The organism is Paenibacillus vulneris (assembly GCF_039543185.1).
GTDB lineage: Bacteria > Bacillota > Bacilli > Paenibacillales > NBRC-103111 > Paenibacillus_S > Paenibacillus_S vulneris.
This window is the reverse complement of the sequence record NZ_BAABJG010000015.1, coordinates 576,717-807,402: the sequence shown is the minus strand read 5'-3', so window position 1 is coordinate 807,402 and position 230,686 is coordinate 576,717. Positions and strand designations below refer to the sequence as shown.

The window sequence follows — 230,686 nt, the reverse complement described above, 5'->3', positions numbered from 1 at the left end:
CCAGCTGTCTAACGCCTCCGACTCGGCAGCGAACATTACGGTCCGCTTCTTCCAACAAGACGGAACTGAGTTTAAGGAGGAAGGAACCGCTTATCGTGAGATGAAATCGGATATCGTCCCCGGCAAGCCGACGAGCCTTCAAGCTCATGCAACAGGGGTATATCACATCAATTTTGGCAACCACAAGCAATGTAATGAGCGAGTTTACTTGGGTGAAATCAAGGTTAACTCTGGACAAGCCTCCTTGCTCGCAACCGGCTGGGTTAATACGGCAGGAACGTACGAGAAGATCGTTGTGAACGATAACCGCAAATTTGATCTGTCTGCACCTGTGAGTACGGCAGGAACTTCTTCTCCATAAAGGTTCCCTGTGTCTATAGAAAAGGTAGAGCCGCTTGGCATGCATTTTTTTTGTATGCCGGGGGGCTTTTTTTATTTGTGAACAGGGATATGATTTCGCAAAAAGTTAGTATTGTACAACAATTTGTTAATATCAAACATCCAGTTTGCGTATTCATTTGTAATATGATAAACGTATTCCGAGTCTTAATCAGAAGAGCTGGGCTATTCCAAATCATCCATTTGAAAAGAGGGGAACAATAAATGAAGAGAAAGCTGCCGTTCCAAATGGTTTCATTATCGCTAGGTCTCGTACTAATCGCTAGCGGGTGCAGCCCGTCTAATGCGCCTGCTGCCCCAACGGGAAGCAATGAATCTGAAGCTAAAGTAAGCAATGAACCGATTACCCTCACATTTTTTACGGCGCAAAATTCTGTATACGCAAATGAAAGCGGTTTCGACAATGAGATTGGCCAATACATAAGAAAGAAATTCCCCAATATAACGATCAAGCATATCCATAAAGCGGCCGGGCAGGATTACGGCGATCTTATTGCAGCGGGAACCATCCCTGATATTGTATTGGAATCAAGCGGTAACATCATTTCCAAAATCAAAGAGTTTGATTTGGCCAACGATATGGCGGATCTTATAAAAAAGCATAATTTCGATCTTTCCAGAATGGACGAGGCGGCGATTGCCCAAGTGAAGAACGCCAACCCTGACGGGCAGCTGTGGGGTCTTCCTTTTACGCTCAGCAACATTATTATGTTCTATAACAAGGATTTATTCGACAAGTTCGGAGTTCCGTATCCTAAGGATGGAATGACCTGGGATGAAGTTTACGACGTCGCCAAGAAGATGACCCGATCGGTGGATGGCGTACAATACAAAGGGCTGTCCATGCATCCGGGCGTCATGACGAGCTATAACCAATTGTCGTTAACCCCGCTGGATTTAAAGGAAAATAAAGCGGCGATCAATACTGAAAAGTGGAAGACCTTGATCGAGAATTACAAGCGGTTCTATGATATTCCAGGGAATGAATTCACTAACATTGACGACTTTCCGAAGGGTCAAATGGCCATAGGAATCCATGTAGCTGAGAAAGTCACGAGCTGGTACACAGCGAACAAAGACCTGAACTTCGATTTGGCTTCGCCACCCTCCTTCAAGGATCTGCCCAACACTGGCATGCTGCCTAACACGTATTCTTTATTTATTACCAAAAATTCCAAGTATAAAGATCAAGCCTTCCAGGTTATCTCGTACCTGCTCTCCGATGAGGTTCAATCCGAATTATCCAAGCAGGGTATCGTAACCCCATTGAAAAGCAAAGCCGTGCATGACGTATATGGTCAAAGCCTTCCTCAATTAAAAGGCAAAAATACAGGAGCGGTATATTACAGCAAGAACGCGCAGCCTGCGCCTCCAAGAGCCCCAGGACTCGTCTATTACAGCGTCAATACCAGTAAAATTTTTGATAATATCTATAAAAACAATATGGATGTAAACAGCGCCATTCGTGCGGTAGAAGAAGAAGCCAACGCCGCTATACAGCAGCTGGTGCTTCAAAAGGGCGGAAAATAACCAATAAGGCTTGCCACTAATGGGCACTAGTGAGTTTTAAGCAATTGTGCAACAGATATCTAGTACACAATCTTCTCTAATACATATCGTAAGAGTACGATGTCATAATTAGTGGAGGGATTGTGGGTGAGAATCCTCATGGTAGCGCCCGAGCAAATTCCGGTACCGGGGAACGGGTCCGTCGAAATATGCATGCTGTCCATAGCTAAGCAGCTTGCAAAGCAACACCAGGTCACCATTGTCAGCCGCCAAAGTTCGGGGCTTCCAAAAATAAGCCATCATGGGAAATTGACTATCGTCAGAGTTCCTTCCGGAAGCGGGAAAAGATATATTTCATCCGTGTTGCAGTATATTCGGGGCAAACATTACGATGTCATTCAGGTGGACAATCGTCCTCATTATATGGCGCAAGTCAAACGGGTATTTCCGCATACTCCGGTTGCGTTGTTCCTTCATTCACTGACGTTCGTTCCGAAAACCAGCAGTGTAGCCGCGAGTATGTCCTATGCCAATCTGATCATCGCCAACAGTGATTCCTTGAAAACCAACCTGTCCCGAATGTTCCCATCCCAAGCGCACAAAATCCGAGTGGTCCATTTAGGCGTGGATGTAGACCGGTTCAGGCCCTCGAGCCGCTCTAGCCGGCAGGGGACCTTTCATGTATTATTCGCCGGCAGGGTCATCCCCCGCAAAGGAGTGCCGGTATTGATCAAGGCAATAAGTATTGCGCGAAGGCAGCAGTCGAATATCCACCTAACGGTTGTCGGGGGAGGAAAGCCTCATTATATAGGCTGGTTGAGATCACTTGCCCGCAAATATGGCGTACCAACCCGCTTTACAGGCAGGGTATCGCATCAAAAAATTCATGAATGGTACAGGAAGGCAGACTGCTTCGCTTGCCCGTCACAAAGGCATGAGGCATTCGGACTGGTTAATGTGGAGGCTATGGCTTCAGGACTGCCGGTTATTGCGTCCAAAATTGGCGGGATCGGGGAAATTGTGAACCATCGCAGCAACGGCTACCTTGTTCGGAAGTATACTCGTCCTGAGGATCACGCCAAATATATATTGAGGGTCGCTCAAAATAGGGAGCTAACCGATCAATTGTCTAGGCAGGCCAGATCCGACGCAGTGAACCGGTTCAGCTGGAAGCAAACAGCCTCCAGATTAATAGCCATCTACAGTGCAGCCCGATAATGGTCCGATTATCGGGTTTTTTGCGTTTTCATGGATCAACGAAAAAGTGGCCTAACCTGGAATTACTCTACGGGCAAAAAGGTAATGCTGATACCAGTATTCTCCTTCTTTTTGATCCTTATGGATATTGCTGATGATAACTCCGATTCCTTGCTCATAAGTATGGAGGATTTGCCCTTCTCCCATATAAATACCGACATGCCTAACTTTATTTAATCCCGTTTCATTGGGGAAATCTTCATCGGAAAAAAACATGAGATCTCCTTTTCGCAAATTCATAAATGGGATCTCTTCCCCTTGAACCGCCTGTTCTCTTGCATTATAGCCCAGTTTGATTCCTTGTTTACTGTAAAGATACTGAACGTAAGAAGAACAGTCAAAAGCTTTATCTTTAAATCTTTCCGCTCCGTAGACATAAGGAGTCCCCATATAACGAATTCCCTCTGTAATAATGGAATCTGCTGTTTTTTGCCACTGGGGTACGTCTGCTGCCTCTTGGATTTTATACGGTCTTGTGTCATTTACCGCATTAGGCTTAGCTCCATCCTTATCATTCACCCCTTTTTTAGCAGTACATCCGGTTATTGTTCCTAAAAATAGGGTCGGGATTAAAAAGATTTTGATTACATTGCCAAACGAATTTTTCATATTCCACCTCCTGTCCACTATTGTCTTATTTCAAGTGAACCTCTATTCTTTGTAAAAGATGGTTATGGATTCGAAAGCAGAAATCTTGCTCTGTAATAAAATTGTAGTAAGTGAGACATAATTGGAAGAGAAAATCTATTGGTACATATTATAAAAAAAAGGACGCATAGCCGATGAGCTATACGTCCATTCTTACTTATTGTGCGAGCATTGCGGCCATGTCTTCTTGAGCATTCCCTATCAATTTAAGCCCGAATGTCTCTGTAAGCACGTTCATGACCCCTGGAGTAATGAATTCCGGAGGCTTAGGTCCGATGCGAATATCCTTGATTCCGAGACTAAACAAGCCGAGCAGGATGGCGACTGCTTTTTGCTCAAACCAGGAAAGCACGATGCTCACCGGCAAGTCGTTAACGCTGCAGCCAAACGCGTCAGCTAAGGCCATTGCGATCTTGACGGTAGAGCCGGAATTGTTGCACTGCCCAAGATCGATATAACGAGGGATGCCTGTGTCCGCCACCGTTCCGTAATCCACATCGTTGAAGCGGAACTTGCCGCAGGAGGTGGTGAGGATGACCGTATCGTTAGGCAGGGAGGTTGCAAGCTCGCGATAATATTCGCCGCCGGTTCCTGGCGCGTCACAGCCTGCGATGACAAAGAAGCGTTTGATTTTTCCTTGCTTCACTGCTTGAATGATCTCAGGAGCAAGTCCAATCACCGTCTCATGATGATAGCCCGTCGTTAGAATCTGCTCGGAGTCAATGTCTACAGCGGGTAAAGACAAAGCCTTCTCGATCAATGGTGTGAAGTCATTCTCTGCGATTTTGGTAACCCCTTCGAGACCTGCAATATCGTAAGAGAAGAAGCGGTCGGCGTAGGTGCCTTTAATTGGCATAACACAGTTAGTTGTAGCCAGAATGGCCCCCGGGAATTTTTCAAACAGACGCCTCTGATCATACCAGGCTTTTCCGATATTTCCTTTGAGGTGAGCATACTTCTTTAGCTGGGGATATCCGTGGGCAGGAAGCATTTCGGAGTGAGTATAGATATGGACACCCTTGCCCTCCGTCTGTTTAAGCAATTCCTCCAAAGCGTAAAGGTTGTGACCGGTGACAACATTGGCATGACCTTCGATTTTATTCTGAGAAACCGTGACGGGCTGAGGTATTCCAAAATGTGTCGTATGCGCGCGGTCAAGCACATCCATAATTCTTACCGCGGCGGAGCCTACTTTCATAGCCATATCAATATGCTCTTCAAGATTGAAATTGGAATTTGTAAGTGTCATATATAAAGCTTCATGTGTGATTCGATCTACTTCAGGATCATGATACCCCAGCTGTCTTGCATGCGTAGCATAAGCAGCGATACCTTTTAATGCGAAGATGATGGTATCCTGCAGACTTGCAATGTTCTCATCTTTTCCGCAGACACCGATGACCTTACATCCGCCGGGTGTGGTTTGCTCGCATTGATAACAAAACATGTTGGACCCCTCCGTCACAATTCATATTCAATAACAATGAATAAGCTATCAGATCAGTCGCAGATCTTAAATGATAATTATCACAAATGAAAGCTTCTTTGTCGGGCGTTCTAAGTAACGTCATGTAAGGATAGAAAAAGATAACGAGTGTTGATCCGCAATTGACTACTGAATGCAATCGTGATATATTTAGCTTGCTAAATAAATTTGGTGATAAAGGCTGAGAAAAGCAATATGGAGACAACAAAGGTTGACTGTGAGATTCGTGAGCTATTCGACAAACTATCGGCTAGAATGAGAAGAGATTACAGTGAAAGTCTAAGAGAATTAAACCTGCATGTCGGACAAGATAATCTGCTCTATCGTTTATGGTCAGGTGATGGCATAACGCAAATGCAGCTAAGTGAACATTTGAATTGTGAACCACCTACCGTCACGAATATGGTTAAATCACTTGAACAAAACGGATTTATTTATCGTAAGCGTGATGAGAAAGATGCACGAGTTATGCGTATTTTTCTAACCGACAGGGGGAAAGAGCTTGAAGAGCCCGTTCGTATCATATGGCAAAAGCATCAAGATAAGTTACTAAAATCAATTTCAATTGAAGAACGACTGTTTTTAAGGCGGCTTATGAAGCAAATGGAGAGTAATTTGTTTTAACTATCTCTCCTTTTCGCGAATTTTATTTAGCAGTATAAATTATTATTTAGTGCACTAATTAAATATTGTTTAAAAATTTGCTGAATTATTTAGCAGACTTAATTTCTTCATACAAACCAAAAAGGAGACAAATATGATGATTTAACAGAAAACGGGTGTTGGTAGTATCGGTGCAAGCATTACAGCGTTAATTATGAAAAAGGAGTTGTTTTCTCATGGGCAAAAAATTACGAGCAGGTATTATTGGCGGATCTATAAATAACGGATGGGCTAAAGGGACACACATTCCAGCAATGGAGCACCTGAATGAGCTTGAACTCATAGCAGTTGGGACAAGCAATATGGAAAGTGCCAAGCAAAGCGCTGATGCCTTCAAGGCAACGCATGCTTTTGATAAAGTGGATAATTTGGCTCAACATTCCGATGTGGATATGGTAGTCGTCAGCATCAATGTTAAGGAACATTATGATGCAGTAAAAGCTATTGCTCCCGCCAGAAAACCGATTTATTGTGAATGGCCCCTGGGATCAAACACAGCTGAAGCTCTCGAAATGAAAGAATGGGTAGAGTCCAGACAATTGCCAAATGCGATTGGATTGCAAGCCAGACAGGCCCCAGCCATTAATTATGTGAAAGATTTATTGGCGGAAGGCTATGTTGGGAAGCTTTTGTCGGCCAATTTAAAGATTTCTGTCAGTGCAATGGGGGGAGTGGCTGACAAGGCTACTGCGTACCTATTTGATCGGAAGGTAGGTGGGAGCTTACTCACGATTGTAGGAGGACATAATCTTGATGCATTTACCTACATGCTTGGAGAGTTCAAGGAACTTTCAGCCGTGACAGTGCAGCAATTCCCTGAAGTCGAACTTGTGGATATTCAAAAAGTTATTGAAAAAACGACAGATGATCAAATCCTTATTGCAGGGCAATTGAGCAACGGCGCAGCAGCCAGCGTTCACATACAAGGGGGAGTTAAGCACCAAACAGGGCTTACTCTTGAAATTTTCGGAGACAAGGGAACCATCGTGCTCAAAGCGCCTGCTTCAATTCAATTTGGATCACACCAATTATGGGGTGCAGGCCCTACGGATAAAGAGCTGCATGAGTTAACAATTCCTGATTCTTATTACTGGGTACCAGATTCCCTTAAAAATGATGCAGGTTTTGTTCTGAATGTTGCTCAGGCGCACAGTAAGTTTGCTAAAGATATACAAGAAGGAACATCCCTAACACCTAGTTTTGCGGATGCGGTAAAACTTCATCAGCTTCTTGATGCAGTGGAAAAAGCAGCACAAACCGGTGAACGCCAATATTTATAATTTAATAAACATAGAGATGATCAATGATTCCTTTTCCCGACGAGGCTGCCGGATTCGGCGGCCTCTTTGTGCTGAAAGGGCAGTTTATTGCATCCCCCAAAAAAATAGGTCGTGTGATGCTTTGCTATGTGTTGACAATGGGCAAATCGACATAATAAAATATTTTTACATAAAATAAGAATTTTACGATGGAGGTTCGAAACAATGGAAATAGGTAAGGGAATAGAAATGCTTCTCCTTGATTATCACGGGAATGTAATTCATCCCATTTTAGTATGGGATCAAGAAATGTCCGTTTTAATAGATACAGGATTTCCGGGACAATTTGAAGATCTGCGCTTCGCCATGGAAAAGGCAGGAATGCCGCTCGACAAGCTAACAGCAGTGATATTGACGCATCAGGATGTGGATCATATAGGCAGTCTCCCTGAGATTTTGAAGGAGTGCGGCAATGCTGTTAAAGTATACGCGCATGAGCTCGATAAGCCGTATATTCAGGGGGAGATACCTCTTATCAAAGACGGACACTTTGAGAATCCTCCGAAGGGCAAAGTGGATGAAACCTTGGTAGACGGTCAGGAACTGCCGTTTTGCGGCGGGATCCGTGTCATCCATACCCCAGGACATACGCCGGGCCATATCAGCCTTTATTTAAGACAAAGCAAGACTCTCATTGCCGGAGATTCCATGTACAGTGTAGACGGGAGGCTCGGGGGAATTCATATTCCAACCACACTGGATTTAAAAGCAGCTCAGCTCTCATTGAAAAAATATGCAGACCTAGACATTACAAACGTGGTTTGTTATCACGGGGGATTAAGTAATGTCAATGTAAACGATCAGATAGATGGACTTATCCAAGGATTATAAAGGTACGTATTCGGAGCGCTGGGAAGGGTGCAGGCTGCAGCTTGATTCTTGCTGAAATAGAGTGCAAGTGATCTGATAACTCCGTGCATTACAACCTGCTATGAAATGATGTACATTGAAAGAAGGAATATCATATCGTTTCATATTAGGAGGGGCTTATGAACCAAAGGGGCAAAGCGTTCGCTGTATTTTGTATGGCCGGCACGGTTCTCATTTCAGGCTGTTCCGGGGGGAATCAAGCGGAGGAAGCCGCACGGAGCAGTCCTGCAGCCGTTAGCGCTAATACCGAACCTGTCACCATCACGATGAGCCTGGACACCAATATTGATGAAGATCTGATCGCACAAATTCAAGAGCAATTGAAGATGAAGCATCCGAACATTACGCTGCAACTGATCAAGCCCGGCAATGGAACCAGTCTTGCAGAATTGATCATGGCAGGTCAAACGCCGGATATCGTTCTTACTTATAACGGCAAGCTCGCATCCTATCAGGACCTCGAAATTCTCTACGATATGACACCTTTATTGAAGCAGCATGATGTCGATTTAAGCAGGTTCGAGCCTGCTATTCTGGAGGATTCCAAAATCGCCTCGACCAAGGATGAGCTCTACGGCCTTCCGTTGAGCTTAAATTACCATGCGTTGTATTATAACAAGGATATTTTTGATAAATACGGTGTCCCGTACCCTACGGACGGTATGACATGGGATCAGGTACTTCAGCTTGCCAAGAAATTGACCCGCATGGACAACGGCACACAAATACGGGGGTTCGATCCCGGTAACAGTGTAATCTGGGTTTCCCAGCCCTTAGGCATCGCGGCGATCGATCCAAAAACGGAGAAGGCCTCCATCAATAATGATCAATGGAAAAAAGTATTTGAACTTGTGAAAGCGTTTTATTCGATACCGGGGAATGAGCCGAATGGCGTAGCGAAGGATGCATTTCTGAAGGAGAAAAATTTGGCCATGTATACGGATTTAAGCATCATCAACGATTTGGAGCTTGCATCCAAAAATGCGTTGAACTGGGATATGGTGCAATATCCCAGCTATCCCGAGAAGCCGAACGTATACGGGAATGCCAGCGTCAATATGCTGATGATTACGAAAACAAGCAAGCATAAGGATCAGGCGCTTCAGGTCATTAATGTGGCCACTTCGGACGAAGTTCAGCTGGAAAGTGCGAGGAAGGGAAGAGTCACCCCACTGAAGGATCCTAAATTCAAAGCCGAATTCGGCACCGCTCGAGAGGTCCTGAACAACAAAAACGTGCAGGGCATCTTCAAAAGCAAACCGGTAAAATATCCGATTGCTTCCAAGTATAGAGGAAAAGCGGAAACGATGGTCCGTAACAAATTTACTGAATATGTAAACGGCAATATCGATGTGAATAGCGCGCTTTCCCAGCTGGATGAAGAAATTAATAGAATGATTCAAACGGAATCCGGGAAGTAACCTTAATTATAATTGATGAGTCCTGCGATAGAGTGAGGGGCTCATCTTTAATTTTTTGGAAAATAGCCTGCTTAAATAATAGCCGTTCTCGTAACCGCACTGTTGAGCTACCTCTTCCACGGTAAGGGTACTTGTAATCAACAAGGTGCAGGCTTTCTGCAAACGAATCCGTGTGAGATATTCGCTGGGTGCCGTCCCCAATGCGGCTTGGAATCTTCTAGTGAATTGTACGGGGCTAAGTCCAAGCGAATCGGACAGAGACTTCATGCTGAAGGCTTCGAAGGCATTCTGCTTGATCGAGGCTGCTGCGCGTTCCATAAGCGGATCATCCCGTAAAGGCGCTTTTAATTCAGGCTGTTCGGATTCGAAACCGTATTGGAACAATATATCTTTAAGATGAAGGGAAATCCAAGCCAAGTGAAAAGGGGCTGTACCGTCCGCCAATTTTTTTATCCGAAAATAATCAGAGGCGAGTCTCTGGGTATCTCTGACCGTTATTTTGCCAGTGGGGATCGAATCGTGGTAAGCAACGACATCAGCGCTTGCATCCGACCATTGAAACCGGAAGAAAAAGAATGAAAGCGGGGTAACGATTTCCCTATAAAACGGTGTACCCGGAGGACAAATGACGAGATCACCGAACAAGGCCGTTCCGGAATGTTCATTGATCTCATATTGGAAAGCGCCGTCCTCAACAGCAAATATGATCCACTCGTCATAAGTATCTACCTTATAAGAGAATTGCTGCTTTTGATCCCAATAGGTGCATTGAATCATTTGGGGAGTGAGAGACCAGAGCGGTAATAAGGCCATCGTCGAAACCCTCCAGTGGATGAAATAATGTATTGATTATATATGAATACAGTGCATTTTAAAAGGAAATTCAATCGTTTAAAGTGAAATTGTAGATATTTCATACCAACGAATTAGGGAGAGTGAAGTAATGATTAGAAAGGAAGCGCCCCTTCACGCAGAGGGGTTCACCGTGCAGGAGGAGCCGGGCCGGCTGATCATCGGTACAGCGGGATACTTTATGCATATAGATAAACCAGGATGCTGTTTCTCCTTTCATTCCCCTGAAGGGAGAGTTATTGCTGCGGCACATACCGTGTCGGGAATCCGGTTCTCCTCCCCTAACGAAGAGGAAGTATATGATGCGGTATCGGCTTCATTGATTTCGATTGACAAGCATCAAGTCTGCATCCTCGTGAGTAATAGGAATGGAGATCAAGCGCACATAAGGATCGAGCCCTTCTCCAGCTTTGTTAAGCTGCAAGTGATTCCCCGAGTGGAGGGAAGGTATATTATCGACGCCAGGACAGCTTCGTTACAGCCGGTTTACGGGTTAGGGGATCACGGCGGATACGGGGAGAGCACGAACGTTTTCGGTATAACCGACGATCAGTTTTTGAATTCAAATGACGGTAAACGCTTCGTATCCAATTTCGCTGTGTTTCCGGCGGCCGGTTTTGCACAGGTGCTCTTTGAGGACGGGGTAAAACGGGTGAGAATCAACGGGGAAGAAAACGCTCTTGGAGCTTCCGGGGTTAGAGGAGTTCACAGCCTGTATTATTTTATCGGAGACCTGAAGCAAATCTATTTAGATTATAAGCAAGCGCGTCACTGGGAAGGCTATCCCGACCTCAAACCGAAGTATGACTTTTTTGAAGTGGGCTACGAGGCTTTTGGCTCTTTGGGCTGGAATACATGTCAAGAGTCTGTGACGGAGGATGTTCAAACCTATCTAAATAAAGGGTATCGATTGAAGTGGGCTGTTATCGGCTCCGGATTTTGGAAAGGGGACAGGAAGGCGGACGACCAAGGGGCAACCACCAGCTTTGGGATCTGGGATGATGTGAGTGAGGAAGATCGGACGGATGGATTGCCTAATCCCAGGTATCCGGATAAGGAGGCCATGAAGGAATTTTTCCGTTCCCAGGGGATAAAGCTCATTCTTGGGTTGCGGATCAGCTTTAAGGCACTCCCCGAACATGGGGGCCATCACAATGCGTTATATGACGGCACCTTTATCCATGAAGGGCTGGAGCGAGGCTATTTCGTAACCGACGAAAGGGGAAAGCCTATCACCTTCCGGGTCCAGTTTCCTAAAGGGGCCGTTTATTTATTGGATGCCCGGAATGCTGAAGCGGTGAACTGGTACTTGTCGCTTGCCCAACTCTGGGGCGCTGACGGCTTTAAGGAGGATACGATGCTGAAGGACGGGGCGCTCTTGCTGAATGACGCCAAATGCAATGGGACGAACGCCAAGCTGATGGAAGCTGGTTATTACTCGATGGTTAGGAATGCAGCATACTCCGTACCGGGTGAGGTTCTTCGGCTAGAAGATACGATGTACGGCATGGATCAGGACCGTCCGGCTATTAACGGTTTAAATTATGCGGCAAGCGGGGCTCCGAATGTCTACGCAGATATCATTGCGGGCAAATATCTAGCAACTCCATTGACGGAGGATCAGAAGCTGTATATGGTTCGCAATGCCATGTTTGCCTGCGTTTTCCCGGCCATGTCCGTAGGATTAGGCCCCTGGAACATGAACTCCGCCCATTTCGAAGACATTGTCAAAAAGGCGTGCGATTGGCATTCATCCATGGCGCCGTACCTATATAGCGCGGCTATAGATAGCTTTCATTCAGGATACCCGCATACGATGACGCCTCTTCCGATCGCGTTTCCGACGGATACAACTACCTATGAGCTGGGCTGCAAAAGAAAGAAGCAATATGAATGGATGCTGGGTCCATCCCTTCTGGCTGCACCCGCTTATGGAAGCGACTACGCTCGGGTGACGGCCCGGGATGTGTATTTGCCGGAAGGAAAGTGGATCGATTATGAAACGGGAGCGGTATTTCATGGCCCTGTAACTTTGTACGGATACGAAATTCCCCTGGAAAAAATTCCGGTTTTTATCGGAGGCAAGGGAGTGATTGTGGTAAGGGATTTAACGGATGACCGACTTTATGCCGAGGTTTATCCTATTCAGCAGCAAGGCTCGCAGTACGTTTTCCATTATCCTGACGGCAAGCATTCCACCATCATCACGAACGATAATGCAGGATGGAATGTCGAAACGCTAGAAATCATCGAGACGGAATCAGAGAACCTTGTCCCTTTCCGATACAATGCCAAAACAGGCTCTTTCAGTTTTCTCATCCAAGAAGGAATAAATTACCGATTACTTGACGGGAAGTAAGAATCTAACGGTGTTAAGCAGCACAAAGTAAGGGAGCAGATTGCCACAGCAATCGCTTCCTTTTTTATTGAACCGGTACCATGAAGCTGCTCTTTAACCCCGCTAATAGTTGAATGAAATAATATTTTTCTTAGTCATTGAAACCTTTTTCATGAAATTATTGTATTATTAGAATAAAGCATTATGATGAAGGGAGTGGTGCATCATGGGAATCTTGTCAAGATTAACCGATATTATGAGAGTGAATGTCGACTCCATACTACAGCGGAATAATGACCCGGAGAAGACGATCGATGAATATATGCGGACCTTGAACAGCGACTTGGGGAAAGTAAAAGCCGAAACGGCTTCCGTGCTTGCGGATGAGCAAAGAGCAAAGGCGCAGCTCGATGAGTGCAGTGCCGAGATCAAGAAGCTGCAGCGGTATGCGGAGAAAGCGGTCGAATCAGGTAATGAGGAAGGCGCCTTGAAATTCCTGGAGAGGAAAGCGCAGCTGGGAGAGAGGTTAACCGAGCTTCAGGCAGCTTACGAGCTTGCCTCCAACCATGCTGCAAGCATGAAGCAAATGCAGGATAAGCTAGTTGCGGATTTGGGACAGTTGGAGGCCCGGCGGGTAGAGCTTAAAGGAAAGCTGGCCGCTGCGAAGCTGCAGCAGGAAGCGAATTCAGTCCGGTCCACTACCGGGGATGTTCAGACGTCCTTTCGGGCAATGGAGGAACGGGCCGATCAAGCGTTGTGTGAAGCCGAGGCACTGGCTGAGCTGAGGGCCGGAGCGAAGAAGGATGATTTGGACGCGCAGCTTGCTCAACTGGAGAAGCATTCGGGTGCACAACAAGGTGAGAAAGGATAAAGTTCTTGGTTATTCCTAAAGTCCCAGAGGTGAACAGATGAACGTTATTGAATACAAATGTCCTAACTGCGGCAGCGGCATGGTCTTCGACTCTGAGACGGGGATGTTGTCGTGTCATAGCTGCGGAAGAAAGGATAATATCGAGCAGATCTCCGATCCGCTTGGCCAGCAAGGTCTATCTTCAAATGAGGTTCAGGAATATCACTGTACAAGCTGCGGAGCCGTCATTATCACGGAACCGGAAACGGCGGCAACCGTTTGCAGCTTTTGCGGCTCGGCTGTTGTTCTCGGTGACCGCTTGAGCGGGAAGCTGGCTCCTGCTGTTGTTATTCCTTTCACAATCAGTAAGGAGAGAGCGATAAAGGCGTTCCGAAAATGGTGCAGAAACGGGCTTCTTACTCCGGACGATTTTATGACCGCAGATCGTATCAAAAGTATAACCGGCATGTACATCCCTTTTTGGCTGTACGAATTACATAACAATGTGGAAGTAAGCGGTCATGCCACGAGGGTAAAAACGTATACAAAAGAGGATTACCGATATACGGAAACCGAGCATTTTGACATCTACCGCAGGCTTCAATTGAATTATGTGAGAGTGCCTATTGATTCGTCTGAGAAGATGAATGATAAGCTAATGGATAGACTGGAGCCTTTTCACTACGATCAACTGAAGAGCTTTAAAACTCCTTATCTGGCAGGCTACGTAGCGGAGAAATACAGTTACACGGATACGGAGATGCTGCCGCGCGCGAAGGATAAAATCAGAGAATATATCGAAGCTTCCATTTCGTCATCGGTGACGGGATATTCTACTGTTACTATAACGAATAAGGATATAGATACAAGAGTAAAGAATGTAGAGTATTGTTTGCTTCCGGTATGGGTTGTTCATTATGATTATAATAAACGGGAGTATACGTTTGCCATGAACGGTCAGACGGGCAAGGTCGTCGGCAAGCCTCCTATCAGCATGCTGAAGGTAACGGCATGGTTTGCAGGAGTTTCTGTTTTTTCTTTCCTATCTCTGAAAATAATCTCGTGGATGATGGGGGGAGGGTTCCTGTGAGAAGGCAAGGTGCTTTGCTGGCAGTTCTATTCTTCTTCGTGATGTATCTTTCCGTTCCTGTTCAAATCATGGCGGCTGCAAGGGAAGAGAAGACGTTGATCTATGATGAGGCGAAGCTGCTTAGTTCTGAAGAAATTCGTGAACTAAATTCGCTGGCCAATCAATATGGCGCCAAAAGGAAAACGGATATTATCGTCATGACTTCCAATAACGACCAAGATGTAGATGTCAAAAAGATGACGGAGAATTTCTATGATGAGAATGGACCCGGGTACGACAAGTCTCATGGCAACGCAGTCATTTTGACATTGGATATGAAAAACCGTGATATTTATTTGGCTGGATTTTATAAGGCTGAACAGTATCTTGGCGATAACAGACTAGACAAAATACGGGATAAGATTACTCCCGATTTGTCACAAGGCAATTATAAGCAGGCATTCGAAACCTATATCTTAACGTCCTATAAATATATGGGCGTCAAGCCCGGAGTGGATCCAGATAACGTGCTGTTTGACATAAGGTTCCAATTCGTAGGGTCCTTGGCTATTGGATGTATGGTTGTTGGAATAATGGCCTACCGCTCCGGCGGACGCGTCACTGTAAATCGGCATACCTACGAGGATGCAAGCAGTTCAGGAATTCTGGATCGGCAGGATCAGTACATTCGAACAACCATAACGCAGGAGAAAATTGAAAAAAGCTCTGGAAATAGCTCTGGCAAAAGCTCAGGGGGCGGCGGCGGTAGCTCCGGTGGCAGTGGAGGCTTCACTGGAAGAAGCGGCGGTGGCGGAGTCACCGGAGGAGGCCATTCGCATAGCGGCAGCAGAGGCAAGTTTTAATCAAGTGTTGAGTTTGAACAACAGGAAAGGGGAATTTCGATGGGATTTTTCAAAAATCAGTTTTCGAACGTAGTAGAATGGGAAGAGTTTAGAGAGGATATGATCTTTTGGAAGTGGAGCAATCGGGAGATTAAGAAAGGAAGTAAGCTGATTATCCGCCCGGGTCAAGATGCTATTTTCGTGAATAATGGCAAAATTGAGGGGATATTCCAGGATGACGGGGAATATAAGATCGATTCGGATATCATTCCTTTCTTATCCACTTTAAAAGGCTTCAAATTCGGCTTTAACAGCGGCATGAGAGTGGAAGTATTATTTGTGAACACAAAGGAATTTACTGTCAAATGGGGGACGCAAAATCCTGTTCTGATCCCGACACCGCAGCTTCCGGGCGGCATGCCGATACGCGCGAACGGAACGTTCAATTTTAAAGTGAATGATTATGTTAGGCTGATCGATAAAATTGCCGGGATGAAGGACAGCTATCTTGTGGAGGATATTAAAATTCGTATCATTTCGGTGCTGGACCAGCTTCTGATGAAGTGGATCAGCAGAGAAGGGAAGGACATGTTCAATCTGCAGGCGAATGCGTCCGAAATTGCCAGAGGTATTCGTGAGGATCTGGATATGGAAGTATTGGATAATGGAATGACCATTACGGGCTTTCAAGTGATGAGCTTTAATTATCCTCAAGAGATTCAGGATATGATTACAAAGACGGCTTCTCACGAAATGATCGGCAACCTGCAAAAATATCAGCAGGTCAGCATGACCGATGCAATGGCATCCGGTAAATTGCATGGCGGTGGAGCAGCTTCAGACATGGCAGGCATGATGATGGGAATGAACATGGCCAATGAAATGATGAAAAATATGAATCAGACTCCGCCACCTTCCTCTTCTCCAGGCGGAAGCAAGCCTAACTTTTGTCCTAACTGTGGCACGAAAAACGAAGGAGCTAACTTCTGTCCGAATTGTGGGCAAAAGCTGAGCTAATCAACAAAGGGAGGGAATCCCATGTTCAGCTTTACATGTACAAATTGCTTCCATGTGGAGACTTTTAATCTGCTGCAGGACTTGGTAGAAACGGATGGGTTGTGGCATCTCTATTGCAGCCATTGCAGCCATGAATACTTTGCAGTCAATGCTTTTGAACGTGATCAAATGATTGAAGGCATGAGATTAACAATGCTATATGTTCCTGACATTATCAAAGCCTATAAACCTAGCGAGAAGGAATTGCCCTCTCAAATTAAATTTGTTGTACCACAAGATGGAAGACATACATAAATCATACGCTGACTGCCGGACGAACGGCAGTCTTTTTTGCGTAATCTAATAAAAATGATATACAAATAATACCACTTACAATACCACTTACTGTATATTGGAATGGCACAATGGTAACGTATTAAAGTATTAACATATTAAAGAAAGAGGGTCGATTCATTCTATGTTTAAAGCGGTGTTTCTAGATTTCTACGGTACACTGGTATACGAAGATGATGAGGTTATTGGCGATATCAGCAGGAAGATTGCAGCATCTGCACAGAGTCAAGCGACCGCCCAAGAGATAGCTGCCTATTGGTGGAAATCATTCTCCCAAAGGATGCATGCATCTTACGGCGAGCTCTTTCAATCGCAACGCGACATCGAGCTGCAATCTCTAGAAGATACCATTTCTTATTACAAGTCGCCGGAGAACCCGCACAAACTAAGTGAGCTTATCTATCCATACTGGCAAGCCCCTCAGCTATTCGAGGATACACCGCTATTTTTGAAGAGCGTCGGAATTCCCGTCGTTATCCTCTCCAATATCGATCGGGCAGACATTCAATCTGCCATTAGATATAATGAAATTCCTATAGAGACCGTTATTACCAGCGAGGATGCAAAAGCCTACAAACCAAGACCAGACATGTTTCTGCAGGCACTTGAAGCCTACAATCTAAAACCCGCAGAGGTTCTCCATGTAGGGGACTCACTTACCAGCGACATATCGGGAGCCCAGAGCACAGGTATACAAGCAGCATGGCTCAATCGTAAAAATAAGCAGCTTCCGCAATCCTTTGCCCCGGATTATGTTGTGAACTCGCTAACTGAGCTGCTTCCTTTGCTAGGATCAAAATGAATTCACACCATCAATCGTTGCATCGTTCTCTAAATGCGATATACTCATACTAAAAGCGGCAGGCTTCAGTTATTTTTTGTAAAATAACAAGAAAGTAGGGAAGTGCATGCTAGAGTTAACGATAGATGAGCCCGATCGGTTGATAAAGGTTGCACACGCTTTGTCTTCAGAGATTCGCATCAATATTTTAAAGCTGTTAAGCAATCAAAATGAAAACATTGTCGATATTGCGGACAAATTAAATTTGCCAGTATCAACCGTTGCTTCCAATGTAAAAGTGATGGAGGATGCGGGGATTATTGTGACGGAAATTCGGCGGGCATCGAGAGGAACAATGAAGGTTTGTGCCAGAACCTTCGATGATATTCATATGAACCTTAATGTGAATGTCGGATACAATAATCCGAACTGCTACCAGATCGATATGCCGGTAGGCTTTTATACGGATTGTGACATTCACCCTACTTGCGGAATGATTAATCAGAATGGCGTATGCAAGCCCGATGACGAGCCTTCGATCTTTTTTCATCCCAACCGGATGTCAGCGCAGATGATTTGGTTCCGCCGCGGCTTCGTTGAATACCGTTTTCCAACATTGACCGTACCGAATGCCAAAGTTCAGTCCATTCAATTCTCTATGGAGCTGTGCTCTGAGGCGCCGAGATACGATCATAATTGGCTTTCGGATATAACTGCTTGGATCAATGGAGTTGAAATTGGGACATGGACCTGTCCGGGAGATTTTGGGGATCGGAGGGGGAGGCTGAACCCGGCGTGGTTTCCCGACCAACATACCCAGTATGGATTATTGAAAACCTGGAAGGTGGACGCAACGGGCAGTTATCTTGACGATGTGAAAATATCGGAGATTAACTTGCGGGATATTCAATTAGGGAACCATCAAGGCATTCGGTTTCGCGTAGGCAATATGCCTCATGCAGAGCATATGGGGGGCATTAATTTATTTGGCAAAGAGTTAGGAGATCATGATCAGGATATCGTAATGAGAATCATTTATACCTGATAGTAAAGGCCCGGAGAGCCGCTTTTGGTGGGATCGATGGGCTTTTTTTTGTCGAATTAACCAGGTTCCGGATAGAAAACCTGATTTGGTACAAGCATTTATTACGGATGTTTTGTAACAAACGAAATATCGAGAAAATACTGTTGACACTTTGGAAGTCCTTGGTTAATGTTGAATTAACGATACCGGGAACGTTAACATGAACGTTCATGGTACCTAATCGACAGTCCGGTTGAACAATAACGAGAGGAGGGGCTTTTTCAAAAAGAGGAACATAGAAAAAAGTTACGTTGAAAGCGTATACATTACGTTGATTTCTTATGGTGTTACATGCATGAATGTAAGCTTGAATGGATAACGAATCGAATAGGAGGAGTTAACATGAATCGTTTCAAAATGGTAACGTTGCCTATGAGCATTATCCTTCTTTCATCGCTTTTACTAAACGCATGTTCCGATAGCACCAAGAATAGCAATGACAGCGGTTCTACAGACGGCCCTTCCGCTAAAAACGGGAAGGTAACACTCACCTACTGGAACTTGTTTGCCGGCGGTGACGGTGAGAACATGAACGAAATGGTTAAGAAATTTAACGAGGAGAACAAGGATAAAATCGAAGTAAAGGCGTTAACCCAGGATTGGGGACAATACTATACGAAGCTGCAGACCGCTGTTGCAGGCGGGGTTGCACCGGATATCGGCATTTCGCATACTTCCAAATTATCGGAGCTTGTTACGCTAGGAATCATTGAGCCCATGGACGATTATGCCAAAGCAGGCTCAGTGGATTGGAGCGGATATAACCAGAATATTTTGAATGCGACCGTGTTTGATGGCAAACACTATGCACTTCCTTTGGACGCACATCCGTTCATATTGTATTACAACAAAAAAATATTGAAGGATATGAACCTGCTGAGTGATGACGGAAAACCTAAAATGGAGCCAGGCGCAGACGGATTCACGGGCCTCCTCAGCAAAGTGAAGCAAAATGCACCTCAGGGCGTTTATCCTATGCTGCTGTCATCCAGCGGAGAGGATCCGTACCGGATGTGGTGGGCGTTCTACAATCAGCTGAATGGGCCTGGATTATTGGATGCGTCGGGGAAAAAAGCGGTATTCAACAACGAGCAGGGCAAGAAGGCGGCTGAATACACGCTGAATTTCTTCAACAGCGGTCTTGTGCCGAAGAACTTCCAAGATATCGGCAAAGCGTTCCAGGCAGGGAAAGCGGCGCTGATGCCTTCCGGTGTCTGGTTCACGAGTACGTTAGAAGCTACACAAGGGCTTGAATTTGGAGCCATTCCATTACCTCAATTTTTCAATAAATCGGCTACATGGATAGATTCTCATACCTTGGTCATTCCTGTTCAGAAGAAAAATAAAGACCCCAAAAAGATCGAAGCGGCGATGAGCTTCGCCAAGTGGATTGCGGATCACGGTGCCATGTGGGCTAAGGCCGGGCATATTCCGGCATCAAACGCGGCTGTACAATCACAAGAATTCAAGAGTATGCCGCTTCGTTCCGATTATCTCAAAGCAGCCTCCGACGGCGTCTATTTACCTAATTCTCCAAAAATGTGGCCGGCAAAAGACCAGCTGGTTCAAGCGCTGGATGCGATATGGGCTGGAAAAGAACCGGTGGATAAAGGACTGGAGAAAGCTGTGCAAAGCGTTGAGAAAATTTTGTCCCAGCCTTAAGGGTTACACATCACTGCGGGGTTACCCGTAACCCCTGACCCCAATCTGCTATGGGAGGGAGTAAGATGAATGGGGCAATGATAACAGCCGATCCCAAGTCCACCAGAAAAGCAAGAACCAGACGCAAGCTCAACAAATATAACGAATGGCTGGGTTCAGCCTTCATAGCACCGTATTTCGTTTTTTTTATCACGTTTTCCCTGGTGCCCATATTCTATGGATTATGGGTCAGCTTTCATAAATGGACGCTGGTAGGTAAGGTAAGCTTTGTCGGTTTGGAGAATTATATCTACGCTGTTAAGGATGTTGACTTTTGGCTGTCACTTTGGCATACCACTTTATTTGTTCTCATTTCCACGCCGGTGCTGGTTCTTGTTCCCTTCCTCCTCGCTTTGATCATCGACCAGAAAATGAAAGGAAGAACACTGCTCAGAACGGTCTTTTTTACTCCTAACATCCTGTCGGTCTCCGTAGTGAGCAGTGTGTGGATCTTCGTGCTAAAGCCGTATAACGGGCTGCTGAACAATATTCTGCATACCATCGGGGTAGAAAAGGAGCTCTTCTGGCTGAGTGAGCCGGGTCTAGCCTGGATTTCCATCGTCATGATCACATTATGGTGGACCGAAGGGTTTAACATGATGATTTACTTGGCCGGCTTGCAGGATATTCCGGCAGAGCATTACGAAGCAGCCACAATCGACGGGGCAGGCGCTTGGCAGAAGCTCAGATTTATTACATTGCCGGCGATGAAAGGAATTTTCATTCTTATAACCGTATTGCAGGTTATTGCCTCGTTCAAAATATTCGGCCAGGTATGGCTCGTAACCCGTGGAGGACCCGGAAACCAGACCCGAACGATTATCCAATATATTTACGAGACAGGTTTTTCAGCCAATGATCTGGGGCGGGCAACAGCAATGTCGTTTATTTTCTTCCTGATTTTAATAACGCTTTCGTTTTTGCAATTCAAATTTTTCAGCGGAAAAAAAGGTTGAGGAGAAAACCAAATGAACGAGTATGCGGGAAGCCGAAGATTAACCGTTGGTAAAGTGGCGTTGTATGCAGTCGGCTATGCCTTGGCTATCGCTATCGCATTTCCGGTGATTTGGATGATCGTGACATCCTTTAAGCCGCAAGGCAGCCTGGTTGCCGATATAAGCCAAAGATTTTCGCCGCCGTTCTCCATTGAAAACTACGTTTACATTTTTGAAAATGCGCCTGTACTGAAATGGACGCTGAACAGTATGATCGTATCCTGCATCATACCGGTCGCAAGCTTAACACTCGGCTCACTGGCCGCATTCGCACTTTCCCGGATCGACTTCAGCTACAGGAAGGTTGCTTTTTGGATTATTCTTGGCGGCATGATGATTCCCGGTGAAGCGACGATCATCTCCTTGTATATCGTAACCAATGGCCTGAACCTCTTGGATACGTATTTTGCACTCATTCTGCCATCCTTGGCAGGTCCTTTAGGGGTGCTTGTGATGAAGCAGTTTTTTGACGGAATTCCTGATGAGCTGGTAGATGCGGCCAAAATTGACGGATGCAGCATGTTTCGGATCTGGTGGAACATGTTTCTCCCTTTGTCGAAGCCCGTGCTGGCGTCATTGATGATTTTCTCCTTCCTCGGTTCGTGGAATGATTTCTTATGGCCGTTCCTCTCCATAACCTCGGAAGAGCTGATGACGCTCCCCGTCGGTATTCCGTTCTTCAACAGCTCTTATACGCAGGATGAGACGCTGCCAATGACGATTAACGCCTATGCTTCTATTCCCATCATTATCGTGTTTATTATTTTTCAAAAATATATTGTCAAAGGTATCACACTTTCGGGAATCAAAGGCTGAGATTGCGCTATGAAAATTCGACTGAAGGACATTGCCTTGAGAACAGGCTTCAGCATTAACACGGTTTCCCGAGCGTTACAGAACAAAGAGGATATTGCCAAAGAAACCAGGCAAATTATTCTTGCGACAGCAAGGGAGCTCGGGTATATCCCGAATGGGCTTGCCAGCGGACTGAGGTCCGGATTGACAAGGACGATTGCCGTCATTCTCAGTGATGTCGCCAATCCATTCTTTGCCATCATGACTAGATTTATCGAGATAGCCGCCAGAAAAAACAATTACGCTGTCTTCGTGCTCAATAGTGGAGAGGAGCAGGAGCTGGAGGAGCAAGCCATCGGCATCGCTATGAATAAAGGCGTCGACGGAATCATCCTGTTCCCGGTTCAAGAGTCCGCTAGAAGCATCGAACTGCTGAGGCAAGCAAAAATTCCCTATGTGCTGGTCGGCAGACATTTTGATCACGAGGACACGGACTTCCTGATTACCGATGATATCAATGGCGGCTATCTTGCAACAGAGCATTTGATTCAAGCAGGGGCGAGGCGGATCTTATTGTTAAATGGGCCTGGCCATATGTCCTGTGCGAGGGAGCGGGAGGAGGGATACCGAAAGGCGCTGAAGGCTTACGGAATCGGATATAATTCTGGACTGGTGATTCAACACGAAATCACACATGGCAACACGTATGCTTTGCTGAAGCAAATCTTGGCAAACCGGTTTGAGTTTACGGGTATTTTTGCATTCAGCGATGTTGTGGCATGGGAAGCTATCTACGCCCTTCAAGAAGCAGGAATCCGGGTCCCTGAACAAATGAAGGTTGTAGGCTATGATAATATTCAATCTCAGCTGTATTACCCCTTTCCTTTAACGACGATTCATATCTCCAAGGATCGCATGGCTTTTAGAGCTGTTGAGATTATGATGAAAAAAATTAAAGGAGAGGCGGAGCTTGAATGCTATCAGGAAATATTCGAAACGACGCTGATCGTGCGAAGCAGCTGTTAATGGTTTCTTCAATATGCCGGAGATGAACCGCCATTTTAAAGAGAAAGCAGGGATAGGCTGTGACCTTTCTAGAAACCGAACAAAATGTACGAAATCCAATCGCGAGACCAGAATATCCGAGACCGGACTGGCAGCGTGACGACTGGCTTAATTTGAACGGCAGCTGGGATTTTATGTTCGATACCGAGGATCAGGGCTTGACGGAAGCGTGGTATTTGGCTGATGGCCCTGTATTTACAAGGAAGATTCAAGTCCCCTTCTCCTGGGTAAGTCCTCTCTCAGGCATCGGAGAAGATGTGAAGGGCATCGCTTGGTATGGCACAACGGTCCGATGGAAGCCTCGGCAAAAGGAAGGGCGCGTGTTTCTCCGCTTCGGAGCCGTTGATTACTATTGTCAGCTATGGGTCAATCAGATTGAGATTGGAGCCCATAAGGGAGGCTACGGCGCCTTTGAATTCGACATTACCGATGCCTGGAAGCCTGATGGGGATAATCGGATAATACTTCGGGTTCAAGATGAAGACGAGGCTTACCAGACTCGGGGCAAGCAAGGCTATGGCGAGCTTCGGGGAATATGGCAGACGGTCTGGCTGGAATCCCGTCCGCATAATTATATTGCTGCGGCTCGCTTCTCGACGCGTATAGACGGGACTGTTGAAGTAGACGGGACCGTTCAAGCCCGCCTGGCAGGTCACGCGAAGCTGCGATTTGACTTTGGCAATGGAGCGGTGAATCATGTTCTGCGGTTGGAGCTTACGGATGGCAGTAACACGTTCCGCACTTCGTTCCAGGTTGACGCACCAAAGCTGTGGAGTCCGGATTCCCCCTATTTGTATGAAGGAGAGCTGACCCTCGAGCATGACCTGCCGGATATCGGAGAGGATCGTATTTCCACTTATTTCGGCATTCGTGAGATAGGAGCAGCCAAGTTCAACGGGAGGGAATATCGCTGGATCACATTGAATGGCGAGCCTGTGTTCCTGAATGGAACGTTGGATCAATCCTTCATCCCGGACGGATTCTTCACCTTCCCAAGTGAAGATTACATTCGTGATGAAATATGGAGATTGAAGCGGCTGGGCCTGAATTTTGTGCGCATTCATATCAAACCGGAGGAGCCGCTGAAGCTGTACTGGGCCGATAAACTGGGCGTGCTGGTTATGGAGGATATGCCCTGCTTCTGGGGGGAACCGGATGAAAGGGCGAGAGTGGCGTACGAGAGGGAGGCACGCGAGATTATCGAACGTGATTTCAACCATCCGTCGATTATATCCTGGGTAGTATTCAACGAAACCTGGGGGCTGTTTACAAAACAGGAGACAGGGGAAAGGAAGTATCTTCCGGAAACTCAGGAATGGGTCCGTTCCGTATATCAATGGGCAAAGACGGAGGATCCGACGAGACTTGTCGAAGATAATTCTCCATGCAATTATGATCATGTAGAGACAGATCTGAACACCTGGCATTTCTATCTTAACGGTTATGAAACTGTCCGCAATCATGTTCAGGATGTCGTCGATAAGACCTTTCCGGGGTCTTCGTTCAATTATATCGGCGGAAATGTGCAGAGCGACGCCCCGCTGATGAATAGCGAATGCGGGGCTGTATGGGGAATAGAAGGCAGTGCGGGCGACAGTGATCTAGCCTGGCATTACCGTTATATGATTAACGAGTTTCGACGCCATGATAAATTATGCGGATTTATATTTACAGAGTTTCATGACGTTATCAACGAATTTAACGGATATTACCGAATGGATCGCCAAGAAAAGGACTTTGGCTATGAATCGTTCTGCCCAGGGATGAGCTTGCGCGATTTGCATTCGCCTGATTTTATCGTCATTGATGCTCCCCCAAGCCGTACGGTAAGACTAGGAGAAGCAGTGGAAGTGCCGCTTCTCGCTTCCAGTTACTCACGACGATACCATGGAGAGTCTCTGCATTTGAAATGGGAGCTGATCTTTCATAATTTTGAAGAGAAAGTGATAGCCGGTGCAGGGGAAGAGGTGGTTGAATGGAACGGTTACGGGGTAAGGCAGTTAACGAGGCTGCAGCTGGCTATGCCTGAGGCCGATGCGGTAGCCGTTCTTGCTGTCACACTTCAAACCAAGGATGGGAACGCCATCACGCGTAATTTTGTTACCTTTGATGTACAGAGCGGAGAAGCGCAAGGGGTGTATGCCATCGAAGGGAAGTGGATGAGCATTCGTCCGGCTTCCTATTCAGCTGCTCAGTGGGATTACGAGTGGAAAGCGTTGTCCGGGCATAAAGTGAATGGCGGCGGAGCGGGCCTTTTTGAATATAAGATTGTACTGCCCGAGAGCGTCAACCCTTCTGCCGTAACGGATCTTGAGGTGGTGTTTGAGGCCGGAGCCAAAGCGGTTCTCGGTAAGGATAAAGAATTGGTCCATGCGAAACCGCAGGATATTTCTTATATGCACGGCGCGAAGATGGATCCGGGTATGAATATCAACTCCTACTTTATGACCGATGAGCATAAGTCGCCTTCCTCCATAGAGGTTTCCATTGATGGGGAGTTGATTCGTACCTGTTATTTGGAGGATGATCCAGCGGACAGCCGGGGAGTCTTATCGTGGCACTATCAGTCGAATGACCGCAAGCTCGAAGAAGCCGGATCTTACGGTTATCTTCATCGGGTGCGGATCCCAAGCAGGCTCGTTGCCCGTATCCTCGATAAAGGCAGCTTCAGCTTAAGGTTCTCCGTACCTGCTGGCAGTGTTGAAGGGGAGGCAGGAGGACTCGCGCTATACGGTCGAAATTCGGGACGGTATCCTACAGATATTGTTATAATATGGAAATAAAATTTTCGATTCGGAGTTCGATCTAAAGTTTCCACCCATTGCAAAAACCGACCTTTCTCAACAGAAGGGTCGGTTTTCTTATTAACTTTCCGTTACACAGCATATACCTAATCAATGAAGTTCCCTGCAGGAGCTTCGTATGATCAACTGGGTGTCTATGAATGATTTGATTTTAATATTGTCGCCGTACTCGATCATATCGATCAGCTTGGTGACGGCGAGCTCGGCCAATTTCCCTTTTTCAACATGCACGGTCGTAAGCTCCGGTGTAATGACGGTCGATTCCCGGATATTATCAAAGCCGATGACCGATATATCGTCCGGAACGCGGATTCCTAGCTCTACCAAGGACTTGATGACACTAATGGCAATATAATCGCACTCGCAGAAAAGAGCGGTCGGCAGCTCTCCCTTAAGCTTGGCCAGCTGCTGTTTGAACTCTTCCTGAGAGCTCACAACGGTCGGGGATACGGTAAAAAGATACCGGTCGTTCCACTTGATGCGTTCTTCCTCTAATGCCTGGAAAAATCCGCGTTTCCGCGAATCGAAATTATACATGCGCGTATTCGACTCGACATACCCGATAGTCCGATGACCCAATTCTATGAGATGGCTTGCGGCTTGGTAGGCGCCCATCACGTTATTCATAACAATATAATTCACGCTTAGCGTTTCATAGCAGGTGTCCAGGACAACCAGATTGGGCTGCTTTTTGGCTATAGTCCGTATCTGGTCGGAAGTCAGGTTGGTCCCCAGCAGGATAAGTCCGTTGGATTCATGCTCCGTTTCCATCGTCTCTATTACTTCCTCGAACTGATCGGTAGGAACGGAGGAGAAGAACAGGGAGTAGCCGCGAGAACGGCATTGCTCTTCAATGTGATGAATCAGCTCCATAAAAAAGGGTTGTTTATAATATTCCTCGAGAACAATACCGGAATTGGTGCAAGCCACGAACCGGAGTGTCTTCGTTAAGCCGTAAACGCGATCCGCCTTGATCATCGGACGGGGCAGGTATCCGCTTTCCTTCACGATTCTTAATATTTTGGAGCGGGTTTCCTCGCTTATTCCGGGCTTCCCGCTTAAGGCCAGCGAGACAGCTGATTTTGAAACATTCGCCATTTTGGCTATATCTTCCATCTTAATCTTCACGAAATACAGTCGCTCCTTCTGTGAACGTCTTTTCACTCTTTCTAAACTTGTTTAGAATTAGTTTACAATGATTACTATCATTATTCAATATGTGCGCCTGCGGTTTGTTAGAGCGGGGATCATAGCCGGTTATCAAATGGAGGTGAATATTTTTACACAAATTTTGATTTTGATATAAATAATTTTACTAAAAATAGTTGACCCGGTTTAGGCGTGATGATATCATTTGGATAAAGTTACTGCTAAGCCCATCTCCTTTTAGCTCCTGAAGCGTATTGGATGGATGTAGGTTGAACCCCACGTTTCAAGGGTTTAAGAACTTCTAAATCGGGAGGTTGCCGTCAATAATTAACTAAATATATTTAGTTATTTTGGTATGGACAGCCTGCTGGTTACGTAAAATTCTAGGCCATAAGTACGATAATAGAACATTATCGGCAATTTTGCAATCGCTTACAACGATGAAATAAACGGGGCGAAGCATAAGTCTTCATTCATTTAAGGGGGAACAGATCTATGGTTTCAGAAAACCAATTGCAAACGATCGAACGCTGGGGAGTGTTTGAGCTTTCCTTATCCGGACCTGAGGATGGCAATCCATTTGTCGAAGTACAGCTTCAAGCCCGGTTTCAGCATACGACGACAACCCGCACCGTGACTGTTGAAGGATTTTATGACGGGAACGGGGCATATAAAGCCCGATTCATGCCCGACGCGGAGGGGGAATGGAGCTTTACCGTGAAGAGCGGCTGCTCGGAGCTGGATGGTGCAGCGGGGCATTTCCTTTGCACGGCTCCATCGGCGGATAACCATGGGCCGGTTCGAGTCAAGGATGCCGACCATTTTGGCTATGAAGACGGCAGCAAATACCGGCCGATTGGTACGACCTGCTATGCTTGGACCCATCAGAGCGATATGCTTCAGGAGCAAACCCTGCAAAGCTTGGCCGATTCGCCATTTAACAAGATCAGGATGTGCTTGTTCCCCAAACGGTACAGCTTTAATACGAATGAACCGGAGCGGTTTCCTTTTGAAGGCTCACGAGAGGAGGGCTTTCAATGGACTCGCTTCAATCCGGAATATTTTCACCGTCTTGAAAAGCGGTTGGTTGAGCTGCAGCAATTAGGGATTGAAGCGGATTTGATCTTATTCCATCCTTATGATAAAGGTCATTGGGGATTCGACAGGATGGATCGCGATACGGATTTGCTTTATCTGCGTTACGTGATCAACCGATTGGCCGCTTTCCGCAACGTTTGGTGGTCATTGGCGAATGAGTTTGATTTTATGTCCAACAAAACCATGGACGATTGGGACTGCTTTTTCCAGTTTATACAAGAGAAGGACCCTTACGGGCACCTGCGTTCGATACATAACGGAACCAAGATGTACGATCCGTCTCAGCTTGTTTTGTACGATCATACCAAGCCATGGGTAACACATGTCAGTATGCAGTATTGGGAGCTCTCGCCAGTCACGGCGTGGAGAAGCAGATATGGGAAGCCTGTAGTAGTGGATGAGTGCTGCTATGAGGGCAATTTGCCGCAGCGATGGGGCAACATTACGGGGGAAGACATGGCAGCACGGTTTTGGGAAGGCTTTGCTCGAGGCGGTTATGTTGGTCATGGCGAGACCTTCCTGCACCCGGAAGACGTGATCTGGTGGTCCAAGGGGGGGCGGCTGCATGGCGAAAGTGTGCCGCGAATCGCATTTCTCCAAAGGATACTTGACGAATTGTCGGTTGAAGCAGCGCCGCTGGAAGCGTTCCGGGATGTGCCTACGATCGGCGTAGCGGGTGTCTGCTATCTGCAATATTACGGTAATCACCGTCCCGCATACCGCGAGCTGCCGCTGCCGGAGGATGCATCCTTCCAAATTGACATTATCGATACATGGAGCATGGAAATTCAGACACTTGAAGGACTGTATAGCGGGATAAGCCGTGTCGAATTGCCGGGAAGGCCGTATCTGGCCGTGAGAGCCCGTCTCGCAACCTGAAGAGCTTTACACGGTATGGGAAACCATTCCATGCCCCTACGGCAGCTAATGATAGATGGAACGGCTCGTTGAATCTGGATAACACAGGTGCGCTTTTTGAACAATAGGATCCGGAAAACGGGCAAAGCATGTTCATTCGGTGATGAATCAGGGGTTTCGCTTAGGTTCGGGCCAGCGGTTGTACGGCGGCTTGCAGCCGCTGCTTGAGCTAATCGAAGATAATCTTGCCCAATTAGAGGAGTGTCGGTGTCCATGAAATCAAAAGCATTGCGAACCATCGCAGGTGCGGCGGCCATTATTTCGTTCATTGCCGGCTGCAGTCAGCAGCAGGCAGTCCAGCCGGTAGAGGGGGATTCGAAGCCGGCGCCTCCGGTCCAGAGCGAGCAGGTGGAAATCACGGTCTATTCGGCACCAGGAGACTCGGAAGAATCCTGGAATGAAAATTTCGGAAACGCCATCCGCAAAAAATTTCCTAATTACAAGATTCGTTTCATCAATCCCCGGGGCAATGACGCTCTCAAGATTCAAAACCAGATTGTAGCCGGGCAAAACATCGACATATATTACGAATCGATAGGCGGTTTTTTCTCCAGTGTTCCGGAGATTGGCCTGCAATACGATATGAGCGACCTGGTCAAGAAATATAACCTGGACGTAAGCCGGTTCGAACCGACAGCCATAGAAGCGATGAAAGAAAATGCGGGCGGCCAAATATGGGGACTGCCTGTCTATACGAACAGCATGGTGCTCTATTATAACAAGGATATTTTCGATAAATTTGCGGTTCCCTATCCGACGGACGGGATGACGTGGGACGAAGTGCTGACGCTCGCCCGCAAGCTGAACAAGGTGGATGGCGGCAAGCAGTATTTCGGCCTAGCCGTATCTCCGGCACATATCATCAAGATGAATCCGTTCTCCCTCCCCTTGGTGGATCGGGCAACCGGGACTGCAACCATCAACAGGGATGAGCGATGGAAGCAACTGTTTCAAACGGTCTTTGTCGAGCCGACGTCCGATTCGGGCTACCGGGATGCGATCCAGACCATAGGAAACAAATTGCCTTATACGGATAACTTCGTTAAGGACGGGACTGTAGCCATGTTTGAAATGCTGTCCAACCTTCCGACTCTCATACCGGAATTTGCCAATGTCAACTGGGATATGGTCGCGACACCGACATTCAAGGATTTGCCAGGGGTTGGCACCCAGAGCTACCCGACCTACTTTGCCATTCCGAACTTCAGCAAGCACAAGGAGGAAGCGTTTCAAATTATTCAATATTTGACCTCGGATGAGGTTCAGAAGGATAACGCCAAAAAAGGTGTCATGTCCGTTTTGAACGGGCAACAATTCAAGGACCTGTATGGGGAAAGCAGGTATCAGGGCAAAAATTATAAAGCGGTGTTCTACGATCGTTTTCCAAGTATTATGAGCAAAACCCCTTACGATAGCATTGCTGAAAAGGCTTACACCAAGTCGATCGTCGATCTCTCCCTTGGGAAGATCGATCTGAATACCCTTCTCCGAACAGCAGAGGAAGAGGCCAACAAGGGGATCGAAAGCGCGAAAAAGAAGTGAAGGCACATTCAGTTCTTTGAGGAGGAACTCCTATGAAGCGGTATCGTATTGTATTCATGTCCATTTGTGTGTTAGCCGCAGCGGGCTTAAGCGCGTGCAGTAAGGGTCAGCCTAGTGCATCTCAGACTAATGACGCTTCACCACCCGGCGGGGAACGAACGGAGCTGTTCTTTTATTCCGGAGGCGGGGATACGACTGAAGCCTTCGATGCAAGGTTCGGCGATGCGCTCCGCAAAAAATTCCCGAACTATGATATTACCTACATTCCTGTTGACACGAATAATAGATTGCAGCAGCTGGTCACGGCGGGCAAACGCATTGATTTTTATTACGGCTCTATCGGTGTGTTCCCCGAATTTACCCAAATCGGACTTCAATTCGATATGACCGACCTGGCCAAGAAGCATAACGTGGACCTGAGCAGCTTTGAACCGACACTGATTGATGCGGCGAAAATGATTTCGGACGGGAAGCTGTACGGATTACCTGTCTTTAACAACATAATGGTGACTTATTATAACAAGACGTTATTTCAAAAATTTGGAATTCCGTCTCCTAAGGATGGCATGACATGGGACGAAATGCATGATCTTGCACGTAAGATGACACGCAATGACGGAGGCAAGCAATATATCGGTCTCGTGGTGTCCCCGACGCATGTGCTTCGGTTGAACCAGTTTTCACAGCCTTACGTCGATCCGAAAACGGAGCAGGCTACCATCAATAGCGATATGTGGAAAAGGATGTACGAGGCATACTATACGATCCCCGCTCAGGATCAAGGCTACAAAGACCGGATTGTCGCACTGAATAACAAGCTGCCGTATAAGGATGACTTTCTCAAGGATCAGAATCTGGCTATGTTCGTCTATTTGTCGGATTTGCAATCCATTCTGTCCAAGGAGATGGCCGCGCTGGATTGGGATATCGTCTCGATGCCGACCTTCAAAGAGCTTCCAGGGATGGGCTCCCAAGCTTATCCAACCTTCATGAGTATTACCAATCAAACCGTTAATAAAGATGCAGCCATGGAGGTGCTGAAATATTTGGTCTCCGAAGAATACCAGACGCTGGCGGCGAAGAAAGCGGCTTTGCCGGTTCTGAAGAGCAAGACCGTGCAGGATGCGCTTGGACAAAGTGCGGAGTTCAAAGACAAAAATTTGAAAGCGATCTTCTTCAATCAGCTGGCGCCGATATCCCCCAAAAGCAAATATGACGGTGCCGTGGAGAAGGCCTACACTAAGCCGCAAGTCGACCTCTCGCTCGGCAAAATCGATCTTAATACCGCATTGCGGACAGCCGAAGAAGAGGCCAACAAAGCGATCGAGCAGGAGAAACGGAAGTAGATTGGAGGCAGATTATGAAGAGGCCGTCCTGAAATGAAGTTGTATATTCTTGAAAAAAAGGGTGCTCAAAACCATATTCATGGCTTTGGGACACCCTCGCATTGTGTTTGCAGTCTATTCAGCTTCGCTATAATCTAAAATTGCCGCCAAGCAGAAGACCGAAGCAGGCGGCATTAAGCAGAAACGTAATTCCTGCGCCGATCAGCAGGCCTTGAAAGATGCCTTTATTATTACGTAAAAGAATTAGTGCTGGAATCAGGTATACAAGCTGAGCGACACTTATAAAGAAAAAGGCGACGGGTACAAGAAACAGTAACAGATGAAGCAGCAGCAGCAATCCCATTCCCTTCAGCACTTGCAAGGTGTGGTTCTGCGGCGGCGGCTGGGTAGGAGGTCTTTGTTCGCTAGGTCCTTGATCATTGGACAACGTGTCTTCTTCTGATGGAAGATGATTTGGCTCCTTGTTTCCGTCTTCAGTCATGAATGACACCTCCTGCCTGTAAGTCGAGTTCAGCACGGAGCTCAGCCAGCTTCTGCTCCTGATCTCCCCGATAAAACATATTGTATGTGTCAAACGGGATGATTCTTCCATCGGGGTGTACGATATGGACGCAAGATTTTTTGACGGAGCGAACATCAAAATTGTAGGGATCCAGGAACTGCATAATAATGACGCGAAATACGTTATCGTAGCTGATATTCTCCGGAACGGCTACCATGGGCAGACAGCACAACAAATTTTTAAGCGAAAGTGCTGACGAAGCAGGAGAATGGGCTGTCGAGAATAGCTCGAAAATTTTTGACTTGAGCGTTTGATCCTGTTCAAAAACGATAGTGTTGCGACCGCCTTCCAGCAAAATTTGCGGGTCCATCAGACCTGTAAGCGGCAATACTTCATGGCCGAGCTTCAGGGCGTAACCCATCGCCAGGCAATCGGGATGGCAAGGGACAGGGATCATATCCTCGGCACGAAATACACCGGATTGCTCGATAATACGCTGCCTTACCTCACTCAGCGTCAGTCGGTCTTTCGCCGGATCGTAAGCCTCCAAGCGTCCTGCAGCCTGGATAGGCTGGAAGGTAACTCCGCGTACGGCCGGCTGCTTCAAGCCGAACTGAATGATGTCCCCGATTTCATGGTCATTCAACCCTTTTTTTAGGGTGACGACTAATGTAGTCGAAATGTTGAATTCGTTCAGATGCTCCAGAGCCCGGCGGCGAATATCCCGCAAATCCGCGCCGCGGAGCTCCCGTAATGCTTCTTCCTGAAAGCTGTCAAACTGTAAGTATATTTCAAATCCTGGCATATAGGCTGCCAATTTTTTTGCAAATTCGCGGTCTTGGGCAATTTTAATGCCGTTGGTGTTAACCATAATGTGCTTGATCGGCTTGCTTTTGGCAAGATCGAGGATGTCAAAAAATTGCGGATGGATGGTAGGCTCCCCACCGCTTATTTGCACAATATCCGGTTCACCCTCGTTTCGGACGATCGCATCGAGCATCTTTTCGATCTGATCTAGAGAGCGCCACGTTTCCCGCTGCGGTGAAGACTCGGCATAGCAGATGGGACACTGGAGATTGCATCGGTCCGTGACCTCGATCAAGGTCAAGCAGCTGTGCTGCTCGTGGTCGGGGCATAGCCCGCAATCATAAGGACAGCCATAGCGGATCGGTGTGTTCCAATGCTGGGGCATTTCTGCGGGCTTTAGAAACTCGCGGCACTTCTTGTAATAGGCTGCATCATTGGCGATTAAGACTTTCTCACGGCCATGCTTCCCGCAATATTTGAGCAGGAATACTTGATCATCCTCAATAATAACCTTGGCCTCCACCTTTCGCAGGCACTGGGAGCAAATGCTGTTAGTAAGCTCATAGAAAATATAGGGTCTATTCTTGGTTGACATTACGGTAATCCTCCTTAGGTATGCTGTGTGATTTGCCAAGCCATTTGTTCAATAAAACGATGTAATAGATCAAGCCTGCGAGACAAGCTAATTGAATGTTGTTTAACCCGATAAAAGGATGAGGCGTCGGCTTGATGAAGTCTATGACCAAGCGAAAAGCTAAATATCCTGTCATAAACAGCTGAAACATAGCTCCATCGGGTATCGGCCTGAAGGCAGATGACGCTGACATCTCGCGCATTTTCTTCCGGTGTTTCCAAATAAGCAGAAAGCCGCCAAGCAGCACTAAGAAGACAATCTCATAGAGCTGAGTAGGATGACGAGGGATGCCATCACCAAAATCGACGCCTATAATCCAAGACGTAGGAGTACCATAGGTATGGTCGTCCAGCCCTGTCATAAAGCAGCCGATGCGTCCGATCGCCATACCCAATATAAGCGGCAGCGCCATATCATCCCCTGTTGACCGAGTAATACCGACACGCTTTTTAACCCACTCCACACCAATCAGCCCGCCTAACAGTCCTCCGACAATCGTCTTTCCTTCCATCAAATAGGTGTAGCTGTTCCAATTTTCTATAGTTTTAATAGGATCCTCCAGCCAATACAGTATCTTGGAGCCGATAGCTGCTCCTAAGATCGCTCCTACGATGACCCATATGCCCTGTTCAGCCGGAATTTTGTCCTTGCTGCGAGTAAATAGGTACACTCGAAAGCCGATAAAATAAGCCAATGCTTCAAAGACGATATGGGGATGAAGCTTTATAAATCCAAGGTTGATCCAGATAGGGAAAGTCATAGCGTTCTCCAATCTTGTAGTTATTTATTGATGGGGGATACCAAAAAAACTATATTTTGGATATCGGTTCTCTATACATTCTCTTAATCTATGTGATTATCCTTGTACTTTGAGGGGAAAATCTGCTTAATCTTCAGAATATCTTAAGAAACTCCTTCGTTTGTTCTGCAGAATTTTCCGTTACTCTTAGGATAAATTCGAAGGGAGTGGCGATCATAACATGATGAAATCCGTTCAAGAAAAGCTGTTATTTTTATATAAATTCACCCGGCACCCGGGGCAAATCGGGAGTGTAACTCCGAGCTCCGTCTACTTGGCCCAAACGATGCTTCAACACGTTCCTTGGGATGAGGTTAAGCATTTGGCTGAACTGGGGTCAGGGACAGGCGCCATAACAAAACATCTGAGCTCGAAAATACACGAAGATGCGAAAATACTCTTATTCGAAAAAGACCCGCAGTTGTATTCCGGTTTGCGGCGGCAATATCCCGATTATCCTTGCTACAGCGATGCGTGCAGACTTCAATCCGCTATGATGAACGAGGGGATTGAAGAACTGGATTGTATTCTTAGCGGCCTTCCTTTTTTCAACTTTCCACAGCAGGTTCGGGACCAGCTCATGGATCAGATCATCGCCTCGCTTAGAACGGGCGGGCTGTTCATCGCCTTTCAATATTCCCAGCAGATGAAACGGCAATTAAGCGAACGGCTGGAGATCGAGCATATTCAATTTGTACCGATGAATCTGCCTCCCGCATTCGTCTATGTTTGCCGAAAAAAATAACGGGTAGGAATAGGAAACAGATATATTCCGAGCATGGGGTGTAAGAATATGGTAATGTAAACATAATACCATGCCGGGGAGTGGCATACTGCAAGGAGGCGGATGAATTGGTCAAAACGATTTTGGTCACGGACGATGATTTGGAAATCAGAGATATTATTCGTATCTATTTGCGCAATGAGGGCTACAGAATATTGGAAGCGGAGGACGGGGCTCAAGCTTTGAAAATCATGCTTAAGGAGCCTGTTGATTTGATCATTTTGGATGTCATGATGCCTACCATGGATGGGATTCAGGCGTGCATGAGAATGCGGGAGAAGACCAATGCCCCTATCATCATGCTTTCTGCAAAAGGGGAGGATATGGACAAAATTACCGGGCTTACGACAGGAGCGGACGATTATATCAGCAAGCCGTTCAATCCCTTGGAGCTGATCGCCAGGGTGAAGGCGCAATTCCGGCGGCAGACACTGGCCAAGGCAGGAGGAAGCGGACGACTCGATACGGATGAGCAGATCACGGAAATTGACGAGCTCGTAATAAATCGAAAACGCCACGTAGTCACCGTTAACGGGAAGGAAGTGTCCTTGACGCCTATCGAGTTCTCGATCCTGGAGCTGATGGCAAGTCATCGCGGCCATGTGTTCAGCATAGAAAAAATCTACCAGAACGTGTGGAAGGAGGATAAATTTTTATCCGATAATACGGTCATGGTGCATATCCGGAATATCCGCGAGAAGATCGAAGATAATCCGCGGGAGCCCCGATATATCAAAACCGTGTGGGGGGTAGGATATAAAGTTGATTAAATACTTCTTTTCCCTGCTGAACTGGAATAAGAGCATTCGCGTACGTATCGTGGGCGGGTCATTCCTGAGCTTCTTTCTCACAGCTATGATCTCATTTGTTTATGGGAATTATATTTCATTCGAGCCGGGCTATCTGGACCAAGTGATCTCGCTACTGCTGTTCTTTGGGCTCTTCATGTTTCTTTTCTTTTTGTTTATGCGCCGTGACGTTCGATATTTGAGATCCATGGGCGAATGCTTAATGTCCATCGCACAAGGCAATCTGAGCCATCGGGTGTCTATAAGAAAACAGGATGAACTAGGCATCGTGGCAAGCAATATTAATTATATGGCGGATCAGCTGCAGTCCATGATGGAGAATGAACGGCGGATCGAGAAGTCGAAGATGGAGCTGATCACGAATGTTTCCCATGATTTGCGAACACCGTTAACAAGCATCGCAGGCTATTTAAACCTGCTGAAGCATGATGATTATCAAAATATCGAAGAGCATAAACGATATATTACGAATGCCTTCAATAAAACCCAGCAGCTGAAAAAGCTTATCGATGATTTGTTCGAGTATACCCGCTTGACCAGCGGAAGCGTTCAATTAATCAAGTCGACGGTAGACTTGAGCAGCTTGCTCGAGCAAATGCTGAATGAATTTGAACCGATCGCTCAGGAGCAAGGCTTGTCCATCAACGTTGTTCGTGAGCCTATGCCGATCTATGGTGAAGTAGATGCTGAAATGCTAGTAAGAGCAATCGATAATCTGCTGATCAACGCACTCAAATTCTCATATAAGCCCGGGGAAATTACAGTAAGGCTCTCGGTCTGGGAGGATCAAATCTATCTCGCGGTCGAGAACGTAGGGCAGCCGCTAACCGAGGAGCAGGAACGCAGGTTATTTGAACGGTTTTATAAAGTAGAGTCGTCCCGTCACGATAGCGACACAGCGCAGGGAGCAGGCCTCGGTCTTTCGATCGCCCAAAATATCATTGAACTGCATAACGGCCGGCTAGGTCTTGGTCATCAAAACGGACATTTTACTTTCTATATTGAGCTGCCGCGGAACCAGACATCCTTACAGGATGGAAGCATACTACAGGCAATCGATTAAGTCCTCGGTTGCCTCTTCAGCCTGTACAAATAGGGAGTAAGACCAACAGGGATAAGATTCCGTCTTGCCAAAAAAGAACGATTGTGATATTTTATATGTGTAACCGGTTCCACATTAAGGAGAGAAGCTGAGATGGCAACCATTAAAGAAGTGGCTAAGCATGCGGGCGTTTCGGTGGCAACCGTATCGCGGGTGCTTAACGAGATTGGCTACGTGCATGAAGATACCCGCAAAAAGGTAGAAGCTGCTATCCGTGAGTTGAATTACACGCCTAATGAGGTCGCTCGTTCTTTATATAAACGCAAATCCAGGCTCATTGGCCTGCTGCTGCCGGATATCACCAACCCCTTCTTTCCCGAGCTTGCCCGGGGGGTGGAGGATGAGATGCACAAGCATGATTTTCGCATTATCATTGGCAACAGCGACGAGAACACGAACAAGGAAAAAGAATATATCCAAACGTTTATTCAAAATAACGTAGTCGGGGTTATCGCCTCTACCAACTATCCGGACACAGATACATACCGGAAGCTGGATATTCCCGTCGTGTTTCTCGACCGGACGGCGGATAACCGGCCTTCCGTATATTCGGATGGACGAGAGGGCGGAAGAATGGCAGCCCATGAGATCGTGACCCGCGGCAGCCGTCAGATCACGATTATTCAAGGACCTAAGCACATCCGTCCGGCACAGGATCGTTATCAAGGCGCCATTGACGTGCTTCGTGATCAAGGGATTGCCTATAACGTAGTTCAAACCTCGTCCTATTCTTTTACGGAAGCGGGTAACTGGGCTCAAGAGCTATTCGAACAATTCCCTGATACCGATGGGGTCATCGCAAGTAATGATATTGTCGCTACAGCGGTTCTGCACGAAGCTCTCCGGTTGGGCAAGAAAGTTCCGGACGACGTACAGATCATAGGATTTGACGATATTCCGCTCAGCAGTCTGCTGACGCCGTCGCTTACGACGATTCGCCAGCCGGCTTATGATATGGGAAGTACAGCTGCCGGGCTACTTATTCGATTGATCGACAATCAAAATCCAGACCAAAAAACAATACAGATGCCCGTTACATTCACAGAGCGGGATACGACAAGAAAGGTGTGAAGCTGCGTGGTTAAAATTATCGTGGTAGGAAGCGCATCCATGGATCTTGTTGTAACATCGGCGAAGCGCCCGGGAGCCGGAGAGACGGTTCTTGGGGACAGCTTCAGCACCGTTCCCGGTGGGAAAGGCGCCAATCAGGCAGTGGCCGCAGCGCGTCTTGGTGCCGATGTTACTATGATTGGAAGAGTGGGGGACGACCCATTCGGCGTAGAGATTGTAAACAATTTGAAACGAAATCATGTTTCTGTCGACTATGTGGAACCGGTTACACATTGTGGAAGCGGTACCGCTCATATCATTCTGGCAGAAGGCGATAATAGTATTGTTGTCATAAAAGCTGCGAATAATGAGGTTACACCACACTACATTGATCGTTCCCTGGATGCTTTTAATAAGGCGGATATGGTGATGATTCAGCAGGAGATGCCGGAGGAAACCGTCACTCATGTCAGCAGAATTTGCCGAAAGCTGGGCATTCCGCTTTTGCTGAATCCGGCTCCCGCTCGGCCTTTGGAGAAAGAAGTGATCGAGAACGCGGCTTATCTAACGCCTAATGAGCATGAAGCGAAAATGATCTTCGCAGATATGACCGTTTCCGAAGCGCTCCGCAAATACCCGAACAAGCTGTTTATAACTGAAGGCAGCAGAGGAGTCCGTTATTTTGACGGTACGCAGGAAGTACTGGTTCCTTCTTATAAGGTGGAAGCGGTGGACACAACGGGTGCGGGGGATACGTTTAATGCAGCTTTTGCGGTTGCATTGGCGGAGGGGAAACCCGTCTATGAGAGCGTTCGGTTCGCCAATCGTGCCGCTTCCTTATCCGTGACCAAGTTCGGGGCTCAAGGCGGCATGCCGAGCCGTCAGGAAGTGGAGGTGCAGATCTGAGATGAAAAAGCATGGGATATTGAACAGTCATATCTCCAAGGTTCTGGCCGATCTGGGTCATACCGATACGATAGTGATTGCGGATGTCGGGCTTCCTATACCCGAAGGGGTCAAGAAAATCGATTTGGCCTTAACTCACGGCTCTCCAGGCTTTGAGGAAACCGTTAACGCCATAGCCGCCGATATGGAAGTGGAGAAGGCGGTCATTGCGGAGGAGATGAGCTCGGACAACCCGGCAGCCTTTCATTATATACAAAATAAATTCAACGGGATTTCTATTCAGCAATGCTCTCATGAAGAGTTCAAGCAGCTGACGAAGAAGGCTAAAGCGGTCATTCGTACAGGTGAAGCCAAGCCGTATGCGAACATCATTTTACAAGCAGGCGTCTATTTTGGTTCATAAGGAGGAGCCTTTATGCACATTCGAATGAATGGGATCCACAAAGCCTTTGGAAGCAATCAGGTGCTATCCGGTGTCGATTTTGAACTGCGCGAGGGCGAGGTTCATGCGCTAATGGGCGAGAACGGTGCCGGTAAGTCCACATTGATGAACATTCTTACCGGGGTCCACGCCAGAGATGAAGGAACGATTGTCATCGACGGCAAGGAAACCTATTATGCCAATCCTAAAGAAGCGGAACGCAATGGTATTGCATTTATTCATCAGGAGCTTAACGTATGGCCGGATATGACGGTTCTCGAGAACCTGTTCATCGGCCGTGAAGTATCGTCCCGCTGGGGCTTTCTTAAGGGGAATGAGATGAAGGCGCTCGCAAACGAGCAGTTCCGCAAGCTCTCCGTAGACATTCCGTTGAATATTGAGGCCGGACAATGCTCTGTCGGACAGCAGCAAATGATCGAAATTGCCAAAGCGCTGCTTACAGACACCAAAGTCATCATTATGGATGAACCGACCTCAGCATTGACGGAAAGAGAGATCCAGAAGCTGTTCGAGGTGATAGAGTCGTTGAAAAAAGACGGCGTCTCCATCGTGTATATTTCGCATCGGATGGAAGAAATATTCGCCATCTGCGACCGGATTACCGTCATGAGGGACGGACGAACCGTAGACACGAAGAGCATTCCGGATACGAATTTTGACGAAGTCGTTAAGAAAATGGTTGGCCGTGAATTGACCGAGCGTTATCCGGCTAGAACTCCAAATCCGGGCGAGGTTGTCCTTGAAGTGAAGCATGCCACCCGGAAGGGATGGTTTGAGGATGTAAACTTCCAGGTCCGTGCCGGTGAAATTGTAGGCTTCTCCGGACTTATGGGCTCCGGACGCACCGAGATTATGAGGGCAATATTCGGTCTGGATCGTCTCGACAGCGGAGAGCTTTATTTGTTCGACAAAAAAGCGGTAATCCGTAAGCCGGTTGACGCCGTTAATCTGGGGATTGGGTTCATTACCGAGGACCGTAAAGATGAAGGGCTGATTCTGGATTTCTCGGTACGGGATAATATGGTGCTGCCAAGTCTGAGCAGCTATACTTCCAAAGGGCTGATCTCGGCGCAGAAGGAAAAGACGTTCGTGGATGCCCTGATCAAGCGGCTGCAAATCAAGACCCATTCGTCCGAAACGGCGGCAGGCAATCTGTCCGGCGGTAACCAGCAGAAGGTGGTCATCGCCAAGTGGATCGGGATCGGACCTAAGCTCCTGATTCTGGACGAGCCGACCCGAGGCGTGGACGTTGGCGCCAAGCGCGAAATTTATCAGCTGATGAACGAGCTGACAGGACATGGTGTTGCGATCATTATGGTCTCCTCCGAGCTCCCGGAAGTGCTAGGCATGAGTGACCGCATCGTTGTTGTCCACGAAGGGCGCATCACAGGGGAATTGAGTAAAGAAGAAGCAACACAGGAAAAAATAATGATGTTCGCGACAGGGGGACAGTAATATGACAACGAAGAATGAAGCATCGTCCAAAGGCTTGCAAATATCGCAAATTACACAAAAATTAGGTCCTCTGCTCGGTTTAATCATCTTGATTATCATTGTATCCGTGCTTAATCCAAGCTTTTTGGAACCGCTCAACATATTAAATTTGCTGCGGCAGGTGTCCATTAATGCTCTGATCGCGTTCGGCATGACGTTTGTTATCTTGACCGGGGGCATCGACTTGTCCGTCGGTTCTATATTGGCGCTATCGAGCGCATTTGTCGCTAACATGATGGTTGCCGGCTTTGATCCGGTTCTGGCTATTATTATCGGCTGTTTGCTAGGCGGCGTGATGGGTATGGTTAACGGATTTATGATTACCAAGGGGAAGATGGCTCCGTTTATCGCTACTCTGGCAACGATGACGATTTTTAGAGGCTTGACGCTGGTATACACGAACGGGAATCCGATTACCGGATTAGGCGACAGCTTAACGTTCCAGATGTTTGGCCGTGGGTATATGCTGGGCATCCCGGTACCGGCCGTTACGATGATCATTGCTTTTGTTATTCTGTGGGTTGTTCTGAACAAAACCTCCTTCGGGCGGAAAACTTATGCTATCGGCGGTAATGAAAAAGCATCTATCGTTTCCGGTATTAAAGTGCCACGCGTGAAAATTATGATTTATTCTTTGGCAGGAATGCTGTCCGCATTGGCGGGGTCTATCCTGACATCCCGTCTGAACTCGGCGCAGCCAACGGCAGGTACCTCTTATGAGCTGGATGCAATCGCAGCGGTCGTCCTCGGGGGAACTAGTCTTTCCGGCGGTCGCGGTCGTATCGTAGGTACACTGATTGGTGCCTTGATTATCGGTACGCTGAACAATGGTCTTAACCTGCTCGGCGTATCCTCCTTCTACCAGATGGTTGTCAAAGGGATTGTTATTCTTATCGCCGTCCTCATCGACCGCAAGAAATCCGCATAAGGGGAGATTGATTTATGAAAAAGCTAACGATTGTCATCACCATGCTTCTGCTTATTTTAACCACGGGCTGCTCCTTGGAGCCGCCGAGCTGGGCTAAGCCGCAAACCGGCGGGGATTTGAAGCATATCAAGATCGGACTTTCCATATCGACCTTGAATAACCCGTTCTTCGTATCCTTAAAGGACGGCGTCGTGGCTGAAGCCAACAAGCACGGCATCGAAACGATTGTCGTCGACGCGCAAAACGATTCGGCCAAGCAAAGCAATGACGTGGACGATTTGATGCAAAAAGGTGTTAATGTCCTGTTGATTAACCCAACAGACTCGGCTGCCATCTCGACCGTGGTTCAATCCGCGAACAGTCTGGGCATCCCAGTCATCACACTGGACCGTTCCTCGGATAAAGGGGATGTGAAGGCATTGGTTGCTTCGGATAATGTCAAAGGCGGTAAAATGGCGGCGGAATATATCGAAAAGCTGCTGGGCAAAGGAGCAAAGGTGATTGAGCTGGAGGGTGTTGCCGGTGCTTCGGCTACCCGTGAGCGCGGTAAGGGATTCCATGAGATCGCGGATCAGGACTTGAAGGTTATCGCTAAGCAAACGGCGGATTTTGACCGTACTAAAGGCCTGAATGTAATGGAAAACCTGCTCCAGGCGAATCCGGATGTGCAAGCCGTATTTGCCCACAATGACGAAATGGCGTTAGGGGCCATTGAAGCGATTCAAAGCTCCGGCAAATCCATTCCGGTCATCGGGTTCGACGGCAATGAGGATGCTTTGAAGTCGATCCAGGCTGGCAAGCTTACTGCTACTGTTGCTCAGCAGCCTGAATTGATCGGTCAAATGTCGGTTCAAGCCGCATTCGATGTGCTGCAAGGCAAAACGGTAGAGAAGACGATTCCGGCACCGCTGAAGCTGGTCACTAAGGAGTAAGCTGCTGAGTTTGATGCAGCATAGTAAAGGATTGAATCCGTTTGAAACGAAGTCGCGCCATTGGCGCGGCTTTTTTTTGCCTAAGGTGCCTGAATTAAGAGAAAAGTATCGGGAAATGCTACACTTTGACCATATTATTTACAGGGAGGCCGAATCAGCTTGGATCAACCCACATTAGCTCCTCATGAGGCATTGGAGCTGCACGAAGCGCTAAATTTTAAAACGCTATGTCTGGCCAAATCGAAACTGATGCAGGGGCTGGTTTTTGATCAGGAATTAAAAGCACTCATGCAGAAGGATGTTGAACAAACGAAGCTTGCCATTGCCGAGCTCATGGCAGTTTATGAAAGAGCGCCATTTCAGGCACCCGTCCCCGAGAATAAACCTACTCCAATCCTGAATTGAGGGTGAATCCAATGAATCATGATTATCTTGACCCGATCAACTCGCTTCATATGCCGGAAATGGCGGATATGACGTTTGCTATGGATTTTCTTATACGTGCCAAAGAAGGAGTCCGGAATACGGCCATCGCCTTGACGGAAACGGTATCCCCAGATGTCAGGGCCCTTTTGCGGAAGCAGCTGAGGCAGGGGATTGCTCTTCATCAGGAAATCACGGAGCTCATGCTTCGTAAGAAATGGTTCCATCCGTATGGGCTGAAGGAGCAATATCAATTGGATCAGCTGGCCGCCAAAAACACGGAAATGATTTCTCAAATGAACTTATTCCCGGAGGACACGTCCCGCAAGGGGATGTTCGACCGTACACCGGATGAGCATATGGGAGGTAGACACGCATGAAGGCGGTAACGTATCAAGGTATCAAAAACGTCGCCGTTAAGGAGGTCCCGGATCCAAAGATTGAAAAGCCGGACGATATGATAGTCAAATTGACCTCTACTGCGATATGCGGCTCCGACCTGCATCTTATTCATGGAATGATTCCCAATTTACAGGAAAATTATATCATTGGTCATGAGCCGATGGGTATTGTGGAAGAAGTCGGCCCGGAGGTTACGAAGCTGAAGAAGGGCGACAGAGTCATCATCCCGTTTACGATTGCATGCGGCGAGTGTTTTTATTGTAAAAACCAGCTGGAAAGCCAATGCGATAATGCCAATGAACACGGGGACATGGGGGCTTACTTCGGATATTCGGGAACTACGGGCGGTTATCCGGGCGGTCAAGCGGAATATTTAAGGGTTCCTTTTGCCAATTTCACTCATTTTAAAATTCCGGAGAATAATGAACTGCCGGATGAGAACTTGTGCTTGGTTGCCGATGCAATGACAACAGCGTATTGGAGCGTTGACAATGCCGGAGTCAAGGACGGGGACACCGTCATCGTGCTGGGCTGTGGTCCGGTAGGGCTGCTGGCTCAAAAGTTTTGCTGGTTTAAAGGAGCCAAGCGGGTCATTGCGGTCGATTATGTCGATTACCGCTTGCAGCATGCAAAACGGACGAATCATGTGGAAACCGTCAACTTCGAGCAGCAGCAAAACGTGGGCAGCTATCTCAAGGAGATCACCAAAGGCGGTGCGGATGTCGTTATTGACGCTGTAGGGATGGACGGAAAAATGAGCGACCTCGAATTTTTGGCCAGCGGTCTTAAGCTCCAGGGCGGCACGATGAGTGCGCTCGTGATTGCTTCCCAAGCGGTGCGCAAAGGAGGTACCATCCAAATCACCGGCGTCTATGGCGGGAGATACAATGGCTTTCCTCTCGGAGATATTATGCAGCGTAACGTGAATATCCGCTCCGGGCAAGCACCGGTCATTCACTATATGCCCTATATGTATGAGCTGATTACGAAAGGCAAAATCAATGCGGGAGACATTATTACCCATGTAATTCCGTTAAGCGACGCCAAGCGCGGATATGAGCTGTTCGATACCAAAACCGACAACTGCATTAAAGTCATATTGAAGCCATGAGATCCTGGAACGGGGAGTGAATCAAGCATGAAGCCCTATGCATTACATGAAACCTTGGAGGTTCACGAAATTGCTGCATTCAAAACCGTCTGCCTGACAAAATCAAAAATGATGCAAGCCCTGGTCTCAGACCCGCAGCTTGGAACCATTTTGCAGCAAGATGTCGCCACGACTACGAGGCATCTTCAGGAACTTGAAGCTATATTAAACAGCAGCAAGGAGGCGCTGCAATGAATCCTGTGCTGGAATATTTAACAGGCATGACTCATTTAACGGATGAAGTGGTCGCCATGGACTTTCTGAATACCGCCAAAAGCGGTGTCCGTAACTACGCGATGGCCGTAACCGAATGTGTCTCGCCTGAAATCAAGACAATCTTAACCCGGCAATTAGAGGACGCTATCGACACCCATGAGAAAATTTCGGATTATTTGATCGGGAAAGGGCTGTATCACCCTCATCTCCTTAATGAACAAGTCCGTCTGGATCTGCAAAACATTCAGACAGCCTTGAAGGTTCCATCATTGGGATAAGACGAATGGAATATAGATCAACTAAAGCCGATGCGGCCTTCGGGTGCTCGGCCTTTTTCGTGTTAGGGTGATCGTATTTCCCTATGAAAATGAAAGACTCAGCCTACTATGGAATGAAAGTTTTGGATTATGATCATCATGAAACGGCTGTTTTTAAGGAGCTAATGAAAGGAGGCCTTGTTTACCCCTATTATGTAATCGTTTACATAAAAGAAGTATTTTAAGATTTTGGAGGTGTACTCATTTTGCGGGCATGGATATCAAAGCTGTTATGCTGCGCTTTACTTCTTCAGCCGTTAGCGGCAGGAGTGTTCGCGCCGAAGCAGACTGCCGCAGCCGCAGTCAATGATGGAGAGGTTACTCTCCTGGAAGAAGATTTCTCGACCGCTTTGGAAGGGCTCCCTGCCAACCAGCTGGGATTCGATTATTCTGCGCTTCCTGCAGGCGCATCGAGCGATGCCGTGATTGAAGAGGAGCCTACGACGAAGCAAAAAGCGCTTCATCTGTCCGTCAATCATGCCGGAGAAAGCCCCTTTCTGATCAGCAAGACGTTCGGTGAGAGCAAGACCGGAACTATCAGGGCTGAAATCACCTTTATGCAGCCTGGTACTTCCAAGAAGCAGGATCAGCTGCTGCAGCTGTATAACTCCGGAGTCGGTACAAGCAGCAAGTATTTGGTCATCGGGGGACTGGACCCGGGGAAGGGAGCCGTCTATTGGACGGATACCGCTCCGGCTGATTTGAAAGCCTCGTACCAGCTGAACCAATGGCATACGATGAAACTGGAGGTCAATACTCAGAACAAACGGTTTAGTCTGTGGCTGGACGGCGTACCGATTCGAGCGAGAGAAAAGGCAAACCTATTTTCGGCGAACGATGAGAAAAATGCGAACGCATTTAATTTTAAAAAGCTGGTGATCGGAACTCCTGCCGGCGACGGCGAGGTCTATATCCGAAGCGTCAAGGTCACTCATACTCCGATCAAAGCGCCGGACGCCCCGCAAATCGCTTATTGGGTAGGACGCAACAATCAATCCATTGCCATGTGGATCTATCCTGACACGGCCGCAACCAAATATTCCATCAAAATTAAAGCCAGGGAAGAAGATCCGTGGTATACAACCTCCACGTATACCGGCACTCCGACGAGCTATCCGTTCCTGGCATCGCCTTCCGCATCGAACGAATGGGATTATACTTTGAACAAAGCCGTCAAGATCACGCTTGGAAAACCCTATATTATCGGTGTCTCAGCCATAACGAGGGATGAGGTTGCCAAGGTGGATATTGAAGGAGAGATCACGCAATTTGAGGCGATAGCCTATGAGGTCACTCCCGTAGCAACTCCTGAAGACAGCATTTTTGACAAGGTTCTTGCTTATGAAAATTATAATGCTCACCGATGGTCTGTCCAATCAGGCTTACATCCGGGAGATGAACCGTTTGCCGACAGGGCATCCCCACTCAAAATCGTATCGATACCCGATAAATACCGTGAAGCGGATTGGATCAAAACCCACGTCGATACAATGAAATACAGCGGACCCTATCCGCAAATAGCGACGTTTTCCGTTCGGGACCAAACGGACGTTTATGTAGCTATGGATCAGCGGGAAACATCGCCTAATTGGTTGAAAGAAGGCGAGGGGTGGACCGATACGGGGGAGGTTATCCAGTTAGCGGATCCGGCCCTTTCGTACACGTTTAAAATCTATAAAAAGCTATACGGGGTTAAAGATGAGGTTAAAATGCCGTGGAACAATTATACCGAATACAACAGCGGCAAAAACGCGGGCTACTTCGTGTTCGCAGAACGGGTACCGACGGATTTGAAGCTGGACCCGGTGAAGGCCTATACGAACGTTCCGAGCTATACCATCTCCGGAACCGTTTCATCCAACGTGTATTCCGGAACGGTAGCTTCCTCTGTTTATAACAGCGTCTACAGCGGTTCCGTCACTTTATCGGTATATCAGAACAAAATGCCTGTATACAGCAGCCTTTTGACCCAAGATCAGTACAAGGTTGATGTAAAGCTGGTGTCGGGCGCGAATCTGATCGAGGTGTATGCGCAGCGGCCTAATGCCACGTTATTCGATAGGGTTTCTGCGGTTGTCCATTATGACCAGGTTTCGCCGGAATTCCGAATCGATGCACCGCCGCCATGGGTTAGAGATGCCGAGTATGCGCTGCGCGGATCTATAAATAAAGATGCACTTGTCACTATAAAATTAAACGGTGCCGTTGTGGCGGACTCCACTGCCCAGGCAGGGAATGTGCCGTTTACATACCCGCTTAAGCTAATGGAGGGCGCTAACACCATTGAAGTGTCCGCAGCAGATATTGCAGGCAACCTAAGCACGGTTAACTTTGTCATTAACTACGAGTATTGGATCGGGGAGCCGGAAACGGTCACTCTCGACGGCAAATTCATCGATACCGTTAAGCCGTCCGAGGATGCGCTGGCTCGAAAGCAGATCTCGAACCCTACCGCGACCCTGAAGCATGTCACGTTATGGTTTGTGCTTTACGATAGCCATAATGCGATGGTCGATTACTCCAGCGTAGATGCCGACATTGAACCGGGACAAACCAAAACATTGCAGGTCGGCTTCCGACTGCCTTCCCAAACGAGCGGCTATAAGGTCAAAGCATTCGTATGGGATAGCCTGACGGGTATGAAGCCTTATTCGGGCGTTAAAGAGCTGGAATAACAATCGGGCTAAAGTAATGTTCTTCTATGTAAAATTCAGGGAGGTTACGATATGAAGCATGCCCTGCGAGTAGGGCTGTGCCTTTTGCTCAGCTTGAATCTTATGCCGATAAGCTTTTTTACCGGTCCTTCAGAAGCGCTGGCTGCCGTACAAGCTGTTCCGCCCTTGGAACAGCCGAAGGCGCTTCAAGCAATACCTGGCAATAACCAAGTTGCATTATCATGGGATGCCGTTACGGATGCCGCAGCTTATCAAATCAAGCGCAGTACGGTGAACGGGGGGCCCTATGACATCATCCAAAGCAACTACACAGCAACAAGCTTCACGGATCTGACTGTAAAGAACGGCCTTGTCTATTTTTATGTGGTCACGGCAACTAACGGTTCCGCGGAAAGTATGATTTCCAATCAGGTGAAGGCATCGCCTTATGCGCCGATTGCCGGTGCTCCGGAGCCGCCAGGGGATTTTGCAGCAACGGCATATAACGGCAGTGTAGAATTGTCTTGGTCCAAAGTGACCGGAGCGGTCGGCTACAGCCTCAAAAGAAGCAGCACCAGCGGTGGACCTTATACGACGATAGCTGCCAACCTGACTTCTCCAACCTTTAAGGATAAGGTTATTGAAGGAGATGCCTCCTCCATTCGCAATGGAGAAACCTACTATTATATTGTAACGGCCTCCAATGATAAAGGGGAAAGCCAGCCGGCGAAAGAGATTGCTGTGTCTCCGGCCAAAGTGATTTCGGTAGCGCAGGATGGCAGCGGCGATTTTACCAATGTCAAGGACGCGATTGCTTCTATCGACCCTAAGAACACGAAGCGTACCGTCGTCTTTATTAAGAAGGGGACATACACCGAAAATGTCGTTATTACGCCGCCTTATGTCAGCCTGGTAGGGGAAGGAACCGGACAATCCAAGATTACAAGCAACAAATCGAATGCGACGAACCCGAATCAGGCAATCTCCGCAGCGACAGTCATAGTCCAAGGGGATCATTTCTCGGCCACGAATCTGACGATTGAAAATAGCGCCAAGCCTTCCGACGGTCAAGCCGTTGCGCTGGCTGTCCAAGCCGATCAAGCGGTGCTGGAAAATGTTCAGCTCCTTGGTTACCAGGATACGCTGTATGCGGGCATTCGGGCTGAAAGCCCCCGAATCGGCAGGCAATATTACCGCAACAGCACGATTGTCGGACGCACTGACTTTATTTATGGCCCGGCAAGCGCTGCCGTATTCGATCATGTAGACGCTGTCAGTATTAACAAGTCGGACAGCGGCGGAGTCTTGACGGCAGCGGCGACTAAGAATGAAACCGATCCGGGGCTTGTGTTTATAAACTCCCGGTTGTTGAAGGACAGCAGCACACAAGGAAAGCATTTTCTGGGCAGACCATGGCAGGATAAGCCGATTGTGCGGTTTATCAATACCTATATGGATGATCATATTGATCCAGCCGGCTGGACCACGATGCAAGTCGATCCGTATTCGTTCACGGAATACAACAGCAGCGGTCCGGGAGCAAGTCCTGCCACCAGGGTCATGGGAACCCAAATGTCGGCGCAGGAAGCGAGTGAGCTGACGATTCCCCGGATGTTTGATGGCTGGGACCCGACCCAATCCGTTATTATTCCGGGCATGTTTCCTGATTTAAAGGCATTTGCGGCACCTGCCATGCCGGACGGGCAGAACGGAGCCTATACCAAGCCTGTGCTCATCTATTTGGAGCAAAATGGGGAGCTCCCGGAAGAAGGCAGGGTTCAATACCGGGTGAATGAGGGGGAATGGAAAGCATATGCCGCTGAATTTGAAGTCGGTGGGCAAGGCGATAACGTCATTCAGTACCGCTATTTCGATAAAGCGGGCAATGCGAGTGCCGTCCAGTCCATTCGTGTAACTGTGGATCCGAATGCCGTAGCTCGGGTTCCGGCCTTCCCTGGTGCCGAAGGGGCAGCGATGTACGCCAAAGGCGGCCGGGGCGGACAAGTATACGAAGTTACGACTCTGGAGGATTATGACACCAAAGCGGGAGAAGCTCCGATTCCCGGCTCGCTTCGCGATGCGGTTAGCGCAGGCAATAGAACGGTTGTATTCCGCGTCTCGGGAACCATTCATCTGAAGCGGGAGCTGGATATTACCGTGGGCAATATCACAATAGCAGGGCAGACAGCTCCTGGAGACGGCATCGCGGTTAGCGGGTACATGGTCAAATTTGGCAACAATAATGTGGGGACCGATCAGATTATCCGATATATCCGATTCCGCAACGGAATTAACGTGCTGAGCGATACCGCAGATATTACGGGCAACAATATTATCATCGATCATTGCTCATTCAGCTGGAGCTCCGATGAAACGTTCTCGGTCAAAAACCGCAAAAATTTCACGGTGCAGTGGAGTATTATCAGCGACAGCTTGAACCTTTCCATTCATGGCAAAGGCGCGCACGGATATGGGGGGATTTGGGGCGGAACGAACGCCACATACCATCATAATCTTCTGGCCAGCCACAACAGCAGAAATCCGCGGTTTGACCGGCAAACCGATCCGGATAATTATCCGACCAAGATTGATTACCGGAACAATGTCGTCTATAACTGGGGCAACAACTCTGCTTATGGCGGAGAGCAGGCCGTAGGCATCAATATGATCAACAATTATTATAAGCCGGGTCCCAGCACCTTTGACGGGGTAAAAAGCCGAATTGTCGCTCCTTCCGGCGAAGCGAACAGCGGTACCTGGTACATTGACGGCAATGTTGTGGAAGGGGCGCCGGATGTCTCCGCCAATAACTGGGTGACCAATTCGCAAGGCCAATGGAAGGCCATCAATCCACAAGGGCCTATCGTTCGCAAGTATAAGCCTATCCTGATTCCGGATGCGACCGATCCCATAGGAGGTCCTGTCACTACGGATACGGCTGAAGCGGCGTATGAGAAAGTACTGGAAAGCGCAGGGGCGTCTCTGCCAAAAAGGGATTCGTTGGATGCGAGGATTGTGGACGATGTGAGAAACGGCACAGGCCGGATCATTAATACGATCCAGAGCGATGGAGGATTGCCTGAGCTTCTCCCGGCGGCACCTCCGTTGGACAGTGACCATGACGGGATTCCGGATGATTGGGAGGTTGCACATGGGCTTAACCCCGCTAATGGTTCGGATGGGGCGGGACTAGATGCGAACGGATATACTTACTTGGAGAACTATATCAATTCCCTGGTCGTTCCTGTTACGCCGAATCCGATTGTTCAAACGACAGGGATTCGTATGCACCAAGCCTTCAAAGAGGGGGACATCATCACCCTTGGTGCGGAAGCATCAGCTGAGAGCGGCGTTGCCCAGGTTATCTTCTATTCCGGCAGTCAGGAAATCGGCCGGGTTCAGAACGCTCCGTTCACGCTGGAGTGGAAGCAAGCCCCCAAGGGAGAGCACTATATTTATTCCAAGGCAATTGATAATACGGGAAGAATGACCCTTTCGTCCGTTATCATTATTTACGTCAATGGTGCGGGAGAGATCACACCTTGGGTTTCCAGCGACATAGGCTCCGTCACTATTGAGGGGAGCGCCAGTCAGGTAGGGAATGATTTCTCGGTCAAAGGGGCAGGAGTCATCGGCGGCAGCACGGATTCCTTCCATTATACTTATCAGCCGGTTGAAGGCAATTTCGAGATGATCGCTTATGTTGACTTTGACTCGGAAATCGATGATTTGACCAAATCGGGACTCATGGTAAGAGCCAGTCTTGCCGATAATGCGCCGGCTGCGGCGATTTTCCTGACCCCGGATACGGATGAAAATGCACCGACCGGAAGGAAAGCTCTCTTCATGAACCGTTTGGCAGCAGGGGCGAAATACAGCTCGAAAGCGGCAGCCTCCAGCAGCCTGAAGGCACCTTTCTGGTTGAAGCTTGTCAGAACGGACAATACCATTACCGGTTATGTGTCTACCGATCGGGTCAACTGGGGGATCGTTAATTCCGCCGTCCTGGAGCTTGAGGACCAAGCCTATATCGGAATGGCGGTGGATGCGCCGAAATCTACGAGCAACTCCGATTACTTGGCCGCAGCCAAATTCAACGACGTACAGCTGCATCGTTCCGCAAAGTTCCTCCTTCATAACCCGAGTACGGCTGCCGTTGAGATTCCTTCCTATACCGTCGAGGGAACTATGGTAGATGGAGCCAATTTGGATATCAGCCTTAACGGTACAACGGTCATCCAATCGGTATACCATGAAGCAGGAAGCCTGTTCTCGCATGACCTGCAGCTGACGGAAGGCTTGAATACCATTACCATCTCGGTGCATAGCGAAGCCTCCGGCGACGTGATCAACTCAAAAACGATTTCCGTCACCTATAACAAATCGGCCATTGTATTCCAGCCGACTTCAACCGTTCCGGCAGTCGTCCATGTCCCAGCCTATGAGCTGTCCGTTACGGCGAATCGGGGAGCTGCAGCTGTTGTGTCTCTGAACGGCTCGGTGCTAATGGAGAATGTAACCATAACGCCGGGCATTCCTCTGCACATTCCTTTGACGCTGCAAGAAGGAGCCAATGATATTGTGATTACCGGCAAAGACGAGTATGGGAACACGGGCACTAGCACCTTCCGGATGACTTATAACCCTAATTGGGGGTCCGGGATGTTCACCATACAAAAGACAGAGCTGCATGATCTAGGAGGCAATTTGATTTACAGTCTTAATGGCGTCAGGGATGTTATGGTCAAAGCTACGCTGGCCAGCAACTCCAAGGTCAGTCAGAATGGAGTGGTAGTCATTGCGCTGTTCGATTCACAGGATCGGATGACCCGATATGCATTGACCGAACAAACCATTTCCGGAGGCGCAACTACTCAAGCAAGTGCGCTGCTCAGGCTGCCAGAGAATGTATCGGAAGGCTACAAGCTGAAGGTATTCGTGTGGGATCAAACATCGAGCAGGAATGTGATCTCCAATGTAGTCTCGATTCCATAGTCGAACATGGGGATAGGGGAATAAGCGGGCTTAAGCTGCAGCATTCCCCTGCATCCCAAAGGAGGAGTAAGTTTGAAACAATCCACGGTGCTATTGCTCGTGCTGTTATTATGCTTTAGTATGGTGTCTCCAGCTGCAGCGGCACCTTCCTCTGCGGTCAACGCTTCATATGATAGCTCTAGCGGCCAGGTCCAAATAACAGGAAGCATGGGGACGCCTCCGGGCAGCCTGGTAACGGTACAAGTTCGGAATCCGAATGACGTACTCGATTATTTGGATCAAGGAACGATTGGTCCGGACGGCCGTTATTCCTTTGTCTATACACTGAAACAAAGAGTCAATGGGAACTATCTTGTCAAGGTAAGCGGTGAAAATGTGTCGAGCATTGCAACGGCTGCGTTTTATGTAAGTCCGCTGGAAGCCCCAAGTGTATCAGCCGTGTTTGACTACGGAACTCGCAGTGTCATCATTTCCGGTACGTCGGGGACTATAGAGGGCAATCCTGTACATGTCGAGCTTCGAAACCCGAACCAGGTCGTGGAATATTCCGATCAAAGCGCGACTGGAGCTAAAGGTGCTTACTACTTCAAGTACACCTTGAGCCAATTGTTGAATGGCATCTATACCGTCAAGGTATGGGGACAGGACAGCAGCCTGTCTCAATCCGCTACGTTTGCCGTTCAGCTGGGAGGCAGCTCCAGACGGCCATCGTCATCCGGCTCGGCTTCCGCTCCGGTGATTCCGCAGCTGCCTCCGAATCCGGAAATCTCTACGGAGAAGGGGCTGACCTTGCCGCTGAAGGTCCAATTGGATCCACTCTCCGGCGCGGCACTGGCGCAGTTAACGGATGAATTGTATAACGATGCTCTAAAGAAAGCCCAGTCTGGTGAGCAGCGCAGTATCACCCTTGAGCTGGAAAAAGCGGAAGGAGCCCAGAGCTATGAGCTGTCTATTCCGGTTGCCTATTTTATAAGCAAGCCGAATATGGACTTCATTATCGTTACCGAGCTGGGTACGATCCGGATTCCTTCTCATATGCTGTCGAATAGGTCTTTAAATGAAGCACAGAAGATTGGTCTAAGGATTGGGAAAGGCACTGCGAATACACTGCCTGAATCTGTACAGAAAGAGGTTGGAGATCGGCCGATAGTTCAACTGGATATCCGGGTTGACGGGCAAATCGTCCCCTTCAATAACCCGGATGCAGCCGTATTGGTTGCCATTCCATATCGTGCTGCTGGTGAGGAGCTTACCCATGCAGAGCATCTCACTGTGTGGCATATCGATCCGCAGGGTAGCATAGAGCCGGTTCCGACGGCCCAATATGTGGCCTCTAAGGAGCAGATCATGTTTAAAACGACTCATTTCAGTTCCTTTGCGGTGGCTTACGTATTCAAAAGCTTCGAGGATCTTGAAACCGTACCTTGGGCTAAGGAAGCCATTGAAATAATGGCGTCCAAGGGAGTGATAAACGGCATATCGGAGAAGGAATTTGATCCGGGCACCAGGGTTACCAGAGCGGATTTTATCCTTTTATTAACAAGGGCTATGGGATTCAATGCCTCGGCTTCCGCCCAATTTCACGATGTGACCCTGGATGATTATTATCATCATGCAGTAGGGGTGGCCAAAGCTCTTGGATTAGCGGAAGGGCGAGAGGATGGGAAATTTTATCCGAGGGAGCCTATCTCACGGCAAGATATGATGGTGCTTATCAGCCGCGCTTTGCATAAAGCTGGGAAAACACTGCCCTCAAGTTCAGAGGAGGACTTGGCCGCTTTTGCGGACCGTTCACAAGTATCGTCTTATGCTATAGGTGATCTTGCGGCAATGGTCAAGGCCGGTGTGGTCGAGGGTGACGGAAGCAGGCTGAATCCGTTGGCTAATGCAACGAGGGCGGAAGCAGCCGTATTATTGTACCGAATTTATCATCAATAAGTTGTGTGTTCAAGCGTTCTCTCCGTTCGGGGAGAGCGCTATTTCACATTGTCTGATTTTTTGATGGCAAGGAGGATGTGAATGCAGCGTCGAATAAAGAAGAAACCATAAACGTGAAAAAGAGGTATTACTTTGAACAGAGCCAAACATCAATTTAACAAAGTTGCGGTAGAGTATGATTTTGTGAATACGTTATTAAATGATTATTCCTTTTTTATATCCAATCTCCCCGCGCAAAGAGGACGTGCATTAGATGTTGGCTGCGGCTCAGGTATTTTAGTTCATGAATTGTCATCTCATTTTGAAGAGGTCATTGGTATTGATATTTCTGACGAAATGCTTGAGATAGCTAAAGCGAAGCGTCAGCGTTCCAATATAAGCTACTTGAATATGGATGCAGAACATTTTACCTTCGATAGCGGATTTGATTTCATTGTGAGCAGAACCACCTTCCACCACCTAAATCATATACCAAGTGTCATTAACAATATGAAAGGCTTGCTGAATGATGGTGGAAAGCTTGTCATTCTTGACAATGTGTCAGAGAGAGAAACTCCACCAGCTTACGTGTATGTTATTGGAGCGTTACTTGAGTTTATTCCCCATCTTCGCAAATTCGGGTTGAGAAACGCCATCAGAATTTTCAAGCATAACACTTCCAAGTCCTGGCTTGAACATTTAGCATCGGACAAGTATCTATCCGAAAAACAATATTACGACTTATATGGGAAGCTATTGCCGAATTGCCGTTTTCAAAAAATGGGTTGGGCAATGGGTGTTGTGTGGGAAAAATAAAAATTCACCTACTCATTACGGTAGGGTCGTGGGGAGGAAATGCTTTTTATGAGCCTGGAAACAGCGGCCAAACAGATCGATGAGCTTGCTATACGAGATCAAGATGGTTCTATTAATCGATTGATACTATCCTTATCAAGCTCTGATCAGCTATCCATTCATGGGCTGCTAGACCCTGGAACGCTGGAGTATATAACGATGAACAGGGGGCGATTTACTTTTGATGATGATGTGAAAGAGCATATCGTATGGGCTTGTTACCGGAATCAGGAATGGTCGGATGCGTTATTGCTCAAGCTGATCAAAGAGTATAAACAAGATCCGTATATTGCTTTGGAAAGTATAATCATAAATGCAGTTACCAGAGATCAAGCGACCAAGGAACAAATCGATTTGATTCAACAGCATGGTCCGGATAACGGCGAGCTGCGACGGCAAATCTATTTTTGGTCTGTACGAAACCAATTAAAGACACGACAGATATTGAATAACCCAGAGATTCAGACACTCCAAAGACTAAGAGGCTATGATCTGTTAGTTCGAGCATTAGATGAACGTTTGATTAATGAGGCAGATTTGGAGCTCTTTCAAAAACCCGAAGCGGGTGAAAGGGATAGAAAACAGAAAGAAAAGCTTTATATGAAAGCGATTGGATATAAGGGTTCATAAGCGCTAAAGGAGAGTGATAAGATGGGAAATTGTGTATCATTACCTGACCAGCATAATTCATTGGAAGATTTGCATATGTCCAATGGTCTCACCTCGGTATTTCTTGAAATGCTTGTATTAAGCGGGTCATTGTTGGCAGTGACAGACCGGGAAAAAGAATTCATCATTTGGTTAGCTCAACGGGATCAGTCCATTGTAGGTATTGGAACAGTTGGGTTTAGTTTGGAGGAGATGCCATGGTTAATTCGTGATTTCAATCGGATGAAACTATTTATGTTGAAAGCCATCGAGGGAGCAATAAACAAAATTAAGTGGGAGGTTCTCGACTATAAACCTAATGAAGAAATGGTAGTTAGATGCTTACATCGATTCAAAGAACTGATACGAGCATTCAGCGTGGATGATGTTATCGAAAATCATTATTGGGAATGGAGTGAGATTGATGATAACGACCCAATTCCTGCCATACCTGAAGGTCATCCTATGTGCCCAACCCATTCCATTTATTTGTCTTGCCATGGATGCCTTATATGTAATTCGATGTAAAGGATTGAAACGAATTGACTGCCATTCTCCTTGTATAATAGTTGGGAAACGATGCGCTTGTCATGTACAGGGGTTATCGTCAACGCAAGGTCGATCTCGTTATTATGCAACCGTTCCGAAACATTGTCTGCGCTGATGATTCGGACCTGAACTTCGGGATATGCCTCATGAAATTCCGGAAGAAGCCGCCTGGGTAAATCAAAGCAACCTCGGGCTCTTTGTGCTGTGCTATACCTGTGGTAGTATGCGAGTCGACGGCATCCCAGAGGGGTCGGACAGATTCTTCAGGTACCCCATAATTGCGTGAATACGCGGAGGGTAATGTGTTCCACAACCATGTATCGAAGCAATTCTGCGGCTCGATCAGCCCGACTTGAAAATAGACTATACCTTAGAACAGGGATAATCATGCGCCATACAACATAATCATGAAATGATTTTTTTACAGATAACGGCATTCAGCCTTAAGCAGTTCCTATGTATGAAGGAGGCTGTTTCCGATAAAAAGCTGCCGATTGTACTTGCACATTTTCCCAGAACCTGTGCGTGCGCTATGACATTTCATACCTCTGATGCATGGAGTGCAGGCCATACCTTAATATCGGTTAGCCGATGTTAAAAACGGATTATTGCCAATGTTAAGGTTGGATTATCATTGGTTAAATTGAATGGTTTCCATGTGACGCAATCTTTGCAAAAATAAACATAAGCGAAATCGTCGGTACGCAGCGATCGGCATTCTTGGTCTGACGCTATCCTCGATATCATTTACACCATCGCGTGAAGCCGGCTGCTTTCGCCAAACTTTTGCTTTTATTTGAAGGAGGTAAAAGGGGTATATGAAAAAGACCAGCGGTAAAAAATGGGCTGCTGCAGGGGCATCGGCTCTATTGACCCTATCGGTCGTTGCAGGATGCAGCGGCTCGAGCCCGGCAAAACAAGGCACAGATAAGAAAGAAGGACAAGAGCCCCCTAAATTGCAAGCGCTTACCTATTGGGTTGGTCTTGCAAGCAACGTTGCTGCAACATTAAAGAGCTTTGGCGATATGACGGTGTACCAGGAGCTGCAGAAGCGTACCGGGGTCAATGTGACATTCCAGCATCCCCCTGTAGGGCAGGAGAAGGATCAGTTCAATTTAATGATTACCGGTAAAGATCTGCCTGATGTCATCGAATATGGCTGGACGGGATATCCCGGCGGTCCGGAAAAAGCGATCAAGGACAAAAAAATTATTAAGCTGAACGATATTATTGCTAACCATGCTCCGAATCTAAAGAAAATTCTGGATGCCAACCCGGATTGGAAAAAGCAGGTTATGACGGATGAAGGCAGCATTTATGGCTTTCCGTTCTTGCGCGGCGACGATTATTTGCTGGTCAGTAACGGCATAGCACTCCGCAAAGACTGGCTGGATAAGCTCAACCTGAAGATGCCGGAAACTATTGACGAGTGGTATACCACCTTGACCGCGATCAAGAAGAGCGACTTGAACGGCAATGGAAAAGCGGATGAAATCCCGTTGCTGATAAGCAAAAACGATATGGGAGGTTCCGTTGCTTTTCTCGGTTCGTTCGGCGTCAATTACGATTTCTACCATGTGGATGGCAAGGTGAGCTACGGGCCTATCCAGCCTGAATATAAGCAGTTCCTGACTGTGATGAATAAATGGTACAAGGAAGGGCTGCTGGATCCGGATTTTGCCGTGACGGACAGCAAGCTGAAGGATGCGAAGGTGACAGGAAATCAGCTGTTCGCGACAGTCATGAGCACCGGCTCCGGTATCGGTAACTATACATCGCTTGTCAAGAACAAAATTCCTGATTTCAAGCTGGTAGCCGCGCCTTTCCCTGTCGTAAACAAAGGGGATAAGAAGCTATGGAGCGCAAGAACCTACAACTTCTCCGGAGGGGTGGCCGCTGCGATCTCAACCTCGAACAAGAACCCGGAGGCTACGGCCAAATGGCTTGACTATGCTTACAGCGACGAAGGCAAGATGCTGTTTAACTTTGGAGTCGATGGCGTTTCTTATAAAATGGTCAACGGTTACCCGACTTACCTGGACGACATCATGAATCCGAAGGATATGTCCATGGCCCAGGCTATGGCCCGTCATGTCCGCGCCAATTTCAATGGTCCGTTCGTACAAGACAAACGATATATGGAGCAATATGCCGCTTTGCCTGAGCAGAAGGATTCGATCAAGATCTGGTCGGAGCCGACCGATGAAAGAAAGCTGCCTCCGGTTACACCGACTTCGGATGAGAGCAGCAAGTTCGCCTCCATCATGAACGATGTCAACACGTTCAAGGACGAAATGTTCAACAAGTTCATTATGGGAGCAGAGCCTCTGGATAATTTCGATAAGTACGTAAAAACCATTGAAGGCATGGGCATCCAGGAAGCTATCAAAATTGAACAGGCAGCATTGGAAAGATACAAGAAGAGATAATGCTTCTTCATGGTTCGTTGAAGGGAAACAGGGGAGATGACCCGTTCATCTCCCTATCCTATAGAAAGAGGAGGAGGGATGCCGTATGGAAACGATGAAAGCCGCCGAGGGGGCCATTAGCAAGTCCGCCCGTTCCAGGCAGAGCCTGTGGATCACGATTGGACGCGATCTTAAGCGCAACAAGCTTTTGTATTTAATGGTTTTGCCCGTCATTGCATATTACGTTATCTTTGATTACGGCCCGATGTACGGACTGCAAATCGCATTTAAAGACTATAGTCCCGGAGACGGCATCTGGGGCAGCTCGTGGGTCGGGTTCCAGCATTTCATTGATTTCTTCAATAGCTATTATTTCTGGAGGCTGATTCGTAATACGTTGCTGATCAACGTGTATGAGCTGATCTTCGGTTTTCCTGCACCGATCATCCTCGCGCTTTTGCTTAACGAATTGCGCAGGCAATATTTTAAGCGAATCGTTCAGACCATTACCTATTTGCCGCATTTTATATCCGTTGTCGTCGTTGTCGGCATGCTGGTGGATTTTTTGGCGAGAGACGGGATTGTGAACCAATTGGCTGCCTTCTTCGGGGTGGCTTCCAAGTCTTATCTGTCCGAGCCGGAGTGGTTTCGCTTTATTTATGTGTCGTCCGGCATTTGGCAGCAGGTCGGATGGGGCTCCATCATTTATTTGGCGGCGCTGTCGAATATCGATCCCACCTTGTATGAAGCTGCCAAGGTCGACGGAGCGGGCCGCTGGAAGCAAATGATTCACATCACCATTCCAGGCATTATGCCTACCATCATCATTTTGTTAATACTGAAGATGGGGTCGATGATGTCCGTCGGCAGCGAGAAAATTTTGTTGATGTACAATCCGCTGACCTACGATACAGCCGACGTCATTTCCACCTTCGTCTACCGCAAGGGGATACTGGAAGCAAGCTACAGCTACACGACAGCCGTAGGTCTGTTTAACGCCGTTATTGCTTTTTCCCTGCTTATCCTCTCCAACAGCATAAGCAAGCGGGTAAGCGAGACTAAACTATGGTAATGGGGGGAACAGCAGAATGGACAAACCGACTCTCGGCGAAAAAACGTTTGACGTTTTGAACGCATTTTTTATGATTGTACTATGTTTTTTGACGCTGTATCCGTTTTTGTTCGTCGCATTTTCTTCCCTAAGTGATCCCGGGCTGCTGGCACAGCACCGCGGCTTGCTATGGAAACCATACGGGTTTAGTCTCGATGCCTACAAAGCCGTTTTTGCGAACCCGAACATTTTGAGCGGTTACCGCAATACCCTGTTTTATGTCATTGTCGGAACCATTTTCAATCTGATCATGACGGCGCTCGGAGCGTATTTTCTTTCGAGAAGAAATGTATTTTTTAAGAACGCGGTCATGTTTATGATTGTGGTCACGATGTTTTTTCAGGGAGGACTTATTCCCACGTACCTTCTGGTCAGCAATCTGGGTCTTGTAGACACTCCATGGGCGATGATTATTCCCGGGGCCATCAATACATGGAATTTAATCATCATGCGGACCTCGTTCCAGGCGGTGCCGGTTAGTCTCGAAGAATCGGCGAAGATCGACGGGGCAAGCGAATGGACCGTGTTGTGGCGAATTATTCTGCCGTTGTCGATTCCCGTCATGGCCGTCATGGTCTTGTTTTATGCCGTAGCTCACTGGAACGCATGGTTCAATGCGATGATTTATTTGCGGGACCGCGATCTGTATCCGCTGCAGCTGATCCTGCGGGAAATTCTAATTACGAACAGCACGGACAACATGATGGTGGACGCGTCGGGCGTGGACAAAATGCCGATCGGAGAAGCGATCAAATACGCAACGATCATGGTTGCAACCATTCCTATCCTGGTGCTGTATCCTTTCTTGCAAAAATATTTCGTCAAGGGGGTAATGATCGGAGCGCTGAAGGAATAAAAGCCGGGAAGCAGGAAAACGGGACCCACTTCCAGAATAAGATAGATACGGAGAACGAATCGGGAGAGGTGGGGTATGGTGCGAATCAAAAGCATATCTCGTGGGAGTGCCTTCACAACTCTTTTATTGTCTTATCTGGCCGTTTTTCTGCTTCCTATTGCATTAGGATCGATTCTATACACGAAAACCAATACGATTATGACCGATAATGCGAATCGGGCGAATTATGCCATGCTAGAGCAGCTCCGTCAAGTCATGGACAGCAAGCTCAGGGATGTCCAGCTTATGTCCCAGCAAATCGCGCTGAACCCCCGCCTGCAATGGCTTATGAATAATGCGGAGACGGCGGACTCTGCCGATGCGTACAAATTCGTGGAATTCGTCTCGGAGCATATGTCGCGTTACCAAAATGTAAGCGATCTCATTCAAGGCTACTACGTTTATCTTGGGGTGAATGATACGGTCTTGATGCCGACAGCCAAAACTTCGGCGGACGTGCTCTATGAACGGTTGTACCGGCCGGTGGGAACCAGCTTTGAAGCCTGGCGCAACGGGCTGATCAGCAGTCCGCATTACCAGGACTTTATCCCGGTCACCTATGATACGCCCACCGGCACGCTGGATACCATTACGTATGTCCAGACATTGCCGCTTGGCGAGCCGAGCGATATCCGCGGAGCGCTTGTTATTTTGCTGGATGTGAATCAAATTCGCAGCATGCTGTCCAAAGTCGAATCAGCATACCAAAGCTCGGTATTCATCCTGGACCGGAAAGACCGTCTGATGATCGGAAACGATCGTCAAGCCCTGCCCTGGGACCAAATCCGTGACGTCGTCCAGTACAAAGGCGTACCTTACGAGTATAAGGACCATGGCAAGGAGATGATGCTGTCTTATACCGCCTCGGAACAAAATGGCTGGAAATACGTCCATATCATGCCCAAGAATGTGTATCTGGAGCGGGTCTATACGCTGAGAAATTGGATGATCACATTGCTCTTGATCTGTCTGGCCGGCGGCGGAGCGGCGATCTGGTTCTGGCTGCACCGCAATTACACACCGCTGCGTAACGTAGTACGCGTGCTGCAGAACGGGAAGCCGCTGCGAACGAAGCAGCCGTCCAATGAGTATGAGTTTATTCGGGAAACCATTCAAATGACCATGGATGAAGAGCGTGAGCTTCGGAAGACATTGTCCCGCCAAACCCCGGTCATCCAGGCAAGCTTTCTGTCTCGTTTTATTCGGGGGCATGTTGACGTAAGCCGAATGACCGATGAATCGCTTGCGTTTATGAATATCCGGTTTATTTCCGATTTATTTGCCGTGATTTTAATCGACATCGCCGATATCAGCCGGTTTAGTGCGGATTCGTCGGAACGGCAGTGGGCTTTGATTCGTTTTATTATTTCCAACATAGGCAACGATTTGATTCGCGAGAGAGAATGGGGGTATGCGGTGGAGCTGGACCAGCACCGTGTAGCCCTGCTTGTCAACTTCTCGGAAGCGCGAAGAGCAGAAGCGGACCAGGCGCTCGACGATATCGCAGCCAGGCTCAAGCAGATGATGGAGGAACGGTTTCATACGTATATCACCCTCGCCACAGGGAATATGCATGAAGGGACGGAGCACGCATGCGAATCCTACTTCGAAGCGCTCAGTGCGCTGGATTATAAAATGTACAGGGGCCACAGTTCCATTATCCGCTACAGGGAAATTTCGGACACGGACGGTCACTATTATTACCCAATCGAAACGGAGATTCAGCTTATCAACTTCACCAAAAGCGGCGACAAAGAGAATGTCAGCAGGCTTATCGACAATCTGTTTCATGCGCACTTCAGCCAGCGGCGGATCTCTCCTGAACTGGGAAGGAATTTCTTTATTAATATGGTCAGCACCTTATGGAAAATCATGAATCCGATGGAGCCGCTGTATCACGAGGTATTCGGCGAAGGGTTCGATCCGCTGAAGGAATTATCCTCGTGCACGACCGTGGAGGAGATGAAGCTCAAGATCAGAGAGTGGTATCTCGCTCTGTGCCAGCATTTGAATGCGGGACGCAGTCATCACGGCCGACAGCTCTCAGAACGAATCACCCGCTATATCGAAGAGCACTATGGGGACGATATGCTCAGCTTGACGACCATTGCGGATCACTTTGGCTTAACGCCGCAATATTTATCCGCTTTTTTCAAGAAACAAACGGGAATGAACCTGACGGATTATTTAACGAGAGTCCGTATTGAGGAAGCCAAGAAGCTGATGAAGGATAAAAAGCTGACCTTTACGCAAATTGCGAACAAAGTCGGCTATGCCAGCGATATTGGGTTCATACGGGTATTTAAAAAGTATGAAGGAACGACTCCGGGCAAATACCGGGAGTCCTTATAAGGCGAACGTTATGAAACATGCGATAAGTCGAGATAGAAAAGCTTGAGAAATCAGGCTTTTATTTTTTTGCGGTTCGAGTGCTTAATTAGGGATTTCCAATATGTAGAGATGTGCTATAATTTAATTAGATAACAGTCTAATTAGATACTATTGCGCGGAAGGAGTTGGTTCCATGAGCACAACGATTTATCTGGTTCGACATGCAAAAAAGGAGAAGGGGATCGGGGATGTTCCTTTGACTTTTGAGGGAGTTAAGCAGGCGCAGATGACGGCAAGCCATTTTCGCAGTATGTCGATAACAAAGCTCCTATGCAGCCCGCTCGCAAGAGCCAAGCAAACCGCTCAATGTATTGCTGAGGGAATAATCCTACCGGTGATAGAGGATATTCGCTTACGGGAAAGAGCCAACTGGGGGGACTTGCCCGGGCAATCATTTGAGGAATTCGCAGCTATGTGGGATCATTGTACGAAGGATAGAGATTTTATCCCAGCGATTGGGGATTCGGCGAAGATCGCGGGTGAACGCCTAAGTTCATTTCTAGTAGAAATGTCCATTGAGTTTCCACAGGGTCCTATTATTGCGGTCACGCATGGAGGATTGATAACCGATTTCTTGGTGCATGTATGTTCTCAGATAGAGCTGAATCAATGGCATCCTCATTTTCTTAAAGAGCAGAGCAAGCTTGTGCCTGAGTGCTCCATTACCAAATTGATTTGTAGAGACGGGACCTTTCAGCTTGTTGATTTTGCAAACGTATCTCATTTGGAATAATTTTTTTCTAGCAGGATTGTTATTGGAAATTAGTGTGGACAAGGCGGAGACTCCCACCCTATGTGTTAAAATGGAGGCGGTAATATTGGCAATTCACCCTAGGAATGGAGAGAAGGACGAATGACCAAGCGGCGTTTTCGCGATTACGGCTTCTCTGTCGGCAAGCTGCCAATGGGAAGGCTTAACAGTATAACCGATGTGCCCGGCGTTGCCGTCGGACATGTGACTTTGAACAAGAATCTGGAGGGCAATTGCGTTAGGACGGGAGTGACAGCGATTTTACCGCATCCGGGGAATCCGTTTCGGGAAAAGGCAGTTGGCGCGGCCTATGTCATCAATGGCTTCGGCAAAACGACGGGACTGGTGCAGGTCAATGAGCTGGGAACGCTGGAATCCCCGATTATGCTGACCAATACGTTCAGTGTCCCTGCAGCGACGGAAGGCGCGCTGAAATTCATGATGGAGCTGGACGAGGGGATTGGCGGCCAGGATGGTTCGCTGAATGTCGTTACCGGCGAATGCAATGACAAGCTGTTAAATGATATGAGAGGCCTGCATGTGCGGCCCGAGCATGCTATGGAGGCTATTCGGCAAGCGAAAGCAGGGCAGCCTGTTGCGGAAGGAGCGGTCGGAGCCGGTACCGGCATGGTGTGCTTCGGGTATAAAGGCGGTATCGGCACCTCTTCCAGACAAATAACGGTAGACGGTATTGTTTATCATTTCGGGGTGTTGGTTCTCACCAATTATGGAAAGGGCGAGGACCTTACAATACTTGGAAAGCCGGTCGGGGCATTCCTTAATCAACCAATGATAGAACGCGGGAATAATGACGGTTCGATCATTATCGTGGTAGGTACTGACCTGCCGTTAGACTCCCGCCAGTTGCAAAGAATTGCTAAAAGGGCGGGCATCGGTCTGGCGCGAACAGGCTCCATTGCTCATCATGGCAGCGGGGACATCGTGATCGCATTCAGCAACGGCAGCCTTATACCGCATTCGCCGGATACGGGGTTCATCACTTTGAAATGCATTCGCGAAGACGGGCCGCTGATGTCCGAATGTTTTCGCGCAGCTGCAGACGCAACGGAGGAAGCGATCTATAACTCCTTATTCATGTCGGAAACGACAACAGGCCGTGGAGGGAGTGTGGTTCGCTCGCTGCCTGTTGAGGACGTGCTGGCTTATCTCCGTTCAAGGTGAACACCTGAAGCGTGAATCCATTCATAATACAAAAGTCAAAAAGTCCTCCTTGATGCCGAAATGCGCATGAAGGGGGACTTTTCTTTTGAAATTGCACGCACATGTCAGTAAAGGGTAGGAATTGGCGGACATGCGACAGCATCGATCAACCTTGGATCTATCCCGTAAAACATCCAAAAGGCGCCGTTCCATCTATAGCCGGAAATTTCGCCGTATTCCACGCGGGTAGGATAGAACCAAAATTGGTCCCCATTAAGCAGCCAAACATAGGTGTACTCATGAATACAGTCGATTACATACGAAACAGAAGGCTTTGGGGGAATGTACGCGGGCGGAGGTGATTGCGGCTGCCTCATCAATCCCTGGGTGCTCCACAGCGGTGTATACATCATGGTAATCCTCTCCCTTTAATCGAATAACAGAATCCATTCACTTCTTTAAAGTACGTAGGTGAATGACTATATGTTTGTGCGAATGCCCATATCATCTTTTTGAATCGTACAGCATGGCACTTCACGATTTAGATTTAAGACAAGCTTCGGTTGACAGCCGCTTGCAAGTAACGATGCAGCAAGCTAAAGTCCATCTCATTGCTTCGGACGGCCTTGCGGAATTTGGCTGGTGTAATGTTCATCAGGTCGGAGAACACCCTGCTGAAATAATGTACCGTTTCGAAACCGACCTCCGCAGAGATATCCTCCATGTTGATGTCGGTATAGACTAGCAGATAGGCGGCTCTTTTGATGCGTTCATTGCGAATCCACGAAGGAAACGTAAGCCCGAGCTGCTCGGACAGAAGACGGGATAGCTGCCTCTCCGATAAGTGAATTTCCTGAGCCAATTCCTTAAGCGTCAATTTCCGGGAAAGATGGCTGAGCATATAATCTTTCGCTTCCTTTAGCGCACCCGAATAAACAGGCTCGGCTTCCTGCTCTGCCGTAACCGTGCCGCCGTGCCGGGAGAACATGGACAGAGCTGTCAGGAGCAGTGAGTGGGCGAGCTTTTCGGCAGCTAATGGATGATCGACGGTTTCTCCTGAGCAATAAGCAATGAGCGCTTTCCAGGTCAGTACAGGGGCGGATTGCTCCGCATCGGCTATAAACAAATGATGAAACTGGTTCAGCTTATCGAAACTGCTTATTACATCTGGATCGGAAGCTTCCTCTAAAACATCAAAGGCGACGAACAGCAGCAGCATGCCGGACTCGCTTACGATATGATGGGAGCTGTTAGGCTTGGAGCAGTACAGAGTTCCTTTATGAAGGGGATAGGTAATGCCGTTATGTACATAAGATCCGGAGCCATCTGCTACATAGCAAATTTCAAAAAATGAATGGGCATGAGGCGTATTGCCGTGATGACTTGGTTTGCCTCCCCAATAGTGTATAAAGAAGGAGGCGGGGGGACCCTGAAGTCTCGTAACATGCTCGTTTAAATATAGACTGCTTTTTTGGCATGAGGCTGTGCTAGGGACCATGCGCTTCCTCCTTTTATATTGTTTCCTTGGAATTCTATATGAAAGGGTTTTCCCAACGGCCTCATTATATCACGAAAAGTGCAAAAATAAGGCGTGATTTTGAAAAGACTTCCGCCCTCCCAGCCCCTATACTGAAAATGAATAAACGAGGAAAAAGGAAGGGCGGATAGACAATGAACATGAACCATAGCTCCAAAAAAGTACCTACCGGTATACTAGGCTTTCCGGTTGCACCGATGGATCAAAGCGGGAAACTGGACGAGAAGGCCTTTGAACAAAATGTAGAATTTCTGCTTCAAGAGGGACTCTCTGCAATTTTCGTAGCTTGCGGCTCCGGAGAATTTCATGCTCTGTCCCATCAGGATTACCGGCTCATGGTTGAGACAGCGCTTTCGGCTGCCCGAGGGAGGGTCCCTGTATATACCGGCGTAGGCGGCAACATCACTCATGCGATAGAGCTGGCCAAGCTGTCTGAGGAGCTGGGCGCGGACGGCTATCTGATCCTTCCTCCTTATTTGATTGATGCGGAGCAGGAGGGGCTGTACCGGTATTTAAGCGCCATTATCGGGAGCACGGAGCTGAACGCTATTGTATATCAGCGGGATAACTGTATCCTGACGTTAAGTACACTGGAACGGCTGCTCGAGCACCCTCAGCTGGTCGGGTTGAAGGATGGGCACGGGAATATGGATCTGAATATTGAACTGACACAGACCATAGGCAGCCGATTGGCTTGGCTGAACGGAATGCCCATGGCCGAGGTGACGATGCCGGCTTATGTGAATTTGGGCTTCAGCGCCTATTCGTCGGCCATATCGAACTATATTCCGCATATTTCACGCCTGTTTTATAACGCGCTGCTAAATGGCAATCAGCCCATGCTGAATGATCTGTACCGTCATGTTATTTTGCCAATCAATGCGATCCGCCGTCAAAGAAAAGGTTATGCGGTAGCCCTGATCAAAGCCGGCATGCAAATCGTCGGACTGCCTGTTGGGACTGATGTTCGCCCTCCGATTATCTCTGTGGAAGAGGAGCATTACCGAAAGCTGGAGGAAATCATTAAGGTAGCGTTCGACCGGTTCCCTGAGCCTAGGAAGGAGGTTAACCCCCAAGCATGAGCACATCACAGGCTAGTCCGACTTATTTGAATTTTATTGGCGGGAAGTGGATTCCCTCCCATACAGGGGAAATAGATGCCAGCCTAAACCCGGCCCGTAAACACGAAGTGGTTGGGTATGTACAGCAATCCTCGCTGGAGGATCTCAATCAGGCTGTACAGGCTGCGGCTGATGCTCAAAAGGCGTGGAGGCAATTGGCTGGAAGCGTTAGAGGAGATTATCTGTACAAAGCCGCGTCCCTTTTAGAGCAAAGGCTAGATGAGGTAGCGACGGCGATGACCAAGGAAATGGGCAAGACGTTCACTGAAGCCAAAGGCGAAACGGCCCGCGGGGCAGCTATTCTTCGCTATTATGCGGGCGAGGGGATGCGCCCTGTTGGAGATGTGATTCCATCCACGGATAGTGAAGCCCTCATGTTCACGACCCGAGTGCCGTTAGGCGTAGTAGGTATTATTACACCTTGGAATTTCCCGGTCGCGATTCCGCTATGGAAGATGGCGCCCGCCCTAGTCTACGGCAATACGGTAGTCATCAAGCCTGCGTCGGAGACGGGGGTGACCTGCTCCCTGCTGATGGAATGCTTCGAGGAAGCAGGTTTGCCTCCCGGTGTCGTCAATATGGTAACCGGCTCCGGCAGCGTTATCGGCCGAGGCATCGCGGAGCATTCTGGAATCCAGGGAATATCGTTCACCGGCTCCAATTCGGTTGGCAAATCGATAGGTCAGGCTGCACTTGCCCGCGGAGCGAAATATCAGCTTGAAATGGGCGGCAAAAATCCGGTGATCGTAGCGGAGGACGCTAACCTTGAGCTGGCAGTGGAGGCTACGGTGAGCGGCGGCCTTCGCTCCACAGGACAAAAATGTACGGCTACGAGCCGGGTTATCGTACATGAGGAAATCTATGAACAGTTCAAGCGGCTGCTTTTGAATCGGATCAAGGAGATCCGGGTCGGGGATGGCATGCTTGATGGGGTGTGGATGGGACCTTGCGCAAATGAACGGCAGCATCGAACGGTTCTTGCTTATATCCGTAAGGGAATTGAAGAGGGAGCGAAGCTGCTGTGCGGCGGGGGACAGACCCAAGCCGATGATTTCGCCGGCGGTTACTTTATTGAACCTACAGTATTCGAGAATGTCACTGCTAACATGACGATTGCCCGGGAGGAGATCTTTGGCCCTGTGCTTGCCCTGATGAAGGTTGAGAGTATCGAAGAAGCACTGCAGTTGGCTAATGACGCCGAATTCGGGCTTAGCGCATCCATATTTACGTCGAATATCGGGTCCATGCTTCAGTTTATTCAAGAGATGGACGCCGGCCTTGTACGAATCAACGCGGAAAGTGCCGGGGTGGAACTTCAGGCTCCGTTCGGCGGCATGAAGCAGTCGAGCTCTCATTCCCGCGAGCAGGGACGTGCGGCGATCGAGTTTTTTACGGCAGTCAAAACCGTGTTCGTCAAATCATGACGAGGAGGCTAAGTTATGAAGCTTGAATCCTTGCATTCATCGCCCCATTCTTCACCCATCATTACGGACATGCTGGTAATCCCCGTTGCCGGACGGGACAGCATGCTGCTGAACCTGAGCGGGGCTCATGGGCCGTTTTTTACCCGCAATATCGTCATCCTTAAAGACAGTTCAGGGCATACAGGGGTAGGTGAGGTGCCTGGAGGGGAACGTATCCGTCAGACCTTGGAAGACGCCAAGCCGCTTGTAGTCGGGCAGTCCATCGGAGGCTACAATAATGTCTTGAGAGAGGTTAAGCGCAGGTTTGCCGATCGCGATGCCGGAGGCAGAGGGCTTCAAACCTTTGATCTGCGCATAGCCATCCATGCCGTAACAGCGCTGGAGGCTGCGCTTCTGGATCTTCTGGGGCAGTTCCTGAATGTCCCGGTCGCTGCACTTCTCGGTGACGGTCAGCAGAGGGAAGACGTAGAGATGCTCGGTTATTTGTTCTATATCGGGGATCGCCGTAAAACTGATCTGCCATATACTTACGATCCCGATGCCAAGGACGGCTGGTTCCGGCTTCGTCATGAGGAAGCGCTCACAGGTGAAGCGATAGTGCAGCTTGCCGAGGCGGCACATGCCCGATACGGCTTCAACGATTTCAAGCTGAAGGGTGGTGTCCTCTCCGGGGAAGAGGAGATGGAAGCCGTTGAGCTGCTTGCCCGGAGATTTCCGAATGCGCGTATAACTCTGGACCCTAACGGAGCCTGGTCATTAGAAGAAGCAATCCGGTTATGTAAAGGCAAGAGAGAGATTTTAGCTTATGCCGAGGATCCCTGCGGCGCTGAGAAGGGATATAGCGGCCGCGAGGTGCTGTCAGAATTTCGTAGTGCGACAGGGCTTCCGACGGCTACGAATATGATAGCCTGCGACTGGCGGGAGATGGGTCATGCCGTACAGCTCCGCTCGGTTGATATTCCCCTGGCGGACCCGCATTTCTGGACGATGCAGGGCTCTGTCCGTGTTGCACAAATGTGCAATGATTGGGGCCTCACTTGGGGCTCGCATTCCAATAATCACTTTGACATTTCACTTGCGATGTTTACTCATGTAGCTGCTGCCGCTCCGGGTGAGATAACAGCGATCGATACGCATTGGATATGGCAGGACGGACAGCATGTAACAAAGGACCCGCTCCAAATTGTCGGGGGACGCGTTCAAGTTCCGGAGAAGCCCGGACTTGGTATTGAGCCCGATATGGAGCAAATCGAAGAGGCTCACAGGCTGTACACCCGAATGAGTCTTGGAGCGCGCGATGATGCAGCCGCCATGCAGTACTTAATACCAGGATGGACTTTCGATCCTAAGCGTCCTTGCCTGCTGCGTTAAGAGGATACGGTAGGTTACTTACCCCACTTAGGCCCACTTAGTGGGGTTCATTTCATGGATTCATGAAATCTTATCTGCCAAAATAGACTCTCGCACAAAGAAATATGGACGCCAGTCCATTCTTAATCCCGGCGAATGAATACCATAGGTAGATCAAGAGTGAAAATATGGTATTTTATAGAGATTGGGAGGTAACGGTAGTGAGGCGCAATCCAGCCCGTAAGCAAAAACATCAACCTCTTTTAAAAAAACGAATGAAGCTGAAGGCATCTAAGAAAAAAATAAAGCTGTGTATTCGAAGACCTAAACGAAAAGTAGAGAAGAAGGATCCAAAAAGAAAACGTTCGCGAACCTGCCGCTGGATATACCGTTTACCGGGGGGAAGGGGATCACGCGGACCGCAAGGTGAGCAAGGGCCGCAAGGGATACCGGGGCTTCCCGGACCGCAAGGCGAACAAGGGCCGCAAGGGATACCGGGGCCTCACGGACCGCAAGGCGAACGAGGGCCGCAAGGGATACCGGGAGCTCCAGGACCGCAAGGCGAACGAGGGCCACAAGGGATACCGGGAGCTCCGGGCCCTCAAGGGCCGCAGGGAATACCAGGACCTCCCGGTCCGCAGGGCGAACAAGGGCTGCAGGGCATACCGGGACCGCAAGGCCTACAAGGGATTCAGGGAGAACCTGGGCCGGCAGGACCTCCGGGGCCGCTCCCGGAAATAACCATCATCCCGGCAGCATCCAGGTACTACTATCTGGTTGAGTCCGACTTGTCTTCGACAGAGCCAATAGAGATCCCGGCTGAGCTGTTTACGAACGACGCTGGCGAGCCCGCTGCTCTTTTTCAAGGGATAGGCCCTAGCAGCTATAACAGTTTATTTATCAACGGCATTTTGCAAACGAGCGACGTATACAGCCTCAGTCCTACTACATTGACTCTTAATACCAGCGACACAACGATCTACCGCGGAACTCCCATTATACTGGAAATTATTCAGTTATCAGCCGTAGTTACTTATAAGGAGATAACAACAAATCGTTAAGGATTACATCCCGGCAGCGTCGGTATCCCACCTATTCCCTTGCGCATTTTTCAATATGGGTTTCGCAGCTATCGCTGCTTTTTCGTATTATTAGGTTAGCCGGAACTATCTGGCTGGCCTTTTTTGTTTGTGCACAACAGCATCCATTGAGACATCATGTCAGAAATGGAGAAACCGGGAGAGGGTTTTCTCTTTTTGACACTACAAGGTCACATTCCTCGCGCTTAGTTAGTTATACATAGAGAAGACTTCACTAAATGAACCCGATGGAAAGGAGGTCTGTAACCATGGAGATTAAGAAACACATCGACCAGGTTCTTCAAGGTCATCCGGATGCGTTCGAGTGGGTCGTTCGGAGGTATCAGAGGAATATAGCGGCATACTGTTACTTTATGCTTGGAAATCGGCAGGAGGCGGAGGACGCTGCGCAAGAGGTTTTCTTCAAAGCATACAGGAATTTGGCGAGCTATCGTCACGCCAATGATGACTTGTTCCTGGCATGGCTGTATAAGATTGCCGGGAATCATTGCAGAACCCTGATCCAAAGAAAAAAGAAATGGAAGCTCCTCATGCCGCTATTTGGAATTGCTCGTAACGAGAAGAGCGCTGAGCAAATAGTTTCCGACCGGGGCGATATGGACTCGCAGTGGCTCGAGGGTTTAAACGCGGCAGAAAAGGAGATTTTGGCTCTGCGGGTCATTGAAGATCGGTCGTTTCAAGAAATTTCAGAGCTGCTGGGAATTAGTTCATCTACGGTACGTAAGAGATTCGAGCGCCTAAAGAAAAAATTGAAAAGAAACAGAGAGCAATGGGAGGATACGGGATATGAACAACGATTCGAATGTTAACCATCTGATTCGCAGAATGAGAGAGACAGCATGGCCTGAGGCCGATCTCACCGATAGAGTCATGCAGCAAGTGTATGCCTTTCATAAAGCTCAAGGTCTGCAAAAGCGCAATCGGCTTAAAGTAATGCCAGTGTGGGTTGCCTGCGTTTTGTTGTTTGCTGCCGCCGCTTCCGTCAGCGCTGCCACTATATTTCACGCTTCCTGGAACGGAGTACAAATCAATATCCTTCACAATGGGGGGCATGAGGCTTCACATACTGAGAAGAATGCAGTCTCCTATAGGTACAAGCTCGAAGCGGCTTTATCCCGATCGACAGCAATCTGGAAGACAGTATCCACGGAAGAGGCAGAGAACCAATGGGCCTACTCCCTGTTAAGACCGCAAGCGAGTCCGTTCACTCTTGTCCAATCATTTGGAGTGGTTCCATTAGATAATAACTATCGTGTCAAGTCAGCAGATGAATGGTGGCTGGGCGGATTTTATGATCTATACCAATGGGAGCAACAGGATATTGTCGTAAGACAACAGTTGGACGGCGATATGACGAAAGCTTTGAAGGATGGAGAGCTGACGATGTCCATAACCTTTCAGGATGCACCATGGGAGAATGTTGAAGCTGACAATGATACACTAGCCATGTTTACGGCAAATGAATATGAGAACTTGCTAGTTATAAAGTACAAAACGGCGGATCGAAAAGTCATTTCATTGGAAATTACAGGTGACCTTTCGAAAGAAGATTTGCTAAAGCTTGCGAAGACCTACATGGTGAAATAATCCATTAAGATCCGGATCCTCCATAGCAGGAGGAACATACGGTGGAGAATCAAGCGAATTCATTTGTACCAAGGAAAGGTTATATCCATTTACATCCAATGGCGCTTGGGATATTATAATACGTAAATCGATAAAACCGTAATATACATTGAGTTGTTAATTCATGTATTACTAAAAGGAGCATTCATCTCATGAATAGAGACTATGGCGCTGAATTGGATGAGTTGAAGCAGCAGATGTCCGAGCTAAAAAGCTTGCTTAGGAAGATGAACGGCTTTGAGGAAAAGTTACCCGTAATAGAAGGGGCCGACAGCGCTTCATCCTGCTCCATTTATTACTCCGGATTCTATCGTAGTGGAGAACAGATCGTGCGATGCGAGCCCCAGGAAAAAAAAGCCGAAGAGCTGTTCGGACTTCAGTCAGGCAAGGCAGCCAAGATATTGTCTGCGCTCGGTCACAAGCAAAGACTGGACCTGCTCCTTGAAGTATGGAACGAGCCCTTGACCGGTGCGGAGCTGGTCGAACGGCTGAACATGGGAACAACGGGACAGCTGTACCACCATTTGAAAGCTTTGACCGGCGCTGATTTGTTGAAGCAGGAGGAGCGCGGCGGGCGTTATACGATTCCGGCTCACCGCCGGATGCCGATTCTCCTTCTGTTATCAGCCGTTTCGGAATTAATAGATACCGGCGATTATATCGAAATGACGGAAGCGCGAAATGAAGCGCATAATTATTTGGGCCGTTCTTCAATGGAAGGCTATGACCTTCATCAGCTTCTATGGGCCGTCCTCAGTAATTCAATCCAGGAGCATCAGGCGGGTTATTGCTCCGAGGTAGGCATTTACTTACATGATGACGGAAGAGTCACCGTTGCGGATAACGGACGGGGGATTCCCATCCGGCTGCTTCCGCAAACCGGACAGCCGGCGGTCCAATCCATGATGACCAAGCTGGACGTGTTCGGCGATCCCAAGCTATCGTTTGTCGCCTCTGGTGCGGAGAAAGGAATCAGCATAGCGGTTGTCAATGCATTATCACGCACGCTAAGCGTAGAAGTTCGAAGGGACGGGGAAATTAACCGTCAGGAATACCGTCACGGCATTCCACAATCCGGGCTCATGACGGTGGGGAGAACGAACGAGACCGGTATAACCGTTACATTCTTGCCCGATCCGGAGCTGTTTGCAGGCCGGTTTGACAAAGAAATCATCGAAGCTAGGATTCAAGAATGGGGCGAACAATTCCCAGAGCTGAAATTCGACATTCGGGCTGCTTATGAAACCCAATAGAACGCAGATCAAAAATTGCCCAGCCAATGAAAGCATATTGTGCTTGGGAAAACAGAAAAAGACGGGAAAAGATGAATCCTTCCCCGTCTTTTTGTCAACTTTCTACGCTCCCATAAAGTAACCGGGATTATCTCAGACGATTAACTCTATCGAATAGGTGCGGTTATTTGGTGTAAACCTCAAACTCATTGACATTGGCTTCGCCGGTTCCCGATAAGATGAGCAGCCGGATGTATCTGGCCGTGACCGGGTTGAAGGTGATCGTCTTGGATGAACCGATAGTCGTGCCGCTTATTATATCTGTAAAGCTGTTCCCGTCATTCGATGACTGCAGCTTGAAGGAAGCGATTCCTGCATGCGTGGTTTCGCTAATAATGACTTTGCTGTAGGGCTGGCTTGTGCCCAGATCGACCCGCAGCCACTCTCCTGCGATCAACCCTTTAGCGGATGCCCAGCGCGTGCTTGTCGTCCCGTCAACCGCCTTGCCTGCGGAATACGTACTGCTCCACTCCGAGGAAGCGAGAGCGGTTTTTCCAGCTGCCAGATTCACTCCTACGCTTGCAGAAGGACCCACATCGGAAGCGGTTAATGGCTGGATGACGATAGCCGAGGTCGTATATTGATCAGCGCCCGTATCGATAAGAGAGGATCTTGTTTGACCGTCCATATCATGGGTTATAAAAGAAGTATAGCTCGTATTGGCATATTGAATCGCGGGGCTGCTCGCAGAAAGCTTCTGCAATCCGTTTACCGTTGTGAACAACGGATCCGTCATCCAAAATTCGCTTTGCGGTGCCGTTGTTCCGAGAGTCCCTTGAGCTATGTTTTTCGAAAATACTGTATTGGATGCAAGCCGCTTATTGAGCAGGGAGGATGCAGAGCCTTTGATGATATTGTTGGCGAACACGCTGTCCACAGGCGGCAGATTGCTTCCATGTCCGACAATGACCGGTCGATTGTTGGCGTTAACTATGGTATTGTTCACTACCATGGCGCGGAATACTTGAGCATGGGCAAAGCCTGAGTCCGTATATGCATCACCGCCGCCAATCAGGATTGGATACTCGGAGGCTCCGTCGATATAGTTGTTGTAGACCTTATGGTCTTTTTCATATACTTTGATGCCGCCGGCTCCGGACTTGCCGCCCTGAAGCATAAAATTGCCGTAAATCGAGTTTTTGTTGCCCGCACGGGAGGAGAGCATACCGGAGGAGGTCTTGATCGTATTGAAGCGAACTGTATTATTGGAGGACTTGATGGTCACAATTTCAGCGTCACCGTCGCAGTTTTCAAAGAGATTGTACTCGACGGTCATGTAAGTATCCTGATAATCTCCGGCCATTCCGGCGCAGCCCAGGCAGATGGTTTCCAGACCATTACTGTTGTCGTGAAAGTAATTATGATCGATTTGCGTATATCGGGGCATATTGGGATTATAGGGAGATTGGTAATTCGCCCAGTTGGTACGGTCCGTTGGATTCGTTACGCCGGCTATAGTCTGGTATCCGACCGCCATGATGTAGTGTCCGCCTACGGCTGCAGGGCCAAAATCACTATAATCTACGCGATTATTGCTGCTATTGCCGGCTATTAATACCCATTCGGTTGTCCCTGTAACATTGAGCTGGAACGTGGAGCGGGTAATCCGGTTGTTATTTCCTTCGATTAAGACCCCGACGTTGCGGTTTTTGCCGTCAACCGTTTTGGTACCGCCGCTTGTTGTTACTTTGATGCCATTAAGCGTCGTATAATTAGCCCCCTGAAGATGGATAACTCCGGAGTTGAACACCGCTTTCCCTTGATTGGCCGCCTTGATTTCAATAGGAGAGGCAGCAGTTCCTTGTGTAGTAATCGTGAGGCCTGAATAACTTCCATCAGCCAAAACGATAATATCCCCCGGATTTGCGGCCGTTAAGGCCGAAGCAAGCTGGGAATCATTGCTTACATTTATCGTTGCGGCATGCGCCTTTGGAGAGAAGACCAGCCATATAGCAAATAATAACGGCACCATCCCTGCGATTAGTAAGCTTGATGTTCTCAAATGACTAGTGTGAATCGTTGTTCTCATTACCATTCTCCTTTTTGTGTTTAGATGAAATTATTGTTTGCTGTAAGCGAATACAAAGGTTGGTTTCCTCCTTTCCAATGAAGCTAAACTCATCATAAAACAAGGAGAATAACGGATAAATGTTCCACAATAACAATTTTTTGGTTGAAAATCATGTTTTACAATAGGAGAAGGGTTCAGAGTTTTTTTATTAAAACAAGCAGGTCAAACATCTTGAAAAAATTGGAAAAGACATCTACCATTGGATTAGGTGAACGAGATCATAGAGGAGGCATGCGGAATGAAAGAAAATAAGATTAGAGAAATTAGAGCAGCCGATTATCGTGATATTTACTTGCTGAATCAGGATTTTAACCCCAACTTGAGAGCGTTTTCCGAAGACAAAGTAAAAGAAAAAATCCACATTATTATGGAGAAAACCAAAGATGTCGTTTTGGTTTACGAGGAAAATAACCAGGTGATAGGATACATTCATGGAAGTCCCTATGAATTGCTTTTCTCGGAATCCTTGGTCAATGTCTTGGGCTTTGTGGTGAAAGAAGAGTATAGGAAACAGGGGATTGGCAGCATGCTGATAGAGCAGCTTGAACAGTGGGCAGAGAAGAACGGATTTTCCGGGATTAAGCTGTTATCTCATCCAAGCAGAGTACAAGCCCATAGAATATATGAACGACGCGGCTATGTATTTACCAAGGATCAAAAAAATTACATTAAAAAGTTCCATCAAACCTAATGCCCCGCACTATAGAAAAAAACCGGCTTCCACAGGCGCTCTTGCCTTGAAGGAAGCCGATTCTTGCATAGCTTATAACGAAACGAACTCTCTGCTTAAGCTGTTCAATCGCTCGCAGCCCTTGTCTGTCACAAGCACCATATCCTCGATCATGATGGAGCCAAGACCGTGGCCGTAATAAGGCGTTTCCAGACAAATCACCATCCCGGGCTGAAACACGGTGGTTTCAGAAGGACCCAGAAAGGGGCCTTCCTCAGCGGCGAGACTGAGTCCGGCACTGTGGCCGAGATGCCCCCGGTTGTAATTGTCCAGGCCGTAGGACCGGATCAGCTCCATAGCCTCGTGGAACGCCGTCTGCATCGGCAAGCCCGGCTCGATCATTTGCAGGAGATGGTCGTGGCCGCGTTTTAATGCTCCATAGATGCGTTTCATTACATCTGACGGAGGTCCGAGTACAAAGGTACGGGCGATATCCGAGCCATAACCGGCGACTTCCACGCCGACATCCAATTTGATCAGATCACCGGGTTTGCTTGGAGTTGTATCAAATACCTGTACCGGGGCAAATCTTTCTCCAACGGATATCATATGAAAGCGGGCGTTAGAGCCATCCGGGAAGTTCATGATGCCTCTGCGGAAGGCAGCAACGAGATCGGCGGAGGACATTCCCGGCTTGAATTCGTTAATAGCGGCGACGATGCCCTCCTCGGCATAACCGCAAGCCTTGCGAAGCTGTTCGATTTCCCATGGGGTTTTGATCGCCCGTAATTTTGTAAATATCGGACCGGCTTCTACCAGCTCCGCAATACCGGGGCAGGCTTGGCGGAGAGCGGCAACGGATGGATGTCGCATTGCATTTAGCTCGAAGGCGATTTTCCCTTTAGATGCCCCGCAGTTTTCCAGAACCTGCTGCAGCACTTTAAACATTTCGTCGACTTGCGGGGAGACAGGCCGTTTGCCTTCGAATTTTCCTCCGTGAAGACCAAGCGGATCATCTACATCCACCCAGGTCGGGTATGTCCAAATTTCCAATTGAGGATCGGGTGCTACTCCGGCGGCTTCAAAATCGTTCATAATCAGGATCGTCTTGCGGCTGGGATCCCGAAACCACACTGCCAATGCCACATCCGACATGCGAAGCGTATACATAAAGGCACTTTGGTGGCCGGATACATAATAAAAGTTCTCAGGACTCGAGGCAACAATAGCGTCGATTCCGTCTTCTTCCATATAGGAGCGGGCCCGCTCTGTGATGATTCTTGTATGGTTAGGATCTATGGTAACCACAGTTTCAACTCCTTCGGATTAGGCTGACCTTTCTCCGTTACTCATCTTCGGATTCCAGCGCCATCTGCCGCAAAAATTTGCGTGCGCGTTCCGTTTGGGGATGGGCAAAAAAGGATTCAGGAGTCCCTTCCTCCTGAATGATTCCCTCGCTCATAAAAATAACTCGATTGGCCACTTCTTGAGCGAATTTCATCTCATGCGTGACGACAATCATCGTCATTCCTTCTTGGGCAAGCTGCCTCATCACCAGCAGTACCTCTCCGGTCAACTCAGGGTCCAGAGCTGAGGTCGGCTCATCGAACAGCATAATTTGCGGCTGCATTGCTAAAGCGCGGGCGATCGCCACCCGCTGCTGCTGGCCGCCAGATAGCCGGGAAGGGTATTCATTCTTCTTCTCAGCCAAGCCTACTTTGCCTAGCAGCGATTCGGCCAGCTCGACGGCCTGCGGCTTAGGCATATTTTTCACCGTCATGGGCGCGGTTATTACATTTTCCAATACGGTAAGGTGGGGGAAGAGGTTGAAGGACTGAAACACCATCCCCGTTAAGCCGCGGATTTCACGGATAGCATTCTTCTTCTCCGAGCTGTTCATGGAGGCATCCAGCAGAACGCTGCCGACCTGAATCGTTCCGGAATTGGCTTCCTCCAACCCGTTCAAGCAGCGGAGCAGGGTGCTTTTGCCGGAACCGCTTGGACCCAGGAGCACGACAATTTCCTTGGATTTTACGTTTAAATGAATATCCTTCAGTACAGTCAAGCTATCGAAACGTTTACTAAGATTTGCAACTTCTATCAAGCTCACTCACACCCTTAATAAGCCTTGGATAATTTTTTCTCGATCCGGTCCAGAATATTGGAGAAGAACATGCTCATAATCCAATACATGAGGGCGATGGCAATGTAAAAAGGCATAGCGACATAGTATTGGGCTATAAGCAGCTGAGCCGAGCGCAGAAGCTCGGTAACTGTCACTATGGATACAAGCGAAGTTTCCTTCAGCATGCCAATGAACGTATTCCCCATAGGAGGTATGGCCACCCTCGCAGCCTGCGGGAGAATGATTTTGCGCATCGTCTGCCATGGGGACAGACCTAACGATAATGCGGCCTCCGTTTGTCCCTTGGGTACGGACAGGATAGCCCCTCTGAATGTTTCGGATAAATAGGCGCCGATATTGATGCTAAGTGAAACATAGGCCGCTGTAAGCGGCCCAAGGGTAATCCCGTAATCGGGTAAACCAAAGTAGATGATAAAGATCTGCACAATAATCGGTGTCCCGCGAATAAGAGATACATAAGCTCTCGCTATATTGCTAATCAGCCAATTTCCCTTTAGACGCGCAACAGCGACAAGCAGTGCAATGAAAAAACCGAAGAACATCGAGACGGCCGTGATTAAAAGGGTATAATATGCGCCTTTGAGAAGATAGCCTATGTTTTCTATAACAAGTTCCATGGATTACGGCCTCCCAAGGCAAATGACTTAAAAGCTAGGATCTACACCAAACCATTTTTGATGAATTTGTTTCAAGGTTCCGTCGTTCTTCATATCGTTCAGAGCTTTGTTGACCGCGTCAAGCAGCTCCGGATTGTTTTTACGCATAGCCACACCGGCGAAGTCTTCCTTGATCGGCTCACCGACTGCTTTTATGTTCAGCTTGTTTTTATCGATAATCGGCTTTAAGGCAAACATGTTATTGATCGTTGCGTCAATTCTGCCTGTATTCAAATCTGTGAGGGAAGTAATGACATCGTTATAGGTTGCGATCTCAAAGTTACCGACCTTCGGCATCACCGTATCGCGCAAATACTTCTCGTCATTCGTACCAAGACCTACACCGATCTTTTTGCCCTTAAAGTCTTCGATCGCTTTGATCGTATTATTATCGCCCTTAACGACGACATTCACCGAATTCTTAATGTAAGGAATCGAGAAATCCATCGTTTTTTTACGGTCATCCGTGATGGTAACCTGGCTGATCAACACATCATATTTGTCTCTTTGTAGCCCTTCGATCAGACCGGAAAATTCCCCGGTGATGAATTCAGCTTGAACGCCCAGCTTTTGCGCAATATTTTTCGCGATATCGGCGTCATATCCGTCCACTTCTTTTTTATCGTTCAAGAAGTTGTAAGGAGCGTAAGTCCCCATCAAGCCCACTTTGATTTTGCCGTTTTTCTTGATTTGCTCAAGCTGGTTGCCGGCAGGCGCCACAGCAGCATTGTTGTTGCCCGGGGCCGGACTTGAAGCGGGCTGCTTGTCCGCCGTTTTTCCGCAGCCGACCAGTGCCAGACCGACGATAGCAACAAGTGAAACGGTTTTTAATAATGGTTTAACCTGAAATTTCATTTTGATGCACTCCTAAGTATTTTTTTATGGTTAGCCAAGTAATCCCCTGAATTCGAACCTAGCTGTTTCCTCGGCAATTTGCGATGGGGAATACGGGGAGTGATAATCCACATCCTGCATAGGTCCGAATAACCACTTGGTCAAAACTCCAGTGATCAAAGAAACAAGAATGTTGACGCGAAGAGTAACGTCGGTGAACCGCGGAATCATTTCCAGCTCAATAGCCCGGTTCACATTTTTCTTGAACGCTTCCTCGAAGGCGACCCAGGTTTGCGATACCGCTTCCCGCACAGATGGATCGGCTCCTTGACCCTTGATAAGTAAAAATGCCATTAAAGCTCTATTCTCATGACCGAATTCGAATAAGTCCGTCAGCAGCCTTGCAGAGGAATGAATCATATCGTCAACCGATCCTGCATGCTTACGGTAGCCCTGTTCGATCACCTTCGTGAGCTTCGTTGTGCCGTCCTCGATTAGCCGGATCGCCACCTGCTCTTTACTCTCGAAGTACCAATAGAATGTTCCCTGGGATACTCCCGAAGCCTTTACAATGTCGGAAATCTTCGTATTATGGTATCCCTTGCGGGCGAATAATTCCATAGCGGCTCTCATTAATATCTGCTCCCGCTGCTGTTCTTCATTCAAGGATGAGGCCAGAATAATAAACTCCTTTCTTCTTAACTGACGAGTCAGTTAAGTTAATTCCGATGGGCTTACTATAGTATTAAAATGTCTCATCGTCAAGCTTTAATTTATTTTGCACAAGATAGTGACGGATTATGATGATAGTGGGAATGTGGAATGCCGCAGAGGAAGTAGATAGGCAACACGGAGAAATTTTTAACCTTGCCCAATAGGGCTCCAGAGATTCGAAGCCTGTTAGGTAGATGTTCACGACTGAAATTAGACGGCCTTAATGAAGCCACCTTTTTCGCAGTAAAGCAATAGATAATAAAATAATGGGGAGGACTAACAAGACAGTATATTTAAAAAAGATCTCTGTTGTTGAAATAAATGTTATCAATGTACTCAGGTTAGGTGCAACCCAAACAGCATTCATGGCAATTAGCATTCCCATGGGAAACACAATCGGACGATAATCGCTAAGTCCCAGCCATTGGGCGCAGCCGAGCACAAGGGAGTAGTACCAGACGGAGGTTTGTACAAATCCGGCCATGATCCAGAACATCATCACCAATGATTCAAGGTGGCTAAGGAAGCCGGCAGGATTGCTGAATCGAATCGCTGTATAAACGGGGTAGGTGAGGCGGCTTGTTAATTTATCATCAAAAAGGAACAGACATGTAAGGTTCGTTACGACGAAAATCAACATCAATGAAGTTACAGAAATGTTTCCCCATAGCAATCCTTTGCCGTTTCCTTTTCCCAGAAAGGGCAGCAGGAAGGAGATTAAAAAAAATTGGACGAACCAGGAATGAGGTATTATTGAACCTTCCAGAGAAGGGGTTAACCCAAATTCCAGCACCGGCAATATATGATGGGGTTTGAGATCAGGAATTAGCGAGACTACTACGACCAAGAATATAACGACACATATGGGAAAAAACACCTGTGAGCATCTGGCCAAAACTTCGAGGCCGCCCCGCACTCCAAAGCTGCAGGTGATTACCAAGCTCCAGATGACAACAGGAAGAGGAGTTCGTTGGAGGAAGGCGCCTATAATAAACTCCCCATATTCCCTTACAACACCTCCGCAGCTATGCAGTAAAAAGAACAAAACAAAAAGTCCTGAAATCTTTCCTAGCCACCGGCCCAGGATGGCTTCGCTATACTCAATGATGCTCTTGTTAGGATAAAGCTTTTCTAGCTGAAACGCTATGTAAATGGTTAAAAAACCGCTGATAGAGCCCCAAACAGGGGACATCCACATATCACGTTCCGCATGCTTCGCAGTGATAGAAGGTACGGTAAGAATGCCGGTTGCCCCTACGAGTAATAAAGTCAATATCCCCAGCTGACCAGCTGAAATTTTCCCTTTTTCAATCATTCGGTTATTATCTCCATGCGTTTTGTTACCATTATTTCCAAAACAACGTAAAATACAACAGGACACACACAAGGTTCGGGCAAATCCAAAAATGAATACACTATGAAAAATGAAGGATGATGGATGTGAAAGCACAAGAGTTCATAAACCTGCTGGCACCGATTGCTGTTTCAGAACAACGCCGAACCGGTGTTCTGGCTTCTATCACATTAGCCCAAGGGGCCTTAGAGAGTGCTTGGGGATCTTCAGCTCCCGGCAATAATTTATTTGGCATCAAAGGAACGGGGCAGGAGTTAAGCACCAAGGAGTATGTGAACGGAAAATTTATAGATACTATCACCGGATTCAGAAGCTATACGGATTGGGAAGGAAGTGTGACCGACCATAGCAATTTCCTGATCGAGAATCCCCGATATGCAGAGGCCGGGTTCTTCATTTGCTGCGCGTCCTTGGATTATGCCGGGGCTGCCCGAAGCTTGCAGATAGCAGGATATGCAACAGATCCCGGATACGCGGATAAGTTGATTCAAATCATCAAGAGCTATGGTTTGGACCGGTACGACAGGTTAGAGGAGGATGAGGACAATATGCCGATGAAATTGGAACAATGGCAGTGGGACATGCTCTATGAGGTTTTAGGTAAGGCCTATAACGATGGGCAGCTCAATTGGAGCTGGATGCAAAAAATTGTAGACAAATCTATGACGGCTGCCGAGCTAGCTTTTCTGAACACAATACTTGATGGACGGATTGATCGGAAGATGGATGTGTAAAAAATAATGCCCTTATCTCCTTGTTGGGATAAAGGGCTTTTTTCCGAAAAAGTAAATTAAATCTCTTCGACAAGGTCTCTATTTGCAAGCAATAAATATATTTTTTGATCGGTGGCAGTAATCATGACTCGGCCCTCGGAATCATAATCCATGTCTACTATATCGGAAGCCGTAAGAGTCTTTAGTTCGCGGGTTTGCAGATGTATAACCTGGTATTGCACGGGGTATCACACCTTTTCATGTTGTATTGTTAGCAGATTCCTGACATCGTTAAACCATGTTCAACAGTCTTCTAGAAGACTTATGTAAGCACTTCAAAGGTAATTATAACGGATGAATGATCATTACGGCGGCGGGAAGTTTTGGGATTTATTTATATAACACTTGTTGACATATATGAAGTCTATACGGGTTACCGTGAATAAGACCATCTAGACAAAAATGTTAAAGAATCGGGAGGAATGAACAATTTTTTGACAAGAATTTCATCTCATTATCCTATACAATGAATAGGCGGTCTATCAAAAGGGATCGGAAAGCGAGCCGCTTTTCGATCTCTCTATCACATTACCAATCTCATGAATTAGGAGGATCAAAGTGATGGTATCGATATCCAAATCGAAACGAGTATTGCTTACAACGATGTGTTCATTAGGAATGCTGATGCTTTCGTTCCAACCGGCAGGCACCGGATCCGCTGCATTAGCTGCCGAAGCGCCGAAGATCGTCAAGGCCGAAGCGATCGCCCCGACCAAGGTGAAAGTGACTCTAAGCGGCAAGCTGAGCAGCTTTAACGCAGCCGATCTTGAGCTTCAGGGACCTATGGGAGACTGGTATTCTCTAAATCCGAATTTTTCGAAAGCGTTTACAATCATGAACGCCTCGGAAGCCACGGATTCAGAAGGCCGAACGACGGTCGTGCTTGAGACCAAGGAAGCCATGAACCCGGATGCTACCATAACCCGGCCGGCGAAAGAGAACCCGAAGAGCGTCCCTTTTCAAAAAGCGGCATATTATACAGGGGATGCGGAAAAAGATATTCGTCAGGCGGACAACCTGTTGACATGGCAGACAGCGGAAGGCGGCTGGTATAAATACAGTATCAGTGATAAATACGGGCGTGCATGGGACGGCCAGGAAGGCAAATCGGATTGGCGGACCAAGGACGGCAAGGATATCGGCACTATCGACAATAATGCCACTACGAATGAAATTTTGTTCCTCTCCGTTATGTACAAGCAGACCGGAGACGTCCGCTACAAGGAAGCGGTGGATAGAGGGCTGAAGTTTCTGCTGACGATGCAGTATCCGAACGGAGGATGGCCGCAGGTATATCCGGCGCGGGGGAATTATTCCGATTATGTCACCTTTAACGATAATGCGATGATGCGTGTCATGAACGTTCTTACGATGGCTAAGAAGAGGGAGTACCCGTTTAATACCGACATTGTATCCGATGACACCGCAACGAAGCTGCAGGAAAGTCTGGATCGCGGATTGGATTACATTCTCAAATCGCAAATTGCGGTGAATGGTATTCTCACAGCATGGTGTGCACAGCATGACCCAGTGACTTATGAGCCGCGTGAGGCCCGCGCCTACGAGCATCCATCCATCTCCGGGTCTGAATCTGTTGAGATAGTCAAATATTTGATGGCGCTGCCTAATCAAACGCCGGAAGTGAAAAAGTCTATCGAAAGCGCTTTAGCCTGGTTTGATGCGAATAAGCTTAGCGGTATCAAATATGTTTCAGGAGATAAAAACAATGTGTATTTCGTACCGGATCCGGCCAGTACTTCCTGGTACCGATTCTATGAAATAGGAACGAACCTGCCTATCTTTTCAGGACGTGACGGTGTTATCAAACATAATATTTTGGAAATCGAAGCCGAGCGGCGCAACGGGTACAGCTGGGGAGGCAGCTGGCCTCTAAACTTGCTCAAAATAGCTAATTCGGTTGGTTATTTTGAAAACCGCGTTTACGTCAAAGTCATTGGCAGCAGCTCCAAAACCGCTGATGGCCAGTCTCTGAATATCGGTGATATGAAGAGAGTCGAGGATGCAATTGCACCTGTGATTTCGCTGCAGCCTGTTGGCAAAAAAACGGGCAATCACTATAATATCGGGACAAAGCCTTGGATACTAAGCGGTACGATAAACGAGAGGGCTGACGTTCAGGTGAACGGTATTCGTGCGCAGGTAGGCGACAATCTGGGCTTTACCTCGGCGCCGGTGGAGCTTCGCCCGGGGATGAACGATATTACGATTACAGCTGTCGACGCTGCAGGGAACTCGGCCGTACCCGTTACACTCCAGGCCGTACCGACCAATGGTACGGTGAAGCCCTAACAGTTCAAGAGCCTTGGGCAAAGATCAAATACAATAAGCTTAACTTATTTCAAGCCGCCTTCTGTGCGGCTTTTTTGCGTTTGAGATAGAGCTGCTGCATAATAAACGATAAGCAACGGCTGCAGGAATGACAGGGGGCCTTGCTTCATGGCTGGGAAGAAAATAGGGGGTTCAAAGCCAGGGCTTGACCCGGCACAATATTTTATTTAACAATAGTTTACAACGATAAGTTCAAGATCAGGTAGAATGGCTATACTGCATTGGGAACCATAGAGGCGGGAAGAAGCCGGCAAAGCCATCTAGCATTTTTAACATTCGCTTGGAAGAGGGGGATCTGAATGGATATGAGGATTTTCATTGTTGAGGACGATTCCTCCATATTGGATTCGCTTAAGGATCGCTTAGAGAAATGGTCGCTGCGTGTCATAGGACCCCAACAATTTGATGATATCCTTGGCGAATTTCTGAAAGAGCAGCCGCATCTCGTCATATTGGATATTCAGCTTCCGTTGTATGACGGTTTTCATTGGTGCCGGGAAATCCGCGCCGTATCGAAGGTCCCCATTCTCTTTTTATCATCGCGAGATCACCCGATGGATATGGTTATGGCCATGAATATGGGAGCGGATGACTACATTCAGAAGCCGTTTCACATGGACGTGCTGCTTGCCAAGATCCAGGCGATCCTCCGCCGCACGTATGCCTATGGAGAAGAAGTGTCTGATCTAGTTGAATGGAACGGTGCGGTTATCGATATGAGGCGGTGTGTGATCTGCAGGGAGGGAAAGGAGGTCGAATTGACGAAGAATGAATTTTTCATTCTGGCTGTTCTCTTAAAGGCAAAGAACGAAATCGTTCAGCGTCATGAGCTCATGCGGAAGCTGTGGGAGGATGAGCAATTCGTCAATGATAATACTTTGACCGCGAATATAACCCGTTTACGTCAAAAGCTGGCTACCCTTCAGCTTGAAGATGCCATCGTCACCAAGAAGGGATTGGGCTACATGGCGATCACGTTATAAGGGGGAAGAACAGCCGTGTTTATGCGCTTTGTGAGCAGCAGGAAAAGCTGGATTTTGATGTTCATCCTGATGCTTGGCTTTGTGGACCTTCTCATCGCACTGGATAGAGGAATTTCTGTACATGCCGGCTCCATTATTTATTTGAATAGTTTGTTTGTTCTCTTCTTTGCTATCTTCTTGATCTGGCGTTATTTCAAGGAAATGAAATACATACAAGCTCTCGAGGCTCTCACTCAGGAGATTCATGACGATTGGCTGGAAGCATTGCCGAGACCAGGAGATCCGCGGGACGAGATAATAAGTGAGGCATTGCGTGCAGCAGACCGCTTTTATAGACGAAAATGGACCGATCTCAAAAAAGACCACCTCATGGAGCAAGACTTTATCACCTCCTGGGTACATGAAATCAAAGCTCCTCTTACCACTATGAAACTCGCCATCGACTCGAACCAAAGCGTACCGGCTATGCGCAAGCTGGAAGCAGAGTGGCTTCGTATCCATTTGCTGGTGGATCGTCAGCTTTACATGACACGTCTGCCAACGCTGGAATCGGATTATGTCCTTGGGACAATGGTGATTCAGCGGCTTGCAGCCCAGGAAGTCCGGGAGCTGGCCTCGTGGTGCATGGGAAAAAATATTGCGGTTGAGTTCGAAGGGGAAGAAGCGGAAGTCATAACGGATTCCAAATGGTGCCGGTTCATTTTCCGGCAAATCCTTATGAATGCTGTCAAATATAGCCCGGATGGAGGGACAATCTCTGTCCGGACTACAACGATGCCGGAAACCGGCAAGGTCGAGCTGAGCATTGTAGACGAGGGCCCCGGTATTCCTGCACATGATTTGCCGCGCATCTTTGATAAAGGTTTTACCGGAGGAAACGGAAGAATTCAAAATGCCGCCACAGGCCTCGGCTTGTATCTTGCCAAGAGTGTCGCCGACAAAATAGGGATTACGCTCGAAGCCCAATCCCGGCCGAACAACGGTACCGTCATGAAAATGACGTTTTCTGCAAGAAATGAGTTTGAATCTATCCGAAGAGCGGCTATTCAGACCCATGAAGCGTAGCCAAGAAATCCAAGCAGCAGGATGACCCTGACTGCTTTTTTTCTGTTAATAGCAGGAGCGGTTGCTTCTGACTAAAGTGACAATAATGTAACATTAGACCGTTCAAATATCACCTAAAACGTACGACAAGGCCGGACGGACATACTACAATAAGGCTATAGCACATTTGGAGGTTAGATATGAATCAGAACCAATCACATAAAACGATGCTGCATGCCCAGAATGTACGCAAATCTTACGGAACGAAAGGTAGTGTACAGCAGGTTCTAAAAGGGATTGATCTTCGCGTCGGCGAAGGGGAATTCGTAGGCATTATGGGACCGTCCGGATCGGGGAAGACCACTCTGCTGAACGTGCTTGCGACCATTGACCGTCCAACGGAAGGTACGATTCTTATTGAGAATACGGATATATCCGCTATGAAGGATACCGAGTTATCGTTCTTCCGCCGCAGCAAGCTGGGCTTCATCTTTCAGGATTATAATTTGCTGGATACGCTGACCGTGAAAGAGAACATTCTCCTTCCCATCTCACTTGGTAAAATGAACCGGGCCGAGGCAGAGAAGGAATTCAATACGATCGCCGATGTTCTAGGGATCAAGGAGCTGGCACACAAATACCCCCATGAAATATCCGGCGGACAAAAGCAGAGAACTTCCGCTGGTCGAGCTCTCATCCATCGCCCTTCCATGGTATTTGCCGATGAACCCACAGGGGCACTGGACTCCAAAACCGCTTCCGCGTTACTAGGGACCATTGCAGAGCTCAACAAGGAAAGGAATGTAACCATCGTTATGGTCACTCACGATCCTGTTGCTTCAAGCTACTGCAGCCGTGTGGTCTTTTTAAAGGATGGGGTGATTTACTCTGAATTGTACCGCGGCGATAAGTCTAGGCAAGCTTTTTTTAAAGAAATTATGGATGTTCAGGCTATTCTTGGGGGTGACACGGTTGACGTTATATGAACTGGTTATCCGCAGTATGCGAAAAAATATTAAGCATTACTACCTTTACTTTTTCGCGCTGATTTTCAGTACAAGTCTTTACTTTGTGTTCGCCACATTGCAGTATGACTCGTCCATCATTCGTTTGGCAAGCACAGATGTCAATTTCTCCGCTTCCTTCCAGGCGGCAGGAATTTTACTATTAGTTATTGTTGCGGTGTTTATCATTTATGCGAACTCCATTTTTCTAAACCGTCGAAGTAAGGAAATTGGATTGTATCAGCTGATCGGTCTGACGAAGAGAGGGGTCGCGCGGATTCTAATCATTGAAAATATCGTGCTCGGTGTAGGAGCGCTGCTGATCGGACTAGGTGCAGGTGCACTGGTGACTCGGCTGTTCCTGCTCATTCTCATGAAGCTCCTGGGAATTGAAGAAGTGATTTCAGTCAATTTCTCCGGCCAAGCTCTCGTTCAAACCGCTATCGTATACGGCGCTCTAATCGTGCTTACCTCGATACAGATGCTGCGGATCGTTTATCGAAGCACACTGCTGCAGCTCTTTCATGCAGAGAAGCAGGGCGAGCATCCCCACAAACCAAAAACGGTCACAGCCGCGATTCTCGCTATTCTTGGTATTGCTCTTATTGCGTTCGGTTATTATCTTTCGGGGCACATGCTGAACGATATGCTCTTCTTGAACATGCTTGGTGTCCTGTTCTCGACCATCATGGGTACGTATCTGTTATTCCGCGTCACCATCAGCTGGCTGTTCTATCAATTCAGGAGGAGCGCCAACGGTCATCTCGGACTAAAGAACAGCTTGTCGCTGGCTCCTCTTATGCACAGAATGAAAGCCAACGCCAATTCGTTAACCTTGATTACCGTGCTGTCTGCCATGACACTTACGATGGTAGCAATGGCTTATTCGTTATACTTCTCCGCTGAAACAGATACCCGTTTGTCACTCCCGTACGATTATGTATTTGAGAACAGCGGGGTGGATGCGAAATCTTTTGGGGAGGAGTTGAAAAGGGAGGGAATCCCGTTCGTTCACAGGCCGGTTGATGCCGTACGGGTTCTGGGAACGGTTCGCGACACCGTGAATGGCCCGGATGGAGACTCTCAAAAAAGAATGCTGTTTCTTCCCGCAGAGCAGCTTCTGGAAGCAGGGGCTGCTATACAATCGCCTGGTCAAGGCGAAGCCGTTCTCTATGATGGCCGGGCCCGCCTCAATTGGAATCAGCGGGTTAGCAACAGGAACTATCCGTTGGATATTGAATTGGGTACCGGTGGAGGCAAACCAACACTTCAGCTAACCGGGCTTGTCGATAAGTTTGCCATGAATTATAACGTGTACGGCGACCAGCTCGTCGTAACCGAATCTATCCTAAAGAAGCTCAGGGAGGAACTGCAAGGCTTGCCCGAGGTTGAAGCGGTTCGTTTTGATACTTTTCAAGTCCCTGACCGGGGAGAACGGGCCAAGGCTTCCGCACTTTTTGCAAAATATATTCCGAAGGATAAATTCATGCCCGATTTCTATACGCAATTTAAGGCTGCACTTCAGTCGTTCGGTTTGTATATCTTTATCTCGGGCTTCCTTGGGCTTGTCTTTCTGATTGCGACCGGCAGCATTCTATATTTCAAGCAAATGACGGAAGCGGAGCAGGAGAAGCGAAGCTTTGTCACCCTGCGGCAGCTTGGCTTTGACGTGCAGGACATTATGAAAGGCGTTGTGCGCAAGCAGCTTTTCGTCTTTGCGATCCCCCTTTTGATCGGGCTGCTGCATTCCGTCTTCGCGGTTAAGGCAGCCTCTATCCTTGTGCTGTCTAATATTGTCGTGCCGTCTGCGATAGCTATGGGAGTGTATGCCTTGATTTACTTTGTCTTTGCAGCATTAACCATCGGGTATTACAAGAGAATGGTGAAGCTTGCGATGTAGGGGCTAAATAAGCTCATTGGTGAAGGAATAGGAGGAAAATTCGATGAAAAAAGCAGGTGCGGTTCTGGCATTGATTGTCGTGATTGTTGCCATTGTATTTATTACTTCCAAAGACGTTATTGATCGTTTCAACCCTTTAGTAAATAAAGAATACGTATATGTTCGAATTAATCAACCGGCACAGGACGAGGATGGAAGGTTCAGATACAACCTTACCGGATACAACGCAGAGGGGCTTAAGAAAAAGGTGAGCTTTACAGCAAGCACGAAGCTGCCGGAAGGAGCTTATGTGAAGGTATTAGCCAAAGGCGCGTATGCTCAAGAATGGGAGCAGATCAAGGAACAGGAAGCGCCTAAGGAGATCAAGCAGGAACGCTGAATCCTGGGCAGATGTTATATGAACCACACAGGAACGCTCATTGGTCAATGGGCGTTCTTTTTGAATTGACGGAATTAACGACTTCGTAGCGCCTTCGCCAAGTACCATGATCCGCTTCAAAAGCCTGGCTGGAGGGGCATCCCCCAACAAAGTTATTGGCGTTAGCTCAAGGTCTTCTTAACAGTCTCTCACCACTGTGCGGGACGAGAATAGGCCCGTTGGGCAATCGTATGTCCCAAGACCTGTTAATTAGGTATTAAGACCGCTGACCTTTTTGGCTTCAAAACTTATAATAGAATTTACTGGAATCCTTTTACTAATAAATCATGGTGGTGAAGATGATCGTAATGGATACTCAAGCAATGGTTGCAACAATAGCTGACGAAATAGCCGATATATTGAACGAATGGTTCGATCAACTCGATAAGAAGGATGCTGAAGACATTATTCGGCGTACCACCTTACAGATTGGCGTACATGATTATGTCCGGTTCGAATATGATGACGGGTCCATCCGTGTATTCTCATTCGACGATGATTTCAGTTCACCGGAATTCGAATCCCAAGGGTCTCGGCCCGTGGTGCCTTTAACAAAGGAAAGCATTGAGCAAGAGCTGCTGACGCAGCTCGAAGAAAGGCTTCTTCGTCGGTTAAAAAGGTACGATAGCAGCCCCTTGCTCAATTACCGCTTCAGGATAGCAGGCAAATTCGCCTTAGCTGATGGGGAATGGGATGTCATCGTCGTCGATTATATCAATCAAAGCAAGAGAAACGATTTGCTGGAACGAATCCGTCAATACATACGCAATAAGCTGGAAGCCAAGAGCTTTCCGACAGCTCCGTTGGACAGCTTCTTTCTGTCGAATCACTTAGTCGATTCCGGGCTGTTCCCGACAATAGACTTGAAGGAACTATTTCGTATTTACGACCGGGTGCTCGAATTAAACAAGAGCAAACAGGAGAAGCTGGCCGAGCATAGGGCAACGTTTATCAGAGCTTTTCGAAGCTGGACCGAGACCGAATTTCTTCCACTTTATTTCCATTGTGCGAAGCAGACATGGGGGCTTCCTGTGTACACGAAGAAGGAAGGGATTGATCCAAGCAGCATAGATCCGCAGGCTATGGAGCTTGCTCTGCAGACGGCTATTCTGATCATCAAGCATGAGCCGAATTACAGCAGAAGCACAGGTATCGAGCTGTTGGAGCTGTTGAAGGAGCTTGGGAGCACTAGGGCGGAGCAGGCTATGGAGAATGGAAGCGGCACTCTCCCCGATGAAGATATCAGTTATAAGGACAGTCAGCTTGAATGCCGGGCTAACGATATTTTTTCGACGATTACGATACATATCAAGGAGGAACGAGCGGACAGCTATGCAAAAGCGCTTGATTTTATTTGCAATCTGCTGAACAAAGGCTTCTCCAGAAGCTATCAAATCAAGCTGAAGTCCAAATCCAAGCAGCTGCTCCCTATCCCCGGGCTGGCTAAATCGCAGACGCATCGTTTCTTCGCCAATGCATTGCAATATGCCGAGCTGTATCCGAAGCTCGAGGTTTATGCGCGATTAGCCATGGTCGAGCATGAATGGTACGACGATACTGAAGGGGAGAAAAATTGCATGCCCGGCACATATGCGGTATTCGGCTTGGGATTGCAGAGTAAGTCCTATTTTCCCTTGGTAGAAGCTTATATGAGCGTAGTTGATCAGGAGCATCAATCGGTACAGCAGGCGTTTACGCTTACGCTTATCCAGCAGTACGGCATTGACTCGATGACGCTTCCGACTGTCGCAGCATGTCTCTTGAGGTGCAACGAAGGCAAGTTCGCCAAGGAACAGGCCCGATTTGAAAGCGCAGGGAGTTTGCAGGCTCTGTTGACATTCATGGAGCCGCTCAAATCCCATGAGGTAGAGCATTTGGCGTATCTGATCTGGGGCAGCAGGAAGAACCTGGAGGCAAGAGCACGGAAGGAAGCGGGCGAAGAAGAGCAGCAATTATTCGCAGCTATATTGGCAAAAATGGACAAGCGTAAGTAAGGAGAGATATCCCGGGGGTTTGAACTTGAGGGCAGGTGAATGATAATGAAGCACATTGTAACGATATGGGGGGCTAACTTTTCTACGGAAGAAGAATTAGAAGCTTTTACTGAGACCCTGTATGATGATGAAGGAGATGCGCGGCCTTCCGCTTTTTTAATTAGCATAGGATGTTCCTGGATCGATGAAGATTTTCAAGAGCTGCATTTTTTCAGAGCCGAGGAAGATCGTAAGTCCTTTATTAACTATTTGAGGTTGGAATATTCACAGCATCAAGCATTCGTTGAGCAGCTCCCTGCTGCGATCGATGAGGCGATCCAAGCTTATAACGCGATCATCCTCCAATACGGAAACCAATCGCCTTATGGAACCATTAACGAGGAGTTGTTTCGTATCAACAAAGCAGGTTTACAGGCAGTGGCTTCACCCGTGCTTCTAGCATGTGTCGAATATGATAGCTAATTAGCTCATGAGAAGCTCTAGGACTCAGCGCCGCTTTATTTAAGGAGGAAATGTACTAATGAAACAATTGCTACAAGAAATAATAGATCTGCTGCAGACCGATCTTCCTGAGCTAGCCGGAGCGTTAAATCCGCCGGCATCGGAGGAGGAGCTTCACAAGGCGGAAGCGGAGATGGGATTTGCCTTGCCTGCAGAGCTGAGAGAGCTTTATTTGGTCCATAATGGGGAAAAGGACGGGGGTCCGGGGCTATTTTTTGGACTACCGTTTCTATCGTTGGATGACATGCTTGCGGAATGGAGGATTTGGGTCGGTCTGGAGAATCATGCTATGGAAGTGGAGCATTATTCTGTTCCCGCCGGCTGGATTAAGGAACAATATATCCATCGTTACTGGCTGCCGATCAGCAAGGATTGGGGCGGCAACAACCTGGGCATTGACATGGATCCTGCAGACAAAGGAATGACGGGACAGGTTATTAATTTCGGACGCGACGAAGAGGTTAAGTATGTAATAGCTCTCCGGCTTACTCGTTTGCTTGAATTTATCCGTGACACAGCCAGGGAAGGTAATTACAGCGTCAATCGCGAGGATGAAGAATACATCACCTGGAGCTTCGGCAAGGAAGGGGAAGTTCATTTTCTCGATGCGATCCGCACAATGGAGCTTCCAGTGTGTGAGCCGTTTGGACAAGAGATAGGCGGACAAAACTTGAATGAGTGGTATGACAGTCTAGATAACGATTGGAAAGAGAGAATCATCAAGACGACCGGCTCCCCGGATGCGTTTGTTCGTGCGAAAAAGTTATATTTTATACGAGAAGGATTGACGGATATTTCTCCGCTAGGGCAGTGCAAGGATGTACGCGAGCTAGTCCTGAGCGTGAACGAAATCCGCTCCATTGAAGCATTAACCGGCTGCAAGCAGCTGAAAAATTTGTACCTGGTGAAAAATCCGGTTACGGATCTAAGCCCTCTGCAAGAATGTGAGCAGCTGCAGGAGCTGATTCTTTCCGGCTCGGCCGTAACGGATGTTACTCCTCTCAGCTCGCTTCCCAAATTAAAAATACTGGATGTCCAGGATACTCAGATTCGCGATTTTTCTCCATTGAAGCCGGTCAAGAGCTTGCGTGTCCTGGAAATATCCAATCCAGATAAGGAGCAGCTTCGCAGTATAGCTGAACTCAAACAGCTTAAGGAGCTGACCATTTCCAAATTGGGTCAAATAACGGGGAGCGAATTGACTGAATTAGGCAAGCTCGTAAACTTGCGCAAGCTGGTGCTGGAGGGAGGCACTCTGCCGAATATGAAGTTTATGGAAGGACTCCATAGACTGGAAAAGCTGATTGTAAGAGAATCGGCGATAGAGGATATCTCTGCATTGAATCAGCTTGAAAACCTTCAATCCCTGGAACTAAGCGGTACTCATGCTAGCAATCTGGAGCAGCTGGCAAGTTCAGCTTCGCTCAGCAAAATAACGGCCTCATTCCAGCAATTTGCTCTATTAAAAGACCGATTCGACCGGTTCATCGATTTTTCTACCATCACGGGTGGCATGTCAGATGAGGAGAGCAAGATCTGGCACGAATATTTGGATCGAGTGCGAGCCTAGGGAGGGATTTGCCTGCGGAGTGCCCCCGTATGATCAGCGAAGCATAATGGGAGAATAGGGGCAAGTTTATAATTCAAAAAACCTTAGCCGCTGCATGTGCGACTAAGGTTTTTTGCTGCATGTGGCGTGGCCGTAAATCCGTGTTGGAATCAACCCGCAGGAGGTACTTAGGAAAGATGCAGACCGATTTGGGCCAGGATAGCACTGCCTACGTACATGCCGCTAAAGACGAAGATAGCGACGATAGCAACCTTCCAGGATGTTTTGCGCAGGTCGATCAAACGATCGGCAACGGAAATTCCCGCGAAGGTCAGGATCGGCGTTGTGATCGACAGAAAGTCGACGGCTTGGATCTTATGGATAAAAGTATCGGAAATAAGGCAAAAAACTAGGGAAGTAATCGATACCCAGCCGAGCACAGGGAAATCCTGAATCAGCTTGAGCGGCACTTTTTTCATCAGGCTGGAGATCAGAATTCCGATAAAGGAAAACGCCCACAGCACGATCAAACCATATATCGTCATCATCGAAATCGGAGTACTGTTCGGGTTTTTGAGCAGTTTAATTTCCTGCGTGAACAAAATCAGGGATATGCTTAACAGCAGCACCAAAGCGTACTTTACGTATTTATTTAATCCGCCTTCCATTATTTAGCACCTCTAACCAATAGTTTGTACATGAATCGTTGAATAGGCACAGCTAGAAATACCATCGTGTACGTACCCATGAAGCTGGTCAGCAGCTGGCTTGCTGATGCATAGGCCGTAATAGTGGACGCCTTGTCCGGAATTCCAGCGACCAGGGCAGAGGAAGCAGCGGTCATCATACTGGCGGAGCCGACACCCGCCGACATGGCTAAGGCTTCTACGTCGAAGCCGATAGAAAGCAGAATCGGTGTGACGATACTGAAGAACAAGGTTCCGAAGAGCGTACCGATGATGTACAGCGACAAGACACCGCGGCCTTCGTCAGAATCGAGCGTGTACTTCTCGGAAATATAGGCAAGCTCGCCTTCACGTCCGATTCCGAGAGTAGCTCCGATCGCTTCCCGGCGCAATCCGATCAGAATAGCAATCGGCAGACCGATCAAGACAGTACATAAATGGCCGAATTCCTGGATAACGAAAATCCAGCCGACCTGCAAAATCTCATGAATTTTGGGAGCTACATCCGCCCCGTATCTGGCCATCAAGGGAAGCATGATGAAAATCAAATATTTTCCTGAAAAGTTGACGTTTTCTTTACTGTATACCTTTTTCAAGATGCCTTTGCGCACAACGGTGATCCCTAGTATCATCGTGATCAGGATCGCGTAGACCAGCGGCAGGAAGCTGATCTTAACCGAACCGAACTTCACCGACTGGATGCCGATAAACTCTGATACGGTAATGACCAAAAGCGCGAAAACAAGCAAAAGTATAAATTGGGACTTGGATGCCGTCGATTTCATGATAATCCTCTTTTCCGTTAATTACTGTTGCGCGATGGAGTTAATTAATGTCTCGTATTCTTTATAAGAACGACGATAGAGCCTGGATCGGTCGATCCGGCCATTGAAACGTTCAAATACGTCGGCGAGGAATCTCGGGAAAATTTCGTAAATGAACTCGGGATCGATATCCTTGAAGTCATCTCCATGGATTATTCCGGTAAAACCGCTGTAGCCGATTTGAATGCAAGGGATCATATAAGACAAATCCCCGATGTCGCCTGCGGCGCTGATGGGCGTCTCGTTCCGGAAGGCGGCGATTTCGTCGTTAGCATGGAACGCTTCAATAACGAACTCGGACAGATAACGGTCCTGTACAAACGGCAAATAGCCCATCTGCGTTTCGATCGACACGCTTCCTTGCAGCGCTAAGGCACTTCCTCTTGCCGCATCGTCCATTTTGACAGCGGCTTCTTTCATATAATCGACCGTAAGCGTTCTTAAGTCAGACCCGACCTTAATCCGGTTCGGAATGACGTTGGTGGACATGTCGGATTCCATCACGATCGGATTCATCCGGACCTTTTCCGAATCCTTCATTTGCTGGCGGGCAAGGCCTAGAGCGACATTGAACAGCGTAGACATACTGTAAGCATTTTTCGCGGAGAACGGGTCGAAGCCGGCGTGGGTAGCCTTACCTTCGAACGTATAGCGCTTGTACAAAAATCCGGCCAAGTCACAGTTCGTTTCAATCGTCCGTACCGGGAATTCACCGCCCATTGCATGGACGCAAACGCCGATGTCGATATCGTCGAACACGCCAAGCTTCATCGCTTCCGGCTTGCCGCCGTAATACGAAATCTGCTTATTCTTGAGAAGCTCGTCCCGATAAGCCAGATCAAGATACTCTTCTGCAGGAACGAAGATGAACGTCAGCGTGTAATCCCAAGCCTTGTAAGCGCCCGTAGTATAAAAGTACTTGTACAACGCCAGCGCGATGGCTACCTGGGTATAATGGCCGCAATTATGCGCCGCACCTGTCGCTTGATCCGAACGCCAATGTGAAGGGGCGTAGACGGCATCCAGCTCTGCAATGAAAGCGATGTTCAGCTTTTTGCCGCTGCCGAGCGACGTCTTGAGTCCTGTCGTGCTGAAGGATTCGAGTTCGATCCCGGGATGGACGCGAGTCAAAAAATCCACAACAGTCTGCCGGGTCTTCACTTCTTTATAACCCAATTCGGGATTGTCGAAGATCGTCCGCGCGATCCGGTGAATCTCGTCGAATTGCTCTTTGAACAGCATAGTTACCTCCTGATGTCTATTATTTTTCCGCTATATAATATTACTTAATTTAGCATTGAAAATACATAGTTTTTTTCAAAAAGAGGGAAAGCAGACATTCTTACTGCAGGTAATCACCAGAAAGAAGGGGATATGGGGTGAAATGGGAACTGTTAAGGAATAGTATTAGGTAAAAAAAGGGAAATAGGCTAGGGTGTCGAATGATTTAGCTTTAAAAATAGAATCTATGGAAGCTAGGGGGAGGCCGGATGAAACATGCTAGGACACTGTGTAGGAACGGGTTCGAGTTGCGATGTATATGCATGGGACGGTGACGACAAAGTCGTCAAGCTGTATCAAGCTCATACGTCTTGGAAGGCCGTGCAGCAGGAATTCACGAATAGTACTGCTGCTTGGGAGAGCGGGCTGCCGGTTCCCCGGTCCGTACTCCCACCGGAAACGTCTGCGGCAGTAAACGAGTTCTTCCGGGCTTCGCAGCAGGCAGCCTGTCATGCGTTCCTTCAGGAGTATTGCAGCTTATCAGGTGTATCGGAGGAAGACATCAAAGCCTGGTATATTCCGGCGGCGGCACGATCTATAGTATCCGGGGCATTAGCCCAGGAACAAGCGGCCAATCTTGTTTCCATGATTCGAGGCCATTTGGAGCTAGCGTAGGCAAGCTGCCTTGGCCTCATTACTTTTCATTGTCCGTCAGCTTTTGTTTGATTTGATGCTCATATTCGGAGAATGCATCGGATGCCAGCCAGCCGCGGTCAGACATTAGTGATTGATAACGAAGCTTCTTGACGGTTAACTCGTTCTGAAGCCTCTCGCGTTCCGTATCATCCTGACAGGCGGCAATCAAGTCCCCTAGTGTAACCATTTCTTTGCGAAGCAGCATTTCCTCGGGAATCAGGCCGGCATTTTTAAGAATCTTAAAACCGACGCGAAGCTCCTCCGGGACGTTCTCCAATTCATCGGGAGGCAGCGGCTTTCCGTCACCGGGCAAACGATCGAATTCTCCTTGCCGGATGGCCTTCTGAATTTTTTCCTCCGCAATGGAATGCAAATATTTCATCGGTCTATCAACTCCTTTTACATCATCTTATCATACTTCGGCTCATTATTTTTTAATCTTCTGATCTGTACTGCCAGCTGCTTATTATAGTCATCATTTTACTGTGGCACTGATCGCAGCTCCCAATAATGAAGGACACTATCTTCCATCGTTGCGCGATAAATATAAGGAGTTAAGCTCAAATAAGGCGGCTTAGCTCCTTTTCTCATGCAAGGAGTTTATCGCGGTTAAACGGCTTGGATCATTCAAAATTGTACGGAATAGTTTTTCTTGAATTTGCAAACGAAACTGACTATACTGTTTTTAATCAAAAATAGATACACTGGTTCTAATATAGGGACAAGGAGGATTGCTTTTGTTAAAAACGCTGGATAACTCATTGAAATTGTTAAGTTATTTTACGAGAGAGACGCCGCAATGGGGGGTTCGGGAGCTGGCAAAGGAAATGAATATGAGTCACTCCATAGCTCACCGGATCCTATCAACCTTCGAGGAGCACGGGTACTTGATCCAAAATCAAGAAACAAAGAAATACACGCTAGGGATCAAATGGATGGAGCTCGGGGCTGTCGTGAAGGACAACTTCTCCATTTCCGATTTTATGCTTCCTGTCATGCGCCGTCTTGCCGCTGAAACCGGCGAATCGACCTATTTGATTTGGCGAGATGGGGATGAGGGCATTTGTGTTGAGATTGTAGAAAGCTCGCAGACGATTCGGTACGGTGTTACCGTCGGCAGTCGCTCGCCTCTTTGTGTGGGCGCTTCCAACAAAGTGATCATGGCCTTTCTGCCCAAGGATGTCCAAATGGCCATCATGGATAAGGGATTGCGCCGATATACGGATCGAACGATTGTATCGAAGGAAGAGCTGAGTCGGGATCTGGACGATATTCGAAAAGCAGGCTGGGCCTATTCCATGGGAGAGTATACGGAAGAGGTTTTTGCCATAGCCGTTCCAATATTTAATGCCCGTCATGAAATCATGGCTTCGTTGGCGATTGGCGGACCCGACTTTCGGATGCCGGCCGATAAAATCGAGCCTGCCCTCGAGCATCTTAAAGCGGCCAAGTCCGAAATTCAAAGACTGCTTGCTCAGAACCCAGAAGCATATCGGATGCTTCCATAACACCTACAGCATAGAAGGAGATTACAACATGAACATGGACCATTCAAAGAAAAAGCATCCGTCTGCTTTGGAGCCGCTTACATTAATCTTGACTATTGTCACGTCGGTTTTCGGTGCGATCATCGGGATGCAAATCATCACTTCACTCGGGATCACACCGAGCACATCTATTATCGGCGCGCTGATTGCGATGCTTATTGCCAGGGTTCCTGTCGCCATCCTGAGCAGATACCGTTCGGTGCATCGACAGAACCTGGTTCAAACGGCGATATCGTCAGCGACGTTTGGGGCGGCCAACAGCTTATTAATCCCCATCGGGATTCCTTTTATGATGGGCAAGCAGGAGCTGATTGTTCCAATGCTCGTAGGTGCTGCCTTGGCGATGCTCCTTGATGCCACGCTGTTGTACAAGCTGTTTGATTCCAAAATTTTTCCGGCCAAAGGAACATGGGCGCCAGGTGTAGCCACAGCGGAATCCATTATGGCCGGTGACCAGGGTGGTAAGCGTGCGGGACTGTTGGGGCTTGGTACGTTGATCGGTTTAGGCGGCTCTTATTTTCACATCTCCATGTCAGCCTTCGGGGTTGCTTTTATTGGTAATATCGGGGCGCTGATCATGTTCGGAATCGGTCTAATGATTCGGCAGTATTCCCTGCCTTGGTTCCATTTTGACATCAGCAAGTATTACATAGCGCACGGTTTAATGATCGGTGCCGGTCTCGTTGCGCTATTCCAGGTCGCGTCACTGATCCTCAAGAAGCAAAAGGAACAGGAGCCTGCCCAGCAGGAGCCCACCTCAAGCTCAGCTTCATCAGGAACGGTTTCAACCAAGGCAACTAGACGCGTATTAGGATATGGCTTTCTTCTATATTTAGGGATCGCCCTGATCATTGCGATTGTTAGCGGAATACTGAGTGAAATGTCAGCCGGCATGTTTATCGGTTTCCTGCTTTTCGCTGCTTTTGCGGCGTTTGTGCATGAATTGATCGTCGGCATTGCGGCGATGCACTCCGGCTGGTTTCCCGCTTTTGCCGTTTCCTTTATCACTTTGCTAATCGGGATGCTGATCGGATTTCCGCCGGTTGCATTGGCATTGCTGGCAGGATTCAGTGCGGCGACAGGGCCTGCCTTCGCGGATATGGGTTATGACCTGAAGACAGGCTATATCCTGCGCGGGAACGGTGAAGACATCGAGTATGAGCTGCAGGGCAGAAGAGCCCAATATATTACGGGAATGATTGCTTTCGGCGTATCGCTTTTGACGGTTATCCTTACTTATCCCAGCTACTTTAGCAATCATATGGTTCCTCCTATTGATACCGTGTATGCGTCAACGATTAGTGCCGGCACTACACCTGACGTCGCTATGCAATTAGTCTTATGGGCTATACCGGGAGCGCTCCTTCAGCTGATCGGCGGATCGAAGCGGCAGCTGGGCATTTTATTTGCTACCGGTTTGCTGATTCTGACACCGTACGCTTGCTGGGCTGTGCTGGCGGGGATTGCGATTCGCCTGATCGTCTTGAAGGTCAAAGGTAAAGAAGCGGAAAAGACGATGAGTATAATGGCAGCGGGATTCATTGCCGGTGATGCTTTGTACAGCTTCTTTAATTCCGTGTTCAAATTAAAAAAGTAAAAGAGGGATTGGCATGTCAACGATGACACTGGATCAACGCATAATGGAATATGCCGTTTACGGCGGAGCCGTGCTCGGAGGAGGGGGCGGCGGCTGGATCGAGAGAGGACTTGAGATCGGCAAGCTTGCTCTTGAGCTCGGGGAACCGAGGCTGCTTACTGTAGACGAATTGAATGACGAAGATCTTCTTGTTACGGTAGCCCTAGTCGGCGCTCCCGGCGCTAAGGACAAATATTTGAAGCCGGTTCATTATATCCGGGCTCTTGAAATGGTATCGCAGAGAGTGCAAAAGCCGATTCAAGGCTTGATTACCAACGAGAATGGCGCAGAGACAACTGTGAACGGCTGGTTCCAATCCGCGATGACCGGCATTCCGGTCATTGATAATCCTTGCAATGGCCGCGCGCATCCAACAGGCTTGATGGGGGCTATGAATATTTCCGAATTGCCCGATTATATCTCCCATCAAGGTGCAGTCGGCGGCAAAGGTGGCCGTTACATCGAAATCGGCGTATCCGGTGTACTGGAAAGATCCGCATCAATGGTGCGTAATGCGTCGATTGAGGCCGGCGGGATGGTTGCTGTGGCCAGAAATCCGGTTACCGTCCGTTACGCCAAACAGCACGGTGCCCCAGGAGCCATCCGGCAAGCAATTGAGCTTGGGGAAGCCTTGCTGAATCATAGGGGAGAAGCGGCTATTGATGCGGTCGTAAATAAGCTTGGCGGACGCGTAGAGACAACGGGTACGGTGACCGATTTCCGGATGGAGACCAAAAATGGCTTCGATGTCGGTATCGTAACGGTTGACGGAAAATTTGAATTGACCTTCTGGAACGAATATATGACGCTGGAGAAGGATGGAGAGCGGCTTGCGACTTTTCCGGATCTGATCATGACATTGGATACAGCCACGGCTAAACCGGTTGTTTCTGCAGCCATTGAGAAGGGGCAGCGTCTTACCGTGATATCGGCTCCCAAAGAACATTTGATTCTGAGCACGACGATGAGTAACGTAAATTTATTGAAGCCCATTGAGTCAACCATCGGGAAACCGATTGTTTCTGCTGCAGTTTAGCTTCTAGCAGTCGGGATCAACATCTACGTCAATATAACGAGGGAGACTTTTGCTAGCAAGCAACGGTTTCCCTCTTTTCTTCCTGATCCAAAGGACGTTATAGAATGAATATCCGGCATCCAACCGGAGTCTTCATGATTTTCATCATTCTTTCATAATTTCTTCATCATAACTTCATGATTAAAATGGCAGTTTGAGGTATCATATGATATGTACAAAAACGAATCCAATTTCTAAGGAGGAACTTTCACTATGTCTCTAATCGGAAAAGAAGTGTTACCATTCAAAGCATCAGCTTACCATAACGGCAAATTTATCGATGTTACCGAAGCCGACTTCAAAGGAAAATGGAGCGTTGTTTGCTTCTACCCTGCAGACTTCACCTTCGTATGCCCTACAGAGCTTGAAGATTTGCAAAACCAGTACGAAACCCTGAAAAGCCTGGGCGTTGAAGTATACTCTGTTTCCACAGATACTCACTTTACACATAAAGCATGGCATGATAGCTCCGAGACAATCGGAAAAATCACTTACATCATGATCGGCGATCCTTCTCATACGATCTCCCGTAACTTCGACGTATTGATCGAAGAGGAAGGCGTTGCAGATCGCGGTACGTTCATTATCGATCCGGACGGCGTTATCCAAGCGCTTGAAATCAATGCAGGCGGAATCGGCCGTGATGCAAGCATCTTGGTGAACAAGGTTAAGGCTGCTCAATATGTACGTAACAATCCAGGCGAAGTATGCCCTGCAAAATGGCAAGAAGGCTCCAAAACCTTGAAGCCAAGCCTTGATCTCGTCGGAAAGATCTAAGGAGCGATAACTTATGGCATTGGATGCGGATATCAAAGAACAGCTAACTCAATACCTGCAGCTCATGGAAGGCGATGTGCAGATCAAAGTGAGTGCGGGTTCTGATGTCGTATCCCAGGAGATGCTGGAGCTGATCGACGAAATCACCGGCATCTCCTCCAAGATCACGGTAGAAAGAACCGAGCTTTATCGCACGCCAAGTTTCAGCGTGAACCGTGCGGGTGAAGACACGGGTGTCGTTTTTGCCGGTGTCCCTCTAGGGCACGAGTTCACGTCCTTGGTACTTGCACTGCTTCAAGCAAGCGGCAGACCGCCTAAAGTAGAGCAGAACCTTATAGATCAGATCAAGGGCATCCGCGGCGAATACCGTTTCGAGACCTATGTCAGCCTGAGCTGCCACAATTGTCCCGATGTCGTCCAAGCTTTGAATCTGATGAGCATCCTTAATCCCGGTATCAGCCATACGATGATTGATGGCGCAGCCTTCAAGCACGAGGTTGAAACGAGAGACGTTATGGCCGTACCCTCGGTTTATCTCAATGATGAATTTTTCGGCAGCGGCCGTATGACACTTGAAGAGATTCTTGCGAAGCTCGGTAACGCTCCTGACGCGGCTGAATTTGCCGATAAAGAGCCCTTCGACGTCCTTGTCGTTGGCGGAGGTCCTGCCGGCGCCAGTGCGGCAATCTACGCGGCACGCAAAGGGATTCGCACCGGGATTGTCGCCGAGCGTTTTGGCGGACAAGTCATGGATACCATGGGCATTGAAAACTTCATCAGCATGAAGTATACCGAAGGTCCCAAGCTCGTGGCGAGCTTAGAGGAGCACGTGAAGGAATACGGTATCGACGTCATGAAGCTTCAGCGTGCCAAACGCTTGGAGAAGAAGGATCTCGTCGAAATCGAGCTTGAGAACGGCGCAGTGCTGAAGAGCAAAACCGTCATTCTCTCGACCGGTGCCCGTTGGCGCAATGTCGGGGTTCCGGGTGAAGCGGAATTCAAGAACAAGGGGGTAGCTTATTGCCCTCATTGTGACGGTCCATTGTTCATCGGGAAGGATGTAGCTGTGATCGGCGGCGGCAACTCCGGTATCGAGGCGGCTATTGATCTGGCCGGTATCGTGAAGCATGTGACGGTCCTCGAGTTCATGCCTGAGCTTAAGGCCGATGCCGTCCTGCAAAAACGGCTCTATAGTCTTCCTAACGTGACGGTCCTCAAGAACGTCCAAACCAAGGAGATTACAGGCACGGACAAGGTAGACGGAATTACCTATATCGATCGCGATTCGGGTACTGAACACCATGTCGAATTGCAAGGGGTATTCGTTCAAATCGGTCTTGTTCCTAATACCGATTGGCTGGGCGATACAGTTGAACGTACTCGCTTCGGCGAGATCGTAGTAGATCGTCATGGCGCTACGAATGTGCCGGGTGTATTCGCTGCTGGAGACTGCACCAACAGCCCTTACAAACAAATCATTATTTCTATGGGATCAGGTGCCAATGCAGCCTTAGGCGCATTCGACTATCTAATCCGTAATTAATAATTACCATGCAATAACTCTAAAGTCCCCTTACTTAAGGGGGCTTTTTTGTACATACGACAAAAACACTCGCATCCCGTTTTCCGCCTATACGCGCTGTCCATGATGGTCCAACTCCTCTATCCGTGCTCAAACTTACAACCAGTCGTAAAGCTTAAGGAACGGCGTGCCGCGGCGCTGTTCATTAATTGTTTGTAAATCGGCAAAATAGTTATTGACTAATCAATAACAACTTGGTATAGTTTTCACATAAGTTAGTGATTGATCAATTACAAATTAAAAGGAGTGCTGATGAATGATGAATAAAGCGATTGTGGTGGGCGCAACCGGAGGTACGGGTGCTGTTATTACGGCGGAGTTGGCAAAAAGGGGCATTCCCGTCATTGCCTTCGGGCGGTCACGCCAAAAGCTCGAGGAGCTTGCTAGAGAGCTCGGTAATCCAGGGCATCTATCTTTGGCTACTGGGGATGCGTTCAAGCCGGATGATATCGCTAGGGAGGCGAAGGAAGCAGATGTATTGTTTCATTGTGCCAATGTCCCTTACCACGAGATGGAGAGCAAGCTGATTCCCCTGGGTGAATCCGTAATGAAGGCAGCTAATCGACTGAGCTTGAAAGTAGTCGCAATAGACGGTATCTACCCTTATGGAAGGAGACAGACGAATCCGGTTACGGAGGAGCATCCCAAACAGCCGCATACTAAGAAAGGAAAAGTGCGTCTTGCTTTCGAGCAGATGATCTTTAGCGGCAGATGGGAACAAACGCAGGCTATGATAGTTCGTTTGCCGGATTATTACGGACCGACTGCGAATCAGGCTTCGTATCTGGGCGGTACACTCGAAGCGATCGCTGCGGGCAAAATGGCCTTTTTCATTGGCAACATGTCCGTACCTCGGGAATACGTATATTTGCCCGACGCGGCTGTGATGGTTGTTGAGCTGGCGGGACGCGACCATGCATACGGGCAAAATTGGAATATTCCAGGCTCCGACGTGATTTCCGGACATGAGATAGTTCGGATTGCCAGACAAGCGAGCGGAATGAAGAAGCCCGTTATTGCCCTTGGCAGGTTCGGATTGTCGCTGCTGGGCCTATTCGTTCCTGTCATGAAGGAGGTTGTTGAAATGTTATACTTAACGGAGGAACCGCTGCGCTTAAGCGGGGAGAAATACAGGCGCCACATCGGACCGATTCCGGTTACGAAGCCAGCAGACGGGATTGCAGCAACAATCCGGGAATTGCAGAACAGAAAGTGAGATATTTTTGAGAAATAGTAATTGATTAATCAATAAAAACCGGTTCTATCTACCGCTTTGAAAAGATGATGATTTTAAATCCACAAAAAGACTGCCATCACTTTGAAGCTCGGCAAAAAACACCTCTTGAATAGAGGCGGCGCCGGACTGCCTTAGTTGTTCTTCCAGCCACTTATAGCTCAGTTGCAGCTCTTTCAAATTTCTTTTGACAACCTGGCCATCGACGATGAGCTCGGTAGGGAGATACAAACGATCTTGAACAGGCAGCTGGAGATCCTTTTTTGTCGGGCTTTCCATGTCTTGCTTTTTTAATACGCTTAGTCTGCCGTTAGGCTCCAGGATCGCATAATCGACCTCCCGGATGGAGAACACATTTTTGTCCCTTAGCAGCATGCTTAAATCATCCATATATAATTTGCTTAAAGCCATCGCCTTTTGCTGTAGTTTGCCATGCTTGATGACGATTGCAGGACACCGTCGAATAGAACTCTTATCATCGGTGATTTAAGGCTTAGCTGCTCGACAAAGATAGTCAGCATTGCCCAAACGGTCATGGCTGAGATACCGGAAACGATTTCGTCTTTATGTAAAACCATCTCACCCGCAATGTTGCCAAGGGCAATTCCTGTAATGTAAGTGAAGAAGGTCATTTGACTTAATTGTTTTTTTCCTAAAATACGCGTTAATAACAGCAAAACGATAAAGCCTAATAACGTTCGGATGGAGCTTTGCCATATTGCTTCCATAGTGCAGCTTCAGATCCCTTCCTTGTACCATATAAAATAGGTTCTCCTTTATCTGGAAGTTCATTCATTTAAATAGTTAATACGGACAACGTCTCTTGTATATAGATAGAAAAGGAAGATAGGTACGTGCGAATGAACTCAATGTAAGGAGGGGGTCTACATCCGACGGTCGGTTGGGAAAAGCATCCCCAGAAAAGAATCGTGGGATAAGGTTACAGGGGCGGCGCAATACGTAAATGATATTCCGGCATCAAGGCTGCTGCATGCGAAGCTTGCTACAAGTCCTCACGCCCACGCTCTAATAAAATCAATCGATTCATCCGAGGCCATGAAGATTTCTGGTGTTAAAGCTGTCGTTACAGGTCGTTATTATCCCGTCTTGACCGGGACGCCTTTGTCCGATCGCCCTCCACTTGCAATAGATAAGGTGAGATATTACGGCGAACCTGTGGCGATAGTTGTCGCAGAAGAAGAATACATAGCTGAGATGGCGGCCCGTCGAATCAAGGTAGAATACGAGCTGTTACCCGTCGTTCAGTCCCCCAAGGAAGCTTACCGGAGCAATGCTCCGATCATTCATGAGCGGTTGGAAGAGTATGCGCGCCATGAGGAGGTGTTCCCGGAGCCAGGGACCAACGTTGCAAACCGTACTAAAATACGCAAGGGGAATTTGGAAGAGGGATGGAGGACTAGTGACCAAATTATTGAAGTCGAGGTTCGTTCACCTCAGTCAGATCATGCTGCGATGGAAAGACGCTGCAGTACGGCCCAGATTATGCCCGACGGACAAGTGATCATCCATTCCGCATCCCAATCACCCTATGAAATTCAGAAGGAGATCAGCCAAATTTTCCATATTCCGATTCATCAGGTGACTGTCCATACTCCGCTGGTCGGAGGCAGCTTTGGCGGGAAATCCACGATACAGCTGGAGTTTCTTGCTTATATGGCTAGCCTTGCTGTAGGCGGCAAAGCGGTAAGATTGATTAATTCCCGTGAAGTGGACATGGTCACTTCTCCTGTTCATATTGGACTCGAATCCTCCATAAAGCTTGGCTGCACCCGTGAAGGCAAACTGATGGCTGCAGAAATATGGTATTTTTTTGACGCCGGAGCCTATTCGGACAGGGGAGCGATCATGAGCCGGGCCGCAGCTGTCGACTGTACAGGGCCGTATCACATCGAGAATGTTCACTGCGATTCTTTGTGCATGTACACGAACCACCCGTATTCGACTTCCTTTCGGGGATTCGGCCATCCGGAACTGACGTTCGCCATAGAAAGAGCAATGGATGAGCTGGCGAAACGAATCGGGATGGATCCTTTGGAATTTCGATTTTATAATGCGATAGGGCCTGGGGCTACGTCTCCGACACAAACAGCACTGAATAGAAGTAACCTGGGCGATTTGCCCATGTGCATTGCGAAATTAAAATTACTAATCCACTGGGACGACCGTCCCCAGCGTGAAATTCATGGTCATCTCGTCAGGGCAACAGGGGTTAGCTGTTTCTGGAAAAATTCGAGTACGCCGACAAATGCCGGAGCGGGAGCCACTGTAGTATTCAATCCCGATGGGAGCGTGAATTTGCTTTGCGGTGCAGTGGAAATTGGTCAAGGGACGAGGACCGCGCTGACTCAATTGTTAGCCGAGCGCTTGCGAATGGACGAACAGAGGATCCACATAACGCCGGATGTTAACACAGCAACCGATCCCCATCACTGGAAAACCGTGGCTAGCCGCAGCACCTTTCTAGTCGGTAATGCGATTCTGCAAGCGGCCGATGATGCCATCCTTCAGTTAAAAAGCATAGCGGCTGCCATAATGCAGTGCTTGCCAAAAGACTTGGAAGTAGGGGGTGGCCGGGTTTACTTGCAGAATGACCCTGATAGAGGGATTCCTATTGAGAAAATCGCTTACGGCTATACATACCCGAATGGCAATACGATCGGAGGACAAATCATCGGCCGCGGAAGCTACGCTATGCGGAACCTGACTTTATTGGATCCCGAGACTGGAAAAGGGAACCCCGGGCCGGAATGGACGGTTGGCGCTCAAGCGGTAGAGGTGGAATGGAATAGCAAAGATTTCACATACAAAATCATCAAAGCGGCAGCGGTCTTGGATGCCGGCAAAGTGATTAACCCTGCATTAGCCCGCAGCCAAGTGACAGGCGCCATGAGTATGGGCTTAAGTCTGGCAAGCCGGGAAGCTTTTGCATTCAATGAACAAGGTGCCGTCCTTAATCCGCAATTTCGAACCTACAAATTGATTCATTACGGGGAGCAGCCACAGTACTTCGTTGAATTCGTAGAGACGCCTCATTGGGAAGCGCCTTACGGCTTGCGCGGCATCGGGGAACATGGCTTGATCGGCATGCCCGCGGCTTTGGCCAATAGCTTGAGTATCGCCGCCGGTGTGCAGCTGAACCATTTGCCTCTGACGCCCGAGATGATCTGGAGGACGATACATGATACCGCTGAACTTTGAATACTTCAAGCCTTCTACCATTCAGATGGCTGTCGAACAGTTTCAGCATTTGCAGAAGCAGGGGAAGCAGCCTATCTATTATTCCGGTGGAACGGAAATCATTACATGGGCTCGAACTCACGCCATCCATCCGGATGCTGTTATAGATTTAAAATCTATACCGGAATGCAATGTGATGGACTTCCGTAACGGTTCGCTGATCATCGGGTCCTGCGTCACGTTATCCGCATTATCCGCCGCGAATCTGTTTCCATTGCTCAGCCAAACGGCCCTTGGAATAGCTGATCAAACAGCTCGGAACAAAATTACGCTGGGAGGAAACATCTGTGGCAAAATTCATTACAGGGAAGTAGTGCTTCCACTTCTTCTGGCCGATAGCCGTGTGCTTGTTGCAGGAGCGCATGGCATCCGGGAGGCTTCGATCCATCAGGTGTTTTCACAGCAAATCAGACTGGAGAAAGGTGAATTTCTCGTACAGATATTAACAGACCAAAGCAATTTGTCGCTGCCTTTCGTACATTATAAAAAACGGCAGATTGGGAGCATCGGCTACCCCGTAGTGACTCTAGCTGCGATGAAGAAGGACCATCAGGTTTATACGGCTTATAGCGGCGTCTGCTCGTTCCCGTTCCGATCCATCCCGATGGATGAGTTATTGAACGATTCTTCGATGGCATTGGAGACCAGAATAGAACTGGCAATCGGCAAGCTTCCCGCCCCATTGTTGACTAATGTCGAGGGGTCTGCCCCTTATCGCCGGTTCGTCCTTAAACAAACGATAGCGGATACGTTGCACTCATTGGAAGGCAGGTGAAGGATGGTGTTGCGCGATTCGACTATGGTTCAGGTGCAATGTGAAGTCAATGGCGAGAAACGAACGATTCATGCAAGAGCCGCCGAGCTTCTTTTATATACGCTTCGTGATCATCTCGGGCTTACGGGAACCAAATCCGGCTGCGATAATGGCGATTGCGGCGCTTGTACCATTTTATTAGGTAACCTGCCCATGAAATCGTGCTTAATGCTCACCGTGGAAGCCGATGGAAAGCAGGTAACGACAATTGAAGGCCGGATGAATTCCCCGGTACAAGAGGCATTTGTTCGATATCAGGCGTTCCAGTGCGGATATTGCACGCCGGGGTTTATCATGAACTGCGAGGGGTTACGAAGGGCACATCCCCATGCAGATGAAGAAACCATTCGGGTGTGGCTTCAGTCCAACATTTGCAGGTGCACGTCCTATGAAGAAATATACCTTGCGGTAAAGGAAATATTATCCCCGAAATCATCATGATGGACTAATCTCGAAGCAGAGGGAGGGAAGAGTTTGGCGCATATACATCGAATTCTGGAAGCTGTCCGACGTACCGGAGCTAGGAGTGTATTGGCTACAATTACTCATGTGAAAGGGAGCGCCTACCGGAAAGAAGGGGCCAACATGCTGTTTCAGGAGGACGGTTCACAAATCGGGGTTCTCAGTGCCGGGTGCTTGGAAGCTCACCTTGCAGCCTGCGTTCCAGATGTATTGGAAACCGGACTTTCCCGCAGCTTTGTGTTCGATATGCAATCATCGGATGTGTTGTCGTGGGGGGAAGAGCAGGGGTGCGGCGGTATTGTTCAGGTGATAATGGAGCCGGTAGATGATATTCTCAAGGATCATTTAGCCACATTGAAGCATTACCTGGATCAGCAAAACCCGGTTATGGCGATCAAAAGATTCGAACCGGATGGCTCCGTTGCCGAATACGGGTTCTTGACCCAAGATCTCCGCCTGTTCGGAGAATGGAGGGGAGACCTTCCTGTGTCACTCGCAGAGTTGATGTCGACCGGGGCGGGGTCACACTGCAATAGCGGTAACAGATTCCTTTCATCCTACCCATCCTCCTTGTTTGTGTATAGATATGAACCCAAGCCGCGACTCGTCTTATTCGGTGCCGGACCCGATGCAAGACCGCTTGCCGCTTTGGCGGCTGCAGCCGGCTTTTCCGTGTTGGTTAGCGATTGGAGACCCGCATTGTGCGACCGGCGTTATTTTCCGGATGCCGATTCCATCCTTGTTGGGTTTCCCGAAGAAACGATACCGGAGATTTCGTTTTCACCTTACGATTTTGTAGTTGTGATGACTCATCATTTGAAAAGGGATCAGGAGCTGCTTCGGCTGCTGTCTATGAAGCGTATTCGCTATCTGGGCATTCTGGGATCAAAAGGAAGAACGGAACGTTTGCTATCCGATGTGCCGGTTGCTGTGAAAGCTCAATATCCTGTCGGGCTCGACATTGGAGCGGAAGGGCCTGAGGAAATTGCCGTCAGTATTGTGGCTGAGCTCATAGCCGTGCTTAGAAAAAATAGCGCTGCAGGGATTGGTGCACCGTGAAGCGGAATAAGATCGTAGGGATTTATTTGGCCGCAGGACTAAGCACCCGAATGGGTTCGGATAAGCTTAGGCTCCCGCTGGGATCAATGCTTTTGGGAAATTATGCGTTGAGAGCGGCCTTAAGCTCCGACTTGGATCATGTAGTGATAGTGTCGGGGGACAGTGAAGCAGATTGGATCGACAGCTCATTGTATGAGGAGCCAATGTCTCGGAAATGGTCCGTTGTTCCGTGTTCTGATGCACACTTGGGGCAAGCGAGCTCTTTGCGGTGCGGTGTCATGGCTGCACAAGAGATGGAAGCGGAAGCGATCATGATCCTGTTAGCGGACCAGCCTTTGATCACTCCATCAATGGTTAATAAACTTCTGCTCGCATATCAATCCCATCCCAACAGCAGCTTTGCAGCCTCAAGATATGAAGGCTTGGCAAGACCGCCGGTACTTTTTTCAAGGGGAACATTCCCAGACCTGCTCACGCTGCAGAAGGACCAAGGGGCGAGGCGGCTTATCCGCAACGATCCCTCCGGTATTTGTCTAGATTTTGTGAGCCCGCACTTGTTTATGGACGTGGATACTCCGGATGACTACAGGAATTTACTGGAGCTCTGGAAATCCTGAATCACCTGTTCTGCGTTCATATATAACGCAAGCGGATACTGCTCATTTTTTAAATGAGCGGGAGCTTGGATTTGTTGGGTAGACGTTTTAGAAATGGTGTTAGCAGCTTCAGGTTCCTCCAACCCTTTTTTCCAATGCTTGATGTGACTTGATAATTCGAACAAATGTTCGGACCAGATGCGTTGATGATCAATTGCAAAATGGCCGCTTTCGGACCATTTCGTTAAAACCCGCAGCATGTCAGCCAGATTGGCATATCCGGACCGCAGCCGCTCCATGTGCCTCGTCAGCTGGTTCAAGATCATGCGTTTCCTGGCACCTAACGGATTGTACTTCAAGCTCTTATCCGCTTGATCCAGCTCAGTCGTTGTCTGATGCAGCTCTTGAAATAACGACTGCAATTGATTTTGCAGGGCTTGAGCTTTATGAGGGGGACAGCCTTCCTTGATCCAAAGCGCTGTATTGGTAAACTGGTGGGACAAATGATCTGAGAAATGGACCATCTTTTTGCGGGCTTTGTGAATGGAATCGGGCGGGAACACCAGCAAATGAATGACCAAAGCGACAACAGCTCCGATTATCGTATCGCGTACCCGGTCCATGGGATAGCTCGGCATTTTGCTTTGAAAGTACATGACCAATAAAATGCTGAGGGCAACTTGTACCAGGATGGCATGGTCTAATTTCAACCAAGTTACCAATAGAGCTCCGACCAACAGAAGGAGGCCGATACTCCAACCGCTGGTGCCAACTATAGGCGCAATCCATACGGTAAACAGGACGCCGGCAATGGTGCCCGCAATACGCTGCCATGCAAATTGAATGGACTTATCGATGGTTAATTGAATGGATAAAATGACCGTCAAAGGTGCAAGGTACGGATGCTGGGACCCGGCCCATTCCGCAATTTCCCACGAAAGAGCTGCCGCCAGCGGGATTTTCCATACGATCGCCTTGTTCTTGATAACATCCATCCATTTCTGCTTCATTGGCTTCACTCCATCCTCTTAATGCCGATTTGTTGCGGCAAATACCTCGTGATGTCTCCCTCGGCGGTTATCGTGACGGTTCCCTACAGTTTACCATTTCCCTGTATTAGGATTATCAATTGCTTGTCTGGTATACGTGAGCGGCTCTTATTTGAATAATCGAAAAGCAGTAGACAGAGGAAAGTAACGGAAGAAGGGAGAAGGGTGTGTTCGGATACCTCACAAAATGATACAGTTAATAAAGAAGTCAAATCGGTCAACGGAGGTTAGGGCACCATGCGGATGGAAATAGCAAATATCCTTTCGAAAAAAATTCTTAGCGATGCCAAGGGATACTTGGATATTGGTTTTACTCATTCCTTAAATCCGTACAGCGGCTGCGCTTTTTCGTGCAAGTACTGCTATGTGAGAGAAATGCCGATCCAAAAGTTCAAAGATATCCCTTGGGGAGAATGGATAGACATCAAAACAAACGCCGCTGAAAATTACAGGAAGGAAATCACTAGCCTTCGTCGAAGAAACAAGCCGGTTCGTCTGTTCATGTCCTCGGCGACCGATCCGTATCAGCCTATTGAGAGGGAAGCGGCTGTTACTCGGCGGGTACTGGAAGAAATGCTGGAAGCTCCGCCGGACCTGCTGCAAATACAGACCCGCAGCCCCCTTGTCACAAGGGACTTGGATTTGCTGGTGAAATTGAAAGATCAATGCAAGCTCCTTGTATCCATGACGATCGAAACAGACCGGGAAGATATCAAGCGAACGTTTGCTCCTTATGCTCCGGGAATCCGATTGCGTGTAAAAGCATTAAAAGAGGTACATGAGGCAGGTATATCCACACAGGCTTCTATTTCTCCTGTGTTACCGTTTACCCCTGATTTTCCCAAGGTGCTCGAAGGCATTGCCGATCGTATTTGGATCGATACGCTTCATATCGGCGACGGTTCGATGGGGAAGCGTTCAGAGCGTTTGGGCACGTCCCGTATATTTGAAGCGCATGATTTATCGAAGTGGTACCAAAAGGACATCCATTTTAAAGTTGAAAAGTATTTTATGAAGTTTTTTCCAAGCGATAAGATACACATCTCCAAAAACGAAGCTTTTCCCGTGGACATATAAAGGCTAGGCGATATTTTATGTTCACTTCTCCGCTAATTTCCCCATATATCACATACTTGTGATGCCTTACTTACGGGCGTTTCGGCCCAATCAACCCATTCCAAAATGTTACCTTGCCGGTCTGATAAGCAGATCTGACAGACTAATCAACCGGCCCTCTCAGGTGAATTCTATTAGCTCACTTTTGGGAAAATAGTTGAAGCAACGGATAAAACCCTTAAGATTGTTTAAAAAATGAACATATACATTTGAATAGACCTCCAACATTTGGTTTGTAATGAGGTATAATTATGTAGTAATGATTAATTTAGCAACAAAGCTTGGAGGATTTTTATGCAAACGAAAATTCGCGTATTAGCGATTGCGCCTTATCCCGGCTTAAAGGATGTACTGCTTGATGCGGTAAGTCAAGAAGAGACGATTCAAATGGACGTAGAGGTTGCCGATTTGCAGGAGGCTATCCCGCTCGTACAGCATGCAGAGGAAAGCGGATATGACATGATTGTGAGCCGGGGCGGTACGGCAACGGTGATTCGCGAGCATGTGACCATTCCCGTCGTAGACATTCCAGTTTCGGGATATGACATCCTGAGGGTATTAACGCTTGTGAAAAATTCCAACGCCTCCGTGGCTATTATTGGATTCCCTTCCATATGCCGCGGGGTTAAAGAAGTATCCAGCCTGTTGCAAATGGACATCCCTTCCTATGAAGTGCAGCACAAGTCCGAGGTTGCGGCAGCGCTGCAGAAGGCTTTTCAATCGGGTGTCCAGCTTGTACTCGGCGACATGGTTGCTATCCGTACTGCTCAGGACAAGGGGCATCGGGGCATATTGATCACATCCGGCAGGGAATCGGCGGCGGATATGCTGGGCGAAGTGCACAGAGTGTACGAGGTGTACCGCAAAGGTCAGGAGCAGGTGCGCTTTTACCGGCGTTTGCTGGATGCGGATTCTCGCGGGATCATCGCTCTGGATGACAAGCGGCGTGTCGAATATGTTAATGAGGCGGCTTGCCGGATGCTGCGTCAGGCAGAAGGAACACTGCGGGGGCAAAACATCGTCCTGGCCTCGGCCGCCTTGGCGAATGTAATCAAGCAGACCGGAGAAAGCCGGAACACCTCAGACCGCGAGCACTATGTGCATTTGTTTGATGAGCAGTACAAGGTCAGTGTCGTGCTTCGAGAGGAGGAAGAGCATCGGGGCTATTTGGTTTATCTGGAGTCGCTTACCGCATGGAGGAGTGAGCGTCGATTTGAAGCATACATCCCGTCACGTCTTGCCACGTTCACACAGCTTGTAGGCACAAGCCCGACACTGCAAAAAACAGTCAACCGCGCCAAAAAATTCGCCGAATCGGACCGGAATATTTGGATATCGGGGGAGAGGGGAAGCGGCAAGTTCATGTTCGCGCAAGCGATCCATTCGTCCAGCCGCCGGCAGCAGGAAGGCTTTTATATGATTACATGCGAGGATGTAACCGATGAAGAGATGAACCGGCTTGTTTACGGAAGCGCTGGAGTTCCCGGGTTATTGCACGGAGGTTATACAGGGACACTGTATTTTAACCGCGCGGACCGTCTAAGTCCGGAGGCGCAGGAGATCGTTCTGCAGCTCATTCGCAGCAACCACAACTTTCGCTTTATTGCCTCCTCCTCCACTGCTATGTCCAAGCTGGCCAAACGCGGCGATTATAACCAGGACTTGATTTATGCTGTAGGTGAGCTGCATCTAACCGTTCCGCCGCTCCGCGAGCATCTGGAGGACGCGGAAGAAATGATAAGGGGACTCATAGCAGAATATAATTCACAGTTCGGGAAGCAGATTGTAGGGATGAGAGAGACGGTGCTCGAGCGGCTCATCCAATACGATTGGCCTGGTAATATCCCGGAATTTGAGAGTACGATCCAGGAAATGCTTCTTATGACAAAAGGTCATTATACCGAGTGGGAAGAGGTCCATGAAGTCTGGGAGCGTCTGATACAGCATGCAGGCTCCGGCACATCCCGCGCAGCGTATGCTCAGATTGATTTAAGCGGTACGTATGAGGAGATTGAGGAACGGATCCTGTTGCAAGTGCTGCAGGAAGAGGGAATGAATCAATCCAAAGCCTGTAAGAGACTTGGCATTAATCGGGCTACACTGTGGAGAAAAATGAATAAAATGTTTAAAAATAAAACATAAACAGGATTGAGTGACGAAGAAAGAGCTTGTTATAATACTAAAGAAAGGTCTTATAACTTTCATATTGTTGCAAAATAATACAAACATCTTGGAGGGTTACTTGTGAAAATTAAAGCGACAATTGAACGCATTCCCGGCGGAATGATGATTGTACCTTTGCTTTTGGGTGCCATTATTAACACGCTCTTTCCTTCGATTCCCAAGACGTTCGGTTCGTTTACCGGAGCGTTGATGACCGGTTCGCTGCCGATTCTGGCTGTATTCTATGTCTGCATGGGTTCGACCATCGATTTTAAAGCTACCCCTTATATTTTGAAAAAAGGCGGAACGCTGCTCGGGACTAAGATTTTAACTGCGGTTATCGTCGGCTTGATTGCCTCAAGATTTCTCGGTGAGGGCATGATTGAAAGCGGATTATTCGCAGGCTTGTCCGTCGTAGCGATTGTAGCAGCGATGAATGACACGAATGGCGGCTTGTATATGGCGCTGATGGGCCAGTTCGGTAAGAAGGAAGATGTCGGGGCTTACTCTATTATGTGCTTGGAGTCCGGTCCGTTTCTTACGATGATTACACTTGGCGTAGCAGGTTTGGCTGCATTTCCATGGCAGACGCTTGTAGGAGCCATCCTGCCGCTTGTGGTCGGCATGATTCTGGGGAACCTGGATAAAGAGCTGCGCGAGTTTTTGGGTAAGGCCGTACCGGTGATGGTTCCTTTCTTCTCATTCGCCCTTGGCGCCGGCTTGAATTTGCAAAATGTATGGCAAGCCGGTATTCTCGGTGTGCTGCTCGGTATTGGTGTTGTTGTTATCTCAGGAATTACCCTTCTGTTGATGGATCGTCTGACAGGCGGTAACGGGATTGCAGGCTTGTCCGCGGCATCCACAGCAGGGAATGCAGCAGGAGTTCCGGCGGCAGTAGCCGCAGCCAACTCCGTGTACGCTCCGGTTGTTCCGTCAGCGACGGCCCTGGTGGCGTCGTGCGTTATCGTCACAGCGATTTTGGTGCCGATTGTCACGGCCTGGTGGGCCAAACGCGTCGGTGTAACGGCACGGCAATAACCGGCAGGAAGGCGTGTTCCGGCAGGTTTGCCGGACATGCTTTCTATTTTTCAAAGTAAGGGAGGGAGACGGATTGCTGCGGTTAGCAATTATTGCGGACGATTTAACGGGAGCTTCCGATTCCGGTGTGCAAGTGGCTAGAAAAGGGCTGCCGACTCAAGTAGTCTTTGATTGGTCGGAGCTGAACGCTTCAACTTCTATAGCGGAGACCATTGTCCTGGATACCGACAGCAGATCGGTGCCAGGGGAGCTGGCGTACCAGCGCGTACGCGAGGCGGCCGCGTCCTTGAAGGAGCAAGGCTGCGCCTTTATTTATAAAAAATTGGATTCCACGCTTCGTGGAAATCTGGGTCAAGAAATCGAAGCCGTCCTGGATGTGTACGGCTTTGAGGGGGCCATTGTCGTTCCTGCCTTTCCGAGAATAGGGAGAACGACGGTCGGCGGCAGGCATTACTTAAATGGGGTGCCGATTCATGAGACAGAGATCGGCAGGGACCCGAAGACGCCTGTTCCCGAAGCTGATATCAGCAAGCTGCTGTCGGGGCAAGCGAGGAGAACAGCGGTGAGCATTCCGCTCGCCGCTGTTCGCGAAGGTCTTTCGGCGTTGGAGGAGAGCGTCAATCATGCATTGAAGTCTGGTGCCGAGCTATTAGTGATCGATGCTGAGACGGACGAGGACCTTCAACAAATTGCGGAGCTGATGCCAAAGCTTAAGGAACGATTATTATGGGCTGGCTCTGCCGGATTGGCTGAATATTTGCCTCTGTCATCCATCGGAATGGTCGGCTCGGATACGTCCACCGAAGGGGCTGATGTGGCTGAAGCTGCGGCAGATGCGGAACTGAAGCGAAAGGTTCAACGCGGTAGACAGCCTGTCATGCTCGTGGCCGGAAGCATCTCTCGTGTAACACGCGCCCAGGTGCAGAAGGTAAATGAGCATCCGGATGTGGCATGCGTGGAGCTGGACCCTTTGACACTGCTCGCATCGCCGGAGCAAGCCGCTCAGGAGAAGGAGCACTGCTACCGCAGTCTGTCCTCAGCGCTTAACGCAGGCTCGGACGTATCGTTCTATGCAGGTTCATCGCCGGAGCAGGTAGCTAAAGCGCAGAAGCTCGGGTTCAGCCGGGGGATGGATGCATCCAGTGTATCCAATGCCATCGCGGATGCATTAGGGGAAGTAGCCGCGGCTGTGTGCTCGGCATATACGCTGCAGGGAATGGTGTTGACCGGAGGCGATACCGCTAAGGCGGTATGCCGCCATTTGGGTGTAAGGGGTATTGAATTGACTTCGGAGCTTGAACCGGGTATTCCGCTCGGCAGACTGATTGGCGCACGGAATGTACCTACAGTCACCAAAGCAGGAGCTTTTGGCAATGTAGATTCGTTATGGCATGCCATGCAAATTTTGAAAGGGGAGTATACACATGAATAGACCGATCATTGGTATTACCATGGGGGACGGAGCCGGAGTCGGGCCGGAGATTATTATGAAGGCGCTGAGTGATGCGGAGATGTATGTGCAAAGCCGTCCTTTTGTTATCGGGGACGCCAAGCTTCTTGAGAGAGCGGCGCAGGTTGTTCACAGCGGACTCAAGGTCAATACGATTGCAGCGCTTCAGGAAGCCAAATTCGAGCATGGTACCGTTGACTGCTGGGATTTGAATTTGCTTCCCGCAGATTTGCCGTTCGGCAAGGTAAGTCCAGAGGCGGGCCATGCCGCGTTCATGTACTTGCAGCAAGCCATAGAGCTGGCGAACCGGGGAGAGATTGACGCGATCTGTACGGCGCCGTTGAATAAAGAAGCTCTTCACAAGGGAGGCCATATTTACCCGGGCCACACGGAAATTTTGGCGGAGCTGACCGGCACCAAGGACTATTCGATGATGTTGTCCGCACCTAAGCTGAAGGTCATTCATGTGACGACGCATGTCGGCATTATCGATGCGGTGAAGCAGATTAATCCGGACCGTGTGTACAAGGTGATCCGTCTGGCCCACGAAACCTTGCAAAAGGCAGGGTACACCGCACCAAAAATTGCGGTATGCGGCATCAACCCGCATGCGGGCGAGAACGGTTTGTTTGGCTACGGCGAAGAGGAAGAAAAGGTCATTCCCGGCGTACAGCGTGCTCAACAGGAAGGCATTCAAGCCGTCGGTCCGCTGCCTGCTGATACGTTATTTTTCCGTGCTACGCGCGGGGATTTCGATATCGTCGTAGCTATGTATCACGATCAGGGTCACGGCCCGATCAAGGTGCTCGGCTTGGAAGCCGGCGTCAACATCACGGTAGGACTGCCGATCATCCGCACGAGCGTCGACCATGGCACGGCCTTTGACATCGCAGGAAAAGGCATTGCCGATGAACAAAGCATGAAGGAAGCGCTGCGCCAAGCTATTGAGCTCGCTCCTAAGCGTTAATGGATTTTGCCGATAGGCTGCAGTAAGGCCCTGAATCGCCATTCTCATATTCCCAATCCAAGTCTGCTAGGCTCCATGGGAATATGAAGCGGCTGACAAGGGCCTTTTTCTTTATGGCACGAAAACCAACGCCCCGCTTTGCGGAGGTATTTTATGTCCCATAAGGAGTGTACGAATAGTCTTAAGCCCAAAGACCCGTTGTTTTTTGTCTGGCAGTTTTCTATACTCTTCATAAGACTTTGACTGGGAGCGGGTATGTCATGATTCATTTGAAAGATATTGGGAAGTTCGCAGAACTGCCGGAAATCGCGATGCACATTTACGAAGGGAATATTCCTGCATTGCTGGAAGCCGTAGCATCGGGATGGGATATAGAGGAAGGTATTGTACTTAGCCAATATACCACGTTAAGTCCATTAGATCTGGCGATAATATCCGGAAGACTGGATGTTGTTAAGCTGCTGGTCGAGCATGGAGTTAACTTGAATGTTGAACATAATCCTGCTTTTTTACGCGCAGTACGCTATGGCAAGGAAGATATGGTTCGTTACGTTGCCGAACATGGCGCCAGGATGGACATGCTGAATCAAGTTCGGTCCGGAGCTTATTCCCAAGCCTACTACGGCAACAAATCCAATATTCCGCTTATTCGTGAGCTGGGATTGGATATTAAACAGCATGGGGGTGCCGTGCTGCGTCAAGCCGTATCCGATCATGATTTGAAAACAATCGATTATTTACTCGAGCATGGGGTGGATATTAATTACAATCAGCCGGATATGGTGCACCCTTATCGTGCGACTCCTTTAACCGTTGCAACGCGCTTGGGTAATGCAGCGATGGTAAAACATTTGATTGAACGCGGTGCGGACGTTACGCTGTCAGAGAAAGACGGCGAGAGACCTTACACGATTGCGGTAATGAATAAAAATATGGCTTTGGCTGATTATCTGAAATCATTGGAGCCGGCTGAGTTTCATCATTTGGAGAACAAAAAATATGAACTGAAAAAGTATAAATTGACCGATGAGCTGATCCGCTTTCTTACCGGGGATAAGCTTCGTGTCGAGTTACCGGCAAATGATTATGAGATCAGGTATATCGATTTTTTCACCTTGACTGATACCTTTGAGATGCGAATCGGTCGTCAAAAGCTGCTGCGGCTATCGGCCGATATTGATAATTACTCCGATGTTCAGCTCGTGTGGAATCCCAAGAAAAAAGGCATGATCGGCTGTTATGATGCGGAGCATCAAGAGTATGCCGATTTGTGCAGCTTCCCGGAGTTCCTGGCTCAGCCTGAATTGTACCTCATCCGGTTTCTTGAGGGCGAGTGTTGACATGAAGCAGTTTCCTTCAAGCATCTCGTTTCGCTATTCATGGCGATCTTATCAGCAAAAAATATTGGACAACCTGGATCTGACAACTCAGCTAAAAAGGGATAGATCATCCAGTAAAATGGACAGATCTATCCTATTTTTACTTTACAGGGATTCCTCTGACGCATTGGCTATCAAAACTTTAACCCCTTTCTGTTTTGCGCATCATTCCACCATCCCGTTTCGAAGAGCGGCGACTACGACCTGTGTGCGGTCCTCGCAGCTGAATTTCTGCAGAATGCGGTGAACATGGGACTTAACGGTGCCCTCGGTAATGAACAGCTTTTTCGCTATTTGGTCATTGCGGAGACCGTAGGCCATTTCCTGAAGGATCTGCTGTTCACGTTCTGTCAATGGGTCAATAAGCAGCGGCTTGGCATCCGTTTCGTTAGGGGTATTTGCTGAGGAAGCGACCCGAAGCAGGGCATTGGCCGCGAGACTTGTCTTGTAAATGGCCTCACCGCGAAATGCGGAACGTACAGCCTCCAGCATCTGTTCTACCTCTGCGTCCTTCAATAAATATCCGACCGCTCCAGACCGAATTCCTTGATAAATATACTCCTGATCATCAAAAGTCGTGAGAATAACCGTTTTCGTAGCCGGCCACTGTCTCTTAATTTCTCGCGTCGCTTCGATGCCGGACTTTCTTGGCATTTGGATATCCATTAATATCACATCCGGACGAAGCTCTGAGGCCAAATCAATCGCTTCCTGACCGTCGGAAGCTTCTCCGACTAACTGCATATCGGGCTGCAATCCGATAACATAGCTGAATCCTTGCCGAATCATAGTTTGATCGTCGGCAAGCAGTACCTTAATTTTATGATGCTCCTGCATCCTCAATCCTCCTCTTCCATTTCACCTGATGAACGATCTCTATATGGTATAGACGCAGTAAGCTCCAGCCCGCTTGGTACCAAACTCGTGAGAAGAAGACTTCCACCAAGCTCCTCAAGCCTTGTCTTCATAACCTTGATGCCGTATCCTTCCTTGATATCGTTTATAGCTGTGACAACCCCGTTATCGCGGATAGTCATTACAAGCTTATCGGTCCGCCTAAAAAGCCAAACCTCGACTTGGGTCGCTTGCGAATGCCGGATAATATTCGTAATGGCTTCTTGAAGCACTCTGAAAAAGGTTTCATATGCCTCCGCCTCAACCTCTCCATCCTGTAAATCAGTGTGAAAGGTATAAGCAATGGAAGCGGTAGCCTCCATTCGGGCGAGCAGTGATTTTAAGCCTGTTACTCCAGGTATCGAGCGGTTGTCCGCAAGTGCATGAACAGAGGTGCGGATATCCTGAAGCCCTTGGCGCGCTACGGCCAGCATACCGTCCAGCGAATGTGCGGCACGCTCCGGATCTGCTTTCACCATATAGCGCAGAGCCTGTATTTGTACAATCAAGGACGTGAGACTATGTCCGACCGCATCGTGGATATCCCTTGCAATCCGTGTTCTTTCTTCGAGGACCGCGTATTGCATAGTGGTGGCCGAAGCCTGATGGAGCTGGTCGTAGGCTGATTGAAGCTCCTCCAGATGCTTTTTATTTAATTCATACATTTCATTCCGTTGTCTTCGGCTTCGTATGGAGAAGTACAGGGCTGTCGCAAAGAAGAGAAAGGAGATGATATTAAAAATATCTCCGCTTCCGAATTTCACATAGAATGCCGCGGTTACGCAAATGGCCAGTATCGCAGGGGTCTGCAGTTTGATAAAGGATAGGCGAATAGCCCCCACAAATAAAATGATTGCGATGATGTATATGAGGTTCATTTCTTGAAATCCGAACACCCCGACTGCGGCTTCCAGCAAAAGCAGACATGCAGCCAGCATCAGTCTTGTTCTTGTCCAGAGCTTCTTAGGGAGAAAAAGCATACAGGTATAGGTTACCCAGAGTACTACATTGAGTGCGATTTTCAGGGGAGGACCTTGGAAAAAATGATTGAACTGCATTAAAAAAAATAAAAAAGCGGAGTCGGTTACAGGTCTTCCATACAAGTAATATTTCATCGTGGCCCTCCTTTACCATGCAACCACTCCATTGTGCCATGCTTTCATGAAAAATATCAATCAACAGAGCCGAGTTTGGAGCAATATCTATCTGTAGATAGAGAAGAACGGGAGAACACTCTATCTTCAGCTAGTCGAACCCAATTCGCAGGAAAGGTAGTATAGAAGCATGAAACGCATTATGTTAAGGGGGCATCGCTTTATGCAAACACAGGTTGTAATCATGGGTTTACTTATTATTTTTATTATGTACCGTATGTATTTGAGAATTCGCCGTAATATCGGCTGGCAGCAGCTGCAGCCGCGCAAAATGGGTGTGTCCATAGTTCTTTTGAGTATTATTGGGCTGTTGTTTCTTATGGCAGGAACATTCCAGGTAAGCACCGTCATATCGGATCTGCTCGGTATTCTAGCTGGAGGTATTCTGGCTTATGTTGGAGCTCAGCTTACTCAGATAGAGCTGCGTAATGGTCATTGGTTTTATCGCCCGAATCTATGGATCGGAAGCCTCGTAACTGTTATTTTTATTGGCCGCTTCATGTATCGGTTATTTGGGATATTTACGGCGGGTGCTTCAGGTGCCCTGCAATCAGGCAATCCTTGGGCAAACCCTGTGTTTAGTTCGGGTTCCGGTTGGACAGCCGGTCTCATGCTTATTATGTTCGCTTATTACATCACTTACAATGTGATGATGCTGCGTAAGCAAAGATTTGCAAGCTCCAGAGCATAAACGCCTCAAGAAGTCCGGTACGTGTGGTACCGGAAGCTTCAGCTTTTTAAGAGGAGCTGCTGCGATTGTCCACTATCTCGCAGCCTATGCCTCAAGCACATGTAAGACGCTAAGAGGCGATAAGGACATGGCCGGTAAGCTATCCCAAGAAGGGATGATATGTGGAGAAGGGTGGAGTATACTAAACCTAATACCGCAAAAGGCAAGCGGAAATTTCTACTTGAAAGGTGATGGGTATGGCACGTGTATTGGTGGTTAATGCCGGTTCCGAAGGACATATTAATCCGACGCTCGGTGTAGTTCAGGAACTGATCCGCCGCGGCGAAGAGGTCGTTTACTTTTTATCAGAACCCTTTCGTGATCTCGTAGAGCCGACTGGGGCAAAGGTCATTACGCTTGATAACGACAAATTTATAAAGGCATTTATTGCAGGAGGAAGAAGTCCTTGGGCTCGAGTGGGCGGACTGCTGCGCACAGCCGATATCGTCATCCCCAGCCTCTTGCAGCAAATTGGAGAAGAGCGGTTTGATTACATGATTCATGACTCGATGTTCGGCTGCGGCCGGCTGCTTGCACAAATCCTTAATTTGCCGGCAATCAACTCATGCACAAGCTTTGCCTCTCAGCAAAACGACTTTGACAAATTGCAGGAACGCCTGACACAGCAGTTTCCGGCAGAGGTAAATGATCAAGCGAAACAGGAGTTTCAACAGCTGGTCCATAGAGTGCAGGCAGAATACCCTGTGCAAATTCATTCCGCTTATGAGGTTTTCTGCAATCCGGCTCCAATGACTCTCGTCTACACATCCAAATTATTTCAACCCGATGGCGGCAGCTTTGACGAGACGTATAAGTTTGTCGGTCCGTCAATCGTGCCTCGCTCTCAAGAATCGTTTGATTTTTCTAATGTGGACAAGGAGCGCCTGATCTACATCTCTCTCGGCACCGTATTCAATCAAGCTGCGGATTTTTATAAGCTCTGTTTTGCCGCGTTCGCCGGAACGAACTACTCTGTCATCATGTCCGTCGGAAAACAAACCAGGATTGAAGAATTAGGGGATATTCCTGCCAATTTTATCGTTCGGGATTACGTACCTCAACTGGAAATATTGCAGCATGCCCAATTATTTATTACCCACGGAGGAATGAATAGCACTAGTGAAGCATTTTATAACAGTGTGCCGCTGATCGTTCTTCCCCAAAGTGCCGACCAGCCTGTTATAGCGCGTCGCGTGGCGGAAACCGGGGCAGGCATCCAGCTGAATCAGGAGAGCTTGACCGCGGATGAGCTCAGAAGAGCGGCAGAACGCGTACTCAAGGATGGATCATTCCGCAAAGCAAGCGAAGCCATTGGCGAGTCTTTCCGTGCCGCGGGAGGGTACCGGCGAGCCGTCGAGGAAATCTTGGCGTACAATCAAAGTCTGGGTATATAGAACTGGAATGTTTCTATGCTGAGGCTTGTCCAAACGTAATAAGGGACCGCGAAGGTCCGTCCAACGAAGAGAAGTTTGGAGGACCCTCAAGCGTCGAATTAATGGCCATAGCCGTGGTGTCCCATTCCATGATAATGATGATGTGGGTGGTGAATATGATGCGGATGATATCCATAAGGGTGGTAGCCGTGATACCCATGATAGACATGAGGATGGTACCCATACGGATGATAACCATGATGCGGGTGGTACGGATGATGGTACATATGATGAGGATAATGCTGATAAGAGCGTTTGTTTTGAGCCATTGAAAAATCCTCCTTAAGTTCAATATTTTTTATGTTACGTCAACAGTTTATGTTCGTTATCTGTGCATAGATGCTTATCCAACATGGATTGGGCAGCAAAATAGACGCATGTCTCTATGAATCTGCCGGAATGGACAAGGTTACCATCTTCTTGATAATAAGATATATCGCATAAGAAGGAGATTCTTACCTTTATCCCGAACAAGACCAATAAATTCCTCGAGAAATCGTTCCCATTTGTGACCGATTTCTTTTTTTTTTTTTGCGCTTTCGGTTTCAAGCACAGTTCTGACGTTTGGTTTAGTGGGGTCTCTAGAAGAGATAATGCTACTTGTATGTGATAATCGATAGTTTGCTCTTCTATTCCATCCTGCTTATTGCATACGGAAGCAGCCGTTTAGTGCACTACTTTGGTAGGTCAGAACGGTGGATTCATAGACCCAACTTACAAGTATTTAGTTCGTTTTTCTATCACTTCATCATCGTTTCTTTCATAGAATAAGACATGCCAAACCTTGTAACGGAGGTGATATTTTGAACCGGAAAAAGATCATGTTTATTGTTACTTCAGTTATTTATTTCGAGCCTTCCCCGTTGTCCTACAGCAAAACTCGTTCCAGGTTTACACCCGAAGAAAGATTGAAACAAACAATGAAAACGCTGGAGTCTATACGTGTAATAATTCCAGACGCTTACATCGTCTTATTAGAATTAGGCACCAGAGATATTCAATCCAAGAAAATCCTCACTATAGCAAACCGATACATTTATTTAGGCGGTATGAAAGCCATCAGACATGCCGTTGATAGTCCTCATAAAGGTTATGGAGAAGCTGTAGGTTTATTACTCGCTCATCGATATATTCGATCATATCCTGCCGATTATTACTATAAACTAAGCGGGAGATATAAATTGACTCGACACTTTCGATTAGAATCGTGGATGAACGAAGGCTTCACAGCAAATATATCTAAGGGATGGATGTCGACTCGATTGTACGGTTTTTCAAAAAAACACTATGGAAATTGGCGAACTGCATTAATGAAAAGCCTCCCGAGCTTGAAGCGGGGACAGGCAATTGAGAAAGTGCTTCCCATTTATATGGGTAAAATTGGAAAAATAGAGAATCTGGGGATCTCAGGGGTCATTGCTCCATGGAACATAAGAATAGAAGAATAGATGAAATAGAAGAGAGGTCAACCAGTAATAGCTGGCTGACCTCAAATTAAGTAGAAGTGGCTACCGGTATGCTAAAGAGCTAGTTCTCCTTCGGAATATAGAAGCGGTTCTGCCCGATTTGGATGTTACGGAATGAGTCCTTGCCGTAATTGTCATGGAAAAAGAAAACACTGCGCACGACGGTTCCGTCTTTATAAGTTAGCGTGATCGTGTTGCCCGAGATGTCATAGGTTCCTTTGTCGCTCTTCGATCCTGTCGCATTAGTGGACGATACTGTATTATTCAATGAGGAAAGAGTCAAATCCGTGCTTTGGAAGGTACCGTCGGCGGAGAAGCTCAAATACTCCGTCCATGAGCTGGAGGACGCATTGATCCCGACCAGTCCGCTGTAGCCGATATACTGATATGTTCCCTTGAGTTTTGTCCCCTCGGGAACCGCTGCGATAGGGGACATATCAACATCATTAATAACGAGTTCGCCCCTATCGTTAATATGGATGGAACGGATGTCATTCGCACTGATCTGCAGCTTCCCATTCGCGATGGTGTATGTGCTGCAGCCGTCCCTGGAGCAATCGATGGTTTCCGGTCCGCCTTGAGGTGGAGGGCCGACGAAGATATGGTTATCTGGAAGGAAGGTATACATATCCCAGCAGGCGCCGCCGCATTCAAACCCGCCAAAATCATCCCTTAGACCGTAATACATTCCCGAAAGATTCGACAGATCTACGGGCTCACTGGCTGCTGCAGGAGGCGGAGGGGTTGGTTCCTGTGCAGCCGGCGTTGTCCCCTGCCCGGTTGGCGTGTCTTGAGTCGCATGCTGCTTCGCCTGCTTGGCGTCGTACTCCGCCAGGCGTCTCTGCACTTCCTCTTTGGACATGCCTACTTGTTTTAAAAACGCATCGGTAATAATCTGAATTTCGCGGGTATATTCGTCCCAATGGACAATGGCTCCCGTGGCTTCACCGATAAAACGCAGCGGCACCATCGTGCTGCCGTCTATAATCTGGGCACTTTGACTTAATTCCACCTGCTTCCCATTTACGTCTGCTTTCGAATCGTTAATGGTGAGGACAATAGACAGGCCGGGCCGCGATCCCGTCACCTGCTGCCTAATCTCATCCCATTTCACCTCCATGCCCATCGTTTCAAAAAGGGGCCGGAACTGCACCAGCGTAGTACCCTCAATAATTTGAGGCTCCACCTGGAAAGCGATTTTCGTAGTATCGACAAATACTTTTACTGGCTCTTCCGCAGCGGCCGGCAGACTGAACAGCAACGTCAGCAGAACAACGATGACGGGAATGAACGCCAGCCGCTTGCCTTTGAAGTTCACGATAAACTCCTCCTTCAGCTCTATTTTCGTAACCCAACATTAGGTTAATGAATGTTCCTATATTTTCCAAGGTACCAGAGTACGAAAAAAGAGGCCTGCCCCAGGATATACCCGTCTACGTGAACGGTTGAACGATCTCCCGTGAAGGGACGCGTCAATCAACGATGAACATGACAGTAGGAGACGCAGACTGATCTCTATTACTTTTGGGACGTTTTGAGCCCGAAGGCCCTAAGCGGCCTAGGTACATGGCATTATGGAAGCAGATGGGAAATCCCGGTACAATAGACATAATCATTAAAATGGGAGGACTTCAGTTGAATTTGAATGAGCAGCAGCGAAAACAAGTGGAGAGCTTAATTGAGGAGTATGGATTTGCCCATGCTTCCCAGTATATATTGGACCATATCCGTCCAAGCATTCGCTGTACGAAAGCCGGAGAGACTCACTACGAAACCCTGTGCGATTCCAGAGCCGGAGGAGATCCGGATTTACCGACCTCCATGCAGTGGCCGCTGACAAAGGACGGGATACCGATGACATTTCTGGCTCAGCTGAATCTGGAAGAGTTGTCTGGTCATGACACAGCATCATTGCTGCCGGTTGACGGGATGCTTTATTTTTTTGTAGGGATAGACGAGCCGGCATATGATATTGAACATCGTGTTTTGTATGTGACCAAGGAAATGCTTGCTGGTGTCGAAAGACGCTTTGCTCCGAAAGAGACGGCCTTGGAGGAGAGCTACCGCGGGTTCCGGCTTACGGCCAGGCCTTCTCTTGAACCGCCGAACTATGCTTATGTCGATTATGATCAGATAGAGAACGAATCGGTAGGATATGAGGATTACGAGGATTTAAGCTTTTCGATCAACGGCTCCAAGAGCGACGACGTTGCTACGTTGTTTGGCTACCCGGACGGCCAGCACGATGACGCCGAGCATGAAGCAGCCCTGATGATATTGACAGGGACAAGCTACAGCTACAGCAAAAGCAAGGCGCTTGAACAGATCACCGCTCATTTTGCAGGAGATGAGACGAAGGCCAGACAGGAGATCGAGGATACTTTGCTGCTTTTTGAGCTGGAATCCGATAATGATATTGGATTTTGCTGGTGGGATGCAGGAGCGCTGCAATTTTTCATCCGCAAAGAGGATCTTCTTGCAAGGCGGTTTGACAGAACCTATTGCTCGCTTTATTCAAGCTGAGCAAGCCAGGAGCGCTGAAATAACTAGAAATAGATGATGATCGGATAAAGGAGCTTGGAGATTATGGAAGAGTTGCTTCAGCAGGAACAAGATTTCGGATTTGCGAGAGTATATGCCGTAGAATTGAAATATAAACAGCCGCCCACTCTCGACCGACAGCTGCTTTATGAAAAAATGGAGCTGTATACAGGGAAGCTGAGTCAGCCGGAGCAGCAGCAAGAAGAAGGCTCGAGGCTGGCAGTTTGGGAGGCCAATGACGCAGATAAAGAAAACCTGCTGCATTTCTTTCATATGAATTATATGATCGCCTATTCAGAAGGGGAGATGCCTGCCCAAACCAGCCTGATGAACATTGATCATCGTCCTGCTTCGGACTACACAACGGCCGTTCAACAAGCCTGGCATTGGCGGGAAGCCGGAGAGACGCTGAATGCATGCAGCCATTCTCTTCTGCTCGTCGACATGATGGCATCAGGCCTGGATCCTAAATCAAGATTGCAGCTATTCACTGGTGCTCTTCAGGCGCTACTGGAGGCGGCACCCTGCGATGCGATTTATTTCAGGGAAAGCGATAAGCTGGTCGAGCCAGGCGCTTATTTAACTGCAATTAAAGAGGGGGCTCTCTTATATGGAGCCATGAACATCCGTTACTATAATGTCGAGGGAAGCGGAAGCGGGCGGCAGGAAGGATTGATGGATTCCATCGGACTCGCGGCGCTGGGCATTCCGGACGTCCAGTGTCACTTCTATGATCTTGACCCTTCCCAGATGGCCGGGACTTTAATGGATATCGCCTATTATTTATTCAACCAGGGAGACGTGATCTCCGACGGTGAGACTATCGGCTTCACGGAAGATATGCGTTGGCGCTGCGAGCATCAATATGCATTGGCGGCGCCTCGGCGAGTCGTGATCGACATTGACCCGGGAGAGCCTTACTATGCCGGGAGACAAGAACATCATTCATGATCAGCCAAGAGCTGCTGCGTGTTCGCGGCAGCTTTTTTGGTTTAATTTTTCAGAACGATGAGTTCGTCTTAGCGCTTAACATATCCCTTATTGCCGGAATTAACGGGCTATGATACAATCATACTCTGCCCAATTGGCGGGCTTTATGCCGATCGCGGTTCGAAACCATCCCGCGTGATCAAAACTAAGGGGAAAGTGATTATGTTCAATTTTGTTTGGGGTGTTGCATTTGTCATCGTCAATTTCGGGCTGTTCTTGCTCAGCTACCGCCTGTTCGGGCGCAAGGGGCTGTATGCCTGGGTAGGCTTCGCTACTGTACTGGCCAACATTCAAGTCGTCAAGACGATCGAAATATTCGGTATTGTGATGACGCTCGGTAATTCGATTTATGCGTCGATATACATGACGACGGACCTGCTTAATGAGAAGTACGGGCCCAGAGCCGCGCGGCAGGCGGTGTGGTTCGGATTTTTCAGCCTGTTTGCCTCGGCGATCATTATGCAGATGGTGCTGTTCTTCGTACCTCAGCAAGGCGATATTTCACAGGAGGCTCTTGAGACGATTTTTGGTTTGGCACCGCAAATTGCATTGGGAAGTCTGGCAGCTTATTTCGTCAGCCAATTTCTGGATGTTCGTGTTTTTAGTGCCTTGAAGAACCGGTTTCCTAATCATAACCAGTTCTGGCTGCGAATTAACGGAAGCATCGGCCTTAGCCAATTTGTCGATTCTTTAGTGTTCTGTTCCATAGCCTTCTACAAGGTGTATCCGCTAGGCGTATGGGTACAAATTCTTTTAACAACCTATGTACTGAAGTTCGTCATTTCGGCAGCAGGCACACCGGTGTTATATTTGGCGCGTTCGTTCCGGTTTCGGGAAGAAGAGAAGGAGTAAACTCCTCCAAATCATAAACACATCATAAAGATGAGCAAAGCATTTGATCCATGATCAGGTGCTTTTTTCTATTTAGGGACCTTTTCATCATATAAGAACACGAACGTTTATTTACTATAGGAACAAATGTACGTTATAATGGGATGGAATAATATACCTTATAATCCAAAAAATAAGGAAGGTTGTGTGAATATTGATAGAGGCAACTGAAAAGCTAGTCGAAAGAATTGACGCCGTATTCCTGCCTGTAAAAAATCTCGAATCTTCTTTGAAATGGTATCAAGAATTATTTGGTTTTAAGCTGCGTTGGAAAAATGAAAGAATGGCGGGTCTTGCAGTCGCTTCAAATTGCGGCTTTCATCTTGTACAGGTTGGAATTCACACACCGAATAAGGAATATGTGCCATTCAACTTTGCTACAAAGGATATTCAGAAGCTGCATCAGACATTAAAAGAAAAGGGTGTTAAAGTGACTGAGGTTGATGCGGACACTGATTTTAAAGAGATGCGACTGTTTGATTTTTGGGATCCGGATGATAATATCATCAATGTCATTGCTATTGAAACCTGAGTTGGTAAAATATTTGATAGGGGTAGCCAGCACGATCTGCTGACCTTTTATACATTATGGAAAGAGAGGTAATTGAAATGACAAGACATCTCAAGCAAACTTGTCAAAAACTTTCGATGCATAGTTTATCAATAAGCTCCATGCAAAGTCTATGTGACAAACGCTAGCGGTTGTTTGCATGGAGCCTGATGACTTAACCGCTCTAGACACATAGGATACAAAAGTTTGTCACGCAGGCTTTGCAACCGTACATCTACTAACAGATGGAGGGGCGAAGCCAATGAAATATATATCCGCGAATGAAATTTTACCCGAGCATTTACTTCGTGAAATACAACAATACGTTCAAGGCAGGGTGCTCTATATCCCGGCTCGTGAAGGCGCCAGAAAAAAATGGGGTCAGCTGTCGGGACAGAGAGAGTATCTGAACAATCGGAACTCGGAAATTAGACAATTGTTTCGTAAGGGCATCCGTATGGACCAGCTCTCAACTACATACTGCCTGTCCGAAGACAGTATCAAGAAGATCGTGTACTCAAAAGAATAATAATCCAACGGCTTGCGTTCAGTTGAAATAACAACGCAGGCTTTTTTGTATAATAAACGGCTATAGGTATTGTCTGCCTATTATTCGGTGCTGCCTATCTATATACTTTTCATTGAAAGATCGGGGATATTCCAACCTCGCTTCAAACAAATGAACACTAAGGAAGTGATAGATGTGAATGCGAATGTCGTGGTACAGCTTTGCAGCGCCGATGACAAATTTATCATCAACAACATATACCCGCTATATTTACATGATTTATCTGAAGTGTGGGAGTTTAAGACCAATCGTTTTGGTGTTTTTGAAGAGGACGATACCCGGACATTGGATGAACAGAATCGAATCTTTGACATCTGGTGGGAGCACCCGGGTGTCCTGTTTCCATACATCATCAAGGTAGATGAGATCCCGGCAGGTCTTGCTTTTGTAGCAACCCCGCCTTACACTCCGTGCCCCAGCTTCATCAATTACTTTTTGAATGAATTCTTCCTGTTGCGTCATTATCGTGGTAAGGGGATCGGAGAACAAGCGATGCGACAACTTATAGGTTTGTTGCCAGGGCATTGGGAATTGCAGACCAACCCTTCCGAACGAAATGTGCGTGCTATCCAATTTTGGCGCAAAACGTTGGAAGCTTGTACTAATGGCGAGTACTCTGAAGAAATGGGTCACCACCCCAAATACGGGGAAAAGCTTGTATTTCGTTTTTCCACAAACAGAACGTAAGATTTTGAATGGCACCAACGAAGCTGCAAAAACAAGGAGCAAACTACTCTCGCAGCTGCTCCATACTTATTAATCTATTGAGGTTACAACAGGGGGAACTGCATCATACCAAGGTGGAGCACCGTCAACGACCATGGTTTGTCCAGTTGTTAATCCGCGCGCATCAAATAAAAAAAAGCTTCCGCCGCATCCTATGGTTCCCCTACAACGTCTGACCGGAAGAGCGTGCCCGTCGGTTCCATACATCGTATTTCGATCTTCCTCTGACAGGCGGCCCCACAGCTCGGTGCGCATAAGACCGAAAGCTAACGGGACTCGTAAGTCCACCCCTTCTTCTTTTCAGGCGCTGTGTCGATTATAATGAGTTCTATAGCTGATAAATAGGGCTGGAATTCTAGTAGGATGGAGGATACTGTTCGATTGTATTAGTTTAATCTTTTCAGAAGCGAGGCCACTTTTCTTGCAAAAACTATGGGATTTTCGACGGATTTTAAGTGCACATACATTAATTTAGGCTTGTCGAATAACCAATGGTTGTGAATGGCCGTTACTTTTAGGTTAAGCTTGGTTGCATTACGGACGAAGGATTGAATTTCACGTTGTAACAAGGTAAATTCGCCTGTATTTAATGATTTCCCTGCTCTCCCTCCAACTGTCTCAGAATACAAGTATCTTATTCTAAATATTGCAGACAAGTTCTAGGTTGCAGTTGGTATATTCTATTAATAGGAGAATAGAGATCATGAAAACACCTTGATATAGGGTTTATTCTCTCATCCAAATTGCTAGACATAACGAATCTAATAAAACCATTGGTGAAAGGGGCGGAGAGGATGGAGCTTAGACAGCTTGAGTATTTTGCTGCCATATGTAAGGAGATGCATTTTTCGAGGGCGGCTGAGAATCTGTGCACTACCCAATCGAATTTAAGTCAGCAGATCAAGTTTTTGGAAAATGAGCTGGGGATGCCTTTGTTCGATCGTATCGGCAAGCGGATCGCTCTAACGGATGCTGGAAAAATCTTGCTGGAGCAATGCCAAATCATCTTCGAACGTATCGACTACATTAAAGGCGCTATTACGGATCTTAAGGATATAGAGGGGGGAAGATTGAACATCGGTATCCTTCCTGGTGATGGAGACTTGCTGTTCGATGCACTGCTGATCAACTTTCATCTTACCTATCCCAAGCTATCGATTAGTGTAACGGAGACTATGGATGTATATGAACAGGTTATTAACGGCACAAGGGACCTTGGGGTAACCACAGTTCCTTCGAACCCGGATGACCGTGTCCGTATCATTCCTTTGTTCCACGAAGAGTTTGCTTTAGCTATCCGTTCAGATCATCCCATTGCAAAATCAAAGGCAATCCCCTTTGAGCAGCTGCAGCATTTGAAGCTGGTCATGTTCGGGCCGGAGCACCAAATCACGCGAATTTTTCATACCTGCTGTCAAGAAAAAGGGATCACCATCTACAATCCGATTGTCACCTCGAGCTTGTCAACGCTCCTATCCTTAGTCGAACAAGGGATTGGAGCATGTATTCTTCCACGCCTGCTGCTTGATTATCTGAATCGAGAGAACATTTCGGCGGTTAAGCTTATTGATCCGACGCCCAGTCAGGATATCTGCATCATTCATCGGACGGATAAATTTATGGGGCGTGCGGCTAAGGTTTTTATCAACGAATTGCAGTTGTTCTTAGAAGGCGTAATGGAGCGTACCACCCGGTCATCGGGGTAATACGGCAAACTTCTTGAAGATATTATAAACCAATTCAGGTAACAAGAGTTGTGCAGATTGGTTTTTATTCCAGATCCTGCTTGCCATAACTTTTTATGTAACAACCTCGTCTAAAAGATGAAGGTGATATCCTGGGATGTGACTTGGAAGAATACATCGCCGCTTGGATTGTCCGTTTCTTGGGATTCTGTGGGGGGAGGGAATTATCAATTGTTACACATGAACGCCGAGTAATTTTCCTCTCTCTGGTTCGACGCGTTCTAAAAATATATCCATACTTAAAGGCCATCCTTTCGGGATTGGCCTTTGTGTGCAAATTAGTGGTTCGATTGAAATACAGGAGCCAATTCTATTTAACCGTTTGTAGCCCCCAGAGAATTTCCATCGAGGTCAAAGAAACCAAATCCGCCAATCTCACCCGGCTTTAATTCAATTGTTTCACGATTCGTAGGGATTCCAAGTGATTTTAAGTAGTTGTGAAACCCGACCAGGTCTTCAGTGTAAAAATCAATGACGCTTTGAGTGTAATTATGACTGGTATTGTGGAACTTAAGCCTGTCCGCTGTATCTGTCTGCACTAGATAGATCCCCACCGGATGGTTGGGGAAATCAAGCATTGCTTCTGTCCATGACTCATCGAATTCGCCTACCGTTTTCACCCCAATCACTCGTTCGTACCATTCGATGGCGGCTTTCAGATTGGAAACAGGAATTTCAACTCCGGCTATTCTTGAAATATAGCTCATTTTATCACTCCTTCTTTGTTATTATGTTTGAAGCAAGGATGATATGAATATGGAATTCGCTTGAAATACAGTAATTTCCTTCTTGTTAGATGAGTAAATTAAAAATTGAAATCATCTTATTACGGTGAATTAATAAATGCCTTTTTAAATATAAATATTAGCCCCATAGCCCGTTGCTGTGGGGCATTTAATGTGTATCTCGTCAATCCCAAGCCAATTAGGTGTTTCGAATCAAAGAGTTTCTTTATGATGATCGATGTAATCACGAAAGATATTACGTATCGTTTTTTCATGCAATCCAACTTCCTCGGATATACTGACAAACGTGCGTTTAAGGCTTTGCTTCACTATATAAGACAATAAACGTTTGGTGCAACTTCTCTTCTCGTCTATAGTGTGGTTTAGGTGTTCCCAAAAGGTTCGATTGCAGTCTCTGCAGCGATACCTCTGACGCTTTATAAGTAGCCCAACATGCTTGCCTTGAATAGGTAAGTCCATACAAATCTGTTCCCTGCTGTCGTGTTTGTAAAGGTTGGCTATACTTCCACAATGAGGGCAAGTCAAAGGTGGAGAGTTTGCGACGACTTGAATTAGAATATAGAATTCATTCTCTTTAATACCTAGGATGTTGAATTTCGAAAGATTTAACATATCCATTTGAATTTCTTTTTTGCAGTTATGCTGCATACTCCTTCTTTATTTTCGCATCACTGGCCAAAATACCGCTGAATATAAACAATAATAACGAACCGGCAAAGCAAGTAGCCGCAAACAAGCCAACGGCGAAAAAACCGTTAAAAGACGCGTAAATCAGGCCAGCAATCCAAGAACCGAGCGTTGTCGCGGCGTACATGATCGAATTGGCCAAGCTAGAGATCGTGCCGCGTATGGTCGGATTTAGTGAATTCAGCAGTCCCAGTATGAGTGGAAAAGTGACTCCCATGGTAACGAATATGAAAAAGTAAACACTTTCGAAAGCCGCAACCGATGGCAAGTGGGGCAAAACAATAAAACATGCAATAGAGACAAGAAATCCTGCAACCAGCGTGTTGAAACGGTTTAATGTTTTGATTACATAGGCACCGCTGAGGCTCCCGACTATATTTCCGAGACCAAGAAAAAACATCACATACCCAGCTTGATCGATTGAAAGTTGAAAGCGATCCGTCACCCATTTTCCGATGAAAGAGAAGGAGGCAAAGAATCCGCATTGAAATAAGAAATGTGCGAAGAAAGCTCTTCTCGCCATTGAACTATTCAATAGCGGGAGGTATCTACTGAGGATAGGAGATTTATTTTTTTGATCGTGATTCGGTTTCATTTCGGGCAAAGCATAATAAATGAATATTGCCACGAATAATGCGAATGCTCCGATTGTAAAGAAAGAATAAGACCAATGGATGGAGGCAAGCAGACTTCCAATAGGGATGCCGAACGCTTGGGAAGAAGCCAAGCCGGCCATGACGATTCCGGATACTTTGGCGATCTTCGTCGTTGGGAATAGGGCAGGGATCGAGGCCCAGACTTGAGGAGCCGCAAATGCTGCACTGACTCCGGCAAAAAAACGGAATAAGAACATCGACCAAAAACCTGTGGCAAAGCCGCATAACAGGGTTGAAACCGAAAAGCATACCATGCCGTAAAGCATTACCTTTTTGCGATCCCAGCCATCGGAAAGCGGTCCTGCAATCAGCGCGAATAGGGCATAACCTAAGGCATAGGCTCCGACCATCCAACCGGCAGATTCGGTCGGGATATGAAACAATTGTTGGAGCGTGGGGAGGAGCGGTGAAATCAAAAAAGTATCCGTACCGATGACAAACATGACGAGGAATAATAGGATTGTTAATCTTAACATGGTATCCACCCTTTCAATTTTGTTCTAAAGTTCAATGACAATTGAACTAATTGAAGAAAAAAAGAGATTCCCTTCTACAACGTATCCAGAAATCCAGGTAAGTAAGTTTGAAATGTCTCCAAATCGATGCTCATATACTTCGCTTGAGCCTCTTTTCGTACCTTGATCAATTTCGCCTCCTTTAAAGTACGCAAGTGATATGAAGTATTCGATTTCGTAGTATCGCGAATGTTCCCTACTTCTCCACAATTCATCTCTTTCTTGCTGGCGTATAGAGCACGTACGATGTCCAATCTTGTGTCATCAGCTAACGCCTTAAATATTTTGACTCTGTGCTCATCACTTGTTATTTTTTGAGTAGTCATAAAACTATTGTACTAAGATATCATTACAAATCAAGTCTTTAGAAACATACCACCACATTCTCCGATTTATAGGTGAAATGTTTTGATTTTGTCTTCAATAAATACATCCTCCCAAGGTCATCCTCTCAAACCTCGTCTGCCAATTCGACAAGCCTCTGGACGCCTTCTCTCAATAGCTGCTCATTCAGATAGGAATAGCTGAGGCGTATCCATGATTTGTACTCCTTGAGCGGATCGCAAATCGCTCCGGGCACAAAGGTGATTGATTGCTTGATGCATGTACTGAGTAAACGTTCAATCTCCACCGTTTCCGGAAGCTTCACCCATAAGTTGAATCCGCCAGCAGGGGAGTTCCACTGCCAGTCGGTAGCGGACAATTCCCGTTCTACGATTTCCTTGCGGACCGCAAGCGCAATGCGAAGTTTCTCTATATGCTGCTGCAGCCGCTCGCTGAAAAAATAATGCAGAAAAATTTTCTGATTCACCAAAGGCGTCCCGCTGTCCGACAACAATTTGGATTTTATCAGGTAGTTCATGATGGAAGGGCGGCATGCAACGATGGCGATACCGAAGCCGGGAGCGATATATTTGCTGAAGCTGCGAAGATAAATGACCCATCCTGCCGTATCATAAGCAAAAAGAGGCCGTGGCGGCTCTTCGCCAAAATAAATGTCGCGGTAAGGATCGTCCTCTAACAGCAGACATTGATACCGCTCGGCAAGCTCAACGAGCCTTTTCCTTTGTTCGGCGGGTACGATATAGCCTGTTGGACTTTGAAAGGTGGGATTTAGATAAAACAGCCGTGGCTTGTAGGTTTGCATCAGCTTCTCCACCTGCTCCAGATCATAACCGTACGGGTGAATCTCGACCGGAACAATAGTTGCGCCTTGTCTTCTGAAAATATCAATCGCCGTGCTGTAGGTAGGACGCTCCAACATAACGGCATCTCTCGACTTGACCAGTGCTCTGGCAACCAAATCCATGGCCTCCTGCGATCCGCAAGTAATCAACAATTCGTCTGCAGATAAGTGAAACCGATGGCAATCGGTAAAGTAACGGCACAACGCATCCCGCAGCTCCCGGTCTCCTTGCGCGGTAAAGTAGGTGCCGAGCATTTTGGGATAGAAATCGAACACTTGCTTCACATATTCCGAAAAATAAAGATTGGGGAGCAGGTTAGGGTCGAGCAGCGATCTCGACAGAACATATTCGGCTTGCACCTGATGGATTTCAGAAAGATGGCTTTCATGTACGTAAGCGGAAATGATCGGATTATTCAGCGAATCTGGAGGAAGACCGCTGTCCGGTCTCACATAATAGCCGGACTTGTCCTTCGCTTCGACGATTCTATTCTTCTTCAGTAGCTGATAAGCTTTAAAGACTGTCAGTCGATGCACATTGAATTCCATCGCCAGCGAGCGGATGGAGGGAAGCTTCTCATGCGGCTTCCATTCTCCTCGACGGATCCGATCCAGAATATAGTCATAGATTTGTTCAAACAGTTTGCCTGTACATCCGCTTGAAAGAACTGTTTTTTTCATATGTTTTGCCCCCAATACCATTAACCCTTAAATACCAAACATAGCTTGCATGAAACAGTGCTCACGATCACTTCGATGCAGACGCGTCGATGTTTACGCTCCCATCGAATCCGAATGAGATGAAGAGGATAGGGTGAGGACTTTTGTTTCAGTTATTTTTGTATACTGGTAGGTTGCTACAATTACAAGGAGGCTCCCATTGAAGGCCTAATAAGGGAGACTTATAAATGGGTTATGGAAAATCATTGGAGAAGGCAATACGGCAACGGTGTATGAATGGGTGGAAGGAAAAGTACTTAAGCTTTTCAAAAAGAGATATCCCATTAATGCGGTAGAAAGAGAATACAATAATACCAAGGCAATGCAATGTATGCATTTTGCAAAACCAATGGCATATGGGATTATTAATTGCGACAACCGCATGGATATTGTGTATGATATGGTCATGGGCGAGTCCCTATTGGATTGGGTTTTGTAAACAGGTGACCTCCAGGGATGCGCGCTGCAAATGGCAAAGCTACATAAGACTATGGTTCAAAACAGAGTTAGCCAAGTATAGAATTATAAGGAATTTTTAAAATTTAATCTGTTACATACCCCTCAGAACTAATAGATCAACAAAAGCACTAACCATTCAGAAGCATTTGAAGTGACTCGAGACATGATACATGATTATCTATCGGTGATTATGACGGCCAGAAATATAGTAAACAGGGAGGAGATAGAATCGTGAACGTAAATACAGATCAACAATTCGTTCTAAATAATTTTGAGGAGAAGTTAAAAGCATTTACCCAAGCGGTCAATGGAAAACTTACCGAGGAGGAAGATTTCGTCATAGCGAATACAGAAATTCCTACCGATACGTTCAACGTGCTGCTGCCGAAATCTCCAAATATACAAAATGCCGCAAAGCTCGCACACGGAATCGAGAATTTCCGGTTGAAAGCATATCCTTTCTGTACCTGGATGGATGCTGCGTATTTGAGTAATGAGTGGATCAATCTGCTTCAGGAATATGACCTCAAGGAAGCGGAGCGTAATGTGACGATGAAACTTGATAACACGCTTCATGTCGGTGCGAGAATAGCCCATCAGCTAACGATCACTCCCGTGAGGAATCATGAAGAGTTCATAAAATACAAAGAGGTGTTTATGAGCCTATTTGAGGGTACATCGGAGAAGGATGCGTTAAAAGCGTATTTTGATAACTTTTCCTATGAAGCCTTAGGCTCAGAGATTCAAATGTTTATCGGCAGCGTAGGGGAAAATACGGTATCCACCGGTTTATTAATAGAAGCCAAAGATAGCTACGGCATCTATGACGTAATGACAAGGGAAGGGTATAGAGGCAGAGGATACGGCAGTGAAATGTTCCAATTCCTTCTAAACCAAACAACAGATAAACATAAACCGGTTGTATTACAGGCTTCTCAGGATGGGAAAAATATCTATAAGCGCTTCGGATTTATGGAAATCGGAGAAATGATTGTATTTCAATAATGGAGGAAGATCGCTGTGACAGAATCGTTTAACAAATCCTTTCCCTACCCAACAAGAACGGCATTCATTATAATGAACAGATCTAACCTTGGATCGGAGCGAAATAGATGGACGCGAACAGCATAATTTCCAATATTGTCGACAGTTTGAAGCAAATAAATGGAGTAAGCGCCATTGTACTTGGTGGCTCCAGAGCTAGGGGGAGTGACACCCCTACTTCCGATATCGATATTGGAATTTACTACCATTCGGAAGAGGAATTGGATCTAGCCCGGCTTCGTCAGGCTGCTGTATTCCTTGATGATGATCATAGGGAAAACCTAATAACAGGCATAGGGGAATGGGGATCTTGGATTAATGGCGGCGGTTGGCTGCAGGTGGAGCAAACCCCGGTTGATCTTTTATTTCGCGATTACCATAAAGTGTCTCAGGTCACGGAGCAGTGTGTTAAGGGAGATATTACGATAGATTATCAGCCAGGGCATCCGCATGGGTTCGTCAACGCCATTTATTTGGCCGAAATCGCATTGTGCAAAGTTTTATGGGACCCTTCCGGAGCTATCGCAGAGCTGAAACGTAAAACGCTGCCCTACCCACCTTTGCTTCAAAAAGCGATAATCCAAAAGTTTTTCTGGGAAGCCGGCTTTTCCGTGGATAACGGATGGAAAGGAATCTATAAACAAGATTTGTCCTATATCGCCGGGTGTTGCTTCAGGGCAGTAGCATGCTTGAACCAAGTTTTGTTTGCCATTAACGAAACCTATCTTATGAACGAAAAGGGAGCAACGGCCATAGCCGATACATTTAACATAGTACCCAGCAGCTACTCAAGCAGAGTTAATGAAATTTTCACCTTAATTTCAGAAGATCCTGATGGCTTAGCCAAAGCTTTGACCATGCTGCGTGATTTGATTCAAGAAACAGATCATCTTTTGAAGTCCAAATCGATCTTGAGCTAACGTTGACGTTGTTTGATAATCCCACCTCGGTGATTCGTTATCATTAAGTGGATAAAAATGGTTCGGAATATCCGCCTAAAGTCGGTTTGGAAGGTGATATAGTGGATAAAGTTCATGGGGAAAAAAATATCGTATTTATAGGCATGGCGGGATGCGGAAAAAGCACCATCGGCGTCTTGATTGCGAAAGCACTGGATATGGCATTTATAGATACAGATCATATCATGGAGCACAAATTCGGCAAGCGGCTGTGGCAAATCCTCGAAGACATCGGCAGTAAAGAATTTATTATTCAAGAATCTGAAGTGATTTGTTTGCTTGATTGCACAAATTCCGTTATATCTACAGGTGGAAGCGCGGTCTATTCGGATAAAGCCATGAGCTTTCTGAAGCAAAATGCAGATATCCTGTTTATTGATCTCTCCTATCCGAATATACAAAAACGGCTTGAGAATACGGACATACAAAGCCGCGGGATCGTGATAGATCAAGGGAAAACCTTGTTGGATGTATACAATGAAAGAAATGGATTATACAGAAAATATGCTGATTATACGATTGATGCCAATGATAAATCTATCGAAGAGTTGGTAGCAGAAATTACTGGCATATTTACGGGGAGCACAATCGATGTAGAGGAAGCTAACTAACATTAAAAGTCGCATGTTGTCTGAATAAACTATCAGATGAACAAGGACTAATTCTGAGGAGGGGGAAAGGGTGGAAGTAAGACAAATGGCAACAGCCTTTTTGATAAATCAAGAGCATGTTCTAATGATGAAGAAGGCCCGCAGCAAGATATTTAATTTCGAATTTTGGGGAGGCATTGGCGGACATCTTGAATACGAAGAGCTGAACCACCCGATGAAAGCAAGTTATAGGGAAATTGAAGAGGAAACCGGCTTCGAAAAGGATGAAATTGTAAATTTCACACTGAAATACATATTAATAGAAAATAGCATCGACGAAATCAGGCAGCAATATGTTTATTTTGGTGAGACCACACACAGAAGCTTTTCCCCCTCGGATGAGGGAGAATTATTTTGGATTCACAAGAACGAGCTATTAAACCTAAAAACTTCAAAAGTTATCCGGTTCACCATTCAACATTATTTGGAAAATCCTGCAGAAAAGCAAATTGTTGTAGGGACCGTAACGGAGAGCAACGAACAGCTTCCAACCATCCAATGGTCAATTGCTAAACCCACTTTATCTTTCTAGTCATAGTTAACATTAAAGTTCTGTTAAAGGTAAATGTTGATATTGAATCTTATTAATGTTGATAGCAATTAGAAATTGAGGTTATTTTATGAATGAATATCGTGAAATAATTAAGAACTTAATTCAACTATATCTTCTAACGAAGAACTCAGGCGAAGAAATCATCAATGAGATTGCATTAAACTTGTATAATGAAGAGAATTATCATTTATTCGAAAGGGATACATTTTATAAGTTGCCTGTTGTAATAAGAGATATAATACTTGTAATTAACTTAGATACAGAACTGAATATGCAAGGTATTTTGGGCTTCTTAGAGAATTCAACAGGATTTTTCTTAGATGATACTATAGAAACTTTACAACGAATACAGGCAAAAGAAGATTACGAAATACTGAAGGGAATAAAGTCTATCCTGGAACAAAACAATGTATCGACAAAGGATTTAAGAAATAATGTTGATAATCAAATGGAATACTCTATAACTACTTTTTCTGAAACTCACAGCTCTAAATATGATGATATGGTATCAAAAATTATTGAAGTAGCTGATAAACTTTATCTTTATGACAGGGATAGAAACTTATTTGATTACCTTATAAAATACGTTGATACAAACAAAAACAATTTAATAGGAGAGCTTAATAAATAAGTAGAATGCTTATGATTTTTAGGGGAACTTCCTTGAAGATAAGACGGGAATCAAATTTAATTGATTCCAATTTATTTTTATGGCTATGCTAAAGCATGTTGTTGATATTTGATAATTACGAACATCTGTTCTATAATTAGGGTAACACTTTGGTTCGGAGATGATTGCCCATGGAATTAAAGGAATTGAAGAGGCTTGCTAATGCATTGGATGATAGCGGGAAGAGAGAGCTTATTTACTTTTTGCAGTCTCGAACTAAGGGGATGGAGGCTCCAGTACGAGCGATAGATGAAATTCAAGAGCAGAAGCATAAAGATGGGCTTGTTTGTCCGCATTGCAAAGTTCATTCAGTTGTGCGGTTCGGCAAATACTTATACCCCTCTACAAAGAACCCGAAGACCTCACCTCTGGGTACGATTCATTGAATGTATGATTGAGGGCTACTCGCTAAGGAAATGTGCTGAGCAGTTGCATGACGAGGTAACTCACGTAACCTTGTTTTACTGGAGGCATAAAATTCTTTCTGCCCTTAAGCAGATTCCAACCGAAGCATTTCAGGGAATCGTGGAAATGGATGAAACATATTTCTTGTTCTCTGAAAAGGGCAAAAGGAATATCACCGAACGCAAGCCTCGTAAACGCGGTGGCAAAGCCAAGTATCGTGGCATCAGCAATGACCAAGTTTGTGTATTAGTTGCCCGCGACCGTCAGAAGACGATTACTCAGGCGTTCTTGGGCGTGGACGTATTCGAACAACGAAATTGGATGAAGCTATTGGTAGCCATTTATCAAATACAAACGTGCTTTGCACCGATTCGTGGAGAGCATTCAGTTCATACGCGAATGCGAAAGGCTTGAATCATTACCGTTTCAAATCCGATGGGAAACAGCGTGTGAAAGGCGTATACCATATCCAAAACGTTAACAGCTACCACAGCCGTTTGAAGAAATGGATGGACCGCTTTAATGGTGTTGCTACAAAGTATTTGCAGAATTATATAGCGTGGTTTCGTTACTTAGATAGCAAGGAATATGAAAATACGTCGTCGAACAAGAAACAAATGTTGGTCGAATCTTGCCTTTTTAATGTGTCGGACACGAACACTGAACTTCGACTTACAGCTTTTTCGGGCTGAACGGGCAGGTTAGCTCAAAAAATTTGGATGCCCCTGACAGAAAGCCATAAGATGCAGATCAAGAAAAGGAGTGTTATATTCGATGGAACAGATTACTCTTCACCAATCCCAGAATTCCGATGTTGAGACAATTGCTAATTTACGGGCAATTGTACTACGTGACGATTTAACGAGATTAGGAAGATTTAATGAAGAGAAGGTTCGCCAACGCTTTCGTGACGCATTTGACCCAGTTCATACATGGATCATTAATGCAGATTCTTCCTTTATTGGTTGCATAGCTTTTAAACCGATATTAGATGGGTATCTTTTGGAACACTTTTATATTCATCCCGATTACCAAGGTAAAGGCATTGGAAGTCAGGTATTAGTCTATCTTCTTAAACAAGATTATGTAATAGGAAAACGGGTGACATTAAATGTCCTTCAAGGAAGCCCTGCTCAACGTCTTTATGAACGGTTTGGTTTTAAAGTGGATAGCGAGGATACCATAGACATTTACATGTCTATGGTAGTAGAATTGAATACCAATAATGAAACTGAGTAGCATTACGCTTTTTACGAAACTTCTCAAAACAGGTTAAACGGAGATCGATATCTTAATCAACCGTCCTTTCGTTTGGACGGTTTTCTTTTAGTCGAAAATCAACATTATGCTTTAACATAGCCATTTTTATAAATTATTAACATTAAAATATAACAGAGCCAACATTAAAGTATCCAGGTCTGCTGGTAGCCGGCGATTGGGTCGGTCCGGAAGGAAGGCTCGCCGATGCGGCTATGGCTAGCAGTAAGCTAGCTGCCCAAGAAGCACTTCGTTATATATTGTAATAGATCACATCAAAGTACCTTCCCAAGCCATAGTGAATAGCCTATGTTATACTTTCCGAAGGGAATGAGTACCAGGATGTATAATGCCAGGGTTATTTATCCATATCCATACTATATTGGAGCTCCAATGTATAACTATGCTAGGCCGCCTATGTATTGGGCAGTTCCATACAGCACAGATTTTCCGTACCGATCGGGATATCGGCAATCATCGAATATGAATGGAGACATCGAGCTAAAGGATTACGGAAGCGCACCCTTTGTTGTAGATATTAGTAAAGCAGCAGAGCAAAACAACACTTTTCGAACGGTCATATGGACAGGAAAACATTTACAAGTTGTCCTGATGAGTCTCCGGCCAGGTGAGGACATCGGATTAGAGGTGCATCCGAACGTTGACCAATTCTTGCGTATTGAAGAGGGGCAAGGTGTGGTTCGCATGGGCAAGACAAAGGATAACCTGGATATGGAAAAAAGGATCCATAGTGACTCCGCAATCGTGGTCCCTGCCGGAACATGGCACAACATCATCAACACGGGTAACACACCACTAAAATTATATACTATCTACGCACCGCCTCAGCACCCGTTTGGTACGGTTCATAGAACAAAAGCAGATGCCATGGCCGCAGAATAAAATACGTTTCATACAGACATTACCTATAATCTAATGCTGCAGCTGACACGTTGTGTGAGTAACAGCATAATTAAGCCAGTGGATTCCGTTGGTTCTGCTGGCTTTTTACCTTCCACAACATGTACCAGCAAATCGAAGGTTGAAACGCTGGGTGACTTAAGCTCATTTCCATTTAACAACAATCCTGCTTAGGGGATAGGGGTTGAGAAAACAGACACAATATGCTTTGTGTTCTTAGAACAACATTTATTCCTAAGGAGATATGATCATGACAACAACGAAAAAAGAAGAAGTTGTAACTCAAGAGCAGATCGCAAATAAAGTAAAGGCTGAAGTTGCTAGTGAATTAACCCCATTGGAAAATCAGCTTAACCAGATTCAAAAGATTTTAACCCAAGTCCAAAACCCTTCCCAAGGCTCTGCTTCCACGGGTTCCTCTCAAAACCAGCAGCAGCTTGGCCAGCTTGTAACTCAAATGAATCAATTTAACCAACAAGTTCAAAACCAGCAAAAGCAAGCTCTCCAGCAGCTTCAGCAATCGATTCAGCAAGCTAGCCAAACTTTGAACCAAGCCAATCAAACGGTTCAATCCTACCAAATGCTGAGCCAAATGCAGCAGCTAATTCAACAATCCCAACAATCCGCTAACCAAATGAATCAACAAGGCTTCAACAACCAAAGCAATATGGGCATGAATCAAATGCATTAATCAGGATTTTGACCATTCACGCGGCTTGCGTTTCGGCGTAAGCCTTCTTTTTTAATATAAAGGTGAAGAGGAAAGGGAACATTAGCTATGCTGATCACAGCTCTTGTCTTACTATTGATTACTCTTGCTATTGGCATTGCAGCTTGGATAAACTTCCCCAAAAAAGACATAACCATTGATCATAAGGACCGTATGAATTTGGAGCACCGCCAAAAATTAAAAGAAGCCGTAAATATTGAAGCTGCTCAAGAATTTCATCCATTTGAAGTAATCAAAGATTATGATAAAAACAACAGGAAAGAAACGAAAAAAGCAACAGCTCAGCTCTATGCCGTTCCTAATAAAGTGGAAAAGCCGGACAAAAAAACGATGCCAGCCGTAACAAAAAGAAGCGTACAGAAAGAAAAAAGCCAGGCTCAGATTATCCCTCATAAAGCTGGAAAAAAGGCTAAAAGCTCAGTGCAGACTGTTCCACATAAAGTAGAGGAGAAGGCAAAAAGTCCAGTCCTTGCTGTAACGCCAAAAGCAGAGGAGAAGGCAAAAAGTCCAGTCCAGGCTGTACCGCCAAAAGCAGAAGAGAAGCTAAAAAGTCCAGCGCAGACTGTACCTCATAAGGCAGAAGAGAAGGCAAAAAGTCCAATGCAGGTTGCACCGCCTAAAGCAGAAGAGAAAACAAAAAGCCCGATTCAATCTGTATCGCCTAAACTTGAAGAGAAGTCGAAGCCTCCTATGCAGGCAGAGACAAGCAACAGCTTTAACCTTGTAGCGTCTATAGCAGACAGTCCTATTCCTGCTGCCCAAGTCACGTCCATAAATAATGAGATCGCTAATCAAGAAGGCTTTAGTTCAGCCTTAAGTTCCACAGCAGGCTCCATGTCGTTGGAAAGACAGTTAGATAACATGGAAGTAACGGAAAATCAGCTTCAGATCAATGTATATCATGAGCTTGTAAGAAACTTGGACGAGGCATCACATATTTTGGAACAAATAAATGAACAGGTAAAACTGGTTGTAATCATGAATACTATGGATAATGAATTTACAAAGCTAATATCGTCAGCGGAGATGAGTCCGTAGTCCGTAGAAAGTAGGTCCAGAGGTTACATAAATATAGGAGCTCTACACACAAATTTTGAACCATCGCTAATAGCGGTGGTTTTTTTATTTGGTGGACGTTCATCTAATCGCGTTATTATTTACCAGAATGCTTATTTTTATACATCAGAACGGATTCGTAGCAGCTTCTCCAGGGGGCTAATCTGGGCTTCAAGTTCGACCAAGGCGAACAACGGGTTGACGAAAGGAAGCATTCAAGATAAAATGAAGCAGTAATTTAGTAAATTAGTAATTTAGTAAATTATAAAAAGACAGCAATATACTAACGAAAAGAGGAAATACAATGAAATTGCCAGTTGCTTTGAAGCACACCCCTGTTGTTGTAACAGAAAACTACGATCAAGTGGACGGCCGATTCGCCGGGAACACGGATGTGAAACGTCTTTCGCTGGGATTACACCGGTGGAAGGAGAGCGGAAAGGCTAATGTTTCAGCTAAAGTGTGGGGTGATGTGGGGGAAGAATGGTCAGGGCAAACAGGAGAAATCCCACTGCATCGTATTCTTGACTTATCCATACTGATTTGCCGGTCTTTAGCGCATTTTCGCGATGCATACAGATACGAGCATTTCTATGATCCGCAGGAGCCGACGATCGACCGGATTGGTTTGCAAGGGAGCTCCATGACTATAGCCATTTGCACTGACAATGAAAGAATCAATGAAGAGATAAAGCTGTTCAGCCAGGCTCTAAGCGATGAGGATGAAATCATCGGAGAACGATTACGTGCGTTATCAACAATATTAACGGATATGGGGTATTAAACATGTTGTCTAATCGTTATGTTCGAACGGTTATCCTGTCCCGAATTTTGCTGCAATTGGGGATTTGGATAAGAAATTATGCAGTGCTTTTGTATGTGACTAATTTGACTAGTAATAATCCGGTTTATGTTTCCCTGATCTCGGTTGCGGAATTCGCTCCGATCTTTCTTTTCGGCCTGATTGGAGGAACCTTTGCCGACCGATGGCTGCCGAAACGGACCATGGTATGGAGTGATCTTCTTTCTGCCTTATCAGTTGGGGCTGTTCTGTTAACCGTCATGAATGGCGGGTGGATGGCACTTCTCATTGGGTCCTTTATCTCCGCCAGCTTGTCTCAATTTTCTCAGCCCTCAGCTATGAAGCTGTATAAGCGGCATGTGAAGGTTGAACAGCTGCAGGGCGTGATGGCGCTATCCCAAACGATTGTCGCTATCTTTACCGTGCTAGGCCCGGTAATCGGTACCTTTATTTTCCTGCAGTTTGGAATTCATACCTCTCTCATACTGACAGCCATTCTATTCCTGGGGTCTTCCATAGTGCTTACATCGCTTCCCCGTGATTTGGCGGAACCGAAAACTCACGATGCCGGGGGCTTCTTAAAGGAATTGACAGCCGGGCTGCGTTATATCGGGGCTAATCCATCCTTAAGAACGTTAAGCTTGACCTTCTCGGTTGTCGGATTGGCATCAGGACTGACTCAACCGCTTCAGATCTTTCTGGTCATTGAGAATTTGGGATTGGATAAATCCTATTTGCAGTGGTTCGTCATGGCCAATGGCGCAGCTATGCTGGCAGGGGGAATTGCCATTATGGGGATAGCCAAAAAGGTAAAGCCCCAGATGCTGCTCATGGTAGGGCTGCTTGTCGCTGCCGTCTGTACGATTGGAATAGGCGCGTCGAAGATCATTTGGCTGTCCATCGTTCTTTTGGTGATCAGCGGTCTATTTTACCCCTGTATTCAAGGCGGAATCCAGACATTAATCGTGCGGAACACAGAAGGAGCTTATATGGGCCGGGTTTCGGGGGCTATCACGCCTGTCTTTATGGGAATGATGGTTATCGGTATGTTTATTTCAGGGTACTTGAAGCATTCCATTTCCTTGCTGGCTATTTATGCGGTGAGCGGTGGTTTGATTATTCTCGGTGCCATGCTTCTGCTGCCCATCATCATTAAGAAAAAAAGCTAATACGAGAGTGCTCAGCGCAGTAACGGATAGGAGATGAAGTGAAATGGATAACTATGAAGAATTCTGTTTGTCGCCTGGAAGGCGGCTGACGGATGCGGAAAAAAAGCTGGTTTGGAACAAACCAATAACCCATAAGGCTAGTGATGAAGAGCTGCGAATCACTAAAGAGGTTAAGCGCAACTGGAATCGCGGGGAAATGAAAATCGCCAATATTTTATTAGAAGGTGATGCCGGTTCCGGGAAAACGCAGCTTGCTAAGGCATTATCCGCTAATTTTGGGCTCCCTTATACGAAAGTCACCTGCTTTGCTGATATGGACAAATCCGATATAATTGGTGCGATATTACCTGTCCTATCCTCCGAACGATTAGAAAAGATGGAGCCTGAAGAGCGAACCATGTTAAAAGTGATGTATGAGAGCGATGGATTTCGGGGCTTATCCGAAATTTTGACGGAGGCATTGGGTATCACCGAGGAACAGGCTGCCTTGAAAATGAAGCATTTGCTGAAGCAAGCCTCAGAATACACGGATGGTGATGCGGTTGAGTACCGGTTTTACCCATCGGAGATCGTTAGAGCCTACCAGAATGGTTATCTTCTGGAGATTCAAGAGCCTAACGTCATTCGCGACGCCGCGGTATTGATGGCATTGAACTCGGCCTTGGAGCTGGATGGCAGCATCAACCTTCCCACGGAAATCGTTCATAGACATCCGGACTTCGTAGCCGTAATCACCACCAACCGGAGTTACGCAGGGACCAGGCCGCTAAACGAAGCGCTTCGCGACAGAGTCCAGCATACGGAGAAGATGGATCTGCCGACCAAACAAGTCATGGTGGAACGTACAAAGGCAAAGACTGGTTACCAGGATGAAAAGGTACTAAGCATTTTAGCGGACACCATTATTACTTTGGACAAAACAGCCCGCGCTAATGCGATCAAAGGTGTGGCAGGGATGCGTTCCTTATTCTATTGGGCGGATGCAGTTGCTGGCGGAGACTCCGCGAAGGAATCTCTTTATTATAAAGTCATTTACAAAATAACGACGGATTCCGAGGAAATCAAGCTCTTGGAAGAAGCGCTCCAAAACAATGGCTTGCTGTCCGGCTTAGAGGAATTAGAAGCTGACGTAAAAAAAAACGAAATTGCTCTGAGGCCATAGAGATCAGTGCAGATGGAGAAATGGGCAGCACGGACTTGGACAATGATAAGACGGAAGAAAAAGGGATCACACTTAAAAAGTCTTCTGACAGTGAGGAAAGCTCTTCTGAAGCCATGGATGATTCTACTCATATGGAACGTTCCGATTACCTGGAAAATGGCTCTCCCATCTATCATGAAACCAAGCCAGAGCAAGAGTCGGAGGAGAGAAAGCAAAAAGAACGTGATCTCCGGAAAAAGCTGAATAGAGTTGCCAGGGAAACCGTATCGGATTCTATTCACAGCAAGGTCAAGCTCATCGTGCACCGCCCGGATTACGATCAGGAAAACCAGCAGGAATATAACAGTTTATATGCTGGACTAAAGTCTATCGTAGGGGAAATCGCCAGAAAGACGATGCCGCTTTTAGAGCATGAGGTATCGTCCGAATTTGCGGGAAACCGTTATTATGGCAGCAAGTTTCAAGCGAATAGTGTTGCTTACCGGGATTATCGGTATTTTGCCAGAAAACGCCCGCCTACCGAATCCCCTTCTCTTGTGGTTGGATTAAGAGTTGATGAATCGGCCTCTATGTCGGCTTTCGGAAGATTAGAAGCAGCCAAGCGGGCAGTCATCGCGGTATATGAATTTTGTCAAATGTGCAGGATTCCCATCATGATCTACGGAGATACTGCGGACGTGTCCAAGCTGGAGCAAATGTCCATCTTTGCCTATGCCGACTTGGATCATACCGATTCCAATGACCGGTTCAGATTGATGGGGATTCGGCCCAGAAGCAATAATCGTGATGGAATGGTCTTAAGAATTATGGCGGAACGTCTGGCCGCTTCATCGCAGCAGACTAAGCTGTTGATTAGCATTAGCGACGGTCAACCCAAAGCAATGGACGTCTATTCCGGAGATTACGCAGCTGCAGACATGCAGCAAACTATAGAGGAGTATGAAAGAAAAGGCGTTAGATTTTTCGCCGCTGCAATAGGTCAGGACAAGGATATTATTAGTGAAATTTATGGTCATGACAAATATTTGGATATTTCCAATTTGCAGACGTTGCCGGAGCAGCTAGTGCGAATGATCTCGAGATTTTTATAAAAATGTATGGTTTCATTATGACAAGGAGTGAAAAAGAATGGATATGAATAAGCGCAAGGAGCTTGTTGAGGCCTATAAGCAGATGAAGACGTATATGGGAGTAGCACAAATCAAGAACAAGGTCAACGGCAAAATCTTTATCGACAGCTATCCTAATTTGAAAAATAAATGGTTTACCCTACAAATGCAATTGGACATGGGGCGATTTGCGAATGCAGAGCTTCAGAAGGACTGGAAGGAATTTGGAGCCAATGCGTTCGAATATGAGGTGCTGGAGCAGAAGGAAGCCGATAAGGTAACCGATATGCGTTGGGAGCAAAAGCAAATACTCAAGCAGTGGCTCGAGAAGCTGCAGCCCTACGGGGATAAGGGATATAACAAGCCTCTAAAGAGCTAAAATTATGTGTAAAGACAAAGCAGTCAGTGGACCCAATTCCTATATAGGGATAAAGGAGACATAGGTACATCTCTTATCTCATGTAGGGAGGGAATGCGAACAGCCGTAGCTTGGGATTATTCAACATCCGATGCTGCGCTGTTCCTTTTTACTTTCCTTTCATGCTAACCTGTCGAATTGACTATTGAAGAAAAGCAAGCTACAATTATGCATTGATTTAGTAATTCAGTAATCGAGTAAATGAAGTTATGGAAAGAGGGAACATATGAAAATACCTACGACTTTAAAGCATAAGCCCGTTGTCGTATCGGAAAACTATGAGCAGGTTGACGGGCGGTTGGCCGGGAACACGGATGCCAAAGGTCTTTCCCTGGGACTAGCCCAATGGAATGATAGAGGGAAGGTTGATATTTCTGCCAAGGTTTGGAGATATACAGGGGAAAAATGGTCAAGACAATCAGAGGAACTGCCTTTTCATCGTGTTCTGGATTTATCCATCCTGATCTGCCGGTCGTTGGAGCATTTCCGTGAAGCCTACAGATATGAGCATTTATATGACCCTCAGAAGCCCGTGATCGACCGGATCGGCCTGCAGGGAGATGCGATGACCGTAGAGATTTGTACGGATAATGAGAGAATCAATGAAGATATTAAGCTCTTCAGCCAAGCTCTGAGCGACGACGATGAGATGATCAGCGAACGTCTGCGCACGTTATCCAAGCTTTTAAAGGATTTGGGATATTAATAGGCCGTTAACGAGGCCGTTCAGCTTTGGGCCGGAAATGAACCGCCTATCTAGCCGTTTGATCTTCTATTGAAGGCTAACCGAATGCCATGCTTCATGTACATAATCCGCCATGATCGGAAATACTAACCTGGTCACGACGTAGGACAGAAGGAGGCACTCGGCTTATGCCAACGATACAAGCCAACAGGACGAAGATCATCGAAGAAATTCAAAAGCTGTCCCGGCCGCTCGCCGGACCGGATGCGATGAATCCGATTATAGAAGCCGCGGGAGCAAGCCGCTTTGTCTTGCTGGGAGAAGCATCCCACGGCACTTCAGAATTTTATAAGCTGCGGTCGGAGCTGACCCAGCGATTTATTCAGGACAAAGGCTTCCGGTTCATTGCCGTAGAAGGAGACTGGCCCTCCTGTTTTATCGTTAACCGCTATATTAAAGGACTGCCGGGTGCGGCTTCTAACGCGGAAGAGGCATTGCAGGACTTTCACCGCTGGCCGGCGTGGATGTGGGCAAATCAGGAGATTCTGGAGCTGGTAGAATGGCTCAAGAGCTTCAATGCGGAAAGGCCGCTTGCGGAGCGGGTCGGCTTCTATGGATTGGATGTATACAGCCTGTGGGAATCAATGGAGCAGATTGTCAGCTATCTGGAGCGTACCGGTTCGCCTCATGTACAGAAGGCCAAAGCCGCGTTTGAATGCTTCGACCCGTACGGCAGGGAAGGGCAGTCCTACGGCATGTCGGCTTCGCTGTTCTCTGAAGGATGCGAGGAGGAGGTCGTGCAGCTGCTGGCCAAGCTCAGGACGGAACGAAGCCGAACGCAGGACCCTGAGGAAGCGGCGCTTGACGCGGAAATCAACGGCCTCGTTGCCATGCATGCCGAACAGTACTACCGAGCGATGATTACCAAGGATGTTGAATCATGGAATATCCGCGACCGTCACATGGTCGAGGCGCTAAAGCGTATCGCTGCATTTTATGGTCCTGATGCGAAGGCCATAGTCTGGGAGCATAATACACATATCGGGGATGCCCGGGCAACCGATATGGCAGCGGATGGCATGATCAACGTAGGGCAGCTGCTTCGCGAGGAGTACGGGCCGCACGAGGTGTTCGCCGTCGGCTTTGGCACGCATCACGGAACGGTCATGGCTGGCCGCGCTTGGGGGGAAGACGCAGAAGTAATGGAGGTTCCCGAGGGAATACGCGACAGCTGGGAGGATCTGCTGCACCGCAGCGGTTCGGGCAAAGACCTGATGTTGATGCTGCGAGATGTCGAGGAAACGTCGGAGCTCATGCACTCCGTCATTGGACATCGCGCAATCGGCGTGGTGTACCACCCGCAATATGAACGCGGGAATTATGTGCCGACGAAGTTACCGAAGCGTTACGATGCATTCCTATTTATCGATGAGACTAAGGCCGTACAGCCGCTAGCCGTTGTTCCGGTATCGTGAATCCGGCAGGTGGTTGAATGGTGTATGTGAGAATGAAGCCCCGTTGTGCAGCGATTTATCAACTGCGGGGCTTTTATACAATGGATCAACTTCTTGGCGTGAGATGAGTTCAATCCTAGAAGGTTTTATACAGCTAATACCGATTAAGATATTTTCAATATACAAAATGAGATTCAAGTGATATGATATAGAAATAAGTGAATTATTCCAATAAAAATACTGTGTATTAGGTCGTGTCGACCATTCTTTTGGAGACTCTGAAGCACGGAAACAGTCATGTATGGCTGTGCCTGCCGAAGGGTCTTTTTGTGTTGTTTCCTTATGATGACATGTAACCGACAAGGAGGTGAATCGGGTTGAGCAGTAATAACCAGAAATGCCTGGCCAGGGGGTATGACTTCAGCCGGCAGCTCGGGTTTGCACGATCGCCGCCCGTTAACCGTAAGTTTACTGCTGTACGCTAGTCCGCATTCCGTTGCAAATATTGAATATAAGGGAGGAACATTCCTATGGCATCGCCTGATAAACTCGTTCGCATTGGTGATATTTTATATAAAATTGAAAGACCCTGGTCCCTTCTGAAGCCAGATCATGCTGCAATCCAATCCATCAGTCATCTTACGGTGGACGAGAGTGGACGGTTGTATGTTTTGCGGCGCGAGGATCCTTTTCTGCTTATTTTTGCTCCGGATGGCACGCTTTTGGACGAATGGCGAAACAAGGATACAGATGGCGGCCATTACGTACATGTTTCGACGCAAGGCAATGTCTACATCGCGGATTGGCACCATCACCGTATTCTTGTCTACAACCCGCAAGGCGAGCTGCTGCAAGCGATCGGGGACGGTTTGCCAGGCTTTAACGCACCGTTTAATCATCCGACGGATATCGCTACTACGGATGACGGTCAACTGTTCATTTCAGACGGCTACGGTAATTCCAATGTGCATCATTTTGATGCCGCAGGCAACCACATCAAAACCTGGGGAGGCCCGGGCAAGGGACCAGGGCAGTTTTCAACGCCGCATGCGATAGCCTTGGACGGGCAGGGACGGCTGTGGGTCACGGACCGCGAAAACAATCGCGTACAGCTATTTGATCTGGAGGGTACCTATGTAAAGGAAATTGGCGATTTGTACCATCCGATGGACATTTTTATCGACCGGAAGGGACTCGTATACGTTACGGATCAAACTCCGCGTCTCAGCGTATATTCTCCCGAAGGGGAATTGGTAGCGAGAAACAAACCGGCCTCGTTAGCTCACGGTGTCGCTGTAGACCCCGACGGCATCATTTACTTGGCGGATTTATCGCCGAATCTTATCTTGAGGCTGGTCCCGCTTTCTTAAACAGGCGACAGAAATAACTAAGTAGAGCGCCTGCCAGGAAGGCTGTCATTTGGTGATGTCCATATTATTTTAAAGGAAGGGGAGATGCCTGGCTCAAATCCTACTATATACATAAGAATACAATATTATTAAAGAAAGGAAGCCGACAATATCGTGTTTTCTTATAAAAGAATTTTATATCGCACCGGGCGCTTGTTTCTAACACTAACGCTGGCGGCTGCTGCAGCTCTGCCGATCACCTCCGTCTCCGCACAGGAAAATGAAACCATACAAAGCGGAGCTCATTCCCGAAATGCTTTATCGGTGGATGAGCAGGAACAGACCGTTACCATCAGCAATGGAATCGTAACGGCCACTGTAAACAAAGGGAGCGCTCAATTGACCTCCTTAAGCTACAAGGGCGGGCCCAACCTGCTGGCGAACGGCGGAAGCGGGTACTATATTTTGAATTACAGCAAAAACGGCAAAGCTCTCAAATTCGCACCTTCCCGCGAGCTGAAGTATACCTTGACCGCCTGGGATTCGCAGCACGTAGACATCTCGTTGTCCGTCAAGGACCCGGCCGTCATCCCATTTGAATATGATATGCATTTTGTGCTCGTGAAGAACGAGCCCGGCCTATATACCTATGAAATTCTAAGGTATCCAGAAGAGGTTGAGGGAGGTGCCTCTATCGGTCAAGGTCGGTACGCGATCCGAGTCGATCCGAACATCTTCAAATACTATGCGGTGGATGACCAGCGCAAAGGGGCACTGCCTCGACCAGAGGATCTCAAGAATGGTGAGGAAGTGATGGATGCGACCGTTAAGCTGCCGAATGGCGAAGTATATACCAAGTACAATCATATGGTTTACGTCGGAGATTTTGACGTAACCGGCCTGTACGGCGATCAAATCGGGATTTCGCAAATTCGTCCAAGCAACGAGTTTGCCGGAGGAGGCCCCATGCAGCAAAGAAATACGCTGCACCAGACTGAGACCACTCCCATTCTTCTATGGCATGATTATGAATCGCATATGGGCAGAGATGCCCTCACCCCGACGAAGGGCTGGGAAAAGATCTATGGTCCCACCTTCTTCTATATCCACGAAGGCGATAGGCTGGATGCTCTTTGGAATGATGCCAAACGGAAGGCCGATTCGGAAAAGAAGAAATGGCCTTATCGCTGGCTGAATGATCCTCTTTATGCTTCCGACTCCCGTGGAAGTGTGAGCGGACAGCTCAAGGTATCGGACGGGACGTCCGCCAAGGATGCTTGGGTGATTCTTGGGGAGCAGGATGAGGATTTCCAGAATCAGAATCTGGACTACTTGTATTATGCGCGGGCGGACGAGAAGGGGCGATTCGAGATCCCGAATGTCCGACCGGGTCGATACACATTGTTTGCTGTAGTGAAAGGAGAGTTCGGGCAGTTCAGGCAGGACGGGATTGAAGTTAAGGAGCATGGGCGAACGAGGCTGCCTACCTATGTCTGGACGCCAGAGCGTTACGGCACTACCTTATGGCAGATTGGAATACCCGATCGGACAGCTGGAGAATACCGCCATGGCGATGATTATCACCAATGGGGGAATTGGCTGGACTATCCGCTCGATTTCCCTCATGGCGTCGATTTTTACATCGGCCGCAGCAACGAAAGAACGGACTGGAATTATGCGCATCCGGTCAATGCGACGCCAGGAGAGCCGAGTCAGGTGAAGGTACCCTATGACAAATCCCTCACTCCTTGGAGGATCCGCTTCGATCTCGATAAACCGCTAACGGGCAAGGCCACACTCACAATTGGTCTGGCCAGCTCTCGCAATGGATCATTGCAAGTTGCCCTTAACGGACAATCCATAGCGAACTTGACTGTACTGCCGGGTCCCAAAAGCGACTCCGCCATGCCGAGGAGCGCTATTCACGGATTTTACAGGGAGATTCGAATTCCCTTCGACGCCTCGCTCCTTAAGTCCGGGTCCAACGTGATAGAGCTTAAGCATGCTCAGAACATCTTCGACGAACAAGGCAATCGGATTCGCGATCTCTATACCAGCATAGAGTATGACGCGATTCGCCTGGAAGTGGATTCACAAACTGCCCCCAACCCGAAATCTGTCACTGATAGTGTAACCGGGGCTGTATATAACGAGAAGCAGTGACAGCAACCCTCCAGTCTGGAAGAACGAGATGATCCTGAAGAGGTTGAAATAAATAACCTTCCGAAAATGATAAAACAAAGTTTTTGCTATCAGTTTAATGGCAAGAACTTTGTTTTTTTCGTGGGAACCCTATAGAAAAGCTAGAGGAAGGCTTGTATTCGGTGTTTGGGCCTGTATATAAATAGGTTGAAAGATCACCAGAAATCTTCAATTGACGCGGAACTAAGATCAAGCTATACTAAATACAAGTAAACACATATGAATAATGCGTCTACCGGTTAACTGGAGATTCCCCTATTTTACAGGATGGAATCTCTTTTTTTATGTAGAAAAAAATAGGAAGGGAGAGTGCTGTTTTGTTATTTACTCCAATTACGTTTAAAGAGGTTACATTAAAAAACCGGATTGTTATGTCACCCATGAATATGCTTGCTTCGGACGAATCAGGAAGAGCGGGAGAATGGCAACGGATTCACTATGCTTCCAGAGCGGTAGGACAAGTAGGATTGATCATTGTCGAGGCGACATCCATAGTTAGGGAAGGACGGACGACCAAGAAGGATTTGGGGATCTGGGATGATGCCCACGTGGAAGGTCTTCGCAGCGTGACGGATGCGATTCATTTACAGGGCTCGGCAGCAGGCATACAGCTAGCCCATGCAGGACGCAAATCGAATTTGGACTTGCCTCTCACTGCACCATCCGCCATACCGTTCAGTGAAGATTCGAGGCTTCCGGAAGCTTTATCGGCAGAGCAAATCAGCAAAGTTATCAAGCGTTATGCAGATGCAGCACGAAGAGCCAGGCAAGCTGGTTTCGATGTCATAGAAATTCATGCCGCACATGGATACTTGGTGCATGAGTTTCTGTCTCCCGTCAGTAACCGTCGTGAGGATCACTACGGCGGATCGAGGGATGGTCGATTCCGTTTCCTAGGCGATATAGTTCAGGCGATTCAATCGGAATGGAAGGGTCCTCTATTCGTTAGGATTTCAGCCAATGAATATCATGAGGAAGGCAACACTTTGGAAGACTATGCCTATTTTGCATTAAGGCTGAAGGAGGTTGGGGTCGATCTGATCGATGTCAGCTCGGGAGGGTTGGTGCCGTTCGTTCCGGAAGTATACCCAGGCTATCAGGTTCCGCTTGCCAAAGAGATTCGAAGACGCGCATCCATCCCGACGGGAGCCGTGGGACTTATTACTGAGCCTGAGCAGGCAGAGCAAATTTTGCTGGAAAGCAGCTGCGACTTGGTTTTTATCGGCCGTGAGCTCCTGCGGGATCCATACTGGCCGCGCAGAGCGGCGAAGCAACTTGGAGTGCAGCTGACGCCGCCGGCATCTTATGCCAGAGCCTGGTGAGGAAATGAAATCGTTGAAAAAAATGGAGAAATACAATACGGAGGAGTGGAAAAGACAGATGAAACCATCGAATTTTATGCCGATTATTGCTTTGATTTTGATATTAATGCTAAGCGGATGCGGGAAAGCTGCAGAGACGAAACCGGCGCCAGGCGCACCCTCGACAACGACAAGTAATTCAACTGCAACCCCATCTCCCTCACCTGCCCCTGCTTCGACTAGTGAGAGGGCCAAGCTGAAGGTTGGTATATCGGCGGGTGTGGAGGAAGAAATTTGGAAGAAAGTTAAGGAAACAGCGGCGAAAGATAACCTGGATATAGAGATTGTCACGTTTAACGATTACATACTGCCAAACAAGGCGTTGGCAGATGGCCAACTGGACGCCAATGCTTTCCAGCATGAGCCTTATCTGAATCAATTCAAGGCCGATAACAAGCTCGATATTGTTAAGCTTGCCAATACATTGAATTTTCCTATCGGCTTATACTCCAAGAAAATCAAAAACGTCTCGGAAATTAAAGAGGGGGATGAGCTTGGTTTACCGAATGACCCGACTAACGGCGCACGAGCTTTGATTTTGTTTGAGCGGGCAGGATTGATCAAGCTGAAGGAAGGTGTCGGGGTGAAAGCCACCGTTCGCGATATTGCAGATAATCCGAAAAAGCTCAAATTCAAGGAACTGGAGGCGCCGTTCATTCCAAAGGCATTACCGGATCTTACTGCAGCGGTCATTAATACGAACTATGCGGTGGATAACGGTTTTGTGCCTACCAAGGATGCCATTTTTATAGAGCCGAAAGATTCCCCTTGGGTAAATTTGATAGCTGTTCGTACAGCCGATAAAGATAAGCCGGTATTCCAACGACTGGTGAAGGCTTACCATTCTGAAGAGGTGAAACAGTTTGTGCTGGACAAATACGGAAGTTACATCGTACCTTCCTGGTAAGAAAAAACAAACGGGTCTCTTTCCAACTGAAAGGGGCCTGTTGTCTTTCGTTTTTTATTCATCATTGAGAGAGGTGACGTATTATGATTGAGTTGATCAATGTCAGCAAAACCTTTGAACAAAAGGGTGCGAGCATCGAAGCAGTCAGGGAGGTAGACCTTTGTATCAAGAAAGGGGAAATATTCGGTATTATCGGATATAGCGGAGCCGGAAAGAGCTCACTTCTTCGCTGTATCAATTTTTTAGAAAAGCCAACGTCCGGCAGCATCAGGATCAATGGGGTGGAAATGTCGCAAGTAAACGAGATAGGGCTCCGGATGATGCGGCGAAAGATGGGAATGATTTTTCAGCATTTTAACTTACTTTCATCGGGAACCGTGTATGAGAATATTGCTGCGCCTTTGGAGCTGGCGAAAGTTCCCAAGAAGCAAATCAAGGATAAGGTTAGGCAGCTGCTGGAGCTGGTTGGACTTCAGGATAAGGATAAGGCCTATCCGCGACAGCTGTCAGGCGGGCAGAAGCAGCGGGTCGCGATTGCGAGGGCTCTTGCCAACGATCCGGAGGTTTTACTCTGCGACGAGGCTACGTCAGCATTGGATCCCCAAACGACAGACTCGATTCTTGATTTACTTATGGATATAAACCGTAAATTCAACATTACGATAGTAATGATTACACATGAAATGCATGTTATCAAAAAAGCTTGCGATCGCGTAGCGGTCATGGAGAATGGCCGTATTATTGAGCAGGGCACGGTCATCGACCTGTTCCAGGCGCCGAAAACCGAGACTGCCGCGAAGTTTATCAAGAGCGTATTGGATACGGACTTACCCGCCAAGCTTCAGTCTCTATTACAAAAGCAACCGGGCATAATCATTCGAGCTTTGTTCAGAGGAGAGTCCATAATGGAGCCGCTTCTGGCCAATGTAACAGTAAAGTTCGATGTGCGGCCAAGTGTCTTATTCGGTCATATCACAGAGTTGAAGGACAATATCTTCGGTGCTTTGGTCGTACATATTGCCGGAGAGTCCGATGCTATCGAGCACGGAATGCACTACTTGAAGGAACATGGTCTAAGAATCGAGGTCATTCAGGATGTTCGATAGATGGTTGGATAAAACCGATTTTTATTTGAAATCCATTAATGAAACACTTATTATGGCCGGTTATTCTCTAGTGATTTCAAGTGTAATTGGATTGCTTCTGGGAGTACTCCTGGTAGTGCTTCGGCCCGGCCATCTATATGCCAATACAAGCGCGCATCATGTGCTGAATGTAACCATCAATATTCTGCGTTCTATCCCTTTCATCATTATTATGGTGGCCATTATACCTTTAACCAAATGGATCGTTGGAACGACAATCGGCGTAAAAGGAGCTATCGTTCCATTAGTCTTTTATACGGCTCCCTATATATCACGGCTGGTGGAAGCGGCACTCCTGGAGGTCGAACCCGGTGTCATCGAGGCTTATCAGGCTATGGGCGCTACCAAATGGCAGATTATTTATCGCGTCATCTTAAGAGAAGCCCGGCCGTCTTTGATTCTTGGGCTATCGATCGCCACGATCGGTCTGGTAGGTGCATCCGCAATGGCAGGAGTGATGGGAGCCGGGGGCTTGGGGGATGTGGCTATTCGGTACGGCTATCAGCGATGGGAGCCTGATGTGATGTATACCTCTGTCTTCTTGTTAGTAGTGATCGTTCAGATCGTTCAGATGTTAGGGGATTGGCTATCCAAGAAGCTGAGGAAGTAGCGAAATTTCATTTGGTTTTCATTTAGGCAGGTTATAATACAGTACATCATTACGAAAGGGGATGTAGACATGCCATCGCGGGAAGCTCAATCCATGAAAAAATCGCTGTTTCCTCCCAGAGAACAACTGGGGATTGTTCTTGTAATCCTGCTATCTGTGCTCCTTGTGCTTTGGGAATTATGGAGTCTATTTCATCTTCCGTCTGAAGCTGTGCATAACCGCCGGTTTGAGCATACTTTTAAAAATTTCGGGTCGTATGCAAGGCTTGCCTTATTTTTTGTGCTGGCCAATTATGTGCTCATGGCTGCAATGAAGCAGCGTTTGGGGGAACGATTCAGAAGTATAAAGAAATGGCTTGCTGTCCTGCTTCGATTCGTACGCAGGTGGCATACTCCTGTGGCGGTAGTTGCCATTGCCCTCATTCTATTGCATGCGGTGGCCGTGTTTATGTACGGCTTTAAATGGAACTTTAGTAACATCACAGGATTGCTTGCCCTGATTGTATTACTGCCTGTGCCCGTTTCAGGGGTGTTTAGATACAAAAAACTGGACCGCAAATGGCATTTGCGCTCCGGCCTTGCGTTTGCCGTTTTATTTTTGATCCATGCTTTCCTATAAGGCTATGCATTTCGTTAGTAAGCTCGAAATCAAACTTGAACCCTCTCCCATAAGAAGAGGGTTCAACCTTTTTAACAGTATTTATAAATTTCGGGGCTCCCCGCAAAGTACCTGAATAAGCTTCGAAGCCAAGGCCCCACTTTGTGGGGTTATTTTAATCAGGCTTCTACGAGCTCAGGTCTTTGAACTTGAAGCGGCGGCGGAACGAGCCAGCCTTTTTCCTTACTCATTCTTAAAATCTTCAAGCCAAGAAAGGCTTTGGTAGCATGGTATTTTCCAAATAATGCTCCAACATCTTCCCGGATGCAGGTTCCCATAACTTGGCTGCAAGCGACTAATCCCGCGGAGTTCTCCACTGCTATTAAGGATGCGATCTCTGGATCCGTCAGCCTTGCGCCTACAGGAATATCTTCAAGCTTAGCCTCCGGTCTTTGCGGTAATGCCGGTGAAGGGGCGATTCCGTTTTTCGTTAGAATAGCATCACATTCGCTGCTTTCTAATTCTGCCTGGTCAATGATGTCACTCAAAAGACGTTTAAGATCTTTATCTCCCGCGTGATACTGGTATGCTCGACAAACCGATACGCATCCTTTGGCTTTCATGGAAAATTGCCATAAATCATGAATTTCCCCGTAATGCAACGGTTCGTCCTTCGGATTTCCGCTTAAAATACCCACACCAACAGCTCCTTTTGTAGTTAATCATGATGCAACGCAAGTTATTGTGACCAATGTAAGGCTGCTTATACCAGAAGGTTTATGTAAATCTGTGCCGACTCAGGCTCTTCCTATTCTAAACCGGCCGCAGCTGTGCTATAGTATCAAGGTACGACAACTAAAGAAGAAATTCCGGCAGAGCAGCCGTTCTTTTGAAAGATCGGCTGGGAGCCGGGAGAGGTTCGCGAACTCCCTCTATAAAAAACTATCCATGAGCGGCAGCCTCTACAGGCAGGTCGTTCTTGGCGTTCGGCGCGAAACGGGACAACCGGATCGCGCCGAATTCTTTAGGGACCCATTCGAGAATCTCTCTCTTCGCACTAAGAAGGGGAGATGCAGTATGAACAAGAACAAAGCCGTCGTGGTCTTCAGCGGCGGGCAGGACAGTACCACTTGTCTGTTCTGGGCGCTGAAGCGTTACGACGAAGTAGAGACCGTTACATTCAACTACGGTCAGCGGCACAAGCTGGAGCTGGAGGTAGCCGCAGGCATAGCGGAAGAGCTTGGAGTCAAGCACCATGTGCTCGATATGTCATTGCTAGGCCAATTGGCTCCGAACGCGCTAACGCGCAGTGACATCGCCATAGAGCATGAAGAGGGAGCGCTTCCCACTACATTCGTCGACGGTCGCAATATGATTTTCCTTACCTTCGCAGCTATTCTTGCAAAGCAGGTCGGAGCGAATCATATCATCACGGGGGTTTGCGAGACGGACTTCAGCGGCTATCCCGATTGCCGGGACATCTTCGTCAAATCGCTGAACGTCACGCTTAACCTGGCGATGGACTATCCGTTCGTGGTCGAGACGCCGCTGATGTGGCTGGATAAGAAAGCAACGTGGGCACTTGCCGATGAGCTCGGCGCCTTCGATTTCGTGCGCAAGCGGACGTTGACCTGTTATAACGGCATTATGGCTGACGGCTGCGGTGAATGTCCCGCCTGCAAGCTGCGCAAGCGGGGGCTGGACGAATACTTGTCCTCGTCGCCGGGCAGGGAGGCTCGCATCTGATGCTGCAGCAAATATACCCGACCATTTCTCACAATTTCGAATATGAACTGAACAAAGATATGCAGTTCGCCGCAGCTCACTATGTCCCGTCCGAGGAAGCGGGCAAGTGCAGGCGCATGCACGGTCATACGTATTATGCGAATGTGACGATAGCCGGCGACACGCTGAATGCATCCGGCTTTCTCGTCAATTTCGCGGAGATCAAGCGGCTCATTCATGATCGTTTCGACCACACCTTACTTAACGAGGATACCGATAACTTCGACGACGAAAATCCGTGCCTGTTCCCGACGACCGAAGTCGTCGCACGAACGATCGGTCGGATCGTGCAGAACTATCTGGACCAAACCGAGAATCGGCCTGTCTGCCTGCAGGTCTTCTTACGCGAGACGCCGACAAGCTACGTCGTATATCGGCCGAAGAGGAAAGCGGGGGACGGACGATGAGTGGCAGTACGATCCCCGTTATGGAAATTTTCGGCCCGACCGTGCAGGGGGAGGGCATGGTGATCGGACGTAAAACGATGTTCGTCCGGACTGCGGGCTGCGATTACCGATGTGCCTGGTGCGATTCCGCCTTTACATGGGACGGCTCGGGACGAGACGATATCCGCCTTATGACACCGTCAGAGGTGCTCACGGAGCTGAAGGAGAAAGGCGGCGAAGGCTTCGACCATGTGACGCTTTCCGGCGGCAACCCAGCCTTGCTGCCCCAACTTGGGGGGCTGATCGACCAGTTACGGGCGCTGGGAATGGAGGTTGCATTGGAGACGCAAGGGAGCAGGTGGCAGGATTGGTTCCTGAGCATCGACGACTTAACGCTATCCCCCAAGCCGCCCAGCTCAGGTATGGTTACTGATTGGGGAGTACTCGACGATATCGTTCGAAGACTGGAGCATAGCCGCGTCGGCTTTAGTCTCAAAGTCGTCGTATTCGACGAGGCGGATTTGGCCTTCGCTGCAATCGTTCACGAGCGGTATCCAACGGTTCCTTTCTATCTGCAGGCTGGAAACGGCAATCTGGAGGAGAAGGAGCCGGGTCGGATGCTTCCTTATTTACTGAAGCAATATGAGTGGCTGGTCAGCTCCGTGATGGCGGATGACAAGCTGCGGAAAGTGCACGTGCTGCCCCAGCTTCATACGTGGATTTGGGGTAACAAGAAGGGCGTATAACACGTTAACGGCAACAAATGTAAAGGATGGGATGAACATGGCTGGAAGAAGTCAAGAAGAACTAACCGGCGTCACACTGCTGGGCAATCAAGGGACGGCATACCGCTTTGGATATTCGCCGGAAATACTCGAGTCGTTCGATAACAAGCACCCGGATCGCGATTATTTCGTCAAATTTAATTGTCCCGAGTTTACGAGTCTCTGCCCGATGACGGGGCAGCCGGACTTTGCAACGATATATATTTCCTATATTCCGGACCGCAAGATGGTCGAGAGCAAGTCACTCAAGCTGTACTTGTTCAGCTTCCGCAATCATGGCGATTTTCATGAGGACTGTATGAACATTATTATGAACGATTTGATTCAGCTTATGGAGCCTCGCTACATTGAAGTATGGGGCAAATTCACACCGCGGGGCGGGATCTCCATCGACCCTTATTGCAACTGGGGCCGTCCTGGCACCAAGTACGTGCAAATGGCGGAGCATCGTCTGTTGAATCACGACCTGTATCCGGAGAAAGTCGATAATAGATAGAATAGACGCAATGAACGGCGCGGCGGCTGGCAGATAAAAACTGTCATGCCGCCGTTTTTTTCGCAGCAATCAGCTTTTGCTAGTTATGAATAAAATTGTATAACTTAGGCAATCTAGTCTTATGTATTTGTTGAGAATAGAGGAAATTTTATGTGGCACAGCTTCATTAGTTACTTACCAAAGCTGTCTGTCTGGATTGGGGCATTCATCTCCTTCTTGATCCCCTATAGCATTGACCGGATATTTCACTTCATATCCAATTCTAGACGGAGAAGGTGAGAGTGTTGTCACAAGATCTATTTGCATCCGGCCTTCAGGATAATGTAAAAATCATGAAAGACATCTTGGGCGGCAGTATGGATTTCATGGTCCGTTCCCTTACTATTAGCCGTACTTCATGGAAAGCGGCGGTCGTATACATAGACGGGTTGGTTGATAAGAACGTTATGAACGAGCAAGTAATCAAGCCGTTGCTGCAAGAGCAGTCAATGATGCCGATACTAACTGCCGAGGATCCCGAGCAGCTCGTCCAGCATATTTCCGACTCCATACTTTCGATTTCTTCCGTACAAGCCGTTAGGCACGTGAACGAATGTACCTCCCAAGTATTGCAGGGGAATGCTGCATTATTTATAGAAGGCATTGCAGGTGTAATTATTCTTGGTACGGCCGGGTGGGAAGGCCGTTCGATAGATGAGCCTTTTTCCGAAGCGGTAGTAAGAGGTCCAAGGGAAGGATTCGTAGAAAATCTCAGACTCAATATATCGCTGATTCGACGCCGGATCAAGGACCCCAAATTGACCATTCTCAATTATAAAATCGGTCGTCGTTCCCAAACCGACATTGCCTTATTATATATAAATGATATAACGAACCCTGATCTGATCGAAGAAGTGAAGAGCAGGATCGAACAAATCGATATCGATGAGATTCCCGAGTCGGGATTTATCGAGCAGCTTATCGAAGATAATTTCCTCTCCCCGTTTCCTCAAGTACAAAACACAGAGCGCCCCGATAGGGTGGCCAGCTCTTTAATGGAAGGGCGAATAGCGTTAATCATCGACGGGACGCCAATTGCTTTAATCGTGCCGGTTACCTTTGCCATGTTAATGACCTCTTCGGAGGATTATTACGAGCGCTGGCTTCCGTCCTCGTTGATACGTTTACTACGATATGGGGCGGCGTTCATAGCATTATTCCTGCCGGCGCTTTACATTGCTTTAATTTCTTATAACCATGGGCTAATTCCTACCAAGCTGGTTTTGTCCATCGCTGCCGGAAGAGAAGGGGTTCCCTTTCCATCTCTGATCGAGGCGTTAATTATGGAGGTTACATTGGAAATCCTCAGGGAGGCCGGCTTAAGATTGCCGAAGCCAATCGGACAGGCGGTAGGTATTGTAGGCGGTTTGGTAATCGGGGAAGCTGCCGTGCAGGCAGCCATAGTGAGCCCAATTATGGTCATCGTTGTTGCTTTAACAGCAATATCATCTTTTGCCTTTCCCCAGTATGCGGCTGGATTAGCCATTCGGATGCTCCGGTTTGCCTTGATGATTGCCGCATCGGTGCTGGGGCTTTATGGGATCATTCTGATGTTTCTTTTCATTACCGCTCATTTGATGAAATTGCAGAGCTTCGGAGTCGATTACATGAAGCCGTTTGTTCCTATTCGCTTGAGCAACTGGAAGGATTTGATCATCAGACTGCCGCTCCAAACGATGAAGCGTCGTCCGGAAATGGTTAAGCCCATGGATCGCTCTCGAAAATAAAGAAGGGCAAGGGAGAGAGTGTATGGTTACGAATCGTTTAGAGGAGATTACATCGACTCAGATAGCCTCGATTGTAGCAAAATGTATGATTGGGACGGGGATTCTTATCTTACCTCGTGAAATAGCGAAAAGCACAGATTCTCCGGACGGCTGGATCTCAGTCATCTTGAGCGGTTTACTAACGCTGCTTGCAGGATATTTGGTTATGAAACTAAGCTTACTATTCCCGAAGCAAACTATTTTCCAGTACGGTAAGACCATAGTAGGGAAATACCTGGGAGTCCTTCACACCCTTATCGTCATTGCCTATTTTACTCTTTCATCGGGATATTTACTGCGGGTATTAGGGGAGGTTATTCGTATGTATCTGTTGGAAGAAACCCCGATGGAGGTAACGATGATCGCTTTCTCAACCATCGCCGTTTATTTGACAGTGGGAGGAATCCAGCCCATCGCGCGTTTTATTGAATTTTTCTTTCCTCTTATCATTGTCATTCTGCTTTCATTAATTGCTCTTAGCTTTCGGGAATTTGAACCGGATAATATCCGGCCTATTTTTGGAGAGGGAGGATCCCCTATAATCAAAGGCATCGTTCCTTCTGCCCTTTCGTTCAGCGGTTATCAGATCATGCTGATCCTGGCTGCCTATGTGAAGAAGCCCGAAAAGGCTGTGAAATCGGCTCTAACAGGCATCAGTATCGTGATTTTTTTATACACAATGGTAGTTATTATTTCTATCGGAACATTAACTGTTGACGAAGTGAAAACCGTAACCTGGCCAACCATGTCCGTTGCCAAGGATATTGACTTGCCCGGTGGATTTTTTGAACGGTTCGAATCCTTCTTCTCCGTGCTCTGGGTCATAAGTATGTATACGGCGTTTGTCCCTTATCACTATGTGGCCAGCCTGGGTCTAGGTGAGCTTTTCCAAAAGAACTACCGGCCCTTTGCTTACTTGCTGCTTCCTTTTATTTATATGATCGCCATGTATCCGAAGGATTTGGATGCCGTATTCCGATTGGGTGACGTCGTAGCGTATTACTCGATATTTACGATGATTGTCATTCCCCTCTACCTGTGGATCATTGCCAAGATGAGGAGGCTAGGCACTTGAGAGGTTCTAGAGTAATACGGATTGCCTTCACTTTCCTTAGCCTGGTGACGTTAATTGGATGCTGGGACCGGGTAGAAATCGAAGAAGTAGGGATCACTCTCGGTATCGGATTTGATATGGCTGATAAAAAAACGGACTCCACCGATAGGGAGGGGCGGAGGATTTCCATGACTCATCATTTTGCCATTCCCGAACAATTCTCTTCCAAGGGAGGCGTGAAGTCGAAAAAATCATATGTAAACCTGACCAGTACTGGGGAACAAGTTTTTGAAAACGTCAACGAGATATCGACGCGCTTGTCTCGTATCCCGAGCTACGAGCATTTAAGAATTATAGTTATCAACGAGGAAGTGGCCAAATCTATTGATTTGAGAAATATCGTTAATTTCTTATTGCGAAATAGTGAGACAAGAAGGTCGATGCCCGTGTTGATAGCTCAAGGACCGACCGTCCAAGTATTAGAAAAGGAAGGGATTGCGACCAACCCCGCGCTTAAATTAAAGGGCATGACGGAAGATTACCATAAGTCTTTAAGTATGCCGCCATCCTTAAAGCTAGGGGATCTGTCGGAAAAGCTGACCGGGAAAAATAGCTTCGTCATTCAGAAAGTATCGACAACGGAAAGAGAGGCCAAATTGGCAGGTGCCGCCGTAATTAAAGGAAAAACTGGAAAAATGGTTGGCTGGTTAACCGAGGAAGAAACAACAGGGCTAAACTTCCTTTATCCGGATCATAAAAGACAGGGTGTTGTTAAAGGAATAGACCCGAAAAGCGGGAACGCCATCGTCTTTGAGGTCCATAAATTAAATAGAACCATTTCGCCGCAATCTCTTGGCGACAGGATTGATTTTGCTGTCGAGCTGAATATAGAAGGCCGTCTCCGAGAGGACTGGGTTTATCCCGGTAATGCTTTTGATAAGGAATTCATCTCAAGGGCGGAGCTTGCAGCCAAGGAATCCGTTGAAAAATTGGTTCAAAAGGCGCTTAGCAAAACACAAAAAACATTTAAAGCCGATGTGGCGGATTTTGGCAAGAAGCTTCAAATTCAAAATCCTAAGCTTTGGAATAAGGTCAAGGAAAATTGGGATGACATCTTCAGCCGTTCGGTGATCAGCGTTAAGGTTGATGTAAAAATACTTGAGTTCGGTACGACAGCGACCAAGAAGGGATAACAATTCAATAGGGTAGGGCCGGATCATTGGCTAGGACGCGGCTCTTTTTCTTTTATGCCAAATATAGCTTTACAAGAGAACGTATATTCGCTATTCTGGATATGGGTATATTTACCAACCAATCGGGAGGAATGTGAATATGCAAACCTATCAAGACGAAGTATTGGACAGAGAAGAGATCAAACTCGTTGGATTTTCAATCATGGAAAGTCTGCACAATGTTCTAGAGACCAAGATTGTCAGGACATTGCGTGAAAGCTTGGCTGCTCAGAGGAATGAAATCGAGAACCGGGAAGGGGACGGAATCTATTTGCTTCAGGATTATTGTCATGAAGGTCAATGGACTCCTCACGTCCCTTATCGGCATGTAGTCGCTTATGAAGTATCCTCCTACGGCGAAATACCCAAAGGCATGACCACTCATACTCTGCTTCCCGGCCGTTATACGAAGGTTGTCCATCAAGGACCCGAGTCGCAGATCAGTGCGACTTATGAATATATCAATAATACCCATGGCGAAAGACCGATCGATATCGAATATTGGACGGATATTCATGCATTAGAGAATGATAATTCCCAAATTGACATCTATTTTCCATCCAAGGGCTAGGATTAAAGCGGGGAGCTCTGGCATTCTGTCAGGGCTTTTTTCAATTGGTTAACAAATTGGGAAAGGTAAGGACATAGGGGTATAGCTTGTAAAAAAGGAGACATGCTATGGGTATACCTTAAAGAGGAGGGATGATCTATTATGCCAAGACGTCGAAGAGGTTCGTCTTATCCGATGGACAACGCTATGTCCACAGGAAACGTAATGGAAACAGGTACGACAGGCGGAACTACTGCCTGGAACGGAATGACATCAGGTACATCCAACTGGCCTTCCGGCACGCAGTACGGTGCTGACCGCAATTACGAAAATGCCGTTGAGCCGACCCACAATGGCAATTTTGCCTGGAATGGCCAGCCTATCCCGCAATATGCAAGCTTCAACCCAAATGGGCAAACCAACGGTAGTAGTTCGTATATGCCTCAATCCAGCAATGTTGGTACTCAAACCTTTCCGGGCAGCCCAATGCCCGTGCCTGGCTCATCCGGAAACCCGCAGGCGGAGTACGGCCAAAGAAATACCGGAATTAATAATGCGGATGCCCGCAATGTCGGGTTTCAAGGAGGCTATACGGGTTATGGCCCGAACGGTCAACCCATCCAATATGGGACGTTTATGCGCGACGGTACCCAGTACGGCAAAGGGCCGCATACCATTGACCCGAACAAAAAGATTATCGCGGCCGTTCGCTACAGCGACGGCGGCATCAGCGCCGTGAAGTTCCAGGATGGTTCGGTGGCGGATATCGCACAAGCGATCGCAATGGCTGAAGCGGATTTGATCGAGGACGTCAACACCGGGAAAAACCGGGAAGGCCAAAAAACGCTGAGATCCTACCCTGACGGCGATCCTTCCAACAACTTGTCGAATTTGCCTCGCTTCTAAATGATGACTTTGAACAAAGCGGCCTTTCCCGAAGGGGAGAGGCTGCTGCTTATTTATCTTGCAGTTTTGATTCCAAACATTTTTAACAAATGATAAGTATAATATTTCTTTCCCTACTATCAAACGTAAAATAGTGATACTATTACTATAAGTTCTGGAAATTAATCCCTGAACTTTCGTGAAGTTCACATAAAAAGGGTAGGGGGATGAGTATGGTTAAACTGGCAATTAGTCATTCTGTCGTATCTTCGGATGCTTTAGTGCCATTCATTCATGATATTTATAATATTGGAGATATCCTAGAATGCCGTTTTATCAGTAATGGGCTTAATGATACTTATATAGTAATCACAAATGACAAGAAATACATACTTCGAATATACAAAGTTAACTGGCGATCTATAAGTGACATTGAATTTGAGATTGAGTTGTTAAATCACTTACTAGCAAATGGAATCCCGGTTTCTTTTCCTGTCGAAAAGAAGGATGGCGGTTACCATACAGAATTGAAAGCCCCGGAAGGGCCGCGCTACGCGGTGTTATTTACATATGCTGAGGGTGGATATTCGAATAGTAAAGAAAGTTGTTCATTATATGGTGAAGAAGTTGCCAAGATGCATGTGGTTATGGATGAATTCCACAGCGGTCACCAAAGATTTGAATTAGATCTGGATCATTTGCTGACAAAGCCTCTTCAATCGATTAAACCTTTATTAAACCATAGACCGGAGGATATACAATATCTGGAATCATTGTCTTTGCTGCTAAAGAACCGTATTCATGGATTTTCTTCTGATCTAAGCTGGGGAGTATGTCACGGGGACCTTCATGGAGGGAATGTGCATTTCCATGATGGCGGCTTGATGCATTTTGATTTCGATTGTGCCGGGCCTGGCTGGAGAGCCTATGATATATCCGTTTTCCTATGGGCAAAAGTCCGAGGACGAGAAAAAGATAAGTTTAAGAATGAATTATGGGATCTTTTCCTAGAGTCTTACCAGAAAAATAAAAAGCTTTCTCAGTGTGAGCTTGAAGCAGTTCCTACTTTTGTTGCAATCAGAGAGATCTGGTTAATGGGACTACATACGGGCAACTCGAAAGTTTGGGGAGCGTGGCAAGATGATCACTACTTTAATAAGAACCTCCAGTTTCTGCGAGAGTGGTGCGAAGAGAATTCCATAAATGAGGCCGGCTATCCACGATAACCGGCTTTTTCATTTCCCTTCAGCTTATTCATTTTTTGCAGCCAATAATCGGTACACATCGCGATCAAATCTTTAGCTGCTTGACTTAAATAACTGTCTTTTTTGTAGCTGGCGGCGATGTCCCAAACCGGATTCTGTTGAAGGGAGAAGTAGGAGACATTCGGTCCAGGTTTGGCATAACTAATAGGAATAATGGAACAGCATATCCCCTCGGCGATCATTTCATATAAAGTTTTGCAGCTCCTGGTTTCCAATAAAATGGGAGGTGCGATGTTATCTTCGGCCAGGAGCTGGTCGTAGATTTCCCTAAGCGTGGAACCTTGCTGCATGACGGCAAATGAATCATGCTCGAAAGGCTCCAGATTAGTCACGGGAAGCCGTTCACCTAATTTGCCTCCGCGACATGCGAGTGGATGGGAGCTGGGAACACCCAGAATGATTTCCTCCGAACATATAGGAATATAAGTATCCTTCGTTTTTTGAAAATCCTGGAGCGTGACAAAGCCTATATCCAGATTTCCTAGGGATATTTCATATTGCTGCTTTTTTACGGGCATTTCCAGGGGCTCGATCGTAACCTTGGGATATTTTTTGTAAAAAAACGGATAAATAGAAGCAAACATGTCGGTACCTCGTTCCGGGGTCAAGCCGATCGATAGTTTGCCTTCTTGAAGGTCCAGCAAATCATGGATTTGTCTGTAGGTCTCTTTTTTGATGTATAGGATTTTTTTGGCGTTCTCTATATAGATCTTTCCAACTTGCGTCAGATGCCAATTGCTTCTGGAACGAACGAACAACTGTGCCCCCAATTCTTTCTCTAGCTTCAGGAGCTGTTGATTTAAAGCGGATTGTGTCATGTACAGCTTATCCGCAGCCTTGGTAATATTGTTTTCCTCCGCAATTTGGATCATATACTCCAGCTGTTTCAAGTCCATGTTCAACGCCTCGCAGCTCATAATATTTTTAAGATTAAACTAATTTATATCACTTTTACTAATTGCTAATAACAGATTACTATGAGATTAATTCTAGAACAAGTGCTATGCGGAGAGGGGATCGTTATCATGGCTGGACAACGTTCGGAAGCTGAGGAGCCGCTGTATATCAAAGTGAATCCAAAGGACAATATTGCTATTGTTGTCAACAAACGAGGTTTACCGGAAGGAACCGTATTCCCATGCGGCCTTAAGCTCCTTCAACAGGTTCCACAAGGACATAAGGTAGCTCTTACAGATATCGCTCAAGATGAAGGCATCATTCGCTACGGTGAGGTCATCGGATATGCGATGAGATCGATTAAAAGGGGCAGCTGGATCGAAGAAACGATGGTGAGATTGCCTAAGCCTCCGGGATTGGAGGATTTACCGATAGCAAGCGCCGTGCCGGAAGCGCTTCCACCTTTGGAAGAGTATACATTCGAGGGATATTTGAATAAGGATGGTACCGTTGGAACGAAAAATATTTTGGGAATAACAACCAGTGTGCAATGTGTAGCCGGCGTGCTTCATTATGCAGTAAAGAAGATTAAAGAAGAGCTGCTGCCGCGATATCCTAATGTCGAGGATGTTATAGCCCTTACTCACACTTACGGCTGCGGGGTGGCGATCGATGCGCCGGACGCTATCATTCCCATTCGTACGATCCAGAATATCGCATTGAACCCGAACTTTGGCGGAGAACTGCTGGTGATAGGGCTCGGATGTGAAAAGCTGCTGCCCGAACGCTTGGTGCCTGACAAAGATTCCGGCAGGATCATTACCTTACAGGAGAATCACGGTTTTATTCCTATGGTAAACATGATTATGACGATGGCGGAGGAACGGCTCGATAGATTAAATCGAAGAAAGCGCATCACCTGTCCCGCATCAGCGCTGGTTGTCGGCCTGCAATGTGGCGGAAGCGATGCTTTCTCAGGGATTACCGCGAATCCGGCCGTCGGTTACGCGGCAGATTTATTAGTGCGCGCAGGGGCTACGGTAATGTTCTCTGAGGTGACGGAAGTCAGGGATGCTATTCATTTGTTGACGCAGCGAGCCGTCAATGAGGCGGTCGGCCGGGCTTTGATCCGTGAAATGCAATGGTATGACGATTACCTGCAGAACGGCAGGGTCGATCGCAGCGCGAATCCTACACCCGGCAATAAAAAAGGCGGGCTAGCCAACATCGTCGAGAAGTCACTTGGATCCATCGTGAAATCGGGCACGAGTCCGATTGTTGGCGTACTGTCACCAGGCGAAAGAGCTGTCGGTAAAGGTCTGCTGTTCGCGGCAACGCCTGCAAGTGATTTCGTATGCGGTACATTGCAGTTGGCTTCCGGTATCAATGTGCAGGTGTTTACAACCGGCCGCGGCACACCCTATGGCTTAGCTGCCGCTCCTGTCATCAAAGTGTCTACGAGAAATGCTTTGGCGGAGCAGTGGCATGATCTGATCGATCTGAATGCGGGAACCATTGCGACTGGAGAAGCGACCATTGAAGAGGTGGGCTGGGAGCTGTTCCGTCTCATTCTGGATATCGCTAGCGGAAGGAAGAAAACATGGGCGGACCATTGGGGGCTGCACAATGATCTGGCTTTATTCAATCCGGCACCTGTTACCTAGGTGAAACTGGCTCCAGAGGGTCGCATCGGACGAAACGATCGCATCGATTAATGGAGGCTCTTTTCCTAAATAATATTGGTATTTGGTATACTCTATCCATGAAGTCTGGAGGTTTGTTAATGAAAAACGCTAAAAAGCTTATATGGATAGAGGCTGAGGAATGGTTAGCTGGCACTTGGGATTACGAGGATACAAATACAGATGTAATTGTTGTATTTTCTGACCGTTCTAAATGGATTGCAAGTTTTTTTACTTACAGAAACATCGAGTCCACACGACGTAAAAATATTCAAACAGGGGAATGCATGAACGGAACTTATTATTGGTCAAGTGATATGATCCTTATAGATCTCGTTAGCAGAGAAAGGATCGAACAAGTAATCCAATATCTCATTGAAACCGACAGCTTTACCGCAGTTTTTACCCGGTACCCTGACGTTGTTCCGGAAGACGATGAACATTATCCCGCTGGATTCTTTACGCAAATTTAAACATGTTGAAACGAGGAGGCCGCCGATAGCAAATCGGCAGCCTCTTTTAATGAAGCAGGACAAGCCCTAAATAGTTTTTATTGACCCTGCTCGCAGTTTCTTGCTGATCGTATTTTTCTATATTGAAGCGGAGTCACTTTGGCAGACCGCTTAAAGATTCGGTAAAAGTGCTGCAGATTCTGAAATCCGCAGCTTAAAGCGATTTGTATGATATCCTGATCGGTATTCTCTAACAGCTTCTTAGCCTCAATCACACGGCGGTTCAGCAAATATTCGAATAGGGTAAATCGGGACGTTTCTTTAAACAAGTGGCAAATATAATATTTGCTTAGACCGAAAGTAACCTCCAATTGCTCTAATGTAATGGGATTCATGTAGTTGTCGTCGATGTATCGGATGAGAGCCTGAATATGAGGGTTAGAGGATGGAACGCCGGGCTGTTTGGAGGCTATCCGGTGATATTCGATAAGCAGCAAGAGCAGGTTCAGTCTTATTTCGGACAGCGAAATGGCGTCTTGATCGGCCGTATAACGGGAATAGGCATACCCGATTTTAGAAAAAAGCGATAATAAGCTTTCTCTTTGCGCTAAATCGGTTTCAACCTTTCGCGGCCCCTTATGCACGATCCACTTCAGGATGGAAACCAATTCGGCTTCCGACAGCAATCGTTTAATGAAATCTTTGCTAAAATTGATGACATACCTCTCATAGGGACGATTGGGGCTATAAAACAGCCGATGGATTTCGTACTCGTTAATAAAGAAAAAATTCCCGTCATGAATCGCATAGGTATTGTCCTTTAAAAAAATGTGCAGGTCCGCCTTAATGAAAAAATCAAACTCAAACGAGTTATGATAGTGCTGGAGCGGCTTCAGTTGTACATCTTTCTCATTCAAGTAGCTAAAAAGGAACTGCCCGGTGTCGTTATACAAATCCGGCTCCAATTCAAACCATCCCCTTCACAAAAAAGAATAACAATATACGTGAATTTCTGCAATATAAAGGAAGATGATTTTCGGCATCTGAGCTATGCTTTATGCAAGTAATATGAGTACAGCGAAGCTGAGAAGACCATTCCGGTTATTCGCCAATATTGCGAAAACGATGGGATATAGAAGAAATTAATTGAATCAGAGGTGCTATAATGAAAGGTTCTACTTTCCGGCATGAATTCGTTCAGCGCAGAGACGGAGCAACGGGGAAGACCGTGACACAGCTTACCTCCTTGCCTGGGAATCACCATCATCTCTATTTTACGAGCAGCAGCTTCACGGCGGATAACCAAGAAGTGCTGTTCATCAGCGATCAGTCGGGGGGACATCCGAATTTGTTCAAGATGTCGCTCGAGGACGGTATAGCTGTGCAGTTAACCGACAACAGGGACGGCTATATGAAAAGCTATGTCTATTATGATGGTCAATTAAACCGCGGGTTAGCCAAAGCGAGTCCAAGCTATAACCCGGGCAGCCACAAGCTGCTATACATTCAGCATAATAGGGTTCATTTGATGGATCTTAACACACTTTCAGACGAAGTCATCTATTCGCTGCCAATGCATGTCATGACCGGGTTTACCCATATATCCGCGGATGGCCGATGGGTGTGTATCCCCTATATTGACGCGAGCGCGTTTGAAATCGGGGAAGGCAATCCGTTTACACTGATCCGGGACAAGGTGTACCGGAAGCATATAGAATCCAAGCTGCTGGTGATCGATACGCACACGGGATCATCGGAAATTCGCTGCTCGCACGTAGGGTGGATCACACATGTACAATTCCACCCGATGAATCCGGATCGGATCTTGTTTAACCATGAAGGAGGTATGGTTGAACAACGGATGTGGCTGTTTGATAACCATTCGGGCGTAGTCAGCAAGGTACGAGATCAAACGGATGCCGCGTCCGAATTATGGATTTGTCATGAAATGTGGATAGACCAAGGAAATGCCGTTTTGTATCATGGCACTCAAGGAGTACCTAACGATCCAGCCATGAAGGATGAGAGCAAGAAGAAAGATGACATTATCAGCTTTGTCGGGCGGATAGATTTGGACAGCGGCATAGCGACGGAGCTGTCGTTTTCTCCGGAGATGGACTCATACGGACACTTCACAAGCTCTTCCCGTGGAGATCTTCTAGTGACCGACGGAGTCATTGATAATAAAAGCATCCACCTGTGTCAGCCCAACTGGGAGGAAGGACGGTTGTCCATCACTCAAGTTTGTCAGCACAACAGCAGTTTCATGACACAGGATGTGCATCCGCATCCGATTTTCAGTCACGGTGATCGCCATATTCTCTTTACCTCCGACTCTCACAATGCACAAAAGAAGGGGAATCTTTATTTGGTTGACTTGAAACAGGAGGATGAACCAACTTAAAGCTAATTAGAAGCATAATCGGATCAATCTCGTGTGAAATTTCTCTGACACGAGCTTGATCCGATTTTTATTTTGCAGCGTTATCAGATCGGTTGTCCGAAATACTCACTTTTCATACTCACAATTGTATTCAAACTCAATAGACCGCAATGTATGATTGGAATAAATAGAAGAAAGGGGTTTCAGAATGAGAAATAGGAATAAAGCACTGAACCTTGCATTGATCGGTATGGTAGCGATGACTACTGCTTGTTCCGGTTCCAATCCCTCACAGCAGGGAGCCAAAGAGGAGGAGAAGAAGGAGCCGATTAAGCTGACGGTTCTTCAATATCTGCTCACGGTGACGGATGAGGACTTCAACAAACTGATTGCCGAGCCGGTAAAAGCCAAATTTCCGCATATCACGATGGAGCTGGTTCGTAAACCGGCCAATCAATCCTTTGAGGATATGCTTACTGCCGGGACATTTCCCGATCTGATGCTACAGGCTAATTTTGATATTTATAAATATACGACGCTCGGACTCGCCGAGGATTTAACCTCGCTGGTGAAGAACAACAATGTCGATTTGTCGCAGTTTGACCCGAATATCATTCAAACGCTGAAGAGCTATGGAGCCAAGGGCGAGCTGTATATGCTACCTTTGTACAGTAATCCTGCAGCCTTGTACTATAACAAGGATATTTTTGACCGCTTCGGGGTCCCTTATCCAAAGGATGGGATTACATGGGATGAAGTGATCAGCCTCGCGCGCCAATTAAGCAGAACCGATGGTGGCCAGCCGTATTACGGTCTCGATCTGATAGCAGCCCCGCGTATTTCGGCATCGATGATGCTTCCGCTGTGGGATCCGGGCTCAGGCAAAGCGGTTCTTACGACCGACAGCTGGAAATCGTACTTCGAGATGTACAAGTCCATTAAGGATATTCCCGGCAACCAAACGAAAGGAATATTCAACGACTTTGAAAAAAATAAAAACCTGGCTATGATGGTCGCCTATAACCGGTTAACACAGCTCGAGGAGCTGCACAAGGCAGGCACCGCGCCGAATTGGGACATCGTGACCTTCCCGAGCCGCAAGGAAGCGCCATTGGTTAAAGAAACTGATGTGTCCGGCCTCTTATTATCTACCAATAGCAAGCATAAGGAAGAGGCATTCCAAGTGATGAAATTTTTGGCGGAGAAGGAAAACCAGGCACGAATGGCCAGAAGAGGTCTTATCCCGGTCATTAACGATCCGGAGGTGACGAAGGAATACGGAGCGGACCTGTCATCTCTTCAAGGGAAGAATGTACAAGCCCTGCTGAAGATGAAAATCGGGCAAAATCCGCAGCCGACGGAGTATGAAGAAATTATTAAAGACGTCATCAATAAATCCATGACCGAGTACCTGAAGGGGAGTGTGGACGTCAATTCGATCCTGAGACGGGCAGAGGATGATGCTAATAAAAAAATAGCCGAAGCCAAAAGATAGCTCTTTTCGGTTCCCTAGCCTGTGGTACTCATGTCAGCTAAGCTTTTATTGAATTTTACTAAATAGCTTGCGAAAAGCACTAGGTCTTACACCGGTTTTACTTTGGAACAGGTTCGAAAAATAATGCGGGTCTACATAGCCGAGCCTATAGCCAATGTCGCTTATGGAGAGTTGGGTGTCGAGCAGCATCAGCTTGGCGGATTCAATTTTTTTGGTAATGACATAGTTATAGATGGTCGTTCCGACTTCTCTATTGAACAACCGATTCATTTGCCGGGTGGAAATGCCCATATGCGAAGCGAGCTGGTTCGAGTCGAAAGGCTGAAGAATGCTGTTATCCAAAAATTGCTTTATAGCCTGCACCGTGGATGATAGCGCTTCCCCTCTTTTGCGCAATGCTTCGGAGAGAGTGACAATTATCCGCATAAGGATGACCTGCTGCTCGCTTTGCATTTCTTCGACCGATTTAAGTTTAGCGCTTTCAATGGCTTCTTCAAAAAAAACTCCCGTCCCGCTATGCGGAATGACGACATGGGGAAGCAGCTGGTAAGCTTCAAGCATCTTCAACACCCAGTTGCCGCTGATGTTTAGCCATATATAGGACCATTGCTCATGGTGGTTAGGGTCGGAGGCAACTTCATGATAGCAGCCTGCCGGAAGGATGAACACGTCTCCTTGACGGGCGAGATAGGAATGCGAATTGACCTTAACACTGCCTTGACCGGATAGTACGAAGCCCACAACGGTAATTTGGGCGAGCTTTCGTATATTGCGGTAATCCGTATCGCAGTAATTGATGCCTAGAAACTGCACGCTAAGAGGAGGAGGGTCTCCTAACGGAGGCAGGTGATAGATGGGGCCATGCTTGCCGGGTTTGTTCATCATGTTCATCAAAGCTCCCTTAATGAAGTGGTTCCTTGTTCCTATTATCTTATCATGATTTGCCGTAATAGGACATGGCGTAATAGGACATGTCGCTCATTAGATAGGAGCGCTGGATATCTTTTGAGCAGATGGAATAATATAGGCGCTTGGGTGTCCTTTTTCCTCACCTGTAGCACCGATTTCTCTATTCAGTAGTCAGAGCCATCAAGATACAATGAACATAATTCACAACGAAGATAGGGGAAGATACAAGTGACAGAATCAAGCATAAGGCGTCAGAATCATAAGAATGCCTATCTTATGGGCTACTTCCGTTCAGGTCCCGGACAAAGCCACTTGGCTGAAAAATTGCATTACGCCTACAGCCGGGATGGACTCCGGTGGTACGAACTGAACGGAAACGAGCCGGTCTGGGAAACCGGTTTAGGAGAAGGCATATTAAGGGACCCTTTTATCGGCAAAGGGCCGGATGGGAAATGGCATTTGGTCTTTACCATGCGCCCTCGAGGGCCGCTGATCGGATACGCGTCCTCGGATGACTTAATTCATTGGACAGAGGAGCAAGCGCTGCCTGTCATGAAGGATATCCCGAATACAGTCAACAGCTGGGCGCCTGAGTTTACCTATGATCCCGTTCAAGAGTATTTTTTGGTGTATTGGGCTTCCAGCACAGGGAAAGATTTAAGCAATAGCAAACACTATTGCGTGCAAACGAAAGACTGGAAGACTTTTACCAAGGCCGAACTATTCTATGATCCGGGTTTTCAAACCATCGATGCAAGTCTTGCTCGGCATGAGGGAAAATATTACATGGCTGTCAAAGATGAAAGTCATGTCTACGAGCCGTTAAAATATCCGCATCCGCCAATGAACTTCTTGGCGGTGTCTGATCAGCTGGAAGGTCCGTATGAAAGAATTCCTGGCGTTCAAACGCCGGACTATACAGAAGGCCCGGAATTTCTATGGATCGAGAATGAGAAAAAGTGGCTGCTGTACTACGATTATTGGGCTTATGGAAAATTTGGCGTTATGGAGTCTGCCGATATGGTTCATTGGTCCAAGGAATTGGAGGGGGAGAAGACTCGGTTCCCTTACCGCGCAAGACACGGCACGATGTTTCCCGTCAGTGAGAAGGAACTTTTCCGTTTGTTGGACAGGTATGCTTTGCTGGCACAGTACCGCACACGTACATATTCTCCTGTCAGAGTTGCCGTTGAAGGAGCGGAGGGCTTTTTTCATGATGCCTTCTCCATGAGATCCATAACGCTGGAAGTTCGGCCGCAGTCTGATTTGGTCACCCAGGTATTGATCGATGAAGGCGATTCTATGAACGGGTTAGCTCTTCGTATCCGGGATGGCCGATTGGAGGCAGCTGTGTGCTCGAACGGGAACCGGCTCCTTATTTCCAGTGAGCCGTTGCAGCTAAATTTGACGCAATGGAATCATGTCGCATTGACTTATGATGAAGGAAAGCTGTGCCTATATATAAATGGCGGCCTCGCAGGGGAAGGCAGTGCATCGTTTGCCCTAGTTAGAGCCCATGATAGTGCAGGGGGCTACGGGGGAAGATTTGGGACGGATGCCTTTGGCGATCAAGGATCCGAAGCTGCCTTTGACGGAGGCATTAAGAATGTGCGGATCTATTCCGTCCCGTTACAGCTAGAGGATATTAGGGCAACGACTGCCTCCGAATAGAACATTATGAAGCCGAGACAGGGAAAGGAGCCGCAACATGAGTGATAATTTTCTGATACAGCCGCCTCATCCGGAAACAGAATGGTCTGCTTGCACGGGATATTCCGAATCGGCCGCACTCGTCAAGAGCATAATGGACATCCCGTTGAAGGATGCAAGCATTTGTGCCGGGCCGGATCACATGTACTATTTAACCGGAACGACGGACGGAAAGAGCGTGCAGGTATGGTCTTCTCCCGATCTAACGACATGGACGGGGCCAGCGGTCGTATGGAGCCTGGAGCAGGATGGAACGTGGCAAATAGAGGGTGAAGGCTCCCATGGGATTTGCGCACCGGAAATCCATTTTATGCGTAGAGCATTCTGGATCACATACGGGCTGGAGCAAGGCGGAACAGGCTTGCTGCAGAGCCTGTCGGCTTCAGCCTATGGCCCTTACCGTGATATGGGAAAGATGACGTCAGACGGACAAGACGCCTCTTTATTTGAGGATGATGACGAGGCGGTATATTGGGTATATGGAAACGGCAAGATAGCACGAATGAATGCGGAGATGACAGGTCTGGAGGAAACGCCCCGGACAGTAGGGGTGCAGCCTTGGAAGGCAGCGGGACGTGAGGATCATCCGTCCTATTCAGGGAACCTTCAGGTAGGAACGCACGGCGCTTTTCTAGCCAAGCTGGATGGTTATTATTATCTATTTTGCGCCGACGCGCTTAAGCGAATGGACAGCGATAGTGTAGATACTTTTGTAGCGGTCAGCCGATCGATCTACGGTCCTTACAGCCGACGGTATTTGGCGCTTCCGAATGGTGGGCAGGTCTCACTATTTACCGGCTGGGACCAACGGCTGTATGCCTCGTTCTCAGGCTGCGGGAGCTACTCTCCTGTAGAGCATTATCCTGCTGTTATACCCATGAACCTCGCAGGTCCCGGATTCATTAGACCTGTTGAGGAAGCGGTGCTTGAGAAGGGACCCATAGGAAGCCTTAAACCTGTCGTAGACTTTCTGATTCGGGACCCGCATATTAGCGTAGGGCCGGATGGGACGTACTATTTGACGGGGACCTCAGATAAGCCGCACCGAAATTTTTGGGACAGGAATAATCAGCTCCACTTATGGAAATCCCAGGATCTTAAGGAATGGACTCATCTGGCTAAAGTATGGGACCTCGCCGAGAATGGCACTTGGGAGAACAACATTTATGAGCATCCATGCCTCTGGGCTCCGGAGATGATTTATTTGTACGGCACCTTCTGGATCACCTATTCGCTTAAAGGCGGAGGTACCGGGCTTATTAAAAGCGTGTCCGGGCAAGCAGAAGGACCCTATATCGATATGGGGCGAATGACGAATACGGATATTGATTCCAGTCTGTTCCTGGACGATGACGGTCAAGTATATTTTGTATGGCAGGACGGCAAAATTGCCAGAATGAAGAAGGATATGACGGGCTTTGCGGAAGAGCCCCGTAAGCTGTTATGCTCGGACGGACAGCGTGTCGGCTATGAGGGCGCATTTATCGTAAAGTATCAAGGCAAGTATATTCTGGGTGCGGCGGAATGGAACGGCGATAAACGGGTGGACGGCACCTACGACTTGATGTATGCCGTTGCCGACGAGCTGTACGGACCTTACACCCCGAGGAGGGTGGCGGTTCCTCACGGAGGGCACGGAACGATGTTTATCGATCGTGAGGGGAGGCTCCGGTCCACCTTATTTGGCAACGATCGTACCGCTCCCTTCCGGACCCGAGTGGGTATCGTCCTACTTCAAGGTGAAGAAGCTGGACAGGGGCTGCTCATAGAGCCGTGCTTCGAATAATCCAAAACATGGATCAAGCTCTTCCGAGGGCTGGATTCATGTTTTTTTGGTAACTCGTCAAATACCAAGTAATATTATAGAATTAGTGGTAGAAAGGAGGTGCCTCATGATAAGATTTTTTTCTATTAAAAAGCTGATTTCCCCGACACTAAGCATTCAAGGCAAAATCTTTGTTGCATTTAGCCTAGTCACCCTGCTTGGCATCGCGGCCGTCACGAGTATCGTCTACCTGTACATGAGGGAAACCGTCAAGAACAATGCGATTACTTCTGTTATGGACAGCATTAGGCAGGCTGACGAGTCCTTAAATCTTCGCTTGGAGGAAATCGGCCGCTTAAATACGGTCGTTGCTACGAATAAAACCGTACTGAATACGCTGCAAAGCGATACCGAGGAGCCAAGCTACGAATGGTTCCAGGAGCAAAAGCAGGTTGAGGAGTTCTTATCCGCATTGATTGCGTACAAGCCCTATATTTCACGAGCTTCCGTGATTGGATTGACCGGGAAGGTGTTTTTCGTCGGCTCCCCGTGGCTGGACAAGAGCGTGATGCATTCGCCGGTGATAGATTACTTGCTTCAAAACGGCTCCGGGCATGCGTATTTTCATCATACGGGCTCCAGCGATACCATTGTAACCGGCCGTGAGCTTCGGTATAACCGTAAATTTATCGGGCTTGTCATGTTTGATCTCAACTATGAGTTTATTAAGAAGACTTACGATGTCAAGCCCACTTCGGACAGCATGCTGTTCGTCTTGGACGAGAAGAATGAATTCATCTACCAGCCCGGAACAGGGGGTGTTAATCAGGAGACGATCATCCAGCTGAATCAGCAGCTGGGCGGTTCAGACACATCGGTGGAAAGGATCATCGATCGAAAATCCTACCTTGTGATAAGCCGGAAATCGGCGAATACGGGCTGGTCCACGCTGGCGCTTGTCCCTATGGAATCACTATTGAGCGAAACGGTACGCATTCGTAATGTACTGGCTGAAGTAGCCATCATCGTCTTTGTAATTATCGTTATCGGTACTTTGCAGGTTTCTTCAAGAATAACAAGAAACATTCGCAAGCTAAGATCCATGATGATGCATGTGATGGATGGTAACATGACCCTTCCGCACGTAGAAATTCGTTCCAAGGACGAAATAGGACAGCTCTATCACGTATTTAAAAGCATGGTGGAGGAGTTAAGACGGCTGATGGAAGGGATCGTGACCACCGAGAGAGAGAAGCGGGAGGCGGAGCTCGCGGTTTTGCAGGCGCAAATCCGTCCGCATTTTTTGTATAACACGCTGAACACGGTGAAATATTTGGCCAAGCTTAACGGTGTACCCAATATTGTAGAAGTATCCGGGTCCTTGATCGAGCTTTTACGCGGTGTGCTGGGGAACTCGAATGAGTGTCTCACTCTCCAGGAAGAATTGCAGTATGTCCGCAGCTACGTCACTATCGAAAAATACAAATATGTGGAGCCTATTCGTTTGACCATTGAGATTGAAAGGGACGAATTATTACAATACCAGGTTCTTAAGCTAATGCTGCAGCCTATTGTGGAAAATGCCATTATTCACGGAATAACTTCCACGGAGCATGAAGGTATTGTCCTGATTCGAGTATATAAGGATGAGGAGCATGAAGAACTGAGAATCGAAGTCAGGGATAACGGCAAAGGCATGTCGAAGGAGCAAATAGACGCGCTTTTTGAGGCTAAGGATGGTCAGGCAAGCTCACGCTTTAGCGGCATGGGGGTCCGCAATGTACATGAACGCATAGTTCGGCTGTATGGGGAGCCTTATGGCGTATCCGTGCAAAGCGAGCCTGGCATGTATACGAAGGTGCAGATTCGGTTTCCGCTGCTTCCGGGCTCGGATTGTGTAACAGGGGGGATGAAGTATGTTTGAAGTCCTATTGGTCGACGATGAAGCCTTGGCCCGCAATGATGTGAAAGGGATGCTGAACTGGGAGAAGCACGGATTCACCCTCTGCGGCGAAGCGGCGAACGGAGCAATGGCCCTATCTATGATCGAGCAGCATTCTCCGCATATTGCGATCCTGGATGTCAGCATGCCGACGATGAATGGCTTGGAGCTGACCCGCATCATTAAGGAACGCTTTCCCAAGATCAAGATGATTATGTTAAGCAGCTTTGACGATTACGATTATGTCCGGGATTGCCTGAAGAATGGAGCTATGGACTACTTGCTTAAACATCGTTTGACGCCGGAGGCGCTTCTCACGCTTCTGAATAAAGCGGTTGAAGATTTGCAGCTTGAAGAACGGGAGCACGAAGCCCGCAGCGCTCAGACCAAAATGATGGAGCGTCTAAGTCCCGTCATTTACCGCGAATTTGCTGCCAATTTGGCAAGAGGGGCAGGGGAGGCCGGTGAGGAGCTGGAGGCTTATGCGAGAGACCATCAGCTTTATGCTCATTCTGTAGTATACGGAAGCGCAGCAGTGCAGATCATTCCTTTTCTGCTGTTGACGGAATCCTTCACGGATGTTCAGAAAAACAGGTTCGTGCAGCAAGCGACGGATGTGATGCAAATGGCTATCGGAGACATTCATAAGAGGACGGTAGGCTATGTGGGGGAGGGGCAATTTATTGTCCTGTTTGCCTCTGAGGACCGAAGCGAGCATACGGTTACAACCCAGATCAGCCAGGCTATGAGCAGCCTATCCCATTCATTAGAAAAATTTCTGAATTTAAAATGCCTCTATACCATAGGACCGCTTTGCGGCCGGTTACGGCAGCTAGGTGCCAGCTACAGCAAGGCCAACCAAGAAATTACCGGTCTGTTATATTCGGGCATGAATGTATCCGCGCAGAGGGAGACTCTATGGATGGAGGAGCAGAAGCAATTGCAGCTGTTTCTGGAGCAGTTAGACGCGGAGAGAATTGACCATGTGCTTTCCACTGTGTTCGCTTCGCTACAGAGCCTGCCTGTTTACTCCATGAAGGTACAAATGATAGTTAGCGAACTCCTCCGGATCGTTGAAAGGTTCAGAAAACGACATGTTCCTGATCCATCAACAGTAGACAACGAACGGATTCCGTCACGCAGCGGCCTTGGACGAATAGGAAGCGTTGCCGAGCTGGAGCAATGGATGAAACATTACTACTCTAGCGGAGTTGAGGAGGTTAAGAAGCAGAAGCAGCATACCGGAGCAACCTACTCTCGTCATGTTGTAAAAGCTATCCAATTCATTACGAACCATTATGCCTCCAACATCTCATTGGATGTCACGGCGGATGCCCTGATGCTTAATCCCTCCTACCTGAGCCGATTGTTCAAGGAGGAAACGCAGATGACGTTCACGGAGTATTTGAACCGGGTTCGAATCAAAACAAGCTGTGTCCTTATGGAATCCGGCGCTTATTCGTTAAAACAAATTAGCAGCCAGGTAGGTTTTTTGAATTATACTTACTTTTTTAAAGTATTTAAAAGTATAACAGGAATGACGCCTCAAGCGTACATGGATAGCCTCAAACCGTCAAATAAGTAGAATGGAATGTCATATATTTGGAACCGCCGAGTGAAGAGCAGGCACTATAATAAGATCAGACCTAGAAAGCGCTTACTTATCTAGGGTGATAATCAACGATCGGAGGAACAAAGGTATGAAAAGAAATTGGGGGACGATAGTGCTTTCCACCTTGGTAGTTTCCGGATTGACACTGACCGCATGCAGCTCGGATGCCCCGGGCAAAGAGAAAGCGGATGGCTCCAACGCAGATGCTGCGAAAGGCGTCTCTTCGGCTGGTTTTCCTATAGTGAAAGAGCCGATTAAGCTCAAAATGTTCACAAGAATTGCGCCGACCAACGGGCCGTTCAAGGAGGTGCCGGTGTTCCAGGATTATGAAAAAATGAGCAATGTTCAGGTGGAGTTTATCGAAGCGCCGACAGACGGGTTTAATGAGAAAAAGAACCTGCTGTTCGCATCGAACGAGCTCCCGGATGCTTTCTATCGCTCAGGCCTAACTCCATTAGAGGCTATTCGCTATGGCTCCGGAGGACAACTAATCCCGCTTGAGAAGCTGATCGACTCGTACGCTCCAAACCTTAAAAAGCTGATGGACACGTATCCGGAGATCCGTTCAGCCATTACGACGCCTGAAGGCCATATTTATGCCATCCCTGGGATTGTAACCGTTAACTCTGCCAGGACGGATAAAAGATGGATGAATCAAGGATGGCTGAAGAAGCTGAATCTGAAGGAGCCTGAGACCACAGATGAACTGTACGAGGTGCTGAAGGCTTTCCGGGATAAAGATCCTAATGGCAATGGTAAGCCAGACGAGATTCCAATGACGGCACGCAACGGCTTAAGCATCGTCCCTATTATGGCGGGATCTTTTGGCCTGGATTTCCAGCTAGGCTATAACATCAACCTTGAGAATGACAAGGTTAACATCTGGATGGGGAATGACCGGAATAAAGAGCTGTTGATGTATCTGAATAAGCTGTATTCGGAAAAGCTGCTCGATCAGGAGCTCTTTACGCAGAAGGAGGCTCAATATCTTGCCAAGCAGGGCACAGGGAATACCGGATTCTTCTTTGATCAGACGAACAACCCTATGCTGGATACCAAAGTGGCGGATCAATATATCGGGATAGCTCCGGTCAAAGGGCCTCACGGGGACAGACTGCAGCTGGCCGCTCCGGTACCGCGGGATTTTGGAGCTTTTGCCATTACCTCGGTCAATAAGTACCCGGAAGCAACGATGCGCTGGATCGATTATTTCTACGGCGACGAGGGCTCCACTTTATTGCGCTTCGGACGTAAAGGCGACAATTATGAGCTGAAGGACGGGATTCCCTTCTACACGGATGCTTTCTTGGCTACTGGGAATCAATCCAAAATCACCCCTTACGCCGGGGGCGGGGCACCGCATCTGATCAGTGAAAAGGTCGCTTCCTACATTAACCCGCCGCAGGTGCAGGAGGCCCAGAAGAAGCTGGATCCGTACATGCCGAAGATTCGTTACGCTGCGCCGATGTTCGACGAGGATACCGCTCAGAAAATCAACGTGCTGCGCAATGATATCGATAAATATTACGAGGAGCAGAGCACCAAGTTTATAGCAGGCGCCCTAAGCTTCGACAAGTGGGGAGAATTCCAGGCTACGCTGAAGAAAATGAAGATTGACGAGCTGCAAAAGCTGTACCAGGACGCTTACGATAACCTCAAAAAGCAAAAATAAGTTCATAAGATGGTTGGAGGGCTACAGATGAAGACTACAGCCAATACAGCCGGCGTTGCGTCTCGATCCAGATCGAGGCGCTCCAGCCTCTGGAGAGCTATGGCGAGCCGATACGATCTCTACCTTATGCTGCTCGTTCCTATCCTATGGTACCTTGTGTTCCATTATGGGCCGCTGTACGGATTGCAAATCGCATTTAAGAATTTCAGCCCGACCAAAGGGATCATAGGCAGCAAATGGGTGGGGCTAGATCATTTCGAGCGTTTTATAGAATCTTACTATTTCTGGAGATTGTTGTGGAACACGGTGTCGATCAACTTATTCTCCTTGCTGTTTGCATTTCCAATTCCGATTTTACTCGCATTGCTGATTAATGAAATCCGCAGCAAAGCATACAGCAAGATTGTGCAGAACGTCACCTACATCCCTCATTTTATTTCCGTCGTCGTGATGGTGGGCATGCTGATGCTGTTTTTTTCTCCGCGAGGAGGTCCTGTGAATGCGATCATTGAGGCGTTCGGAGGAGACCCGGTTCGATTTCTGGATTCGGCTGCTTGGTTTAAGCCTCTTTTTATCGGCTCGAATATATGGCAAAACATGGGGTGGCAATCGATTATATATATTGCGGCTCTGAGCGGGGTCAACCCGCAGTTATATGAAGCGGCCAAGATGGACGGAGCAAGCCGGCTGCAGCGGATATGGCATGTGTCCATTCCGGGTATTCTACCTGTTATCGTGATCCTGCTGATCCTAGATGTAGGGCATTTTATGAATGTCGGCTTCGAGAAAATTTTGCTAATGCAAAATAATCTGAATCTGGAATCGAGCGATGTCATCTCCACCTTCGTCTACTCAACAGGGATTCTAAAAGGAGAGTACAGTTACACGGCGGCCATCGGCTTGTTTAATTCCGTCGTTAACTTGGCGCTGCTGGTACTCGTCAATCGCTTTGCCCGTAAGAAGGCGGAGACAAGCTTATGGTAAGGAGGTGCATACGGTGAGAGAACTAGTACGCAAGAAAAGGAACTCGGATGAAGCCATATTCGATATTGTCGTCAACTTGTTGGCCGCACTCATATTGATTGTCGTGCTGTATCCGTTGTTATTTATTGTCAGCGCCTCCTTTAGCGATCCTGCATTGGTACTGAATGGGGAAGTATTTTTGCTGCCCAAGCAGGTGACTCTGGAGGCCTATCGGAATGTACTTCAGAACGATCAAATATGGAACGGATACGGAAATACCATTCTCTATACGGTGGTAGGTACGGCGGTCAATCTTGTTATGACGACGTTAGCGGCCTACCCGTTATCAAGACCGGACCTCCCCGGGCGGGGTGTCATTATGTTTTTTGTTACGCTGACGATGTTTTTTAGCGGGGGGCTCATTCCATCGTATCTCCTAGTTAAAAATCTCGGCATGGTGGATACGATGTGGGCACTGATCATCCCGGGGGCTATCGCCACTTATAATTTGATAGTCATGAGAACGTATTTTCAATCCAGCATCCCTTGGGAAATCCAGGAAGCCGCCCATATCGACGGCTGCTCGAACTGGAAGCTGCTGACCCATGTCATCCTGCCGCTTTCCAAACCGATTCTGGCGGTGATGGTGCTGTTTTATGCTGTTGGTCATTGGAATTCCTTTTTCAATGCCCTCATCTATATCCGCAGCAAGGATATGTATCCGCTGCAGCTCGTGCTGCGCGAGGTGCTGCTGATTAGCCAGGCGGATGCCGTGGACAGCAATGTAGGATTGGAATCGAAAGTATTGCTCGCCGAGAGCATAAAATATGTGGTCATCATTATTTCCAGCTTGCCGGTCCTGTTGATGTATCCGTTTGTGCAAAGACATTTCGTCAAGGGCGTTATGATCGGTTCTTTAAAAGGATAATGGAAGGAAGGATGAATGGAGTTCTATGATGCAATCAAAAGCTAAAATAAAGTTGGATACAAATCAAATCGGCAAAGATCGAATCAATCCGTATTTGTTCGGTCATTTTGTAGAGGACATTCGTGATCATATGGATGCCATGCTGGCGTATCCTTTGTCGGATATGGATTTTGAAAGTACGGATGCTACGTACCGGGGGCTTGCCGGATGCTGGCGTCCTTATACGAACGGGAAAAGCACGGTCTACGCTCTTGAACCGGCTGCTGCCCGTCATTCTGGCCATAGTCAGCTAGTGCGAAGCTTTAGCGATGACCAGGCGTATGCCGGCATAAGCCAAAGCATTGCCGTGAAAGAAGATCGGGATGGTTATCATCTGAAGCTGTATGCAAGAGCTTCTATCGAGATCAAATGGCTCGTAGCCGAGATCGTGGATAAGCGGAGTGAAGAAGTGCTCGGTTCGACGCGGTTGGACCTGGTCAGCCATAACTGGGAGCACTATGAGTCTAACATCAGGGTGTCACGTGATTGCGAGCAAGCGGAGTTCAGGCTGTACGTTCCTTCGGAGCATGAGCGCTGGATGGATCATGTATCGACGGGCATGCTGTGGATCGACCATGTATCGCTTCTGCCTTCGGACAGTGTAGGCAATGTTCGTAAGGAAGTTATCGATATGACCAGGGACTTGAATGCCGGCATGATGCGGCTCGCAGGCAATTATATTAGCGCCTACCATTGGCAGCAGGCGATCGGTCCTGTATATGAGCGGCCTTGCATAATCAACGAAGCATGGGGCGGATGGACGAATAAATATTTTGGTACGGATGAGTTTATCCGATTTTGCTGCGAGCTGAACGTGGAGCCGCTAATTTGCGTCAACGACGGATCGGGTACGCCGGAGGAAGCGGCCCAGTGGGTTGAATACTGCAACGGAGCTGCCGATACGCCAATGGGTAGACTGAGAGCCGCTAACGGTCACATCGAGCCGTATGGGGTGAAGTATTGGGAGATCGGCAACGAGGTATGGGGAGCGTGGCAGGTCGGTCATTGCAGCGCAGAGCAATTCGCGGAACGCTGCGTACGGTTTGCCCAAGCCATGAAGGCTGTAGATCCCGAAATAACACTGCTGGCATGCGGAGATGTCAAGATGGATTGGAACCGGACCTTGCTCGAACGGGCCGCCGAGCATTTCGATATCATTACTCTGCATTTATATCACGGTTATGGCCGTTTTGGGATGAATGAACGTACGCCAAAGGAAGAACGTTATAAGGCAATGGTCACTTATCCGGAATGGACTAGAGATACTTTGGAGAAATTGAGGGAATTGCTCGGCTCCTCTGATCGATACCACCACCTGAAAGTGGCGATCACGGAATACAACACGATGTATTATCCGAATACCGTCCGTAAAGGGCTTCCTAACGAACACACTCTGGAGGCTGCTGTCGCGAATGCCGCCAATTTGAATGAATTTATTCGAAATTGCGATTTGGTTGAAATCGGCAGCTTCTCCGATCTGGTCAACGGCTGGCTCGGAGGATGTATCCGAGTAGGTGATACCTTCGCGGATCAGTTTCGCGGCAAAACTCCGGGCTGGAGCGGTAAATCGCTGACCGTATATGGGACGCCAAGCTATTATGTTATGACAATGTATGCAAATAGAGACTTGGCCTATGTGGTAGAGAGCCATACGGAATGCGGCAGCTTTGAGGCTCATAGCCCTCTGTCCGAAGCGCCTCGGCTAAGCGGCCTGCCGAATTTAGATGTTGTCGCTTGTGTGAATGGCGAGGAGGATAAGCTGACGGTCTTTATCGTTAACCGCAGTCTCGAGGAGACGATCACCGAGGTGCAGCTGGACGAATTTGCGGCATCGGGGACAGCTCAGCTGCTGGAACTGACCGCGGAAGATTATGAAAGCATCAATAGTGTGCACAATCCAAATCACGTTGTCTGTGTGACCCATGAAATACCATTTTCTAACAATCAAGTGATTTGCCGTTTGAAGGCGTCCTCTGTCTACGTCTTGGAACTATCACGTTAACAGGTCGTGACCCATGGAAAGGATGGTACGGATCAAGAAAGCAGGGCTCATTATCGGAGCTGCGGTTGTCATTCTTCTGTTAATTTGGATGATGATAACTCAGCCTTGGGAAAAGAAAGGAGCGGATCGAATGCCTCTATCCATGCAGCGGACGTATGAGAATCCGTTCACATTGGATCAGGAATGGGAGGATTACGGAATCGGCGATCCCTATGTTCTCCGTTATGACGGCAAATATTATCTATATTGCAGTACGAAAGACCGCAGAGTCGGGATCAAGGCTTGGAGCTCCGATGATCTTGTAAATTGGCGATACGAAGGTCTGGTGACGGAGGAGCCCGTTAGCGTTGGTGCCTATGCGCCGGAGGTTGTCTATTGGAACGGCGCGTTCTATATGTACACGTCTCCGGCGGGCAAAGGCCATTACGTCCTGCAAAGCGACAAGCCGACGGGTCCTTTTGTGCAGAAGACGGATAATCTCGGCTTGACGATCGACGGCTCCGTCTTTATCGATGACGATGAGAAATGGTATTTCACTCATGCCAAATTTGGAGGCATCATGGCGAGTTCAATGACCGATCCGTACACGATCGAACCGGGCAAGCAGTTAAACGCTTCGCTCGGGCATTGGACCGAGGGGTCGATGATTATTAAGCGCAGCGGACGCTATTTCATCACCTACACCGGTAATCACGTGTTCAGCAAAGGATACCGCGTTAACTACGGAGTGTCTCACGATTCTCCGACAGGAATCTATACGATACCGGAGAACAATCCGATCCTGATCTCCACGGACAACGACTTCAATGGTCTCGGCCACAGCGCAACCGTCATGGGCCCGAACCTTGATTCCTATTATTTGGTTTACCATAATCTGATCGGACGTTCTGCGGAAGGTCCGCCGGTACGCAAGCTGAACATGGATCGCCTCGTATTCAACGGCGATAAGATGTCGGTGCTTGGGCCGACACATGGAACCCCGCAGGAGGCTCCGGAACCTCCGGTATTCCAGGATCGGCCGGGTGCTGTGCCTTCCCCAGATAAGTGGGAGCCGGCTGCTCAACCTGGTGGCGGTGAGATTCTGGTGAGCCGAGCTAGCACAGGCAGCCGTTACACTGCGGAATACAGCTTTAGCTTGGAGCAAGCTCCGAATACCGGGACAGCGTCTTCGTTGGATGTATTGTTTGCTTATGCGGACTCGGCAAATTACCGAATGGCCCGGGTGGATGCGAAGACGATGCAGCTGACGTTAATCGATCGTGTGAACGGTGTCGAGTCAGCTTCTGCTGTGATTCCGCTGCCCAAGGGTACTGACTTGACCAAGCTGCATACGGTTCGTATCGAATCGGATTCAAGCGGCACAAAGCTTTACTGGGACGGGCTGCTGAAGATAGAGCAAGCTGTAATGGCCGCAAAGCCCGGCCGCATCGGCTATGCTTGGCCGCGTGGAGCGAAGCCGGAGCTGCACTATACCGCCTTCTCTAACGAAGCGGGCGGCAGCAGCGATTCGAAGGCGATCAAGCCATTGCCGGGGACGCTGGAGACTGTTCATGGTGTAAGAGAAGGCAATGCATTTGTTCGTTCGGGGATAACATCTGATGGCAGCGATGCTGTGATCATGACCGAGAAGGGCGACAGCCTCTCGTTCCCGGTGAATCCGCGCCAGGACGGCTCTTATCTGCTATCCGTTAACGCTTCCAGGTCCTCAGCGGGATCTACGCTGGTGATTGAAGCGGGCGAATCGACGCAGGAAATCAAGCTGGATGCTTCCTTATTCGCAGAGGATGCGGAATGGACGAAGGTGCCGCTAACCAAGCTTGAGATGAAAGCAGGGCCGCAATGGATGATCCTTCGCCTCAAGAAGGGCGAGTTGGCCTTAAGGTATGCGGAAGCGAGTCTGACGGAGCCTGTACCGAAGCAGCAGTCTGTTATCAAGCCGTCGGAAGTCGGCATGGTCAACCGATTCGGCGGGAATCCGCGTTGGTCGGACTATACGGTAAGCTTCGATGTAACCCTTAAAGAAGCTGCAAAGGACGAGTTGGGAGTTCTGCTGCGAACGTCCAACGAGTCTGAATTCCGCGATCAGGTTAAAGATGCTTACATGGGCTATGCCCTTGTATTTCGGGGTGACAAGGTCGTTCTGACACGCGTGAGCTACGAGAATTCAGCGGAACAAGCGTTCGGCGCTCTTGCCTTTCAGGCTGGACAGACCCGCCGGGTTACCGTAAAGCTGAAGGGAGCTTCGATTGCGGTTTACTCCGACGACGGCAAGGAGCCGATTTTGAAGTGGACGGACCCGAATGCGTTCCTTGTAGGCCGGGTAGGGCTGCGGGGCGCTTCGACAGCCTGGACGGTCTCACCGCTTACCGTTAGTGAGAACAAATAACATAACAACTTGAACTAAGGGAGCGTTAGGAAAGAGATGGCAACCAAAAAGTATATAAAAAATTATCCAAGGCCTCAATTTGTGAGAGAGAATTGGGTCGACCTGAACGGAGAATGGCGCTTCGGCTTCGACGATACCCACTCCGGTGAGGCCGAGGGCTGGCAGCGAAGCTTCAGGGGAGACCGAACCATTATCGTCCCCTTCACTTACGAGACGAAGGCGAGCGGTATCGGTGAAGAAGCTCATCATCCATGTGTCTGGTACAACCGATCATTGGACATTCCTTCGGAGGCCGCAGGCAAGCGCATCCTTTTGCACTTTCAAGCGGTCGATTATATAGCCAAAGTATGGGTGAACGGTGAATACGTCGGAGGGCATCAGGGCGGCTATTCGGCATTTTCATTCGACATCACGCCATACGTGACGTTCGGTGCGCTGAATGAGCTTACGGTTAAGGTAGAGGACAGTAAGGACGCTACGCAGCCGCGCGGAAAGCAGCGCTGGGTGGATGATAATTTCGAATGCTTCTATGTGCAGACGACCGGGATCTGGCAATCCGTTTGGCTTGAATACGTGGAGCAGGAATACGTCGATTCGGTGAAAATTACACCGGACCTCGATTCCAATACTGTGAAATTCGAGTATCAGGTCAAAGGAGAGCTGCGAGCAGATAGCGCGCTTCGGCTGGAAACGATCATCACCATGAAAGGCCGGCAGGTCAAACAGGCAAGCCTGACGATCGACCGCCATTGGCTGGCGCTAGAGGTTGACCTCGTTCATGAAATGAACGGACCGTGGAAGCGCTGCTACTGGTCGCCCGCTCATCCGAATCTGTACGATGTGGAGTTTATTCTGTACCGCGACGACGAAGTGATTGACCATGTCTACTCCTATTTCGGCATGAGAAAGATCTCCATTGAGAAGGACAAAGTGCTGCTTAACAATGTACCGATCTACCAACGGCTGCTGCTCGATCAAGGCTATTGGCCGGACAGTCATTTGACGCCTCCATCCGAGGAAGCACTAATTGAAGATATCGATCTCCTTCTGCAGATGGGATATAACGGTGTCCGCAAGCATATGAAGGTGGAGGACGCAAGATTCCTGTATTGGTGCGATGTCAAAGGCGTGCTGGTCTGGTCGGAGATGGCAGCAACCTTCGAGTTTAACGATCAAGCCGTGCAAAATTTCACAATCGAGTGGATGGAGGTTGTCCGCAAGCAATATAATCATCCCTCCATCATTACGTGGGTTCCTTTCAATGAATCCTGGGGCATCATGAACATATTCAAGGACCGCCGGCAGCAGCAGTTTACCGAGGCGATCTATCATCTGACCAAAGCATTCGACCCGAACCGTCCGGTCGTAACGAATGACGGTTGGGAGCATACCGTGTCCGATATTTTGACGCTGCATGATTATGTTGAGAGGAAGGAGCAATTCCTGAACCGCTATGCCGGTAAGGATGACATCGTCAACAACCGGAAAACGTTTAACCGCTGGAAATACGCTTTCGCGGACGGCTACAGCTATCAAGGGCAGCCGATTATCATCAGCGAATTCGGCGGCATCGCCTTCAAGTCCGACAAAGGCTGGGGCTACGGCGGGCAGGTGGCTTCGGAGGAGGCGTTCCTGGAACGGTTCCGCGGCATTCACGAAGCGATCAAACAGACGGATTATATCGTAGGGTACTGCTATACCCAGATTACCGACGTCCAACAAGAGGTGAACGGGCTCTTGACGGAGGAGCGTAAGCCGAAGGTGCCGATGGAAAAGATCAGGGAAATTAACCTCTCCTAACGAGTAACAACCGATTCTAATGGGCTAGCTGCAAAATCACCTTTTTCTGACCTACGGGACAGAGGGAGGTGATTTCGCTCTAAGAGGCTTACTTGATTGATTTTCATCATTCTCTCTATCCGTAGCAGCAATTTTATAAATCAAAAATAATACCCATTAGGGAATAAATAATGACAGTTGAAAAAAGAACTGTCATATAGATCAGGGAGTATACAAACATTGATTTTGCCCACTTCTCCGAATCCATCCTCTGGTAACCGAAAATACTTAAACCAAGCCATATAAGACTTAAAAGGAGTGCCACTAACATAAGTCCAATGCTTAAAGAACTAAAAAGAAAACTTATTATAATTAATACAATTAAATAAATGTTAGTTTGCAAATATGTCCTTTTAATTCCTTTTACAACTGGCAACATAGGAACCTTTGCAGCCTTATATTCATTGTGTTTCCTAATAGCTATTGAATAGAAATGTGGCATTTGCCAAATAACGGTGATGACAAACAGTCCGAGGATCGCGGGATGTGTGATGTCTGGATGTATAGCAGCCCATCCAATGAGAGGCGGCATCGCTCCAGATATACTTCCAATTTCTGTATTGTAAACAGTTCTTCTCTTACTCCACATCGTATAGGGGAAAATATAAAAAAATAAACCTGCGAACCCTAGGATTGCAGCTAAATGAGTTGTTAATGCTAAAGAAATAATTCCGAAAATAGACATGAAGATACCAAGCCATAATACTGTATTAGGATTTATTTCTCCCGTCACGGTTGGTCTGTTTTTGGTTCTCTGCATAATGGAATCAATGTCTCGGTCATACAAATTATTAAAAGCTCCTGCTGCTCCTATTACTAAAATAGAACCTATAAAAGCAAATAGTATCTCAGGCAATTTTTCAAATATACTGATTTTATATGTATACAATGACAATGTTAATCCAGCAAACATTGGAATCAGATTTGATTTTATAATCCCTGTTTTAACTGTTTGAGCCAAAATATTGGTTAAAGACTTACTTTGGCTTATAAGGTTTTCCTTCTCTCCCATTGTTTTCTTCTCCTTTATTTGCGGATACTTAACAGAATTTATATACTAAATGGTATATTAATTCTATATGGTATGGTTGTCAAGAAAAGGAGGAAGAGGAGCTTGCTTAGACGAAGACTATCGCAAAAGGAGCGAAAAGAGGAAACACGGAAATTGCTTTTAGAGTCTGCTGTTCAAATTTTCGCCGAGTTTGGCTTTCATGGGGCTTCTGTTGATAAAATTGCAGAGCATGCTGGATTTAGTAAAGGGGCTTTTTATGCTAATTTTAATTCCAAGGAAGAGCTCTTTCTGGCTCTATTGGAAAAACAAATGCAATTACATGTAGACAAGATCCATCGAGTAATAGACCAACAGCATCCACTTTCACACTTTATAGAAAAATTGGACCAATATCCCATTTATATTAGGGAAGAAAATCGAACGTGGAGTATGCTTAATATGGAATTTCTTCTTTTTGCGATGAGAGATGAGTCAGTCCGATATAAATGGTCGAATATGATAACCCAATCAGTGGAACAAATATCCCAATCTATTGAAAAGTTGATGAAGAAAGAGAATTATGAGTTTGGTCTTTCGTCAGAAGAAATTGCATGGACTATTCTTTCATTAGAAAACGGCATGGCTATATTTAGTTATATTAGTCAAGATAATGTTCCACCTAATTTATTCGGAAAAGCATTAAAAAATATGTTCATGCCCCCTTGCTCTCTGTGAACAAGCTACTGGTGGTTAAGAATTCGTACATGCCATTGGGAAGATCGATCATTGGTACTTTGTCATTGACAATGATGGAAAAGGACATTGGGTCAATCCATCCAAAGAGATTGCCTCACGGATTACGGGTGATTATGACGAGGATGCCAAGCTTGGCGTGAAGCTTAGCGGCGAAAGTCTGGAGCTTAATGAATCATCCATTGCGTTCGATATTCCTTATGCGGATGAGGAGACCATGAACGGAAGCCTTGAAGCAAACGATAGCCCAACTTATGCGGTATAGCCTGCGGCTATAACTAGATATAGTATAATCCAATTACTTTATAGCAACCAATCTGTGGTAAATTTCTTTATAACCAAATTGTAGAGGAGTTTTTCACATGGTAAAAAGCAGCGTATTAGGCTATCCGCGTATTGGTGCTGATAGAGAATGGAAGAAGGCTCTGGAAGCGTTCTGGTCAGGCAGGTTGGAAGAACAAGATTTTCGCAGTCAGCTGCAGAACATTCGTTTGGGTCATTTGCGCAAGCAGCAGGAGAAAGGAATTGACCTCATTCCGGTCAATGACTTCAGCTATTACGATCATATTCTGGATACGGCAGCGATGTTCGGCATTATTCCGAGCCGGTTCTCGTATACAGGCGGAGCCGTTCCTTTGTCCGTATATTACGGGGTAGCCCGCGGGACCGAGGGTGCCGCCGCAAGTGAAATGACCAAATGGTTCAATACGAATTACCATTATATTGTTCCTGAGCTTTCAGGAGCGTCGCCGGTGCTTACGGAGAATAAGCCACTTGAAGCTTATCGTGAAGCGAAGGAGAAGCTTGGTATTGAAGGAAAACCGGTTATCGTTGGGCCGTTGACCTTCTTGAAGCTTTCCAAAGGATACGCTGCATCGGAAACGGACGCCTGGCTGGATAAGCTGCTGCCGCTCTATGTGCAGTTACTTCAGGAGCTTGCGGCGGAAGGCGTTCAATGGGTACAGGTGGATGAACCGATTCTTGTAACCAAGCTATCCGATGAGGACGTACAGCGATTGAAGCATATTTATGAGACCTTTGCCGCAGCAGTACCCGGCTTGAATCTTATGCTGCAAACGTACTTTGAATCGGTAGAACGATACAGTGACATCGTCAAGCTTCCAGTTAAAGGAATAGGCCTTGATTTCGTTCATGGATACGACGGAAATCTGAATTCAATTCAAACAATTGGCTATCCGCAGGACAAGGTTTTGGGTGCGGGAGTCATTGATGGCCGCGGTATTTGGAAGGCGTCGTTAACCGGAAAGCTGGAGTTGTTGAAAGAGCTTGCGAAGGCAGTACCTGCTGACCGCTTGATTGTTCAATCTTCGTGCAGCCTGCTTCACGTACCAGTAACCGTAGAGCGGGAAACGAAGCTCACCTCCGATTTGAAAGGTGCTCTCGCGTTTGCCGATGAAAAATTGAACGAGCTCGTCCTATTGACCAAAGCTTTCTCCTCAAAGGAAGCCGTTCAAGGAGAATTGGAGCAATATGATCGTGCCATTCAAACGCTTCAGCAATCCGCCGAACGAAACCGCAGCGAGGTTCAGACCGCCGTTGCAGCTTTCAGCTCTCAAGATCCAGTACGTTCCGCTCCATTTGCAGAACGCTATGCAGCTCAGCAGGCGAAATGGCAATTGCCGCTATTTCCGACGACAACCATCGGCAGCTTCCCGCAGTCCGCTGAGGTGCGTAAAGCACGTCAATTATGGCGTAAAGGGGAATGGAACGACAAGCAGTATGCTGAATTTATCCGCGAGCAGATCGATACCTGGATCAAGATCCAGGAAGAAATCGGCATCGACGTGCTCGTACACGGTGAGTTTGAGAGAACCGACATGGTGGAGTTTTTTGGTGAAAAGCTCGCGGGATTTGCATTTACCCAAAATGGATGGGTACAATCCTACGGTTCCCGCTGCGTCAAGCCGCCGGTGATCTACGGAGATGTAGCGTTCATTGGTGAAATGACCGTTGAAGAAACCAAATACGCCCAGTCGCAGACGAGCCATCCTGTAAAAGGAATGCTGACAGGACCTATCACCATCATGAACTGGTCGTTTGTCCGTGAGGATATCCCGCGCGAGCAGATTGCATACCAATTGGCTTATGCTCTCAGACAAGAAGTAGAGGCGTTGGAGAAGGCAGGCATTGGCATGATTCAGGTGGATGAACCGGCAGTACGAGAGGGATTACCGCTTAAAGAGTCGGAGCAGGCAGATTATCTTGCATGGGCTGTCAAAGCCTTTCGCATTGCCACCTGCACAGTTCAAAAAACAACGCAGATCCACACCCATATGTGCTACTGTGAGTTCCATGACATGATAGATTCCATTGAAGCGATGGATGCGGACGTTATTTCCATCGAGACATCCCGCAGCCACGGTGAATTAATCCACAGCTTCGAGTTGAATACCTATAAGCTGGGAATCGGCTTGGGTGTGTATGACATTCATAGTCCGCGTATTCCGAGCGTAGAGGAAATGACGGGTATGATTGAACGCGCATTGCGTGTGTTAGATCCCAAATTGTTCTGGATCAATCCGGATTGCGGTCTGAAGACACGCGGTCTTGAAGAAACGGTTGCATCCCTTCGCAATATGGTGGAGGCGACTAAGACGGCGCGTGCCAAATACGAGCAGTCCGCGGCAAAATAAGAAGCAGGGTATAGGCCGTAATAAGACAGAGACAGACGTTACTTTGAATTGAAAGGCAATTCCATTGGATCTGTTCAAGCCGATGGTGAACAGCGGTATTCGTTTCGCGGAATGTGAAAGATGTAGCAGTTCAATTTTCTTTGTACCCAGGACTAAATAACTAATTTTTCGGATGATTAGGACCTGCGCAGCATGCGCCGGGTCTTTTTTGTCATCGACAAAAGGCTTGCTGCAGCAAGTCTCAGCGGCATTTTATATGCATGAAAATGACTGTCAGCTGTAGGCTGAAGTCTATGAAAATACTAAAACAAGGGCCATCCTATCCATTGACAAATACCATATATTGATATAGATTATTTATTGCCAACTATATATTGTTGTGACAGGTGCTTTTCGTTCAATAGAACGAGAAAGCTTAATAGGGAAGTCCGGTGAGAAGCCGGCGCGGTCCCGCCACTGTAAGAGAGGAGGATCGGTCTTGTATGCCACTGGCTTGGGAACCAAACAAGCTGGGAAGGCAGATCGATCATGATGATTCTCTAGCCAGGAGACCTGCCTGATCATTGACACGGCCTGCGGAGAACAGGAAGGTGTCCGTTACGTCTTTAATGAAGTATGTACATTTGCATGCTCGTTTCAGCGCATTCGGCCCTGTTAGCCGAACGCGCTTTTTTATGCCTGCTCCGCGGGGACTAAGGAAGGGGAAGAAATGCATGTTGATCGCTTATGACTCCAAGACGGGAAATGTTCGCCGTTTTGTCGAAAAGCTGAATATGCGAGTGGTTCAAATAGAGGAAATGATGACGGTGAATGAACCGTTCGTTCTAATCACCTATACTACGGGCTTCGGTCAAGTGCCTCAGAAAGTGATGTCCTTTCTTCAAAAGAATCATGCGAATCTCATGGGAGTTTCAGCTAGCGGTAATCGGAATTGGGGAGAAGGCTTTGCCCGAAGCGCCGATCTTATCGCGAAATTATATAAGGTACCGGTAGTAAGCAAGTTTGAGCTTTCAGGAACGAAGCAGGATGTAGAGCGGTTTAAACAGGAGGTGCGTTTGGTTGCTGCATATTGAATTGAACAATTTGTTGCTGCAAAGAGATACGGACGGCTTTTTTCAATTGGAAAAGGATAAGGAAGCCGTAAAGGCGTTTATGGAAGAAGTACATAGCAAAAGCGTACAATTCGCGGATACGAGTGCGAAAGTGCGCTATATGATCGATAACGACTATTACGAGGATGTATATCAGCAGTATTCACCGGCTGACGTTGAGGAAATTTACGAAATCGCGCATAGCTATCGCTTCGAATTTCCTTCCTACATGGCGGCATCCAAATTTTATACGGATTACGCAGTGAAGAGCAATGACCGCACGATGTACTTGGAGCATTACCCGGATAGAGTGGCGATTGTAGCGCTGCATCTGGCTCGTGGAGATATGAATACGGCTAGAACACTGACTACGGCCATGATGGACCAACGTGTGCAGCCGGCGACTCCGACATTTCTGAATGCGGGCAAGAGCCGTCGCGGAGAAATGGTTTCGTGCTTTTTGCTGGAAATGGACGATTCTCTGAATTCGATTAACTATGTTCTCGGCACATGCATGCAGCTTTCCAAAATCGGAGGAGGGGTGGCGGTCAATTTATCCAAATTACGCGGCCGCGGAGAACCGATTAAAGATGTAGAAGGTGCGGCAAAAGGCATTATGCCGGTGCTCAAATTGATGGAGGATGCCTTCTCCTATGCCGATCAAATGGGGCAGCGCAGAGGGTCGGGAGCTGCGTATTATAACATTTTCGGCTGGGATATTATGGAGCTGCTCGACAGCAAGAAGATCAATGCCGATGAAAAAACACGCCTTAAGACTTTATCGATCGGGTTGATCATCCCTAACAAGTTCTATCAGCTGGCGGAAGAAAACAAGCCTCTGCACGTGTTTGCTCCTTATTCCGTTTATAAAGCGTATGGAACCCATTTGGATGATATGGATCTTGATGCTATGTATGATGAATTACTGGCTAATGATCGTGTGCGTAAGAAAGTCGTGATGAGCGCACGCGATATGATGATCAAGATCTCCATGATTCAGCTGGAATCAGGCTATCCTTACATTATGAACAAAACCAATGCCAATCGCGTACACCCACTGAAGCAGCTGGGCGCGATAAAAATGTCGAACCTCTGCACGGAAATTTTCCAGCTGCAGGAGACATCGGAAATCAACGATTACGGCCAGCCGGATAGAATCCGCCGCGATATCAGCTGCAACCTTGCTTCCTTGAACATTGCCAACGTGATGGAGCTGAATAAAGTGAAGGAATCCGTTAAGGAAGGGATTACCGCACTGACAGCGGTCAGCGATATGACGACCGTCGCCAATGCCCCTGGCGTTGCCAAAGCGAATCAAGAGATGCATTCGGTCGGACTTGGAGCGATGAACCTTCACGGCTACTTGGCCAAAAATAAAATCGCTTATGAAAGCGAAGAAGCCAAAGATTTCGTTCGTGCTTTCTTTATGATGATGAACTATTACTCGTTGGAAAGAAGCATGGAGATTGCCAAAGAGCGCGGCGTTACGTTTGCAGGCTTCGAGCAATCCGACTATGCGAACGGCACTTACTTCGACCGTTATTTGGAAACGGACTACAGACCCGTTACAAGTAAGGTACAAGAGCTGTTCAAGGACATGACGATCCCGTCTCCCGAAGATTGGGCGAGCCTGAAGTCCGCTGTACAAGCTTACGGATTATATCATGCTTACCGGCTTGCGATTGCGCCGACACAGAGCATTTCCTATATCCAGAATGCAACGTCAAGCGTAATGCCGATTGTCGAGCAAATCGAAACGCGTACCTATGCCAACTCTACTACCTATTATCCGATGCCGTATTTGAGCAGAGATAACTACTTCTTCTATAAATCGGCTTATCAGATGGATCAGTTCAAGGTATTGGATTTGATTGCCGAAATTCAAACGCATGTGGACCAGGGAATATCCACGGTACTTCACGTCAACAGCGATGTGACTACGAGACAGCTGGCTCGATACTATATTTACGCAGCTAAAAAAGGACTGAAATCTCTTTATTACACTCGGACGAACCATCTTTCCGTTGAAGAGTGCATCAGTTGTTCCGTATAAGATAAGCTGGAAAGGGAGTTGCAGCAATGAGTGTTTGGAAAGCCGTGAATTGGAACCGTCCAGATGACGATTTTACGGATACATTCTGGAAGCAAAATATTATGCAATTTTGGACGGATGAGGAGATTCCGCTATCCGATGATAAAATGTCCTGGCTGACATTAAACGATGCGGAGCGGGACCTGTACATGAAGGTACTTGGCGGTTTAACGCTGCTCGATACGGTACAAGGCGGCGTCGGAATGCCCAAAATTCTCGAGCTCGTCGAAGGGCTGCAGCGTAAAGCGGTCCTCGGCTTTATGGGGATGATGGAGCAAATCCATGCCAAATCGTATAGCAGTATTTTTACCACATTGGCATCGACGGAAGAGATCGATAGCATTTTTCAATGGATTGAAAACAACCGTTTCCTACAGGTCAAAGCGGAGACGATATCCCAATATTATAACAACATTCACTCACGCAAAGATTTGTACTTGGCGATGGCAGCTTCCGTACTGCTCGAGAGCTATCTGTTCTATAGCGGCTTCTTTTATCCGCTGTACCTTGCCGGGCAAGGGAAAATGACGAGCAGCGGGGAGATCATTAACCTGATTCTGCGCGATGAGAGCATTCACGGGTTGTATGTCGGCATGCTGGCTCAAGAGGTGTATGCCCAATTGGATCAGGACGAACAGCAAGCTGCTTATGAGACATTGCAAGGACTTCTTCGCTACTTGCACAGCAACGAAGAGCAATATACAGAGGAGTTGTATACCGCAGTAGGGCTGACGGGCGAAGTGAAAGCCTTCTTGCGTTATAATGCAAACAAAGCCATGATGAACCTGGGGCTGGAGCCTTTGTTCCCGGAAGAGGATATCAATCCTATCGTCCTTAACGGGATTAATACCCGTACGAAGCAGCATGATTTCTTTTCCAAGAAAGGCAACGGGTATATTCGGACGGTTAACGTGGAAACTTTGACGGATGATGATTTCCTGTTTGGTGACTGATGCTTTATGATGGATGCTTCACGCTTGCCCAAAATCGAATTATCCTATATGATCAGATAAGCTTCATACAAATTGCATATAAGGGGAACAAGGTGCTTTAGCAGATGCTAAAGCTTAATAGGGAAGTTCGGTGCAATACCGACGCGGTCCCGCCACTGTAATGGAGGAGTCACAGCAACGGTGCCACTGGTCTAGCCATAGACCGGGAAGGCTGCTGATGATGAGGAGTCCAGAGCCAGGAGACCTGCCTGTTCTGACAGCACTGCTTTTACCTACGGCTGATAGGGAAGTGTTAAAGACGGCTTTTCGTTTGTTCCTCAACAACCGGGGCATCTTTACCTTTCTAGCTTCACGTCTGGGTAAAGATGTCTTTTTTGTATTTCATTTTTAGAAAGAAAGAGGAATTGATAATTATGCATCCTTCATTTTTTCGGAGCAAAATGGCACTTCAGCTTATCCTGTTGACGCTTTGCGTACTGCTTACATTGGCCGGGTGCAGTCCGTCTGCGCAGCCTCAGGCTAATTCATCTGCTTCCTCCGGCAGCGTACATCCGGAAGAGGTCGTGCTGGCCGCTCCTCGCGATCTGGCTCCGGGTCCTCAGGATGCCTACTACACAAGTACAATTCTTTATGTTTGGGAGCCGTTAATTGCAGCCTCCGAGGATGGACAGCCTGCCCCCAAGCTGGCAAAGTCTTGGAAGATGTCCGAGGACGGCAAGGAATGGACCTTTCAGCTGCGGGAGAATGTTCAGTTTCATGATGGAGAGAAGCTGAATGCTGATGCGGTCATCGCTAACTTTAACCGGTACAAGCAAGTAAGTCCCAAGAGCTCGCCGTTCTATACTCTGGATATCAAAAGCTCTTATCCTGGGTTAAAGGATGTCGTCAAGGTCGACGATATGTCCTTCAAGCTCGTCTTCGAGAATCCGCAACCGACTTTACTGTATTCGATGGTGAATTTCTCAAGCCCGATCTACAGCCCTAAAAATTTCAATGAAAAAGGCGATTTTAATGGCCTTCCTCAAGGAACAGGCCCTTTCAAGCTGATCGAACATAAGAAGGACCAATTTGCATTGTTGGAAGCTTTCGACGGCTATTATGGTCAGAAGGCTGCCAGCCAACGGATACGTGTTCGCGTCATTCCGGATCCTGATACCAGACTTGCCGCTTTGAAATCAGGAGAGATTATGGGGGTTATGGACCTCGGTGCTATTCCTCCGACTCTGGCCAAAGAACTGTTGAAGGATTCGCAATTCGAGCTTTCGGCTACAAAATCAACCATCTCTCATTATCTTCATCCGAATGGAAAAAAAGCGCCTTTTGACAACCCCAAAATACGTCAAGCCGTTAGCATGATGATAGACCGCCAGCAATTAGTGAAGGAGCTTTATTTGGGTTATCCTGCGGCAACGGTTAATTTTCTGAACAATACCTCGCCGTTTTATAAGGATATCCCATTGGACTATCGGCCAGAAGAGGCCAAGAAATTGGCAGCTGAAGTACTGGGCAATCAAAGAAAAAGCATCGAGTTGATCGTGCCGACTTACGGCTTGGACCGTTACCCATATAAAGCGCAAGCAGAGCTTTTTCAATCCGTGCTGAAGGAATTGCAGCTGGATGTGAATATCCGCATTCTGGATGGGGCCGCCTTTAAAGATGCCGAGGCCAAAGGAGATTATGACCTGGCATTGGCTACGCAAGGTCTTCCGAACGGAGACCCGTATACGTTATTCACCAACTATTTATCCAGCACAGGCTCCAGCAATAAAAGCTACAGCCTTGGCTACAAAAACGACAGAGTGGACCAGCTGCTGAATCAAGCAAAAGCCACCCTGAGCATGGACGAGCGCAAAGGCATCTATAATGAGCTTCAGACGATAGCGGCATCCGATTTGCCGACGATTCCATTGTTCAACGATGCGAGCTTGATTGCTTACAACAAGAAAATTACCGGTTATAAGGCAACGATTTACGGAACTACGCTTCCCGAGCTCAAATGGGCATCGTAACATGATGTATTTCATTAGACGGATAGCAGCAGCCATTCCGGTCATTATGGGTATTTCTTTTATAGCTTTTGCACTAAGTGTAGCTTCGCCCGGAGATCCTGCGGTCCAAGCTTTAAGCATGAATGGGATTAAGGAGCCGACAGAGCAAGAAATTGAGGCGAAAAGGGCAGAGCTTGGATTGAATGATCCGATGATTGTCCAATATGCTCATTGGCTGTGGAAAGCGAGTCATGGGGATCTTGGAATTTCTTATATGACGAAGGAATCCGTAAGCGGAGAGCTGCTGCGCCGGCTTCCTGTAACATTGAGTGTTTCGGGGATGGCCTTGGTCATCGCAGTAGGCACTGGAATCCCATTGGGAATGCTCATGGCCATGAAGAAAAACACATCTTTTGACCATACGGCGCGAATATTGGCTTTATCCCTGGTTTCAATCCCAGGCTTCTGGCTGGCCATTCTGATGATTACCGTATTCTCCGAAAAGCTTCACTGGCTGCCTACCAGCGGCTACGGAACCTTTAAACATCTCATTATGCCTGCCATCGTATTGGCAGCCGGAACGAGTGCAGTCCTGATGCGCTTAACCAGAGCGGCACTGCTTGAGGTATGGAATCAGGCATATATGGTAACAGCCAAAGCCAAAGGTCTGCCCGACACACGCATATTGATGATTCATGCTTTGCGAAATGCCATGATTCCGCTTATTACCGTCATCGGATCCTACTTTGGAGCTATACTTGGCGGATCGGTCATAGTGGAAGTGATTTTTGCCATACCGGGTATTGGAAGGTTTGCTATGGATGGAATATTTCGCAGGGACTATCCCGTTATTCAAGGGTATGTCGTATTTACAGGTCTTGTCTATGTGGCTTTTAATTTGCTAGTCGATTTGTCTTACCTTGTCATTCATCCGCAAATGAGATTGGGAGGGAAGCTTCAATGAAGCTGGAGTTTGCCTCTATCAGGCTACCAGGCCAAAGGGTGATGCTGAAGGGGGCTGCCGGATTCGCTTGCTTAGTGCTTTTATTGATCCTCTTATGCAGCTTCCTGGCGCCGTGGATCGCACCGTATGACCCCAATCAGGTGAATATGTCAGAACGGCTGGCACCACTTTCTCCCGAGCATATCCTCGGGACGGATACATTGGGCAGAGATGTGTTCAGCAGGCTTCTTTATGGAGGAAGGGTATCCATACTGCTTGCCATCGCGGTAACGGCTGTCACCATGGCGTTAGGACTTATCATTGGAACGATAGGGGGCTATTGGGGAGGATGGATCGATGATCTCATTCAGGGCATCGTGAGCATTTTTCAAGGCTTGCCGGGGCTTGCTTTCATGCTGGCTATAGCAGGGACCCTAGGGCCGGGGATTAAGAGCCTGTTTATTGCCCTTATCGTAACCTCGTGGCCGGATTTCTCCCGGGTGGTCCGTGGGGAAGTCATGAAGATTCGCGAGGAGTCGTATGTCGAAGGCATTCGTGCCTTGGGAGCCGGACATTATTATATCATCGTTCGTCACATCATTCCTAATATGATAGGGCCGTTACTCGTATTATTTACGATTCGGATAGGCCGGGTTATCTTATCTATCGCTTCTCTAAGCTTTCTCGGTCTGGGGCTCCAGCCTCCCGCAGCCGATTGGGGCGTTATGGTGAATGATGCAAGGCCGTACTTTCGAAGCTATGCCCACCTCATGCTGGCACCCGGACTTTGTATTGCAGTCGTGTCATTATGCATCAATTGGATAGGGGATCATGTTAGAGACAAGCTCGATACCAAATCGTCTCAGGAAAGATCGTTACTTTAAATGGAAGGAAGTGGTTAATCATGGCCCCGCTACTTCAAATTCAGAATGTGACAGCATCCTTTCGGACGAAAGAAGGGATGGTTCATGCCGTGAAGGGGGTTTCCCTTGATCTGCATCAAGGACAAATCTGGGGATTGATCGGTGAAAGCGGCAGCGGGAAATCGGTTCTGGGCCTTAGCATTCCCGGTCTTCTTCCCGACACCGCACAAGTAACAGGATCCATTATGTTTAAAGGACAGGATGTACTGAAGCTGGATCCAAGAAGCTTGCGCAAATGGAGAGGCAGTGAGATCGCGCTGATCCCGCAAAATCCGGCGACCTCCTTGAATCCCGTTCTGACCATCGGATATCAGCTGAAAGAAGCCATGGTCAGACACCGGACAAATAAAAGAAGAAAACAGCTCCATATGGATGCTGTACAGCTCTTGTCGCGTTTGCAAATGCCGGAACCGGAGCGTAAAATGGGAAGCTACCCTTTTCAGCTTAGCGGTGGAATGAAGCAGCGGGTTCTTGCTGCCATCGGCATGTGCGGTCATCCATCCCTTATTATTGCGGATGAACCTACCAAAGGCTTGGACGCCATGGTCAGATATCAGACAGTAGAAATGATGAGGACAGTCGCTCAACAAACGGGTGCGGGAATGCTCGTTATCACGCATGATCTGCATGTAGCGGAATCGTTATGCGACAGGATCGGCGTTATGTATGCAGGCCAAATAGTAGAGCAGGGCGACGCTAAGGAGCTATTTCGCAATCCGAAGCACCCCTATACCCAAGGGCTCCTCGGATCGATTCCCGGCCGGGGGATGGTGCCTATTCCAGGTACAAGCATGGGAGTCTCTGAGACGAGCACTGGCTGTTCGTTCTATAGCCGATGCAAGCATAGGCAACAAGAGTGCAGCATGGAAATGCCTGAATTGTATTCGTTGTCCATAGTAACAACCCCGGGCAGCTGTACGGGCACTGAACAAGCAGAAGCAAGTAAAGCGAGGTGTTTTCTCTATGATCCGGGTCGCCAACCTGAACAAAACCTTTCAAACCGGCTGGCTACATAAACGCCGTTATCGGGCGGTTCAAAACATCTCATTGAATATAGAGTCCGGTGAGACCTTGGGCTTAATAGGAGAGAGCGGCTGCGGCAAATCAACATTATCCCGACTCATACTAAAGCTTCTTCCTTGCGATCCAGGGGGAAGCATTATTTTTAATGGCGTCGATATTACGTATTACACGATGAAGCAAATGCAGCCGCTTCGCAGGCAAATGCAGATCTTATTCCAGCATCCGGACTCCGCATTAAATCCGCGTCAAATGATTATTCAAAGCATGCTGGAGCCGATTACATTGCATCGCTTGATGGATAAAGAAGAAGGCGTGGCTAAGGTCCTTGAGCTGATGGAGTTAGTTGGACTTCATCGTGATCTTCTGTACAGGTATCCCCATCAGATCAGCGGAGGACAGATCCAGCGGGTCGTTATTGCCAGAGCTTTGACCCTGGAGCCCAAGCTCTTAATCCTGGATGAGCCCACTTCGATGCTGGATGTCTCTGTTCAGGCGCAGGTCGTAGAACTGCTGCAGCATATTCAAAAGCAGTATCAAATGTCTTACTTGTTTATCTCCCATGATTTGGACCTCGTTCGCCATACTTGCAGTCGAATTGCGGTGATGCATCAGGGATGCTTAGTAGAGCTCGGAGACAGCGCCGCTATATGGGAGCAGCCCGAGCATCCTTACACTCAACAGTTAACAGAGGCGTTTAGAGCCTTCTCTTCCTATTCCATGACGTAAAGGAGATCAGCGAATGAGTCATACAAATACGACTATTTCAGCAATGCCATCTGAATATTGGATTCAAGCCTGGGAGCAGGCGGCAGCCAAAGACTGCCGGGTGGGAATTGACGCGGAGGAAGAGAGCTATTGGGTCGAAAACGCACCCGCCTATGATGAGCGGAATCCGTTAGCTCCCTATACGGAGCCGATCATGAATACTATTTATGAGTACCTTGCGCCGGATGACCATCTCCTTGAGATCGGGCCGGGAACAGGCGGGTTCACGCAATTGCTTGCTCCTAATGTCGGTGAGATCACCCTGATTGAACCGTCGAAGGCAATGTACAAGGAACTATGCAGCAGCTGGCCGACGAGAATCGGTTCCTTTCCAAAAGCGATTATCAGCAAATGGGAGGAGGCCCCCGAGCATAAGGCAGACATCGTATTTGGTGCGAATGCCTTTTACCGGATTCGGGACATGAAGGCAAGTCTGTTAAAAATGCACGAAACTGCATGCCGGCACGTCTTTCTTATCCAGTCTATCGGCAGGCCCTTTGCAGGTCCGCTTCAAGTCAAGGAGACGGAAAAGGAACGCGCGGATGCATTATCTGATATTTTGCATGAGTTGAATATTTCACATTCATATGAACGTTTTCCGATAAAGCGAAAGAATGGAATGATCCACGATGTTGCTTTAATCCATTGGAGATCTGATCAAAACCGCCAGAAATAAGGCGGTTTTTGTTTTTAGCATAGTATAATTGAAATCCGCGGTCGCTGAATGCGAAAAATTCGATTTATCGATGCAGGGTTATTTCACTAATCCGCTGCTTGCTCAGATCCCTGGCGGCGCAGGCTCATGAATACCAACGACAACGCAACTATCGTAAGGATGATCCCCAGCAATCGAAATCCCTCGAAGCTGAACTTCCCTCCCATCACGATACCTATCAACAATGAGGAGAGAATGGTTCCGAAATATCTCGAAGTATTAAACAATCCTGAGGCCACACCGATGATTGGTTTTGGCGAGCTTTGAAACAAGGCTGCTTGCATGCCGACATTGTTCAACCCGTTACTGATTCCGAAAGCAGCTAATGCCAGACATACGCTAATAACCGGCGAAGCTTGATTCAAGGTCACAATCCATATGGACCCCAAAGTCATTAATATAGCGGACACTAGTAAGGCCGGTCGAGGACCTGATCTATCAATCCATCGTCCTGCGAACGGGGAAACAACGAGCGAGCATAAGCCTAAACTTAGCATCAGAATCCCGGTATGGAATTCGCTGACATGACGAACCAGCTGCAAGTAGGAGGGAAGCCCGAAGAAGATCGAGTAAAACAGAACGTTAACGAGCATGAATTCGACGTTGACCCAAGTTATCGCTGGATATTTGGCGAAAGTGCGCAAAGGAATGAAAGGGGATGACGTCTTTAACTCATGTCGCACAAAAGCTAAAAGCAGCACAAGGCCGATCAATCCGACAACGATATTGAGCGATGAGACATGTCCTGTGGAATTTGCTGATAATAATCCAACGAGCAGGGCAACCAGACCCGCTGCGAAAAGGACGATACCTGATACATCCATCATACTCATCCATTTCCGAAAGGACATGCTGCTTTCAACCTGTGCCGAAGCTCTGTCCTCGGGAATCGTCCTCCATGCCAAAAAAAAGCTCGCCGCCGCAAACGGAATATTGACGAAAAAGATTGCATGCCAATCCCACCAGTGAATCAAGACCCCTCCAATAAACGGTCCAATGGCTGCTGCTCCGGAGAGGAATATGGACAATACGGACAGCGCAGTCGCTTGCTTCTCCGTAATATGAATTCGTACAATAGCCATTCCCACGGCTACCATCATGCTGGTTCCGACGGATTGCACAATACGGAATACGATGATCCACCCAAAATTCGGAGATATGGGAGCTGCTAAGGAGGCGGCGAAGGCAATCAATAGCCCGGTAAGAAATATCTTCTTGCGCCCGAATAAGTCACTAGCTTTTCCCATGACGGGTTGGGCAATGGCACTCGCAATGTAGAAAGAAAATATGATCCAGGAAACCGTAGTAAAGTCGAGCTGAAACACATTTTGCAGCCTTGGAATAGCAACCGAAACCATGGAAGAATTTAAGGGGTTCATCAGGATCCCAAGTCCTACAGAAATCATTAACCACCAACTGCGGGCATTCATTATTAAGCTCCCCCTAAAATGTTTTAATGCTATCGTACATGAAATCAGTTATTTACTCCAACGCATTTTATGTTATGATTCCATTGACTTGAGGGAATGAATTAGGGGGCAAGGAAATGGAACTTCTTCAATTGCAATATTTTATTACTGTAGCCCGATTGGAGCATGTGACCGAGGCTGCACGAAGTCTGCACGTTACGCAATCATCACTGAGTAAAACGATTCAACGCCTGGAAGAGGATCTTGGAGCTCCGCTATTTGATCGAACAGGAAGGAATCTGCGTCTCAATGAATTCGGAAGCCGCTTCCTTCGCCGTGCGGAAAGGGCTTTGTTTGAATTGGAGCAGGGGAGACAGGAAATTGTCGATTTGTCCAGCCCGGAGCACGGCACGCTCAAATTGGCGGTAACCACTGCGGGCACGCTGCCCCAGATCCTGCGAGAGTTTCGGAAAAGGCGGCCTCATATCCAATTTCATGTTCAAATGCTGACCACACAGGAAATGGTTACCCTTCTTCATCGAGGAGAGGTTGATTTATGTCTATCCTCACCTCCAATACAAGAAGATGATATTGAATGTCAAATGGTGTACAACGATCCCATACTCATTGCTGTTCCAAAGGGGCATCGGCTGGCAGAACGAAGCAGCGTTTCTTTGAAAGAATTAAAGGATGAATGGTTTGTCGGTGTAAAGGAGGGCCACGGTACTCGCGATTTAGTGGACTCTGTATGCCAATCGGTTGGATTCGAACCCAAATATGTATATGAAGGCAATGAGCCTGCGAGGCTGAGCACTCTTGTGGAAGCCGGAATTGGTATTGCCTTCATGCCAAGCACAGTAAGGAATTCGCGGGAGGACATCCACTATCTCCAAGTGGAGGATTGCGGATTGGTAAGGGAAATTGCTTTATTATGGCACAAGGGGCGGTATATTTCACGTGCCGCTCAGGAATTTCGTGAGGTTGTAGTAGAGTATTTCGATACGATATCCAAACAGACTACAGGCTCACCTATAGAGGCGAAACCAACTCAGGGATAGAGAAAGGTGCCTCTTTAACTCTCCTACAAAGTGGGGTCATGGGTTAAATTTGGTGTTAGACTTCAAGTTGAAGATGGTCGCAAGGGCATTTCGTGGACTTGAACTTTACGATATTTAAACTTATAGCGACAGGAGGGATAAAGTTGCTGCCATGTAAGACTACCGACAACAACTTTATCCCGCCCCCGATTTTTAAACAATTACGGTTACTGTACAGCCCTCTCCGCATTCCTCCATAATAAGCCGCCAATCAGGAACGTTCCAAGGGAGAGAACAAGGCACACGGCTGCGAAAATACCAATAGACGAATACCCGCCGTACTGGACGTAGAGGATGCCGGCCACCCAAGACCCGAGCGTGTTCGCTCCATTCATGGTCGAGTTAGCGAGGCTCGAGATCGTACCCCGAATCGAGGCGTTAAGTGAGGTGAGAGCCTCCATCACAATTGGGAAAATAACTCCGAGCGTCGCAAAGATGACTAAATATACGCTTGCTACTACCGGCACGTTTGTTAAATGGGGTGCCGCCGTGTACAGGATCACGAGCAAGAGCATGCCCGTGATAACAGTCCTTACATGGCCCAGCTTTCGAGTTGCCGTAGAACTAACCAAGCTGCCCGCCAACGTGCCGAGGCCAAGAAACATCATAACGGTTCCGATCTGTCCTACTGGCAGTGAGAACCGATCGGCCATCCATTTTCCAACGAAGGCCAATGCAGTCCCGCTACCCAAATGAAGGAGCAGGTAGGCCATGAAGCCGCTTCTCGCCTTACTGCTTGTAATTAGAGGGACATATCGGGCGAGAATGGAGGTACTGCCATGGCGCGCACTTGGTTTCATAGCAGGCAGCAAGAAGAAAGCGGCAGCAGCCAGCAGCAGTGAAGCGATCCCAATCGTCCAAAACGGCACCGACCAGTGGGTCATCGCCAGCCAGCTTCCGATCGGTACTCCTAGAGCCTGAGAAGCAGCCAGTCCCGAGAAAGCCACTCCCATCGTTTTCGATATGCTGGATGCCGGCATCACCACAGGGATGGAAGCCCACACTTGCGGGGCTGTGAAGGCTGCACTGACGCCTGCCAGGAAGCGAAACAGGCACATCATCCAGAAGCTGTCAGCAAAGCCGCACAGAATCGTTGTGAGGGAGAATCCAAGCAGGCCGCTTAACAAGACGGTTCGACGGTTCCAGCCGTCGGACAAGGGTCCGGCGATCAAGGCAAATATGGCCGAGCCGAGAGTATAAGAGCCAATCATCCAGCCGGCGACGCCCGTCGAGACGGAGAATTCCTTCTGCAGCGTCGGAAGCAAGGGAGAGATCAGGAACGTGTCGGTTCCGATCATGAACATAATTAAAAAGAATAACATTGTAAACTTGCGCATCATCTATCACTCCTAAAGATTTTATGTTGTATGCTGAGTTCATCTTAAGGCATAATAGTGACAATACATGTCATAAACTTTTTTGATTTGAAAAAAAGGATGGTTAGGATGCCCAAATCCAAAAGATTGATGGAATTGATGCTAACCGTGAACCGAAAGCGGAGATTCAAGGTTCAGGAGCTGGCCGACGAATTCGGCGTATCGAAGCGTACGATTTTGAGGGATTTGCAGGAGTTGAGCGAGCTTGGGGTTCCGCTCTATTCGGAAGTAGGGCCGCACGGAGGTTATCAAGTGGTAAGGGAGAGGGTACTGCCGCCGATCGCCTTTACAGAAGGGGAGGCGGTAGCCATGTTTTTTGCCGTACACGCCCTGCGCCATTATTCCTCACTTCCATTCGAAGCGGAATCGGCATCGGCACTAAGTAAGTTCTACCACTATATGCCAGGGGATGTCAGAGACCGTATCGACAGCATGAAGGACCGTGTAGACTTCATTACGCCGACAAGGCGAGGTGAGGCTCCTTGCTTGGCAAGTCTTCTGGACGCTGCGATTCATCGGAAGGTGCTGCTTGTTGTGTACAAGTCGAAGGAAGAGGGCGAGAGCAGCCGCCGGATCCAACCGGTTTGTATTTATGCAAACAACGGCTTTTGGTACTGTACGGCATACTGCTTTCTTCGACAAGGCTTCCGTGTATTTCGATGTGATCGGATAAGCGAAGCAGTCCACGACGAAACCACGGAGCCGCTCGATCTAGGTGAAGTCCGGCTAAGCCGGCGGGAGTATGCCCAGCCTAGAGAGCCGATCCGCTTGTATGCGGAGTTAAGCCGTGCAGGTGTCCAGCGATGCGAAGGTGAGCTTTGGGCCGCTCCCATGCTTCGTGTGCTGGAGGATGGAAGCGGGGTGCTCGATTCGCAGGTATCCCGCGGCGATATTGGCTTTTATACAGAATTCTTCATTGCGCTTGGGAATGAGGCTGTTCTGAAGGAGCCCGCAGAATTAAAGGATGCTATAAGGGCGAAGCTTACAGAACTGCTTGCCCGATACCAATGAACGAGTAGGACCTCAGATAATGATTGAAACTTAAAAAATAAACCAATGGAATGTATAACCAGCAAATATAAATAAAATAATCCACCCCCATAAAAACAATAAACGGACCGCTCGGGGGATTAGTAAATATTCAGAGTACAATTTTATAAAAAAAGCTTTCAATTCTACGCTCCACCTTTCGAGCTAGATTCAAAGTATTCGAAATTCACATGTATCCTTCAATATATCGTTGACCATTTATAGTAACTGCAAGCTACGTCTGAGCCTCGATGCGGCCGCCATAGTCTAAGATGCTGCCGTTTTGCCAAACGGCGAAGTCACTTTTATTGTATATGGCAGCCGCGGCCTGTTCGGGGGTTTCCTACAGGAAGCCAAAATCCAAAAGGGCACAGACCTATCCGCTAAATGCTATCGGTCTCATGTGGAGTATGGATGTGATGTTGGTTTAAGACTATCTCTCTTCATCTCATGACCGCACGGTTGAACAGATTCACGAGCTCGGTACTGTAGGATTGCGGATCGATAGTGCCGATCAGCTTCTTATTAAATATATATTCGTCAATGGAGCCACGAATTGCGCTTGCCGCCACCACAACATTGAACTCGCCAAAATCCTTTGTCCCCTGACCAGCAAGTAGTATCTGTTGCAGTTCTCTATCCATAGGATTCTCTTCATCGTCGTCCAGCTTATAATAGGGTATGTTATCGAGGGTCCGGGCATGGAATATAATCTCAATCAGAGCAATATTGTATTTTGGCTTTTCTATATGATAAGCAATACTTGCTTCGATAAAGGCGCGGAGCTTATCGCTAGGAGTCGATAATGCTTGCGTACGTTCCAGAACATAGGAAGACATATCGGAGAGAAGCTTCATCAGAGTGTAGTCCATCAAATCGTTTTTGTCTCGAAAATGGTATGAAATTAATGCAGTGCTAATCCCAGCTTTTTTTGCTATCTGGGCCATGCTGGCGTGGATATAACCGATCTCATCCAGTGTCATAATGACCGCATCAAAGATTTGCTCGCGCCTGGCCTCGGAAATGAAAGATTTTTTTTCATCCTTTTTTTTATTGGTCATCGTACCTCACCTCGTGGGTCTTGCCTGGGTTTCTCCAGTATTGAAATTTCCCTCTATCTTTTACCATTATACCAAGTTTACTAGCTTCGCATTGCATTTCTTTAGCAGATTCCATGTCTTTCTTTAGCATTGCTTGATTACGAGCCCTTAGTAGAGCGTTCAAGGCTGGCGATAAATCTGGCGTATGATCCACCCAAAGACGATATTCTGCCTCATATGGGTCCCCATCAAACGACCATGAATAACGGTGCTTGACGAATGCATCTGCTATTTTGGCAGGCGTCGATTCATAACGTTCTCGTGCTAGTTCTTGACCGGCATTTCCAAGAAGGACAAGTTCCTTGCCGTCAATAAGCATCGAAGCGATATCAGATCTGGAATAGCGGTGAGTCGAATCCGCAATGTTCAGAATTAGTTCTTCATCAGAAACAGTGATGATAAGGCTGTCTTTAATCGCCTCAGCAGAAAGCCACATACCTGCAATAAAACCTAAAATAGTCGTTACTGCGGTAAGCCAGATCTCTTGAATTGAAGCGACCAGCTTCAAAGGACCCTGAAAGGGAAACCAAGGCAATCCCGCAGCCCAATCAGCGATTGATGGTAAGAAATATCCCACAATAAGGCCTGCAGCAGGTGGAGCAATCAGCAGAAAAATGCGTTCAAACGGCGTTAATCCAATAACCGTAATTTGCTTGTTGCTCTGTTGAGATTTGAACAAGAGTTTCTTACCCCCTTTTTAAGAAGCATTTTTGAATTTAGTGGCTTGGATTGTGTATTCTTTTTATCGTTACAGTCAGTAGTGCAATGGCCATCAGAGCAAAGATCACATTACCGATCCAAGCCCAAGTGTTATCCGGCCATAAAAGTAAAGTCATGGCAAAGCCGCCCCATGCATAGGTTAGCAAAGCACCCGTAATTATTGCGAAGTGGTGTTGAATGCTCCAATCCCGATGACTTGACCAACGGCTTATGAGTATCCACGAAAGTAAGAGAATGCAAACACCCCATATTACACCGCCCCAATTTTCCGGTTTGGAGAAAAAAAGGCTGGAAGCCGCAAATGACCCAATTCCCAGGTGAAGTGGCTTTATTAAAGCTTTCGACTCATAAGCTGTTCTTTTGTTTTTCTTGAGAAAAACACCGATCAAGATAATTAGGAATGCACCCATGGCAGCACCTGCCAGCTGTAACACTGAAGCGATAAACCTCTGCTCCATGTAGGTAAAGGAAAATACAATTGCACAACCAAACAAATACAAAATACCGATGCTGAACAGACCTTTATTTCCTAACCAAGGTGTTACTCTTCTTGAAGGAGTCAACATCTCTATAATTGCGATAGGCACGCTTATGCTCCAAATTACATGCCCTCCGACATAAGAAAGTAAATCATAGGCGCTGATCCCAACTAAGGGAATAGGGGCGGCAATTCTGTTCAATTGAGTATCGAAATATGTGGCGTTAAAAAGGGATTGATCAATTAGACAAGCTTGAATAATACCATATGCTGCGCCAAAAAAGAGCATTGTCGGCCAGCCGCGGCCTAATCGGCGTGCCGTTTCCCGAATTAGTAATGCGCCTCCGCCATACATCGGCAAAAGCAGCACCAAAGCGGCTGCCAAGTTTTGAATTGGACTGGTCCCAAGTAAAAATTCTCCTACCCATGGAGCTAACAAAAGTAAACCAAGTACAGGAGCAAATCGCCGAATTCTGGACAAAACTAATCCTCCTTCAAAAAAATATTGATTAATCGTACAAAATATTGATCAATTGATCAAATTATAGCTTTTTGAACGAATTCTGTAAATACTCCGTTGTCTTGTCCATCTAAGCATTGAATGGGGGTGTGCAGGTTGGGAAAACCTACAAAGCGATTACAATTATAATCGTGAAGGGGTGATTCCATGTCTCTATCCGTCTTGAATCCTGCAAATCAAAATAAGACCCTGACTGCCAACGAGCTGACAGTTGCTCAATATATACTAGAGCAGCTTGCCGTGTGGGGCGTAAAACGAATCTTCGGAGTTATCGGTGATGCAAATTTGTATTTATTGGATGCTCTGGCCAAGCAGAGCAAGATCCAATACATTGCTTGCAAGCACGAGGGAAGTGCGGCCCTGATGGCATCCGCAGAAGCCAAGCTGACGGGAAGAGTGGCTGTGTGTCTGGCCACCAGCGGCCCAGGCATAGCCAACCTGATCAATGGTCTTGCAGATGCCGCAATGGATCATGCAGGTGTACTGGTGCTGACAGGACAGGTCGATGAACCGCACATAGGTACGCATACCAAGCAATACATCAATCAACAGCAGCTCATAAGTCCCATTGCTGAGAAATCCGAGCTGCTTGCCCATCCCGATGCACTGCCGGAAATCTTGCAGGAATGTTTGATAAGAGCGAAGATGTTTGGAGCAGTAACCCATCTATCTATTCCTAAGGATCTGTATACCTTGAAGGTTCAAGGGAAGGTAAAGGGCTATCCCGAACACCTGCATCAAGAGCTTCTGACACCTGAAGGGAAGATCAAGGAAGCTGCTGACATGCTACAAGGGGCTCAGCGTCCTCTTTTCCTGCTTGGCCGTGGTGCACAGGACTCCGCGGCTCAAATCCAACAGCTTGCCGAGGCAGTTCAAGCGGCCGTTGTCACCACCTACACAGCGCGCTCCTTTTTTCCAAATAATCATGAGCTCTACTCCGGAGGGCTGGGACAGGCAGGCAGTGAAGCATCGACTATACTTCTGGATGAAAGCGATTTGATCGTCATATTAGGCGGAACCTGGTGGCCGGAGGGCTATACTCCCAAGCAGCCGCGTATTCTGCAGATTGACAAGTCACCTGTCCAGATGGGAATCGGTCATGAAATAGCGATGGGGCTTGTAGGAGATCTAAAACAAATCGTGCCCAAACTGCTGCAGATGGCTGTACCAACCGGCGCTGCGCGTGACGAATGGAAGCTGCGGATAAAGGAAGTAACGGAAAGCTGGAAAGCAACAATCGTTCGAGAGACGCAGCAAGAGACTGCTCCGATGGCTCCGCAGCGTGTGATTCATACCCTTTCCAACCTGGCAGCTCCAAATGCGATCATTGCTGTAGATACCGGCGATCATACGCTCTGGTTGAACCGGGTGTTTCAAGCGAAGCAGCAAGAGTTCCTCATTTCCGGTCGATGGCGTACATTAGGCTTCGGACTTCCCGCGGCCATTGCAGCTCAGTTAGAGTATCCGGACCGGCAGGTTATTGCGGTTGTGGGGGATGGCGGAGTCGTACAAACGTTAATGGAGTTCCAAACCGCGGTTCAGCTGGGGCTGCCAATCGTTGTTTTGATCATGAATAATGGTTCCTATGCGATGGAAAAGAACAGGATGGAGACAGCGGGACTCCAGACGCTGGGCAGCGTGCTGGTTAACCCTGATTTTGCGAAGATTGCCGAGGCATGCGGCGGTATGGGACGGCGAGTGCAGTCTCCTCAGCAGTTAGAGCAGGAGCTGCGTTCCGCATTGGAGCAGCGTAAGCCTTGCATTCTCGATGTTCAGATTCAAGCAGCGGTAGTCCCTCATACAAAGCTTTGATATAGAAAACCAGGAGAGGAATGTACTCATCTTCTACTGGTTTTTTATTTTATCCCGCAGCCGAAAGATTCGAAACGAATTTTACCTTTTGAACGTCCTTATATGTAAAGGGGTGGCGTACTATGAAGAGAATACGTTTAATGACCGTAGTGATCCTTCTTTCATTTTCTGTTATCGCTGCAGGATGCGGAAAAAAGGAACATCTATCGGTCAAAAAGCTATCTGAATTTTATAACGGTGACATTTCCAAAGTAGATACCATTGAGATTACTGACGGATCAAGCGGTAAACGCAAATCCTTTACGGACAGGGAACAAGTACAGGCATGGATAGATAGCGTTCGTCATATAGAATTGATTCCTGACCCAAATCAAGAAGATCGCAGCGGCTTCCTATATGCGGTGTCATTATTTGAAAATAAAGAACTGAAGCTTGGATTTACGCCCAATAGCATTGGCGGTCATTATTATATTCACAACGATGAAATGAAAGCACAAATAGAGCAGCTGTTAAGATCAAAGAATTAACCTGGCTCGATAGGAATCAGTTTCCCAATGAAGCATGATGCTTGTGGCAGGGAGCTAGCCGTTTATGGTCTGATTCCATTTTGATAGATGATTAGAGGAGATGATTTGCATTGAGCCTTGCACCGAGATTGGTTGAATTTCCGGAACGTAAGATTATCGGCATAGGTACCATCGGTCAGCCTGCCGACCCTAAAGAGGTCTGGCACGCCTTATTCAACAGGTTAGATGAGATAGATGAAAGGATGAATCCATCTGAAACCATTGGGTTAATCAAGCGTAATGAACATGGCTATCTTGCCGGAGTTGAAGCTGCAACAGCAAGCAGGGTGCCTGCAGGAATGTCTTCGTATATAATTCCTGCAGGTCAATATGCAGCAGCAACTCACCAAGGACCTTTAAGTAAAATAAACGAAACGTTTGAAAAACTCATGAATTGGCTCGGTACAAATCATTATGAACAATTTGATATTGTTTGTTACGAGGTATACGACGACCGATTTAAGGGTGAAGATAGCGGAAGTGAAATCAAGATGTTTATTCAAATTAAAACGTTTAGCGGATGATAAAGGGCTGCTAGAAAAATAAGATTGAAGACATCACGGTTTGTGACTATAATAGTAATAATTACATTTATAGCGTGCGATGTCATCCGCCATGGCTGTAAATGGTCACTGGAAAGGAGCCAGTCCATGACGACATGGAATTTGCAAGAAACCCGATGCCATCTGCTCATTTGTAATGGAGGCAGCTGTATGAGGCGGCAGGCCGATGAAGTAACACAAGCCATCCGGGATGAAATTAAAGTGCTCGGAGCGGATAAACAGATACATACAACACGCACCCGCTGTAATGGCCGATGCGAGGATGCCTGTGTCGTAATTGTCTATCCAGACGGAGTTTGGTATAAGGACATTACTCCGGAGCTTGGAAGGCTACTTGTTCGTATGCACCTTTCGGGAGAACGGCTGGAGGAGAATATCGTGTACTCGTACGACCAAAGCTTCATCGCTTCCGGCCGTTCCGTTACAGGAACCGATAAGCTATCGTGCTAGTACATGGAATGGGGCCTTATTTTGACAACGAAGCATTAATATCACCAATCTTACGTATCAATACAGCACCATTAGGATTAACTTTCAAGATAATGGATAGAATGGCAACAGCGGCAGCCTAGGAGATTTATTTCAGGGCTGTCGTTTTTTTATAAGCAAAAGCGTTTACGTTTACCAAGCTGCAAACCGTAAGAAAGAAGACGCATTTCACATATATGCTCCTTTTGGTGCCGCCGTTTTTTTGTAGCCGCACTAATCGGAAAGTGGAACGACAGAAAACAAAAAAAGATTGACATCAATTATAGTAATAATTACTATTAATCAGTAGTTATATATAGTAATAATTACTATTTAAGGGAAGGTGTCAAAAAAACATGAACAGAACAATTACAACTGGACTGTTAGCAGTGGTATTAACCATCGTATTGCTGATAACCGGATGCAGTGGCAGCAAGAACGATGCTGCGAGTAAAACGAATGGAGCCCGGGAGCTCATATATGCGACGGCGAAAGACATTAACGATATGAATCCTCATTTGTATCCCGGTTCAATGGCGGCACAAGGAATGGTGTACGAATCGTTAGTTGAAAACACCAAGGACGGCATTAAGCCGCTGCTCGCGGAATCCTGGGATATCTCCGACGAAGGGAAGGTATACACCTTTCATTTGCGGAAAAACGTTTCCTTCCACGACGGAGCACCATTTAACGCTGAAGCGGTTAAACAAAATATCGATGCCGTACAGCGCAATGCGAGCAAGCACGCATGGATCAAACTATCCTCAATGATAAAGGATGTTAGCGTAATTGATGAGTATACGGTTCGACTAACGCTGACAGAGCCGTACTACCCAACCTTATTGGAGCTGTCGATGACCCGCCCTTATGTATTCGTGTCGCCAAATGATTTTCTCAATGGGGAAACGAAGAACGGGGTCAGGGGATACAGCGGGACCGGGCCCTATAAAATGGTCGAACATGTGACCGATCAATATGCCCGGTTTGAAGCAAACGAAACTTACTGGGGCGGTGCACCCGAGGTAAAACGGATTACAGCCAAAGTATTGCCGGCCGGTGAGACGACCCTGCTGGCGCTGCAAAAAGGCGAGGTTAATTTTATCTTCACCGACGATCGCGGCGCCGACAGCATTGATGTAGAAATGATAAATCGGCTGACACAATCAGGTACATATCAGGTTGTTCGCAGCGAGCCGATGAATACGAAGATGATCGCAGCCAACAGCAGCAAGTCGGACAGTCCCATCAGCGAGAAGGCAGTGCGTGAAGCGATCTGGCATTCCATTGACCGCAAGTCGGTTAGTCAAAGGATCTTCAACGGGACGGAAACGGCGGCGGAAACACTTTTTTCCTCCAATGTGAACTACGCCAATATAGGATTAAAGAAGCGGGAATATGATCCGCAAGTCGCCAAGCGTCTACTGGAGCAGTCAGGCTGGATAGCGGAGAAAGACGGCGAGATCCGGATGAAGGGCGGCCGCCCCTTAACGATGAAGCTGTATTACGATGTTAACTCATCTTCACAGAAGGCGCAGGCGGAGTTGATTCAAAATGAGGTTCTTAAGATCGGAATGAAGCTGGAATTGGCCGGCGAACAATCGAGCTCCATTGCAAATCGGAGATCGAAGGGTGACTACGATCTGTTATTCAACCAAACTTGGGGTCTTGCCTATGATCCGCAAAGCACCATTACCGCCTTTGCCGCCGAATCTTCCTATCGTTATACGACAAGTGGAATCCCCCAAGCAAAAGAGCTTTATCGCAAAATTGATGAAGTGATGGTATCTGCGGATGAAAAAACGCGGCAAGCACTGTATGCTGACATTTTGACGATTGTCCACGATGAAGCTGTCTTTATTCCGCTGACGAACGGGATGGTTACCGTTGTGGCGCCGGCATCTCTAAAGGGCATTTCGTTCAAGCAGACCCAATTCGAGCTTCCATTTGAACGAATGCATTTCGAGTAAGGCGGGTGCAAAAAACAATTTTATCGGTGGAGAGGTGTGAGGGAAGCGGTTATGGGGAGTTACATCGTCAAACGCATACTTATTGCGCTGCCGCTGCTTGTTGTTATTTCATTTATAACCTTTGTGTTGAACCATTTATCACCGACGGACCCGGTCGAGGTAATCCTGCGTGCTCAGGATGTGCCTGTTGTAACCGAAGAACTGATCGCAGAGACGCGAATCTCGCTGGGGATGGATAAGCCGCTGCTCATCCGGTATATGGATTGGTTAACATCCTGCCTGCAGCTCGATTTCGGAAGGTCTTATGTGACGGGAAAGCCGGTTTGGTCGCTGCTCGGTCCTGCATTGCTTAATACGTTCAAGCTAACACTGGTTTCGTCGGCATTCATTATAATTGTATCGATTGGACTGGGTATCGTCTGCGCTTGGAGAGAAGGAAATGTACTTGATCTTTCGGTTCGGGGCGTCTCCTTTATTCTAGCCTCAATGCCGCCATACTGGCTTGCAGCGTTAATGGTTTGGTATTTCTCCGTTAAGCTGGACTGGTTTCCAACGAGCGGAATGGATTCATACAGCAGCTACGTGCTGCCGGTTACTATTATTGTTGTCGGCTACGCGGGTATATATTTTCGGGTGATCCGCAATTCCATGCTGAGTAATCTTCATGAAGATTACGTGTTGTATGCCAGAGCCTGCGGCTTACCGGAGAGAAGCATTACGCTGCACATATTGCGTAATTCCATGCAGGTCGCAGTCTCCGTGTTCGGCCTCGCGATTCCCATCTTATTGGGCAGCACGGTTGTAGTGGAGAACATCTTTGCATGGCCTGGTCTGGGTACATTGACTGTCAAATCGATACTCAGCAGGGATTTTCCAATTATACAGGCGTATGTCTTAGTGCTGGCTGTCGCTTTCGTATTGTTTAATACCATGTCCGACATCATCAACGCGATACTTAATCCTAAGTTAAGGAAGGAGCTTTAGATGAGGCTGTTATTGCAACTGATGAAGGATAAACTAGGCGCCGCATCGCTGGCCGTCGTTGCAGTCATATTGTTAATCGGCATATGCGCGCCGCTCATTGCGCCGCATGATCCGAATGAGGTACATATGGAACTTCGTTTTGCAGGATCATCCTGGCCCTATTGGTTAGGCAACGACCATCTCGGCCGTTGTGTGTTATCCCGGCTTATTTACGGCATTCGTCCCAGCGTATTGTGGGTACTTGCAGCGCTTGCCGCGTCTGGATGTATGGGAGCCATACTTGGCTTTATGGCCGGATACTTTAAGGGTAAATGGGATGCGCTGCTAATGCGGATTTGCGACTGCATGCTTTCTTTCCCGGGATACGTGATGACGCTGGCGATCATCGGTATGCTGGGGACGGGACTCGGAAATATATTGATCGCGTTTGTTCTGATGAAATGGGCATGGTTTGCCCGCGTCATTCGTACTGCCGTCCTGCAGTATTCAGACGCTGATTATGTGAGATTCGCCAAAACGCTTGGCTCCGGTCATTTCGGCATTATGACAAAGCATATTTTACCGGTGGCGCTGCCTGAAATTGCGGTCATTTTCAGCAGCACCTTTGGGTCCATGATTTTGCAAATATCCGGCTTGTCTTTTCTCGGTCTGGGCATTCAGGCGCCGCACGCCGAGTGGGGCATGATGCTGAATGAAGCGAGACCGGTCATGTTCTCCCGGCCGGAGCTGATGCTGGCTCCCGGCTTTGCGATCATTATAGTAGTATCCGCAGTCAATTTTCTATCTGACTCGCTTCAAACCGCATTGGATCCGAAATTGATAACCGCTAGCACGAGGACGAAGGCGCAAGAAGGCGTAATCCTGCCAAAGCAGCGAGGGAAGGAGGCTTCCAATACAGGTCATGAATGTGCTTGAAGTCGACCATTTGAAAATATGGGACAGCCTGACGGGCAGCGTCCTTGTTCCAGGCAGCTCCTTCTGCCTTAGACAAGGAGAATGTCTTGCTATTGTGGGAGAAAGCGGCAGCGGAAAATCGCTGACGTGCCGGGCAGTGATGCGTCTTAATGCAACGAGGCTGCACCAATCCGGCAGTATTATTCTGAAAGGAGTTAATCTGTCGGAGCTTTCCGAGAAAGACATACGCAAGGTGAGAGGAAAGCAGCTCTGTATGATAATGCAAAACGGCATGCGTGCATTCGATCCGTCCCGGCCTGTAGGTGCCCATCTGAGGGAGACGCTCACTGTGCACTATGATTGGAAAAAGGAAGAGGCTGCAGAAAAATTAATGCAAGCGCTGGAAAGCGTTGGTCTCAACGACCCTGCGGCAGTGATGAGCCGTTATCCGCACGAATTGTCCGGCGGCATGCTGCAGCGGATCATGATCGCTCTCGCCATCGTTCTTGAGCCTGACATTATCATTGCTGATGAGCCGACGACAGCGCTGGATGCCGTTACGCAATATGAAGTTGTAGAACAGTTCCTGCAATTGCGAAGACGCATTGGCAGCTCAATGATTTTTGTAACTCATGATCTTGGCGTTGTCCAACGCATTGCTGATGAGGTATTGGTCATGAAAGATGGAGAAATAGTAGAGCGAGGGGCGACGGGGGACATACTCACTCAAGCCCGGCATCCGTATACACGTTATCTCGTGTCAACCAAAATGGCGTTGAATCACAATTTCATGAAGTTG

Annotated in this window: 207 protein-coding genes, 2 pseudogenes and 3 riboswitches (2 of these 212 only partly in view); of the genes and pseudogenes, 165 read left to right on the top strand and 44 right to left on the bottom strand. The window is 47.6% G+C overall.

Annotation, left to right across the window (positions count from 1 at the left end):
- The 3 genes from ABEA66_RS17200 to ABEA66_RS17190 all read left to right on the top strand — a co-directional run.
- On the top strand, window positions 1–361 hold the 3' portion of the coding sequence (locus ABEA66_RS17200) for a hypothetical protein (RefSeq protein ID WP_079911785.1). 179 nt of this gene lie to the left of the window's left edge; only the last 361 of its 540 coding nucleotides appear in the window; its start codon lies beyond the left edge, outside the window; its stop codon occupies window positions 359–361.
- Window positions 362–603: 242 nt separating this feature from the next.
- A complete protein-coding gene (locus tag ABEA66_RS17195) occupies window positions 604–1,929 on the top strand; it encodes an ABC transporter substrate-binding protein (RefSeq protein ID WP_345589221.1) in 1,326 nt (441 codons plus the stop codon).
- A 126-nt stretch (window positions 1,930–2,055) separates the two neighbouring features.
- Window positions 2,056–3,126: a glycosyltransferase family 4 protein gene (locus ABEA66_RS17190; protein WP_345589219.1), complete on the top strand. Its 1,071-nt coding sequence runs from the start codon at window positions 2,056–2,058 to the stop codon at window positions 3,124–3,126.
- A gap of 51 nt (window positions 3,127–3,177) precedes the next feature.
- On the opposite strand, the gene ABEA66_RS17185 is transcribed toward ABEA66_RS17190, so the two are convergent.
- A complete protein-coding gene (locus ABEA66_RS17185; protein WP_192702512.1) occupies window positions 3,178–3,774 on the bottom strand; it encodes a C40 family peptidase in 597 nt (198 codons plus the stop codon).
- Between the two features lie 196 nt (window positions 3,775–3,970).
- Window positions 3,971–5,260: a hydroxylamine reductase gene (hcp, locus tag ABEA66_RS17180; RefSeq protein WP_345589215.1), complete on the bottom strand. Its 1,290-nt coding sequence runs from the start codon at window positions 5,258–5,260 to the stop codon at window positions 3,971–3,973.
- Between the two features lie 234 nt (window positions 5,261–5,494).
- Here hcp and ABEA66_RS17175 point away from each other — a divergent pair, with 234 nt between their 5' ends.
- The 4 genes from ABEA66_RS17175 to ABEA66_RS17160 all read left to right on the top strand — a co-directional run bounded on the left by ABEA66_RS17175 (window position 5,495) and on the right by ABEA66_RS17160 (window position 9,572).
- Entirely contained in the window at window positions 5,495–5,923 is a 429-nt protein-coding gene (locus ABEA66_RS17175; protein ID WP_079911777.1) for a MarR family winged helix-turn-helix transcriptional regulator, read from the top strand.
- Window positions 5,924–6,138: 215 nt separating this feature from the next.
- Complete coding sequence (locus ABEA66_RS17170; protein ID WP_345589212.1) at window positions 6,139–7,242, top strand: Gfo/Idh/MocA family protein; 1,104 nt, start codon at window positions 6,139–6,141, stop codon at window positions 7,240–7,242.
- Between the two features lie 204 nt (window positions 7,243–7,446).
- The gene (locus tag ABEA66_RS17165; protein ID WP_345589210.1) at window positions 7,447–8,112 is read left to right on the top strand and encodes an MBL fold metallo-hydrolase; all 666 of its coding nucleotides are present in this window, start codon (window positions 7,447–7,449) and stop codon (window positions 8,110–8,112) included.
- 158 nt (window positions 8,113–8,270) lie between these two features.
- Window positions 8,271–9,572, top strand: a complete 1,302-nt coding sequence (locus ABEA66_RS17160; RefSeq protein ID WP_345589208.1) for an ABC transporter substrate-binding protein — start codon at window positions 8,271–8,273, stop codon at window positions 9,570–9,572.
- A 6-nt stretch (window positions 9,573–9,578) separates the two neighbouring features.
- On the opposite strand, the gene ABEA66_RS17155 is transcribed toward ABEA66_RS17160, so the two are convergent.
- Window positions 9,579–10,385, bottom strand: coding sequence for an AraC family transcriptional regulator (locus tag ABEA66_RS17155; protein ID WP_345589206.1), 807 nt, complete (start codon window positions 10,383–10,385; stop codon window positions 9,579–9,581).
- Window positions 10,386–10,515: 130 nt separating this feature from the next.
- Here ABEA66_RS17155 and ABEA66_RS17150 point away from each other — a divergent pair, with 130 nt between their 5' ends.
- The 13 genes from ABEA66_RS17150 to ABEA66_RS17090 all read left to right on the top strand — a co-directional run bounded on the left by ABEA66_RS17150 (window position 10,516) and on the right by ABEA66_RS17090 (window position 26,077).
- Window positions 10,516–12,783, top strand: a complete 2,268-nt coding sequence (locus ABEA66_RS17150; RefSeq protein WP_345589204.1) for a hypothetical protein — start codon at window positions 10,516–10,518, stop codon at window positions 12,781–12,783.
- A 205-nt stretch (window positions 12,784–12,988) separates the two neighbouring features.
- On the top strand, window positions 12,989–13,633 hold the full coding sequence (locus tag ABEA66_RS17145; RefSeq protein ID WP_179136072.1) for a PspA/IM30 family protein: 645 nt from the start codon (window positions 12,989–12,991) through the stop codon (window positions 13,631–13,633).
- 37 nt (window positions 13,634–13,670) lie between these two features.
- Entirely contained in the window at window positions 13,671–14,702 is a 1,032-nt protein-coding gene (locus ABEA66_RS17140; protein WP_079911765.1) for a TFIIB-type zinc ribbon-containing protein, read from the top strand.
- Window positions 14,699–15,544 (top strand): TPM domain-containing protein, encoded by an 846-nt coding sequence (locus ABEA66_RS17135; RefSeq protein ID WP_345589198.1) that lies wholly within the window; start codon window positions 14,699–14,701, stop codon window positions 15,542–15,544. Before ABEA66_RS17140 ends, ABEA66_RS17135 begins: the two co-directional genes overlap by 4 nt.
- Window positions 15,545–15,583: 39 nt before the next feature.
- The gene (locus ABEA66_RS17130; protein WP_192702498.1) at window positions 15,584–16,540 is read left to right on the top strand and encodes an SPFH domain-containing protein; all 957 of its coding nucleotides are present in this window, start codon (window positions 15,584–15,586) and stop codon (window positions 16,538–16,540) included.
- A gap of 21 nt (window positions 16,541–16,561) precedes the next feature.
- Window positions 16,562–16,834 carry a hypothetical protein gene (locus ABEA66_RS17125; RefSeq protein ID WP_192702497.1) on the top strand — a complete coding sequence of 91 codons (273 nt, stop codon included), beginning with the start codon at window positions 16,562–16,564 and terminating at the stop codon, window positions 16,832–16,834.
- A gap of 163 nt (window positions 16,835–16,997) precedes the next feature.
- A complete protein-coding gene (locus tag ABEA66_RS17120; protein ID WP_345589194.1) occupies window positions 16,998–17,675 on the top strand; it encodes an HAD family hydrolase in 678 nt (225 codons plus the stop codon).
- A gap of 106 nt (window positions 17,676–17,781) precedes the next feature.
- On the top strand, window positions 17,782–18,699 hold the full coding sequence (locus ABEA66_RS17115) for an ArsR/SmtB family transcription factor (protein WP_345589192.1): 918 nt from the start codon (window positions 17,782–17,784) through the stop codon (window positions 18,697–18,699).
- Window positions 18,700–19,080: 381 nt separating this feature from the next.
- Entirely contained in the window at window positions 19,081–20,400 is a 1,320-nt protein-coding gene (locus ABEA66_RS17110; protein WP_179136071.1) for an ABC transporter substrate-binding protein, read from the top strand.
- Window positions 20,401–20,465: 65 nt separating this feature from the next.
- Entirely contained in the window at window positions 20,466–21,395 is a 930-nt protein-coding gene (locus ABEA66_RS17105) for a carbohydrate ABC transporter permease (protein WP_345589191.1), read from the top strand.
- Window positions 21,396–21,407: 12 nt separating this feature from the next.
- The gene (locus ABEA66_RS17100; protein ID WP_079911754.1) at window positions 21,408–22,250 is read left to right on the top strand and encodes a carbohydrate ABC transporter permease; all 843 of its coding nucleotides are present in this window, start codon (window positions 21,408–21,410) and stop codon (window positions 22,248–22,250) included.
- Window positions 22,251–22,259: 9 nt separating this feature from the next.
- Window positions 22,260–23,255, top strand: a complete 996-nt coding sequence (locus ABEA66_RS17095; protein WP_345589188.1) for a LacI family DNA-binding transcriptional regulator — start codon at window positions 22,260–22,262, stop codon at window positions 23,253–23,255.
- 59 nt (window positions 23,256–23,314) lie between these two features.
- A complete protein-coding gene (locus ABEA66_RS17090; RefSeq protein WP_345589186.1) occupies window positions 23,315–26,077 on the top strand; it encodes a glycoside hydrolase family 2 protein in 2,763 nt (920 codons plus the stop codon).
- 111 nt (window positions 26,078–26,188) lie between these two features.
- Here ABEA66_RS17090 and ABEA66_RS17085 read toward each other — a convergent pair whose 3' ends face one another.
- Window positions 26,189–27,226, bottom strand: coding sequence for a LacI family DNA-binding transcriptional regulator (locus tag ABEA66_RS17085; protein ID WP_345589184.1), 1,038 nt, complete (start codon window positions 27,224–27,226; stop codon window positions 26,189–26,191).
- Between the two features lie 516 nt (window positions 27,227–27,742).
- On the opposite strand from ABEA66_RS17085, the gene ABEA66_RS17080 reads away from it, so the two are divergent.
- From ABEA66_RS17080 to ABEA66_RS17070, 3 genes are all read left to right on the top strand, one after another.
- The gene (locus ABEA66_RS17080; protein ID WP_345589182.1) at window positions 27,743–29,224 is read left to right on the top strand and encodes a DUF5605 domain-containing protein; all 1,482 of its coding nucleotides are present in this window, start codon (window positions 27,743–27,745) and stop codon (window positions 29,222–29,224) included.
- Between the two features lie 252 nt (window positions 29,225–29,476).
- Entirely contained in the window at window positions 29,477–30,805 is a 1,329-nt protein-coding gene (locus tag ABEA66_RS17075; protein WP_345589180.1) for an ABC transporter substrate-binding protein, read from the top strand.
- Window positions 30,806–30,837: 32 nt separating this feature from the next.
- Window positions 30,838–32,151 carry an ABC transporter substrate-binding protein gene (locus ABEA66_RS17070; protein ID WP_345589178.1) on the top strand — a complete coding sequence of 438 codons (1,314 nt, stop codon included), beginning with the start codon at window positions 30,838–30,840 and terminating at the stop codon, window positions 32,149–32,151.
- Between the two features lie 127 nt (window positions 32,152–32,278).
- On the opposite strand, the gene ABEA66_RS17065 is transcribed toward ABEA66_RS17070, so the two are convergent.
- From ABEA66_RS17065 to ABEA66_RS17055, 3 genes are read right to left on the bottom strand one after another with little or no spacing between them, the layout of a single operon-like run.
- Window positions 32,279–32,632, bottom strand: coding sequence for a hypothetical protein (locus tag ABEA66_RS17065; RefSeq protein WP_345589176.1), 354 nt, complete (start codon window positions 32,630–32,632; stop codon window positions 32,279–32,281).
- On the bottom strand, window positions 32,625–34,055 hold the full coding sequence (locus ABEA66_RS17060; protein WP_345589174.1) for a radical SAM protein: 1,431 nt from the start codon (window positions 34,053–34,055) through the stop codon (window positions 32,625–32,627). Before ABEA66_RS17060 ends, ABEA66_RS17065 begins: the two co-directional genes overlap by 8 nt.
- Window positions 34,039–34,854: a prolipoprotein diacylglyceryl transferase gene (locus ABEA66_RS17055; RefSeq protein ID WP_345589172.1), complete on the bottom strand. Its 816-nt coding sequence runs from the start codon at window positions 34,852–34,854 to the stop codon at window positions 34,039–34,041. The genes ABEA66_RS17060 and ABEA66_RS17055 overlap by 17 nt, the downstream gene beginning before the upstream one ends.
- 223 nt (window positions 34,855–35,077) lie before the next feature.
- On the opposite strand from ABEA66_RS17055, the gene ABEA66_RS17050 reads away from it, so the two are divergent.
- From ABEA66_RS17050 to ABEA66_RS16955, 20 genes are all read left to right on the top strand, one after another.
- Window positions 35,078–35,638: a class I SAM-dependent methyltransferase gene (locus ABEA66_RS17050; RefSeq protein WP_377739471.1), complete on the top strand. Its 561-nt coding sequence runs from the start codon at window positions 35,078–35,080 to the stop codon at window positions 35,636–35,638.
- Between the two features lie 107 nt (window positions 35,639–35,745).
- Window positions 35,746–36,447, top strand: coding sequence for a response regulator transcription factor (locus ABEA66_RS17045; RefSeq protein WP_345589168.1), 702 nt, complete (start codon window positions 35,746–35,748; stop codon window positions 36,445–36,447).
- Complete coding sequence (locus ABEA66_RS17040) at window positions 36,440–37,549, top strand: HAMP domain-containing sensor histidine kinase (RefSeq protein WP_345589166.1); 1,110 nt, start codon at window positions 36,440–36,442, stop codon at window positions 37,547–37,549. Before ABEA66_RS17045 ends, ABEA66_RS17040 begins: the two co-directional genes overlap by 8 nt.
- 132 nt (window positions 37,550–37,681) lie before the next feature.
- Entirely contained in the window at window positions 37,682–38,659 is a 978-nt protein-coding gene (locus ABEA66_RS17035; protein WP_345589163.1) for a LacI family DNA-binding transcriptional regulator, read from the top strand.
- Window positions 38,660–38,665: 6 nt separating this feature from the next.
- Complete coding sequence (rbsK, locus tag ABEA66_RS17030; RefSeq protein ID WP_192702482.1) at window positions 38,666–39,544, top strand: ribokinase; 879 nt, start codon at window positions 38,666–38,668, stop codon at window positions 39,542–39,544.
- Window position 39,545: 1 nt separating this feature from the next.
- A complete protein-coding gene (rbsD, locus tag ABEA66_RS17025; protein ID WP_345589159.1) occupies window positions 39,546–39,947 on the top strand; it encodes a D-ribose pyranase in 402 nt (133 codons plus the stop codon).
- A gap of 12 nt (window positions 39,948–39,959) precedes the next feature.
- Window positions 39,960–41,441: a sugar ABC transporter ATP-binding protein gene (locus ABEA66_RS17020; RefSeq protein ID WP_345589157.1), complete on the top strand. Its 1,482-nt coding sequence runs from the start codon at window positions 39,960–39,962 to the stop codon at window positions 41,439–41,441.
- A gap of 1 nt (window position 41,442) precedes the next feature.
- Window positions 41,443–42,408 carry a ribose ABC transporter permease RbsC gene (rbsC, locus tag ABEA66_RS17015; protein WP_345589154.1) on the top strand — a complete coding sequence of 322 codons (966 nt, stop codon included), beginning with the start codon at window positions 41,443–41,445 and terminating at the stop codon, window positions 42,406–42,408.
- Between the two features lie 14 nt (window positions 42,409–42,422).
- Complete coding sequence (rbsB, locus tag ABEA66_RS17010) at window positions 42,423–43,340, top strand: ribose ABC transporter substrate-binding protein RbsB (protein ID WP_192702480.1); 918 nt, start codon at window positions 42,423–42,425, stop codon at window positions 43,338–43,340.
- A gap of 159 nt (window positions 43,341–43,499) precedes the next feature.
- Window positions 43,500–43,745, top strand: a complete 246-nt coding sequence (locus ABEA66_RS17005) for a spore gernimation protein GerQ (protein WP_345589151.1) — start codon at window positions 43,500–43,502, stop codon at window positions 43,743–43,745.
- A gap of 11 nt (window positions 43,746–43,756) precedes the next feature.
- Window positions 43,757–44,143, top strand: a complete 387-nt coding sequence (locus ABEA66_RS17000; protein ID WP_345589149.1) for a spore coat protein — start codon at window positions 43,757–43,759, stop codon at window positions 44,141–44,143.
- Entirely contained in the window at window positions 44,140–45,276 is a 1,137-nt protein-coding gene (locus tag ABEA66_RS16995) for a zinc-dependent alcohol dehydrogenase (RefSeq protein ID WP_345589147.1), read from the top strand. The genes ABEA66_RS17000 and ABEA66_RS16995 overlap by 4 nt, the downstream gene beginning before the upstream one ends.
- A gap of 27 nt (window positions 45,277–45,303) precedes the next feature.
- A complete protein-coding gene (locus ABEA66_RS16990; RefSeq protein WP_345589145.1) occupies window positions 45,304–45,510 on the top strand; it encodes a hypothetical protein in 207 nt (68 codons plus the stop codon).
- Window positions 45,507–45,809, top strand: a complete 303-nt coding sequence (locus tag ABEA66_RS16985) for a spore coat protein (protein WP_079911721.1) — start codon at window positions 45,507–45,509, stop codon at window positions 45,807–45,809. The genes ABEA66_RS16990 and ABEA66_RS16985 overlap by 4 nt, the downstream gene beginning before the upstream one ends.
- Window positions 45,810–46,054: 245 nt before the next feature.
- Window positions 46,055–48,523 carry a hypothetical protein gene (locus ABEA66_RS16980; protein ID WP_345589142.1) on the top strand — a complete coding sequence of 823 codons (2,469 nt, stop codon included), beginning with the start codon at window positions 46,055–46,057 and terminating at the stop codon, window positions 48,521–48,523.
- Window positions 48,524–48,574: 51 nt separating this feature from the next.
- Entirely contained in the window at window positions 48,575–53,497 is a 4,923-nt protein-coding gene (locus ABEA66_RS16975) for a pectinesterase family protein (protein WP_345589140.1), read from the top strand.
- Window positions 53,498–53,569: 72 nt separating this feature from the next.
- On the top strand, window positions 53,570–55,435 hold the full coding sequence (locus ABEA66_RS16970) for an S-layer homology domain-containing protein (protein ID WP_345589138.1): 1,866 nt from the start codon (window positions 53,570–53,572) through the stop codon (window positions 55,433–55,435).
- A 132-nt stretch (window positions 55,436–55,567) separates the two neighbouring features.
- Entirely contained in the window at window positions 55,568–56,230 is a 663-nt protein-coding gene (locus tag ABEA66_RS16965) for a class I SAM-dependent methyltransferase (RefSeq protein WP_345589136.1), read from the top strand.
- Window positions 56,231–56,278: 48 nt separating this feature from the next.
- Window positions 56,279–56,899, top strand: a complete 621-nt coding sequence (locus tag ABEA66_RS16960; protein WP_345589134.1) for a hypothetical protein — start codon at window positions 56,279–56,281, stop codon at window positions 56,897–56,899.
- Between the two features lie 21 nt (window positions 56,900–56,920).
- Window positions 56,921–57,445 (top strand): hypothetical protein, encoded by a 525-nt coding sequence (locus ABEA66_RS16955; RefSeq protein WP_345589132.1) that lies wholly within the window; start codon window positions 56,921–56,923, stop codon window positions 57,443–57,445.
- Here the strand turns inward: ABEA66_RS16955 and ABEA66_RS36355 are convergent.
- Entirely contained in the window at window positions 57,403–57,582 is a 180-nt protein-coding gene (locus tag ABEA66_RS36355; RefSeq protein WP_377768455.1) for a type 2 periplasmic-binding domain-containing protein, read from the bottom strand. The two genes, ABEA66_RS16955 and ABEA66_RS36355, sit on opposite strands and share 43 nt — an antisense overlap.
- A 702-nt stretch (window positions 57,583–58,284) precedes the next feature.
- Between ABEA66_RS36355 and ABEA66_RS16945 the strand changes: the two genes are divergently transcribed.
- The 6 genes from ABEA66_RS16945 (at window position 58,285) to ABEA66_RS16920 (ending at window position 66,204) form a co-directional block, all read left to right on the top strand.
- Window positions 58,285–59,895 carry an extracellular solute-binding protein gene (locus tag ABEA66_RS16945; protein ID WP_192702470.1) on the top strand — a complete coding sequence of 537 codons (1,611 nt, stop codon included), beginning with the start codon at window positions 58,285–58,287 and terminating at the stop codon, window positions 59,893–59,895.
- Window positions 59,896–59,989: 94 nt separating this feature from the next.
- Complete coding sequence (locus tag ABEA66_RS16940; RefSeq protein ID WP_079911928.1) at window positions 59,990–60,946, top strand: ABC transporter permease; 957 nt, start codon at window positions 59,990–59,992, stop codon at window positions 60,944–60,946.
- A 16-nt stretch (window positions 60,947–60,962) separates the two neighbouring features.
- On the top strand, window positions 60,963–61,841 hold the full coding sequence (locus tag ABEA66_RS16935) for a carbohydrate ABC transporter permease (RefSeq protein ID WP_345589129.1): 879 nt from the start codon (window positions 60,963–60,965) through the stop codon (window positions 61,839–61,841).
- Between the two features lie 75 nt (window positions 61,842–61,916).
- Window positions 61,917–64,232: a helix-turn-helix domain-containing protein gene (locus ABEA66_RS16930; RefSeq protein ID WP_345589127.1), complete on the top strand. Its 2,316-nt coding sequence runs from the start codon at window positions 61,917–61,919 to the stop codon at window positions 64,230–64,232.
- A 172-nt stretch (window positions 64,233–64,404) separates the two neighbouring features.
- The gene (locus ABEA66_RS16925) at window positions 64,405–65,004 is read left to right on the top strand and encodes a histidine phosphatase family protein (protein WP_345589125.1); all 600 of its coding nucleotides are present in this window, start codon (window positions 64,405–64,407) and stop codon (window positions 65,002–65,004) included.
- A 120-nt stretch (window positions 65,005–65,124) separates the two neighbouring features.
- The gene (locus ABEA66_RS16920; protein ID WP_345589123.1) at window positions 65,125–66,204 is read left to right on the top strand and encodes a P1 family peptidase; all 1,080 of its coding nucleotides are present in this window, start codon (window positions 65,125–65,127) and stop codon (window positions 66,202–66,204) included.
- Between the two features lie 104 nt (window positions 66,205–66,308).
- On the opposite strand, the gene ABEA66_RS16915 is transcribed toward ABEA66_RS16920, so the two are convergent.
- Both ABEA66_RS16915 and ABEA66_RS16910 read right to left on the bottom strand, forming a co-directional pair.
- The gene (locus ABEA66_RS16915) at window positions 66,309–66,596 is read right to left on the bottom strand and encodes a transporter (protein ID WP_225948132.1); all 288 of its coding nucleotides are present in this window, start codon (window positions 66,594–66,596) and stop codon (window positions 66,309–66,311) included.
- Window positions 66,597–66,730: 134 nt separating this feature from the next.
- Window positions 66,731–67,681, bottom strand: a complete 951-nt coding sequence (locus ABEA66_RS16910) for a helix-turn-helix domain-containing protein (protein ID WP_345589119.1) — start codon at window positions 67,679–67,681, stop codon at window positions 66,731–66,733.
- 179 nt (window positions 67,682–67,860) lie between these two features.
- Here ABEA66_RS16910 and kdgD point away from each other — a divergent pair, with 179 nt between their 5' ends.
- From kdgD to ABEA66_RS16875, 7 genes are all read left to right on the top strand, one after another.
- Complete coding sequence (kdgD, locus tag ABEA66_RS16905) at window positions 67,861–68,802, top strand: 5-dehydro-4-deoxyglucarate dehydratase (protein WP_377739474.1); 942 nt, start codon at window positions 67,861–67,863, stop codon at window positions 68,800–68,802.
- The gene (gene gucD, locus ABEA66_RS16900; protein ID WP_345589114.1) at window positions 68,799–70,265 is read left to right on the top strand and encodes an alpha-ketoglutaric semialdehyde dehydrogenase GucD; all 1,467 of its coding nucleotides are present in this window, start codon (window positions 68,799–68,801) and stop codon (window positions 70,263–70,265) included. The genes kdgD and gucD overlap by 4 nt, the downstream gene beginning before the upstream one ends.
- Before the next feature lie 15 nt (window positions 70,266–70,280).
- On the top strand, window positions 70,281–71,636 hold the full coding sequence (gene gudD / locus ABEA66_RS16895; protein ID WP_345589112.1) for a glucarate dehydratase: 1,356 nt from the start codon (window positions 70,281–70,283) through the stop codon (window positions 71,634–71,636).
- 200 nt (window positions 71,637–71,836) lie between these two features.
- Entirely contained in the window at window positions 71,837–72,676 is an 840-nt protein-coding gene (locus ABEA66_RS16890) for a DUF4183 domain-containing protein (RefSeq protein WP_345589110.1), read from the top strand.
- 287 nt (window positions 72,677–72,963) lie between these two features.
- Window positions 72,964–73,524, top strand: a complete 561-nt coding sequence (locus tag ABEA66_RS16885; protein ID WP_345589108.1) for an RNA polymerase sigma factor — start codon at window positions 72,964–72,966, stop codon at window positions 73,522–73,524.
- Complete coding sequence (locus tag ABEA66_RS16880) at window positions 73,502–74,302, top strand: hypothetical protein (RefSeq protein WP_345589106.1); 801 nt, start codon at window positions 73,502–73,504, stop codon at window positions 74,300–74,302. The genes ABEA66_RS16885 and ABEA66_RS16880 overlap by 23 nt, the downstream gene beginning before the upstream one ends.
- Window positions 74,303–74,493: 191 nt before the next feature.
- Window positions 74,494–75,594 (top strand): ATP-binding protein, encoded by a 1,101-nt coding sequence (locus tag ABEA66_RS16875; RefSeq protein WP_345589104.1) that lies wholly within the window; start codon window positions 74,494–74,496, stop codon window positions 75,592–75,594.
- A 163-nt stretch (window positions 75,595–75,757) separates the two neighbouring features.
- Here ABEA66_RS16875 and ABEA66_RS16870 read toward each other — a convergent pair whose 3' ends face one another.
- Window positions 75,758–77,662 carry a chondroitinase-B domain-containing protein gene (locus ABEA66_RS16870; RefSeq protein ID WP_345589102.1) on the bottom strand — a complete coding sequence of 635 codons (1,905 nt, stop codon included), beginning with the start codon at window positions 77,660–77,662 and terminating at the stop codon, window positions 75,758–75,760.
- A 280-nt stretch (window positions 77,663–77,942) separates the two neighbouring features.
- Here ABEA66_RS16870 and ABEA66_RS16865 point away from each other — a divergent pair, with 280 nt between their 5' ends.
- Complete coding sequence (locus ABEA66_RS16865) at window positions 77,943–78,395, top strand: GNAT family N-acetyltransferase (protein ID WP_345589100.1); 453 nt, start codon at window positions 77,943–77,945, stop codon at window positions 78,393–78,395.
- Window positions 78,396–78,467: 72 nt separating this feature from the next.
- Here ABEA66_RS16865 and ABEA66_RS16860 read toward each other — a convergent pair whose 3' ends face one another.
- The 6 genes from ABEA66_RS16860 to ABEA66_RS16835 all read right to left on the bottom strand — a co-directional run bounded on the left by ABEA66_RS16860 (window position 78,468) and on the right by ABEA66_RS16835 (window position 84,039).
- Entirely contained in the window at window positions 78,468–79,682 is a 1,215-nt protein-coding gene (locus ABEA66_RS16860; RefSeq protein WP_345589098.1) for a M24 family metallopeptidase, read from the bottom strand.
- Window positions 79,683–79,719: 37 nt separating this feature from the next.
- Window positions 79,720–80,478, bottom strand: coding sequence for an amino acid ABC transporter ATP-binding protein (locus ABEA66_RS16855; RefSeq protein WP_079911692.1), 759 nt, complete (start codon window positions 80,476–80,478; stop codon window positions 79,720–79,722).
- A 14-nt stretch (window positions 80,479–80,492) separates the two neighbouring features.
- Entirely contained in the window at window positions 80,493–81,137 is a 645-nt protein-coding gene (locus ABEA66_RS16850) for an amino acid ABC transporter permease (RefSeq protein ID WP_079911691.1), read from the bottom strand.
- A gap of 27 nt (window positions 81,138–81,164) precedes the next feature.
- Entirely contained in the window at window positions 81,165–82,031 is an 867-nt protein-coding gene (locus ABEA66_RS16845; RefSeq protein ID WP_192702454.1) for a transporter substrate-binding domain-containing protein, read from the bottom strand.
- Between the two features lie 30 nt (window positions 82,032–82,061).
- The gene (locus ABEA66_RS16840; protein WP_079911689.1) at window positions 82,062–82,643 is read right to left on the bottom strand and encodes a TetR/AcrR family transcriptional regulator; all 582 of its coding nucleotides are present in this window, start codon (window positions 82,641–82,643) and stop codon (window positions 82,062–82,064) included.
- Window positions 82,644–82,944: 301 nt separating this feature from the next.
- A complete protein-coding gene (locus tag ABEA66_RS16835) occupies window positions 82,945–84,039 on the bottom strand; it encodes a GerAB/ArcD/ProY family transporter (RefSeq protein ID WP_345589094.1) in 1,095 nt (364 codons plus the stop codon).
- A 125-nt stretch (window positions 84,040–84,164) separates the two neighbouring features.
- On the opposite strand from ABEA66_RS16835, the gene ABEA66_RS16830 reads away from it, so the two are divergent.
- The 10 genes from ABEA66_RS16830 (at window position 84,165) to ABEA66_RS16785 (ending at window position 96,614) form a co-directional block, all read left to right on the top strand.
- Complete coding sequence (locus ABEA66_RS16830) at window positions 84,165–84,812, top strand: glycoside hydrolase family 73 protein (RefSeq protein WP_345589092.1); 648 nt, start codon at window positions 84,165–84,167, stop codon at window positions 84,810–84,812.
- Between the two features lie 600 nt (window positions 84,813–85,412).
- Window positions 85,413–87,161 (top strand): pectate lyase, encoded by a 1,749-nt coding sequence (gene pelA, locus ABEA66_RS16825; RefSeq protein ID WP_345589325.1) that lies wholly within the window; start codon window positions 85,413–85,415, stop codon window positions 87,159–87,161.
- A 338-nt stretch (window positions 87,162–87,499) separates the two neighbouring features.
- Complete coding sequence (locus tag ABEA66_RS16820) at window positions 87,500–88,183, top strand: response regulator transcription factor (protein WP_345589089.1); 684 nt, start codon at window positions 87,500–87,502, stop codon at window positions 88,181–88,183.
- 21 nt (window positions 88,184–88,204) lie between these two features.
- On the top strand, window positions 88,205–89,248 hold the full coding sequence (locus ABEA66_RS16815) for a sensor histidine kinase (RefSeq protein ID WP_345589323.1): 1,044 nt from the start codon (window positions 88,205–88,207) through the stop codon (window positions 89,246–89,248).
- Window positions 89,249–89,427: 179 nt separating this feature from the next.
- Entirely contained in the window at window positions 89,428–90,213 is a 786-nt protein-coding gene (locus ABEA66_RS16810; RefSeq protein WP_345589087.1) for an ABC transporter ATP-binding protein, read from the top strand.
- Entirely contained in the window at window positions 90,191–92,131 is a 1,941-nt protein-coding gene (locus tag ABEA66_RS16805) for an FtsX-like permease family protein (RefSeq protein ID WP_345589085.1), read from the top strand. Before ABEA66_RS16810 ends, ABEA66_RS16805 begins: the two co-directional genes overlap by 23 nt.
- Window positions 92,132–92,174: 43 nt before the next feature.
- Entirely contained in the window at window positions 92,175–92,510 is a 336-nt protein-coding gene (locus tag ABEA66_RS16800) for a YxeA family protein (RefSeq protein ID WP_345589083.1), read from the top strand.
- 338 nt (window positions 92,511–92,848) lie between these two features.
- Window positions 92,849–94,543 (top strand): DUF6138 family protein, encoded by a 1,695-nt coding sequence (locus ABEA66_RS16795; RefSeq protein WP_345589081.1) that lies wholly within the window; start codon window positions 92,849–92,851, stop codon window positions 94,541–94,543.
- A 45-nt stretch (window positions 94,544–94,588) separates the two neighbouring features.
- Window positions 94,589–95,005 (top strand): immunity 22 family protein, encoded by a 417-nt coding sequence (locus ABEA66_RS16790; protein WP_345589079.1) that lies wholly within the window; start codon window positions 94,589–94,591, stop codon window positions 95,003–95,005.
- Between the two features lie 58 nt (window positions 95,006–95,063).
- Window positions 95,064–96,614 (top strand): leucine-rich repeat domain-containing protein, encoded by a 1,551-nt coding sequence (locus ABEA66_RS16785; protein WP_345589076.1) that lies wholly within the window; start codon window positions 95,064–95,066, stop codon window positions 96,612–96,614.
- A 167-nt stretch (window positions 96,615–96,781) separates the two neighbouring features.
- On the opposite strand, the gene ABEA66_RS16780 is transcribed toward ABEA66_RS16785, so the two are convergent.
- The 3 genes from ABEA66_RS16780 to ABEA66_RS16770 are packed head-to-tail and all read right to left on the bottom strand — an operon-like array spanning window position 96,782 to window position 99,345.
- The gene (locus ABEA66_RS16780; RefSeq protein WP_345589074.1) at window positions 96,782–97,261 is read right to left on the bottom strand and encodes a hypothetical protein; all 480 of its coding nucleotides are present in this window, start codon (window positions 97,259–97,261) and stop codon (window positions 96,782–96,784) included.
- Window positions 97,261–98,064 (bottom strand): DUF3100 domain-containing protein, encoded by an 804-nt coding sequence (locus ABEA66_RS16775; protein WP_079911672.1) that lies wholly within the window; start codon window positions 98,062–98,064, stop codon window positions 97,261–97,263. The genes ABEA66_RS16780 and ABEA66_RS16775 overlap by 1 nt, the downstream gene beginning before the upstream one ends.
- A 21-nt stretch (window positions 98,065–98,085) precedes the next feature.
- Window positions 98,086–99,345, bottom strand: coding sequence for a M20/M25/M40 family metallo-hydrolase (locus ABEA66_RS16770; RefSeq protein ID WP_345589071.1), 1,260 nt, complete (start codon window positions 99,343–99,345; stop codon window positions 98,086–98,088).
- A 255-nt stretch (window positions 99,346–99,600) separates the two neighbouring features.
- On the opposite strand from ABEA66_RS16770, the gene ABEA66_RS16765 reads away from it, so the two are divergent.
- Window positions 99,601–99,999, top strand: coding sequence for a hypothetical protein (locus ABEA66_RS16765; protein ID WP_345589069.1), 399 nt, complete (start codon window positions 99,601–99,603; stop codon window positions 99,997–99,999).
- A 19-nt stretch (window positions 100,000–100,018) separates the two neighbouring features.
- On the opposite strand, the gene ABEA66_RS16760 is transcribed toward ABEA66_RS16765, so the two are convergent.
- Entirely contained in the window at window positions 100,019–100,402 is a 384-nt protein-coding gene (locus ABEA66_RS16760) for a DnaJ family domain-containing protein (RefSeq protein WP_345589067.1), read from the bottom strand.
- A 355-nt stretch (window positions 100,403–100,757) separates the two neighbouring features.
- Here ABEA66_RS16760 and ABEA66_RS16755 point away from each other — a divergent pair, with 355 nt between their 5' ends.
- From ABEA66_RS16755 to ABEA66_RS16730, 6 genes are all read left to right on the top strand, one after another.
- Window positions 100,758–101,528, top strand: coding sequence for an IclR family transcriptional regulator (locus ABEA66_RS16755; protein WP_345589065.1), 771 nt, complete (start codon window positions 100,758–100,760; stop codon window positions 101,526–101,528).
- Between the two features lie 34 nt (window positions 101,529–101,562).
- Window positions 101,563–103,164, top strand: coding sequence for an OPT/YSL family transporter (locus ABEA66_RS16750; RefSeq protein ID WP_345589321.1), 1,602 nt, complete (start codon window positions 101,563–101,565; stop codon window positions 103,162–103,164).
- Between the two features lie 13 nt (window positions 103,165–103,177).
- Window positions 103,178–104,239 carry an S-methyl thiohydantoin desulfurase family protein gene (locus ABEA66_RS16745; protein WP_345589064.1) on the top strand — a complete coding sequence of 354 codons (1,062 nt, stop codon included), beginning with the start codon at window positions 103,178–103,180 and terminating at the stop codon, window positions 104,237–104,239.
- Between the two features lie 252 nt (window positions 104,240–104,491).
- A complete protein-coding gene (gene ahpC / locus ABEA66_RS16740) occupies window positions 104,492–105,055 on the top strand; it encodes an alkyl hydroperoxide reductase subunit C (RefSeq protein ID WP_079911665.1) in 564 nt (187 codons plus the stop codon).
- Window positions 105,056–105,068: 13 nt separating this feature from the next.
- Window positions 105,069–106,598, top strand: coding sequence for an alkyl hydroperoxide reductase subunit F (gene ahpF, locus ABEA66_RS16735; protein WP_345589061.1), 1,530 nt, complete (start codon window positions 105,069–105,071; stop codon window positions 106,596–106,598).
- A gap of 298 nt (window positions 106,599–106,896) precedes the next feature.
- Window positions 106,897–107,853, top strand: coding sequence for an SDR family NAD(P)-dependent oxidoreductase (locus ABEA66_RS16730; RefSeq protein WP_377739479.1), 957 nt, complete (start codon window positions 106,897–106,899; stop codon window positions 107,851–107,853).
- A gap of 45 nt (window positions 107,854–107,898) precedes the next feature.
- On the opposite strand, the gene ABEA66_RS16725 is transcribed toward ABEA66_RS16730, so the two are convergent.
- Both ABEA66_RS16725 and ABEA66_RS16720 read right to left on the bottom strand, forming a co-directional pair.
- Complete coding sequence (locus ABEA66_RS16725) at window positions 107,899–108,282, bottom strand: DUF421 domain-containing protein (protein WP_345589057.1); 384 nt, start codon at window positions 108,280–108,282, stop codon at window positions 107,899–107,901.
- Window positions 108,273–108,599 (bottom strand): DUF421 domain-containing protein, encoded by a 327-nt coding sequence (locus ABEA66_RS16720; protein ID WP_345589055.1) that lies wholly within the window; start codon window positions 108,597–108,599, stop codon window positions 108,273–108,275. Before ABEA66_RS16720 ends, ABEA66_RS16725 begins: the two co-directional genes overlap by 10 nt.
- 160 nt (window positions 108,600–108,759) lie before the next feature.
- Here ABEA66_RS16720 and ABEA66_RS16715 point away from each other — a divergent pair, with 160 nt between their 5' ends.
- Genes ABEA66_RS16715 through ABEA66_RS16695 form a run of 5 tightly spaced genes read left to right on the top strand, consistent with a single transcriptional unit; the run spans window position 108,760 to window position 114,081 of the window.
- On the top strand, window positions 108,760–111,090 hold the full coding sequence (locus ABEA66_RS16715) for a xanthine dehydrogenase family protein molybdopterin-binding subunit (RefSeq protein ID WP_345589319.1): 2,331 nt from the start codon (window positions 108,760–108,762) through the stop codon (window positions 111,088–111,090).
- Window positions 111,071–111,904 carry an FAD binding domain-containing protein gene (locus tag ABEA66_RS16710; RefSeq protein WP_345589053.1) on the top strand — a complete coding sequence of 278 codons (834 nt, stop codon included), beginning with the start codon at window positions 111,071–111,073 and terminating at the stop codon, window positions 111,902–111,904. Before ABEA66_RS16715 ends, ABEA66_RS16710 begins: the two co-directional genes overlap by 20 nt.
- Window positions 111,905–111,907: 3 nt before the next feature.
- On the top strand, window positions 111,908–112,384 hold the full coding sequence (locus ABEA66_RS16705) for a (2Fe-2S)-binding protein (RefSeq protein ID WP_345589051.1): 477 nt from the start codon (window positions 111,908–111,910) through the stop codon (window positions 112,382–112,384).
- A gap of 33 nt (window positions 112,385–112,417) precedes the next feature.
- Window positions 112,418–113,464: an XdhC family protein gene (locus ABEA66_RS16700; protein ID WP_345589049.1), complete on the top strand. Its 1,047-nt coding sequence runs from the start codon at window positions 112,418–112,420 to the stop codon at window positions 113,462–113,464.
- The gene (locus ABEA66_RS16695; RefSeq protein ID WP_345589047.1) at window positions 113,461–114,081 is read left to right on the top strand and encodes a nucleotidyltransferase family protein; all 621 of its coding nucleotides are present in this window, start codon (window positions 113,461–113,463) and stop codon (window positions 114,079–114,081) included. The genes ABEA66_RS16700 and ABEA66_RS16695 overlap by 4 nt, the downstream gene beginning before the upstream one ends.
- Here the strand turns inward: ABEA66_RS16695 and ABEA66_RS16690 are convergent.
- Window positions 114,048–115,070 (bottom strand): FUSC family protein, encoded by a 1,023-nt coding sequence (locus ABEA66_RS16690; protein ID WP_345589045.1) that lies wholly within the window; start codon window positions 115,068–115,070, stop codon window positions 114,048–114,050. The two genes, ABEA66_RS16695 and ABEA66_RS16690, sit on opposite strands and share 34 nt — an antisense overlap.
- A 276-nt stretch (window positions 115,071–115,346) precedes the next feature.
- On the opposite strand from ABEA66_RS16690, the gene ABEA66_RS16685 reads away from it, so the two are divergent.
- From ABEA66_RS16685 to ABEA66_RS16660, 6 genes are all read left to right on the top strand, one after another.
- Window positions 115,347–116,186 carry an SPL family radical SAM protein gene (locus tag ABEA66_RS16685; protein WP_345589043.1) on the top strand — a complete coding sequence of 280 codons (840 nt, stop codon included), beginning with the start codon at window positions 115,347–115,349 and terminating at the stop codon, window positions 116,184–116,186.
- A gap of 333 nt (window positions 116,187–116,519) precedes the next feature.
- The gene (locus ABEA66_RS16680) at window positions 116,520–118,367 is read left to right on the top strand and encodes a sigma-54-dependent Fis family transcriptional regulator (protein ID WP_345589041.1); all 1,848 of its coding nucleotides are present in this window, start codon (window positions 116,520–116,522) and stop codon (window positions 118,365–118,367) included.
- 102 nt (window positions 118,368–118,469) lie between these two features.
- A complete protein-coding gene (locus ABEA66_RS16675) occupies window positions 118,470–119,426 on the top strand; it encodes a 2-keto-3-deoxygluconate permease (RefSeq protein WP_079911651.1) in 957 nt (318 codons plus the stop codon).
- Between the two features lie 73 nt (window positions 119,427–119,499).
- Window positions 119,500–120,858: a four-carbon acid sugar kinase family protein gene (locus ABEA66_RS16670; RefSeq protein ID WP_345589039.1), complete on the top strand. Its 1,359-nt coding sequence runs from the start codon at window positions 119,500–119,502 to the stop codon at window positions 120,856–120,858.
- On the top strand, window positions 120,851–121,843 hold the full coding sequence (gene pdxA / locus ABEA66_RS16665; protein ID WP_345589037.1) for a 4-hydroxythreonine-4-phosphate dehydrogenase PdxA: 993 nt from the start codon (window positions 120,851–120,853) through the stop codon (window positions 121,841–121,843). The genes ABEA66_RS16670 and pdxA overlap by 8 nt, the downstream gene beginning before the upstream one ends.
- Before the next feature lie 260 nt (window positions 121,844–122,103).
- Window positions 122,104–123,183 carry an ankyrin repeat domain-containing protein gene (locus tag ABEA66_RS16660; protein ID WP_345589035.1) on the top strand — a complete coding sequence of 360 codons (1,080 nt, stop codon included), beginning with the start codon at window positions 122,104–122,106 and terminating at the stop codon, window positions 123,181–123,183.
- A 204-nt stretch (window positions 123,184–123,387) separates the two neighbouring features.
- On the opposite strand, the gene ABEA66_RS16655 is transcribed toward ABEA66_RS16660, so the two are convergent.
- Window positions 123,388–124,059, bottom strand: coding sequence for a response regulator transcription factor (locus ABEA66_RS16655; protein ID WP_345589033.1), 672 nt, complete (start codon window positions 124,057–124,059; stop codon window positions 123,388–123,390).
- 2 nt (window positions 124,060–124,061) lie between these two features.
- Entirely contained in the window at window positions 124,062–125,231 is a 1,170-nt protein-coding gene (locus tag ABEA66_RS16650; protein ID WP_345589031.1) for a sensor histidine kinase, read from the bottom strand.
- A 202-nt stretch (window positions 125,232–125,433) separates the two neighbouring features.
- Between ABEA66_RS16650 and ABEA66_RS16645 the strand changes: the two genes are divergently transcribed.
- Window positions 125,434–125,961 carry a CcdC protein domain-containing protein gene (locus ABEA66_RS16645; protein ID WP_345589029.1) on the top strand — a complete coding sequence of 176 codons (528 nt, stop codon included), beginning with the start codon at window positions 125,434–125,436 and terminating at the stop codon, window positions 125,959–125,961.
- 236 nt (window positions 125,962–126,197) lie between these two features.
- A complete protein-coding gene (locus ABEA66_RS16640; RefSeq protein WP_345589027.1) occupies window positions 126,198–127,394 on the top strand; it encodes a macrolide family glycosyltransferase in 1,197 nt (398 codons plus the stop codon).
- Window positions 127,395–127,492: 98 nt separating this feature from the next.
- Here the strand turns inward: ABEA66_RS16640 and ABEA66_RS16635 are convergent, their stop codons facing one another.
- Entirely contained in the window at window positions 127,493–127,702 is a 210-nt protein-coding gene (locus tag ABEA66_RS16635; protein ID WP_345589025.1) for a hypothetical protein, read from the bottom strand.
- A gap of 534 nt (window positions 127,703–128,236) precedes the next feature.
- Between ABEA66_RS16635 and ABEA66_RS16630 the strand changes: the two genes are divergently transcribed.
- Window positions 128,237–128,881, top strand: a complete 645-nt coding sequence (locus ABEA66_RS16630; RefSeq protein WP_345589023.1) for a hypothetical protein — start codon at window positions 128,237–128,239, stop codon at window positions 128,879–128,881.
- Between the two features lie 79 nt (window positions 128,882–128,960).
- Here ABEA66_RS16630 and ABEA66_RS16625 read toward each other — a convergent pair whose 3' ends face one another.
- Entirely contained in the window at window positions 128,961–130,217 is a 1,257-nt protein-coding gene (locus ABEA66_RS16625) for a stalk domain-containing protein (RefSeq protein ID WP_345589021.1), read from the bottom strand.
- 317 nt (window positions 130,218–130,534) lie between these two features.
- Between ABEA66_RS16625 and ABEA66_RS16620 the strand changes: the two genes are divergently transcribed.
- From ABEA66_RS16620 to ABEA66_RS16595, 6 genes are all read left to right on the top strand, one after another.
- Entirely contained in the window at window positions 130,535–131,422 is an 888-nt protein-coding gene (locus ABEA66_RS16620; protein ID WP_345589019.1) for a YwqG family protein, read from the top strand.
- A gap of 63 nt (window positions 131,423–131,485) precedes the next feature.
- Window positions 131,486–132,391 carry a DUF4261 domain-containing protein gene (locus ABEA66_RS16615; protein WP_345589017.1) on the top strand — a complete coding sequence of 302 codons (906 nt, stop codon included), beginning with the start codon at window positions 131,486–131,488 and terminating at the stop codon, window positions 132,389–132,391.
- 201 nt (window positions 132,392–132,592) lie between these two features.
- Window positions 132,593–133,282 carry a queuosine precursor transporter gene (locus ABEA66_RS16610; protein WP_345589015.1) on the top strand — a complete coding sequence of 230 codons (690 nt, stop codon included), beginning with the start codon at window positions 132,593–132,595 and terminating at the stop codon, window positions 133,280–133,282.
- Between the two features lie 193 nt (window positions 133,283–133,475).
- Entirely contained in the window at window positions 133,476–133,853 is a 378-nt protein-coding gene (locus tag ABEA66_RS16605; RefSeq protein WP_345589013.1) for a VOC family protein, read from the top strand.
- A 280-nt stretch (window positions 133,854–134,133) separates the two neighbouring features.
- On the top strand, window positions 134,134–134,400 hold the full coding sequence (locus ABEA66_RS16600; protein WP_345589011.1) for a CD3324 family protein: 267 nt from the start codon (window positions 134,134–134,136) through the stop codon (window positions 134,398–134,400).
- 174 nt (window positions 134,401–134,574) lie between these two features.
- Window positions 134,575–135,126 (top strand): GNAT family N-acetyltransferase, encoded by a 552-nt coding sequence (locus ABEA66_RS16595; protein WP_345589009.1) that lies wholly within the window; start codon window positions 134,575–134,577, stop codon window positions 135,124–135,126.
- A 425-nt stretch (window positions 135,127–135,551) separates the two neighbouring features.
- Here the strand turns inward: ABEA66_RS16595 and ABEA66_RS16590 are convergent, their stop codons facing one another.
- A complete protein-coding gene (locus ABEA66_RS16590) occupies window positions 135,552–135,794 on the bottom strand; it encodes a DUF1259 domain-containing protein (RefSeq protein ID WP_345589007.1) in 243 nt (80 codons plus the stop codon).
- A gap of 165 nt (window positions 135,795–135,959) precedes the next feature.
- Between ABEA66_RS16590 and ABEA66_RS16585 the strand changes: the two genes are divergently transcribed.
- The gene (locus tag ABEA66_RS16585; protein WP_345589005.1) at window positions 135,960–136,871 is read left to right on the top strand and encodes a LysR family transcriptional regulator; all 912 of its coding nucleotides are present in this window, start codon (window positions 135,960–135,962) and stop codon (window positions 136,869–136,871) included.
- 353 nt (window positions 136,872–137,224) lie between these two features.
- On the opposite strand, the gene ABEA66_RS16580 is transcribed toward ABEA66_RS16585, so the two are convergent.
- From ABEA66_RS16580 to ABEA66_RS16560, 5 genes and pseudogenes are all read right to left on the bottom strand, one after another.
- Entirely contained in the window at window positions 137,225–137,617 is a 393-nt protein-coding gene (locus ABEA66_RS16580) for a VOC family protein (RefSeq protein WP_345589003.1), read from the bottom strand.
- A gap of 234 nt (window positions 137,618–137,851) precedes the next feature.
- A pseudogene (locus ABEA66_RS16575) lies at window positions 137,852–138,274 on the bottom strand (transposase family protein); the annotation flags it as partial.
- 19 nt (window positions 138,275–138,293) lie between these two features.
- Window positions 138,294–139,475: an MFS transporter gene (locus tag ABEA66_RS16570; protein WP_345589315.1), complete on the bottom strand. Its 1,182-nt coding sequence runs from the start codon at window positions 139,473–139,475 to the stop codon at window positions 138,294–138,296.
- Between the two features lie 74 nt (window positions 139,476–139,549).
- Window positions 139,550–139,840, bottom strand: coding sequence for an ArsR/SmtB family transcription factor (locus ABEA66_RS16565; protein WP_079911620.1), 291 nt, complete (start codon window positions 139,838–139,840; stop codon window positions 139,550–139,552).
- 125 nt (window positions 139,841–139,965) lie between these two features.
- Window positions 139,966–141,381: an aminotransferase-like domain-containing protein gene (locus ABEA66_RS16560; protein WP_345588999.1), complete on the bottom strand. Its 1,416-nt coding sequence runs from the start codon at window positions 141,379–141,381 to the stop codon at window positions 139,966–139,968.
- Window positions 141,382–142,110: 729 nt separating this feature from the next.
- Here ABEA66_RS16560 and ABEA66_RS16555 point away from each other — a divergent pair.
- The 24 genes and pseudogenes from ABEA66_RS16555 (at window position 142,111) to ABEA66_RS16440 (ending at window position 165,115) form a co-directional block, all read left to right on the top strand.
- The gene (locus tag ABEA66_RS16555) at window positions 142,111–142,884 is read left to right on the top strand and encodes a GNAT family N-acetyltransferase (RefSeq protein WP_345588997.1); all 774 of its coding nucleotides are present in this window, start codon (window positions 142,111–142,113) and stop codon (window positions 142,882–142,884) included.
- 107 nt (window positions 142,885–142,991) lie between these two features.
- Entirely contained in the window at window positions 142,992–143,843 is an 852-nt protein-coding gene (locus ABEA66_RS16550) for a nucleotidyltransferase domain-containing protein (RefSeq protein WP_345588995.1), read from the top strand.
- Between the two features lie 101 nt (window positions 143,844–143,944).
- Entirely contained in the window at window positions 143,945–144,493 is a 549-nt protein-coding gene (locus ABEA66_RS16545; protein WP_345588993.1) for a shikimate kinase, read from the top strand.
- 70 nt (window positions 144,494–144,563) lie between these two features.
- Window positions 144,564–145,064: an NUDIX domain-containing protein gene (locus tag ABEA66_RS16540; RefSeq protein WP_345588991.1), complete on the top strand. Its 501-nt coding sequence runs from the start codon at window positions 144,564–144,566 to the stop codon at window positions 145,062–145,064.
- An 88-nt stretch (window positions 145,065–145,152) separates the two neighbouring features.
- Window positions 145,153–145,716, top strand: coding sequence for a DMP19 family protein (locus tag ABEA66_RS16535; RefSeq protein WP_345588989.1), 564 nt, complete (start codon window positions 145,153–145,155; stop codon window positions 145,714–145,716).
- A 288-nt stretch (window positions 145,717–146,004) separates the two neighbouring features.
- Window positions 146,005–146,852 (top strand): annotated as a pseudogene (locus tag ABEA66_RS16530) (IS1595 family transposase).
- A gap of 82 nt (window positions 146,853–146,934) precedes the next feature.
- A complete protein-coding gene (locus ABEA66_RS16525) occupies window positions 146,935–147,399 on the top strand; it encodes a GNAT family N-acetyltransferase (protein WP_345588987.1) in 465 nt (154 codons plus the stop codon).
- 360 nt (window positions 147,400–147,759) lie between these two features.
- Entirely contained in the window at window positions 147,760–148,320 is a 561-nt protein-coding gene (locus ABEA66_RS16520; protein WP_345588985.1) for a cupin domain-containing protein, read from the top strand.
- 268 nt (window positions 148,321–148,588) lie between these two features.
- Window positions 148,589–149,029: a hypothetical protein gene (locus ABEA66_RS16515; RefSeq protein WP_192702401.1), complete on the top strand. Its 441-nt coding sequence runs from the start codon at window positions 148,589–148,591 to the stop codon at window positions 149,027–149,029.
- An 87-nt stretch (window positions 149,030–149,116) separates the two neighbouring features.
- Entirely contained in the window at window positions 149,117–150,106 is a 990-nt protein-coding gene (locus ABEA66_RS16510; protein WP_345588980.1) for a hypothetical protein, read from the top strand.
- A gap of 322 nt (window positions 150,107–150,428) precedes the next feature.
- Window positions 150,429–150,908, top strand: a complete 480-nt coding sequence (locus ABEA66_RS16505; RefSeq protein ID WP_079911595.1) for a DUF6530 family protein — start codon at window positions 150,429–150,431, stop codon at window positions 150,906–150,908.
- A gap of 2 nt (window positions 150,909–150,910) precedes the next feature.
- Complete coding sequence (locus ABEA66_RS16500) at window positions 150,911–152,095, top strand: MFS transporter (RefSeq protein ID WP_345588977.1); 1,185 nt, start codon at window positions 150,911–150,913, stop codon at window positions 152,093–152,095.
- A gap of 43 nt (window positions 152,096–152,138) precedes the next feature.
- Window positions 152,139–153,257 carry an AAA family ATPase gene (locus tag ABEA66_RS16495; RefSeq protein ID WP_345588975.1) on the top strand — a complete coding sequence of 373 codons (1,119 nt, stop codon included), beginning with the start codon at window positions 152,139–152,141 and terminating at the stop codon, window positions 153,255–153,257.
- Window positions 153,258–153,277: 20 nt separating this feature from the next.
- On the top strand, window positions 153,278–154,348 hold the full coding sequence (locus ABEA66_RS16490) for a vWA domain-containing protein (protein WP_345588973.1): 1,071 nt from the start codon (window positions 153,278–153,280) through the stop codon (window positions 154,346–154,348).
- Between the two features lie 37 nt (window positions 154,349–154,385).
- Complete coding sequence (locus ABEA66_RS16485; RefSeq protein WP_079911588.1) at window positions 154,386–154,745, top strand: GIY-YIG nuclease family protein; 360 nt, start codon at window positions 154,386–154,388, stop codon at window positions 154,743–154,745.
- A 265-nt stretch (window positions 154,746–155,010) separates the two neighbouring features.
- Window positions 155,011–155,490 carry a DUF6530 family protein gene (locus ABEA66_RS16480; RefSeq protein ID WP_079911586.1) on the top strand — a complete coding sequence of 160 codons (480 nt, stop codon included), beginning with the start codon at window positions 155,011–155,013 and terminating at the stop codon, window positions 155,488–155,490.
- 167 nt (window positions 155,491–155,657) lie between these two features.
- Window positions 155,658–156,944: an erythromycin esterase family protein gene (locus ABEA66_RS16475; protein WP_345588968.1), complete on the top strand. Its 1,287-nt coding sequence runs from the start codon at window positions 155,658–155,660 to the stop codon at window positions 156,942–156,944.
- Window positions 156,945–157,453: 509 nt separating this feature from the next.
- Entirely contained in the window at window positions 157,454–158,293 is an 840-nt protein-coding gene (locus tag ABEA66_RS16470; protein WP_345588966.1) for a 6-bladed beta-propeller, read from the top strand.
- A gap of 153 nt (window positions 158,294–158,446) precedes the next feature.
- Entirely contained in the window at window positions 158,447–160,435 is a 1,989-nt protein-coding gene (locus tag ABEA66_RS16465) for a polysaccharide lyase family protein (protein WP_345588964.1), read from the top strand.
- Between the two features lie 356 nt (window positions 160,436–160,791).
- Window positions 160,792–161,796 carry an NADPH dehydrogenase NamA gene (gene namA / locus ABEA66_RS16460; RefSeq protein ID WP_345588962.1) on the top strand — a complete coding sequence of 335 codons (1,005 nt, stop codon included), beginning with the start codon at window positions 160,792–160,794 and terminating at the stop codon, window positions 161,794–161,796.
- Window positions 161,797–161,854: 58 nt separating this feature from the next.
- The gene (locus ABEA66_RS16455) at window positions 161,855–162,742 is read left to right on the top strand and encodes a MetQ/NlpA family ABC transporter substrate-binding protein (protein WP_345588960.1); all 888 of its coding nucleotides are present in this window, start codon (window positions 161,855–161,857) and stop codon (window positions 162,740–162,742) included.
- A gap of 83 nt (window positions 162,743–162,825) precedes the next feature.
- Entirely contained in the window at window positions 162,826–163,848 is a 1,023-nt protein-coding gene (locus ABEA66_RS16450; protein ID WP_079911582.1) for a methionine ABC transporter ATP-binding protein, read from the top strand.
- Window positions 163,838–164,497: a methionine ABC transporter permease gene (locus ABEA66_RS16445; RefSeq protein ID WP_079911581.1), complete on the top strand. Its 660-nt coding sequence runs from the start codon at window positions 163,838–163,840 to the stop codon at window positions 164,495–164,497. The genes ABEA66_RS16450 and ABEA66_RS16445 overlap by 11 nt, the downstream gene beginning before the upstream one ends.
- Window positions 164,498–164,590: 93 nt before the next feature.
- Window positions 164,591–165,115 carry a hypothetical protein gene (locus tag ABEA66_RS16440; protein WP_144027906.1) on the top strand — a complete coding sequence of 175 codons (525 nt, stop codon included), beginning with the start codon at window positions 164,591–164,593 and terminating at the stop codon, window positions 165,113–165,115.
- A 158-nt stretch (window positions 165,116–165,273) separates the two neighbouring features.
- Here ABEA66_RS16440 and ABEA66_RS16435 read toward each other — a convergent pair whose 3' ends face one another.
- On the bottom strand, window positions 165,274–165,792 hold the full coding sequence (locus ABEA66_RS16435) for a DUF3231 family protein (protein WP_079911579.1): 519 nt from the start codon (window positions 165,790–165,792) through the stop codon (window positions 165,274–165,276).
- Between the two features lie 210 nt (window positions 165,793–166,002).
- A riboswitch (PreQ1 riboswitch) is annotated at window positions 166,003–166,046 on the top strand.
- Window positions 166,047–166,171: 125 nt separating this feature from the next.
- Here ABEA66_RS16435 and queC point away from each other — a divergent pair.
- The 10 genes from queC (at window position 166,172) to ABEA66_RS16385 (ending at window position 175,298) form a co-directional block, all read left to right on the top strand.
- On the top strand, window positions 166,172–166,840 hold the full coding sequence (queC, locus tag ABEA66_RS16430) for a 7-cyano-7-deazaguanine synthase QueC (RefSeq protein ID WP_079911577.1): 669 nt from the start codon (window positions 166,172–166,174) through the stop codon (window positions 166,838–166,840).
- Window positions 166,840–167,286 carry a 6-pyruvoyl trahydropterin synthase family protein gene (locus ABEA66_RS16425; protein WP_079911576.1) on the top strand — a complete coding sequence of 149 codons (447 nt, stop codon included), beginning with the start codon at window positions 166,840–166,842 and terminating at the stop codon, window positions 167,284–167,286. Before queC ends, ABEA66_RS16425 begins: the two co-directional genes overlap by 1 nt.
- Window positions 167,283–168,011: a 7-carboxy-7-deazaguanine synthase QueE gene (gene queE, locus ABEA66_RS16420; RefSeq protein WP_079911574.1), complete on the top strand. Its 729-nt coding sequence runs from the start codon at window positions 167,283–167,285 to the stop codon at window positions 168,009–168,011. The genes ABEA66_RS16425 and queE overlap by 4 nt, the downstream gene beginning before the upstream one ends.
- Window positions 168,012–168,048: 37 nt before the next feature.
- On the top strand, window positions 168,049–168,546 hold the full coding sequence (gene queF, locus ABEA66_RS16415) for a preQ(1) synthase (protein ID WP_079911573.1): 498 nt from the start codon (window positions 168,049–168,051) through the stop codon (window positions 168,544–168,546).
- Window positions 168,547–168,830: 284 nt separating this feature from the next.
- The gene (locus ABEA66_RS16410) at window positions 168,831–170,312 is read left to right on the top strand and encodes a spore germination protein (RefSeq protein WP_256865399.1); all 1,482 of its coding nucleotides are present in this window, start codon (window positions 168,831–168,833) and stop codon (window positions 170,310–170,312) included.
- A 22-nt stretch (window positions 170,313–170,334) separates the two neighbouring features.
- Window positions 170,335–171,426, top strand: coding sequence for a GerAB/ArcD/ProY family transporter (locus ABEA66_RS16405; RefSeq protein WP_345588948.1), 1,092 nt, complete (start codon window positions 170,335–170,337; stop codon window positions 171,424–171,426).
- Window positions 171,423–172,598, top strand: coding sequence for a Ger(x)C family spore germination protein (locus ABEA66_RS16400; protein WP_345588946.1), 1,176 nt, complete (start codon window positions 171,423–171,425; stop codon window positions 172,596–172,598). Before ABEA66_RS16405 ends, ABEA66_RS16400 begins: the two co-directional genes overlap by 4 nt.
- A 139-nt stretch (window positions 172,599–172,737) precedes the next feature.
- A complete protein-coding gene (locus ABEA66_RS16395; protein WP_345588944.1) occupies window positions 172,738–173,208 on the top strand; it encodes a GyrI-like domain-containing protein in 471 nt (156 codons plus the stop codon).
- A gap of 141 nt (window positions 173,209–173,349) precedes the next feature.
- Window positions 173,350–174,093, top strand: coding sequence for a DUF3892 domain-containing protein (locus ABEA66_RS16390; RefSeq protein ID WP_345588942.1), 744 nt, complete (start codon window positions 173,350–173,352; stop codon window positions 174,091–174,093).
- 212 nt (window positions 174,094–174,305) lie between these two features.
- On the top strand, window positions 174,306–175,298 hold the full coding sequence (locus ABEA66_RS16385; RefSeq protein ID WP_345588940.1) for a phosphotransferase enzyme family protein: 993 nt from the start codon (window positions 174,306–174,308) through the stop codon (window positions 175,296–175,298).
- Here the strand turns inward: ABEA66_RS16385 and ABEA66_RS16380 are convergent.
- The gene (locus ABEA66_RS16380; protein ID WP_345588938.1) at window positions 175,286–176,233 is read right to left on the bottom strand and encodes a LysR substrate-binding domain-containing protein; all 948 of its coding nucleotides are present in this window, start codon (window positions 176,231–176,233) and stop codon (window positions 175,286–175,288) included. The genes ABEA66_RS16385 and ABEA66_RS16380 overlap by 13 nt on opposite strands.
- A gap of 129 nt (window positions 176,234–176,362) precedes the next feature.
- On the opposite strand from ABEA66_RS16380, the gene garD reads away from it, so the two are divergent.
- Together garD and ABEA66_RS16370 are read left to right on the top strand one after the other, a co-directional pair.
- Window positions 176,363–177,898 carry a galactarate dehydratase gene (garD, locus tag ABEA66_RS16375; RefSeq protein WP_345588936.1) on the top strand — a complete coding sequence of 512 codons (1,536 nt, stop codon included), beginning with the start codon at window positions 176,363–176,365 and terminating at the stop codon, window positions 177,896–177,898.
- A gap of 119 nt (window positions 177,899–178,017) precedes the next feature.
- The gene (locus ABEA66_RS16370) at window positions 178,018–178,389 is read left to right on the top strand and encodes a hypothetical protein (protein WP_345588934.1); all 372 of its coding nucleotides are present in this window, start codon (window positions 178,018–178,020) and stop codon (window positions 178,387–178,389) included.
- A 77-nt stretch (window positions 178,390–178,466) separates the two neighbouring features.
- On the opposite strand, the gene ABEA66_RS16365 is transcribed toward ABEA66_RS16370, so the two are convergent.
- Window positions 178,467–179,333 (bottom strand): helix-turn-helix transcriptional regulator, encoded by an 867-nt coding sequence (locus ABEA66_RS16365; protein WP_345588932.1) that lies wholly within the window; start codon window positions 179,331–179,333, stop codon window positions 178,467–178,469.
- Between the two features lie 200 nt (window positions 179,334–179,533).
- Here ABEA66_RS16365 and ABEA66_RS16360 point away from each other — a divergent pair, with 200 nt between their 5' ends.
- Together ABEA66_RS16360 and ABEA66_RS16355 are read left to right on the top strand one after the other, a co-directional pair.
- Entirely contained in the window at window positions 179,534–180,772 is a 1,239-nt protein-coding gene (locus ABEA66_RS16360; protein WP_345588930.1) for an oligogalacturonate lyase family protein, read from the top strand.
- A 187-nt stretch (window positions 180,773–180,959) separates the two neighbouring features.
- A complete protein-coding gene (locus ABEA66_RS16355) occupies window positions 180,960–182,246 on the top strand; it encodes an ABC transporter substrate-binding protein (RefSeq protein WP_345588928.1) in 1,287 nt (428 codons plus the stop codon).
- A 45-nt stretch (window positions 182,247–182,291) separates the two neighbouring features.
- Here the strand turns inward: ABEA66_RS16355 and ABEA66_RS16350 are convergent, their stop codons facing one another.
- Window positions 182,292–183,131 carry a helix-turn-helix domain-containing protein gene (locus ABEA66_RS16350; protein WP_192702376.1) on the bottom strand — a complete coding sequence of 280 codons (840 nt, stop codon included), beginning with the start codon at window positions 183,129–183,131 and terminating at the stop codon, window positions 182,292–182,294.
- Between the two features lie 252 nt (window positions 183,132–183,383).
- Between ABEA66_RS16350 and ABEA66_RS16345 the strand changes: the two genes are divergently transcribed.
- The 10 genes from ABEA66_RS16345 to ABEA66_RS16300 all read left to right on the top strand — a co-directional run bounded on the left by ABEA66_RS16345 (window position 183,384) and on the right by ABEA66_RS16300 (window position 199,974).
- Entirely contained in the window at window positions 183,384–184,826 is a 1,443-nt protein-coding gene (locus ABEA66_RS16345; RefSeq protein WP_345588925.1) for a LamG-like jellyroll fold domain-containing protein, read from the top strand.
- A gap of 37 nt (window positions 184,827–184,863) precedes the next feature.
- Window positions 184,864–186,651 carry a family 43 glycosylhydrolase gene (locus ABEA66_RS16340; RefSeq protein WP_345588923.1) on the top strand — a complete coding sequence of 596 codons (1,788 nt, stop codon included), beginning with the start codon at window positions 184,864–184,866 and terminating at the stop codon, window positions 186,649–186,651.
- 106 nt (window positions 186,652–186,757) lie between these two features.
- Window positions 186,758–188,554, top strand: coding sequence for a cache domain-containing sensor histidine kinase (locus tag ABEA66_RS16335; RefSeq protein ID WP_345588921.1), 1,797 nt, complete (start codon window positions 186,758–186,760; stop codon window positions 188,552–188,554).
- The gene (locus tag ABEA66_RS16330; protein ID WP_345588919.1) at window positions 188,547–190,157 is read left to right on the top strand and encodes a response regulator transcription factor; all 1,611 of its coding nucleotides are present in this window, start codon (window positions 188,547–188,549) and stop codon (window positions 190,155–190,157) included. The genes ABEA66_RS16335 and ABEA66_RS16330 overlap by 8 nt, the downstream gene beginning before the upstream one ends.
- Before the next feature lie 115 nt (window positions 190,158–190,272).
- A complete protein-coding gene (locus ABEA66_RS16325) occupies window positions 190,273–191,856 on the top strand; it encodes an extracellular solute-binding protein (protein WP_345588917.1) in 1,584 nt (527 codons plus the stop codon).
- 27 nt (window positions 191,857–191,883) lie between these two features.
- Complete coding sequence (locus ABEA66_RS16320; RefSeq protein ID WP_345588915.1) at window positions 191,884–192,840, top strand: ABC transporter permease; 957 nt, start codon at window positions 191,884–191,886, stop codon at window positions 192,838–192,840.
- A gap of 13 nt (window positions 192,841–192,853) precedes the next feature.
- A complete protein-coding gene (locus ABEA66_RS16315; protein WP_079911548.1) occupies window positions 192,854–193,747 on the top strand; it encodes a carbohydrate ABC transporter permease in 894 nt (297 codons plus the stop codon).
- A gap of 25 nt (window positions 193,748–193,772) precedes the next feature.
- Window positions 193,773–195,788: an alpha-L-arabinofuranosidase C-terminal domain-containing protein gene (locus ABEA66_RS16310; protein WP_345588912.1), complete on the top strand. Its 2,016-nt coding sequence runs from the start codon at window positions 193,773–193,775 to the stop codon at window positions 195,786–195,788.
- Window positions 195,789–195,801: 13 nt separating this feature from the next.
- The gene (locus ABEA66_RS16305; RefSeq protein ID WP_345588910.1) at window positions 195,802–198,174 is read left to right on the top strand and encodes a glycoside hydrolase family 43 protein; all 2,373 of its coding nucleotides are present in this window, start codon (window positions 195,802–195,804) and stop codon (window positions 198,172–198,174) included.
- A 36-nt stretch (window positions 198,175–198,210) separates the two neighbouring features.
- Complete coding sequence (locus ABEA66_RS16300) at window positions 198,211–199,974, top strand: glycoside hydrolase family 2 protein (protein WP_345588908.1); 1,764 nt, start codon at window positions 198,211–198,213, stop codon at window positions 199,972–199,974.
- 133 nt (window positions 199,975–200,107) lie between these two features.
- Here the strand turns inward: ABEA66_RS16300 and cyoE are convergent, their stop codons facing one another.
- Window positions 200,108–201,025 (bottom strand): heme o synthase, encoded by a 918-nt coding sequence (gene cyoE, locus ABEA66_RS16295; RefSeq protein ID WP_345588906.1) that lies wholly within the window; start codon window positions 201,023–201,025, stop codon window positions 200,108–200,110.
- A gap of 102 nt (window positions 201,026–201,127) precedes the next feature.
- Between cyoE and ABEA66_RS16290 the strand changes: the two genes are divergently transcribed.
- The 12 genes from ABEA66_RS16290 to ABEA66_RS16235 all read left to right on the top strand — a co-directional run bounded on the left by ABEA66_RS16290 (window position 201,128) and on the right by ABEA66_RS16235 (window position 214,865).
- On the top strand, window positions 201,128–201,739 hold the full coding sequence (locus ABEA66_RS16290; RefSeq protein WP_345588904.1) for a TetR/AcrR family transcriptional regulator: 612 nt from the start codon (window positions 201,128–201,130) through the stop codon (window positions 201,737–201,739).
- Between the two features lie 157 nt (window positions 201,740–201,896).
- Complete coding sequence (locus tag ABEA66_RS16285; RefSeq protein WP_256865394.1) at window positions 201,897–202,022, top strand: hypothetical protein; 126 nt, start codon at window positions 201,897–201,899, stop codon at window positions 202,020–202,022.
- Between the two features lie 97 nt (window positions 202,023–202,119).
- The gene (gene metE / locus ABEA66_RS16280; protein WP_345588901.1) at window positions 202,120–204,411 is read left to right on the top strand and encodes a 5-methyltetrahydropteroyltriglutamate--homocysteine S-methyltransferase; all 2,292 of its coding nucleotides are present in this window, start codon (window positions 202,120–202,122) and stop codon (window positions 204,409–204,411) included.
- A 367-nt stretch (window positions 204,412–204,778) separates the two neighbouring features.
- A riboswitch (cobalamin riboswitch) is annotated at window positions 204,779–204,985 on the top strand.
- A gap of 139 nt (window positions 204,986–205,124) precedes the next feature.
- On the top strand, window positions 205,125–205,484 hold the full coding sequence (gene nrdI, locus ABEA66_RS16275; RefSeq protein ID WP_079911539.1) for a class Ib ribonucleoside-diphosphate reductase assembly flavoprotein NrdI: 360 nt from the start codon (window positions 205,125–205,127) through the stop codon (window positions 205,482–205,484).
- Complete coding sequence (nrdE, locus tag ABEA66_RS16270; protein WP_345588899.1) at window positions 205,471–207,555, top strand: class 1b ribonucleoside-diphosphate reductase subunit alpha; 2,085 nt, start codon at window positions 205,471–205,473, stop codon at window positions 207,553–207,555. Before nrdI ends, nrdE begins: the two co-directional genes overlap by 14 nt.
- 26 nt (window positions 207,556–207,581) lie before the next feature.
- Window positions 207,582–208,547, top strand: a complete 966-nt coding sequence (gene nrdF, locus ABEA66_RS16265) for a class 1b ribonucleoside-diphosphate reductase subunit beta (protein ID WP_079911535.1) — start codon at window positions 207,582–207,584, stop codon at window positions 208,545–208,547.
- A 73-nt stretch (window positions 208,548–208,620) separates the two neighbouring features.
- Window positions 208,621–208,813: riboswitch (cobalamin riboswitch) on the top strand.
- A gap of 147 nt (window positions 208,814–208,960) precedes the next feature.
- Window positions 208,961–210,556: an ABC transporter substrate-binding protein gene (locus ABEA66_RS16260; RefSeq protein ID WP_345588896.1), complete on the top strand. Its 1,596-nt coding sequence runs from the start codon at window positions 208,961–208,963 to the stop codon at window positions 210,554–210,556.
- A gap of 1 nt (window position 210,557) precedes the next feature.
- Complete coding sequence (gene nikB, locus ABEA66_RS16255) at window positions 210,558–211,499, top strand: nickel ABC transporter permease (RefSeq protein ID WP_345588894.1); 942 nt, start codon at window positions 210,558–210,560, stop codon at window positions 211,497–211,499.
- On the top strand, window positions 211,496–212,362 hold the full coding sequence (locus ABEA66_RS16250; protein ID WP_345588892.1) for an ABC transporter permease: 867 nt from the start codon (window positions 211,496–211,498) through the stop codon (window positions 212,360–212,362). Before nikB ends, ABEA66_RS16250 begins: the two co-directional genes overlap by 4 nt.
- A 20-nt stretch (window positions 212,363–212,382) precedes the next feature.
- The gene (locus tag ABEA66_RS16245) at window positions 212,383–213,417 is read left to right on the top strand and encodes an ABC transporter ATP-binding protein (protein WP_345588890.1); all 1,035 of its coding nucleotides are present in this window, start codon (window positions 212,383–212,385) and stop codon (window positions 213,415–213,417) included.
- A complete protein-coding gene (locus ABEA66_RS16240; protein WP_345588888.1) occupies window positions 213,365–214,150 on the top strand; it encodes an ABC transporter ATP-binding protein in 786 nt (261 codons plus the stop codon). The genes ABEA66_RS16245 and ABEA66_RS16240 overlap by 53 nt, the downstream gene beginning before the upstream one ends.
- 13 nt (window positions 214,151–214,163) lie before the next feature.
- A complete protein-coding gene (locus ABEA66_RS16235; protein WP_345588886.1) occupies window positions 214,164–214,865 on the top strand; it encodes a class I SAM-dependent methyltransferase in 702 nt (233 codons plus the stop codon).
- 86 nt (window positions 214,866–214,951) lie between these two features.
- Here the strand turns inward: ABEA66_RS16235 and ABEA66_RS16230 are convergent, their stop codons facing one another.
- Window positions 214,952–216,334: an MFS transporter gene (locus ABEA66_RS16230; RefSeq protein WP_345588884.1), complete on the bottom strand. Its 1,383-nt coding sequence runs from the start codon at window positions 216,332–216,334 to the stop codon at window positions 214,952–214,954.
- Window positions 216,335–216,450: 116 nt separating this feature from the next.
- Here ABEA66_RS16230 and ABEA66_RS16225 point away from each other — a divergent pair, with 116 nt between their 5' ends.
- The gene (locus ABEA66_RS16225; RefSeq protein WP_079911523.1) at window positions 216,451–217,371 is read left to right on the top strand and encodes a LysR family transcriptional regulator; all 921 of its coding nucleotides are present in this window, start codon (window positions 216,451–216,453) and stop codon (window positions 217,369–217,371) included.
- Window positions 217,372–217,577: 206 nt separating this feature from the next.
- On the opposite strand, the gene ABEA66_RS16220 is transcribed toward ABEA66_RS16225, so the two are convergent.
- On the bottom strand, window positions 217,578–218,750 hold the full coding sequence (locus ABEA66_RS16220) for an MFS transporter (protein WP_345588881.1): 1,173 nt from the start codon (window positions 218,748–218,750) through the stop codon (window positions 217,578–217,580).
- A gap of 105 nt (window positions 218,751–218,855) precedes the next feature.
- Here ABEA66_RS16220 and ABEA66_RS16215 point away from each other — a divergent pair, with 105 nt between their 5' ends.
- The gene (locus ABEA66_RS16215; protein ID WP_345588879.1) at window positions 218,856–219,797 is read left to right on the top strand and encodes a helix-turn-helix transcriptional regulator; all 942 of its coding nucleotides are present in this window, start codon (window positions 218,856–218,858) and stop codon (window positions 219,795–219,797) included.
- Between the two features lie 461 nt (window positions 219,798–220,258).
- Here ABEA66_RS16215 and ABEA66_RS16210 read toward each other — a convergent pair whose 3' ends face one another.
- The 3 genes from ABEA66_RS16210 to ABEA66_RS16200 are packed head-to-tail and all read right to left on the bottom strand — an operon-like array spanning window position 220,259 to window position 222,594.
- Window positions 220,259–220,876 (bottom strand): TetR family transcriptional regulator, encoded by a 618-nt coding sequence (locus tag ABEA66_RS16210; protein ID WP_345588877.1) that lies wholly within the window; start codon window positions 220,874–220,876, stop codon window positions 220,259–220,261.
- Window positions 220,866–221,594, bottom strand: coding sequence for a YqeB family protein (locus tag ABEA66_RS16205; protein ID WP_345588875.1), 729 nt, complete (start codon window positions 221,592–221,594; stop codon window positions 220,866–220,868). The genes ABEA66_RS16210 and ABEA66_RS16205 overlap by 11 nt, the downstream gene beginning before the upstream one ends.
- Before the next feature lie 37 nt (window positions 221,595–221,631).
- Complete coding sequence (locus ABEA66_RS16200; protein WP_345588873.1) at window positions 221,632–222,594, bottom strand: hypothetical protein; 963 nt, start codon at window positions 222,592–222,594, stop codon at window positions 221,632–221,634.
- 186 nt (window positions 222,595–222,780) lie between these two features.
- Between ABEA66_RS16200 and ABEA66_RS16195 the strand changes: the two genes are divergently transcribed.
- The 8 genes from ABEA66_RS16195 to cntD form a co-directional block, all read left to right on the top strand.
- A complete protein-coding gene (locus ABEA66_RS16195; RefSeq protein ID WP_345588871.1) occupies window positions 222,781–224,445 on the top strand; it encodes a thiamine pyrophosphate-binding protein in 1,665 nt (554 codons plus the stop codon).
- A 122-nt stretch (window positions 224,446–224,567) separates the two neighbouring features.
- The gene (locus ABEA66_RS16190; RefSeq protein WP_345588869.1) at window positions 224,568–224,972 is read left to right on the top strand and encodes a hypothetical protein; all 405 of its coding nucleotides are present in this window, start codon (window positions 224,568–224,570) and stop codon (window positions 224,970–224,972) included.
- A 110-nt stretch (window positions 224,973–225,082) separates the two neighbouring features.
- Window positions 225,083–225,535 carry a GyrI-like domain-containing protein gene (locus ABEA66_RS16185; RefSeq protein ID WP_079911513.1) on the top strand — a complete coding sequence of 151 codons (453 nt, stop codon included), beginning with the start codon at window positions 225,083–225,085 and terminating at the stop codon, window positions 225,533–225,535.
- A gap of 126 nt (window positions 225,536–225,661) precedes the next feature.
- Window positions 225,662–226,024 (top strand): (2Fe-2S) ferredoxin domain-containing protein, encoded by a 363-nt coding sequence (locus ABEA66_RS16180; RefSeq protein ID WP_079911512.1) that lies wholly within the window; start codon window positions 225,662–225,664, stop codon window positions 226,022–226,024.
- A gap of 374 nt (window positions 226,025–226,398) precedes the next feature.
- The gene (gene cntA / locus ABEA66_RS16175) at window positions 226,399–228,009 is read left to right on the top strand and encodes a staphylopine-dependent metal ABC transporter substrate-binding lipoprotein (RefSeq protein WP_345588862.1); all 1,611 of its coding nucleotides are present in this window, start codon (window positions 226,399–226,401) and stop codon (window positions 228,007–228,009) included.
- 51 nt (window positions 228,010–228,060) lie between these two features.
- Window positions 228,061–228,993, top strand: coding sequence for a nickel/cobalt ABC transporter permease (opp1B, locus tag ABEA66_RS16170; RefSeq protein WP_345588860.1), 933 nt, complete (start codon window positions 228,061–228,063; stop codon window positions 228,991–228,993).
- Window positions 228,994–229,908 carry a staphylopine uptake ABC transporter permease subunit CntC gene (cntC, locus tag ABEA66_RS16165; RefSeq protein ID WP_345588858.1) on the top strand — a complete coding sequence of 305 codons (915 nt, stop codon included), beginning with the start codon at window positions 228,994–228,996 and terminating at the stop codon, window positions 229,906–229,908.
- On the top strand, window positions 229,895–230,686 hold the 5' portion of the coding sequence (gene cntD / locus ABEA66_RS16160) for a staphylopine uptake ABC transporter ATP-binding protein CntD (protein WP_345588856.1). It continues 30 nt past the right edge of the window; the window shows 792 of its 822 coding nt (coding positions 1–792); it begins with the start codon at window positions 229,895–229,897; its stop codon lies beyond the right edge, outside the window. The genes cntC and cntD overlap by 14 nt, the downstream gene beginning before the upstream one ends.

Bases quoted from the DNA above. Each gene is read 5' to 3' on its own strand.
- ABEA66_RS17195 (WP_345589221.1), top strand. From the start codon at position 604: ATGAAGAGAAAGCTGCCGTTCCAAATGGTTTCATTATCGCTAGGTCTC.
- ABEA66_RS17185 (WP_192702512.1), bottom strand. From the start codon at position 3,774: ATGAAAAATTCGTTTGGCAATGTAATCAAAATCTTTTTAATCCCGACC.
- hcp (WP_345589215.1), bottom strand. From the start codon at position 5,260: ATGTTTTGTTATCAATGCGAGCAAACCACACCCGGCGGATGTAAGGTC.
- ABEA66_RS17175 (WP_079911777.1), top strand. From the start codon at position 5,495: ATGGAGACAACAAAGGTTGACTGTGAGATTCGTGAGCTATTCGACAAA.
- ABEA66_RS17170 (WP_345589212.1), top strand. From the start codon at position 6,139: ATGGGCAAAAAATTACGAGCAGGTATTATTGGCGGATCTATAAATAAC.
- ABEA66_RS17165 (WP_345589210.1), top strand. From the start codon at position 7,447: ATGGAAATAGGTAAGGGAATAGAAATGCTTCTCCTTGATTATCACGGG.
- ABEA66_RS17160 (WP_345589208.1), top strand. From the start codon at position 8,271: ATGAACCAAAGGGGCAAAGCGTTCGCTGTATTTTGTATGGCCGGCACG.
- ABEA66_RS17155 (WP_345589206.1), bottom strand. From the start codon at position 10,385: ATGGCCTTATTACCGCTCTGGTCTCTCACTCCCCAAATGATTCAATGC.
- ABEA66_RS17150 (WP_345589204.1), top strand. From the start codon at position 10,516: ATGATTAGAAAGGAAGCGCCCCTTCACGCAGAGGGGTTCACCGTGCAG.
- ABEA66_RS17145 (WP_179136072.1), top strand. From the start codon at position 12,989: ATGGGAATCTTGTCAAGATTAACCGATATTATGAGAGTGAATGTCGAC.
- ABEA66_RS17140 (WP_079911765.1), top strand. From the start codon at position 13,671: ATGAACGTTATTGAATACAAATGTCCTAACTGCGGCAGCGGCATGGTC.
- ABEA66_RS17130 (WP_192702498.1), top strand. From the start codon at position 15,584: ATGGGATTTTTCAAAAATCAGTTTTCGAACGTAGTAGAATGGGAAGAG.
- ABEA66_RS17125 (WP_192702497.1), top strand. From the start codon at position 16,562: ATGTTCAGCTTTACATGTACAAATTGCTTCCATGTGGAGACTTTTAAT.
- ABEA66_RS17120 (WP_345589194.1), top strand. From the start codon at position 16,998: ATGTTTAAAGCGGTGTTTCTAGATTTCTACGGTACACTGGTATACGAA.
- ABEA66_RS17115 (WP_345589192.1), top strand. From the start codon at position 17,782: ATGCTAGAGTTAACGATAGATGAGCCCGATCGGTTGATAAAGGTTGCA.
- ABEA66_RS17110 (WP_179136071.1), top strand. From the start codon at position 19,081: ATGAATCGTTTCAAAATGGTAACGTTGCCTATGAGCATTATCCTTCTT.
- ABEA66_RS17105 (WP_345589191.1), top strand. From the start codon at position 20,466: ATGAATGGGGCAATGATAACAGCCGATCCCAAGTCCACCAGAAAAGCA.
- ABEA66_RS17100 (WP_079911754.1), top strand. From the start codon at position 21,408: ATGAACGAGTATGCGGGAAGCCGAAGATTAACCGTTGGTAAAGTGGCG.
- ABEA66_RS17095 (WP_345589188.1), top strand. From the start codon at position 22,260: ATGAAAATTCGACTGAAGGACATTGCCTTGAGAACAGGCTTCAGCATT.
- ABEA66_RS17080 (WP_345589182.1), top strand. From the start codon at position 27,743: ATGGTTTCAGAAAACCAATTGCAAACGATCGAACGCTGGGGAGTGTTT.
- ABEA66_RS17075 (WP_345589180.1), top strand. From the start codon at position 29,477: ATGAAATCAAAAGCATTGCGAACCATCGCAGGTGCGGCGGCCATTATT.
- ABEA66_RS17070 (WP_345589178.1), top strand. From the start codon at position 30,838: ATGAAGCGGTATCGTATTGTATTCATGTCCATTTGTGTGTTAGCCGCA.
- ABEA66_RS17065 (WP_345589176.1), bottom strand. From the start codon at position 32,632: ATGACTGAAGACGGAAACAAGGAGCCAAATCATCTTCCATCAGAAGAA.
- ABEA66_RS17060 (WP_345589174.1), bottom strand. From the start codon at position 34,055: ATGTCAACCAAGAATAGACCCTATATTTTCTATGAGCTTACTAACAGC.
- ABEA66_RS17055 (WP_345589172.1), bottom strand. From the start codon at position 34,854: ATGACTTTCCCTATCTGGATCAACCTTGGATTTATAAAGCTTCATCCC.
- ABEA66_RS17050 (WP_377739471.1), top strand. From the start codon at position 35,078: ATGAAATCCGTTCAAGAAAAGCTGTTATTTTTATATAAATTCACCCGG.
- ABEA66_RS17035 (WP_345589163.1), top strand. From the start codon at position 37,682: ATGGCAACCATTAAAGAAGTGGCTAAGCATGCGGGCGTTTCGGTGGCA.
- rbsD (WP_345589159.1), top strand. From the start codon at position 39,546: ATGAAAAAGCATGGGATATTGAACAGTCATATCTCCAAGGTTCTGGCC.
- ABEA66_RS17020 (WP_345589157.1), top strand. From the start codon at position 39,960: ATGCACATTCGAATGAATGGGATCCACAAAGCCTTTGGAAGCAATCAG.
- rbsC (WP_345589154.1), top strand. From the start codon at position 41,443: ATGACAACGAAGAATGAAGCATCGTCCAAAGGCTTGCAAATATCGCAA.
- rbsB (WP_192702480.1), top strand. From the start codon at position 42,423: ATGAAAAAGCTAACGATTGTCATCACCATGCTTCTGCTTATTTTAACC.
- ABEA66_RS17000 (WP_345589149.1), top strand. From the start codon at position 43,757: ATGAATCATGATTATCTTGACCCGATCAACTCGCTTCATATGCCGGAA.
- ABEA66_RS16995 (WP_345589147.1), top strand. From the start codon at position 44,140: ATGAAGGCGGTAACGTATCAAGGTATCAAAAACGTCGCCGTTAAGGAG.
- ABEA66_RS16990 (WP_345589145.1), top strand. From the start codon at position 45,304: ATGAAGCCCTATGCATTACATGAAACCTTGGAGGTTCACGAAATTGCT.
- ABEA66_RS16985 (WP_079911721.1), top strand. From the start codon at position 45,507: ATGAATCCTGTGCTGGAATATTTAACAGGCATGACTCATTTAACGGAT.
- ABEA66_RS16975 (WP_345589140.1), top strand. From the start codon at position 48,575: ATGAAGCATGCCCTGCGAGTAGGGCTGTGCCTTTTGCTCAGCTTGAAT.
- ABEA66_RS16960 (WP_345589134.1), top strand. From the start codon at position 56,279: ATGAGCCTGGAAACAGCGGCCAAACAGATCGATGAGCTTGCTATACGA.
- ABEA66_RS16955 (WP_345589132.1), top strand. From the start codon at position 56,921: ATGGGAAATTGTGTATCATTACCTGACCAGCATAATTCATTGGAAGAT.
- ABEA66_RS16945 (WP_192702470.1), top strand. From the start codon at position 58,285: ATGAAAAAGACCAGCGGTAAAAAATGGGCTGCTGCAGGGGCATCGGCT.
- ABEA66_RS16940 (WP_079911928.1), top strand. From the start codon at position 59,990: ATGAAAGCCGCCGAGGGGGCCATTAGCAAGTCCGCCCGTTCCAGGCAG.
- ABEA66_RS16935 (WP_345589129.1), top strand. From the start codon at position 60,963: ATGGACAAACCGACTCTCGGCGAAAAAACGTTTGACGTTTTGAACGCA.
- ABEA66_RS16930 (WP_345589127.1), top strand. From the start codon at position 61,917: ATGGTGCGAATCAAAAGCATATCTCGTGGGAGTGCCTTCACAACTCTT.
- ABEA66_RS16925 (WP_345589125.1), top strand. From the start codon at position 64,405: ATGAGCACAACGATTTATCTGGTTCGACATGCAAAAAAGGAGAAGGGG.
- ABEA66_RS16920 (WP_345589123.1), top strand. From the start codon at position 65,125: ATGACCAAGCGGCGTTTTCGCGATTACGGCTTCTCTGTCGGCAAGCTG.
- ABEA66_RS16915 (WP_225948132.1), bottom strand. From the start codon at position 66,596: ATGATGTATACACCGCTGTGGAGCACCCAGGGATTGATGAGGCAGCCG.
- ABEA66_RS16910 (WP_345589119.1), bottom strand. From the start codon at position 67,681: ATGGTCCCTAGCACAGCCTCATGCCAAAAAAGCAGTCTATATTTAAAC.
- kdgD (WP_377739474.1), top strand. From the start codon at position 67,861: ATGAACCATAGCTCCAAAAAAGTACCTACCGGTATACTAGGCTTTCCG.
- gucD (WP_345589114.1), top strand. From the start codon at position 68,799: ATGAGCACATCACAGGCTAGTCCGACTTATTTGAATTTTATTGGCGGG.
- gudD (WP_345589112.1), top strand. From the start codon at position 70,281: ATGAAGCTTGAATCCTTGCATTCATCGCCCCATTCTTCACCCATCATT.
- ABEA66_RS16885 (WP_345589108.1), top strand. From the start codon at position 72,964: ATGGAGATTAAGAAACACATCGACCAGGTTCTTCAAGGTCATCCGGAT.
- ABEA66_RS16880 (WP_345589106.1), top strand. From the start codon at position 73,502: ATGAACAACGATTCGAATGTTAACCATCTGATTCGCAGAATGAGAGAG.
- ABEA66_RS16875 (WP_345589104.1), top strand. From the start codon at position 74,494: ATGAATAGAGACTATGGCGCTGAATTGGATGAGTTGAAGCAGCAGATG.
- ABEA66_RS16870 (WP_345589102.1), bottom strand. From the start codon at position 77,662: ATGAGAACAACGATTCACACTAGTCATTTGAGAACATCAAGCTTACTA.
- ABEA66_RS16865 (WP_345589100.1), top strand. From the start codon at position 77,943: ATGAAAGAAAATAAGATTAGAGAAATTAGAGCAGCCGATTATCGTGAT.
- ABEA66_RS16850 (WP_079911691.1), bottom strand. From the start codon at position 81,137: ATGGAACTTGTTATAGAAAACATAGGCTATCTTCTCAAAGGCGCATAT.
- ABEA66_RS16845 (WP_192702454.1), bottom strand. From the start codon at position 82,031: ATGAAATTTCAGGTTAAACCATTATTAAAAACCGTTTCACTTGTTGCT.
- ABEA66_RS16840 (WP_079911689.1), bottom strand. From the start codon at position 82,643: ATGAGAGCCGCTATGGAATTATTCGCCCGCAAGGGATACCATAATACG.
- ABEA66_RS16835 (WP_345589094.1), bottom strand. From the start codon at position 84,039: ATGATTGAAAAAGGGAAAATTTCAGCTGGTCAGCTGGGGATATTGACT.
- pelA (WP_345589325.1), top strand. From the start codon at position 85,413: ATGGTATCGATATCCAAATCGAAACGAGTATTGCTTACAACGATGTGT.
- ABEA66_RS16820 (WP_345589089.1), top strand. From the start codon at position 87,500: ATGGATATGAGGATTTTCATTGTTGAGGACGATTCCTCCATATTGGAT.
- ABEA66_RS16815 (WP_345589323.1), top strand. From the start codon at position 88,205: ATGCGCTTTGTGAGCAGCAGGAAAAGCTGGATTTTGATGTTCATCCTG.
- ABEA66_RS16810 (WP_345589087.1), top strand. From the start codon at position 89,428: ATGAATCAGAACCAATCACATAAAACGATGCTGCATGCCCAGAATGTA.
- ABEA66_RS16800 (WP_345589083.1), top strand. From the start codon at position 92,175: ATGAAAAAAGCAGGTGCGGTTCTGGCATTGATTGTCGTGATTGTTGCC.
- ABEA66_RS16795 (WP_345589081.1), top strand. From the start codon at position 92,849: ATGATCGTAATGGATACTCAAGCAATGGTTGCAACAATAGCTGACGAA.
- ABEA66_RS16790 (WP_345589079.1), top strand. From the start codon at position 94,589: ATGAAGCACATTGTAACGATATGGGGGGCTAACTTTTCTACGGAAGAA.
- ABEA66_RS16785 (WP_345589076.1), top strand. From the start codon at position 95,064: ATGAAACAATTGCTACAAGAAATAATAGATCTGCTGCAGACCGATCTT.
- ABEA66_RS16780 (WP_345589074.1), bottom strand. From the start codon at position 97,261: ATGGAAGGCGGATTAAATAAATACGTAAAGTACGCTTTGGTGCTGCTG.
- ABEA66_RS16775 (WP_079911672.1), bottom strand. From the start codon at position 98,064: ATGAAATCGACGGCATCCAAGTCCCAATTTATACTTTTGCTTGTTTTC.
- ABEA66_RS16770 (WP_345589071.1), bottom strand. From the start codon at position 99,345: ATGCTGTTCAAAGAGCAATTCGACGAGATTCACCGGATCGCGCGGACG.
- ABEA66_RS16765 (WP_345589069.1), top strand. From the start codon at position 99,601: ATGCTAGGACACTGTGTAGGAACGGGTTCGAGTTGCGATGTATATGCA.
- ABEA66_RS16760 (WP_345589067.1), bottom strand. From the start codon at position 100,402: ATGAAATATTTGCATTCCATTGCGGAGGAAAAAATTCAGAAGGCCATC.
- ABEA66_RS16750 (WP_345589321.1), top strand. From the start codon at position 101,563: ATGGACCATTCAAAGAAAAAGCATCCGTCTGCTTTGGAGCCGCTTACA.
- ABEA66_RS16745 (WP_345589064.1), top strand. From the start codon at position 103,178: ATGTCAACGATGACACTGGATCAACGCATAATGGAATATGCCGTTTAC.
- ahpC (WP_079911665.1), top strand. From the start codon at position 104,492: ATGTCTCTAATCGGAAAAGAAGTGTTACCATTCAAAGCATCAGCTTAC.
- ahpF (WP_345589061.1), top strand. From the start codon at position 105,069: ATGGCATTGGATGCGGATATCAAAGAACAGCTAACTCAATACCTGCAG.
- ABEA66_RS16730 (WP_377739479.1), top strand. From the start codon at position 106,897: ATGAATAAAGCGATTGTGGTGGGCGCAACCGGAGGTACGGGTGCTGTT.
- ABEA66_RS16725 (WP_345589057.1), bottom strand. From the start codon at position 108,282: ATGGCTTTAAGCAAATTATATATGGATGATTTAAGCATGCTGCTAAGG.
- ABEA66_RS16720 (WP_345589055.1), bottom strand. From the start codon at position 108,599: ATGGAAGCAATATGGCAAAGCTCCATCCGAACGTTATTAGGCTTTATC.
- ABEA66_RS16710 (WP_345589053.1), top strand. From the start codon at position 111,071: ATGATACCGCTGAACTTTGAATACTTCAAGCCTTCTACCATTCAGATG.
- ABEA66_RS16705 (WP_345589051.1), top strand. From the start codon at position 111,908: ATGGTGTTGCGCGATTCGACTATGGTTCAGGTGCAATGTGAAGTCAAT.
- ABEA66_RS16690 (WP_345589045.1), bottom strand. From the start codon at position 115,070: ATGAAGCAGAAATGGATGGATGTTATCAAGAACAAGGCGATCGTATGG.
- ABEA66_RS16685 (WP_345589043.1), top strand. From the start codon at position 115,347: ATGCGGATGGAAATAGCAAATATCCTTTCGAAAAAAATTCTTAGCGAT.
- ABEA66_RS16680 (WP_345589041.1), top strand. From the start codon at position 116,520: ATGCAAACGAAAATTCGCGTATTAGCGATTGCGCCTTATCCCGGCTTA.
- pdxA (WP_345589037.1), top strand. From the start codon at position 120,851: ATGAATAGACCGATCATTGGTATTACCATGGGGGACGGAGCCGGAGTC.
- ABEA66_RS16660 (WP_345589035.1), top strand. From the start codon at position 122,104: ATGATTCATTTGAAAGATATTGGGAAGTTCGCAGAACTGCCGGAAATC.
- ABEA66_RS16655 (WP_345589033.1), bottom strand. From the start codon at position 124,059: ATGCAGGAGCATCATAAAATTAAGGTACTGCTTGCCGACGATCAAACT.
- ABEA66_RS16650 (WP_345589031.1), bottom strand. From the start codon at position 125,231: ATGAAATATTACTTGTATGGAAGACCTGTAACCGACTCCGCTTTTTTA.
- ABEA66_RS16645 (WP_345589029.1), top strand. From the start codon at position 125,434: ATGCAAACACAGGTTGTAATCATGGGTTTACTTATTATTTTTATTATG.
- ABEA66_RS16640 (WP_345589027.1), top strand. From the start codon at position 126,198: ATGGCACGTGTATTGGTGGTTAATGCCGGTTCCGAAGGACATATTAAT.
- ABEA66_RS16635 (WP_345589025.1), bottom strand. From the start codon at position 127,702: ATGGCTCAAAACAAACGCTCTTATCAGCATTATCCTCATCATATGTAC.
- ABEA66_RS16615 (WP_345589017.1), top strand. From the start codon at position 131,486: ATGGAAGAGTTGCTTCAGCAGGAACAAGATTTCGGATTTGCGAGAGTA.
- ABEA66_RS16610 (WP_345589015.1), top strand. From the start codon at position 132,593: ATGTTCAATTTTGTTTGGGGTGTTGCATTTGTCATCGTCAATTTCGGG.
- ABEA66_RS16600 (WP_345589011.1), top strand. From the start codon at position 134,134: ATGAAATATATATCCGCGAATGAAATTTTACCCGAGCATTTACTTCGT.
- ABEA66_RS16585 (WP_345589005.1), top strand. From the start codon at position 135,960: ATGGAGCTTAGACAGCTTGAGTATTTTGCTGCCATATGTAAGGAGATG.
- ABEA66_RS16580 (WP_345589003.1), bottom strand. From the start codon at position 137,617: ATGAGCTATATTTCAAGAATAGCCGGAGTTGAAATTCCTGTTTCCAAT.
- ABEA66_RS16570 (WP_345589315.1), bottom strand. From the start codon at position 139,475: ATGTTAAGATTAACAATCCTATTATTCCTCGTCATGTTTGTCATCGGT.
- ABEA66_RS16565 (WP_079911620.1), bottom strand. From the start codon at position 139,840: ATGACTACTCAAAAAATAACAAGTGATGAGCACAGAGTCAAAATATTT.
- ABEA66_RS16560 (WP_345588999.1), bottom strand. From the start codon at position 141,381: ATGAAAAAAACAGTTCTTTCAAGCGGATGTACAGGCAAACTGTTTGAA.
- ABEA66_RS16550 (WP_345588995.1), top strand. From the start codon at position 142,992: ATGGACGCGAACAGCATAATTTCCAATATTGTCGACAGTTTGAAGCAA.
- ABEA66_RS16535 (WP_345588989.1), top strand. From the start codon at position 145,153: ATGAATGAATATCGTGAAATAATTAAGAACTTAATTCAACTATATCTT.
- ABEA66_RS16525 (WP_345588987.1), top strand. From the start codon at position 146,935: ATGGAACAGATTACTCTTCACCAATCCCAGAATTCCGATGTTGAGACA.
- ABEA66_RS16520 (WP_345588985.1), top strand. From the start codon at position 147,760: ATGTATAATGCCAGGGTTATTTATCCATATCCATACTATATTGGAGCT.
- ABEA66_RS16515 (WP_192702401.1), top strand. From the start codon at position 148,589: ATGACAACAACGAAAAAAGAAGAAGTTGTAACTCAAGAGCAGATCGCA.
- ABEA66_RS16510 (WP_345588980.1), top strand. From the start codon at position 149,117: ATGCTGATCACAGCTCTTGTCTTACTATTGATTACTCTTGCTATTGGC.
- ABEA66_RS16505 (WP_079911595.1), top strand. From the start codon at position 150,429: ATGAAATTGCCAGTTGCTTTGAAGCACACCCCTGTTGTTGTAACAGAA.
- ABEA66_RS16500 (WP_345588977.1), top strand. From the start codon at position 150,911: ATGTTGTCTAATCGTTATGTTCGAACGGTTATCCTGTCCCGAATTTTG.
- ABEA66_RS16495 (WP_345588975.1), top strand. From the start codon at position 152,139: ATGGATAACTATGAAGAATTCTGTTTGTCGCCTGGAAGGCGGCTGACG.
- ABEA66_RS16490 (WP_345588973.1), top strand. From the start codon at position 153,278: ATGGGCAGCACGGACTTGGACAATGATAAGACGGAAGAAAAAGGGATC.
- ABEA66_RS16485 (WP_079911588.1), top strand. From the start codon at position 154,386: ATGGATATGAATAAGCGCAAGGAGCTTGTTGAGGCCTATAAGCAGATG.
- ABEA66_RS16480 (WP_079911586.1), top strand. From the start codon at position 155,011: ATGAAAATACCTACGACTTTAAAGCATAAGCCCGTTGTCGTATCGGAA.
- ABEA66_RS16475 (WP_345588968.1), top strand. From the start codon at position 155,658: ATGCCAACGATACAAGCCAACAGGACGAAGATCATCGAAGAAATTCAA.
- ABEA66_RS16470 (WP_345588966.1), top strand. From the start codon at position 157,454: ATGGCATCGCCTGATAAACTCGTTCGCATTGGTGATATTTTATATAAA.
- ABEA66_RS16455 (WP_345588960.1), top strand. From the start codon at position 161,855: ATGAAACCATCGAATTTTATGCCGATTATTGCTTTGATTTTGATATTA.
- ABEA66_RS16450 (WP_079911582.1), top strand. From the start codon at position 162,826: ATGATTGAGTTGATCAATGTCAGCAAAACCTTTGAACAAAAGGGTGCG.
- ABEA66_RS16445 (WP_079911581.1), top strand. From the start codon at position 163,838: ATGTTCGATAGATGGTTGGATAAAACCGATTTTTATTTGAAATCCATT.
- ABEA66_RS16440 (WP_144027906.1), top strand. From the start codon at position 164,591: ATGAAAAAATCGCTGTTTCCTCCCAGAGAACAACTGGGGATTGTTCTT.
- queC (WP_079911577.1), top strand. From the start codon at position 166,172: ATGAACAAGAACAAAGCCGTCGTGGTCTTCAGCGGCGGGCAGGACAGT.
- ABEA66_RS16425 (WP_079911576.1), top strand. From the start codon at position 166,840: ATGCTGCAGCAAATATACCCGACCATTTCTCACAATTTCGAATATGAA.
- queE (WP_079911574.1), top strand. From the start codon at position 167,283: ATGAGTGGCAGTACGATCCCCGTTATGGAAATTTTCGGCCCGACCGTG.
- queF (WP_079911573.1), top strand. From the start codon at position 168,049: ATGGCTGGAAGAAGTCAAGAAGAACTAACCGGCGTCACACTGCTGGGC.
- ABEA66_RS16405 (WP_345588948.1), top strand. From the start codon at position 170,335: ATGGTTACGAATCGTTTAGAGGAGATTACATCGACTCAGATAGCCTCG.
- ABEA66_RS16395 (WP_345588944.1), top strand. From the start codon at position 172,738: ATGCAAACCTATCAAGACGAAGTATTGGACAGAGAAGAGATCAAACTC.
- ABEA66_RS16390 (WP_345588942.1), top strand. From the start codon at position 173,350: ATGCCAAGACGTCGAAGAGGTTCGTCTTATCCGATGGACAACGCTATG.
- ABEA66_RS16385 (WP_345588940.1), top strand. From the start codon at position 174,306: ATGGTTAAACTGGCAATTAGTCATTCTGTCGTATCTTCGGATGCTTTA.
- ABEA66_RS16380 (WP_345588938.1), bottom strand. From the start codon at position 176,233: ATGGACTTGAAACAGCTGGAGTATATGATCCAAATTGCGGAGGAAAAC.
- garD (WP_345588936.1), top strand. From the start codon at position 176,363: ATGGCTGGACAACGTTCGGAAGCTGAGGAGCCGCTGTATATCAAAGTG.
- ABEA66_RS16370 (WP_345588934.1), top strand. From the start codon at position 178,018: ATGAAAAACGCTAAAAAGCTTATATGGATAGAGGCTGAGGAATGGTTA.
- ABEA66_RS16360 (WP_345588930.1), top strand. From the start codon at position 179,534: ATGAAAGGTTCTACTTTCCGGCATGAATTCGTTCAGCGCAGAGACGGA.
- ABEA66_RS16355 (WP_345588928.1), top strand. From the start codon at position 180,960: ATGAGAAATAGGAATAAAGCACTGAACCTTGCATTGATCGGTATGGTA.
- ABEA66_RS16350 (WP_192702376.1), bottom strand. From the start codon at position 183,131: ATGATGAACAAACCCGGCAAGCATGGCCCCATCTATCACCTGCCTCCG.
- ABEA66_RS16340 (WP_345588923.1), top strand. From the start codon at position 184,864: ATGAGTGATAATTTTCTGATACAGCCGCCTCATCCGGAAACAGAATGG.
- ABEA66_RS16335 (WP_345588921.1), top strand. From the start codon at position 186,758: ATGATAAGATTTTTTTCTATTAAAAAGCTGATTTCCCCGACACTAAGC.
- ABEA66_RS16330 (WP_345588919.1), top strand. From the start codon at position 188,547: ATGTTTGAAGTCCTATTGGTCGACGATGAAGCCTTGGCCCGCAATGAT.
- ABEA66_RS16325 (WP_345588917.1), top strand. From the start codon at position 190,273: ATGAAAAGAAATTGGGGGACGATAGTGCTTTCCACCTTGGTAGTTTCC.
- ABEA66_RS16320 (WP_345588915.1), top strand. From the start codon at position 191,884: ATGAAGACTACAGCCAATACAGCCGGCGTTGCGTCTCGATCCAGATCG.
- ABEA66_RS16310 (WP_345588912.1), top strand. From the start codon at position 193,773: ATGATGCAATCAAAAGCTAAAATAAAGTTGGATACAAATCAAATCGGC.
- ABEA66_RS16305 (WP_345588910.1), top strand. From the start codon at position 195,802: ATGGAAAGGATGGTACGGATCAAGAAAGCAGGGCTCATTATCGGAGCT.
- ABEA66_RS16300 (WP_345588908.1), top strand. From the start codon at position 198,211: ATGGCAACCAAAAAGTATATAAAAAATTATCCAAGGCCTCAATTTGTG.
- cyoE (WP_345588906.1), bottom strand. From the start codon at position 201,025: ATGGGAGAGAAGGAAAACCTTATAAGCCAAAGTAAGTCTTTAACCAAT.
- metE (WP_345588901.1), top strand. From the start codon at position 202,120: ATGGTAAAAAGCAGCGTATTAGGCTATCCGCGTATTGGTGCTGATAGA.
- nrdI (WP_079911539.1), top strand. From the start codon at position 205,125: ATGTTGATCGCTTATGACTCCAAGACGGGAAATGTTCGCCGTTTTGTC.
- nrdF (WP_079911535.1), top strand. From the start codon at position 207,582: ATGAGTGTTTGGAAAGCCGTGAATTGGAACCGTCCAGATGACGATTTT.
- ABEA66_RS16260 (WP_345588896.1), top strand. From the start codon at position 208,961: ATGCATCCTTCATTTTTTCGGAGCAAAATGGCACTTCAGCTTATCCTG.
- nikB (WP_345588894.1), top strand. From the start codon at position 210,558: ATGATGTATTTCATTAGACGGATAGCAGCAGCCATTCCGGTCATTATG.
- ABEA66_RS16250 (WP_345588892.1), top strand. From the start codon at position 211,496: ATGAAGCTGGAGTTTGCCTCTATCAGGCTACCAGGCCAAAGGGTGATG.
- ABEA66_RS16245 (WP_345588890.1), top strand. From the start codon at position 212,383: ATGGCCCCGCTACTTCAAATTCAGAATGTGACAGCATCCTTTCGGACG.
- ABEA66_RS16240 (WP_345588888.1), top strand. From the start codon at position 213,365: ATGATCCGGGTCGCCAACCTGAACAAAACCTTTCAAACCGGCTGGCTA.
- ABEA66_RS16235 (WP_345588886.1), top strand. From the start codon at position 214,164: ATGAGTCATACAAATACGACTATTTCAGCAATGCCATCTGAATATTGG.
- ABEA66_RS16230 (WP_345588884.1), bottom strand. From the start codon at position 216,334: ATGAATGCCCGCAGTTGGTGGTTAATGATTTCTGTAGGACTTGGGATC.
- ABEA66_RS16225 (WP_079911523.1), top strand. From the start codon at position 216,451: ATGGAACTTCTTCAATTGCAATATTTTATTACTGTAGCCCGATTGGAG.
- ABEA66_RS16220 (WP_345588881.1), bottom strand. From the start codon at position 218,750: ATGATGCGCAAGTTTACAATGTTATTCTTTTTAATTATGTTCATGATC.
- ABEA66_RS16215 (WP_345588879.1), top strand. From the start codon at position 218,856: ATGCCCAAATCCAAAAGATTGATGGAATTGATGCTAACCGTGAACCGA.
- ABEA66_RS16210 (WP_345588877.1), bottom strand. From the start codon at position 220,876: ATGACCAATAAAAAAAAGGATGAAAAAAAATCTTTCATTTCCGAGGCC.
- ABEA66_RS16195 (WP_345588871.1), top strand. From the start codon at position 222,781: ATGTCTCTATCCGTCTTGAATCCTGCAAATCAAAATAAGACCCTGACT.
- ABEA66_RS16190 (WP_345588869.1), top strand. From the start codon at position 224,568: ATGAAGAGAATACGTTTAATGACCGTAGTGATCCTTCTTTCATTTTCT.
- ABEA66_RS16180 (WP_079911512.1), top strand. From the start codon at position 225,662: ATGACGACATGGAATTTGCAAGAAACCCGATGCCATCTGCTCATTTGT.
- cntA (WP_345588862.1), top strand. From the start codon at position 226,399: ATGAACAGAACAATTACAACTGGACTGTTAGCAGTGGTATTAACCATC.
- opp1B (WP_345588860.1), top strand. From the start codon at position 228,061: ATGGGGAGTTACATCGTCAAACGCATACTTATTGCGCTGCCGCTGCTT.
- cntC (WP_345588858.1), top strand. From the start codon at position 228,994: ATGAGGCTGTTATTGCAACTGATGAAGGATAAACTAGGCGCCGCATCG.